Here is a 230,686-nt window from a genome sequence, read left to right as displayed (position 1 = left end):
CAAAACTTCATCGCCTTTGATTATTGATACACTAACAACTAAAACAATACCATTTTGAGTCATTTTCTTACCACCAATTTTTATTTTTTTAAATGATCCACCCAAAAGTTAGAATCTTCCAACTCAGTTTCTTTCCTAATATCCAGGTATTTCCTACCCCAAACTCAATGTACTTAAAACTTAACTCCCCCGACTGAAAAATGCCTTTTTTCGATAAGTTAATTTTCTTTGCAACCCACCCTTTTGTTGAATAATCACGAAAATATTCAATCATAATAAAAAGGGAAATATTTCGCATAGAAAGGGATGCGTTACCATTAAAAAAATAGTATTTGTTTTCTTGGCTTTATCATTGGTTACTCTCACTGGATTTCATAGGGCAAATCAGTTGGTTATTACAAATATTGAAACTACGATCATTAAAGCAGAAAGGATTCTACGGTACGATATAAAAATAAAAAATACCGGTACCACCCAATTCAAAACTGAATTTGATTACCCTGGCCAACATTATTACGGAATTGAAGTAGTGATACAACCAAACAAAAAGTTAGCATCAAAAATGGAGTTGGTCGATGGAAGCAAATTTATTAAGATGTTTCCAATGGGTGCTGGAAGTACTGGAATGATTGACCCTGGAACTGAAGGTTCATTTCACGTTGAATATAAAATAAAAAATGGCACTGACCCAAAAGGAATTAATAAATTGGCTTTTGATTCAACTTTGATTATATTAGATGGTGTAAATATCGTTAAAGAATTTCCTTTAGAAAAAGTAAACGAACTCAATTAAAAAATGATTAGACCGACTTTTAGCACTTTTAATTTGGTTTTAACTAGGATTGGATTGAATAAATCGCTTGCTCAGCGCCAAATCTGCTAATTGTTCTTTCTAATTCCATGCCTACTCTCTCTAGAAGCCTGCATGAGGACTTATTAGCAGTTTGAGTTTCGGCTACTATTTTTTCAAGCTTCAATTCATTTAGTCCAAAATCTAGTATCACTTGAATTACTTCTGTTGCATAACCAGAACCCCACCAATCAGGTAAAAACTGATACGAGATTTCGAGGCGCACGCCTTCGTGGTGGGGATCAAGAGAAACCAACCCAATAAAATTCTCTGAAAGTTTTTCTCTAACAACCCAATAAAAAGAGTCATCACTTGAATGAAGCATTTCTTCCATGACTACTCCAATTGAATCTTCCTGACGTATGCCACCCAGAAATCTTCTTACTTCCTGATTTACAAATAATTTCTTCGTATCAAAATAATCCGATTTTTGAAAGGTATTAATAATACATCTCTCTGTTTCAAACAATTAACTCTACTCCCTTTAGAAAAACGAATATCTATATTTCAATCCAAAACCTTTTAATAATATTTCCATCTTCCTCAATAAAGTCTGTATCGGGTACACCGCCATTATTCAATATTGTTTTTTCCGAACCAATATTACCCTTGTCACAAACAACAAGAACTTTTTGGATCCCTAGTTCTTTGGCTTTTTCTAAAGATAAGGATAAAAGTTTCGAAGCATATCCTTTTCGCCGCTCAGAGGGACGGATGCCATAACCAATATGCCCGCCACTGTTAAATAGCTTATCAGTCAGTCGATGTCGGATATTAACAGCACCGATAACTTTTTTATCTTCATTAACTAACCAGAATGTGGAGTCAGGTACCCAATTTTCAGGGAGATTTATTCCATTCTCGGAATCAAGTAAAAATTGAATCATATCTTGGAAATTTGAGGGATCTTTACTAATGACCCACGGGATCATATCCTCTCCACTTTCCTTCCATTCCCGGTAAAAGGACTGATAATCAGTTTCTAATTCCATTGTTGGTGGAGTTAAATATACATCTGACTTCATAGAATTCACCTTCAAACATTATTTTACTAGTTATTATTCGATTAAAAATCCTAAATCCCTCTGATTATTTGAGTTACCACACTATAATAGCGCCAAAAAACATTATTAACCTCTAGCACCTGATGTTAAGTTAATAAACTCTTCAGCATCTTTAATAGATAATTGCATTCCTTTTTCCCAAAAAGCTTGTGTAGTAATGTCTTCCCCTAAATGCTTCATTACCAATTCTTCTATGGACATCCTACCTGAATCACGCAGCAAGTCTAAATAACTTTTTTCAAATTCTTTTCCTATTTCCTTTGCCCGTGCATAAAGATTAAGAGATAATAAGTACCCGAAAGTATAAGGAAAATTATAAAATGGAGTATTGGTGATATAAAAATGTGGTGTCCAAACCCACGAATGAATAGAAGCACCATCAAGCGAGCCTTGATACGCTTCGTCCATTGCCGTTTGCATTAATTCATTTATACGTGATGAAGAAACGATTCCATGTTCTCGTTCCTCGTAAAATCTCGTCTCAAACAAGAACCTAGAAGGAATATTCATGAAGTTCATCACACCGCGTTTTAATTTTTCATCCAATAAAAATAATCGCTCGTTAGTGCCGTCCGCTTTTTCCATAGCTGCATCCAAAATAATTAGCTCAGAAAATGTTGAGGCTGTTTCAGCCATAATCATCGGATATTTTTTATACATACCATTGACAGGATTCATTGCGTGGTTATGAAAGGCATGACCTAACTCATGTGCTAGAGTTAATACATTTGTGATTCTCCCGTCATATGTCATAAAAACTCTAGATTCTCCCGATAGTGGAAACCCTGCACAAAACGCAACCGCCGATTTATTCGGACGATTTTCCGCTTCGATCCAACCCTTTTCAAAGGCATTGCGCGAAAAACTTTCTAATTCCGTTCCAAACTGACTAAAATGTTCTAAAATAAAATCGACAGCTTCTTCATAATTAATTTTTTGTTTACTTTGTATAATAGGTGCCCAAAAATTATACGCTTGCATCTTTTTATCACCAAACATTTTTGCTTTCTGGTTTAGGTAATCTGCAAATGGTTGTTTGTATTGATTAACTGCTGCCCACATGGCATCCAGTGTTTCCTCTCTAATGCGGATGTCCTTAAGAGGTTTTTCTAGGACATTTTTTATACCTCGCTTTTTGTATACTTGTAATTGGAAACCTGCAATATGATTGAGGATTTTTGCGAACATGTCTTCTTTCTCGATCCATATTTCTTCTAAAGCCTTATGGGATTCCATTCGAACTAATTCATCAGGATGGGAACGTAAATTAATAGCTTGGCCAACTGATAATTCGTTATTTTCTCCGTTGATTGAAACATTAACTTTAATACTACTAATAAGCGAATTATAAAACTGTCCCCAAGCATGATAGCCATCAACCATTAGATTGGACACTAAACTTTCTTCTGTTTCGGTTAGCAGATTTTCCGTTTTCTCTCGCCATTCATTTAGAATAAATTTATAGCCATTTAACCTATTAATATCAAGTAGGTTTTTCCATAAAAATTCGTTTGTGTTTACAAGAACCTTTTTTGTTTTTTGTAAGGCAGACTCAAAGCGGGCACTAATAGAAATTGTCTTTCCTCGGAGAATGGCAGCATGCTGATCCTTTGGATTTTGTGCAAGAAGACAAGTAATAAAAGAATTGGCTTGTGACAGGTTCAGCTGAATACCAATTATTTGATCAATAATATCGGCTAGATGTAAGGAATCATTTAATTCTAGTGGCGTATGAAAAAATTCTAATCTATCGTCCAATTTATCAACTTTTATCTCTACCTGTTCGATATGGTCACAAAATTGAATTGATTGGCTTCCGCCTGGAAATAATTTTTCTAAGTCCCAAACTTCTCTATACTTAGTTTGATTCATTCTTTTTCCCCCTAAATATATTGAATTAAATGGCTCTTCCTAATCCACTCCATCTACCTAAAAGGACACCAAAGCCGGCTGTCATATTGATTTGACCTTTATCAATTAATGCGATACTTAAACCAGCTACATTATAATGTTCCATTTGTTTATATTTTTTAGCTTCATCAAAGCCCTCCACTTTTTGCAACATTAGCATAATTTTAACACGAATATACGTTCTGGGGTATATTTTTGGATTACAGATATTTTTTATTTACCTTCTTTCGTTAAAACAAAAAAACTGCCTAAGCAGCAAACAATTATGAAGTATAGATACCTTTCGAGGTATTTGAACTTCGACATAAAGCACCAAAACCTCACAGATTTTCTTATTCATTCGTAATCTAGATTAGTAGTTCTCCTATTTTAAAAGGTATTTTAGCCTAAAATCATCCGTTCAATTAAAGATGTTTCTCACTTATAAAATCTTTTTTATTTATTGATTTCTCCAGTCAAACTTTTCATTTGGTACATTAAGTTTATGTCCGTTGATCACGACTGTATCATTGTCAATCCAGTTGATGGTTGCGTATTGTTCACGATAATTCCAATAGATATTTTTCGTTTTGTTGCTTTGTTCATTAAATACTAATTCACCACGAATAGCGTAGGAAACTGTTGCTCCTCCGTTTGTAAGGTATGCTTTTAATGTGTACTGTCCATCAGAAGATGTTTCCTCTGTTAGAAATTCACCTTTTGGCAATCTTTCCATATCATAGAATGCCCAATACACTCCGTAACTTATAGTTCCAATGAATAATAAACATATTAATCCAAATAGTAAAAAAAACTTTTTATAGAATTTTCTTTTTTCCCGTTTAACATCAACATCTCTTTCCATATTAATAACCCCTTTTTCCTTTAATGACCATTAAATACTTTTTACGGAAGCTCTTTGCACTTTGGAATATTGTACCACATATATACATAGAATATCTATGTAAAATTGCAACAAAAAAGAGCCATTCGGCTCTTTTTACTTGTCAATCCTTCACTAATCCGCCTCTTAATTGGTTCACACTAGATTCTAAATAACCCTTTAAACAGGTCAGCATGAAAACCCAGCCTTCTTTATTATCTAGCAATTGACTTATTAGTGCTTCATCATTTTCATTAAATCCAGCTTCGTTAACTTCGATAATGGTAGTTGAATGATCCATCTCATTCAACGTAATCGTAACAATATGTCCTTCGCCATTTGCTCCCCACTGGAAAACGATTTTCTTGTTTACCTCAATTTCCTTTATTTCTATATCCAGTTGCGCATTGTATTCAACATATCGCACTGTAATCGTCTTTCCTTGTTCCCATCTTTCCGAACTCGATGAGAACCAGAAATTCCCGATTTTAGTAGGATCGACGAAGGCTTCAAAAACCTCGTTTGTCGGTTTTAATATTTTCATTTTTGTCAGGTTGTTCATACACTAAATCATCCCCTTCTGGATTTTTTTAAAATTCGTCTTATTTCTGAAAGTTGAGCAGCCAGCCAATGCCAAACTTATCGACTAGGTTTGCATGAATCGCTCCCCAGAATGTATCCTGCAGCTCAGCAGTAATCTTTCCATCTTTGCTAAGAGCGTCATACACTTTTCTAATTTCTTCTTCGCTTTCACATTCTAGGCTGATTCGTACACTATCTCCTTCTTGGATCTTGCCAAAGGTATCTGAAAAATGAATGATGCTGTTACCAAGGTGAAGTTCGGCATGTAAACACTTGCCATCATTACTTTTTTGAATATTAGTTATTTCTCCGCCAAAAAGACTGTGGTAATATTCCATGACCTCGTTGCAGTTATCTATGAATACATATGGACTAGCACTTTTCAAAAAAATCCCTCCCGTTTTTTGATAAATTCATCTTATCACTAATGCTTCTTAAACTTAAATGAGTCGATTATTGATAAAGGCATTTACCGTCTTTAGCTATGTTAAACCAACGTTATTGAGCAGATTATTTATTAAAAAAGCAGTTTAATTAACCACTTCACAAACAGTACCAAACTAGCCATAATAAAAGCTTCAATTAGCAGTCTTTTTATACCCTCATATTTATACTTAGAGTCAAAAAAAATCCTACAGCCGTAGAATACTAAAATGCCAAGAAACAAATTGATATAGCTTCCTAACGCCACCAGCTTCACAACCTTAATTTTTATAAAATTAATATTCTATAGCTTGTGGGCGAAATCCTTTTTTACCGTAAAAATGATGCTGTGGCGATTAATCCTCGAATATTTCCATACACTATTTTGCAATAATTCCATCCTTGTCCCTTACGACATGAATCGCATCTGCATAAAATGTACTACCTCATAAAAAAGGAGGTGTTACTTATGTATGGATATGGCGGCGGATATGGCGGCGGATACGGAGGCGGATCCAGTTTTGTGTTAATTGTTGTTCTCTTCATCCTTTTGATTATTGTTGGTGCTTCTTTCATGAGAGATGGATACTAACCTTTTTAAGACAGAAAAATCAAAAGGCTAATCTTAATTCCTTTTGAAGCGTGGATACCACGCTTCTTTTTTGTGGTATCTTTAATTCAGACTATCGAAAGCGTTTTCGTATAAACCGCTTTTATGAACCAGTTCGACTTGATTTCCTTCGAAGTGGGCTTTATGAACCGCTCTTATGAACCAGTTCGACTTGATTCCCCTCGAAAAGGGCTTTATAACCCGCTCTTATGAACCAGTTCGACTTGATTCCCTTCGAAAAGGGCTTTATAAACCGCTCTTACGAACCAGTTCGAAAAACGGTCACCAATAAGAGCTATTGGTGACCGCTATGCTCTTCAAATCAAAAAAATGGTCACCAATAAAGCATATTGGTGACCACTATGATCTTTAAAACTATTAATAGATCGTTTGCATGCCTTTTCCAGCGACTGTCATCCATTCGAATTGGCGCAGGCGCACCTCAAATAGTGTTAAGGGATCGCGGAACATTTCTGGGTTAGCATTCATGTTATTTAGCATTTCCTGGTTCGTCTGAATCCCGGCACTTGCTTCTTCAACAGAGCGATTCAACATCGTTAGCGGGCTCTTGAAAAACATGGTAACATCCCGCTCTAGTGATTTTTCAAAGAGTTCAAATGGCCGGAAAAACTGCTGGCAGACCAACTTAGCCGTTTCGGAGTAATCCTCATTTTCCACAAACGATTTGTACTTGTTATAAAGCATCGCTTTGTTTTGCGACAGGGCACCAAACAGTTTTCCGGCGCTTTTCAATAAAAATTGCGACGGTGTCCGGCGAAGCAGAATATTGATTGAATCCAGCTGAAAACGGCTCGTCATCCGGTCCGTATCGCGGCGCCAATCATCAAGCACTTTGAAGTCACACTCCAGCTTGAGGCGCTCGTCCCCGTACATCTGATTAAAGCTTTCGCTCATCTCATTCAAAAATTCCTGACCTTCTTCGAACTCCTCTTTGCAGCGCTGAATCCAATCCTGAAGCAAGCGGTAATACTTCGGCATCACCTGCTCCTCCAAGAAATCTTGAAGTCTTCTATTCATCTCATCATTTAGCTCCATGTGGATTTTGCTAAAATTGCTATCTTCCTTGATGAGGGCCGAACACTCCTTTAGCAAATTCGGAACGGTCTCTGCAATATCGATTTCTATCGCATCTTTAAATGCGCGATACGACTTCGTGAACGCTTTTGTTTTTTGTGACTCCGTATCCTTCAATTGATTGACAGCTCCGGTTAACTTCATCAACATTTCTTCATTCCAGCGCACCGATTCTATCAATTGATTCTCCACATCAACCCGTTTTTGCAACAGGCTGGCAATCGTGACTCTGATAAAATACAACAGCTTCGCCAGACGTTTATCTTCAATGTTTATCGAATTGTTAATGGATCGAATAAACTCTTGTAAATCATTTAACTGTGAACCCTCATATTGCGAAGAAAACGCAAAAACTTGGGATTCCGGCAGATACGTTTGAATCGTGGATCTAGTTTCATCAAAAATCCGGATTGCTTCCTGCTCGTCGGCAATCGTATCCATCTTGCTTAAGACAAAATGAATAGGAATCTCAGGTGCTAATTCCTGAATTTTTGTTAGAATACTACGCTCTTTTTCCGTAAAAGGGGCATTAGCATCAAGCACAAATAGAACATTGTCAGCAACATGGAGACTCTTCAGAATTTCATTCCGATCGTGATGGCTGCCCTTAATTCCTGGTGTATCAATAAATGCAACCCGATTTCCTTTTAAAAATGCGTTCGGCCGTTTAAATTCAATAATCGATTCGAGGGCATTTCGACGTCGATCCATTCGTTCTTGGAAATCAGAAAAACCAGATAGATTAGTAATCTCCCAATCAGTAATTTCAGTGATGGCTAATTCGTCAGCATCCTTAAACATGACGACAGACGAGGTTGGGCTATCCTGCAAATTTTCTCCCAAAATCGCATTAACAAACGAAGATTTCCCACTGCCACTTAACCCGGTTATGAAAATATGTTGGTTGTCAAAGTCAATTAACTGATCAACAAGCCATTTTAAACGATTATTTTCCCCCATCTCGTGAGCCTGTGCCCAGTTCATGATGGAATCAAACAGTGTCAGGCACTCGTCCAGTTCGTCAATGTCAGAATCTGTCATACTAATGAGCTTTTCTGCCTCGCTTACGATGGACATACTGATGCTTGCCGGAAACAGCTCGTTCCAGGAGAGAACGGCTGCTGATGATAGGACAACATTAGCTTGGTCCGCTAATCGCAGCCAGTTCGTTAACAGGTCAGGGATATATTCCTGAATTTTTTTAATAAAGTACCTGCCGTCAATGAAGCTAAAGTAGGTTTCCTTATGCAGGCCAGAAAGCCCAGGCCAGTTTTCTTCTCGATTAATATCAAGATTTAGTAAGAGATGGTTGACTTCATTTAACCACGTTAAATAGCTTTCCTCATTTTGATAGCTTTTCCAAAGCACTGAAATAAGCTCTTCAAACTTCCCTTTATCCAGGCCAAACAAGAGGACTAAAGCTTGGGTAAAATAACTGGGAGCAAAGCTTTTGGTTACACCCTTTTCCACATAAGCAATAATCATATCAAACCAAGCGGGCGATTCCGTCCGCTTTGCTTCATTTACGGCCAGTTCAATTGCATTATCCCAATCCTGTTGTTCTTCAAAAAAAGTACGGGCAATTTCGGTTACATTCGGGTAATCAGGATTGGCGTCAATCGTCTTTTTCATCACCTTAACGGCTGCATCCACCTTACCGCGCTCAATATAAAGTGAAAATAACTGTAACGCAACTTCTGTAGTTAAGGTCGGATTATCTGTGACAATCGTTGTGTAAATATCCTCAGCCGTCGACAGCAGCCCTAATTCATAATAGGCATCGGCGGTATTTTTCTTCGCCCATGGTTCAAGCTCATTGATGATGTTTTCCCACTTAAAAATGGCGGCTTCAAAATCTTTATAATGAAAATAAACTTCACCCTGGGCAAAGCGAATGTGGGATAAATCAGGCACATCCTTTTGTGCTTCCTCCTGAAATGCTTCGCCAAGAAGACGAATCGGATGACTATCTTCATGCTCATTGATGAACATTTCATGATACGTTTTCTGTATTAATTGCTTCTCTAATGTCATATCTTTCCCTCCAATTACAACACTCTCTGTCATTCATATGGAAAAGAGGCATAATTATTCCCTATACTATTCGACGCATATGTAGAATATAAGTCTCAATTAGTACGATTCTACCAAAGGATTTTTTTAAAACGATGTCAGTTGTATTTCATTTTGGAGACAAATTAAAACTTTCGGGCTAGTATCTATAGAGTGTTCTTCAGGTTATAATTAAGACAAAGACCTAAAGGAGAAATTAACCTTGGAACAGGAACAAGCACTTTTTTTAGCCAATTTCATCGAAAATTCAACTCCCGCTGCCTATGAGATAAACAAATTAGAAACAGTTAGCGGAACTCTTCCAAAGTTTCACCAATGGACAAATGGGAAGAAAACGTTAGCAGCTTACGAGGTGACCCGGCCAGCAACGGAAACCGGCTATTACTTTGTATTTATTGATTGGCACCGTAATGACATTTATTATTTAGTGATTTACGCCCATGATAAAAAAACGACGGTTGCAGAGCTCCGGCAAGTCCAAGAAATTGACGATGTCCCGCAAATCGTCTGGTCGTACAAACCATTTAAACGTGATGGAAAAAACGATCAGCGAAAAGCATATTTTAAGCAAATGTTTGGCTCAACCACGGTGCAAATCAAGCTTCCGGCCGCAACATCGGAAGTGGAGGCTTTTTTTGACCAAGTGTTTAAGCTATGCCAAAACCGGATAAGAGCAGACCGAATTGTTGAGGTATTTGATTTTGAAAATTGATTGGAGTGTAGAAAATGGCAGCCTATAAGAATTGTCAAAGCTGTGGTATGCCTCTAGCAAAGGACGAGCATGGAGGCGGAACCGAAAAGGACGGGTCAACAAGCATCAAGTATTGCAGTCACTGTTTTTTGAACGGAGAATTCACTCTTCCCGATATCACAATGGAGGAAATGAAGGAAAGAGTGAAACAGAAGATTGTTGAATTCGGGATGCCAAAGTTTATTGCTGGTTTGTTTACTAGAAGTATTCCTAAACTGGAAAGATGGAAGAGATGACGCTGTGTCATCTTTTTTTCTATCTTCCGTTTATTTATTATTAGTGATTAATCCGACAGTTGGCGAAGCTTTCCCGACAGTTGGCGACGTTTTTCCTTCGAATGACCTTGGTTGCCTTACCGTTCCACTTTCCAATAAGTCCGTGTTCCGTTATTTCTTATAACTGCCTCTTTCGGAATCTGCACTAGCACGAGCATAAATCCTAGTATATCAACACTGGCCCCCATTGAATTAAGGATAATGAAAAACACCATGGATCCTGTTAATTGACCAAAGACACCTAGAATGAGCGGGGCCAAAACCGATAGAATCACAAAAGGGGCAATTGAAATCAGCAAGAATCTTGTCTTGGTTAATGATTGCTCTGTATGCACATATCCGCCGAAAAAGGTAAGCCCCATATAGGTATCTTTTGATTGGATGAAATTGGGTATGAAAATTAAATGAAAAAACTCATGAATGATAAGCATCAGAAATACCCCAATAATAAGGCCAATAATAACATCTAGATGAATCGTAAACGTGATTGCATCCCCTGTAAAAAAAGTGTTATTTAAGGAAAAGTCCGAAAAGAAATAGATAATTCCAATTGTAATAAGCATATTGAGGTACATGAATGGAACAGAAAGAATAATAGCTGAAGGAAGCGTTTTTGGCTCTTTAAGCGGAATCCAGGCACTGTTCAGTAATTCTATGTGTGTTTGCTCATTAAATTTAGGCACTTTATTCCGTATTTTAATAGAAATCGCCTCCAAAAAAATTAGTGGGAAACATTCCCACTCATCGTAACAAAATAAGGGACTGCTGTCAGCCCTTAAGTAATCAAAATATGCTTTATAAAATCTTACTCAAAAATGCCTTCGTCCGTTCCTCTTGAGGATTATCAAATAATTCCTTCGGGGTATTTTCTTCGACAATCAGGCCGCCGTCCATGAAGAGAACGCGGTCGCCCACCTCTTTGGCAAAGCCCATTTCATGCGTCACAACTACCATTGTCATCCCATCTTTGGCCAGCTGCTTCATTACTTCCAGCACTTCACCGACCATTTCCGGGTCGAGAGCTGATGTTGGTTCATCGAACAGCATGATGTTAGGTTCCATTGCCAGTGCTCTCGCAATCGCCACCCGCTGCTTTTGCCCGCCGGATAAAGAATCTGGGTAGGCCTCTGCTTTATCCACTAAGCCTACTTTTCTTAAAAGCCCTAATCCTTTCACCCTCGCTTTTTCTGCAGAAACTTTCCTTACTTTCATCGGTGCAAGCATAATATTTTCAATCACCTTTTTATGGGGAAATAGATTAAATTGCTGAAAAACCATCCCGACCTCAGTCCGCAACTTATTAATGTCTGTTTTTTTATCTGTCAAATCTGTCCCTTCAATAAAGACATGACCATCGGTAATCGTTTCTAGCATATTGATACAGCGAAGAAACGTCGATTTACCTGAGCCGGAAGGTCCAATCACAACAACTACCTCTTGGGGCTTGACGGTCACATTGATTTCCTTGAGAACTTCATTAGTGCCAAAGGATTTTTTTAAACTTTTCACTTCTATCATTCGGTGGCTAACCTCCTTTCAAGTAGAGATAAAAGAGAGCTTAACGAAAGAGTTAACACAAGATAGATGACCGTAGCTGTAAGATACGGCTCCCAAGCGCGCATATATTGACCTTGCATCGCCCGGCCCCAATACATTAGCTCCGGAGCGGCAATTAACGCCGCAAGTGAAGAATCTTTAATTAAAACAATAAACTCATTGCCAAGCGGCGGAATCATCCGTTTAAAGGCCTGTGGCAAAATGACATACTTCATGGCTTGTCCATGTGTCATGCCGAGCGATCGCGCCGCCTCCATCTGCCCCCTATTGATCGATTGAATCCCGGCGCGGAAAATTTCTGAAACATAGGCTGCCGAGTTTAACGAAAGAGCTAATATCGCTGCCAATATCGCATTTGTTGTATCTAAAAATGCTGGTACAACCGCAAAATGAATTAATAAGATTTGCACCATAAAGGGAGTCCCGCGAAAAAAATTGATATACCATTTAAAAGGCAGAGCCCACAGCTTTTTTCGCATCATTTTTCCTAAACCGATAAATAATCCGAGTACTGTTCCGATCAAAATACCCGCAATGGAAAGGCCAATGGTTAATAACGTTCCCTTTAGAAATAGAGGAGCGTATTCTACAATAAGATCCCAACGAAAATCCATCTATCGATCCCCCTGCCATTTGTGGAAATTTGCTTTTAATGTGTTAGCTCCTAAACTAATCAAAAATTGCGTAACTGCTTGGAAAAACTAGTTACGCAATTTCATCCGCTATTGCTGCTCTTTTAATATTTTTATATCAGGCTTGATTTTGAACCATTTCTCATAAAGCTTTTCATACGTGCCATTATCTAACAGTTTGTTCACAGCCTTATCTAATTCTGCCTTCAGCTTGCTTCCCTTCGGCAACAAAAGGCCATAGAATTCCTTTTCAAACGTACCATCGTCTTCAATGAAAACGAAATCGTCTTTCGGATTATTTTTTACATAGGTCTCAATAACTGTATTATCCGCCACAACGGCATCCACGCCGCCTTTCTTCAACTCAAGGATGGCTAGATTGTTATTGTCGAATTTTTTAAGCTTATCGTTATTTTCACCAAATAGTTTTTCAACAGCTTCCTGACCTGTCGTACCATTTTGAACGGCAATCTTTTTGCCTTCCAAATCTTTGGCACTCTTAATTGGACTGCCTTTTGGTACTAGGATTTCATTTTTAGATAAAAAGTACGGAACGGTAAAATCATAGGTTTGTATTCGTTTGGGTGTGATGGTAATCGAAGAAACGCCAATATCGGCTGTTTTTCCTTCAATTTCAATAAAAACTGGATCCCATCCGACGTGTTCAACCTTGACCGGGTAACCGGCTTCCTTAGCTACTGCCTTGACGAAATCAATATCAAAACCGACAACTTCTCCTTTATCCTGGTATTCAAACGGTGCATAGGCAGCATCTGTTACCACCCTCAATGTCTTCTTTCCACCATCCCCACCTGTTTTACTTGTTCCGCAGGCTGATAGAATAAGTGATAGCGAAACAAGCAAAACGGTTGTGACCATTTTTAATTTCTTCATTTCTTGACCTCCATTGTTTTTAATTATTATTTTCTTATGTTAAAAGGTTATTGTAATAGAACTCAGGAAAAAACCTTCTTTGTACCATCCTACGTTGAACTTGTCCAAAACATTCTCCCTTTTTATTTACAACTTAGTGATTTTTGCCTATTCAATCATCAAGGCATTCTTTTCAAAATTTTGGGTACTATATTGGTTTAAGATTTCCTCAAGATGATAGACAAGATTACGCTCAAGACCGACAATAAAGACATTTAGAATTTGGCCCCATTCACGCATTAATGTGAATGGGGCTTTTTTATTCTTTTATTCTCCAGCTTAAAATCCCATGTTAGAAAATCTAACACGGTAGTTGTTAAATTGAATTTTTTTAATATACTACAGTAAACAAGTGTGAGTGGGGAGCCTAACATGGGAAAAGATTTGTCTTTTAAAGATAAGAAGGTGATTACAATTGGGATTGTCAGGGAACTAACAGGTTTATCTGAAAGACAAATCAGATATTATGAAGAACGGAAACTGATTTTCCCTGAAAGGTCAGCCGGAGGAAGTCGTAAATTTTCGTTTTCTGATATTGAATTATTGATGGAGATTGCTAATAAAATTGAAGACGGGATTCAAACACATGAGATTAGAAAAGAAATGCAGCGTGAACAAAAGAAACAAAACCAAGAGGAAGTTCGCAGAAAAATGATTCAGGGACAGCTTAATGCCCAATTTGGGATAAGGAAACAGTAATTTTATTGCTGTACGAAATAAATGATTCATCCTCACCTTTTTTCAAGTGTGAGGTTTTTTTATTGCTGATTTCCTGAATATTTTAATAAAATATAAAAATTTTTTTTGCCCTCTTAACCTTATGATGTCAGGAATGAAAACGCTATCAATTATTTTGACTAATTTGAATTATCTGATTTTAACCTTGACCATGTCTTCAATTGGTTGTATGATTATCGAAAATAATCATCAATAAGTAAACACTGTCTTCGTTCGTCACCCCATTTTACGCGGGATGAGGCAAGGCAATTCTTTTTAAAATTTAGGTTTAATCATTTAAAGCGGTTTACCATTAAAGAGGAGTGGTTAGGTTGGGAAGTCAATGGATTTTCCTTGGCGGCGCGTTCGTCAAGAAAGAGGATGCTGTTGTATCAGTTTATGATCATGGTTTTTTATATGGTGATGGCGTGTTTGAAGGTATTCGCGTCTACAGCGGAAACGTCTTTAGGCTCGATGCCCACCTGAAAAGACTATTTGAATCAGCACAATCCATTATGCTGAAGATTCCATACACACAGGAGGGAATGACGCAATTAATTGTGGAAACAATCAGAAAAAATCAACTGGATAGCGCCTATATTCGTGTCGTTGTTTCCCGCGGTAAAGGGAATCTCGGCCTGGACCCTTCTTCCTGCTCAATACCAAATGTCATCATAATTGCCGAAGAATTGACAATGTATCCGAAGGAGTTTTACGAGCGCGGCATCAAAATTGCCTCTGTCGCAAGCCGCAGGAATCGTCCAGATGTTCTAAGCCCTCAGATTAAGTCGCTAAATTATTTAAATAATATTTTAGTTAAATTAGAAGCTAATCAAGCCGGGGTTGAAGAAGCGCTGATGCTGAACGACCAAGGCTATGTAACAGAAGGTTCAGCTGACAATATCTTCATTGTGAAAAATGGAGTTATCTATACCCCGCCTGTTTACTTAGGCGCTTTAGAAGGAATTACCCGCAACGCCATTATTGATGTGGCTAGGGCCAAAGGCTATGAGGTTCGAGAATCACCGTTTACACGACATGATGTATACGTTGCTGATGAGGTGTTCTTAACCGGAACTGCAGTTGAGGTCATTGCTGTTATTGAAGTAGACAACCGCGTGATTAAGGACGGAAAACCTGGAGCCGTTACCAACGAACTTTTAGAAGAATTTAGAAAAATTGTTACAACAGACGGGGTGACTTGTTATCCAGCTAGTACAAACCATGCCGTTGTAAGTTAGGAGATAGAAAAATGCGAAGCGATATGATTAAAAAGGGGATTGATCGTGCCCCCCACCGCAGCTTATTATACGCAACTGGGGTAACAGTGAAAGATTTAGAAAAACCGTTTATCGGTGTTTGCAACTCGTTTATTGAAATTATCCCGGGACATAAACACCTTAATCATTTCGGTGAGATTGTCAAAGAGGCCATCCGTGAAGCCGGCGGGATTCCGTTTGAATTTAATACGATTGGCGTTGATGATGGCATTGCCATGGGACATATCGGCATGCGTTACTCGCTGCCTAGCCGTGAGATTATTGCCGACAGTGCGGAAACCGTCATTAATGCCCATTGGTTCGATGGTGTGTTTTACATTCCAAACTGTGACAAAATCACACCGGGAATGCTGATGGCTGCTGCTAGAACCAACGTACCATCTGTATTTGTATCAGGTGGTCCAATGGAAGCTGGCGTTTCCCCAACAACGGGGAAGAACCTTTCCCTTACTTCCGTTTTTGAAGGTGTTGGCGCTTACCATAGTGGAACAATGAGTGAGCAGGAATTGCTCGACATTGAAACAAGTGCCTGTCCCACTTGCGGCTCTTGTTCAGGAATGTTCACAGCCAATTCGATGAACTGTCTGATGGAAGTTTTAGGGATGACTGTTCCTGGAAACGGAACAATTGTCGCAACGTCAGATGAAAGGCATGAACTTATCAGGCAAGCTGCTCGGCATTTAATTGAATTAGTGAAGAAAGACATTCGTCCACGCGACATCATTACGAGAGAAGCGATTGATAATGCCTTCGCTTTAGATATGGCCATGGGTGGTTCTACCAACACTGTGCTACATACTTTGGCTATCGCTCATGAGGCTGGGATTGAATACGATTTACGTGATATTAACAAAATTGCTGAAAAAGTTCCTTACCTATCAAAAATTATGCCAGCATCTGATTATTCAATGGCAGATGTCCATCAAGCAGGCGGCGTTAGTGCCATTTTGAATGAGCTTTGTAAGGTTGAGGGGGCATTACACCCTGAATGCCTTTCGATTACCGGAAAAACGCTAGCTGAAAATGTGAAGGATGCAACAATCACGGATGAAAGGGTTATTCGCCCGAAAGAGAATCCATATAGCCCTGTTGGCGGCTTATCCATCCTCTATGGAAACATTGCTCCAGACGGTAGTGTTATCAAGGTTGGCGCTGTTGACCCATCCATTCAAACATTCTTGGGTGAAGCGATTGTTTTTGATTCGCAGGAAGAAGCTCAGGAAAACATTAATAATGGTACTGTTCACGCAGGGCACGTTGTGGTAATTCGCTATGAAGGGCCAAAAGGCGGCCCAGGAATGCCGGAAATGCTTGCCCCTACCTCCGCTATTATGGGTCGTGGATTAGGTAAGGAAGTTGCGCTGATCACAGACGGCCGCTTTTCAGGAGCCAGCCGTGGTATCTCCATTGGCCATATTTCACCAGAAGCAGCTGAAGGCGGTCCAATCGCTTTTGTTAAAAATGGTGACAAAATTTTAATTGATTTACCAGCACGTTCCATAGAACTCCTCGTTGATGAGGAGGAATTGGCAGAAAGACGCCGTTCATGGGTGAAGCCAGAGCCGAAAATCAAAACTGGCTATCTAGCAAAATATGCAAAACTTGTTACCTCTGCCAACACTGGCGGGGTAATGAAAATATAGGGATTCACTAGTACCCCTCCCCTTCCAATGAAGTTAAGGTACTAAAAAACTGACATTTTAATAAAAAAATCGATGACGGGAATAAAGGAATAAGAAATTGTATTTTCAGAGAGCTGGGGTTGCTGGAAGCCCAGTAATACAACTTATTCCGACATCATCCCTGAGTGTTGAGCTGAACAGTTTTTACTTTAGTAGGCTCAATCGGGTGTTCTTAACTGATCACCTGTTACCAAAAGAAGCGTTTTTTGATTTAGTTGTCGCTTCATAAGGCAGTATTCGTAAGGATACTGTAAAACCGGGTGGTACCGAGAAAAAGAAGGCCTTTTCTCCCCGATTATTCTGCTTAGATGTTCTAGACTGCAGTTTATTCGGGGACGAAAAGGCCTTTTTTAATATGTTTTGGGATTAAATTTAGTTTTCGACATATTTTCGGAGGGTAACGACATGTTTTCAAAGTTTATCGACATATTTTCGGAGGGTAACGACATATTTTCAAAGTTTATCGACATTTCATGGAAAAATAAGGGAAACAAATGCCTCTAAATCGATTTTGAACCTAATAACTATATTAAAACCCAGTCACACGCTCAATTTTTCAAATATTCAATCATCCACAAGGAGGGATTACGACGTGAAAGTAGAAGCAAAACAGCTGGAATTCCTAACCAGTACCGCACCTAAAACAGGTGCAGACCTTCTCATTGACCTATTAAAAAGCGAAGGTGTTGACACATTATTTGGGTATCCGGGAGGTGCTGTCCTGCCAATTTACGACGCAATCTATCGGGCCCAAGGCACTATTAAACACATTCTTTTCCGTCACGAGCAGGGAATGATCCATGCGGCCGAGGGATATGCCCGAATTACCGGCAAGCCTGGTGTAGTTATTGCTACTTCAGGCCCGGGTGCTACAAACTTGGTGACTGGAATTACAGATGCAATGATGGATTCCTTACCGCTCGTGGTATTCACAGGGCAGGTTGCACGCAGCGTCATTGGAACAGATGCCTTCCAAGAAGCTGATGTAATGGCGATTACGACGCCAATCACCAAACATAATTATCAGGTGCAATCCATTTCTGACTTGCCAAGGATCGTGAAGGAAGCTTTTCATATTGCTTCTACCGGCCGGCCAGGCCCAGTTTTAGTCGACATTCCAAAAGACATTTCGGCGGGAGTTCTAGTTGAGGAACCTGAAGATGCATGTATCGATTTACCAGGGTACCAGCCAACAACAAAGCCAAATCCATTGCAGATTAAAAAACTGGCAGATTCAATTGCCAAAGCAAAAAAGCCCGTCATACTGGCAGGAGCTGGGGTACTCCATGGAAAAGCGTCGAGAGAATTAACTGCTTTTGCCGAAAAACACCAGCTTCCGGTCGTGACAACATTACTAGGACTTGGTGCCTTTCCAGCCGATAGCCCTCTCTCGTTAGGGATGGGCGGCATGCATGGAACCTACGCAGCAAATATGGCTATATATGAAACTGATTTACTCATCAATTTTGGCGCTCGGTTCGATGACAGGTTAACAGGCAATCTTAAACACTTTGCGCCTCATGCGAAGGTCGCCCACATCGATATCGACCCGGCGGAAATCGGTAAAAATGTACCAACCCAAATACCGATTGTATCCGATGCAAAAGAGGCATTAGTTGAATTAATCGATCAAACAGCGGAATCACCCGAAATCAAGGCATGGCTGGAAACACTCCATCAATATAAACAGGAATATCCACTTTGGTATAAACACAATCCAGACGGAATGTGTCCACAGTGGTTGATTGAAGCAGTTCATAAAGTCACTAACGGGGAGGCGATTGTTACAACAGATGTCGGCCAGCACCAAATGTGGGCAGCCCAGTACTACACTTTTAGAGAGCCGCATCGCTGGGTTACTTCAGGCGGACTAGGAACAATGGGCTTCGGCTTCCCTGCTGCCATTGGGGCACAAATAGCATCACCGGAAAGTACAGTTGTAGCCATTGTCGGCGACGGCGGTTTCCAAATGACTCTGCAAGAGCTATCCGTTATATACGAACGAAACCTGCCAGTCAAAATCATCATCGTTAATAATGGAGCTCTTGGTATGGTTCGGCAGTGGCAGGAATTACTGCACGGCAACCGGATTTCCGAATCGATTCTCCATACTCAGCCTGATTTTGTTAAGCTCGCTGAAAGCTATGGGATTCGCGGGATGAAAATTGACAACCAGGAGGACCTCATCACCTCCTTGCCAGAGCTGTTTGCCCATGATGGCCCAGTTCTTGTAGATTGCCGCGTGCTGCAGCAGGAAAAAGTTTTTCCAATGATTGCCCCTGGCAAAGGAATCCATGAAATGATTGGGGTGAAACCTTCATGAAACGAATCATAACCTTAACAGTTCAAGACCGGAGCGGTGTCCTCAATCGTGTCACCGGCCTATTGCAAAGGCGGCAATTTAATATCGAAAGTATCTCAGTCGGTCCTGCTGAAACGGAAGGTATTTCAAAAATGACCCTAGTTGTTGAGATTGAAGATGAGCAGCGCCTCGAACAGGTAACAAAACAATTAAACAAGCAAATTGATGTGTTAAAAGTTTCCGATATTACTGATAAGGCGATTGTCGTTAGAGAGCTGGCGCTTATCAAAGTGGCGAGCAGCTCACAGCTCCGCAGCGAAATCAACGGCATTATTGATCCATTCCGTGCTTCGATTATCGACGTCAGCAAGGAAAGCTTAGCCGTCCAAATCACTGGCCGGCCGGAAAAAATCGATGCCTTAATCGAACTCTTGCGCCCTTATGGAATTAAAGAAATTGCCAGAACAGGACTAACGGCCTTTTTACGCGGCCACCAGCCACAGGTTAACGATCTAGCAACATATTCACTATTAAAATAATAATATTCTTGAAAGGATGATTAATAATGGTAAAAGTACTTTATAACGGAGATATTCAAGAGGAAGTTTTACAAGGAAAAAAAATCGCAGTTATCGGCTATGGTTCACAAGGCCATGCCCACGCTCTTAACTTAAAGGAAAGCGGCTTTGATGTCGTGGTTGGATTACGCGGCGGGAAATCATGGGATAAGGCAGTTGAAGATGGTGTTGACGTTCGTTCAGTAGCTGAAGCAACAGCCGCAGCCGATGTGGTAATGATCCTCCTTCCTGACGAGATGCAGCCAAAGGTGTATGAAGAAAGCATTAAACCAAATCTGGAAGCTGGCAACTCCCTTGTTTTTGCCCATGGCTTCAACATTCATTTTAGCCAAATCGTACCTCCTGCCGATGTCGATGTATTTCTAGTAGCGCCAAAAGGACCGGGACATTTGGTTCGCCGCACCTATTCAGAAGGCGCCGGAGTACCTGCCCTCTATGCGGTTTACCAAGATCACAGCGGGCAGGCACGAGAAGTTGCCCTAGCCTATGCTAAAGGGATTGGAGCTGCCCGAGCTGGCGTATTGGAAACCACTTTCCAAGAAGAAACCGAAACAGATTTATTCGGTGAACAGGCCGTTCTTTGCGGCGGAACTACTGCTCTAATCAAAGCGGGCTTCGAAACACTTGTCGAAGCCGGTTATCAGCCTGAGGTTGCTTACTTTGAGTGTTTACATGAATTGAAATTAATCGTTGACCTTTTATACGAAGGCGGTTTAGAAAACATGCGCTACTCTATCTCTGATACTGCACAATGGGGCGATTTCGTTTCAGGACCTCGCGTTGTTAACGAAGATACGAAAGCGCGGATGAAAGATATTTTAAAAGATATCCAAACAGGCGCATTCGCAAAAGGCTGGATTTTAGAGAACCAAGCGAATCGCCCGCAGTTTAACGCAATCAATCGCAGTGAAAACAATCATCAGATTGAGGTAGTCGGCCGCGAGCTTCGTGCGTTAATGCCATTTATTAAAAAACCAGTAAATGCAAAGAAAGAAGTGGTGGTCCATGGTTCGCGTTAACATCTTTGATACAACCTTACGCGATGGTGAGCAATCCCCTGGTGTTAATTTAAACCAGCTGGAGAAATTGGAAATTGCCAGACAGCTTGAGCGCTTTGGTGTGGACATTATGGAGGCCGGCTTTCCGGCTTCCTCCAAAGGAGATTTCGAAGCAGTAAGAGCGATTGCCCAAACGATTAAAAACTCTTCGATCACAGGACTAGCGAGGGCAACAAAATCGGACATTGACATTGCGTGGGATGCTTTAAAAGATGCAGCAGAACCAAGATTACATGTTTTCCTGGCCACCTCCCCTATTCATATGCAATATAAACTATTGAAAACACCTGAGGAAGTCTCGGAAATAGCCGTCGACATGGTATCTTATGCAAGAAAAAGGTTCCCGCATGTTGAATGGTCAGCAGAAGATGCTTCCCGGTCGGATCTTGATTTTCTCGTGCAAATCATTACCAAAGTCATCGATGCCGGGGCAACTGTCATCAATCTGCCGGATACAGTCGGCTATACAACACCAGAAGAATATGGTCGGATGTTCCGCTACGTGCGGGAAAACGTCCCAAATATTCATAAAGCCGCATTATCCTGCCATTGCCATGATGACTTAGGAATGGCCGTCGCTAATTCACTGGCAGCGATTGAAAACGGGGTTACCCAAGTGGAGGGGACGATTAACGGAATCGGCGAACGTGCCGGTAACGCCTCCTTGGAGGAAATTGCCGTCGCTTTAACTATTCGCAAAGATAAATATCCTTACACTACGAATCTAGTTTTAAAAGAAATTAAACGTACTAGTGATTTGGTAAGCCGCTTCACCGGGATGAAGGTCCCTGCTAATAAAGCCGTTGTCGGGAAGAATGCCTTTGCCCATGAATCCGGGATTCACCAAGATGGAGTGCTTAAAAATACCTTAACCTATGAAATTATTACGCCGGAATTAGTCGGCGTCAGTTCCAATGACCTTGTCCTCGGAAAGCACTCAGGCCGGCATGCCTTCAAGGATAAAATTGAACAAATGGGCTTTGAGTTATCTTCTGAGAAACTAAATGAAGCGTTCCAATCATTTAAACAATTAACAGACCGGAAAAAAGAAGTGACCGATGAAGATTTATTCACGATATTAATCGATATTCAAACCGCAGCCGCCGATGTCAAAAAATATGACCTTGTCGCTTTCCAGGTTCAGTATGGCTCTGCAAACCTGCCGACGGCAACTGTTGCCCTGACCACTCCTGAGGGGCTGCGTGTGGAAACAGCCCGTACCGGCGGCGGAAGTGTTGAAGCGTTATACAATACATTAGAGGCGCTAATTAAAGAAGAAATTCATTTAACCGATTTTAACCTAAGTTCAGTCGGGCGCGGCCGTGATGCGCTTGCTGAGGTCCATGTCAAAATGACTGTGAACGGAAATGAAGTCAGCGGCCGCGGCTCCGCACAAGACGTATTGGAAGCATCAGCTAAAGCATTTTTAAATGCAGTTAACCGGGTGTTTTTTAACCAAAAAGCAGTAGTGAAAGAACCAGCAACACTATAAAATTCATTTTTGCTAATTTTTGTAAAATGGTGTCAGGTACCGTTTGGATATTTTCTCCAAACGGTGTCAGGCACCAAAAGATTTTTTTATTAAATAAGGAGGTTGCTTCTAGTGAAAAAACATATTGTTTTACTTCCCGGTGATGGGATCGGCAAGGAAGTTATTGAATCTGCCAAGGATGTATTAAGCGCGATTGCTGAAGAATTTAATCACTTGTTTAGTTTCGAGACCCATGAAATCGGAGGAGCAGCCATTGACCTTTACGGCACTCCTCTTCCAGAAACTACTGTTAATGCCTGTAAGCAGGCAGATGCTGTATTACTTGGGGCTGTCGGCGGCCCAAAATGGGATCTAAATCCATCCCACTTACGTCCTGAACGCGGTTTACTTGGGATCCGCAAAGCACTTGACTTATATGCCAACTTAAGACCGATTAAAGGATTCAAGAACCTGCTCCATGCCTCGCCGTTAAAAGAAGAAGTCATTTCCGGAAGCGACCTCCTTATTGTCCGTGAATTAACCGGGGGGATTTACTTCGGATCCCCAAGTGAACGCCGGGATAATGGCCAGGTCGTTGTCGATACACTTGTCTACACCAGGCGGGAGATTGAGAGAATCGTCGATAAAGCTTTTAAAGCGGCACAAGGCCGCCGCGGCCGACTAACTTCTGTTGATAAAGCAAATGTCCTTGAATCCAGCAAGCTCTGGCGGGAAATTGTTGAAGAGAAAAAGGCTCAGTATCCAGATGTAGCGGTCGAATATGTTTTGGTCGATGCTGCTGCTATGAAGCTAATTACGAATCCAACTCATTTCGATGTCATTGTCACCGAGAATATGTTTGGCGATATCTTAAGCGACGAAGCCTCCGTTTTAACTGGCTCGCTCGGCATGCTCCCTTCTGCCAGCATAAATGAGTCTGGGGTTGGTCTATACGAACCAGTGCACGGCTCAGCGCCGGACATTGCCGGTAAAGGTGTTGCCAATCCTGTCGCAATGATTCTCTCAGCAGCACTGATGCTAAGATACTCCTTTGGATTGGATGATGAGGCAAAAATGATAGAGGATGGCGTCCAAAGTGCGCTTGATGCTGGCTTCCATACCGCTGACCTGCGGGTTGAAAATGGCCGCCAGGTAGGCACCACGGAAATGACGAAGCTAATCGTTGATTTTATTAAAACGCAAACAGCTTCTAAGTGTATCGCAAGTTGTTATTTTTGATTACTTTTGGGGGTAAACCGAATTAGATTGGCGGTTTACCCTTACCTTCTATTGAAATGAGGTTAATCGACAGTTGGAACTCGGTTGCCGACAGTTGGTGTGGGTTTTACGACAGTTGGCGTAAGCTTTACGACAGTTGGCGTGCGCTATCCGACAGTTGAAGCGCGCCATCCGCCAATTCCGCAATATATAAATCTATTAACGTGAGGAAGGAAGCTATGCAGACACCAAAAACGATAATCCAAAAAATTTGGGAACAGCATGTTGTCCATCAGGAAGATGGGAAACCGGATTTACTTTATATTGATTTGCATCTCGTTCACGAAGTGACCTCTCCTCAAGCATTTGAGGGCTTACGAATGAACGGGCGCAAGATCCGCCGCCCGGACCTTACCTTCGCTACGATGGATCACAATGTGCCAACCCGCCAACGACTAGTCATCAATGATCCTATTTCGAAAAAGCAAATCGATGCCTTACAGCAAAATTGTCAAGAATTCGGCGTAACATTAGCTGATATTCATCACCCGGATAATGGGATTGTCCATGTGATTGGTCCAGAGCTTGGTCTAACCCAGCCCGGAAAAACAATTGTCTGCGGTGATAGCCATACGTCAACACATGGTGCGTTCGGAGCTCTCGCTTTCGGAATTGGCACAAGTGAAGTTGAGCATGTCCTTGCGACACAAACCCTTTGGCAGGCACCGCCAAAAACACTAAATGTCAAAGTAAATGGGAAGCTTGGGACAGGCGTTACCGCAAAAGACTTAATCTTAGCGATCATCGGGAAATTTGGCGTGCAATTTGGAACGGGTTATGTGATGGAATACACAGGTGAAGCCATTCGCACCCTATCAATGGAAGAGCGGATGACCGTTTGTAACATGTCAATTGAAGCCGGTGCAAGAGCAGGACTTATCACCCCGGATGAAACGACATTTGAATACTTAAGAGGGAGACGACATGTCCCTCAAAGTGAGGCGTTCGACGAAGCAGTGGCTAAATGGCGTGCCCTTGCCACCGATACTGGTGCCGCCTATGATGCAGTCGTTGAAATCGAGGCAGCTGAAGTCGAGCCGCAGGTTACCTGGGGAACGAATCCAGGCATGTGTATCCCAATTACAGCAGCCGTTCCGAATCCTGCCGACAAAGAAAAGCCGACCGAGCGGGATGAAATCAGCAGGGCTCTTTCCTACATGGGACTTGAGGCCGGACAGCCAATTTCTACTGTAAAAATTGACCATGTTTTCATCGGTTCGTGCACAAATTCCCGTTTAAGTGACTTACGTAAAGCTGCCGAGGTTGTTCGGGGCCGGAAGGTTAGCCCCACTGTGAAAGCGATTGTTGTTCCAGGATCATATAATGTCAAGCTCTCAGCCGAAAAAGAAGGCTTGGATCAAGTCTTTAAAGAAGCTGGCTTTGAATGGCGCGAAGCCGGATGCAGTATGTGCTTGGCAATGAATGATGACATCGTCCCCGCTGGTGAACGCTGCGCTTCCACTTCAAACCGTAATTTTGAAGGCAGGCAAGGAAACGGTGCACGCACCCACCTTGTTAGTCCAGAAATGGCTGCGGCTGCCGCGGTGGCCGGTCACTTTGTTGATGTCCGCAAGTTCACTGCACAGGAGGTTGGTTAATTAATGGAGCCTTTACGTACTCACCAAGGCCTTGTTTGTCCGTTAAACCGGACCAATGTCGACACTGACCAAATTATTCCGAAACAGTTCTTAAAGCGAATCGAACGCACCGGCTTTGGGCAATTCTTATTTTACCACTGGCGTTTTGACGACAATGGGAAGCCTCGTCCAGATTTTCCTTTGAATGATTCAAAGTATAAAAACGCATCTATTTTAGTAGCCGGAGAAAACTTTGGCTGCGGTTCCTCTCGTGAACACGCTCCCTGGGCTGTACAGGATTTTGGGTTCAAAGTCATTATCGCGCCTAGCTATGCGGATATTTTTAAAAACAACTGCGTGAAAAATGGCATTCTTGCGATTCAAGTAAGCGAGGAACATGTCCAAATGATTTTGAAAAAAGCCGAATCCGAGAAGTACACATTAACCGTGAACCTTGAGGAACAAATCGTCTATGATAATGAGGGCTTTGAAATAAAGTTCGGGATTGCACCATATCCGAAACAAATGCTCCTAAACGGCTGGGATGAAATTAGCGTTACCTTAAGTTACGAGGAAAAAATCAAGCAATACGAACTTAAGCCTAATTTAGCAAATTGAGGAAAATAATCAAATCAAGCACAAAAAACACATGGCTTTTCCTAGATATCGCCATGTGTTTTTTTGCTGAAAGCTTATCCTTTCCGAAAAAACACAACTATCCCTAAAGGTGAAATTTAATCCATTTCCTTTGCAAGACCATTGAAAAACCATACACAAAAGCATCTAGTCATCCAAAATGTGATAAATAATGTGATCCACGACCAATACCAATTCCAATGGATATAATGGATCAAGTCTGTCTTTTTTTCTAAAAAAACCTCAGGAACTGTAAGCACGGTACAGTATGCAACATAGTACAAGAACTTATATATTTTTCCGCGGGAATTAGGGTAATACGCGTTAAATACACCGCAAATAACCGGGTATACATAATACTCATATGTAAAGCTTGATCGATTTATTCCTGAAAAAAGACGGATTGGATACGTTAGTAATTGATTTTCAACTACAACTAATCCTGCAATCCACGTTATCACTTGTTTGAAAAAGAAGGCGACAATCGCTAAACGTCGTTTATTTCTCGGAATAATAAATATCAATCCGGTAATACCAAGCCACACAGAAATTAAAATGCCCCATTCTAATTTCATCTTGTGACCCCCTCATCCTCTCCAAACAGTGCTTTATCTTTAAAAAACCATTGGTAGAAAATGTTCGTAACAGCAAACAAAATAACGAAATTTACCCATGTCCAATACCAAGAATAATGGGCATATTCAATTAGGTTCGTATACCTTTCAATCAAAAAATCGATCATTGTTAGCCCTGTGATCCAGAAGGACAAATAGATTAGACGAAAGAGGTAGTTCCCTTTTGACTCAAAGATGATGTAAAACGCACAAAAGGTTGGATAAAAAAAGTATTCAGTAGTTACTAGTAAGTCTGTGGCGTTTGGAAACTCCCTATACGGAAATGTTAGCAGGTTAAATTGTACATGAAATAAAGAAGACAACCACGTAAGTGATTGACAAAAAAGATGAGCAAGGATAAATCTTCTCATCCGATTCTTCGGTATAAATAGGAAGGAAACAAGGCCTATACCCCACATAAGTATGATAACAATAGATTCAATTGACATAAATATAAACCCTTCTAGTGTATATGTAATATACTTTGCTATTAAGTTTAAATATAAACATGCAAAAAAATCTTAGTGGCTTATTGTAGGATAAAGCTTTACCCCCTGGGGTAAAGCTCTTTTTTCATTACTTAGGTGCTCATTAGAATCCGGGTAAATGATCAAGATTATTTTCCCTAATCCCGTCCGGCTCGCTTCGGATGATGTCTCTCCCGTACTTATGAAAAACATCGATATTGGCAATTTTCCCCTCTTTCGCTTCCTCTAGGGCCGTTATATAATCCAGCTCCCGCCCTGTATTTGTCTTAAAAGCTATAAGATCTCCATCATCGTTTTTCCTGACCGCGACGAACGCTTCTTTTCCATCCTTATTAGGTTGATTCGCTTCCATTTGGGCCTGCTGCTCACTTTGCCGCTTGTATTGTTCGTATATTTTTTCAAAATCCTGTTCCATTAAATGTCCACCTCCGAACATTTGTTAGTATTTTTCTTTTCGAAAAAATTATCCGTGGACTTGAAGGTGTCAGAAGCTTGTCAAAATTAACAAAACAAAAAACTTATCTTTTTCATCGCAGTATAATTTACCAAATACAAAAGCCCTCCACTCAGCAAAATAGAAGGGCTTTCACATTGCTCAAATTTTCATTTCCTATAAACAAATGGAAAAATATGTGTCCATCCCAAGAGGACATTTGTCCATGAGTGGTGCCTGACACCTCTTTTACTAATTATCGACCGCTATAAATACCAATTGCATTTCCATCAAGGTCAAGGAATTGGGCAAAGCTGCCGCCATCAGGAATGCCCGTTTCTGGTATGATTACTTTCCCGCCAAGTTGAGTTACTGTTTCCAAAGAAGCTGATATGTTTTCAACATTAATATACAAGGTCAAATAGGGTTGCTCTTCCTGTGTCCAATTGAAAAGATGGCCATTTAACCCAGCGTCTTCTTCAGAAATACTCATAACAGGTCCATCATCGGTAATCTTCCAATTGAAAATTGTCTCATAAAACCGTTGGGAACGATGCCCTTCTCTTGCGGCAATTTCAAAAAAGCCGATGTGATTTAATGCTCTAGTATCTTTTCTTTGATCCTCTTTGCGCTTGTCACTTCGATGAATTCCAACAATAATCCCGTCTGGATCGACGAATTGGGCAATCGAACCACCTGTTGGGACCGCCATTTCTGGGAGGATCACTGTCCCGCCCATTTCCTCGACGTTTACCAAACATTCCTGGATGTTGTCGACATTAACATAAACACTCACATGCGTTGGGTGGTCTTTATGCGGCCATTTGAGAATATGACCACTCAATCCAGCACCCGAAATCTGCAGTAACGGCCCAACATCAGTAATCTTCCAATTAAATAGACTCTCGTAAAATTTTTTTGCTTTATTTCCCTCTCTTGCAGCGATGACAAACATTGCAATCGTGGTTCCCATTTTTTTCAACTCCACTTCTTAATTACTTCTAATTTCAGCTTACAGTATAAACATCTTTAACCATTACTTAAACTTCGACAAAAACGGTACTTTTTCCTTTAATACTTCAACAGGCTATAATAGGTCGTAACAGGCTTCTTTGGGAGTGAATAGAAATGACTACTTACGACAAAACCCATGATCCGCGGAAAAATAAAGAGCTGCTTGCTGAAATTACCGGAAAACGTCTTGATATGAAACAGGTGCTCCAAGAAACAGAACAATTATTTGAGCAATGCCGCAAGAATCCAAGTTCATCAATCACTGTAAAAGGGCATCCGCTTTCTTTTTCCGAAAAAATTCACGAGGGCTTATTCCGTCTTTCAGCTAAACGTTCACGGATTATAGAACCAACGCGGATTTTTATGGATGCTGAAGGGAATGTGATTCCTGATTGGAAAGACAAGCTGGACCGAGAATATGACCGTTTGAGGGAAAATATAACAAAGGAAGTGAATGTTGCAGATTTTGGTGCTGTCGGTGACGGAAAAACTGACTCCACAGCTGCTTTTAAAAAGGCAATCGGCCGTGGACGGGTAAAGGTGGTTGTACCTCCGGGTGTCTTTATCGTTAAGGGAATCCGTCTGCCATCTTGCACCTTGCTCGTTGGAGCTGGAAAAGGAGTCACAACTATTCGGCTGCATGACCAGGCTGTTAAAGGTACTAGATTGATAACCAACTCAAACCATTGGCGTGGAAATCACCATCTTTTCGTTCAGGCTATGACCTTGAACTGGAATGTGGAAAGGCTCGGCAACGTGGCAAAAACAAGTACGTGGGGCAATCATTCAAGTTGTTTGACCTTCGCAAATGTTACATATGGCTGGGTCAAAGATGTCGAAGCAATGAATCCAGGGCTTCACTGTTTTGATATTTCGTCGACCCTTTACAATTATGCTGGCGACGGCTATCGGGCCCGCGGCGGGAGCAAATATATTTGGCTTGATAACTTAACTGGTTTTGGCTTCGGCGATGACGGAATTACCACCCACCATAGCGATTATATCTTTATCTCTCGCTGCCATATGTGCGACACAAGCGGCCGGGCCCATCGGAAAGGTTTTTCAAATTCTAATGGTTTTGAAATTGATGATGGCTCGAGAAATGTCTTACTAGTTTATAATTCTACGGCAAGGTGCTTTGGCGGGGTGGAAATTAAGGCCCATCAAAATTCGTCTGCCGCTTCTAACATCACAATCGTCGGGCATGTTTCTGTTAATGATAACCGGTCCTATAATTTTCGCCATATCGGCCATCACAAAAGCAGTGATGCGGAATCGAAGACAGCTTTCAATATCAGCGCTGTAAATCTTGCCGCCATTGCACCAATATTTTCCGATTTATATAAAGATTCCCCACCACGCGGGATGGTGGTTTCCGCCTATAAAAATGTCGTCGTTAATCATTTTGCCTTGATTGGTGACTCCGATTATGACTACAAAGGGAACCCCGTGATTGCCGTTCAGTATCGGGCCAGGAATGTGGTTTTGAACCATATTTCCGTCAAAGATTTTATAAAAGCCGGGGCCGCAATAAAAGTTTATGGGGGCGACAATCGGGCGGATTCTATAAAAATTCAAAATTGCTCATCTGAAAAAATCGAAGTCGGGTCAGGCATCAAGGATATTAATATTGATACCAAAGAATAGCGTCAATCATCACTTTTGACGCTTTCCTTCCTTTTCTACAACGATGTCATCGACAAGCTTTTCCGCCACCTTTCGATACAAATTACTCATATGGACGAGCGATGAAATCATTAGCACCTGCTCAAGATAAGGAGAATTTCCTTTTTCATTCTCAGTAATTTCTTCCTTAACTTCCTTCACCCTTTCCTCGATGTCCCCTTTAAAATCAGCTACATTTTGGCTCGTTAGATTCAGATAACTAGAATAAAAAGAATCTAATTCTACCTCCTCTTTGATAATCTTCTTATTAACCCCATCAAGGGTTACCTTAATATCATTGATAGAAAGTGCCCCTTTAAGCTGGTAAATCAGGCTCATTAAGATCAGATGCTCTTTCGAATATTTCTTATTTTGAATCGGAAAAATAAGCTTTCCTTTTGCATAGTTATTAATCATCGTTTTGGTAAGGATTTTTTCATCCTCATTCCGCTTTGTATCATTAAATTTATTTTCGAATAATTGAATCACTTGGTCCATATATAAATCAATATTTGGAATTTCCTCCAAGTTTAAACTTGTTTCCAGGCCAAGCGAATCGATAATTTGATTGATATGTTCCATCGTAAAAACCCCGTTCACTAACTTTATATTTTTTATTATACCCAACTATTTGGGTGTTGACTAGATGTAGATATGTTAGTATCATTATATGTAGTTATGAAAACCACGTGTTGCACTAGGAGGCTTTTAAAATGAACAATTTTATTCGGGAACCTATCAATGGACTGACCCATTTAGCAGGAGCTGTTTTGGCATTTGTCGGACTCCTTGCCATGGTGATCAAAGCTTCAATGACAACCACTTCACCTTCAACAATTACGGCTGTTATCATTTTCGGCGTTAGCATGATTCTGCTTTATTCGGCATCGGCCACCTATCACATGGTCATTGCCCGGGATACGGTGATAGCCTTTTTAAGACGACTTGACCATTCGATGATTTTTGTTCTAATTGCCGGCACGTACACGCCTTTTTGTTTTATTAGCTTGAACGGAAAAACGGGTGCGATTCTATTTTCGATTATTGCAGCAGTGGCATTAAGCGGAGTTGTTTTTAAAATGGTCTGGTTTAACTGTCCGCGCTGGATTTCTACTGCCTTGTATTTAGCAATGGGCTGGATGATTGTATTTGTTTTCTCGCCGCTAAACGGTAGTTTAAACCCGGTAGGTTTGTTTCTATTAATCCTTGGGGGAATCTTCTATACCATCGGCGGGGTCATTTACGGGGCAAAGCCAAAGTTTTTAAAAACAAAATACATGGGCTTTCATGAGATTTTTCATATTTTTATTTTGCTTGGAAGCCTGGCACATTTCCTTAGTGTGTTTCTATACGTGATTTAAATATTTATAACCTTTTGAACGCCTTTCTGCGGAGGCGTTTTTGTTTTTCCTTTTTTTATAAAAACTTTGACAAATTCCTATCATTAAAACTTGTACTATTACTCAAACTATAATGAGCTAAAAAAATGATAGAGGTGTTTCGTTTGTTTCGATTAATTTTTCAAATGATTGTCATTGGATTATGTTCAATGCTATTTGGATTTGCTTTTAATACCTTCCTCATTCCGCATAAGCTAACATCCGGCGGGGCAACAGGCATTGCCTTTTTTATTCATCATTTTTCACATATCAATACTGGCTGGGTTATTTTGGCGATTAATCTTCCATTGTTTTTTCTAGGATTGAAATTCTTAGGAAAAAGGTTTGTTTTGCTTACTGGTTACGCGGTGGTCATTTTGTCCTTTAGCATGAAATTCATTCCGATCCATGCCATTAGCCATGATATTCTGCTTTCATCGATTATTGGCGGCGCCCTCTATGGAATCGCCGTGGGGATCATTATTCGGCTTGGAGGGTCGACGGGAGGAACCGATATTATCAGTCTAACGCTTGCCAAGCAAAAGAACATGCAGGTTGGCTTTTTAAATATCTGTATGAATCTTTTGGTGGTGGGGATTTCAGGGCTAATTTTTGGATGGAATATCACATTATATACAGTGATTGCTATTTATGTCGCCGGGCGAGCCGTGGATATGGTTTACACCACTCAAAATAAATTGACCTTAACGATTGTGACGGATAAATTTGAAGAGCTTAGTGAAGCATTAATCCAGCTGCATGCCAGGGGGGTTACGGTAACGGATGCCGAAGGGGCGTATACGCATAAGCCTAAAAAAATGTTAACTACTGTGATCACAAAATTCGAACTAAATGAAACGAAACATACCATTAGGACGATAGATTCTAAGGCATTTGTCAACATCATGCAAACCATGGAAGTGATGGGGCGTTTCCGGAAGGATTAGAAAGTCGCGGGAGAGCACGGTTTTTTCACAGGCATTAAGAAACACTTATAACGACCATTCAGCTTCTATTTTATAGGTTTCAGGCTTTATGAACCGCTCATAACGACCGTCCGTCACTCTTTTAATAGGTTCAGGTCGTTATAAACCTCCCTAATCAAACTTGAGCACTCTTTTTTCAGTTTTTTTTCAAAGAACTGTAATCATTATTATTTCAATTTCAATTCAGGCCCCCATGGAGCTGGTGCTATAGATTCATCGTTGATATTCTGCCTCATTAACCCTATTTTCGCAGCATAATAATCAAGCATTTCAAAAACAGTAAACCGATGAAAACTACCGTTAAGAAATTGTGGTTCATTTCGTCTCTTAGGGTCTATCTTCCAAAGTGATATGGAAACTCTTCCAGTATGATCGTTATATTCATTGATTGGAACACTGAAGTCGATCTGTTCGTTATATCCATTTGCAACGGCAAGAACGGTTACCTCCCCCATATTCTTCATAGGCAATCTTAAATCTTTAGGGACTGTAACTGGTATTGTTGCTTCTCCCTTGGCATTTGTCAGCTTAGTCGCAATAATCTTTCCTAATGAATTAATAACAACTAATCGAGCATTACTTATTGGCTTTCCTTGTTCACCAGCAGGTTCAATTGTTGTTGTTACTTTAGCAGTCAATATACCTGACACCAGGTTTTCACCATTTGTCTCAGCAAATCCTGATATAGCAGGATAGAAACAAAACAGACTTAATAAGATAAAACAACTCTTTTTGACCATAGATACCACACCCTTCTTTTCTAGTTATATTCTCGGCTATTTTGATTTTCATTCCAAAAAAATACACCATATTCTAGTTCCTTTACCTGAACCTTTTGCAAAAAAACAAATAAAAAATCGGACTCGAATCTTTTCATGTTGATTTTTCCCTTATCATTTATACATGATCCTATAAATGAGTACCAAAAGGAGGCTGAATTTTCAGCCTCCTTTTGGTACTCTTATTGCTTTGGTCTATTGGTCCATCCTAAAGATCAATTCTTCCTTTAGAACCAGTGCGTGGTTATGTATTGGATCTTTTGCTCCATACAGCAGTGTCACCGGCCTGTTTGAAGACCATTCAATAATTTGGTCTACAGCACGGGATTGCTGTTCGTTTGTGCGAAGCTCATGAAGGTAGCGGCTTCGAAATTCCTCAAACCGCTCAGGCAGATGTCCGAACCACTTTCTTAGCTCGCTGCTTGGTGCTACATCCTTGAGCCAATAGGGCAATCTAGCTTCCTCTTTCGAAATTCCCCGCGGCAAGAGCCGGTCAATTAAAATTCTCTGCCCGTCCGCTTCGTCAACAGGTTCATAGACTCTTTTTAGGGAAATATTCTTCATATATTGCCTCACGTTTTATGGACTTTTTACTACACTTAATCCTCATCCTTTATATCGAGATCTTCCGGAATTGGTTCGCTAAGGATTTCTTCGACTAAGTATTTATATTTTTCTACTTGTTTTAGGTGGGTCGTGAATTGGTCTTTATAAATTAAATACTCACTGCCATCAAATAACGCACGAATTTTCTTTTGTTGGATCAGGCTTTTGACTGTTGCCTCTGGAACCGATAAATATTCTGCTGTTTCTGTTATTGTTAGGTACAATGTCTTTACTCCTCTTTGTAAAAATTAAGATGATTTACTTCCCGTCCCAATCTTCCTGTAGTTGTGGCTGCTTGTGACAGCGAATTAAGAATGGCTTCCTCAGCCGCCTCGGCTGCAGCAGTAAATAACTGATTCATTATTAGATGATCCTCACGAAGCTGTGTCCGTGTCTCCACCATCTCATCAGAAAAATGCGCCATTTTTTGTGCGGTTGAAAAAGCAATGACAATATCGCCGCTGCCATGGCTGAAATGGCTCCCCGTTCGGCCAAGTCCAATGCCGCACCGTTTCGCTACCCGCTGTAATTGCCGGTCACTTAACGGGGCATCGGTTGCCAGCACAATAATAATCGAACCATCGGAGGTTTCCGACAATCCATCACCCGCTGAATAACGCAGCCGTTGCAGTTCTTCTTTCTTGCCAAAATTGCTGAGAACTAAGCAGCCAACCGTATACTCTTCAACGATTCTGGAAGACGAGCCAATCCCACCTTTATAGCCGAAGCAAATCATCCCTTTTCCCGCTCCAACAGCCCCCTCGGCAACCTGATCACAGGAGGCGTTCTTAATTGCTTCAATAGCGTGCTCCGGTTTAACAGGGAACAGACGAATTGAATTCAGGTAACTGTCGTTGCATTCCCCAACCACAATATTGATGGTACCCGTTGTCTCGCCAATCTCGGGACTTTCCTCCAGCATATACTCTAACGTTCCCTGGGTCACAGCCGGAACACCAAAAGTATTGGTTAACATGATTGGTGATTCAAGTACACCTAATTCATTCAATTGCACAAGCCCGGTCGTTTTCCCAAATCCGTTAATGACATAACTCGCTGCCGTTACTTTTTCTCTAAACAAATTACCCTTATGGGGTAAAATCGCCGTTACTCCTGTACAGGCGTATTCCTCTCCATGCTCATCCAGCTGATAATCCAGTGTAACATGGCCAACCAATACACCTTCAACATCTGTAATGCAGTTTTTCAGACCTGTTGACAGCTTGCCAACAGTGATTCCTTTTTCTCTAGCTTTCATCGTCCTACCCCCGGTCGATGGTCAAGGAAATTTTCGCAGGCAAAGCCTCTTACTTCTTCCTCTTTATAGTACTTTAACAGTTCATTAATGAGGTTTTGACTGTTTGAAGCGTCCTCTAAATTCTTAACAAAGATTGAGATGCCGTCAAAATCGGAACCAAGGCCAATTTGCTTCACCCCGCCCAATGAGCAAAAATGATCAATATGCTTCACAAGGTCGGAAATCGTCGCCTCTCCTGATTCTTTTATAAAAGGCGGATGGTAAACAACATGAATCAGTCCGCCCTTTGCAAACATTGCACCCGCCTGTTCATCCGTTAGGTTACGCGGATGCTGGCAAAGCGCCCTCGCGTTGGAGTGACTCGCAATCGGATACTTGGCTAATTCAATAACCTCCCAAATCCCCTTGTCACTTAAATGAGAGACATCTGTCAGGATCTGATGCTGGTTATTAAACTCGACAATCTCTTTTCCAAAAAGCGTAAGCCCGGCCCCTCGTGGTTCACCAGCACCGTCCGCCGCCAGATTCGCATTATTCCAAGTCAGACCGACAGACCGGACACCAAGCTGATAAAGAATATGCAGCTTTGTTAAATCGTTGCCAATCGCATCCACGCCTTCAAGCGTTAACATCGCTCCAATCTGACCAATTTTGAGCCGGTCAAAATCAGACCATTCTTTTATATGAACCATATCCGGATTTTTTCCAAGCACTTCCTTGTAAAAATAATCAATTTGCTCGAGGGCAACCTGAAATTTCTGTTCACCCTTAATTTCCGGTTCTATAAAAATTGCAAAACACTGTACCTTGACTTGGCCAAGATGTAATCGTACCTTATTTGTTTGTAATTTAGGCGAATCCGCAAACCGTAATGCCCCTTTTGCCTCTTGGAGTTTCATCAAGGCGTCACAATGCAGGTCGATGATATTCATGTTTCAAAAACCCCTTTTTATAAAATCTTATCATAATAAAAGAGCTAGGTGATAAAATTACCCAGCCCACATCTATACAACTATTGGTGTTGTTCTGCTATCACTTTTACCTTCGGCAGCACTTTATCCCAAATTTCGGCACTAGCATCTCTATACTTCGCTCCATCTGTCATCACAGAAAAGTCACCTTGTAAAACATGAAGGGTTGTCCTGCCATTTTCTTCAGATAATTTAAAGGTTATGCCGTCTTCCTCTGTCACGAGCGGTCTTTCCTCACTTCGAACATCAAATACGGTAAAGCGCAATAGTTTGTTCTCCTGGACAGCTGTCACATTCCCTTCCACAATGACTGTCCCATCCTGCCCTTTCCAAAGCACCGGACTTCCAAGCTCCCAAGTTGATTCGATATGGAATTCTGGCCCGCCGCTTGAAAACTCAAGCGCCCATTGTCTTGTATTTTCCGACTTAGTCAGTGCAGCCCACACATGACCTAAAGGGGCGTTAATTGCAATCGTTTCATCGACAAAAAGTTTTTCCATAGGTGCCTCCCAGTTCAATTAATTTAATTGTCTCTATTATATCTTAAATTTTTGTAAAAAAATAACCCCCGTCACCTTTAAGGCAAGGGGATCGCTTCAATTTAGTTTTGCACTTTCTGCATTCTTCTTTTCCCGAAAAATTGCATGCTCAAGCAATAAACATAAAATCAGGCCTACCAGTAAGCCATTGGAAACAATATTCCTGAGCCACGGGGCGACACTTCCAAAGCTTTCCGGCGGCAGGAACATCATACCGATTCCTACCATAAGCGACAGGCCGATGACCAAAAGATTTCGCGGGGATGGCTCCTGGCCCATCAGGTCGCGAATACCAAAGCCCATCATCTGCGAAAAAGGAATAAATAAGGAGGCATAGGCAACTTCTAATGGCAGCGTCGATAAAAATCCGCCGATATACGGGAAAAACCCAGCAGCCATAATCAACACTGCACCGATAATCAGTGGGCGCATCCTTTTTATTCCCGTGGTGCCAATAAATCCAGCCGAGACCGATAAAGGCACAACCCCGACAACCGAAAAGATTCCGGAGACAAATAAGTTAACCCCATTGCCAAATATCCCCTTTTGGTACTGGACCGGCTTCACTTCCTTTTCTAAGGCAATGCCCACAACTAAGATACTGGCAATCACATTTGAAATCAGCACAACTGAGGTAATAATCGACGTCAGGACAATCCCTAAATCAAATTGCGGCATCCCCCAGTCCAGCAGTTTCGGGACGGTAAACCAACTGGCTGGTTCATATGTTACCCCCGGATGAATCAAGCCGAAGATATGAAACAGCATCCAGCCGACCACAATCCCAATCAATGGCCCCATGCTTTTTAAAATCCCGCTGACTTTGAGGGAAAATGTTAAAATAATGATAATTTCAATGAAACAGATTAAAGTAATTTTCCCGCTTAACTGGCCTGTTGCGGTAATGCCGAGGATACTTTTAAAAAAGGAACCGCTCAGCTGGCTGACGAGTAAGATTAAATAGACCCCCGTCACTATCGGTGTAAATAAATTGCGTACTTTTTCAATGATTGGTAAAAAGCCAAGAACGGCTAAGAAAATCCCGGCAATAATCAGGCCCATTTCTAATTGCTGCAGCAAGGGTCCTTGTTCCCCAGGGGCACTCATTGTCCCAAGCAGGATAAAGATGGCCCACCACATTCCTGCTGCTCCTTCGACAATAGGAAGCCGGTGGCCAAAGAAAATTTGAATCAATGTGGCAGCACCGCTGACAAATAGCATTCTTTCCATAAAGGTGGAAATGTCGGCGGGTGACATATGGAAAGCTGCACCAACTACCACCGGGACGGCAATAACGTTCGTCAGCATAAAGACAGCCCACTGAACACCCTGGATCCCCGCTAGAATGCCGCCTTCTTTTTTCGTAAATTCAGTCATATGTTGAAACCCCTTCTTTGTTTTTCTAGCTTTCTATTATAATAACTATCAAGAAAATACCCATTTAACGAGGCCAGTACTTGTTGGAAAAGCATGCCGACAACAACAGGAACAGCTACGGCCGCCGGAAAATAAGTTACTCCGATAACTGCCCCGGCACTAATATTTCTCATTCCTCCGGAAAAAGTTAATGTTACCACTGTATCCCGGTCCTTAATCAGCAGACGACCCATTAAGAATGAAAACAAGTAGCCGGTAAATGCGATGAAAAAAACAACAATCGTAATGCCGACAAGCTTTAGGTTAATATTTTTCAAGTAGGGGGCGACAACAGCACCGTTGAGCATCACGACAAAGCCAAGGGAAATTTTTGAAAAAGGAGCAAGCCGGGACCCTAGTTGTTCATTTATTTTTCCCCTTGTAAGCTGATTTAACAACAAGCCGATAATAGAAGGAATCACGGCCATTCCCATTAACCCCTTCATGATACTGAGGAAATCCATCTCAATTGAATGGCCCATAAAGAGCGAAATGGAATACGGGACAATGATTGGTGAAAGCAAGGTATCAATTAATATCACTGATAACACCATTGGAATATTACCTTTATAAATAGACACCCATATAAAGCTAGTGATGCCTGTTGGAATCACCATGGCTAAAATAAGCCCCGTTATCGTATAGGCATCACCGGGAAATAAGACGTGTCCGACGCCCCAGGCCCAAAGCGGCATTAAAAAATGAAGAATCAACATCGCCATAAAAATCGGAAAGGGGTGGGTGATTACGTCCTTTAAGGACTGAAAATTGGAGCTCAAACTGCCGGCGAATGTCATAAAAGCAAAAATCCACGGAATTAAAAAAGAAAAATCCTTTAGAAACGCACTCAACAAAACTCCAGTGATGACACTTACCGGTGTAATTAACGGCATGATTCTTTCTAGTTGTTTATTTAATTTTTGCAGCATTCAGGGACTCTCCCAGTTTAGTCTTTTTGTGTTTTCAATTTGAGGTTCTTTGGGGTATCTTTTGTAAAGAGATTATTGACACCTCTATTACAAAAGAATAACACAATTTCTTTTCAATGGATGAAATGTCTTTCGGAAATCGAAAAAAAATAAATAGGAGGTCCGGAATGATGGGACCCCCGTTAAAAATCCGCCTTAAGTCGCAGTGAAAAATAAATCCCCGGTACATAGAGGAATGTGAGAGGATTTCTTATCCTATATATAGAAGGATTAAGCAAGAAAAGGGGATGGAAAAAGTGAAAAGAATTTTGATACTTTTATTGGTCATTACCGGGCTATATATTGTCTTTAATCAGTCCGTTCATTTTAATCTGTTTGGAAACAACAGCAATGATACCAACACAGACGGGCAGGCTGCCATATCAAAAAATACCAAGATGCTTGCGATTGATGTTTCGAGTGGAAATACAACCATAATTCCTGAGGACAGGAAAGATCTAAAAGCAGTTTATACGGGAAAACAAATGCTAACGGTTAAGGAAGATGGAGATACAGTCAAAGTTACACTTAAAAGCAAGGGCTTTAATTGGTTTGACTGGGGCTTCTTTTCCGAAAAGAGTAAGCTGACCATCTACATTCCGAAAGATTATCAGCGAAACATGTCCATCGATTTAGGCTCGGGAAATATCGATTTTTCTGGCGAGTCAAAAAACCAGCCGGTAAACTTGGATGAATTAACAATCAATATTGGATCTGGCAACATGAAACTCAAAAACCTCAACGTGGAGCAATTTGACCATGGCGGCGGGTCTGGGAATGTGGATATCGATTCATTAAAAACGAAAACAGGCACTTTTGATATTGCTTCTGGTAATCTTGATATCAAGCATTATACCGGGGCAATAAATGCGGAAGTATCATCCGGCAGGCTTAATATTCAACTGGATAAGTTAATTGATACCATTAAAATGGATGTAAGTTCCGGGAATGCCGAACTTGACTTACCGGATAAGGCTGATTTCACTTTAAACGGACACGTGAGCAGCGGCAATATTTCTTGCGATTTCCCATTGACAACAAAGGATTTAAACAAGAAATCAATTAAAGGTACACACGGCTCTGGTAAGTATCAAATCGAGCTGGATGTCTCAAGCGGCAACATTAGAATTCATTAATTTTAAAAGGGCGCATGGATTACCACCTCCAAGCGTCTCTTTTTATTCAAAAAAATGACTGGTAACCATTACTCCTAAAAATTCATAACGTATAATGCCTGCCGCAAAAACGGATTAAGTTTCGTATGGAAGGAGAGTTCCCATGTATTATCACCCTTTTCAATATCCAATCTATCACCCGATAACGCCTTACCCGGCATATTGGATGAATTATCAAATACCGCGTACTTATCCGTCCATAGATACAAAAATATTTTCCGGCTCAGTCAAATCGTTTCGGATATTAATGGAACAAGGAAGTATTTTACTAGATAGATTGGGCAATGTAGCGTTTGCCCATAAAATGATGACTGCCGCCCAGCAAGGGAAAAATGCCGAGGTCGACAGGATGATTAAATCCATTGGCCTAAAAGTCCCCGTGACAACCAAGTTTACGCCTACTGGTGTGAATTTCATATTATCCACTGATACCAGCCAAAACCAATCAGTTAATTGCTGCTCCTTAACCATTTCAATGAAATGGGGAGTATGACTAAGGTTAGCTGATTATCTTGATTATGTTCAATGGTGATTATTTTCTATTTTTATCTTATTGAATTAGGTGTAAAATGAAACTTTAATAAGTTAATAGGAAATAGGTGTATCACCTTTGGAAAATCTGACTAATAAGTATCAAGAACAATCCCTTTTCAGTATCTCTTGGCCGCTCTTTATTGAGCTGGCTCTTCATATGGGTATGGGCATCATTGCTACGTTCATGTTAAGTCACTACTCGGACGCTGCCGCTGCTGGAGTGGGCGTCGCGAATCAGCTTTTGAATATATTTATTTTAGTGTTCACCGTGACATCGATTGGGGCAACGGTATTAATCAGCCAAAACCTCGGAGCAGGACGCCTGAAAAAAGCAAGACAGTTATCCCGCTCTGTTTTTGGGTTAAATTTTTGGTTTGGGATTGTTGTGTCCGTCATCGTCTTCCTCTTTGGAGAACAGCTATTACGTCTATTCGACATTCAGGGAAAAGTATTTGATTATGGACTTACGTTTGTCCGAATATGCGGTATCTCCCTCTTTTTCGAATCGATTTCACTGGCGCTAAGTGCCGTCCTGCGCAGTCATGGGTATACAAAGGAATCAATGGTCGTGACCGTGGTCATGGACCTGATCAGCGCTGGCGGAAATATCGTGGCTATTTCAGGTGTTTTTGGCTTACCCATTACAGGAGTAACCGGTGTTTCGTGGGCTATTGTTGCGGCGCGTGCCTATGCAGTATGTGCACTCATCTACCTCGTGTACAACAGGCTTGCTTTGAAACTAACAATCAGTGATATTTTTAAAGCAAAAAAAGAGGATATGAAAGAACTGCTTTCAATTGGAATTCCTTCAGCGGGTGAAAATCTTTCCTATCAAATGTCTCAACTCGTGATAACAAGCTTTGTCGTTTCGATGGGCACTGCTTCCCTTGCAGCTCGTGTCTATATTTTAAACATTAACATGCTCTGTTATTTATTCACACTAGCGATTGCTCAAGGCACGCAGTTGCTTGTAGCCCGCTATATCGGCGGCAGACAGTTCAGCCGGGCACTTCAGCGAGGCATTCGTACATTAAAGATTGCCATGGTTGCCTCGTTGGTTACATCATTAATAATCGCCTTAATCGGCTCGCCTATTTTGGAGGCCTTTACTATGGACCCAATCATCATTGCTATTGGTTTGCCTGTTTTATGGGCAATTGTGTTTGTTGAACCGGGCAGAGCGATGAATATTGTCTTGATGAGTTCGTTAAAGTCAGCTGGTGATGTTCGGTTCCCCGTTATAATTGGAATCATCTCGATGTGGGGTGTCGCAGTTTCACTTAGCTACCTGCTTGGGGTTCATTATGGCTTAGGACTGTTAGGTATATGGCTTGCACAAGGGACAGACGAATGGCTCCGGGGCTGCTTTGCCTTGAGACGCTGGCTCATGAAACCTTGGGAGCGGAGAAAAAAAGTGAAGGGTCTTGCTTTACGATAATTATTTTTTAAAAAAGTGGTATCCCTATGAAATCGGGATACCACTTTTTCGATTGCGATTGACGAGGTACTCATCCATTTGCTCAGCCGGAATTGGCCTGCTAAATAAATATCCCTGACCAGTCCCGCAGTCATTTTTCTTTAAGAAGGCAAGCTGTTCATCTGTCTCGATTCCTTCTGCAATAACGGCAAAGTTTAGGTTTTGCCCCATATCAATAATAGTTTTCACCATTATTCCCTGGTTTGAATGGTAAAGAATATCATCGACAAACGACTTATCGATTTTGATTTTATCAATCGGGAGGTGCAATAAATAACTTAAGGAAGAATAACCTGTCCCAAAATCATCAATCGAAAGCAGGACGCCCAGCTCTTTCAATTGATTTAAAATAATCGTGGAATTCTCAAGGTTTTGCATGATACTTTCGCTGACAACTCCCCCAGCTAAAGCAGTGGGGTTCTAGGATACATTGGCAAACTTGAGTAGTACACTTCTCAACGATACCCTTATCTTTCCTTGCGGATAGAGTTTCTATCGAAGCACTGGTGTACTTTCTCCTTGAACATTAACGGACGTATTGCGTATAGCAAGACACTTCTCCAAGCAAGCCCCTTTAGACTCCTTGTATATTCGCCAGTTACATGATTAAATTGACTCGCTTTTATAGTGTAGGTATCTATTTTCTTAATGGATCGTCCTTGATAGCCTAATTTTCGGTCAATAATTGTGAGGAGCATGGCTGGATTTTCAAATGCTTGAAGTAACACAAACCTTGCGGGAATGATTAGCAATGGATTGACCAAACCGTTTCTTGTTGCTAGTGGTACTCCGCATTTGACATCACCCTCATCCCATGTCCAAAGACGGGCTTTCTAGTTCGGAAAATCTGTAACAAAAATTCACTTATTTAACAATAATAGTTTTATGAATTTGTAAATGATTACACTCCTGCCCCATTTCATTATTATTTTGTCGATGTAAGGATTGTTCGCTATTATTAATGGTATATCCCACCTTCAATAGCAGTCTTTTGGGAGTTGTTCATTTTTTTGTCAAAACATTTCGAACAAACTTTGAACTTATCACTATTGCCATGTTTTTTATGTTGAAATCTAATATATTGGAAGTAGAAAGAAACAAAATAAAAAATGAAAGGCGGAATGAAACATGTTTAACAAATTATTAAGAGAGAATAAAATTTCAGCTGCCATCTTAACAGTCATTCGTTTATACCTTGGATATTCTTGGTTCACAGCTGGTTTACACAAAATAACAGGAGGCTTTGACGCTGCAGGATTTTTAAAAGGAGTAACGGCGAACCCCGTTAAAGGACCAGACGGTGCCGTGGTTTACGGCTGGTATGTAGAATTCTTAAAAAACTTTGCCCTTCCAAATGTCGATATCTTTAACTTCATCGTCCCTTGGGGTGAACTATTAATTGGCTTAGGACTTCTCTTAGGCTGCCTAACAACAGCCGCTATGTTCTTTGGCTTAGTGATGAACTTTAGCTTCTTCCTAGCAGGTACTGTCTCTCACAACCCAACAGACATCTTCTTAGGCTTTATCATCTTAACAGCAGGTTATAATGCAGGTAGAATTGGTTTAGACAGATGGATCGTTCCTTACATCAGAAACATTGGCAAAAAACGTGTCGGTCATAAAAAACCTAAAGCAGTAGCATAACGAACCAAACTAAAAGACGATTCGGAACTCCGAACCGTCTTTTTTAAATTCGATAAACCCTTGCCTCATAAGGTCTTAAAGTAAGCTCTTGAAGCTGTTCATCAGCGAAAACTTCATAGTTATTCAACAGCAAATTTCGATATTCAACGGAAACTCCCTTGAACTCTGCCGACTGAGCGGAAAGGTTGGTGATGACAATCATCTTTTCCTCATTCAAAACCCTTGTATACGCATATATTTGCGGGTCATCCTCTAGAAGCAAATCATAAGTGCCATAGGTAAACACTTCATTTTCCTTCTTTAAGCGAATCAATTTTTTATAAAAATTCAAGATAGAATCAGCATCATTTTGCTGGGCTTCCACATTGATTTTCTTGTAGTTCGGATTCACCTTCAACCATGGTGTTCCATTGCTAAACCCAGCATTCGCATCATCCGACCACTGCATTGGCGTACGGGAATTATCACGGCCTGACGCCCAGATAATCTCCATAATTTCCTCATGAGGAACCCCGTCCGCTCGTTTTAAATGGTACATATTTTTCGCCGAAACATCATCATAATCTTCAATTGATTCATACCGGACATTGGTCATCCCAATTTCCTGACCTTGATAAATGAACGGTGTCCCCTGCATAAGAAAGTACATCGCCGCGAACGCTGTCGCACTTTCACGCCAATATTTCTGATCATCTCCCCATGTAGAGACGATTCGGGCTTTGTCGTGGTTTTCGATAAATAAGGCATTCCAGCCCTTGCCTTCTAAGCCTTTTTGCCAGCGGGAAAGAACATCCTTTAATTCGACAATGTCCAGTTCTTTTTTCATTTCAGCATCCCATAGGGCAAGATGCTCAAATTGAAAGACCATGTTGAATTTTCCTTGGTTTTCACCTACCCACTGCTCAACGTCATCGACATTATCAACCGTTACTCCATTCGCTTCGCCAACGGTCATGATGTCATATTTAGCAAATGTTTCTTCCTTTAACTCTTGTAAAAACGTATGAATTCCTTCGACGTTCATCATTTTTTCAAAGCAAGAGACGGTTGGCAGCCCTTCCGGATTCGGCATATCCTCGAGTCCTGGTTCTTTTTTGATATGGCTGATGGCATCAACACGGAAGCCGTCAATCCCTTTATCAAGCCACCAATTAACCATTTCATAAAGTGCACTCCGAACCTCTTGATTTTCCCAATTGAGGTCAGGCTGCTTTTTAGAAAAAATGTGCATGAAATACTGTCCGGTTTGTTCGTCGTATTTCCATGCAGGACCGCCGAAAATACTTTCCCAGTTATTCGGCTCTTTTCCGTCCTTACCATCCCGCCAAATATACCAATCCCGTTTCGGATTGTCTTTAGAAGTGCGCGATTCAATAAACCACGGATGCTCATCACTTGTGTGATTGATGACTAAATCTAGAATTAATTTCATCCCGCGTAGGTGAGTTTCTTTTAACAGTAAATCAAAATCGGCCATGGTTCCAAACTCGGCCATAATCTCCTGATAATTACTGATATCATAGCCATTATCGTCATTGGGAGATTGATACATTGGACTGACCCAGATGACATCAATCCCTAACTCCTTTAAATAATCGAGTTTAGCGATAATTCCCTGGATATCGCCAATTCCATCCCCATTGGCATCCATAAAGCTGCGGGGATAAACCTGATAAGCAACTGCTTCTTTCCACCATAATTTATTCATATTAAATCCTCACTGATTCTATTTATGTTGAACTTCACATTCCATCCAAAGATTATTTTTTTATAGCACATGATTTTCGTTCAATCAGCTTGGTTGGAATCGTGATTCGTTTTGGTAATGTCTCTGGATTTTCAATTTTTTCAATCAAACATTTTGTTGCTACATGGCCTAATTGAAAGGTCCCAATATCCACTGAGGTTAATGGAGGCTTTGAATGCTCCGATAACGAAAGGTTATTGAAGCTAACGATGGAAATATCGTCAGGTACTCTAATGTTTAATGTCTCTAAATGACTGATCATTTCATAAGCCATTAAATCATCCTGTGTGACAAGTGCTGTTGGCGGGTCTTCTATTTCCATTAGCGAGCGGATGGCATCCTTCCCTTTTTCGTTGACAAACTTTTCGTGGACAAAATACACCTCGTTGACCGGGAGCCCAGCTTCCTTTAATGCCATGTTATAACCATTTAAACGGTCAAAGGTAACGACAAAATCTAGATTGCCGCCCACAAAGGCAATATTCTTATGACCAAGCTCAATTAGGTAATTCGTCACTTGTTTGGTAATAAAAATATTATCGTTATCCACATAGGTAATTCTTCCTTCATTGATACTAGGCCTGCCGACAACGGTAAACGGGAACCCCGATTCCTCAAGGTAGGTCATCGTCCGATCATTTACCCTTGAATATAACAGAACAATTCCATCGACCCGCCTGCCCATAACCATAGAGAGCACTTCTTCGTGAATCTCTTCCTCCGTCGAACCGGTTGAAAGGTAAATACCGTACTTGCTTTCATGGGCGTTCATACTGATTCCTCTTAATACTTCGGGGAAGAATGGATTTCGAAAGGCATGGTAGGCCGAATTCGGCATAATAACTCCAATGGTTTGTGTACTTTTAGCAACCAAACTTCGTGCTTGTAGGTTAGGGTAATATCCCAATTGGTCCATTACATCTTTTACACGTCTCTTTGTTTGTTCACTGATTCGCGGGTTATTGGCAATTACCCTTGAAACCGTTGAAGGTGCTACATTTGCTACCCTTGCCACATCTTTAATAGTTACCACCATTACTTCCCCCTAATACCATAAGTTGCTCACATTACTACATTATATAAAAAGATGCTTCCTTATTTTACAGCACCTTCGGAAATTCCTTTGATAATTTCCCGCTGTGCGAAGAAGTAAGCAATGATGACTGGAATAATCGCAATCGTTAATCCTGCCAGTGCTAAATGCCATTGCTTCGTATATTCACCAAAGAAGAAGAACATTTTTAACGGAATCGTCTCCATCCCTTCTTGATTGATGACAAGAGATGGAAGTAAATAATCATTCCAAATCCAAATCGTATTTAAAATCGCCACAGTTACAGTAATCGGTTTTAACATTGGGAAAATGATATACCAAAAGATTTGAAATCGATTGGCACCATCTATTGTCGCGGCTTCATCCATTGACTTTGGAATCCCGCTTAATGTGCCATGGTATAAAAAGATCGATAAACTAGCCCCAAAGCCTAAGTACATGAAGATAATCCCTGAACGATTTAATAATTCAATTTTTCCGAATATCGTGACAAGCGGAATCATCACCGATTGAAATGGAATCAGCATGGCTGCAACAAACATAAAGAAGATAATCGTACTCATTTTACTTTTATTTCTCGAAAGTGCATAAGCTGCCATTGACGAAAACACAATGATGATGACCACACTTACGACAGTGATGAGCACTGAATTCAAGAAGGTCTTTAAAAAGTCCAGTTCGGCAAAGGCTTCAATATAGTTATCGAAATTAAATCCTTCTGGCAGCTTTAATGTATCTGCGAAAATTTCTCTTTTCGTTTTGAAGGAGTTGACAATCATTAAGTAAAAAGGAGAAAGCCATAAGAGCCCTAGGAACACGCCAAGAATCTCAATTGGCCATTTAGTTCTACGCATTACATTTCAACCTCCCTTTTCTTATTAATGTAAACTTGCGTTAACGAAATTGCGGCCACAATAAGAAAGAAAATAACCGCTTTTGCTTGTGCATAAGCCATTTCGCTCTGACCAAACGCCGTTTTGAAAATTTGCATCGCCACCATTTGCGTGGAATTGTATGGTCCTCCTGCTGTTAGCGATAGGTTTTGGTCATAAAGCTTGAATGTATTCGATAATGTTAGAAACATACTAACTGTAAATGCAGGTGCAACGAGTGGGAAAATAATAAAGCGAAGACGCTGGAATGGATTTGCACCGTCAATTTCAGCCGCCTCAATAAGTTCAGTCGGTACCCCTTCTAAGTACGCAATGTAAATGACCATAATATAACCGGCCATTTGCCAGCTCATCAAAATGACTAAGCCCCAAAAGCCTGTTTGCGTAGTGGATAGCCATCCCTCTAAGCTCTCTATCCCAAACACTTGTCCAACCCCAGCAAATACTTTGATAAAAATAAACTGCCAGATAAAGCCCAGAATAAGACCGCCAATAAGGTTCGGCATGAAAAAAATGGTTCTCAAAAACTTATTTGTTCTGATTTTCGATGTAACAATCAGTGCTAACGCCAGTCCAAAAAAGTTAATAAGAATGATGGATACCACCGAGAATTTGATAGTAAACCATAACGAGTCTAAAAATTCCTTATCCTTAAATACATTAAGGTAATTTTCAAATCCGATAAAACCGCCCACATCGATTCCATTCCAGTTCGTGAATGAATAATAAACCCCAAAAAGCAGCGGGATAATAACAACCATGGACAATGCTAACAGAACCGGGGCTAAAAACAGCCAATAGGATAAATCCTTTGTACGCATCATGGGAATAACCTCCAATTTGTTCAATCTAAACAACTAATAAAAGAAAAGGGGCTGATTGATAAAGTGAATCTTCAATCAGTTGCAATTATACTGCTTATTTATCCAGGGTAAAAAGTGCCACCTTATGAACCAGCCGCTTGTCTCTCTTCTAATTTATAATGGGTCCACTTTTTTCAAGTAGGACCCATTATCTGAGTTCATAGGAGCTAATTATTTATTTCTTGATTTTTCCCAAGCTTCTTTCGTGGTTTTTACTACATCTTCCCATTTAGCTTCTTTGCTCAAATATTTTTGAATTTGAACGCCAAGCTGATCTTGTCCCCAGCCAGTTGGGTAGCCCATAAATGTCCAGCCAATCGTTTTGCCGTCTTGTGCATACTGATAAATTTCTTTAGAAAGTGGATCACTAATTTTTGATGCATCATAGCCGTCGTAGGCAGGGATAAATTTAAAGTCATTAATAACTGTATCTTTACCTTCGTCTGAAGTGTATAACCAATCTAAGAATTTCTTCGCTTCAGCAATGGTATTTTTGTCCTTGTTGCTGTTTACACCCCAGTACATTGGGATTCCCACTGGAATGGCATCTTCTTTATAGCCTTCAACAGGGATTGGTAAAATGCCGATGCCATTATCTGCAAATTTTTGGTCAATACCGGCGATTGATCCATATACCCAGTTACCTTGTTGAATCAACGCTACTTTTTGCAGTGAGAATAATTCTTCAACTTGTTGAGAATAGTCAAGGCTCACAGTTGGCTGCACGGAATAATCGTTTTGCAGGTCAAGTACCTTTTTAAACGCATCACCGTATTTAAAGTCAACTTTTTTCGCATTAAAAGCAGATAAAACATTGTTATCAAATTCCGGAGCAAGGAATGTGTTCGATAAATGTAAACCCGTTACCCAAGTTTCTTTACCAGGCAAGGCAAATACCGCTTTAAGACCAAGGTCATTTTTCTTAGCGTCTAGTGTTTTTACTGCATTTTCAAGGTCTTTATAGCTCTTAATTGATTTTGGATCAATTCCGGCTTTTTCAAAAACAGCTTTATTGTAAATGAAGCCATATCCTTCTTGGTTGTAAGGAAGACCTAGAATTTTTCCGTCCTTCGATACACCATCAAGTGTTCCTTTTAGGGCAACATCGGCTGCTTTTGTATCAGAAAGGTCAGCTAATTTCTTTTGCCAATCCTGCACATCTTGTGGTCCGCCAATATTGTAGATTGCTGGCTCTTTACCTGAAGCAAATTTTGATTTTAAGGCAGCACCGTAATCTTCACCGCCGCCAACAGTCGTGATATTGATTTTTACACCCTTATGCTCTTTTTCATATTTCTTAGCCACTTCTTCAAATTGCTTTTTGAATTCTACTTTAAATTGAAATACATCTAGTGTGACATTGCCTTTTGAATCTTCCTTACCGTTTTTATCAGCGCTGCTACATCCTGTTAAAAGAAGACTTAGAGATAGGATTCCAGCGCCAATTCCAGAAAATAATTTTTTCTTATTCATGATTTACCCCCATGCAATTAATTTGGTGAACATAAAAAGCTTGTGCAACGTGAGAAAACATAGATGATTTTATTATGTGTGAATGTGAATTTAGTATTCTAAGAAAATTGATGATCATAATTTTTGCGCAACCGTTTGCACAAAATTGAAAATAAAAAACAAATTGTCTATGTTTCAAACAATCGAATATTCTTAGAAACCATGGTTTTATCTAGTTTCCAACGAAACGTTTGCACAAAATAGCAGAAAAACTGTAAAAAAATGTCATTATCTAATAAAATTCTACCTGCTTTACAGTTAATATCTACCAATACCCCCTATTCTCAATATGTATCGCTAGCGAAAACGTTTGCACTAATCGATAGATTTATAGTACCACTTTCAAAATGAATGCGCAAACATTTTATCAAATTTCTCTATGAAAAAAAGCATCAGGAAATTCTGATGCTTTTGCCAAATGGTTATTTTTTCAATACTACTGCCTCATATGGGCGCAAGGTTGTTGGTTTTCCGACTTCGTAGTTTGACAGGATTACTGTATATTTAGGAATTCGATTTACCAGCTGTTTATCTTCAATCACTAACACATCAGCACTAAAATTACACAAGACAAGAAGGCTTTCATCCTGCCACTTTCGTTCGTAAGCAAACAGTGCTGGGTGATCCTTTAGCAGTAATTGAAAATCACCTTCTATAACAATATCCATTTCTTTTCTAAGACCAATCAATTTTTGATAAAAATAAAAGATGGATTCCGAATCCCCCAAGGCTTTTTTTACATTAATTTCTTTGTATCTAGGGTTGACCTTGATCCACGGGGTTCCAGACGTGAAGCCGCCATGTTCGGAATCATCCCATTGCATCGGCGTTCTAGCATTGTCTCGGCCTTTTACATAAATCGAAGTCATAATTTCCTCATGTGTATAGCCTAACGCTTTTCTTTCGTTATACATATTGATTGTTTCGATATCGCGATAATCTTCAAGGGATTCAAACTTGACATTGGTCATGCCGATTTCTTCCCCTTGATAAATATAAGGTGTCCCTTGCATAAAATGAAGGCATGCTGCTAACATTTTCGCCGATTCCAATCGGTACTCACCGTCATTACCAAATCGAGAAACAATCCGCGGCTGGTCATGATTATTCCAATAAAGGCTATTCCAGCCTTTGTTATGTAACGCCGTCTGCCACTTCGTAAGATTTTCCTTCAAATCGACTAAATTCAACGGTTTTAAATTCCATTTTCCGCCCGGAGCACTGTCTAAGTCCATATGCTCAAACGTGAAAATCATGTTAACTTCTTTCCGGTCTGGGTCCGTGTATTTTTTAGCATCCTCTGGGGTCGCACCTGGCATTTCACCAACGGTCATGATGGGGTAGTTAGACAAAACCTCATGGTTCATTTCTTGTAAAAATTCATGGATTCTCGGTCCATTCATAAAGTATTGTCCGCCATCGCCATATAATTGACCATCGCTCTGCTCGCCGTCCGGCAGGTTCGCCTGCTTCGATATCATATTAATGACATCCATCCGGAAGCCGTCAATTCCTTTATCGAGCCAGAATTTCATCATCTGGTACACTTCTTCCCGGAGCTTCGGATTTTCCCAGTTGAGGTCAGGCTGTTTTTTCGAAAATAAATGTAAAAAGTATTCTTCGGTTGTTTCGTCATATTGCCACGCCGAGCCGCTGAACACAGAACCCCAATTATTCGGTTCTTTTCCGTCATTTCCTTTACGCCAAAAATAATAGTCGCGGTATGGATTATCCTTTGAATTTTTCGACTGAACAAACCACTCATGTTCATCAGAAGTGTGGTTCACCACTAAATCCATGACGAGTTTCATTTCACGTTTATGCAACTCTGCTAACATCCGGTCAAAATCAGCCATTGTCCCGAACTCGTTCATTATGGCTTGGTAGTTGCGGATATCATAGCCGTTATCATCATTCGGGGAATCGTAAATCGGACTGAGCCAAATCACATCGACTCCTAATAATTTCAAATAATCCAGCTTCTCGATAATGCCTTGGATATCACCAATTCCATCGCCGTTCGAATCATTAAAGCTTCGGGGATAAATTTGATATACTACACTCTTTTTCCACCATTGGTCATTGGTTTTCACTTTGATAACCTCCTCACTGTAAACAAACCAACTATATCACAAAGATGCAGTAAAATTGAAAAATCCTCATCCAATAAAAGCTGGATGAGGATTCTTTTGTTATTTTATTCGCTATCCGGACTATTCACCATGATTCCAGCTACTTGGGTTAGACGGTCATAAAAGGCCAGTCCTGCCGGGTTTTGGTCGAGGCCAATCCTCAAAGGCCTCTCTCATGCAGCGAAGCCAGCACTGTGCTCGACTCGGCGTGACTTCGAACGGCAGATGACGCTCCCTCATGGCCGGCGGCCCGAATTCTTGGCTGTAAAGGGCTGGACCTCCTAAAAATTGCGGCAGGAACATCCGCTGCTTCCGCTTTATCTCGTCCATATCCCCTTCAAATAATGGGGCCAGCTCCGGATCGTCATATACACGCGGATAAAAGGCATTGACTAATTTATCAATCGTCTCTTGACCGCCTATTTCGCTATAAAGTGATTTAAAATTATATTCCAATTTCTTCACCATCCACTATTATTTTTCCCCTGTTAATGATTATTATAATAATAAACCGGATGGATTTTCGTGATTTAAATCACACTAAGGTTTTATTTACATAAGTTTCCTTCTACTCACAATCAAATCATGCCATCATTTGAATGATTATGGTATTCTAAAATAATATGAAAGCCGCCTAACGGGAAATATATTATGATTTATATCGTCTTTGAGAATGGGATGGCTATTTGTCTGTTTGGCTGCAGCAAGCGAGATCACTGGTGCTGCTGGACTTAAATTGTATAGTCAGCGAAAAACCATTCGCAATGGGATTCTTTATATTGGCGGGTTCGGTCTGTCTTTTGCTTTTTTATACGCTTCCTTTCATTATTTGCAAGTAAGTATTGCCTATGCAGTTTGGGTTGGGATCGGAACTGCAGGTGCTGTGTTAATTAACATGTTCCTGTTTGGCGAGTCAAAAAACTTTTGGCGCATCATTAGTGTTATTTTGATTATTATTGGAGTTATGGGGTTAGAAGCTCTTTCTTAAAAAAAAGAGCCGGTTCAAACGAGATACTAAGAATGGAGGACTTACAAAAACTTTTTTTAGATTCACTGAAAAAACCTTAATATTCGCTGATAAACTTTTGGAATTCGCTGATAATCGTGCATATTCACTGATAAACAGTCCAGTCAAGTCCTTTTGAAAAAAATCAGTCCATGAGACCGCCTCTCATGACCCGAGCGAGCACCTTTTTGCCTTTTTCGGTCCATGAGACCGCCTCTCATGACCCAAGCGAGCACCTTTTTGCCTTTTCCGGTCCATGAGACCGCCTCTCATAAAGACTAAGGTGCAACTAATTCCACTTTAATCCGATCGTGGTCTTCGAAATAAACAGCGTAATGAGAGTCGCCGCCAGCGTAAGGATGCTTATCTTGATAGAGGATTCCTACTCCCTTCATCTTTAACTTTTCGGTGATTTCATCAACCTGTTCCATCGATTTTGCATGGAATGCCAGATGGTTTAATCCTACCCTGCAGCGATGGTAAGGGACATCCATAAACCGTTCCTCTGCTTGGACGAAAACGAGATAAGTATCTCGATCCTTCCAACTAATACCCGAGTCCCATTTCTGATATCGTTCGTATCCTAATTCCGTTAAAAACCACTCCCAGAATTCAATGGTTTTAGTAAGATTGGAAACATAAATTTCAAGATGGTGGAGCATGTTTTGTAACCTCCATTTCTTCAGTGTTCAAATGAAATTTGTCGAATCAAATTAATTTTTAAAAAAGGACTGAACACATGATTCAGCCCTCTTTTCCAATCCCTATTTTTACATATTTGCAGCAATAATAAAGGCGATAACGATCAATATTAAAACCAAGCAGCCAATAACAGATAACGCCTTTTTTAGCCAGGCCGCATTAAAATACCAAATCGCTCCGACAATGATTCCGCCAATTGGTGTTAGGATGAAGGAAGCGATAATTCCCAAAATAATCGCAAAAACGAGTGACCCTCTGCCATCGTCATAACTTGCTCTCTGCTTGTTTGAATAAGAATTTGTGCCTGAATATGAACCACTGGAGGTCAACCGCGAGTCGCCGAAATAAATTAAATCACTCCGAACTTGCGCTTCCGCTTGTCGCAGCCAATTGTCTACCTCGGCGATTGCAGGTTTATTTAAATCTTTAATCAATGTTACTAAATCCTTATAGGCAGCATTTTCGTTCCCCAACTCTTCGCATAAATCAATCAGTAACCCCATTAATGTATGTCGCTCTTCTTCCGCCTTCGGCAAATTAAGAAGTTTATCCACCACGAGATCATGACTGACCCTTCTATCTGTATAAATCGATAATAAGTACAGTTGCGAGAAAATCTGAAAGTCATGGATAGCAGGTTCTTTAGTTAAGTAGGTTTCCAAGACTTCAATGGCGTCGTCATGCTGTTCCAAATAATAATAAGTGTTGGACAGCTGCAGGTAGTAATTGGATTCATAAGGATTAAGACTGATTAATTTTTCAAACTTTGCTTTTGCCTGATGATAGCTGGTAAATTTATTATAGATAATTCCTAGATAAAAAAGAATATTTTCGTTATCAGGGTACTTGGCCTCTAAACGGAGGAACAAACGTTCAGCATCTTTTAGTCTATCAAGCTCGAAATAACACATCGCCATATACTGTTGTATCTGTAAATCATCCGGATAATTCGTTAACATTGCTTCTAGCTGATGAAGGGCAGTTTGATATTTTCCGCTTTCGTAGGCTTGCTCAGCTAATATTAACAGCTTCGGATAGACCCCATTATCCTTTATTTCAAGATCATATTGGCTCTTTTTATCAGCATTAAGTAATGTTTGGTACGCCTTTGTTAATAATTTAAATTCTTCTGGATGAGTTTCATTAGGGAATTGGCGAATTTTTGCAATATAAGCCTTCTTAATTTCAATGGCTGAAGCATGCCGATCGACCCCAAGTAAATCATAGTAATTTTTCTCCAATGCGCTAATCATTTGGACCACCTATTAGCCGGTTCAAAATTAACGCAGCTTCCTCTGCCGTCCAGTCGTGTTTATACTCAGACTGGATTTTTTCCAGCAATGGCAGGGCATCCTTTGAATTTCCCTGTTCAATCAATAATTGGGCATTGCCCAGCATTAATTCAGCTTTATAGGGAGATAAGACATAATGGCTGCTCGTTTGTGAAAAAAAGCGGTCATAAAGGGCTGGGAGGTCCTCCTTCATGTTTAGCCTTTGCTTTGATTTTATTAGAAAGTAAAAGGCATCATCTGAAAAATACTCATTCGGCTCCAGAGTCAGGCTTTTTTCCATTAGATCAGCGGTCTTACTGTAATCTTTATTTTTGAAAGCAGCCAACCCGTTTTTGTAAGTGTTCCAGCCGGCCTTGGCAGATAGTTCCTCACGGTCAAGATTGGCAAAGCTGATAAGCTCACTTAGCTCTTGCTCTTTGCTAAGCTCTTGGTTTTTTGCTTCTAAATCATTTTGTAAATTGCTTTTCTCTTCCTTAAGAGCAGATAATTCCTTTTCAAGGTTCTCTGTTTTCACTCTGTCTTTTATTCCATCGCCCGCATTTTGCTGGATGACTGGTTTCTGGTTATTCACTTCTTTTGTTTCACTAAGAGCCCAAGTTCCAATAGCACCAACTAGTAAGGATGCAGCCATACCTGTGGCAATAAAAAGACCCTTTGACCGCCCTTTCTTCGATGCTTTCACGGTTACAGCTATTTCTTCAAAGGATGTTTGTTTAGGCGCAAGATGTCCGATTGTTTTTTCTATTTCGCGAATGATGGAACTGTTTTTCACATAGAGAGGGAAGTTGTTGATTGCTTGAAAAGCCCTTTCCTCTTCTCCTGTGACAATCTGGACCAATAGATATCCATGGTAAAAATCAATGGGCAGTGGAACTTCCTCCTGATAGGAAAGAAGCTCCTTAAAAATACCTTTTGCCTGATGAAAATCCTCCACTTGAACCCCTTCAACGGCCTTATTGTATTTCGCATACAATTTATCATACTGAGGTAATTTCTCCTCAACCGCTTGTTGGTAGGTTAGCAGATTACGACCCTCGAAATGTTGAATTTGGCCCCACAGTTGTAACGCCTTATGTGGAAAACCAGAGAGCACGTGAAGAAGGCCTAGTGCCCACTTTGCTTCGGTTAATGAAGGATTTTCTTTCACAATAGGTTCGAGAAAAAGGGCAGCCTCTTCATAGCGCTCATCCTGTAAATAGTTTATTGCTAGGTTAAAGAATCGCACGGTTTGCTCCATATGTCAGCCCTCTATACTAATTCGATTAATAGATCAGTTAATTCTTCTTCATATTTCTTAACTAGATTGGCATTATTTTGGCTTAAAGCATTTTTTAAATTGCTGAGCATATCGTGAATCTTTGCCTGCTCGTTAGGACTTACTTCATCGATTATTTTTTCCGCACGATTGATGACATTTTTTACTTCGTGGTAAAATTCCGACTGATTCCATTCCCGTTGAAGCTTTTCTTTCGCTAAAGAAATTTCAGGTTTTGACATGACACCTTTTTGGACATCAATTACCTCCGTTTGCTTCTTACCAGTACTTAAAATCGTCGCCTCTACTTCAAGTAATCCATTAATATCGTAGGTAAATTTCACTTCTATTTTCTCTTGCCCTGCTTGCCTTCTTGGAATCCCACTGATGATAATGTCATTTTCGCCAATTCTTAGTTCCGATCTTACGTATTGATCCTCATCATCACCTTGGTAAACCCCTAGGTACATTTCATCCTGATTATCGGCAATCGTTACATAGGTATTGCTCTCCGTTACAGGGATCGTACTATTGCGCGGGATAATAGGGTCGAAGAAACCCGAAACCATTCTTCCCCCTACATTTTTCACTACGTCGACACCAAGTGTATAAGGGCAAACGTCCAAAACCATTAAACCTTTTGAGCTATCAATCTCTCCGCTTTTAATTCCTGCCTGGACAGCGGCTCCTAACGCCACGGCTTCATCAGGGTTTATATCTTTTCTCGGTGTTTTACCAAACTTCATTTCAACCAATCTTTGAATTAACGGGATTCTTATTGATCCACCCACAAGCAAAATCTCAGTGATGTCATGAGTCGTTAGTTTGGCATCCTTTAATACTTTATCAATTTGCTCCAAAGTTGACTCTGCAAGACTATTTATTAGTTTTTCAAACTGGGTTCGAGTAATTTCTTCGTCAATCGAGATTGGTGAATTATGATAAATGGCAAAGAACGGCAGATTCAAGCGGGCCGAACTTTGGGTAGATAATGCCTTTTTTACATTCTCCGCTTCAACCTTTAACCTGGCCTTACGTTGAAGAAGTTCCTGCTCTGTTCCAAATCCAAATAAGTCAATTCCCTGTTCCGTTTTATATTTCTTAACAAACCAATCTACTATCGCGTTATCAAAATCCATCCCGCCAAGATGGTTGTTTCCGGCACTTGCTTTTACTTCGACGACACCAGAAAACAACTCTACAACGGAAACATCAAACGTACCTCCGCCAAGGTCATAAACAAGGATATGCTGGTCCTTGTCCATATTTTCAAACCCAAAAGCAATCGCTGCTGCAGTTGGTTCATTTACAATTCTTTCTACCTTTAATCCGGCAATTTCACCTGCTATTTTTGTTGCCTTTCTCTGTGCATCAGAAAAATAGGCAGGAACCGTAATAACTGCTTCTGTTACAGGTTTACCTAAAAATTTTTCAGCAGAATCCTTTAGGTATCTTAAATAATAAGAAGAAATTTCTTCTGGACGGTATTGATTTCCGGAAACATCAACTTTCTGTTCTGTCCCCATTAAACGCTTGACTTCTAAAACAGTTTCCCAGGGATAACTAGTATAGGCATTCTTAGCGACTGCACCAATTTGGATTTTATTTTCACGGTCAACTTGGAAAAAAGACGGAGTAGTCCGTTCACCACGATCGTTAATAATAATTTCCGGTTTTCCATTTTTCAAATAAGCCATTGCTGAGTTTGTTGTTCCTAAATCGATACCAATTAACGTCATTTTATAGACCCCCTCAAATTCTTGTCTTTAATATATAGTGATGACTTTTGCTTCGCGGATTAATTTACCGTTTTCTTTAAACCGGAACCCTCGCTCATGAACCGCGTATACTTGGAATTTTTTTAATTGCTCTTGGAAACTCTCAGGGACTGTTCCAATACTAATCATCGTTTCGCCATTAATAAATTCGCCTAATACCTTAATTTCCTCAATCCCATACAACTCCAATAGCTTGAGGTAATCGTTGATGACTTTTTCGATTTGTGTTCCCCATTCTTTAAGGTCTGTTTTTAATGCAGATTGATAGATTAAATCCATTGAATCCACCGCTTGGATGGTCAGATTGATTAATTCTGTTATTTTCCCTTCATCCTTACTATCCGTCTGTTCCAAAGCGCCCTTATCTTCCGGTGCGGCAACATCGGAAAACTCTTCAAATTTTGCCAGTAACTCTTGTAGAAGTTTAAAGGAAGCACGATTTCCCTTTTTTACTTCGTCTTTAAATTCATTGATTAACCCTTGAAAATCGCCTTGAGAAACTTCAGGATTCGATTCGAGGTCTAACGGTTGGATTGGCTTTAACTCTTGTAACTGCTTTTTAAATTTTTCAATATATAGGCTATCCATCGTCACTGTTTGCTTCCCCCCAGAAAGTTATGTCGCAAGTTCGATAAACTGATAAAAAACGTTAACTACTAAATTCGCCTTTTTAAAGCGGATACATGCGTCATACTTTTATAATTTTTGAATTTTTTTTATAGTCCAATTTTACCACGATATGACAATATTTGAACATTACCGTCAAAATTTCAGCAAATATTCACGGAAAATAGTTGTCTAGCTTCTCTCTTCTCAATAATGCTCCGAGGCAAGGTTTTTTTTGAAAAGTAAGAGTATTTAAATTATAATTTATGAGATTGGATTATTTAGGATGGGAGATAGGCTGATGACTAAAATTAAAAATATTGGACAAATTGGTGTGCCCGTGAAGGATATTAATAGAGCGACTACCTTTTATAAGGATTTACTGGAACTTCCTCTGCTGTTCAATACTGAAACGATGGCATTCTTTGAATGTAATGGCCTGCGCCTTCTGCTAAGCCTTCCTGAACAGGAGCAATTTGCTCACCCAAGTTCGGTTATCTATTTTCAAGTTGCGGATATTAAGGAAAGCTATCAAGGATTAGTTGAAAAAGGGGTCAGCTTTATCGATGAACCGCACATTGTCGCCAAAATGGGGCAAACAGAAACATGGATGACGTTCTTCAAAGATACAGAAGACAATACCCATGCACTAATGAGCGAAGTACAAAGTTAGTGCTGCAAAGGAAGCCGTTTTGGATGGCTTCCTTTATTCTTTTGAAAAAACTGTCATTGACTCATGCTATTATTAGTATTAATATATTAGTTTGCAAGCATCTTACCTTAACGTGGTTCGAGATCCTCCCACGAAAAAAAACTAAGGAGAAATGAATATGGAGAAAACAACTAACACAGTAGCACAACCAATTGGTGCCAAACCAGGTATTGGTTCTGTTGAAACTGCTGCAGCCGGCAAGGCACACAACAAAGTGCATGGAGTTGTTGTGGGCGGGATTGTCGCCGCATTATATATTGCTGTTTCAGCCTTAATTCAGCCGTTTGGCTTTACCCAAGTCCAGTTCCGTGTCTCGGAAATGTTTAATCATCTTATCGTTTTTAACAAAAAGTACATTTATGGAATCGTTCTTGGTGTATTTTTGACGAATTTATTCTTTTCACCATTGAAGGCTTATGATCTAATTTTCGGTGTCGGCCAGTCGGTGATTGCCTTGTTGATCGCGATTATCTGCGCCCGCTTTATCAAAGGCATCTGGGCACGAATGGTCGTCAATACACTCGTCTTCACGTTTACAATGTTCTTGATCGCCCTTGAACTTCACCTGGCGTTTGGTTGGCCCTTCATGTTTACATGGCTGACGACAGCCGTTAGTGAATTCGTCGTGATGGCCGTCGGAATGCCGGTTATGTATGCTATTAACAAACGCGTCCATTTTGAAAAAATTGTTTAAACACAATACGAGTTGCTGCTAAAACTGAAAAAAGCAGCAACTCTTTTTTGTTGTGAACTAGTTGATCATTCTTTTTATCTTTTGGATTTCATCCCCATTTATTTGATTGCGAAAATCCCCATTCATTCTTATTGCTGAGCCAAAATGGTATTCCGATGCCTGGAGTTGTTTATGTATATACTCAATATTACTTGAAGTAAGACCTGAACCCGGCATGATGATTGGGTGATTAGGAGTTTTCTTCGACTCCGCTAACATCTTCTTTAATGGGTCAAGTCCTTCGAGGACCGTTGGTTTTCCACCTGAAGTTAAAATCCGATCTACATGATATAGCGAGTGGCAAAGAGACTTATACACCTCTAAAGCATCCGTTTGATCAATGGCTCGATGAAAGGTTACGGAAAGACCTTGCGCTTCTTCTAAAACCATGGCGAGAATCTCAAAATCAACTGTATTCTTTTCGGTTAACCCTCCAAAAACGATTCCTGCAGCACCTAACTCTTGAATTATTTTAATATCTTCTCTAATAGCATCCCATTCACTCTTACGGTATTCAAATGAATAGCTGTGAGGCCGAACCATTACCATAACGGGAATCTCCACACTTTTCACAACCGTTTTAATCGTTCCGTAACTTGGCGTCAGGCCGCCTTCGGCGATTGCGGAAACTAACTCAAGTCGGTCCGCCCCATTTGCTTCAGCCGTTTTTGCATCTTCTTGATTTAAGACAATAATTTCTACTTTGCTCATTTTTCAACCCTTCTTAATTGGAAAAATATTTGTAATACGATTCTGTTTGTGTCCGGGTAATACAGTCATTTTTCTCAAATACTCTTTTCATTTTCTTATTGGCAATTTCGGTACTCCCAATGTAGTAGGTTGCCCCCATTTCCTTTAGTGTCAATAACGATTGAAGGTGCAGGGCAGTACTAAAACCTTGCCCTCTCGCTTCAGGTATTAGTCCAAAATAAAACAATCTCCCCTCATCCATTGTACCCGGCTCGAGGTGCGGGATGGAAATTCCAATCGGGTTATTTTGCAAATAATATACATGGCATGATTCTTCCCAGTCTTCCCCTAGTTCGCTTTTAACCGACATTAGGTGCTGATCCATTGTTAAGGAAGAGGGTTTATTATCTGAACCTGACATACAACTTTCCCAGAGGGATTTAAATTCAGATTCTGAATAGCTTTGATCAGCTAAGGCAGCATAAGTAAACGGTGTTTCCCCTTTATCAAGGTTCGTTAAATCTTTATAAACCTCAATCCTAGAGGAAAAATGTTCAAACCCGTTTCTTAGGAACAATTCTGATAGGTAATCAAATTCTGCGGCCGTCCTTTCCAAAGACACACCAATTCGTTCTAATCCCCACTTCGAACACAGATCAAGCAAGTTTGTGAGGTCTTGCTCTGAAATGAGGCCTGTTGGTTTTTCTTTTTGTTCGAAAGTAATGTAGGATGGAAAGCCATTTAGTATTTTAAAGGTTTTGCCAAGTAAACCTTCTACAAATAATTTTTTGTGCATAACTCACTGCCTTTCTCCATTTAAACCCCTATCATTATTATGATTTTAATAAAAATAGAGACAGGAATACAAATTCAGTGATTGGAAATTGCTGATTAATTTTTCGATTTTTTCGTGAATTATGATAGGATTAATTTGTAAGGTTATATCGTGAGATTAGAGGGGAGAGAACGGAGTGTTACAACGCCCATTAGAAAATGAATATCCTGAGTATTACGTACCTTATGTAAAACTTGTTTCGGATGGTGACCTTTTACTGATTTTGAAGGAAAATTTAGCGGAGATGACTGCACTTCTTGAAGGATTATCAGAGGATAACGGTCATTTCCGTTATGCCCAAGGTAAATGGAGTATTAAAGAAGTCCTTGGCCATATGGCAGACACTGAAAGAATCATGAGTTACCGCCTGCTGCGAATTGGTCGCGGTGACCAGACACCCTTGGCAGGATTTGACGAGAACGATTTTATTGCGGGGTCTCAGTTCGATTATCTTCCGAATAAAAATATCCTCGAGGATTTTGCAGCAACACGAAATGCCACGATCACGTTAATTATGAATATGCCGGAAAAGGCATGGGCCAAAAAGGGTATTGCCAACGAAACCGAAATCACCACCCGAGCCATCGCCTACATCATCGCTGGCCATGCCATCCACCACCTGAAAATCATTCATGAAAGATACCTGCCAGAATTGAAATAAACCCTTTGATTGTAGTGAAAATGGTGTCAGGCACCACTCGTGGACAAATGTCCGCCCGGGGTGGACACTCTCGTTTTTTTCGGTTTAGTAAGAATTTAATCTTGCGAACGTTAGTTCTGTGTTTTATAATGGAATTATCGGTAATAATATGTAGTGGGCTGCATTCATTGACAACTACCTAATGCCTGGCTATCAACCTATCGATACAAAGAACTTAAGGAGCTGATTATTAATGACGGTACGATTAATTCCCTATTTAGTAATGGACGGAAATGCAAAGGAAGCGATTCATTTTTACAAAGAAGCATTGAATGCTGAGGTTCTCTTTCACCAATCTTTCGGCGAAATGCCGGAAAACCCAGAATTTCCTATACCTGCGGAAGCAAAGGACCGTGTGAGTCACGCGACAATAAAAGTGGGTGAAACAGAGTTAATGTTTTCTGATACATTCCCTGGCCAGCCACATCAAAGCGGATCACAAGTTTCGATTTGTATTACAACTGACGATGCTGCAATGGCTCATAAGTTTTTTGATGCGTTAAAGGATGGCGGTCAAGTGGGTATGCCGCTGCAAGAAACCTTCTTCAGCCCAGCTTACGGCAATGTAACAGACAAGTTCGGAATTACCTTTCAAATTTTCACTGAAGGTCGACAATAGATTGTATCAAAACAAAACAGCTCTGTTCGCATCGATTGCGACAGAGCCGTTTTTCTTTTTTGTAGGTCATTAACTTAGCAGACACAAAACCTACAATCTAAAGTTAGAAATAAACGTAAAAAATTCCTTTTGTTTGGAATGATCATATTTCATAACGGCATATGTGTTAGCTTCGGGCATTGCGATCGAATGACAATCGACCTCTAGTAATCTTCCTTCTAATAATTCTCTCCTGACCGTTGATGTCGGTAGGAATGATACCCCCAATCCCTCAACAATAAACCTTTTCGTAATATGGACTTGCGAAACTTTCATCATTCTTATACTTGGATATTTAATTTTCACTACTCTGCAAAGATGCTCCCAATAACCAGGATGATTGTGGGTTAATAGATAGTTGGATGTTAATACTTCCTCTTCATCTAACGGGGGAGCTGATTCGGCATCCCTCCCATCATGCTGTGCAACCAATATGACTTTATCTTTATATAAAAGCTCACTATTCAAACTTGGATGATTACTGTTTAAGCAAGACAATCCTAGATCTATCTCCTCCTTTAAGACCGCCTGCTCAATGTCAACAGATTCAATAATTTTTACTGAAATCTCCACTTCCGGGTACTGCTTGGTATAGCTCTTCAGAACGTAGGGTAAGATGGTATCCGCGATTAGGGGTGAGATACCGAGTGATAATTTCCTTGTGTATCCTTGACTAAAGGAAGATAGATCCTCTAGACCATGTTGATAAACCTCCAGCAATCTAGTTGCATGAACTAAATATCTTTTCCCCTCCTCCGTCAGTTTAATTTTTTTCCCTTCACGATGAAACAATTGAGTTCCCAATTCTTTTTCCAGTTGTTTAATATGAACCGTTACGGAAGGCTGTGAAATATATAGGATCTCTGCTGTTCTGCGAAAATTGCCACAATCAGCAGCCGTAATAAAGGTATTTATCCATTGAAATTCCATATATCGCTCCTTATTAAAAATTTTAATTAATCACTTCTAAAATATTCAATATTCTTAATTATTCTTTTCCTATAAAATAACACTAAATAAGGAAGGGAGCGATTTTTATGATTCAGAAAGGGTTGAAGGGAATTGTTGCGGCGGAAACATTAATCAGTCATATTGATGGAGAAAATGGCCGGTTATTTTATCGAGGGTACGAAATACGTGAGATTACGAAAGGATTTTCTTTTGAGGAAACAGCCTATCTTCTTTGGTTCGGCCACTTACCTGATGAGGAACAGTTAAGCGCGCTAAAAGACGAGTTGAAATCTAACCGTGAATTACCCGAATATGTAAAGGTAGCCATCGACCAACTCCCGCCCGCCATGGATTTAATGAGTGTTATCAGAACTGCTATTTCCGCTGAAGGCGGTCAGTTGGATTATGGATGGAAACCTAGTGTTTCACAGGCTATCCGGTTAACAGCGTTGGTTCCTACAATTATCGCCTATCGAAAAAGATTTTTAGAGGGGCAAAGTTTTTTTCCACCTCGAAGCGATTTAGACTTTGTTGGAAATTACTTGTATATGCTAAATGGTAAAGTGCCTATAACTGCCCATATCGAGGCCCTCGAAATCTATATGATCCTAACCTTAGAGCATGGAATGAACGCCTCCACTTTTTCTGCCAGGGTTACAGCATCCACTGAATCAGATTTAGTTTCGGCAATCACATCAGCTGTCGGAACAATGAAGGGTCCGCTTCATGGCGGAGCTCCTTCAGGAGTCATCGAACTTCTGGATGAAATTGCTATGGTTGGAGATGCCGAAAAGGTAATTAGAGAAAAGGTTTTGCGCGGGGAAAAATTAATGGGGTTTGGACACAGGGTGTATAAAACGCATGACCCACGAGCAGTTGCATTAAAAGCAAAATTAATGGAGCTGGTTGGTGAGAATGAGTGGCTTGACCTAGCGATGACAGTAGAGAATACGGCTGTTAAGTTATTAGCGGAGCTGAAGCCCGGTCGATTGCTTTATACAAATGTAGAGTTTTATGCTGCGGCCATCATGAAAGCAATCAATATGGATGCGAAACTTTTCACCCCTACCTTTACTGCAAGCAGAATGGTCGGATGGACGGCACACGTTCTAGAACAAGCAGAAAACAACACCATCTATAGACCACAATCTAAATATATTGGGATCCACAATAAATCGTAGTTATGGTGTCAGGCACTAAAACTAACCCCAACGCAGTTTTTGGCGTTGGGGTTAGTTTTATCCCATTTTTGTTCGTGCTGCTGCTGGCTGATACTTTCTCATTGGTCCTTTTTCAAGTACTTCTTGAAGATAGAGGTTCCCGTTCGGACTTGTTTTTTTAAGCAGTTCCATTAAGTATGTAATATCATCCAGCGCTCTATGTGTTTGGTAATTTGTGATATTGTGTGCTTGTAAGAGAGTCAAGAGCTTACCATTTGAAAACCCATAGTTTTTCCAAGGGATATTTCTCATCGTGCAATACCATTTTAATTCGTTGACCTCGGGATACATGTGATAAAGAAAGCTGCGATCAAAAGAAGCGTTGTGTGCAAACACAGTGTCCGCACGATGAAAATAGGTCTTTACTTTACCATCATAAAAGCTTTTTCCTCTAACCAACTCGTAAGGGATCCCATGTACCCTATATGCTTGGTCATAATTATTTCGGGCTGATGTCGATAAAGGCTCCCGTAAAAAGGAATCTTCCTCAATTATTTCGATGATTTCCCCAGAATCGGATCGATAAGTAAATAACTTTAATGCCAGTTCAATCACTTCATCTTTAGTAGGACCCAATCCGGTCGTTTCCACATCCAAAAGCAAACCATATTTTTCTATGCTAGGCACCATCATCATTCCTTAATACTTATGTTTTCCACTATTATAACAAAGCTTACCCAACTAATACATCTCCTAAATATCCCTATTGATAACCAAATAGTCTTAGTTTCCAACACCTGCTTGTAACAAAATGTTCAAATCATTTTTACAGAAATGTGAACTATTGAGCAAACTTCCCTATTTTTAAAATTAATTTGTTATATTAACAGTGTACTTAATATATAAAACCTAATTACTAAGGAGTGTTTCACATGGTAGTCAATTGGTTAAGAGAAAACAAAGTTGCCGCTGGAATTTTGACAGTTCTTCGGTTATATATCGGTTATTCTTGGTTAACAGCTGGGTTCCACAAACTGACAGGCGGATTTGATGCATCTGGATATTTAAAAGCTGTAATTGCCAATCCTGTTAAAGGCCCTGATGGCGCCATGGTTTATGGCTGGTATGTTGATTTCTTAAAGCATTTCGCTTTACCAAACGTAGATATTTTTAACACAATCGTTCCACTTGGCGAATTCTTAATCGGACTTGGGCTAATTCTTGGCTGCTTAACAACCGCAGCAATGTTCTTCGGTCTTGTAATGAACTTCTCGTTCTTCCTAGCCGGAACAGTATCTCATATTCCTACAGACCTTTTCATCGGTGCGATAATTCTGTTCGCAGGCTTCAATGCAGGCCGCATTGGTCTTGACCGCTGGGTAATCCCATTCATCCGCAACACTGCATTTAAAGGTAACAAGAAGGTAAAACAAACTGCCTAGCAAATCAAGTAAACAGCCTCCTTCTTATCACGAGAAGAGAGGCTGTTTTTTTGAAATAAAACAATATTGAAATTTTAAGCACATCGGGTGTAATTTTATTCGGGGGTTGTTAGAGAATCACCAGCAAATCCAGCAAGAAACGCCTTAATAATGATCATCAAGCTCTCATCTAAATCCAGTGCCATCTTAAAGCCGCCCCTTTGCTCCAACGCAGAAAATCCATGTAGAATGCTGCGCAATCCCCGGACAGCGTGTAAAGCACTAGCACCCTCTAAATGATATGCCTGCAAAATACGGACGGACAGTTCTACGATTTTTTCCCCTGCCTGCTGCACATCAACATCCTCTGGGTCCGGTGCGAGCAAGGTCGCCTCATAAACTCCTGGGTGCTCCCGGGCCAAATTGACATAGGCTTGACTAACCGCTAGTACGGCTTCGGTGCCTGACACCCCAATCGCTGCATCAGCCATTCTCGAATAAAGCATATCAATTCCATATATCGCCAGCTTTTTCCTCAGCCCTGGCAAACCGTCAAAATGGTTATATAATGAAGGAGGGCGAATCCCCAATTTCTTAGCAAGATTCGCCAGTGTAATCTCCTGAATACCTTGTTGATCTGCTAGTACCCCTGCTGTTTCCAGTATCGTCGTTAAATCAAGTCCAATTTTTGGTCTAGGTGACATTCTTAGCTACTCCTTTATCCTATTTTCCGTTCTAAATTTTCAATCGCTTGATCCATAACTTTCACAGGATTATCGACCATTTCTCCATGGCCAACTGCAAGAAGCTTAGGTTCATAGCCCACTAGTTTCTTTGCACTCACTAGCGCCGTTTTCTTACTCCATGTACCGAAGGCCGGGAACGGGAACCATGGCTTTATATCTCCCGCGACCGCAATTCCGCCTCTTGTCTGGAAGGCATCACCAGCAATCAATGCCTTCGTCCGCAAATCGAAAACCGATAACGACCCTGGGGTATGTCCCGGCGTTTCGATTGCTGTCAATGAGCCAATCAGGTCGCCTTCTTTCAATAAAATATTCGCTCGCGTTTTTAATTTTTTCGGTACACCGCCTTTAATCGGCGTTTGCTCCTCATGTGAATCTAGAGAACGGTCGTTATTCATTAATCTGTGATCTCGAACTGAAATATAAACCAGTACCTCAGGCAGTAAGTCCTTTATCGAATCTAATGCACCGACGTGGTCCTCATGTGCATGTGTCAACAAAATTTTTGTAATCGGCTTGCCGATTGTTTCAGCCGCCTTCATAATCCCCTTTGTGCAAAAACCAAGTGCAGCATCAATCAAGGTTAACCCGTCTTCTTCTTCGACCAGATAGCAATTTACTGGAAAAACATTTGCCATGAATGTCACTTGATATAAAAAACCATTTTTAATCATCCTCATAATAAGCCATCCCCTCTTCAACTAATATCGTTAGTTTTATTTTAACTAATGATATTAGTTAAGTCAATATTTTATTCCACCTTTTTACAAATATTTTTAAAATGGTTTTTTTATGCGCGTTGTTAAATAATAAACAAATATTGAATTTTTAGACACATACTGTATAATTGTTCCCGAATCAATAAAGAGAAAGTTACTTTTATAGACGGAGGTGGCTGCCATGACAAACGCTGCTATTATTCAATTTAACAATGTTACTAAGCAATATGATAACGATCCGCCAGTTCTTGACGATGTAAGCTTTGAGATTGAGCGCGGAAAATTTTATACCCTTCTTGGCCCCTCTGGATGCGGCAAGACAACGATTCTAAGGTTAATCGCTGGATTTATCGAGCCCACCAATGGAGAAATTTATTTTAACGAAAAAAAAATCAATGCCATACCGGCCAATAAGCGCCAGGTAAATACGGTTTTTCAAGATTACGCCCTTTTTCCACATTTGAATGTATTTGAAAACGTGGCCTTCGGATTACGCATCAAAAAAATGAAAAATGCTGAAATAGAGCGGAAGGTAAAGGAAGCACTTAGCTTTGTTAACCTCAAAGGCTATGAAAACCGGGAAATCCGCGAAATGTCCGGCGGTCAGCGTCAGCGTGTCGCTATCGCTCGGGCAATTGTCAACGAACCAGAAGTCATCCTTCTTGATGAGCCGCTTTCCGCTCTCGATTTAAAGCTGCGGACCGAGATGCAATATGAACTCCGTGAGCTTCAGCGCCGTCTGGGGATTACCTTTATCTTCGTCACTCACGATCAAGAGGAAGCACTCGCGATGTCCGATGAAATTTTTGTCATCGATAAAGGGAAAATTCAGCAAAGCGGCACACCAACTGATATTTATGATGAGCCGATTAACCGTTTTGTTGCGGACTTTATTGGTGAATCGAATATTGTTGATGGAAAAATGTTGAAAGATTTTCGAGTGGAATTTGTCGGTAGAGAGTTTGAATGTGTTGACAAAGGTTTTAACGTGAACGAAGCGGTTGAAATTATTATCCGTCCCGAGGATTTGGAAATCACTACGTTAGAGCGGGGCAAGCTCCAGGTCCGCGTTGATTCCCAGCTGTTCCGGGGTGTTCATTATGAAATAAGCTGCTACGATAAGGATGGTAATGAATGGCTTGTCCATTCCACGAAAAAGGCGGCAGTTGGCAGTAAAATCGGACTTTATTTTGACCCGGAGGCCATTCATGTTATGCGCCATGGTGAAACAGAGGAAGAATTCGACCGCCGTTTAGAAACCTATGCTGATGTGGACCGCCATGGAGAATAAACGAACCCGCGGTCTTTACCGGATTCCTTATCTGCTGTGGATACTTCTATTTGTGGTTGTGCCGATTTTACTTGTTCTTTACTATTCCTTCTTTGATATTGAGGGGAATTTTTCATTCGTCAATTATCAAAAGTTTTTCACACCCGTTTACTTAAAAATGACGCTCAGCTCGTTTTGGTATGCGTTTTTGATTACAGCTATTTCACTGTTGATTTCCTACCCAACAGCATATTTACTTACAAAAACCAGACATAAACAATTATGGCTGTTATTAATTATTGTCCCGTCGTGGATAAATTTATTGTTAAAAGCCTATGCTTTCATCGGTATTTTTGGAACGTATGGCGCTGCAAACAGCTTTTTAAAAATGATTGGCATTGGTTCAAGGCAAATCTTATTTACCGATTTCAGCTTTGTGTTTGTATCGGTATATATTTTTATCCCTTTCATGATTTTGCCGATTTTTAACGCCTTAAATGAATTGAACCCGACCTTTATCGATGCTGCCAATGATTTAGGGGCATCTAAATGGACAACCTTTCGCCGCGTTATTTTTCCATTAACGATTGACGGAGTAAAGTCCGGCTGTCAGGTAACCTTTATTCCTGCGCTTTCATTGTTCATGTTAACGAGATTAATCGCCGGTAACCGCGTGATTACACTTGGAACATCGATTGAGCAGCACTTTCTTGTAACACAGGACTGGGGCATGGGCTCAACGATTGCGGTCTTTTTAATTATTATTATGGTGCTGATTATGGTCGTTACTGGTACCCGAAAGCGAGGTGTGTAGAATGGATAAAAAAATAACCCCTTTATCAAAAATATTTCTTGCGGTCATCTTTTTTATCCTGTATGCACCGATTTTCTTTCTTGTCATCTTCTCTTTCAACAGCGGCGAAACGATGTATAATTTTAAGGGCTTTTCATTAGAATGGTACCGCGAGCTGTTTCAAGATACGAGACTGTTGATCATCGTTTTAAATACAATTGTGGTTGCTTTTTTATCAGCGCTCTTCTCCACCATCATTGGTGTGCTTGGAGCTTTAGCGATTCATCAGGCGAAAAAAAGGCAAACAAAAAATACTTTATTATCGTTAAACAACGTGTTGATCGTCAGTCCAGATGTTATTATTGGCGCTTCGTTCTTAATTTTGTTCACGATGGCCGGGCTGAAACTTGGCTTTTATTCCGTTTTGTTATCCCATATTGCTTTTAGCATTCCGATTGTCGTCTTGATGGTACTGCCAAAATTAATGGAGATGAGCCCGACGTTGATTGATGCCGCCCGCGATTTAGGAGCGAGCAGCTGGAACGTAGTGACGAAGGTGATTATCCCGTTTATTACACCAGGAATTTTCGCCGGCTTCTTTATGGCGTTAACGTACTCATTAGATGATTTTGCTGTAACCTTTTTTGTAACTGGGAATGGGTTTTCTACACTTTCAGTTGAGATTTATTCCTTAGCGCGCCGGGGTATTTCCCTAAATATCAATGCCTTATCCACCCTGCTGTTCCTATTTACCTTGCTGCTAGTGGTGATCTATTACTTTATTACCCAGCGTAACAAGCCTAATGGAATGGGGGTGCGTAAACGATGAACAAACTTGTCCGTTTTTTTCTGTTCATTGCTGTTGTTTCGGCCGTGCTTCTTTATGCGATTTCTAGTTTGAATTCATCGCAGGGTTATTCCGGCGGCAACACGCTGACGGTTTTTAACTGGGGCGACTATATTGATCCGGATTTAATCAAGAAGTTTGAAAAAGAAACGGGAATCAAAGTCATTTATGAAACGTTTGACTCCAATGAGGCGATGATGACCAAAATCGAACAAGGCGGTACAAATTATGATATCGCTGTTCCATCTGAATATATGATTGATAAAATGCGTCAAGAGGATTTGCTCATCCCGTTGGATCATTCGAAACTGCCCAACTTAAAACATATTGATAAACGGTTTATGGATTTGCAGTTTGACCCAGAGAATAAATATTCCATCCCTTATTTTTGGGGAACCGTCGGCATCGTTTATAATCCAAAGATGCTGCACGGCAAGGAAATTACCAGCTGGAATGACCTTTGGGATCCTGATTTAAAAAATGAAATCTTATTAACCGACGGTGCCCGCGAGGTAATCGGCATGGGTCTAAACAGTCTGGGCTATTCGCTTAATGATACAAACAAACAGCATCTAGTCGAGGCAAAGGAAAAGCTCGACACGCTCACACCGAATATCAAAGCGATTGTCGGCGATGAAATCAAAATGCTCCTCGCCAATCAAGAGGCTTCCGTCGGTCTAGTCTGGTCAGGTGATGCCTCGGAAATCATGTCAGAAAATGAGGATTTAGACTATGTGGTACCAAAGGAAGGTTCTAACCTCTGGTTTGATAATATGGTCATCCCGAAAACAGCGAAAAACATCGAGGCAGCCCATAAATTCATTAACTTCATGCTTGATCCAAAGGTTGCCGCTAAAAATACCGATTACGTCGGCTATTCGACGCCTAACAAGGGCGCTCTAAAATACATGCCCAAAGAAGTGGTCGAGGATGAACGGTTCTATCCATCCCCAGAGCTGACAGAAAAGCTAGAAGTATACGAAAACCTTGGTAAAAAGAACCTAGCCTATTACAACGAGCTGTTTTTGCAATTTAAAATGCACAGGAAATAAGAATAGCGCAAGCGCCTTAGTCTTCATGAATCCGAAGATTGAGGCGCTTTTTTCTTCCTGATCATGAATTTGTTATGAAAGTTTAGGCTAAGTTAAAAAATGATGGTTGACCTTTGAATTTGTCAGGAGTATACTATGAACATAAGTTTATAAAGTAAACAAATGTTTAGGTGGTGATTATGTGGCTGAAAAAGATTTTGAAAAATTGACCGAAAAGGAACAGTTGATTTTCGATTTGATTCGTAAAAATCCTTATATTTCGCAACAGGAGATTGCAGAAATCTTAGGGTTATCTCGACCTTCGATTGCCAATATTATTTCCGGTTTAACTAGAAAAGGTCATATTGTAGGCAGAGCTTACGTATTAAATGAGTCCCAGCAGATCATTTGTATTGGCGGAGCCAATGTAGATCGAAAACTCCATGTGAAAGCGAAAGCTCAGCTTGGTACTTCCAACCCGATTCAATCTTCACAAAGTGTTGGAGGAGTTGCGCGGAACATCGCCGAAAATCTTGGACGCCTTGGTGCCAAAGTGACATTATTAACAACTAGTGGATCAGACAGCGATTGGTCTTTCATTGCCGAATCATCATCACTATATATGAACCTAGATCAAGTGACACAAATCCCGGGAATGTCAACTGGCTCCTACACGGCGGTACTTGACACAAATGGAGAATTAATCATCGCGCTTGCCGATATGGAAGTCTATGAGGAGATCACACCTGACTTACTCCGTAAACAAGATATTTTATTGAGTCGGGCAAAATGTATCATGGCCGATCTAAATTGCCCGAAGGAAACATTGCAGTATTTATGCAATTTTGCCAAAATCCATGAACGGCCGATTGTTTTGATACCGGTTTCATCTCCGAAAATGAGCAGGCTTCCTGCTGATTTAGATGGAGTGACCTGGTTAATTACCAACCGCGATGAGTCAGAAACGTATTTAAATTGCGAAATCAAAACAAAAGACGAGTGGAGACAAGCACTAGAGAAATGGCTTTCACTCGGTATCGCCAATGTAGTAATTACCAATGGAAAAAAAGGCGCCATGATTGGAAATAAAGAAGAAGGGATTTTTCATATTCCTTCGATTGAAACAAAAGAAATTGTTGATGTCACGGGGGCCGGAGACGCTTTTTCCTCTGCTGTCATTTACTCGTGGCTTGAAGGTCATAAGTTGACCGATATTGCCAAAGCAGGCACTGTCAATGCTTCTAAGACATTGCAATCCGCCTACACTGTTCGCCAGGATTTATCACCAACTCAACTACAAAAAGACATGGAGGAATTATCATGAAACAGTATATTACATTAGCAGAAGAAGTACGTGCAGCGAAAGAACAAGGAAAACCGGTAGTAGCTTTAGAGTCGACTATTATTTCTCACGGCATGCCATATCCGCAAAACGTAGAAACAGCTCGTAAGGTTGAACAAATTATTCGCGATAACGGAGCAGTTCCAGCAACAATTGCGATTTTAGATGGACAAATTAAAATTGGTTTATCAGATGACGAGCTCGAAATGTTTGGAAAGAGTTCCGATGTTGCAAAAGCATCACGTCGTGATTTAGCTTACTTGATTGCAACAAAGAAAAAAGGCGCAACAACCGTTGCAGCGACGATGATCTGTGCAGAGTTAGCCGGAATTAATATCTTCGTTACCGGTGGAATTGGCGGCGCACACCGTGGGGCTGAAACAACAATGGACATTTCCGCTGATTTAGAAGAATTAGCACAAACAAACGTAGCAGTCATTTGCGCTGGGGCAAAATCAATTTTAGATTTAGGCTTAACAATGGAGTATCTTGAAACAAAGGGCGTACCGGTTATTGGCTATCAAACAGATGTCCTTCCTGCCTTCTATACAAGAACAAGCCAATTCCCAGTCAACTTCCGTGCAGACGATGTTGAAACTGTAGCCGCTACTTTAAAGACAAAATGGGATTTAAATCTGAAAGGCGGAGCAGTCATCGCTAATCCAATCCCTGAAGAACATGCAATGGATGAAAAGACTATCACGGATGTAATTGAGACAGCATTGAAGGAAGCAGAAGAAAAACACATCGCTGGTAAAGATGTAACACCATTCCTTTTAGGAAAAGTTAAAGAACTAACTGGCGGAAAGAGCCTAGAATCCAACATCGAACTTGTTTATAACAACGCCGTAGTTGGCGCAAAAATTGCTGTTCAGTTTGAGGCAATGAAAAAATAGTAAGTAGTTATATTTATGGGTCTTCAATGGTGTCACTTCAATGGTGTCAGGCACCGCTCGTGGACACTTGTCCACCCAGTGAGGACACTGGTCATTTAGACATTATATACAAAGAGGGACTTCCATAGGAAGTCCCTCTTCTCAATCAAAGTCCATTTGTTTAAAAGCTATTATCTTCTTTTAAACTTTCCTTGTTCATATACCAATTGTTCACCTGTGTGAGGATCGCAAAGACAAAAAAGAAATTCATTGCCCAGACGTTGATGAATGGAGCTAAGCCGCCAAACTCAATCGTCGCGTAACCTTTTAACTTCATCACAATCATCGATTCGATAAAAATAAGGATAAAACCAATAACACCCGCAGCAGCCGCTCTAATCATTTCTTTCTCCTCCTAAAACATTCCATTTATTTGTTTATTCATTCGTTTTCCCTATATCAATACCAACAACAGGACAATTCCAACAATTTTGTGAACACTCTCACCTCTATTATATGGCAAAAAGGCTTTGTAAAACACCCTAAAAAATAGAAAAAGGTGTCAGGCACCATGTGAATTTTTCACATGGTACTTGACACCTTATCTTGACACCCTTGCTTATTTCATTTTCTTTATAAATATGACCTTCAAATAGTTTCCTTCGGGAAATTCTTTGATGGTTTTGAAATCGGCGGGTAGTGAAAATTGCTCCAATAGTTTGTAGCGATGGCCAGTTTCGTTAAAGGCCGTCTCGATAAACCCCTTGAATTTTTCCATCCCAAAAGTACTGCAGTTGGTGGAAGCAACAATCGTCCCGTTATCCTCTGTAATCGCAATTGCTTCTTTTAAAAGATTCTTATAATCCTTTTCCGCACTAAAGACAAATTTCTTAGACCGTGCAAAGCTTGGAGGATCGAGGATGACCACATCAAACTTCAACTGTTTTTTGGCCGCATATTTAAAATAATTAAATACATCTTCCACAATAATAGCTTGTGTTTTATGGTCAATGTCATTTACAGTAAATTGCTCAATCGTTTTTCCCCTGCTTCGATTGGCCAGATCCACACTTGTCGTTTTTGTGGCTCCGCCTAATGCCGCAACAACAGAAAATGCCCCGGTATAAGAGAATGTATTTAATACGGTCTTACCATTAGCATACGCATCCCGAATCGTTCGCCTTACATCTCTTTGATCTAAAAACACTCCGACCATCGCACTTTCATTCAAATAAACGGCAAAATTGACGCCATTTTCTTTGATGATAATCGGAAACTGACCCCTTTCACCTGCGACGAAGTCATCTTCTTCAATATATTTACCTTCGTTATCAAATCGCTTTTTCTGATAGATGGATTTAAATTCCACTAATTCCTGTAAGGCCTGAATAATATATTCCCGAAAGTGATAAATACCCACGCTGTACCAGGTTAACAAATAATACCCAGCAAAGTAGTCAATCGTCAAACCGCCGATTCCATCACCTTCGCCATTAAATACCCGAAACGCCGTTGTTTCCGTATTTTTATAAAATGATTCTCTATCCTTAATCGCTTCTTTAAGCTTTTTCCTAAAAAAGTTCTGATCAATAGAGACGTTTTCTTTTCTACTCAGTACCCAGCCAAGTCCTTTATTTTGTTTGCCATAATAGCCTTTGCCAATAAAGCGATTCCTTTCGTCGACCAACTTGACGATGGAACCCTCTTTTACTGTATCGTTCACATTGATAATTACTTCCTTAGGAATAAGCGGATAGCCGCTTTTTAGCTTATTTACAAAATTTGATTTTACTTTTAAACAGATTTCAGTATTCATCGGTTCGTCCCATCTATTTTATTAATCCTTATAATAGTGTAGACAAGCTCAAGTCATATCACTCACAGGATTGTATCTTGACCTAAAAAACAATACAACCATCATAACACGAAAGAAGTTCCATTCCCTACAATTTTCACGCTCACATTGGGGGTGGGGCTATCACCATAACAAAGACCCGCCACAAATTATCGTGGCGGGCTGCATGTTTGTTTCAAGTTAATAAACTCCTCAACGGTAATGACGGTGTCCTTAAACCCGAGTCTTTCCGCCAACTTCGTGATTCCTGGAGCTTCTACGCAGGCCGTTTCCAATAGTTCCTTTTGCGAAAACACATATCTTGTGTCCCCATCAAGAAGAACTTTTCCTTCCGTAAACACAATCGTCCGTTCAAAATTCTCAGCAACGAAATCCATATCATGAATAATCGTCATCACTAGTTTATTCTTGTCCTTTAAGGCTTGGATGATTTGCCGGATTTTTTCCTTGCCTCCATGGTCCTGGGCAATCGTCGGCTCGTCGAAAATAATGATATCCGTTTCCATAGCCACAACCGATGCGATACAAAGCAGCTTTTTTTCCGATAAGCTTAAATCATGAGGATTCATCTCTAGTTTGCCATCAAGCTCGACCATCTTTAAGGCCTCGATAGCCTTTTCCTTTGCCGTCTGCTTATCCATTTTTATATTCAACGGACCGAACATTACTTCATCCAAAACCGTTCGTTTAAATATCTGATCATTAGGATTTTGAAAAACCAGCCCAATCGTTCTTGCCAGTTGGGCGGCAGTTTTCCTGTTTACATTGTGATCATGAATCAAGATTTCCCCTTCATCTGCTTTAAGCAAGCCTTTCAGCAGCTTCACGAATGTTGTTTTCCCAGCCCCGTTTTGGCCAATGATGGCGGTAGAGCGCCGGTCAAACTCCAGTTTAATCCCGGTGAGCACAGGAGTTTCCTTATTATAGGAAAATGAAAGATTGGCTATCTTGATCATGCTCCATCCCCCCTTAATACCCTTTCAGCCTCTTCAAGAGTAACAGGATACTCATCCGTACCCGCCTTTTTAACACCCAATGCCTTACACACCCTTGTATAAACGGGTGCGGTTACGCCTTTTTCCTCCAGGTCTTCTCTTGAAAAAACTTTCCCCGGTGTATCAAAATCTACAACTTTTCCGTTATTAAGGAGTAAGACTCTGTCACAATACTGGGCAATCTTCTCCATTTTATGTTCAGCTAGAATGACCGTTATTCCCTGCTTACTTAGACTTTGAATCGCCTGAAACACTTCCTCCGAACCGGCCGGGTCGAGCTGAGATGTCGGTTCGTCCAACACAAGAATATCTGGTTTCATTGCGATGATACTTGCAATTGCCATCCGCTGCATTTGCCCGCCAGATAAATCAAAGGGATTATGGTCCTTTACCTGCTCAATTTTTAACAAATTAAGCACTGAATCGATTCGTTCAATGATTTCAGACCGGGGGACGCCGATATTCTCGAGGCCAAAGGCAATTTCCTCATAAACCGTCATCTTCGAGCCCGTCACCTGCGTAAATGGATTTTGAAACACCATCCCGACCTTTAATGAAATATCAGCAATCGAATGATTCTTCACTTCCAGCCCGCCGACAAATACTTTACCACCGTAAGCCCCTTTATAAAAATGAGGAACTAAGCCAACCAGCGCTTGGCATAACGTCGATTTACCGGCTAAATTTTTCCCAATGATGCCGATAAACTCCCCTTGTTTTATATCAAAGGTCACGTCATTAAGAGCGAGCGAATCAGCTAATGGATATTTATATTTGAGACCTTCGACCACTATTCTTTTCATAAAAATATCCTCCACACGACCGCCGCCACAGTTAGCAACAACATCCCCATCTGAAGGATCTTGCTGAACTGATACGTTTTTTCTTCATATAAAAAGGTTTTCGGGGCTTGAGAATTAAAGCCACGTACCTCCAAGGCCATCGCTCTTTCCTTTGTATTGATCAGCGATCCCAGCACGACAGGTCCCAGTAATGGTAGAAATGCTTTGATCCTGACCAGCAATTTCCCTTCTGTCTCCATCCCTCTAGCCCGTTGTGCATCCGTAATCGTGCTCATTGTCGCCATCATCTCGGGGATAATTTGAAAAACGGAAACAACCACATAGCCGATTCGCGGTGACATTCCCTTTCGCACCAAGGCCTCGACAAGATCCGAGGGTTTCGTTGTCAGCACAAGAATCATGAAGGCGCCAATAATATTGATGACCCTAAGAGTAATCGTCAAGGCAAAGAGCAGTCCTTCTTTGTACATCGTTAACGGCCCGATTTGAAACAGAACCGTTTCATTTTCCGGTTTAAACATTCCCTGGATAAGGACGACTGTAATCAGGATCAGAAAAACAAAGCCAAAAACGGGGATTGTTTTCCTGATCACCTTCGCCGCTAGCAACAACGCAAGACTAAGTCCAATTAATAAAAATGAAACCGTGAATAATGGCAGAATAATCGGAATTAAAATGGCAAAAGGAATGTACCAGAGCTTAGTGATTGGATCAACGTCATGGACGAAAGAGGTTCCTTCCTCATATAAGCTAATCGATTTCACAAACTGTCACCGGCTTTCTTTTTCCAAGCATTAGTCTAGGGTCTCTATCTTTTCATTGTTCGTGTATAATTGGATGACATTTTGCGGTAATCCTCTAAAAATACCATAGCTGACAAGAACGACAACTATTTTATCAGGGATATCGACGACAATCTCGTCAAGCAAAGAGGCCAGCCAAGTAGAATCGGTTTTAGCTAGAACAAAAGTATATAAGGCATCGCCCCAAATATTCCCTGTCGTTCCACCCCAGAATCCGATATTGATTGGTGTTGAAACAACTGTTGCCACAAGCCCGATGATTAACCCAGCGACCACCGCTTTCCCCCAGCTGGTAATAAAGCCTTTGTAAAAAAGAATCCCGACTGCCAAACCAATCGCCACACTAGTAATCGCATAGACAAAGGAGATAGGATCGGTAAAGCCATAGATAATATTATTAATGGCTCCGGCTAACGCGCCGACAATTGGACCACCAAGCATCGCTGCTAAGACAGTCCCGATGGAATCTAACCATAATGGCAGCTTCAGCAATGCTGCAAGTAATTTACCAATATAGTTAACTCCTACTGCAACAGGAATAAGAACGAGTGCGGCTGTTGATAAGCGTAACGACCACATGCTTTGTTTTTTCAATGAAAAAAACCCCCTTTTATTTTTTAAATAGTAGAATCATAGGAAACAATCGCCTCAAGTGCGGTGAGGATTTCGAGCTCTTCTCCTCGTTTACTATTGTTTTTCTCATCAATATAATCATTGATTCCCCCTTCTAAATTTCCCTCTTTTTCGACAACGACATTTAAGATGGAAGCGGTCTTAATACCGCGTAACCCGCCAATCACAAATAGTGCCGCTGTTTCCATGTCTGATGCGAGAATTCCTTTCTCAGACCAGTACTTGTCGATATCTTGTTCCTTATCAGTATAAAAGCTGTCATGACATCTGACAATACCTGTGTAGTTTTTTGCATCGTTCTTTTTTGCTGCGTTCATCACATGAAAAAGCAATTCTGGATCCGGTATCGCGGGATAAGCCTTGTTAATATAGGAATAGGAAGCACCGTCATTTCTTACCGCTCCGGAAGCAATTACCAGGTCACCTAGATGCAAATGCGGCTGTAAGGCGCCGCAACTGCCAATCCGAATCATTACTTTTACGCCAACATTTCTTAACTCTTCGATGGCAATTCCAGCAGACACCCCGCCAATACCTGTTGAAATAATTAAAACAGGGATTCCTTTATAGAAACCTTTTATCGTTTTGTATTCTCGGTTGTAAGCAAGGACTTCAGGTTGATCTAAAAATTTTGCTGCTTCATCGACGCGCCCTGGATCTCCCGGTAGTAAAGCGTATTGAACTTCATGGTCGTTTCCAATTCTGATATGCGGTTGTAGGTTGGTTTTCATTTTCGTTGGCTCCTTTTGGGTTATTTTAATAGATAGAATGACTTGTGTTTGAATGTTAAAATGGATGATTTATTTTCGGTTCTATTCACATTGGGGTAGATTTGGATTTATCTGCTGAAAGGGTGCTTTTTCATCTAGTTGGAATTTATCTACTATTTATTACAATTTTACCAAAATAAATGAATTCGGTCATTTATTTAAAGAAACCCAGCCCTTTTTTGGTTATTCTTTAAGGAATAACATCGTATACTGTATAAAAACAGGAGGTGTATCAATTGCCAATTCCGGACGGATCAAAAAGGTATACCTATAAGGATTGGATGGCATGGGACGGACGCTGGGAACTGATTCAAGGAAAAGCCTTTAATATTGCACCTGCCCCATCATCAAATCATCAGTTTATTGTAGGAGAATTATTCCATAGTTTACGGCTTTATTTTGAAAACAAGGAATGTTATGTAATGGTATCGCCATTTGACGTATTTCTTAGCGATAATGGTGATTATGATAGCATTAATCATGTGGTACAACCTGACATTTCAGTAATAGGTAATAATAAACAAATTACAAGAAATGGATGTAATGGCGCACCTGCCTTAATTATTGAAGTTTTATCATCCTCGACTGCTTTGAAAGACTACAACGAAAAATTCAATATTTATCAGCAATCCGGGGTTAAGGAATATTGGATTGTCGACTCAGCCAATAAAATCATTCATGTCCATCGCAGGAAAGATGGTTATTTTTCAAAAAGGATTTCATTTGGTTCAGAAGATTCATTAAAATCCTTTCTATATGATGATTTAACAATTGATTTAAAAGAAGTCTTTAACATGTGAAAAGGTGCCTGACACCAAACTGGTGTCAGGCACCTTTTCATTTATTTAATCTTTATTTTTTCATTCCCCTTAATCCATGACGGATAGGCCGTAAGTTCAAGGGAAATGGGACCCGCTTGTTTTTCTAGGTCTGGAATGTAAACACCAATTTCAGCGTCCCGCTGCTCATTACCCTCACTCTTATAGCTTGAACCAGATTCTATTCGCTCGCCATTACCATCCTTAATTTCCGAAAAAAGGAAGTAATGAAACTCCTTTTCCGTATGGAAATTGAAGATTAGATAGTTGTCTGCTACTCGTAAATCACTTAGATGGCCCCCTTTTGGTTGTTTCAGGATTTGGAGTTTCTTCGGATCCACGACAACATTTACTTCATCCTTATCAATAGCCTGAAGTTTGTTGAGAACTAGGTACAGCTTTTTCGGCTCCTGGAAGTAGTTGCTTTGTAAATAAAGGATAAACTCGTCGGGTGAAATGTTACTTGATACAGTCCCATTACTAATTTTATTCCACGTTTCTCCATTTTCATCAACAAGCCTTAGATCCTCGAAACTTAGAATTCTTTTGGTGTTTTTAGGATCCATTTTAACATGAACCGCTGCCCTTAACGGATATACATCGGCATTTAAAAACTTTATCTTTTGTCCTTCGATTGTAACGGTTTTATTTAATGTGTATGACTTCTTCTTTTGGATTTCTTTTGTAAGATTAAATTTTAAGGTAAATTCTTCTTTTAGATTTGTCCCTTCTACGCTTACTTTTAATTCAAGTTCCTTCGCTGCTAAAGGTGATTGAAAATAAAATTCAAACATGTCACTATTGGTGGTTTCTCCTTTATATAGAGAGCTTCCCATTGAAATTGAGCCAATATCAAGCTTTTTCCCATCTAAACTTTCTAAGCGAACACTCTTATTTTGCAGCGCCTCCAGTTTTGCCTTCGTTTCCAATGTATAAAATAAAACCAGTCCATTTTCATCGGCAATCGCTCCATCTAATGTAAGCTTTATACCGTTTTTTTCCTGAGATACACCGATCTTTTCATAGTAATCATTTTCGACCGCCAGGAGCTTTCCTTTATCATCCCGAATGAGGTCGACCAATTTTTCCATTCCTGGAATGACGGTAATATAATTTGCGAATGCCGGTGAAAGTCGTATCGATGTGAAAAATCCTAGCAAAATAATTGCGGCAGCCGCCAGCGTAAACACCCATCTTTTTCGGCGGGATTTCCGTTTCGCTTCTGATTTAGCCTTTTGAAATCCTGCAAAAATAGCTTCATCCAATGAATCCAGCGGAACTTGAACATTATCATACATATTTTTCAATTGCTCTTCTTCCTTTTCATACACGCTGATCACCGCCATTCCCTTCAAGTTTATTCCTAAGTGCCTTCAACGCTTTGTTTAACCACGTCTTAACCGTGCCTTCTGGGCATTGAAGCGTAAGGGCAATATCTTTTATTTTCATATCCTGAAAATACTTCAACGTTATGATTTCTTGGGAGCGCTCATCCAATCCCAGCATCGCATCTTTTAGCTCCATCTCGTTATAGTTCTCGGATGTGCCTTGCAGACTTAAGATTTCTTCACTGAATACAACTCGCTTTTCTTTTTTCAATTGATCATTGCAGTAATTAATCATAATGCGAATCAGCCATGTTTTGAAATATGAAGCATCTCTGACTGTGCGGATACTCTTATATGCACGGTAGGTAACTTCCTGAATCGCCTCCAGCGCCTCTTCCTCACTCCTTAAAAAGGAAAGAGCCGTTTTATATAAATCTATTTTGTATAGCTGAATCAGCTGCAAAAATGCAGAATCATCACCTTTGATTGCCTCTTTCACTAATTGCTCACATGCACTCAGGTTCCTCATCCCCCTCACAACCCTGTTGTACTACATATTAGACCATTTAGTAGAAAAAAAGTTTTGAATTTTATTAAAAAAATAAGGTGTTCTCCTCTCACATGAAAAAAGAGCTTGGGAATTACTCCACAAACCCTTAAATTCGCCAGTAATAGTGGCTTTTCCGCCAGTCAATCTATGCTATCGCCAGTAATGCTGCGTTTGCCGCCAGTAAACCATCTGATATGCTACCCTCAGTCGGTGATCCCGAACAGCCGGCATCCATGAAGGATAAACTGTTCCCACTTTGGGTCATCGGGCGGGTCCAACATGGTCATCACAACACCGTTAATATAGGCAAAATAAGACCACGAAAGCCCGAGTGGATCACAGGCAGGAATTTCTCCGTTTGTTTGTCCTTCTTCCACAATCGGAACGACAGCAGCAAAAAAATCACGGGCAAAGGCAAAAAGCTCTTCCGCTATTTCGGGAAAACGTTCCGGCTGCCCTAGCACGTAAAACATCAAGCGCATCTGATTACGATGATTGGAAAAATGTTGCAGATGACAAATCACCATTTTCTTTAACCGTTCATGTGGTGTCCCTTGAGCCATGACGATTTTCTTTAAGATTTCGCGTTGTTCGTCTAATGGCTCAATGACTGCTGCTTTAAATAAATCCTCTTTTGACACAAAGTAGTTGAATACCGTCCCGAATCCTACACCCGCTTGTTTCGCAATAGTTGCGACGGTGGTCGCACTAAAGCCATTGTCTGCAAATAACGGGATAGCAGCTTCAAGTATTTTCGCTCGCTTCTCGAGCATATTTTGTTCCCTTTTCAATTCGATTCACCTCTAAAAAGTGTTCGCCGTAACCATTTCTTTAATTGCGTTTATGACGATATCTGGTTGCTCAAGATGTACGTTATGACTGCTATTTTCAGCCACAACCAGCTTTCCATTTTTCGATAAATCGCTAGTGTCAGAAGCAGCATCTCTTAACGCTTGTTTGATTTTTCCCTGTACTTCCTTAGATGTACCGGGAGCGAATTGGTCGACAATGCCTGCTGCAATGACTGTTAGTGGAAGCTCGCCTAAATCCGGGGCTTTTCGAACAAGCTCATATCCTAAACGCAAATGGGCAAACTCACTTCCCGCAGCAGTCAAGGCACTCGTTTGAAACGATTTTTTCCAAAGCATTTTTTGCACCTCAGGAGGGCAACCGCCTATTGCTTTTGAAAAGCCTGGAACCATTTTACACGCAGCCAATGCTCTTAAGATACCAATCTTAGATAAAAACGTAAAAACTCTCATCATTTTTGCGCCCATTTCTTGTCCCTTATGGTGCTCACGTGGAAACCTGTCTGTCAGCTCATCTTCATGTGTGGCATCGACTAATACCATTCCTCTCACTTGATTCGGATAGCGATTGGCATATAGCCGCGCATTTATGCCGCCATACGAATGACCAACAAGTATAATCGGTCCGTCAATTCTTGCTTGGACCAGCAATTCATGTAACTCTTCAACACATTTTTCATTCGTACGGGGTAGTGGGCCGGCTTCACTCCAGCCATAGCCCGCCCGGTCATAAACTACGACTCTCGTTAATTTTGCAATCTCCGGATAGACGAGACTCCACATGAGTGCTGAGCCGCCGGCACCATGTTCAAATACAATTGTAGGCAGCGAACATTCCGCCCCGCCCGAAATCATATGCAGGCAATGTGTTCCTATATTGATTATTGTGCCTGGCGGAGTCAATTTATTAGCCATTTGAATCACCTTCCAATTTTAAAAAGTGATTGATTAATCAATCTTTTTATTGAAATAGTAACATCATAGGTAATATTTGTAAATATCTTTTTATAAAAAATTCCAAATTTTAAATATCACCAACGTATCTTTTCCATAACCCCAAATTAAACCCTCCTCAAATTGAGAAGGGCTGATGTGTATCCATCAACAGGAATGCTTTTTTGGAGGTTGAGGTGATTACCCTTGATTGGTATGAACAGTACCGTGACCATGGTGAATGCCATGACCTGGATAATAACCGGTGTGACCATGGTGAACGCCATGGCCTGGATAATAACCGGTGTGACCATGGTGAACGCCATGTCCTGGATAATAACCAGTGTGACCATGGTGATAGCCATGTCCTGGATAATATCCTCCGTGGCCATGATGGTAGCCTACTTGAGTAGGATAATACCCACCATGTCCATGATGATACCCCACTTGACTAGGGTAATACCCGCCATGCCCTTGATGGGTGCCATGTCCCGGATAATATCCACCATGGCCGTGATGATAACCTTGTGCTTGATTAGCATCGTAATTGCCTAATTGCCTTAACATTTTTTCTCTCCTCCTCAAATGGTTGCCAAATAGTGTATGTGTCCATAATCAATGGGGAATAGACTCCTGCCCACAATTCCCATACCATTTAATGAAGTGCTCGATAAATTTAGCACTGTTTTTTAATCTATTGCTTCTCTTTTTTAAAAAATCTGATATTTTTATATTATAGAAAAATAATAAGGTGGGGGAACTATTGATAACAAACTTTCATGAAAACGACCATCGTTTCTTTATGCAGGAAGCATTAAAGGAAGCAGAAGAGGCTGGGAAACGTGGCGACCGGCCAATCGGTGCGGTTATTGTCCACAACGGCATCATAATCTCAAGGGGATCCAACAGAATTAATACGATGGACAGCGAGCTAGAGCATGCGGAAATCAATGCGATGAATCGATGTGCTTCGTATTTGCGGAAACATGCGCGGGAGTGCATACTCTATACAACGGTTGAACCTTGTATGATGTGCTTATCCACGCTAGTTGTGGGCAATATCCGAAATGTTGTTTTTGCTTTAGAGGATAAATATCTGGATATTTCCCATTTCATCGATTCAAATGACTACATAAATAAGCGATTACATCACTATATAGGCGGTGTATTAGCTGAGGAATCAGCGGAAATATTGAAGACCTACTCCCCTTTTATGGCAGAAGTCGTGTTGAACGGGCGCAGACCATCTTAAAGGAATCTTCACAACTTCCACATAACTTCACTATAAGTTCGACACAAGTTTATTTTAATATAAAGGTAACTTAATTAAGGAATGGTTCGAAGAGCTCATTTCTTAAAACTTCCCATAATTTGATTGGTGCCTGACACCAATCTATTTTTTTACCTAAAAACCATCTTCATAACTTCCACACAACTTCCCCCTAAGTTCTACACAAGTATTTCATATGATAAGGGTAACTTAATTAGGAAATAAGTTCATTGAGCTCATTTCTTAAAACTTCCCATTTTGGATTGGTGAATGCACCAATCTATTTTTTTGCCTCTTTTTTGGTGCCTGACACCCTTTCTACCACCGTAATAGTATTTTTGGTGTCAGGCACCATTTTCAAGAAAATGTCAGCCGCCACAATTTGTGATGACTCTCTATTATTAGTTTACTCCAACCTGTGTCCAAGCCGAGGCTACCGCGCTATATTGGGTGCTCCCTGATCCGTATAAGTCTGCCGCAGCCGCTAAAAGGGCGCTACGAGCGTCTTTAAAGTTACTCTTTGGTGATAGGTAGACCGTTAACGCCCGGTAATAGATTTTCTCCGCTACTGAAGTTCCCAGCTTGGAAATCGTTAAATAGGCTGCCTTGTTTGGAATCCCGCTATTTGTATGGACGCCGCCGTTATCAGCAGTCGTATTTACATATTTATTCATATGATCTGGCTGTCCATAAAGACCGGGGTCGGATAAGCTTCGAAGAGCATCGCCCGCTTTATTCGGCGTATACACATCTTCACCAATCAAATAATTCTTTTTATCTAGGAATACCCCGAATGTATCAGAAATTGACTCATTTAATGCTCCAGATTGATATTGATACTCTAATCCCGCGGTTCTTTCTGTTACCGCATGCGTTAATTCATGGGCCACCACATCTAGGGCACCGGATAATGCCCTAAAGGTTGTACCGTCGCCATCCCCATACACCATTTGCGCGCCATTCCAGAAGGCATTGTTGTAATTTCTGCTGTAGTGAACTGTTGAGCGAATCGTTGCGCCCCTGTTATCAAAGCTGTTTCGATTATGAGTATTCTTGAAATAATCGTAGACAACACCTGCATAGTAATGTGCATCGACATCGGCCCTCTGTGAGGTAGCATTAAAATTATTATCTGGGTCCACTGAATAATTTCCAGGTAATGAGGTTGAATTTGCTGCCGTTCTTGTTTCAATCACACCCGTCATCGCTTTGGTCGTATCATACAAATAGTAAGTGCCGCTTGATAAATAGGTATTAAGCGGTTTTGTATCCCCCAAAACGCCAACTCCGCTGCCTGCATCATTCACCGCATTATAGGAATCTAGGACATTACCATTTACAGCATCCACATATACTACCCAGTTTGCCGGGTATGGCTGAATAAATTGGAGGGTTGTTTTATAGGCTAAGTAAAAGTCATTATCTTTTTTATAAACCACTAGGTCTGCGTTTTCGACCGTATCTTCAAACTTTTTCCCATCTGGGCCCGCTTCGGCGTTGGTTTCTGTTTCCGCTTTGGTGACATGGATTGATTTCCATGCCTTATCTAGAGCACCAGCCTGCGCAATCTGCGCTTTCAGCTTCCCTTTAAAATAAGAGTAAGCTTCTGGGAACACGTCTCCGTTTACAACCGTAATCATGCCATTTTTATCGGTATGGACCTTAAATTTCGCTCCATCTACCGGAATTCCCTGGACAGATTGGACAAAATTATAATGAGTGCTGCCGAGCTCGTCCGTTTCTACATCGAGCAAAGTCAAATCTTTGTCAGCATCTAATTGATAGAGTTCTTTATTTTCTTTTAAAAATTGTTTAATAGAATCCTTATTCTTATGAGCTTTAGTAGATAATTTCCCATGGACGAAGGATGGGACAGCTTGTCCAGTTTTCCAATTCACCTTGACATCCTTCCCAAACTGCTTCGCTTCCTTGGTAACCGTAACGTTTTCCGAAATCGTATTTGCCGCAGCCGTAATCGGTAACACAGTCCCCATCGTTAATCCCAATGCCAATACAAGTGACGTTCGTTTCTTCATCTCTTCCTCCACCTTCCAAAGATATATTTTATTGCAATTTTCAAAATATATCATATCACGGTAAAGCCATCTGCATAATTGGGAAAAAAGAGGCTGATAGAGTGTCAGGCACCAGAGGGTTTTATGCCACCGAATTAAAAAACCCAACGCCAGATAGATTTTTGGTGTTGGGAAAAATTAAGGTATTATTTTTTATTGGCTGGATTACGAAGACATTTTTCGTCAATTTCAGCTGATTTTCCTATTTTTAACGAAGCAATTTATTTGGAGCACTACTATTTTTTTACATATTCTACCGTAAATCCCTTAGCTAATAACGTGATTGAATCATCCCAAACGCTATTTTCGGTAGATTTTAAAACGACTGCAATTAATTTTTTCCCATTTCGTTCGGCAGAGGACACGAGACAATAGCCTGCTTCATCGGTGAAACCAGTCTTAATTCCATTGGCTCCTTCAAAATAAAACGGGCTGCTTGAATCGAGAAGCTTATTTTTATTCTGAAACGTAATGACCTTATCTGAATAGACTTTACTGCTAACCACTTCTTTGAAATCAGGATTTTCCATAGCCGCTCTTGCGATGCTCCCCAAATCATGGGCAGTAGAATAATGATTGGAATGATGCAGCCCATGAGGATTCATGAAGTGAGAGTCTGTTGCTCCAACTTCTTTAGCCTTTTTGTTCATCATCGCAACGAAATAGTCTAACGCTTTTTTTTCTGAAATATGAGGGTTACCCATTTGTTTTTTTGCTATGTAAATGGCTATTGTTCTGGCAGCATCATTACCTGAAGGAAGCATCAGACCAGCTAGTAATTCTCTTAGCGTGAGAACTTGCCCTTTATAAAGAAAAGCTGAGCTTTCTTCTGCTGTTTTTAGGTTTATTTCCTTGCCAACGGTGATTTGATCATTTAAATTTCCATATTGAACCGCTAATAATCCAGTTAAGATTTTCGTTGTACTCGCGGGAAAAAGCCTTTTGTTATCGTTTTTTGCATAGATAACCTTTCCTGAATCTAAATCTAGTAACAATGCCGCTTCGCCCTTGATGGACGGGCTTGAGTTTATCGATTCTAATAAGCTATTTTTGGGTATATCTCCTTGGGAGCTAAGCAAACCTTTTAAATGGGTTCCAAAACCGACGATCATACATGCAGCCACTACAATCATTACATTTTTTATTTTCATAAAATACAGCACTCCTAGAAAAATAGTATAGTCCAAATATAGCCATTATTTCTAAAGAGAATTGAAAATAAACCTAAAGAAAACCTTAAGAATAGATAATGGGTGATTTTTTTAAAAAAACGCATGACCCAACTTCAATGATCCATTGGTAATGGCAGTTGAACTTGGAATATCGTTTCTGCCTCATTACTTGATACGATTATTTCCCCTTTGTGCAATTCGACGATTCCTTTGGCAATTGCAAGGCCTAAGCCGGTACCGCCGGTCTCGTCCGACCTCGACTTCTCCGCACGGTACAATCGATCAAAAATATGGGGAATAGCGTTTGCGGGAATCGCTTCCCCATAATTGACGACCTTCACGACCGCATATTGTTCATTTTCTTCGACAATGAGATCGATTTTTTTACCTTCCCTTCCATATTTAATCGCATTGGAAATTAGATTTTCAAACACTCTCATGAGTTTGTCCGGATCAGCCTCAATCATGATTTCAGCGGCAGGATTTTTAATCTCTATTTTTATGCCTGCAGTTCGCAATTCTGGATTAAATTGGGCTGTGAGTTGTTTTAGCAGTTCATTAATGTTAAACCTTATCAGTTTAAGTGCCACATCTCGATTATTGATTTTTGTAAATTCAAATAGGTCGTTGACCATTCGATTTAAGCGTTTTGATTTATCAAAGGCAATTGTAACAAAATAACGAAGCTCGACTTCATCACGATATTGGTCTTCCTCAATTAACTGTAAATAGCCGATAATCGAGGTTAAGGGTGTCCTTAGATCATGAGACACATTGGTCACCAGCTCATTTTTCGATTGAACGGCTCGCTTTTCTTCTTCAATTAACGATTTAAGCTGTTCCTCCATGCTATTTATGTTTTGAGCAAATCGACCTAATCCCCCATGATTCTTTACGGGAATAGTTATATCAAATTGCCCCTTTGAAAGCTGTTGAACAGAATTGCTAATCAGAGTAAAATACGATGTCATTTTTTTGATTGCTAATGAATAATAAATGACCGTAAACAGAATCGTCCCACTGAAAAATAAGTTCCAAAATCCATAGTTATCATATAAATAGACGTATAAATAATTGACTCTTGACGGCAAGGGCACTTTCATATAAACAAATCTGATGATATACCCTAATAGTGCCATTGATATTGCTGCAGATAGGAAGCTATATATTAAATACGACATTAACCTGGTATAAAGCGAAGGTGATTTTTTATCCATCAATTTTGTACCCCACTCCCCAGATGGTTTTGATTAATTTATAGCCTAGTTCCTTTTCAAGCTTTTCGCGTAAATTGCTGATATGAACCATCACCGTATTATTTGAAGAAAAGTATGTTTCCTTCCATACGAGTTCAAAGATTTCTTCGCTGCTAAAAACTCTGCCCAGATTGGATACCATGATATAAAGAATCGCAAATTCTTTTGAGGTTAATGGGATGGAACTTCCCTTTACCTTTGCTGTATGAAAGGTTTTATTAACCTCCAGACTTCCCACCTTAATAATCTCGTCTACGCCCCGTTCCTCTTGGTAGAGATAGGTCCTTCGTATTAATGTTTTAACACGAGCCACTAGCTCTAAGGGATTGAAGGGTTTTGTTAAGTAATCATCAGCACCGCTCATTAACCCGGTTATTTTGTCGATATCCTCTGTTTTGGCACTAATCATCAGGATTGGCACATGATTTTTTTCACGTAAAATCCTTCATACTTCCATGCCATCGACCTTTGGCATCATCACGTCTAATACAATCAAATCAATCTTTTCCTTTTCAAAAAGGGCTAAGGCCTCTTCGCCATTAAATGCCCGTGAAATTTTATAGCCTTCATTTTGCAAATAAATCGCAATCAATTGGACGATTTCATTATCATCATCCACGATTAATATATTTCTCAATTTTTCTCTTCCCCCTATCATTATTTAGATGAAGATTTATGTAAATTTGTCTCTATATTAAAAAAATACCACAGCATCAAGGACTGTGGCAGGTGAAATTAATTTAATTTGTTTAGACGGGAGGAAACTCGGGTGACAAACTACTATCTCACTTTTTCAATCGGTATCTCAAATACGTTCCACAAAAATAGAATCCATACTGCAGATAGTCCCCACGCCAAGAGTGGATGTTTGTAATGTATTCGCAGCACAGAAAACATCACAATATTAAAAAAGAATGACCAGTACATACTCCAGCCGTGATGATGTTCAATCAAGTTTAAATAGTGAAGATTGATGTATTCCACCGATGAAAAAAGAAATACCCAAAAAAATATCCAAAAAGCAGCTTTCACCTTCCCTTGAGGAAAATGGCCAAGATAAATCATGATGGTTGATGGGTAAACAACAAACATGATCATAATGGAAATAAATGCGTGATTTCTAAGGATGTTTTCAGCAAGGATTGTCTCTTTGTACATCCAGAATCGGTAGTTATAAAACAAAAAATTTTTCAGCAGGTCGCCAATAATAAAGAATAAAATGGTCGGATAATAACCGCGCCACTTGCGCCAATTTCCCCATTTGATTCCAGCTAATAGAAAAAGTCCATTAAAAATAAAGTGCATGGTTTACTCCACATCTTTTTAACGTTACTTTTTCCATTTACTTGGAAGTTTATTCTGGGGTACAATCCCAATTTTATCTTCTTAAAGACCACACTTACTGTCTAACAGGGAGTTTATTTCATTGAACAATCTTGATAGATTTCACTTTTTTAAGTTTTACCCAACGGTTCTTTTTCGTTCCCTGCTCCAATTCCTCAACTCCGAATGTCAAAATAGGCTCAGCGCCAATTAATATCTCCGTACTAAGAGATGCCATGTAGACTCGATTCACCAATTTCTGGCCATTTAGCAATTCAACCGTTATGAACTGTCCTATCTTTAATTCGTCTAAAACTGGAAGCCTCTTTAAAAAGTATTGTTTATTGTATTCGTCGATTTTCTTATCGATCAACCGAGTACCTAGGATAAATGCCACGACACAAATAATCACTGACCACCAACCGAAACTTTTTAAGTAGGTGTCACCGATATACAAAACTACAAACAGAAGTGCAATTTTTAAAAGCCAATAGATTAACTTCATTTAAATCTTCCTTTCGAAAAATCAACTATGCTACTATTGTTCTCCGAAATTGAAATTTCGAAAATGAACCAAACCAAAAATAATAGAAATTTCATCCTACTTAATTATCTTCTATCTTTTTGATTACCTTTCCGCTGTTATCATAAAAAGTGAATGTTTCTCCCGAAGGTCCTTGGCAGTCAAACGCATCAGGTTGTGTATTATAAAACCAAAATTTCAAATCTTTGGCTTCCTTAAAATATGATCCCAATGGCAATAATTCTGCGTCACTTTTTCCTATTTTAACTTTGACAATATCAGAATTATTGGTAATAGCTGTTTCCACACAGTTGAAACTTAAATCATAATCAAGCTGTTTCTCATTTATTCTTTTAATATCATCGCTATCGATACTATAAATTGAAGGGAATGTCCAAAGAAAAAAGTCCTTTCGAAAACGAAGCTGATAAATTTGATTTTCACCAGCTAAAATGAGTAATCTTTCATCATCTGTTTCGATTTTTTTAGCATTCTTTAAAAAATCACTCGTCATTCCCGAATACTTCGTATTACTCGCCCATGCTTGATATGCTCTTTCCTTTGTAAAAAAGCTTTCTGAAAAAAACAAATCCCCCGTTTTCAAAAAATAAAGAAACCAAAAAATTAAGAATACAACCAAAATGGAAATCAAAATCCGAGTTACTTTCATTGTTGTCCCCCAATAAAACTATGAATTTCTGTTTATAATAAATTATTTTTTGATATCATTCATCCATCCATTTATAACTGTTTGCTATTTTTTAATCCTTTTTCAATATCATTTAAAAGTTCATCGCTAACAGACCAATAATATCCATTTGAATCAATCACAAGAAGATCACCTTGTAACCAAAATGAACCGCCAATTGTTCCTTTTGACTCTGTTTGAAAAAGCAGTTTGTAATATTTATCGTATTGTTTGCCTGGAGGGAATTGACCATTATCCACTTTGGATCCTTTCTTCATTTTTGAAGCAGCTTTAGCAATTTTTAATACAGTCTTTTTATCAGTAATCTGATAATTATTCTCCTTCGTTTGAATAATCACGGAGGTAAAATCGCTGTTAGAAACTCGGAAATTAAAAATTGAGGTATGAGTAAACAGGTATATTGCTATGCCCATACAAATAGCAAAAATTCCAGTTAAAATTACAATAGGATACTTCTTTTTCATGGTTTCCTCATCCAATCTGTTTTTTAAGTATGAATTTTCCAACTGTATTTCGATTATAGCAGAATCATTAATAGAAAAATAACAAAATTTCCATTTCCGTTGTAACGAATCAGCATTCAAAAAGACTTATACTTAGAAAGGGGGTGAGGGAGTGGAGGAGTTAAAGGAATTGTACGAATTACATTCTAAGGGGATTTATTCCTATTTGTTTTATTTGACGAAAAATCCCCAGCAAGCTGAGGAACTTTTACAAGAAACTTTTTATCAAGCATGTATTTCTATTCATCGGTTTAACCAAAATCCAATATAGTTCGAGTTCAGTCCCTTAGTTTTAGAAGGGGACTGAACCCTTGTTGAAATAATTTACCACTCCTAGCCTTCCCGGATTTCTTTAAAGCTTCTCCCACCTAAGAAGGCATGGCCTGTTACAAACTTCCCTGCAGTATTGAAACCATATTTTGCATAGACCTTTTCGATTTTCTCATTGATCGGAAAAACCCATAAATCTTCCTTGCCGCTTTTCTTTACTTCTCCTTGCAGGAAGTAAATAAGCTCGCCAATTAGACCCTTCCCTCTGAATTCTTCTTTCGTCGCTACGCTCTCCATTCGAGCTTGATTTCCATGCTCGAATAAGCAAGCAGTCGCACAGGCAATACCATCATAACGAAGAATATAATATGTGAAAGCAGGGTGCTTAAACTCTTCGGAAAAAGCCTTTTCTCTCACTTCCCTTCCACCAAACTCCTTAATACTGCATTCAATCTCTAATGCTTCATTGAAATTTTCCTCTGTTACTTTTTCAATCGTAACTTGATCACTTCTTTTATGGTTCTTGATATCTTTATTCCAGATTTGAATTGGGCTGACTAATTCTTCAAAGCCAAATTTGTATGAATCTAATTCCTTTATAAATTGCGATAGTTTTTCCAGATTATAAAGATAGAAGCGCGGTGTTATGTTTCTTTCATTAAAGAACTGAATTACTTCCTCAATAACCGCCCTGGGATTTTCCGGTGCTTTATGTATATGAGCATGATTGGCATCATAATATGTCGGTTGGTTTTCATTGTAAAAGATATAACCCCATGACGTGTTTATTCTCTTTGTAAAGGTGTCAATGTACGCTATATCAAGGTCCAGGACGTTTTGTAGTAGGTTCAAATTGTTCTCCTCCTTTAAAATTGAAAATCTGTTATAATGCCGAAACGAAATGATCTTTATGTAGAATGGGAACAGTATTTTTCAATTTCCTTGTTATCCTTTAAAATGATCAACTTTTTATTATATTTGCTTAAAGTTTTTAGTATTTCTGGTTTACCTTCGTTCTCAAAATAGGCATTCCACTTGAACATTTTCCTAAACATCTTGAATGTTGGTTGATAGTTTGCTTGTTCAAGCCCAACCTTTTGTAAAAAAAATCTTTTGATTATCCTATATGTTCGTTTAGAGTAGTCCGTATCCAAAAAGATAATCATATCCGCATTCTGAAAACTTTGTGCTACCCATTCATAATGAACACCTTCTATTATCCAAGCATCAGTATGAATGATAGAATTTAAATATTCATTTCTTTCTTCATCGGATCTTCTTATATCTCCTGACGTACACCGTTTCCAGACAACATTATCTAATTCATAATGAGGAACTTTCAACTTAGCAGATAGGGTCCGTGCTAATGTCGTTTTTCCACTGCCAACTGAACCAATAATATGTATTTTTTGCATATCTGCCACCGTTCTGTTAATCCGCGGATTTGCTACAGGAAAATACTAAGAAAAGTGGAATTCCCATCCGTCTTATATACTCTTGCTCACTTTTAAAATTCTCTTTTTGTGGGCTGCATTCTCGGATTTCATCTATGGAAAATCCTTCACTTTTTAATAGTTTAAAATAATCTTCAACTGTTCGATGATATTTAACCACTTCTTTTTCAATCCATGTTTCTACCCGCTTGCCTACATGAAAGTATTCGTCGACAATCCAATTCTGCCGCTGCGAAGAGTGTGAAGCACTTTCGATAGATGATGTTAAAATCGGATGTTGAACGCTAAAGATAAACTTTCCATCTGCTTTTAAACATTTGTTCACTTGTTCAAATACTGGACCTAATTCTGCTAAATAATGAAGGGCCAGCCGCGAAACAACTTTATCATATCTCGCTTCCGGGAAATCCCACGTTTCCATAGAACTATGATGAACTTTTCCATTTGTCTCATTTAACATTTCTCTGGCTTTTTCCACCATGTTTGTCGAACCTTCTACTCCTTCATAACTTGAACAGCCCTGCTGAAATAGTTCGCGCCCAAACCCAGCATCACCGCAGCCTAAATCTAATATATATTCCCCTGCCACATCCCCCATTAGCTCCACTATCACAGGCCGTTCGATAATATTGTTTGGACTTTCTTCCCGATGTCTTCTTTTTAAATAATCTGTGAAAAACTTTTCATGATCGTAAACGTCAGAACCTTTATATTCCATTTGGAGTCCCCCTTTCAATTTACTTTACATAATTTTCTTCTTAATGTGCAATGATAATAGAAAAAAAAGAGGGTCATTACTTGAAGAGACTGCTAATTAGTTTATTAGTAACATTACTTTTTTGCTCTGTCAGTGGAGAACAACTGAATGTATTCACTCATGCCTATGCGCAGCAGAAACCCATTCCGCCATATGCGAAATGGGGTGAGTTTGCTATGAAGAAAACGGAAGAAAGGTATCCGAATGCCAAGATCATTGATTATCTTCATATTGGCAGAACTCCTGGCCCACAGACCTCAACGGAGAAATTCAAACTGTGGTTAAAAGACAATCAAAAAGAATTTGGAGTTTTTATTAATATTGAATTCAACAATGAAACCCAAAAGGTCATTAACGTAACTTTTAAGGAGACGCCTAAGTAATGATATAATAGGACTTTGTTACTTCCCCTTTTTCCCTTTCTTTTCAACGAAGTAAAAACCAATTGCAATGACTAACAGAAGAAATAAAATCCCGATAATTATTGTGAAGGAACCAGGTTTTAGGAAATCATTTTTATTGCCTGCATACTCCCCTTCTCTGGTTGCCTTTTTGTATATACCGTCCTTCTCTTTAATGGCAATGGCATCATCTGTGCTAATTCCTTTAATTGAATAGTATTTAGTCCCTTTTTTATAGATGTTTGAAAAGTTACCCGAATAAGTACCTTCCATATCCGAATACTTTGTAACATGCCCAATCTCTTTATCTATCTCTGTTACATTCTCATCGCTAACGACATAGGTATAGCCATCCCAGACCACAAACAAATTGACCCAACTTGCTGAGGACTTACTTGGCATAAAAAACGAAGTTATTGCAGTGAAAAATAAAACAAATACAAATAAGGGCTTGTACTTCATCCAATCTCCTCCCGCTGATTAACGCATCCTTGGCCATCTGGAATTAATAACTATCAACTATCTAGATTTAATTTCACTTCCAATTGAATTTCCATTTCCTTTATTAGAGTAAGGCATTTTGGTAATGACAATGGGTTTATTGGGATCGGCTTTGGGAATCAATTGTGGCCCGCTGTTATTTGGCATCGCGTCAACATCCTGTACCTCTGGCGGCAGCGGGTCATTTACATTGTTTCTAATGATGATTTTCTGTTGATGCCGTTCGTGGTTTATGGCGCCCTGTTCTTGTACTTTTTCTGTACGGCTGCAGCCAAATAAAGTGGCGCTTAGTGTCAATGCTAACGACGATAAAAGTAACTTTTTCAATTTATAACCCTCCCCTACTTATTATAGAAAATAGACGAATTCTTTTCGCTTCCGTTACTTGAGAAAAGAAATCATCTCATGCTTTGTTAGCGGCCAAATAATTTACTCCAAAAGCTCTTCTTTATCGGTTCAGTCTTCGCAGCAAATTTGTGCTCCGTTTCCTCGTCTTCAAGAATTCCTTTTTGCCTCGCTTCCCTTAACCAGCTTGGGAATTCGTTTAATAAAGAATCGTAAAGCTGATCATCAGAAATCTTATCTATTTCTTCGACATGAAAAAAGTTTGCGTTATCGACGATTCGTCCTTCCATCGTATCTAATTTCCTCAGAAAATCAAAATTCCCATTTCCAATTCCAACAAACTGCCAAAATACAGGATGTTTGGCGGAACTTTCAATTATCGGCTTAATTGATTTCTTGCAGCCTCCATCGTTGATAAAAACAATATAAGCTGGATCCGTGCTTGGTTCCTCTTCAAGATACTTTCTTAATACATCTTTCATTACGGGCGGTTCGTCATTTCTGCCGAATTTATGTACTAATTCATCCTCAAGAATAATTCGATTCACATAACCGTCGAAATCCCCCTCCGAAACGGGTTTTAATCTTGAAAACTCATTATCATAGACCCATACATCCAACATACCATCGTCATCAAACTGGGAGGCTATTGCCAAAATCCTTTCCACTACCTTTTGGACAGTACCATTCTTGTACATGTTTCTCATGGAGCCCGTAATATCTAAAACCAGCCCCACTCTAGCTGTGACCGTTGCTAACTTCTTTTTTTCCAAGACAATCTTTACGCTCTTTTTCTGCAAATCTATTGTCGCCATTTTAATTAATTCTCCTTAAAAAATTTTTTAAATGAAAGTCGAGAATCCGCTTCTTCATTTTCGTTGTATTAAAGATTTGTTTATTTCATTTACTAGAGTTTGCAATGCTTCCCCTCTTTGTGAACCTTTCATGTTCCTCCGAAATTCTTCTCTCTTGTTCTGAACCGACTCTAAGTGCTTTTAGACACAAATCAGCACTTGGAAAACACTAAATCAGGTTTCAGTTTTTTTTAAATCTTCCGGGCCTCCATACAACCTTTCACCACACTAAACAGATCAATGAAATTTTCAAAGTCTATATATCTTCTAAGTTTCCCCTCTGATAATCCCATGATAAGGGATATTTATTTTTCTTATTAACTCTTTTTCAATCCCATTTTTAGAACCAATAATCTCAATAAATATTGTTCATTTAATTGAAAATCCCGTCATTTGACAGGCTTTTCTAGTATAAACAAATTAAATTTATTCAACCACAATTGAAATACCAAAATGCTCTTTTAATGCATTTATACCTTTTGGTGTAAGCTGAACGGCACGGTTCTTTGCTGCTTTTGTAATCCATCCGTGATTAAAAAAATGAGTGGCAATTGCTGACCCTAACCAGCCAGAAATATGATAGCGTCTTTCACTCCAATCAAGACAGGGCTTTGCAAATATTCTCCTTTTTGTATTTGCCTCTTCAATATTAATTCCAAATTGAGTAAACCACTCTATTCCTTTCTTTGTTACTTCATATAATCCATCCTCAAGATATACTATTTCTTTATCAATTAGAGCTTTTGTTACTTTTACACCAAGTTCTCCAGCCAGATGATCATAACAAGTTCGGCCAAAACGTACCTGCTTCAATTGACTCGACTGTCGTAAGGATCGAATTTCTACAGGGGGTGCGATTGTTCCCAACTTTTCGATCACTTCCGCTACTTCTTTACTGGCAAGTCGGTAATAGCGGTGTCTACCGTGTTGCTCCATCACAAGTAAATTTCCTTCAACTAATTTAGCAAGATGGGAACTAATGGTTGGATGTGATACTTTCGCCATATAAGCTAATTCGCTCGCTGGAAGTGCCTGTCCATTCATTAGACTATCTAAAATGATGGCTCTTGTTTGTTCAGCCATTAGTTTTGCAATATATGAAAAATTCGGATATACATTCATATTTCGATGATACCCTAAGTGTATTTTTATTACAATGATACTAGTTTGACAACAAGGAGGAATTTAGTATGAATGCAATTGATCTCAGTATATTGAATTTACAAGAGACCCGTCGGCGCTCCATTAATTTATGGAAGTATCTTCCCGATAGCTGGATGGACTGGCGACCCGATAAAGAGGCGATGTCCTTTGGAGAAATGATTCGTCATGTATGGAGTGCAAGTTTCTATTATCATATGGTTTTAAAAAATAGCGGGTCAGTTAAAGATGAAACACCTCCTCCATTCGAGCAAGAACCTATCGTATCTGTTGAAAAGGAGATTGAACTATCGAAACCGTATTTTGATGATTTTATTGCATATGTTGAATCCCTTACAGCTGAGGAGTTAGAGTCTAGACTTATTGATCGCAGTGACGTTGGCTATCAGCGATATTTAGGAGACATGCTTTTACGGATTGCCTACCACGATGCGGTTCATACGGGTCAATTTTTACAGTACTTACGAATGATTGGTTTGGAGAGACCCTTGATATGGGACTAAAAATGCCGTTCCGCTAACAAGTTTATTCCTTAAGATGGAGATAAATGCAACTTTAGCTGATCAACGAACACTAAAAAATGGCTTGGAACATATTCCATGCCATCTTTTGTTATTTGATGTTTGATATTGCGTTTTACATTTTTTGAAGACTCTTCCTCATAAGGGATGCTATGTGTTTATTATCTTGATTAGATGTGTTTTCTAGTTGTTTAATAACTAACTCTTGTCGTTCTAAGGGATGATTTTGACTTAATTTAGCTTTTGCTTCAATTTTTGTGATGTTTATTTTGAACGCTACAATTCCTTTACTCATTCCCTCGATAAAACTGGGTTCTATATCATGTAAATTGTACGGACTATCGGGGCTTTCATATTTATTTACCATGTCATTTAACGAATCGAATAGTACTTTTTCATCTTCGACAATCTCCATCTTTCCATATACATGGATCGAAACATAATTCCAAGTTGGTACTGCCTTCGTGGTTTCATACCAAGATGGTGAAATATAACAGTGAGGACCTTGGAAAACCACAAGAACTTGTTGGTTTGCTACATCCTTCCACTGCTCGTTGGCACGTGCAAAATGACCATATAAAGCACTTTCATCTTTATTTAAGGTCAGTGGAAGATGCGTTGCGTACGGTTCTCCATTATGCTGTGAAAATAAAGTGGCAAAGCTGTATTTTTCGATAAGCTCATAAATCATTTCTTCATCTTCGATTTTAAAATGTTTTGGTATATACATTGGATTCGCCCTCGTTTCTAATAGTTTAACAACAACTTCCAATTAAACCTGACAATCTGGTATTGTTAATTATATAATAACTGACCCTTTTGGGCATATCAGTTATTTTCTATAATCATAGATAATAAAGCCGGAAGGGATGTTGTTTACGATGAATTTTTCAGATGGTAAAGGAATTGACTTTAAAGTTGGTGCCGCTGTTACAGCAGAGCAATTATCAGATGTATTCAAAAAGTCAGGGATAACACGGCCTGTTGATGATCTGCCACGTCTGGAGCGAATGATTGAACACGCTGACTTGCTCATTACCGCATGGGATGAACAAGCATTAGTAGGAGTAGCAAGAGCGGTTACAGATTTCAGCTATTGCTGTTATTTATCAGACTTGGCGGTAAACCGAAACTATCAAAAACGGGGAATCGGTAAAGAATTAGTCAAACTTGTTCAAGAACAGATTGGCGACGAGGTCATGTTATTGCTATTGTCCGCCCCTGCTGCGATGGAATATTATCCTCGGATCGGCTTTGATAAGGTTGAAAATGGGTTTATCATTTCGAGAAAGAGGTGAATTTGAGTAAACCAATTCGTATGAAGAGGATTGTAGAATTGGTAAATAAAGAAAATTCGCCGATTGGCGCGCCTGTTAGGGCGGTTCATAAAGCGTAGTTGCACTGATGGGAAAGTTATACTTTCCTATCGGCCATCAAAAAAAAAGCTCGGTGAATGCCTCCGAGCTTTTCCTACATGTATAAAGTAATCAAAGTCTTTATACGTCCTAATTTGATCCCAATGCTATTTTATGTTCCTTATTTTTGAAAAAGGAAATAAGACGAATTCACTTTTTCCGATAATGTTTTCCCCTTTAATAAATCCCAACCCATTCCGGCTGTCCTTACTTTTTAATCGATTGTCGCCCATTACATAATATTGGTTTTTTGGAAGGACAATCGGGCCAAAGTCTTCAGTTAATCTGCTTCCTTGCAGTTTCGCAAATTTAAGATTTTCAGCTAAATAGGTTTCCTTATATGGCACCCGATTGATTAATAATTGGTCACCTTTCATTTCAATCTCATCACCCGGCATACCAATGATTCTTTTCACATAGTTTTCATCAGAACCTTTAATAATGATGATGTCACCTCTATTAAAATGGTCGGAATAATAAACTTTATTAACAAAGATTTTTTCATGATTATGTAATGTTGGCTCCATTGAAGCACCATCTACAACGTAAGGAGAGAAGAGAAATGTCCGTATAACCAGTGTTAATCCAATTGCTATAAATATTGTTTTAACCCATCTTTTCAATTCATTATTTGCTTTCAAATTTAACATTTCCAACCACTCCCTATCTTTTTCAAAGGTTCCTTTATAAATGGTATATTCAACAAGTTGGAAATGAAATCCTGCTTAAAACGCTGTTTCAAATAAATTACTGAATTAACTTAAATACTTAAGGCCGAAGCTGCTGCGGCCTTTTTTTCTAGCTCAAGTAACGTATCAGGTATGTTTTATTAGCAGGAGATATAAAAACATTTATAGAAGTAGTAAAATCAACAAAACTTAAGGAGTAGACAAAAATGAAAGTAAGCTTAAATGAAGATTGGAAAAAAGACAGAATTGCATCTGCACATTTAGGAGAAAATCCAATGGTTATCGCAAAAATGAGAAGTGGTTTTGCTGTTATTGGCGATACTCAATTTCTTCCAGGATATTGCGTTCTTTTACCTTTTGTTAATGTTAATACATTAAATGACCTCGATGTTAAGCAAAGAACTGAATACCTTCTTGATATGAGTATAATTGGAGATGCAATCCAAGAAGTATGTGAACCCAGAAGAATTAATTATTCAATTTATGGAAACACGGATGTTTTTTTACACGCTCATATATTTCCTCGATATGAATGGGAACCAGAAGAAAGAATACCAAAGCCTGTTTGGCAATATTCTGAAGATAAATGGCGTGATAGTAAATACCATTTTTCTGCCGAAGAACACGGAGAGTTAAAAGAAAAGTTAACTATAAAAATTAATGATTTAATAAATCGCATCTACTAATAATGTATGGGCAAATTTGAATGGGAGTAAATTAATTTACTCCCCAAATGAAATAGCAATATTGAACAGGTGAAAGAGTATTGTATAGGAACTCGAACTAGAAGTGACTACGACTTTTTTATTTTCTGATATCGCTGCTCCGCTTTGTAACTAAAGATTAGACATAAAGCAATCATTATTGGAAAAGCCGTCCAGGCAAATCCTCTGAAGAAGGCAAATGGTGTTTCAAAAAGGAATGCCCCCCAAAAGTCAGCTCCTGCTTTATCCCATAATCCAGGAGTAAAGTACAATTGTTTCGGGTTAAAGAAAGCCTCAACGTGTATGGCCTTTGTCGTCACTAATGCTACGAGAATAGGGAGATAGGATATGGCTAATGATAAATACATCTGCGAAAGTCTTTTGTACCTGCCGGCTTTGGAATCGATATCTGAAAAAATATCTTCGTCAGCATCTTTACTGACTTTTTTAAAATATTGAGCCCCAGAACTTTTTGTCCCTGCCAGATGCTCCCAGCCGCTATCTTCAAATAGAGTATAGTAATCTACAAAGTCCGCCTGTTTTTTAAATAAACGGTAATCAATTTTTATATTAGCATTATCGGGCTTAGATTTGCGAAATCGATATCCAAATGACTTTCCAACTAGGTCATACCCCTCTGAAGCCATTTCATTCAGCCATCTTGCTTCCTTTTCGAAATCTAAAAACAATTTAAACCTTCTCATGAGATCCCACCTCTTTTAAAAGATTCTTCAGTAATTCCAATCATATGCTGCATTCTTTCTAAATCCAAACGCAAAATTTCTTTCCCCATCTCAGTAATTTTATAGACCTTCCGGCGACTATCCCCGCTTTCGACAGGTTGAATAAATTTAAGTTTTAGTAGATTTTCAATTGCCCCATACAATGTGCCGGCAGCCATTCTTACCTGTCCGTAACTAAGTTCCTCCACTTTTTGCAGAATAAGATATCCATGTGCCGGCTCTAATAAGGACAAGAGAATGTAATAAACGGTTTCTGTGAGTGGAATATGTTTATCCCTTTTCATTATTTCCTCCTGATTGTGTAACTTCTTAATATACAGTTGAACTATATAGTTTTAGTTTATACAGTTGTACTGTATATGTCAATAAATAATTGGGGATTATTGTCCTATAATTTGTATAGTCACGAATAAGTACTACAAAATCACCACTCAGATGCCTAACTCACAAAAAAGGGGAATCCCCCATAAAAACTAAATGAGAGATTCCCTTTTTATGCCACTTTAATTGCTTTGCCAAATGGTACTCGTGGTAGAAACGTGCCTGGCACCAGCCAAAATAATTCAAAATCAACTTTCTCCATTTCTTCCGAAAAAAAGCCTGTAACGTCAGTTATATAAAATAGTGTATCCACTTGTTCTTCTGCTGCCCATTCCAGCGCTAATGTATAGGAGGATTTCCCGTGTGTATAGTATTTAATCGTATCACTTTTAACTTGGGAAATACTTCGGATTTTGAAATCTGCTTGAACCAAAATTGTATCCGGCTTCAATTGTTCAAACAATTTTACTATGTTATTGATGAGTATGGTTGGTGCTTCATTTGTGGAAGTATCCACGACTAAGGCGACCTTCTTATCTTGACGCTGCTGGATCATCGAAAGTATCGTTTTATGCCATTTCAACACCATTTCCCCCTTTGACTAAAAACCAAGCCTTTTTATTTTGGGTTATTAGGAAATGGATTATGATTGGATAATTGCGGTAACAAAATTCCTTTGTTCCTGCAGGAATTTGCTAAATAAAATATCAACAATTTGAAAAAACTAGTTCTGTAATTCAATTTTCACAGGCTCTATTTCGAGTGGCATATTCGCACTCATTGAGCCTAATCTTACTCTTACCACATAGTCTTCAGGATTAAAATTGTTTAATTCACTCAGGTCAAATGTGCTTCTGAAGCGTAATTTGGCTTTATCTAAGGTTTTTATTGTATGGTTAATTGGTGCTTCATATATATCTTTCCGGGATTCTTCCACTAATGTTACATCATTTTTGGCGAAATCTTGAAAGAAATTGAATGGCTCATTTCTATTTTCCCCGTTATTAATTTGGAAATCGATTGTAAAACGCTTGCCATTTAAGCTGACTTTTTCCACATTTACTGTTAGATCTTGTCTATTGGACTTTATTTGTACAGGAGTAAGCTCGTTGATTGAAACAAATTGATCTGGCTCCTCTAGAGCTACTGCAGGACGAATCTCCAAATAGCTTGTTTTTCCTTTTAAGGCCTGGGGAATAATCGTTCTTCCTTTGACAATGAATTGATTCCCGGTCTTTTTCGTCTCCAAATCAATTCCATCTGCTATGAGATGGATTGGATTTTCTTTGTCGTCAAAAACCGCTAATCTGACTTGATCATATTTGCCTTCACTTGGAAATGATGCCGTATAATTAATTGCCGTCGAGGCCTTCCCAGCGATAATCGAATCAAAGTGAACCTTTATATCTCCCTTTTCACTTTCTTTATCCGTCATGATTGTTTCGTAGGCTAATTGCTTAATGGGCACATTAAATCTCCAGGACCCCTCTTCTTCGCCAATACTTTTGAATTCAAGCGGGAAGGTTGTATCTGCTGGCAATTCTAGTTTTGGGTAAATTAATTGAATCTGCCCGGTATACCCGTTATCTGAGTGTTCCAGATAGACAAGCTCTTTGCTGTCATCAATCCGTTTATCACCATCAAATATCTCGTAAATCCCTCTAAGATTACCTTCTTGATCCGTTTTCACCTTTCCCCTAACATCAAAAGTTACCCCGATAACGGCCCCATCATAATAAGCACTTGTGATGGATACATCAATCCCGTTGTGACTGCTTGTTTCATTTAATTGGGTGATTAACTTTTGTGAGGCTAAATTTTCGCCGACTTTGTCTTTAAAAAACTGCCCTATCAAAGGCATATCCGCCATTACTTTCGATACGGACGGGACCATAAAACTCGTAGAAATCAGGATCACAGCTGCAGCGGCTGCCGTTAAAACAATAGCCTTGTTTTTTCTAGGTTTTTCACCAGGATTAGCCCTGCCTACTCCTGCCTTAATCGCTTGTAAAACGGCCTCTTTCGGTACTTCAATCTTCTCATATTCCTCTTGAAAAAATTTCTTCTTCATAATAGCCCTCTCCTCCCAACAGCTTTTTCAACTGGCTTTTCCCTCGAGACAAATAGGTTTTCACCGTATTTTCCGGTACATCCATTAACTTTGCCACTTCACTAATCGGCAAGTCCTGATAGTAAAAGAGAATAACTGCATTTCGATAATGTTCATTTAATTGGTCTATCGCATCTGCTAAATCTAGGGCTTCAACCCGTTTTTCACTTTTCGAAGGTGAAAGCTCAATAATTTTATCAATTGGGATTTCCTTCTGCTTCTTTTTCAACAAATCATAGGCAGAGTGGATAAGGATCCTTGTTAACCAGGTTAAGAAAAATTTTTCATCCCGTAATTGACCCACAGCTAAAAGGGCTTTATAGGCTGTTTCTTGAATAACATCCAAAGCATCCTCGCGATTGCCGACATATAGATAGGCCGTCCGGTACAATTGGTCACTATGTAGGACTAAAAGCTTTTCGAAAGCCTTTTTGTTTCCGTTTATCGCTTTTTTTATCAATTTTATTTCAGTCATTTCCTAACCTCCTTCCGCTCATTAGAGAAGAATCCCTTACAAAAAGTTTCAGCTATTTTAATAAGTTTATAAATCTCTTTATACTTTTAAAATTCTATATAATAGGATTATCTAACATTATTGAGGTGAGTGTAATGGAAATTGAAATCATATATGGTAATTTTCCTGTCATAGAGATAGAACCGATTGTTCTCGTAAAGGAATGGCTGTCAATGAAAAACACCAAGATAAACGAAGCTCTAATGAGGGAACACATTATGAATTTGGAAAATAGAAGATACAGGAAAAGGAGGATTTCCAATTAATTAGAAATCCCCTTTTTTTATGAAGATGATACCTGTTTAATGTAAAGTCAATTAATATCGGCGCCGCCCGCCGCACGTGAACGTTGCTTTCACTTTCATAAAATCATGCATCAATGCTGCTTTTCTTCCCTTATCTGTATGACTGTTCATTTTATTGCGAAGGCAATTTATGAATTGATAGTCACATTGGCAGGGTGAAATCCCTCTGCTTAGACAGAGGTCGTGGCCCATGCAGCAGGCATCTACATCATTAATCGGAGCACCGGGTCCACTGCAGCCAGGACCACACCATCTATATCCTGGGAAAATACAGAACCCACGCCTTCTTCTTCGCAAAACCAACACCTCCCAAAAGCTTACTTTACTAATAAAATATGAATGTCCGTTAATTTTGGAATGGCTATATCCCAATGGTGAATTCATTTTGCAAAAAATAATTCATCATTGGGGTTTAGGGGTTGTTTTATGGCTCTTGATTCCGCCAAACCACATTTATAGAACCTAAAGCCAGATCTATTCCGCCAAACCAAAAATTAACCTAATCTAATCAATCATTTACCCAAACAGAAAGTTATTTTCGAAATAACTAAATCATAGTAGAATAGAAATAATATATATTTGGAGGGGTAGATTCCTTTTGGTTTTCATTCGCCTTGTTATTTCATTCATGAAGAAGAAATGGTTTATCTATCTATTTCTCACTTTGATCCCTGCTGTGGTCATTAGTTTTATATTAGCACAGCATAAGGTTAGCTCTGTAGAAACCGAATATAAAAGTGAAGCACAAGAGTTTGCCGATTTTCATGCGATGAATATTGGGAATTTCCTGGGTGAAACAGTGGGCAGATTAGAGATGCTCTCTACCTCTATTAAAGTTCAAAATAATAACAAAGATGAATTGCAGAAAATACTTCAGGAAACGGAAGAAAAGGATTCCCGTTTTTCTGGTTTCTATTGGTCTAACTCAAATGGTGACTTGTTAATCGGCTCAAATCCAATCAAAAATCCAATCAATGTGAGTGATCGCGCTTATTTTCAGCAGGCGCTAAAAACGAAGAAGACCAGTTTATCCGAGGCCCATATCGGAAGGGTCACGGGAAGATATATCATTTCCGTTGCCACACCATTCATGGATGATGAACAAGTAACAGGTGTTCTTATCGCAAGCTTGCGGATAGACGAAGTGGGAGCAGCTATTAATTCTTTAATTAAAGAGGAAATGATTGTCGTTATCGATGAAACAGGGAAAACTTTAATAAGGGCCGGTTCCATTCCCGAAAAAAACTCGGTAAAATCCAGCATGAAAGTGGCCCAGATTCCTTGGACGATTTCTGCATATGTCACTTCTGAAAACGATTTGGTTTTTCGGAAAGCTTTGTTGCAATACTTCATCATTTTTCTTACGATTACGAACATTTTGTATTTATCCGCCCAAAATTTACTGTTAAGAAAAAAAGTAAACAAAGAAAAAGAACAAATGGAAATTCATAAACTTGAATTAATTGGTAATCTAGCTGCCAGCACAGCCCATGAAATCAGGAATCCTTTAACCGGAATTAAAGGTTTAGTGAAACTCTTAAGCGAAGAATATCGGGAAGAAAAGGCACAAGCTTATTTCGAAGTGATTCAATTGGAAATCGACCGCATTAATGCGATTGTTGGTGAACTCCTTGTTCTCGGAAAACCAACCGCCTATACGCTTAAAACTTATAATGCCAACGAAATTGTTGCTGAAATTGAACCGATTATTCATTCAGAAGCCAATTTTACGAATGTTGAATTTTCGATCCATTATCATTCGGAAGATCTTCCTGTTTCTTGTATCAAAGACCAATTAAAGCAAGTCATTCTTAATTTATCGAAGAACTCCCTGCAGGCCATGCCAAATGGTGGGAGATTGTCAATTAACATAGAAAGACAAGACGAATCATGTTTGATTACCGTTGCAGATAATGGAATCGGTATGCAAAAGGAACAAATAGCCCAGGCCTTTAAACCATTCTTTACCTTAAAAAAGGATGGTTCAGGATTGGGTTTAACCGTTTGTAAACGAATTATCGATTCGTATGGCGGGAAAGTTTTTATAAAAAGTGTTCCTAACGAGGGGACTCAGGTAGAGATTATTCTTCCTTTAGCAATTGAACCGGTTAATGGCAAGCAAAAATTGCAGTGAGCAACACTGCGATTTTTCTATTAGTCATTAGGGAAATTTGAAACTTGAGGACTAATTGTGACGAAAAAAAGGAATTTGAATAATACAAAAAAGTGAGCCGGAGTAGTTCCCTGGCTCATTTCTTTATTGAAATATCAGTTGAAGCATCTCATCCTCATCCAAAAATCTTAGTGCTTTCTGGCGATAAACCTCATCATGCAAATAGGTATACCGACTGGGTTTCACCGTTGGAGCGATTTCGATTGCTTGTCTGTATTCTTCTTTATTCAAGCCAAGCCCTTTCACATAATCGAAAAAGCCGGTTCTTGTGAAAACTTTCATCATTCGCTCAGCGCGATGATCTTGGACATTGGCCATAATGTAGGTTGCGATTCCCACTTGGATCCCGTGCATTTGCGGCTGCCTTGCGATTTTATCAAGTGCATGGGAAATCAAATGCTCAGAGCCGCTGATTGGTGAACTGTTTCCGCTAATAACCGTCGAGATACCGCCAAGTGTAAGTGAACTGATGAGTTCCTTTAGCAGAATCGGATTGCGAATGTCGGCCATGGGTGTTCGAATAAAACTATTAACCGCTTTTTTACTTAGCATGTAGGCGAAATGGTTCATCCGTGCAGTCCCATGCCGCTCCTCGAACTCCCAATCATAAAGGGCGGTTATGTTGGATAGCAAATCGCCAATCCCCGCTAGGATAAAACGATTCGGGACATGCTTAATAATCTCTAGGTCGGCGATAATTCCATAAGGGACTCTCGCAGGAACTGTCGTTTTCTTTTGGTTGACGATCAGCGAGCAATTACTGCTGGCAAAGCCATCATTGGAAGCAGACGTTGGAATGCTAAGAAATGGACTTCTTCGTGAAAAGGCAATGTATTTTCCGTAATCAATCACCGTCCCGCCGCCCATGGCAATCACCACATCAAAGCGCTCCATTTCGAATGCTTTTTTGATGAGGTCCTGGATGTCCAAACCCGACTCCATGAGTAAGGCAGAAATTTCCACAGTGGAAATAGAGCTCAGAATATCCTGTTTGTACGTTTGATAGGTAAAATCATCGAACAAGAACACGGCATTAGCAAACCCGTGTTGTTTCAAAATCCGATCAAGGTTGAAAACAGTTCCTTTCCCTATTTCTAAAATTGCGGGAATCGGAACACTGGTAACAGGTGTCAACACTTAAGACAGCACCCCTTTTTCAAGCAAATAATTCTCCACTTCTTTAAACGTTTCAACCGGAATAAATGGCACCTTCTTATCACGAAGCAGGGTCTGCAAGCCATTTTTTGCAAATGTAACATCGGCATACTTGGCAGGATGGGAATCCGGCTCACTATCGCCGATAAAATAAATCGTTTCATACTCTTCCTTCAGTTTCTGAATTACTTTGGATTTATCGATTCCGTAACGTTCGGAATAATGCCATTGGTTTTTGTCAATGTTCATATGGACGTTCTTTTCACGGTAGTGCCCTTCATTGGAAAAAACCTTTACATTCTCAACACCATATTTTTTTAAAAGATGATAAATATAATAGTCAGTACCGGCGCTCAAAATATAAAAATCGGCACCGCTCGCTTGTACCTTTTTAATAAAATCAGGTACATATTCATCAATTGGGATGGCAAGTGTATCCTCGATAATTTTTTCTTCCTCCTGATTGATGGACTTGAATATCGTCCCCAGGAAATCTATATCCTTGATTTCGCCGGCTTTCCAGTTCTTATAAAGCTCCCGGCCTTCTGGGAAGTATTTGTCCATCATCACAATATAGAAGTCCTGTTTAGAAATCGTCCCATCAAAATCCGAAACAAACGCCCATTTTTTCACAAAGCAGCCCTCCATGGTCAATATTATTCCTTTGTATATTACCCAAAATATCACAAAAGGCGGATTTTATAAAGAAAACTCGCCGATTGGCGAGCCCGTTAGGGCGGTTCATGAGGCGTAGTTGCACTTATGCCTGATAGGAAAGTTATACTTTCCTATCGGCCAAAGGAAAGGTGCCCTGAAGTCTATTAAAACTTAAAAACCTTCGCCAATGCTTTCATTGACTCCGGATCGCAGATTTTTGCAAAATGGTTCTTGAGTTCTGCTTTTGCCGTTTCAACATTAATAGGACGCTCATCCACATGGTGATTTTCGGCCCAATAACTCATCGTTTCAAAAGATGTACTGCTCCAGCCATTCTTCTCTCCCAAATCATTCGTCTTTGCCTTTGTACCGGAGACAACAATATCCATGGATCCCTGCAGTTCTAGCAAAGCATGATCAAATAACTTTTTCTTTTCTTTATCTTTCATTCCTGCTTTGACTCTGAGCAATCTTGAATCGATGCCTTCTTCCCCGTAAATCAATGTATACAATTCCAGCGCCTCTCTTGAAACGAGACCATCCTCATAGCGTTTTTTCACCGAGTGCTGGGATCCCAATAGGGCCTTTACGAATGGAAGCAGTTCCCTTGAGATTAAAATAGATTTTTTCTTTATGAATTTTCCGTAGGCAGCCACACCATCGACCGGAAATTTAGCCCGCCACATCCATGGATCTAATTCCGAACCCGAATGCCAATTTTCTTTCAAGGTAATGCTATCTAGCGACGGGTAACCAGGGATTAACTGTGCCAATGGGAGCAAACCAACTTCCTTAATAACTTCAATGGCCTCTTTATATGTACTTATCTGATAATCTTTCAAATTTACCACTCTACTTTCTCCGTTAATAAGTTATCTTACTTGTTATTCTCATCAACATTTTGGACTCCATATACAAATTTAAAACTACCTTTTTCCATGATAATCCAAACATATTATACAGCTCCTTGGAAATTTTCGGTATAATAATTTTGAAATGTGAGTGAAAATTGTGATAAATTAATAGGAAGTGAAGTATTCTTTATTTTAAAATACGTTATCTTTCTACATAATACCGATAGGAGATGTTGGAAAAGTGTCGTTGGAAAGTGTAAAAGCTCATTTTAAACAGTGGCATCGTGATGTAGATGTGATGGAATTTGACACCTCGAGTGCTACCGTTGAACTTGCAGCCGAAGCAATTGGTGTCATCCCTGCCCGGATTGCGAAAACATTATCGTTCAGGGGTGACGGAGAACAAGCCATGTTAATCGTCGCCGCAGGAGATGCCAAAATCGATAACAAGAAATTTCGTAATACCTTTGGTTTCAAAGCCCGAATGCTTAATCCTGATGAAGTGCTCGAACAAACTGGACATGCAATTGGCGGAGTTTGCCCATTTGGTTTGGAAAATAACCTGGATGTTTACCTTGATGTCTCAATGAAACGATTTGAGACCCTGTTCCCGGCTTGCGGCAGTTCCAATTCTGCCATCGAATTGACAACGGAGGAAATTTTCTACTATTCATTTGCTAAGGAATGGGTGGATGTTTGCAAAGGCTGGGAGGAGGCTGAGCCCGAAGAGAATATTACTCTTATTAATCAGCACACAAAAAATGCCTAGGGGCTGTTCAGAACCCCTAAGCGTTTTTATTTATCGTGAATTTCTTGTTGAATCAAGCCCCAAAAGTATGAAAGGAGTAACCTACTCCTTTTCAGATGGCATTTGTCAGCCGCCTTCTATGCAAGTTGCGTTGGAGCTTCCTACTAGTTTATTTAATTCAGTTAATAATTCTTGAAAAATGTTGTCGTTTACTAATACTTGTAAGGTCTTTTCTGCAATTGGAACATTGTATTTTTGAAAAACTTCTATTGTTTCTTCCCATACTTCGCTTATTGCCTTTGAAGTCATATTTGATTGGATTACCAAAAAAACAACCACCTTTAATCCTTATATTAGCACTTTTGGCCTCACCTATATTCTACTATTTTGTGCTGCTCCATTCATTAACCGTCTCTTTCACTAATTGCACAAAGGCATCCTTTTCTTCTAAAATCAATGTATGTGCAGACTGCTCAAACCACACCCATTTTTTATAAGGAGCCTGAAGTTGGTTAAAAAAAGCTTCTGCTAATTCACTTGGAGCCGTGAAATCATGACGTCCTCCACATATAACAATCGGAACCTGAATGCTTTTACTAGATTGAAAGAAGTCAAGATTCTCCAACTCCTCTTTAAAAATGTTCATCGAATATATTTGTCCCCTAATCCATTTAATTAAATCAATCATGCGATATTCAGGACTTTTCATGACAGACTTAATAATGGTACCAGCAAAATTCCCCGTGTGGACAAGTCCTGCGCCAAATTTTTGTAACCACTTATTGTGGATACGATCGGAGTTCAAGGTTTTCCATGGAGGAGATCCTAATTTTTCAAGCTGTGCATAGGCTTTTTCATTTCCGATTTCCTTCGCCTTTCTAAGCGTGTATTCATAAGAGATTCTTTCGTTTTCACTCATATTCACGACCTGGGAAACGGCAAAATATCCATGGAATAGTTCCGGCCGGCGCTCAATTGCCAAATACGAGAGAATCGTTCCCCACGAGTGACCGAGTAAATAGACTTTATCTTTATGAAAACGAGCACACAATTTTCCTGTTATTTCAATTAGATCATCGACCATTTGATCAATGGTCATCGATTCTTTCGGTGTTTTTTTTGAAAAAGAAAGACCAGATCCCCGTTGATCATAGTTCACTACCAGGAAATCCTTTTCAAGCTCTGTGATGTAGCGGCTTATAAAACCGATTTGCGCACCGCCTGGTCCACCATGTACCCATAGAATGATAGGCTTGCTCTGATCGTGGCCCCGGAGAAGCAGCCATTGTTCTACACCTCCAATACTTATTTTTTCAAGTGAAGCAATGCTGTTTGGTGCATTAGGAATAGTCGGCGTTTTATTGGTAAACATCTGATCATCTCCATAAACAAGTTTGAATCTTAGAGACTCTTTCTTGACCTCTAATCAAGTTACCTACGTCCCACAAGAGAAATAAATAATCACTATCATTAAATATTCCCTTCTTGGTAAATAATTCCCTTTATTTTGAGAATGCGTTTTCACATTTATCGAAAAAAGGAAAAGGGTGTCAGGCACCTTGTGAAAAATTCACATGGTGCCTGACACCCTTCTTACTATTAGAATGGTTTTAATATCATTAAGGCGATAATAATTAGAAAGATCACATTTTCAATGTTCTCATAGCGAAATAGCACCTTTGATAGGCGCCAATATTCTTCTGGAATTGCTTCTCCTTTATGGGATTCTAATAAGTCTTTAATCGGTTTCGACCTTGGTGATAATACGAGCGGACCCATCGCAAGCGCAGTTAAAAAGAGAACGAGACTTGTTATATACCAGCCCATCCGAAACAGACTTGGATTTAAAAAGCCCATCGCTAAACCAGTGAGGAGTAAAAATATGCCCCCAATCATCACAAATATATGTAATTTATGCCTAATCTTATAAGAATGTCTTAACTCGGTCATCGTGTTGCCCGATTTAACAACCGTGGTTAAAACAAAACCGGGGCCCATCCCCAAAATCGCTGAAAAAATATGTATGAAAACAATGATGGTATAAATAGTACTCACAGATGTGCAACCCCCATTCTCTGCATTCTCCTATTTTATCATAAAATATCATCATAAAAGTGATGGTGTTGGCAATGTGTACATGATTTTGTCCTTTTTCAGCCATTAATTTTCCAACCACCAAATGCTATAATGGAGGTTACTGAAAACTGAAGGGGGCTGTCATCATAAATAATATTGTTAAGATTCTCTTTATTACCGGTGGATTCATTGCCCTTGGCTTAGGCATTTTAGGCATTATTTTACCGCTGCTGCCGACAACTCCGTTTTTACTTTTAGCATCCTTCTGCTTCGTAAAGGGATCAGACAGATTCGCGCACTGGTTTAAAGCGACAAAAATCTACCAGCGCCATTTGGAGAGCTTTGTCAAAGAACGAGCAATGACACTAAAGCAAAAACTAACCATTCTATTAACCGCAGACGCGATGATTGCCATCCCCTTCATCCTCCTCAACAATTTAATGGTAAGAGTCATCCTTCTGCTGGTCATATGCTATAAATACTATTACTTCTTCACTAAAATAAAAACAAAGGTGTCAGCACCTGTGAAAAAATCACATAGTGCCTGACACCCCTTTTCTTTTCGGAACTAGTACAAAAGTCGAACCAAATTTTCAGTTGAGGTAATATAATATTAGGATGATGAGACAAGCTGGGAGTGATGATATTGGAACCGAAATGGCTGGGTTGGGCAAAGCAGCTTCAATCCATTGCCCAAGCAGGATTAACGTATTCAAAAGATGTGTTTGACTTGGAGCGATTTGAATTAATCCGCAATATTAGCGTGGACATTTTGACGCACCATACAGATATGGACAGGACTGTAATTAAAGATCTATTTGCTAGTGAAACGGGTTATGCGACACCTAAAGTCGATATTCGCGGCGTAGTCTTTAAAGAGGGAAAAATATTAATGGTCCGTGAAAACATGGATGGTCGCTGGTCATTACCTGGAGGATGGGCTGATATTGGGCTCACACCGAGTGAAGTTGCCGTTAAGGAGATTAAGGAAGAATCGGGATTTGATGTGAAAGCTGTTAAATTGTTAGCCGTAATGGATATGAAATGTCATCCCCATCCGCCATCTTCCTATCATGTATATAAAATGTTTATCCAATGTGAAATCATTGGCGGGCAAGCTGCGGAAGGTGTTGAAACAAGCGCAGTTGCATTTTTTGCTGAAAATCAACTGCCTCCGCTGTCTACAGCGCGGAATACAAAATCACAAATTGAAATGGCTTTTAACTATTTAAAAAATCCACAAGAGCCTATCTATTTTGATTAGGTCTATTATAGTAATAGGCGGCCTCGTTTTAATTCCAAAAATGACAAAACCAAGGTGTATTTGAAAATTGTCAAAATACATCTTGGTTTATAGTTTTTTAGTCGGGTTACTCTTGGCCTGAAAATTTAGTAAACCAAACGAGCAGAAGCTTATCAAAAAGAAAAGCCCACTATACGGTGTTATTGTCACGAGTCAGTCAGATTTATGGAGTATTCAAGTTCTTACTCTTTTGGCATTTTACTTAGATCCATATACAACACATTCCAGCGATGACCATCCAAATCAGCAAAACCGCAGCCGTACATCCAGCCTTGGCTCACTGCCGGCTCACCAAAGATGGTACCGCCAGCCCCTGCAGCCTTCTTTGCCATTTCATCAACTTCTGCCCTGCTCTCTGCATCAATGGATAGCAATACTTCCGTCGCTTGCTTAGTGTCGACAATTTCATGTTGGGTAAAATTTTTGAAAGTGGTATCAGGAAAAAGCATCACCGTAGCATTATGATCCCCGATGATTAATTGTGCTTGATCATGATTGCCATGTTGAGTATTAATAGTAAATCCAAGTTTGGCATAAAACTCTTTTGATTTATGAATGTCCTTTACCGGCAAGTTAATCCAAAATCGTTTTGTCATAGTGATTTTTCTCCTTGTCCATTTAATCTTACTTGTATCGCTAAAAGTTTTGCCATATAGTATTCATCCGTATACTCGCCTGCTATTAAAAGGGAATGTCTTTTTATCCCCTCAATCTCAAATCCCATTTTTTTATACAACGCCAGACCGGCTTCGTTCCGAGCTACAACGGTCAGCTCTAAACGGTGGATTTTCCGTCCAATCGCCCATTCTTCTAGTTTCGTGAATAGCTTTGTTCCAATGCTTTTTCCTCGATAATCCTTTAGAATTCCAACAACGATATAGGCTGAATGTTTGGTTCTTCTTACAGTACCGCCTATTGCAAACAAATATCCAATCAAGGTGTTGTCTTTTTCTGCAACGAATATAGTAGAGTTTTCACTTTTTATCATATTCTCTATTCTAATCTTTTGCTGTTCAGGGGTTACTTGTCTTTCTCCAGCTTCCATCAGCATAAATTTTGATTCTGCCTCAACTTGCAGAATAAGGCGCACTAAGTTTTCTGCATCTGAGACTTTTATCTCTCTAATAACCATGGCCTATTTCCCCCTTTTACTCCTTAAAGGATATTCCTTATATCCTCCAGCCCATACACAAGTTCATTTAGTTTTTCCCCGGCAAATCCCACTTCTATGGTATGGATTTTTTTACCTCCAAGGGCCTCATAAAAAAAGCGAGAGCTATTATCTTCAAGCACTAGAACCAACATGTTTGAGATATTTTCCTGCAGCAGTTCTGCTATGACTGGTTTCACCAATAATTTTCCAAGTCCGTTTCCTTGGTATTCCTTTAAAATATAAATGGCATATAACTCGCCTGCGTAATCGTGATATTTGCCCGTTCTCTCCTTGCCACCAGACGAAAATCCAACAATATCCCCTGCCTTGGTTTCCGCAACATAGACACCACCATTAGGAATGTTGTCCTGCCATAACTGCTCACGGCTTTCATAGGAAAGTTTGTTTAAATATTCGTCTGGAACAATATTGGTATAGGTAGTTCTCCAACTATCAACATGAACTTTAGCGATTCCATTGGCATCAGCTAACACGGCTTTTCTAATCTTCATTCTAACACCTCAGCATTTATCGATTGTTAATCCCTTTATAAATCTCTAAAACTTCTATTAAAAATTGCATGGCGGAACCAGTCTTGGCATAGATTCTTTTTGCCTAATCTTGTTAGATATTGTCAAGAAACCCACTACATTTCTCAGTTTTACTATTAAATTCGCCAAAGCAGTGAAAGACACCTTCATGCATCCTCTTTTAACAGCTGAACAATGGAGAAACTAAAAAAGATAGATGTCAGGCACCACGTGAAATATTCACATGATGCCTGACACCCGTTTTTATATGCTCTCCTGCTTTAGTGCGTCAATGATGTTTTCTTTTTTTACTTTTGCGCTGGAGTAGAGCATGGCGGAACCTACGATGATAAATACGGCGGCAATCACGCAAATCATGCTGATCCACGGAAGGGTGAAGCCATAACGAAAGCTGTTCATCAATGCCTTGTGAATCAAATACATCACGGCAATGCTGATGGGAAGTCCGTAAAGCAACGACTTGATGCCATAAAAAATACTTTCATAATTGATCATTTTGTTAAAGCCTTTTGGTGTCATCCCCACGGATTTCAACATCGCAAATTCCCGTTTTCTGAGGGCAATTGAGGTCGAAATCGTATTGAAAATATTCGCTATCGATATCGCTGTAATCAGCGCAATAAATCCATACGTAAAGACCGACATTAACATAATCATTTGTTCATCCTGCTGTCTGCCCTGATATACATTCTGAACATACATCTTGTTGTCTTTTATTTCTTCGATTTCCTGCTGAGTTTTCATTGGATCCTTACTTTTGAGGTAAAGTAATGTCTGGGTCCTATCATTCACCTTTTCGTTTACCAGTTGGTTCATGACTTGTTCTGAGACGATAATGTTCAATCCGCCGATCTCTACCGGAGAGAATCCCATCGGAAATTGATTGGTTAATGCGGCAATTTTCACTGTATTAGAAAGGACTTCTTTTTCTGTTTCCGGATCTGTATAGGTTAAATCGATTGTGTTGCCAACTTTCGTATGAATGGCCTTCGTTTCAACATATTTTCCTGCTTCCATATCCTCATATGGAATGGTGTCAATTACTATTCCAGCTAGATCTTCTTTTGTTGTCAGTTTATCATAATCTATACCAACGGTTTTTGCATAAGTCTTTAGATTTTGCTCATTTAAAGAGTGAATTTTAACATAATAAGGATATTTTCCGTCCACAAGTACACTCTTATCCTGCTTCACCATTTTTTGCAATTCATCAGCAAGCGATGCTTCGTCTATCCAAGTATTCATATTTAGTTCATTTACCACACTAGATTCCGTTACATCCACAAGGGAAGAAAATGATTTCAGCATTCGAATATCTGAGTCTGTTATTTTACCGCTCACAGATACAGATATATCATAACTTATTCCATCCTGTGAGAGCACAAGCGATTTTTTCAAATTGTCTGTAAAAAATGAGACTGCTAAAAAGAGCACGATACTAATCACAAGTGAGAATACGGTTGCTTGGTACTTGCGTTTGTTTCTTTTTAAATTTTTCAAGCCGATTTCCGCTTCGATTCCAAATAGTTTGCGAACGAACTTTGACGTCTTCACTGATTTACCAGTAAGCTTAACCTCGGTTGTTTGGCGAATCGCATCAATGGCCGATATTCTAGATGCCTTTATTGCTGGCAGATAGGTGGAGATGAAGATTGTCACCATCGAAACCGCACAGGCAATCAAAATTGAAAATGGCGTGACCGTCACCGTTAATTTTTCCGTCATCCCTAATGCCCCTTGAATAATGGAGTTAATCGCCCAAAAGGTAATCCCGATTCCAACCAGGCCGGCAATAATTCCAATCGGGATACTAATCAAGCCAATGATAATTCCTTCAAAGAATACCGAGTTCCGCTTCTGTCTTTTCGTTGCTCCAACACTTGCTAGCATCCCTAGATGACGTGACCGTTCGGAGACGGAAATCGCGAAGGTATTATAGATTAACGAAACGGAACCAACGATAATGACCGCCATTATGATGGCTGATAATGAATAAAGCATGCTGTGCAGGTTGTCGTTATTTGTTACACCATAATAGCGCAATAAATCACTATTAAATTGGGGTGATTCTATTTTATTTTTCTTGGCTAATTGCTTTGCGTGATCGAATAAAGTGCTTTGGATCTTTTTTAAAACAACGGTCGCATTGACTGGATTGTTTGCCCCAATCATGCTTTCGTCTAGATAACTGATGATTGTATACCCCGGCGCCCATGTTGGTTCCCATGTCGGTCGTTTGATAAAGCCAACGACCGTGTAGTTTGCCGTTGTTTTATTTGTCACACTTTCTGACGTTTTCCCGTCCTCCGTTTGTAATGGTTCCGCTTGTCCAAGTACATTGCCCTCATCACCGGTAATTGTACGTTCCCCAACATCTAGGGTTATACGATCACCAATCTTATGTTCTACCTTGGCGTTCGTAGCAATATGCTCGGAAAGAACAACCTCATCATTCGCTTTTGGCAGCCGCCCACTACTCAATTCAATCGGAAACTGCTTAAATCCTTGGGCGTTATACTCCTTGATAAATAGGTAGGGCTTGCTTTCATTTTGTCCACCTTCTAATAGGGCATAGCCACGGTCTCGTGAAATAACGACCTTTTTGGTGGCTTCGTCGTTTTTAATTGCTTCAAGCTGGGCTTTGTTCACATCCTTATATAGGACATGCCATTCCCCATCAGTGGCGATTGACTGTCGTTGCATGAGGTCCATAAAGGAGACCGCCAGGGTTGCCACTGCCATCACCATGGCAACAGAGATAATGACGCCGATGATGGTCACAAGCGTTCGTCGTTTGTTTTGCTTCAGATGACGAACAGTTAATTTATTGACGATATTCACGGGCGAATCACCTCGTCCTTGGCAATCCTTCCATCTTCAATCACAATTACTCTGTCCGCTTGCAGGGCAATCCGTTCATCATGGGTAATGACTAACAGCGTTTGATTAAAGGTTTTATTGAACATTTTTAACAGGTCGATAATTTCACCGCTATTTTTACTATCTAGATTACCGGTTGGTTCGTCAGCGAGCATGATTGCAGGGTTACTAATCAATGCCCGGCCGATGGAAACACGCTGCTGCTGCCCGCCAGAAAGCTGATTAGGCAGGTGGTTTAGGCGGCTATGCAGATTGAGAATCTTGACGATATCGTCAAATTGCTTTTGGTCAACCTTATGTTCATCAAGGAGGATTGGCAGGGTAATATTCTCTTCAACTGTTAGAACCGGAATTAGGTTATAAAATTGATAAATCAAGCCAATTTGCCTGCGTCTAAATATCGCCAGTTGTGTTTCATTTAGGTTGTAGATATCAGTATTGTCAACGAGCACTTTTCCGCTCGTTGGCCGGTCAACACCGCCAAGCATATGCAGCAGCGTCGATTTCCCCGAGCCGGACGGTCCGATAATCGCGACAAACTCACCTTTTTTCACCGAAAAAGAAACATTATCAAGTGCTGTTACCGCCGTTTCACCTTTTCCGTACACTTTAGACAGATTTTCTATTTTTAAAATTTCCATTTTAGTAAAACCTCCATGCTTTTTGCTGTTGTTCATAGTTTATCTGTTTAAAATGACTTTCCAGTGACTGTAAAATGACAGTTTTGTCACTTAATGCTTTTTTTCAAAGCAAAAAAGGCAACACTACGTCAATAAAGTGGCGTTATCCGACAGTAAAAGCGTACTACAACATAGAGAAAGGTTGAGGTTACTGGCGCAAAGCAGAGGCTTACTGGCGGAAAACGAAACATTACTGGCGAACACGTTAAATTACCTGCTTATAAACTTAATCCGAAACTGGGTGCCCTCGCCGTTCTTACTTTTAACATCGATAACGCCATTTTGGCTGGTAATGATGCTATGTGCCATTGCAAGCCCGATGCCGATGCTATCCTCACCGGCATTCTTTCCTTTGTAAAAACGTTTAAAAATATACGGGAGATCTTCCTTGGCGATCCCTTTTCCGTTATCTGTTATGACAATTTCCGTAAACAAAGCATTTTCTGAAAATGAAATGGTAATCCTCCCGCCTTCTTGAGTATGCTCAACACAGTTTTTCAATATATTTATTACGGCCTCAGCCGTCCAATTTAGGTCGCCAACAAAAGAGACTCTATCATCACCGTCAATCAAAACGTTTTGTTCTTTAATGTCCATCGGAATCAGAACCGGTTCTAACGCTTTTTGCAGCAACCTTTTCACCAATATCACATCTTCTTTAAAATGCACCGTTCCGGCGTCAATTTTTGAAAGCTTTAATAAAGAAGAGACAAGCCACTCAATCCGTTCAAGTTGAATGCGAATATTGTGGGTAAATTCCGTTCTTTTTGCAGCGGGCAGATTGGCATCGCTTAACAAATCGGCCATCATCAGCATTGAAGTAAGCGGAGTTTTCAGCTGATGAGAGATATCAGAAATTGCATTGGTGAGTTTAATTTTATCTTGCTGTAAAAGGGAGCGCTGTTCCGATAGCATGATAGTCACCTTATAAATATTGTTTTTTAAAATACTTAGCTCACCTTCGTGATTATCACGGACATCAAGCGAATAATCGCCGCCGCTAATTTGCCGTAAATAGCTGGACAGCTTTTCGATTTCACGATATCGCCAGCTTGTAAATATCCAGCTGCAACCAATTAACAAGGCAGAGATGGTAAAAACAAGTACCGTGGCAGCGAGCGAAAAAAAAGCCGCTGCTATGATGGCGGTAAAATTAAGCAAACACATTGTTAATAAGAGGATTTGAACCTCGCGATTTCGGAGCATACTAATCACCGACCTTGTAGCCTAAACCACGCATTGTTTTAATAATCTGCGGATGTTGTGGGTTATCCTCTAACTTTTCCCGCAGTCTTTTTATGTAAACCGTTAAGGTATTATCATTCACGAAGTCTCCCGCCACATCCCAAATTCGCTCCAAAAGCTGATTTCGAGAGAGAACCTGTCCAATATGGTTGGCAAAAATGAGGAATAATCGATATTCTAAAGCAGTCAATAAAACTTCTTCGCCATTTTTATACACCTTACCTTCAAGCGTATTAATTCGGACATTTTCTATTTCTATTGTCGCTTTTGTCACCGTTTGTTTTTGATAGCGTCTCAATACTGTTTTGATTCTTGAGATTAACTCTCGAATTCGAAACGGCTTAGTAATATAATCATCTGCGCCCATGTCTAGCCCCATAACGACATTGACCTCATCATCAATCGCCGTCAGAAAAATGACGGGTATATCGCTCCGCTCCTTCACAAGCTGACACAACTCATAGCCGCTCCCATCCGGCAGGGATAAATCAAATAAACATAACGCGAATTGTTCGATTTCATCAGCTATCACCTTTTTTGCTGAAGCTGCATCATGGCAAAGAATAGTGGCAAACTGATCCTGCTGCAGTGAATATTCAAGCCCAGCGGCGATTGTTTTATCATCTTCCACAAGCAAAATTTTCATCATCGTATCCCGCCTTTCTCTATCGTCATTATATCAGCATTAAAGGGTGTCAGGCACCATGTGTATTTTTCTAAAGGGTTCCGTTTTCGGGTGTTTTTGTTATTAAAAGACACAAGAATTGACGTATGAATTGGCATACGTCTTTTTCTTAATTTATCAAGGTTTCTACGAAATTCTATTAACTTTGACATAGCAATTGACATCATTATTATGATGTACAATAAGTATTGTACAATTAAAAAAGAGGGTCAAAACTTCTGTCATTTGCACTGCCGTTTTGAGTACCAATTTTATTGATCTTTATTAGCTGGACGATAAAAAGCTGCTGATTCTCGCATCTAGGATCAAGAGGGTCTGAATTTATCAGTTGGGGGATCAGGTTAAGCACTCGATTCTATAAATAGACGGAAAAATTCCGCTTAATGAGTAATTATTATTTAAAAATGCTTAAATAGACGGAGAGATTCCGCCTATTGACTCGAAAAATTCGAAAATGAGGGATTTTGCTTGGCATAATCGGAAAATCTCCCCTTATTTCCCCCGAAACGAGCTCTAATCTGCATCTACCCGGAAAATCTCCGCTTATTTTACTTTTGCTGGTTACTCGATAAAAGACAAGACATCTTATTTAAAAGGGAGTGAGTTTTAGTTCATAAATGCAAAAAAATTCATTTTGATGTGTTACGGTGAACCGTATCACAAGTTCGAAACGGAACCCATTAGATTTTTTCACATGGTGCCTGACACCCTCATTATGACACCCTCATTAACTATTAAAATCAACGGTAATATCAAGGTCATCTGCTTTTCCAATCAATATTTCGAATGGTTCCGATGTTATGATTTCCTTTATCTTCATTTCAGATTTGATATTAATTGTTATTTCTCCTTTATCTTCTACTATTCTCACTGGGTTCATCATGGAAACCTCTAGAACTCCTGCGGAATTTGGTTGAAAGGTAACTTCTCCAACTATTTCTCCCGCTTGGATTTTAACGTTTTCTTTTGGTCCGAAGGTTACGCCGCCACCGTTATTATGAAGAGAAATAGTATATTGTTCATTTGGATTTAATCCCTCTGCACTTACTTGAAAATCAATCATACCTGTTTTTACAAAATCAATTTTTACATGACCTTGGCTATTTTCAAAAGGGACAGTATCATTTTCTACTCCTAATACTTTTCCCTTAATCAACTGAGTCTTGAGTGGTCCAAAGATGGCACTGTCAATACTTCGCCACCAGTTATCACCAAGAATAAAATAATGCCCCTCGGGGATTTTGACCTCTTTTAGTTCAACATTGCTGTTTTTAACCAATTTTCCTGTATGAGACTCCCTGCCGTAAAAAGTATCAAGCAATGCACCATTGATATAAACCTGTCCATGTTTTATTTCAATCTTTTCCCCAGGCATTCCAACTATTCTTGCTATTTCAAACTCACTTGGATTCAAATCCTGATTTTTATCATAGGTAAATTCAGGGGTTTGATAATATACAATATCCCCCCGGGTTGGCGCCTTTTTGGCGTATGCATTTTCGTCCACTACAACTTCACCATGATAATCATGATGTCCTCGATCCATATTATCGTACAGGTGATTAACAATCTTAAAGCCATTGGATATCACAGTTTCTTCGGTCTCTTTTGTGTCATGATCCGTTATTCTCGTTATCCCATTTTTTTCATTGGATCCTTCATTTTGAAACATAGGGATAAATGCTAACAGCAAAAACAGTGCGATGGCGGCTGCACCTGCCATTTTCACAATCACTTTATCCATTATTTTTGCTTGATTTTTGACTTTAGGGTCTTCTGACATCTTTTCCGCCAGAGTATGTTTGATCTCCTGTTTTCTATCATTATTCAAGCTGGGTTTGGGCAGTGAAGCTAGTTTAATATCAATCTTTTCCGTATCATTATTCCTCATTTAAATAGCCCCCTAAATCCTTTAATAACGCATTTCGGGCACGATGATAGGTAGAACGGACCTTGTTTTCACTCCACCCAAGTATTAAGGAGACTTCAGCAACAGCCAGCTGCTTAATCCCTTTTAGGATGAGGACATCTCGGTAATTTGATTTTTGCGATTGAATCGCCAGGAATATGTCCCTGTTTTCCTCATTCAATTGGAGGATTTCCTCTGGTGTTTTACTACTTGGGGGTTCCTTCCCTGCTTGAAGATACAATTCTTTTAATCTGGTTCTTCTTATTCGCCTAAGTTCATCTACTGCTACATTACGTGCAATACTAAACAGCCATGTTTTCGGACTTGCATTTGCTTCATATCTTTCAATGGCTTTAATTGCTTTAATAAAAACCTCTTGCACAAGTTCTTCCACATCTGTAGAACCTAACCGGTAAATCAAGAAATGGTATATATCATCACTGTATAATTCAAACCATTCGAGAATATCTTTATTTCGCAACTTTTCAACTCCCTGCAGTTAAAAATCATTCTTATATATTAGACGCTCTGGAAACTTACTTATCGCACAATGTGGAAAATTTTTAAACAAAAAAACGAGCTTGGAATTCCAAGCCCTCGTGTTCACCTTGTCATTTTGTAATCTCTATTTCAAATGCAGAACCATAAATTCATCATCATAATAAACGCCATTTACGATAAGGGCCTTTTCTTCCAATCCAAAGGCTTTAAATCCTAATCGAGTATAGAGCTTCTTAGCTTTTTGATTACTTGCGGTTACAGTTAAATTTATTTTTTCAATTCCTTCTATACTTCTCGCTTTAATGATGGCTTCTGTGAGCAATGCTTTTCCCACACCTAACCCTTGTTTCTTTGCCGTGACATACATGGCAAAAATGTTTGCCCGGTGCTGGATTTTCGCCCGCTCCTCCTGAACTAAGGTGACCATCCCGATAAGTTCCCCATTATCAAATGCACCAAATGTATAGCTTCCTTCTGCTGTAAAGTTTTGGGCGACCTGTTCAACTGGATTTTTCCTTTTTACAGATTCCTCATAGCTTGTTAAAAATGCTTCCGGATTTTGTTGTAATGCCTCTAATCTTAATGCCCAATAACTTTCTGCATCTGCTGGACCAAGTAGTCTAATTTCCATTATCATTCTCCTCGTTTATCATTTTTGCTTTTCCCTTTCATATTCCATTTATTTTACCATTAGACACGGAAGTCTGAATATATAAATTCCTGTAGAATTCGCTAAAGTTACCTCGATTCCACTGGCCAGATCCTTTGAGGAGCAGTGCAAAAAGATAGAGGGTCAAATGGTTGTCATTGACGGCGGCGATAAAAGTGAAAAAATTGGTTTACTACAAAAACTTCTTAATAACAAACTCATTCTCATTACGGCAGAAAGGGAAACGGTTTATCGGAATTTAGCCCATGTTAATACAATCCATTTACCGGAGTCATTTGTTTAATACATGTTGAGAACCCCTTACGAATGGTAAATTTTGCAACAACATTTAACTGTAATCTTTTCCATCCGCATATTTGTGTATTTTTAAAACAAAATACGATATATAAAAGCTTCCTTTTAAAAGTATTGTCCAATACTAACTTGCAAGGAGAAAATGGGTGAATACGAATGAAACAGTTAAATAAAGAAAAAATTATTACATTCATAAAAATTATTTTTCCAATAATTCTGTTAGCACTGGCCGTTTATGAAATTAAAAAATTCACTGGAAACGTTAATGTTCAAATGCTTCGTCATGAAGTTAGTCAATTGCATTTTGCCAAACTGGCCTTGATTCTATTGATTACTTTTTGTGCTATTTCCCCGATGTTATTCTACGATGTATTGTTAACAAAAATATTAGGAATTAAAGTACCGTTAAAAGAGCTGATGAAAAAGTCCTTAATTGCGAATACCTTTGCAAACTTCATTGGGTTTGGAGGTTTGGCTGGTGCTACTCTAAGAACCTATTTCTATCATGAATACGAAACAGACAAGAAACGACTGTTGAAGATCATTGCATCTGTTTCTCTTTATTTTCTTACCGGTATCTCCTTGCTTGCCTGGGTTGTCCTATTTGGATATAGAGGTTTCCCTCTCCTTCATGATAAAAAATGGCTTTTTGGGGCCATCACAGCTGTAAGTTTATATCTGCCGATTTTTTTCATAGTCTTTCTCATTCAACGAAAAAAGGCGGCCGATTTCGTTTTCGATTGGGGAACAGCATTAAGGCTGCTCTTCGTTTCTTTATTTGAATGGATTGCCATTTTTCTTGTTTTTTGGCTTTTATGTATGCTTTTGAGTATTCCAATTGATTTTGACGATCTTGTTCCTGTATTTATTGTTGCTTCATGCGCCGGTATCATTAGTATGATTCCTGGCGGCTTTGGCTCCTTTGACCTAGTTTTCATTTGGGGTACTCAGTCTTTGGGAGTTCCGGAAGAGAAAGTGGTTATGCTACTGCTCTTTTATCGTATCGGCTATTTTATTATTCCCTTTTTAGTGGGGATCGTTCTATTCATCAAGCATTTTTGGAATAGGTGGAATAAATCGTGGAACCATGTACCGGATGCTATCCTTGTGAGGATTAGCCATATCCTTTTAACTTTCTTGGTCTTTCTGTCAGGACTTATTTTGCTTCTTTCGGCTGCAGTTCCGGGAATTATCGGGAGGTTAAAAATTGCCCAAGAGTTTTTATCGTTTCCGATAATGAATATCTCGCATCAGCTCTCTGTTGCAACTGGATTTATCCTGCTCGGTTTATCACGGGGTATTCAGTACAAAGAAAAAAGGGCATACCACCTTTCGATTGTCGTTTTAATTTTTGCTGCCTTATTCACCTTCTTAAAGGGGTTTGATTATGAGGAGGCATTGTATATTTTAATTGTCGTCGTGCTCTTGATAATTTCTAAAAAGCGGTTTTACAGAGTGCAATTTGTTCTAAGCTGGGGTAAAACCATTTTTGATATCGGTATGTTTGTCGTGATTACCTTGATGTTTCTATTAATCGGCTATCTCAATTTGCCTTCCACCGAAATTAAAGTGAATCCAAAGCTATCACCATATCTGCTTAAAGACTATCATGATTTATTTAAGAGTGCGTTAATCGGCCTGTTTATTGCCTTGATCCTTTTTTTCATTGGCTATTTGTTTAGACGGAATAAAAAATGGGGGCTGGAAACAACTCTACCTCAGGAAGAAAAGATAGTCGACCATTTGAATCAATATAATGGGACGGCCCTAACCCATTTAATTTTTTTACATGATAAATATATTTATTGGAATAAAAAAGACAATGTCATGTTTGCCTACCAAGTATATGCAGACAAGCTTGTGGTTCTTGGAGACCCTGTTGGAGACCGCGACGAATTGCCGCTTGCGATAGAAGAATTCCGAGAAACAGCAGATTTTCATGGGTATACGCCTGTTTTCTACGAGGTCAGTGAGAACATGCTCCCATATCTGCATGAAAACGGTTATGACTTTTTCAAGCTAGGCGAAGAGGCTTATGTTGACTTAGACAGCTTTTCTTTTAGTGGAAAAAAAATGAAGGGTGCTAGGGCAGTAAAAAACAAGTTTGAACGGGAGAATTATCAGTTTGAGATTCTAAACCCTCCCTTTCATGCAGATTTCATGACTGAGCTTAGGGCCATATCAGATGAATGGCTTCAAGGAAGAACGGAAAAAGGTTTTTCCCTCGGTTTTTTTGATGTGGATTACCTCGATAAAGCTGAAATAGCCGTTGTTAAAGCAAATGGAACGGATATCCTTGGATTTGTAAGCATGTTGCCAGTGTATGATCAAAAACAAACGATTTCTCTGGACTTAATGCGCTTCGAGAAGGATGCGCCAAACGGAACGATGGACTTTGTTTTTCTTTCATTATTTGAATGGGCAAAAGAACAAGGATATAAATACTTTCATATTGGAATGGCGCCTTTATCGAATGTGGGGCTGTCAAGATTTTCGTTTTTAAGTGAAAAAGTGGCTTCGCAAATTTTTTTACATGGGCAATTTTTCTATTCATTTCAAGGTTTAAGAAAATTCAAAGATAAATATGCCGATATGTGGCTCCCAAAATACTTAGCTCATCGAAAGAAAACTTCTTTGCCGATCACTATGGCACAAATCACTTTATTAATTGGCAAGAAAAGAAAAACTGGAGACGGATAGACGGAAAGAAAGATTGGCTTTTTTTGAGCCAATCTTTCTTTTTGCATGAAAACTGTACTTGGGTAGATGGTGGCTGCCCGGAAGGCGACCAAGGGTGTTTTGTATGGAACTTATGGGGAGTTTTTTTAGTGTCATCTATCTATTTATTTGTTTTAACATCGATATGGACAATCCGCAGCAAACGAAACATTTCTAACACAAGGATATTTAAACTTAACCAAACTCCGCCAAATATATATTCGACTAGGATATCGCTAGGATCTTGAACACTCAAGAAGATACGGCTGACTGCTATAAGAAGTAATAAAAGAAGTGTCCCTGCGGCGGCGGCTGAGTGAACCCGAACATTATGGGTGTGACGCACGAACACAAAGACAGCAAAGCCATAGATGACAAATGCCATTAGCGGCTGCTCGCTTGGAAATTTATGAAACAAGCGCGCAGCCGAAGTTTGCTCGGGTAGAGTCAAGCTGTGAAATAGCCTTATCAAGCTTTCTTCATATAATTCTCCACCTGAAATAATCAAAAGCCATGCTATTGATTCAAGTACTTTGTTCCTTCCTTTCCAGATAATCCACAAAAATGAACAAGCACATATAATAAATAGGACTTTAGAATTACCCATGAAAGAGAATATCTGCATGAAAGGAGTCCATTCTTGACCAAAAGTTGCCGGAACCAAATAGGTCATTGTTTCATCGAATTCTTGAAACTCATTGTTCAACAAACTTTGAATGACTTCGATCATCAGGATACTTAACACAAGTGTGATGACAACAGTGCACACAATAAATATCCCTGTTCTTTTTCTTGACTTCAATAATTTCATCATTCTATTAATCCCTAAAATTGCTGCACCTTTAATTTGTTCTTTCTTCCTGCGGTATACATACACAATGACCAAAATGAACAAAGCGATTATGATACCAATTAATAAATACTTTTTAATGGATGCATGGAATTGATCCCATTTTGGTCCAAGTACTTTACCTAGCGAAATAAAAGTGGCTACCCAAATAAATGCACCACTATAGGCATATAAAGCGTATGTACGAAATTTAAGATGTGTAATCCCTGAAAAATAGCCAGTGAAATGTCTTACTCCGGGGATAAAATAGGCAATGATTAGCAATTTGTTCCCATACTTACTAAACCATTTTGAGGTGTTCTCCAATCGTTCTGGGCCCAGATGGAATTTCCTACCGTATTTTTCAAAAAAAACAGTACCAAATTTTAAACCAATCCAATAAGCAATCGTCATTCCAATTGAACTTCCCACACCAGCAACGAAAATACTTGTGAACCATCCCAGATGTCCTTGGTAGACAAGAAACCCAGTGTAACTCATAATGAGCTCACCCGGCAGTGGGAGTGCTAACAGTTCAAGCATAAGCGCAATCAATAACAATACATATCCATATTGATCCATATAAGATTTAATCACACCCACAGACAGCCCTCACTTTAATTATTGTATTTAAAGTATTTTCCATTTTTCAATTAACAATACCGTTGTATAGATTGGCTTAATCAAATCCAACATATCTGATAGCCAGCATTATCGGTTAATCGAAAAATCCGGGAGCCCATGTGGGACCCCGGATTTTTACCATGTTAATCATGGTGCCTGACACCAGTTAGCTCCTCTGCTATTTCTTTAGAATGGATTCGATAGATTTATCTGTATAATCTTTGTCTTTTAACGGATTACGAACTTGTTGATTCCAGACGCGGTTACTTTTAATTAATTGACTAAAATCATCATATAAACTTTTGATCCTCTCCCTTTTGACTTCAAAAGATTGGTCCGGGAAGTTGTATTCGATTTTTTCCAAGTTCCCAATCAGCGCAAAGGCAGCTGTTGAGTTGTAAATAAGCGACTGATTGACAAGGTTGGTGCCAATTTCCGAAACTGATTGGTGATAATTTACTATTAACGTAAAGGCTTCAGATTTAAGTTCAAAGTCCTTTTCAACCTCGTTCAGCGGTAAATGGTTAAATAAGTTGATCATGTTGCCGGCATTGCCCATATAGAGAAAACGATAGGGGATAATATTTTCTAAATCATGTGTAAGCGGTCTTCTTTGGTCAATGACATATTGTTCGGCAGCCGCATTCTGCTTTGGAATGATAATAAACTGTACAACAATAAATAGCCCTATCCCCACGACAAGCAATGCAGCAATCAGTTTCCCCAGTTTATTCATGAAAATCCCTCACTTCGAAGTGTTTAATCATTTTCATGCTAGTAGTCACAATTAGTGGTATAACAATTGAAATAAATGGAAGGGCATACCGGGCAATCAATATTCCAAACTGATAAGGTCCATCGATGTGAACCGGTCTTGAAAACCAGATATTGCTGCCAAATAATATCGCTGATAAATACCCCCAAATAACAATAATAAATAGGAGCCAGAGCAGCCAAGTGATTTTCTTTGCCCTCGTAAAGGCTGCTAGATTCAATTCCGCAATTTTCTTCTCATTCCTTTTAACATTTTTAGCTAAAAGTAAATAGAAGATTCCTAGGACCAAACACACGAAAAACAAGCTGTAATTCAACAAAAGACCCATACTTAAAAGAGAAAACGGAATCGTCACAATCCAAGCGATAAGGATATAAATATATGTGATTTGAAACGCTTTAAAGCGAAACTGATTAATCCAGACGGGGATATTATCATCAATTAAGTCATCAATTTTTGTAATACTGTTTTTGGCTTTGGCAATCGCCTCGCGTTCATTCAATCCTTCTGCCATTAAATGAGATACCTTCGCTTCCAAATTTCCTAAAATCTCATCCTTCAGGTCGCTAACACCACGATGGTTTTTATATTTTCGGAACAAGTGATCGACATATTTTCTTAGTTCATTCATTGCTTTTCCCTCCCCTTATAATTAGCTGATCAATCAGTTCCTTCGCGGCCGCCCATGCCTCAATTGCTTGTTCATAAGCCCCTTCACCACTGGGGGTGATTTTATAATACTTTCGTCTGCCACCTTGACTTTCGTCACCCCAATAGGCGAAAATCAGTTTTTGTTTTTCAAGCCTTTTTAAGCTCGTATAGAGTGAAGGTTCTTTTAGTTCAAATTTTCCATTGCTTTGTTCAAATATCGATTTAATAATTTCATATCCATAGTTATCACCTTCACTCAACACACGAAGAATCATCGTATCAATGTGGCCGCGAATAAGGTCGCTGCTTATTGGAGTCTCTGCCTGCATAAAATAACCTCCTCTGTTGTTGTATATTGTAACACATATTACTATGTATGTTGAAGTAATAGGGTGAAAAAAATTTAAACGATTTTGTTATATTGTACAAAACTGAAAAAAGAACTCGGGGTGGCCAAGTTCTTCTTTATTTGTTATTAAATTTAATCCACCTGATACAGCATAAACCCAGTGGTAGTTCCCCTCATTTTTTCATCATCGCTAATTCTTTACGATCTTCAGCTAAAGGCGGCTGCTCTAACCAGCCGTTGTCAATCATCAAATCCAACCAATCGTTTCCGATTTTCAAATCTCCTGAAATCGCCAGCATATATTTTGGAGTCAAGTCTCTTCTAGGTGATGACGCCCATCCGGTTCCGTAATAAACCATCGCAGTGGAGAATAAGAATCCAACTTGAAACATCATCAGCTTTTCCGAAAACGGAGAAGTGGTAGAATTGGTGATTTCCGCATCTAACATAGGTGCTGCCGGCAGGTTTTCATTATTCAATAGGTCAAGAAACATTTGGACATGACTGTTTTTCGTATTCATCGCTTTTAAAAAAAAGTCACAAACTTTCTTAGAATTGGCCACTTGACTAAAGGCAACTGTGAGAGTTTTTGTCAGGATGCTTTTTTTCATATTAAAATAGATATCAGTTATCTCAATACAGCTTAAGGGTCTTTTTTCACCAAACCATCCCGCTAAAAATTTTTCGTCTTTGACAAAATCCGGTTTTTCTGGAGGTAAAACTGCTGGAGGGCGAAAGTATAAGCCTTTTTCTAGCAAGGTATTCTTGGTTCGATTACATAATTCAACTGCAGATATGTTACAGCCCCTAAAATAATCACGAACGTCCTGTCGTGAACAGGTTGTGACTGCCGCGCTGTACCCATGACAGCCATGGATGGACATGATATTTATATAATGTAAACACAATACATCTGAAAATAGCCGTGGACTGTTAGAATTCATGTCATCGTTTGTAAAGCCGATTGGAACTGGAAAACCTTCACTCACAAGAAACTCTTTAATTTTCTCCTGATGTTGGGTGCCTAGCGAAATTGCCAATTCAAAAATTTCTCTAATGTCCACATCCTCTAGGTGTTCCAACATGTGTTTGTGAAAGCAAAGTCCAGCAGTTTCGTTTAAATACTGTGTCCATAAAGCAGCAATCTCTGCAGAAGTCAATTTCGGTTTATGGAGGGAGTTCAACCCAAGCACCTCGCTGTTTTTTCCATAGGTTGTCTTACTTTACTTCGGAATATTCTCGATTGATCATTCAACGTAACCATTAAAAGAAAAAGACTACCATAGGCAGCCATTCTTTAGGGAAAAACCTGGTGTTTATATCGGGAAAATGCAGATAGTTCTCTAGTGGATTCGGTGGCACGTTCTTTGTTCGTACCTATGCTCATACGGCACGTGTTTTTGCTCCACGTTATTACCGGCAAGCTTTATGGGAATGAAATTATTTGTTAATAATCGGAAGTTATCCAACTGTGCCATTAAAGGTTGAATCTGGTGTTCGCGTATAACGATACCCTTTTTTTCTAGGAATTTTAAAATATTTTCAGTCATTCCTCTCTTCCCCTTCCATGATTTTAATAAGTCGTGCAGGATGTAAAAAAAATCATGAGGCCCCATGGTTAATTATACCATTTAACAACGCGAAATGTTATCGCTTTCATAATATTTTGTATTGTTTATTTAAGAAGACGGAACAACATTATTCTCTAACATACAGTACCCGTAAATATCGCTAAAGTGGAATATCAGAAGCTGCTGCGGTTAAACTATGAGAGGTTACCATTGGAACAAAGGCGGTGTTAATTTTGTCAGATTTTCTGGAATCCATTGAGTATGAAACGGGTACAGCTATTCAAACGTTTAACATTATTGAAGTCATGGAACATGCTGAAGGTTTTGAAGTACTTTTGGATATCGATTTAGACAGCGGGTACGAATTGGAAGGCGTTAAATTATTGGTTACTCATGAGGACTTAGATGCCTACGAAACAAATGATATTCAAGAAGGAGTTAAATATGCTTTAGGCTTTTTTGATCAAACCTTGGAGGCGAGTCAACTGGAAATTAAAAATAAGAGCCGAAAAGAACCCTTAAAAAGTACGGAGACACGAAGTCAAGAAGAACAAGCGTTAAAAGAAAAGTACAATATTAAAGACGATGACAGGGCATGGGAAGATGACCGCTTATAGGGCCATCTTTCCTTCCTCTATTCATACTGAGCTTTAACTTCTGGCAGTGTTTGATAAGTCGAATTTTTCCTCAAGATTTCAAGGATGTTAGCAACTAACTCGTTCATTTCCTGACCATCATTACTCTTATCACATTCCGACCATTCAAAATGCTGTTCTCCGCTATTAATCCAAACGTTCATTTCATAGCCTTTATACGGCTTCTGATTACATTCCTTTGATAGCTTTTTCTCTCCAAGGTAATTGGAAAAAATCATCCGTTTATAAATGGCGTTCATTTCACTTTTTGAAAATTGAAAGTCGCTAACAGTAACGGTTTCCCCATTCTGTAAATCTTTAATTAACTTTTGTCCTTTTGTGTCGATGACGTTTTGCTTTCCTACCCCATATTTTAACTCAAAGGCAAAATAATCCTCTTTGTCGACATCATAGGAAATGGTTAATAGGTCAGTGAAATCCGGGCATTGTTCAAGAATGTATTTTGTTTCTGTCTCCGATTCTTGCTTCTGAATACCTTTACAGACATAGGTGGTTACTTCCCCTTGACCAAATTTATCTTCGGTGGTATCTATTTGTATGGTTAGTTTTGAATCATGATTAGCTAAGTCGTGATAAATAGGATCGCCTTCATCCGTATATCGGGTAAGCCTTACCTTATCGTCTTTACCAGATTGTACATGTTCAACAAATAGATTTAACCGTTCGATATTTTCCATCATGCCGTGAATTTCTTTAACTTCGTTACTGGCAGGTTTTTTATTTTGCCCGCTGTTAGTAGGCTGGTCACCGGCAACACCTTTATCTAATCCGCAGCCGGATATAAAAACAGTCAATAACGTGATTAAAACAATTGAGGTTATTTTTTTAAACACAAGCATACACATCCCTTTATAGAAAAAGACGAGTTAATGCTGGAAAGGTTTCTTAACTCTTTATTCTTTGATTTTATTTTTAGTGATAAAATCATGAATGTGCTTGAAAACTTCCTTTGCAGCATCAATGGACGCTAACGTATCCCCTTTTATTTCTAATCCATGGTCAGCCGTGGGAATGACGACCGTACTGACATGTTCATTTTTTTTCAGGGAAGAAATCTGTTCTTCAAGATAATGATGGTCTTCATCCCCGATTACACAAAGGGAAGGCAGCTGAGTTTTCAATAGCGCATCATATACAGCGTCAATTTTCAAAAGCGGAGTTAACCAAATTCCGATCGCATTTTTGATGAAATTCCGTTGCTTCCATTCATTAGCCATCGGAATCGTGCCAATCGATTTGCTTAACACAATACACTGTTCATATTTGGTAGCTTTCAGAACCTCCGCGACAACCGCCTTCACATCGTCGTACATCCAACTATCTTGCTCTTGATTGTTAAGTTTTTTAAAATGTTGATTTTTTCTAAAGTTGTAATTGATATGTAGAACATCCACATTTTGATTCAAACATACTCCAGTTGCATAATGAAACAGCGGCCGCTCCGTAGAATAACCTAGTCCTGGCAGCATGATGCAAATGCTTTTATTTGGTTGTTCACCGCGAATCCACGTATAAGGGATGGTGGATTGTTCATTTCTTTCAACTTGGCCTTCCGTAATTTGATACATTTGTTTCACCTCTTTGGGGAGCCTGTAAATTTGAATTCCGCAATTTTGCCACTTTCTAAAAAGCCGATATTTTGATAAACCTTATTGGAGTCAGGATTTTTAAAGTCTGCATACAGCATCGGAACTAGTTTCTCAGATTCAATGATTCGACATAGCTCTGCTACTAGCGCACTTGCGTAGCCCTTTTTTCGATGTGACATCGGTGTAAATACTGAATTAATCCGTGCATGTCTTGGAGAGCGATGAGAAATATTCGCCATCGAAACTGGCTGACCATCAACAATCCAAAGATATAGATTTCCTGTTTGTAACATGGTCTCCGCCTTGGCTGCCTGGGTATTCGGTTCAACAGCTGTCCCAAAAGCATCTCTTAAGAATCCTGCTAGATATTCTGCGACGGTATCCGCATCCTGCAACTTTGCTGCTTGGATTTTACCTGGAACATTTGCCGGCTTGATTACTTTTGGACAATAATAGGCTTCCATTACCATTTCGGTTTCGTATTGAAGATGATTCTTTTTTGAAAAAATGTCCGCAAACATTTTGGCAGTCTCGGGTTCGCCGGTTACCCCTGGTAGCGGAGCCCCATTAAGATGGTTGACCAATTCTTGAGTAAGGTTATCCCGTTCCTCGGCCGTCACCCCTTTTGAAATCCACAACCAGCCGCTATGCCCCGGTGTTTGCGCAAAAATCATTTTTCCATCTTGCGTTTTGCAGGATAAAATATTACTGCCTTCAGTGATTCGATGAAACAGATTGAATTGTACCTCGTCAGATTCAAAGACACTACCTTGGGCAATTGCCTCATCATTTGAGACAAGTATTGAAAACATATTCGCTTCCTCCTAGGGGAAAATAACTTATTTTTTCTGGTACTTTTTATCCTAAAAGCTTTATTACTTACTGAATGTTGATTTCACTGTGTTTGAAAAATAAACGGGAAAATTCCGTTTAAATTGGGAAAAACCCATATTTCCTTAAAAATAAAGGAAGTTTTTCCGTTTATTTTATCCAAATCGTTGGATTTTGCCTTATTTAGAGCAGTCAATCGGAAATTCTCCGCTTATATCTGCTTCTTTAGCTTCCTCTGTCTACATTAGCCGGAAATTCTCCGCCTATTAATTCTCATTCCTACACGAAACTCAACAATGAGTAATAACAGAACCAATTTTAAAATACCGAAATGTCACAGTACCCGTCTTCTAATTTTTTCCCACCCTACGGGCAATGTTTTGCGACCGCGACGGCTCTTTTTCCCACTCACTGGCCGCGCACTTCAAAGATCCTATTTTATTCATTCGGCCCAAAAACCCGGTCGCGGATATCCGGGCCACCAGGGGCTCGTTTCTCAATTCGCTTTTCTAAAGTTTCTCTCATGCCTGGTGCAAGCAATTCACAACAAGCAAGCTCGTGCATTTCCACAAAATTTTGCTGTCTAGCATGAATAATTTGATTACATTTTTCGATGGTCCACTGTGGAAATGGCCGTTCCACAAGGGAAAAAGTTTGACCCGCCCCCACATACCCCTCTTTTAAAACCCGGAAATACCAGCCGGTCCTTCCGGTATTTTGTAATAACAGCGCTAAATTCTTTACTTTAAATCGGCGCGCCGGCTTCCAGCATGGCTGTCTAGGCTGTGAAACTTGAATAACCGCCTCGCCAATTTGAAAGGTATCACCAATCGCAATTGTTTCTTCATTTACATTGGCCATGACCAAATTTTCACCCATGCCGCCGGATGTTATCTCTGAAATACCTAATTCTGATTGCCAGTATCGATAATTTTCAAACGAATAGGCGAAAACTGCCTTTTCTGGTCCGCCGTGATGTTTCAAATCACCTTGTCCGTCGCCAGCTAAACCCGTTTTGCCGACCCAGACTTGTCCTTCGACAGGCTCTTTAAAAATCGCGCTAGTCCATTCACGCTCCATTGGATTTACCGCTTCTCTGTTTCCGATTGTTTTTGGTAAACCAACAAATACTTGTTTTAATAAGAAATCCATTTTATTTCCTCCTATAAAATCACACCGATTTAATTTAATTCGGCAAAAAGGATAAACATCCCTTCTTGGGTACCACAATTTATCATTAGCTATTGTTTTTTAGAAATAATAAATTTTATAAAAGCGGTTGCATTTTCAAAAATCTGTTTTATAATACTTGTATACAAGTATCCTAGTTTAATTTAGGAAGGTGGTTAAATGACAGAATCGACGGAATTACTTTATCCACAAAAGTGGCTTTCAAAGGCCTCCACCGGTGATCGTGTCACCTGCGAGCTTAGAATGCAGATTATTTCTGGCAGGATTGAAAGCGGAACCATTTTATCAGAAAATAAATTGGCTGCCGATTTCGAGGTAAGCAGGTCACCGATTCGTGAAGCATTAAAAGTTTTGGCATCTGAAAATTTGATTCGCTTGGAAAGAATGGGTGCCGTTGTCATTGGTTTAAAGGAGAAAGAAATAGAGGAAATTTATGATGTTCGTTTACTTATCGAAACCTTTGTCTTTGAACGGCTTGTAAAAATAGACACGAAAGGGGTAGTAAGGGAACTAAGCAAAATACTCGAAATGATGAAAGTCGCCATCAAATATCAGGATCCCGATGAGTTTTCCTATCAAGATGTCTTATTCCATGAAACGATTATTCGGACGATTAATCATTCCTACATCATGATGATCTGGAATAATGTAAAACCCGTTATGGAAGCTCTCATTCTTTTATCGATGCGCAACCGTTTCGAAGAAAAATACGATGACTTTGCACGGATTGTGAAAAATCATCAGCTCTATATTGAAGCGATAGATACAAAAAATAGAGACTTGATGATTCAATCACTACATCAAAACTTTGATGATGTTCAAGGGAAAGTAGAAGACCTTTGGCTGTCTCAACAAATGCTATCTAAAGGAGTAGACCCGGAAAAATGACCAGCAATATGTTAGGTGTAGACATCGGTACAACAAGTACGAAAGCCGTTTTATTTACTGAAAAAGGCGACGTCATTCAACAAGAGAATATCGGTTACCCCCTTTACACACCTGATATTTCGACAGCTGAACAGGATCCAGAAGAGATTTTTCAAGCTGTCGTACAAGCGATTTCGAAAATAATGAAACAACATTCTCAAAAAGAAATATCATTCATTTCATTTAGTAGTGCGATGCATAGTGTCATTGCCGTTGATGAAAATGACCAGCCGCTGACACCCTGTATCACCTGGGCAGATAATCGCAGTGAGGCATGGGCCCACAAAATAAAAGATGAATTGAATGGTCATGAAGTCTATAAACGAACGGGGACACCGATTCACCCCATGTCACCATTAAGCAAGATTGCCTGGATTGTGAATGAACGTCCTGAAATAGCCGCCAAAACAAAAAAATATATTGGAATTAAAGAATATATCTTTAAAAAATTCTTTAATCAATATGTGGTCGATTATTCTCTTGCTTCTTCGATGGGGATGATGAATCTAAAAGGCTTGGATTGGGATGGAGAAGCATTAGAAATTGCGGGTGTAACACGTGACCAATTATCAAAACTGGTACCAACAACCGCGATTTTTAAAAACTGCCATCCTGAATTAGCGAAACAAATGGGGATTGATCCACAAACTCCCTTTGTCATTGGCGCAAGTGATGGTGTACTCTCCAATTTAGGTGTGAATGCGATTAAGAAAGGCGAGGTCGCAGTCACAATTGGGACAAGCGGTGCGATTCGAACCATTATTGACCAACCGCAAACAGACGAAAAAGGACGATTATTCTGTTATGCATTATCGGAAAAGCATTGGGTCATTGGCGGTCCTGTCAACAACGGTGGAATGGTCCTTCGCTGGATTCGAGACGAATTCGCAGCTTCAGAGGTAGAAACCGCGAAAAGACTTGGAATTGATCCATATGAAGTATTAACCAAGATCGCAGAACGCGTAAGACCTGGCGCCGATGGATTACTATTCCATCCATACCTGGCAGGTGAGCGTGCACCATTATGGAATCCGGACGTACGAGGCTCATTTTTTGGACTAACGCTGGCGCATAAGAAAGAACACATGATTCGAGCAGCCTTAGAAGGCGTCATTTACAATTTATACACGGTGTTCCTGGCATTAATTGAGAGCATGGATGGCCCTGTTACCCGTATTCAAGCCACTGGAGGCTTCGCTAGATCAGAGGTATGGCGTCAAATGATGTCTGATATTTTTGAATCTGAAGTAGTCGTTCCGGAAAGCTATGAGAGTTCGTGTTTGGGCGCTTGTATTTTGGGTCTATATGCATTAGGAAAAATTGAGTCCTTTGATGTAGCTTCGGAAATGATTGGCAGCACTCACAAACATACTCCGAAGGAAGATGCAGCAAAGGAATATAGACAATTAGTGCCAATCTTTATTAATTTATCAAGAGTATTAGAAGAAGATTATACAATGATCGCCAACTATCAAAGAAGCTTACTAAATAAAAATATATAAATTATTGGGGGAATTATCATGCCATTAGTTATTGTAGCGATTGGAATTTTAGCATTACTAGTTTTAATCATGGGGTTCAAATTAAACACCTTTGTTTCACTTATCATTGTCTCATTCGGGGTGGCAATCGCACTTGGAATGAAGTTAGACGAAGTCATTTCAACGATAGAAGCTGGATTAGGCGGGACACTTGGTCATATCGCACTTATCTTCGGACTTGGTGCGATGCTGGGTAAATTAGTTGCAGATTCAGGAGGCGCGCAGCGAATTGCGATGACTCTGGTTAACAAATTTGGCGAAAAAAATATTCAATGGGCTGTCGTAGCTGCTTCGTTCATCATTGGAATCGCTTTATTCTTTGAAGTAGGACTCGTTTTATTAATACCAATCGTATTTGCCATTTCTAAACAATTAAAAGTTTCTATTCTCTATCTCGGTATTCCAATGGGAGCAGCTTTATCTGTGACCCACGGTTTCTTGCCGCCGCATCCGGGACCAACCACCATTGCAGGTGAATTTGGTGCAGATCTTGGTCAAGTATTGCTTTATGGTTTTATTATCGCTGTTCCAACTGTCATAATTGCTGGACCTTTATTTACAAAGCTTGCTAAAAAATTAGTGCCGGCATCATTTACAAAAACTGGTGATATCGCTTCTTTAGGTGAACAAAAGTCATTTAAACTTGAAGATACTCCGGGGTTTGGAATCAGTGTGTTTACCGCAATGCTTCCTGTTATTTTAATGTCGATTGCTACCATTATTACTTTACTGCAAAAAACAATCGGATTTGCAGATAATACGTTATTAGCCATTATTCGTTTTGTTGGTGGCGCATCCCCTGCCATGGTCATCTCTTTATTAGTTGCTATTTATACAATGGGATTAGCAAGAAATATTCCGATTAAATCAGTAATGGATTCTTGTTCAACAGCTATCTCACACATCGGGATGATGCTGTTAATCATCGGCGGAGGCGGTGCCTTCAAACAAGTATTAATTAATGGCGGTGTAGGTGACTATGTCGCAGAATTATTTAAAGGGACTAACATCTCACCAATTTTACTTGCCTGGATCATCGCTGCTATTTTACGGATTTCCTTAGGGTCCGCTACCGTTGCGGCTCTAACAACTGCTGGTATGGTTATCCCAATGTTAGGCCAGTCCGATGTTAACCTGGCATTAGTCGTACTTGCTACTGGGGCTGGTAGTTTAATAGCCTCACACGTGAATGATGCTGGATTCTGGATGTTTAAAGAGTATTTCGGTTTAAGCATGAAAGAAACATTCGCAACCTGGACCTTACTTGAGACGATTATTTCAGTAGCTGGATTAGGATTTGTTCTATTATTAAGTTTATTCGTATAAGGTAAAGCAACCCAGCAGCGGGGCACTCGCTGCTGGGTTTTTAGCCCCCCCCCTCAAACAATGTTAAAAACACCTTGCATGCGCAAGGTGTTTTGTGTCGTAATATTAGGCTGCTTTTTGTTCATGATAATCATTAAGCTTGTGGCCTTCCCATTTTGTAATGACAATCGCTGCCAAGGAATTGCCCACAATGTTTACACAAGTACGTGCCATGTCAAGAATCCGGTCAATTCCAGCAATAAAAGCAAGTCCTTCTACAGGAATCCCGACACTTCCTAATGTGGCAAGAAGCACCACAAATGATACGCCCGGAACTCCGGCAATCCCTTTGGAAGTTAGCATCAAAACAAGAACTAACGTGATTTGATGCCCGATAGTCAAATGAATTCCATACATTTGCGCTATGAACAATGCTGCTATTGCTTGGTATAAGGTTGATCCATCAAGATTAAAGGAATACCCCGTTGGAATGACAAAGGATGTAATCGCCTTCGGACAACCGATCTTCTCCATTTTTTCCATAATTTTTGGAAGGACGGTCTCTGAACTTGCGGTTGTATAACCTAAAATTAATTCGTCTTTTAAATAGCGTATGAGCTTAAAAATATTAAACCCGACAATTTTGGCCGTTAATCCAAGAACGACTAAAATGAAGAAAATCATCGATCCATATACGACAAGGACCAGTTTTCCGAGCGGAATTAACGAAGAGATACCAAATTTTGAAACAGTTACACCAATTAAAGCAAAAACACCAAATGGTGCAAGCTTCATGATTTGGTTTGTGACATAGAACATCGCATCGGCCGTTCCTCTAAAGAAATTTAGAATCGGCAGTCCTTTCTCACCAATCGCCGCCACACCTAATCCAAACATAATGGAAAAGAAAATGATGGCTAGCATATCGCCATTTGCTAATGACTGAATGATATTGGTAGGAACTATATTCACAACTGTGTCAATCATCGAATGTGACTCTGTTTGTTCCGCGGTATGGACGTAACTATTTATATCCGTTTTTGTCAGTTTAGATCGGTCTACTCCGGCACCTGGCTGAAATACGTTTCCGGCAAGAAGGCCAACAATGATGGCGACTGTGGTAATGATTTCAAAATAAAGCAGGGTTTTCCCGCCAAGCTTTCCCAATGACTTCATATCACCGACCCCAGCAACTCCGACAATAAGGCTGGAAATAACGATTGGAACAACAATCATTTTTATTAATCGAATGAAGATATCTCCAATTGGCTGGAGGTAACTTGCTACATGCGGATTTCCATAAAATACCGCACCGACAATTATACCGAGAGCCAGTCCAATAAAAATCTGCCACGCTAAACTAATCTTCTTCATTTGCACTTCCCCTTTTTAAAATATATAAAAGTTGTTAAAAATGAACAATCAACTTAGATGCCGTAAACTATTCCACATTCATCTTTATTAAGATTCGCTATTTTAAAAATAAAAATCTTAGTGGAAAATAGTTCATTTTGTTTAGGTTCTTGTTTAATAAATCTGATTTTTCAAGACTCTAACACCATTTAATCAAACGTTTGATTTTTTAGGTTATTTTTTTAGAATAACATATTTGATCAATAAGGAAAATAGTAATTTTTGCTTACCCTCAACTTGGTGAATCTAACGAAATAAAGATCCAGATAAAAAAGCAGGGGCTATTCCATTTTATTTATGGATGAGCCCCTGCCCGTATGATGGTTCCAAGCAATCTGGATTACCACTTTAATAATCTAATTGCCGTAAAGACAAAAGCAACTCACTTTCATTGATTTTCTTAATTTTGTATTTGCGAAATTGGCTTTCAATTTTCTTTTGTTCATCATCTTTTTTACTAAATAAATTGGCTAATTGATAAAATCCTTCTGCTAAGATGGTCACCGCTCCAGCAGAACCTAATTCTAATCCCAATGTTTCTGTATCAGAAAGCTGTGATTTAGCTAATTCTTCGATTTTAATTTTATAGTCTCCCTTAATAACGATAAACGACTCCTTATTATCAAAGGCTAATAATAATTCTTCAGCATTATAAACTTCAAAGATAGTCTTTTCCTTTTCGAGCTGTAATAATTCGTCAAGCACCATCCCCTCACTTTTTCCAACTGTTTTAGCAATTGCTTGAATGGTTTTCACCGAATAACTGCTGACACTTTTTTTGTTTACACTTGAAAGCATTTGCTGACTGATTCCCGTTTCTTTGAATACATCATAGCGTTTCTTTCCATTTCTTTGTAAGTAAATATCCAAAAGGCTCATTCACATTCCCCACCCTTTTTGATAAATTATTTTTTACTAAAATTTATTTTACTCAAATATATTTTAGTGAAAAGTCAGAAAAATGTCAATATTAAATCGCTTGTATGATTGCTGCGAGGTGACAAATGAGATACTATCTAAGGGGGCAAGTGCTATTGGCTTCATTTGGCAATGTGACCATAATGAGAAAATCAGTGGCGAATCTGCTGAAGCTTTATCAAGAAAGGAATTTTCCTCATGCATATAAATGAATTGGAATCGTGGGTGGCAAAGCTCGGACTTGTTCCGCATCCTGAAGGTGGCTATTACAAAAGTACTTTTTCCTCTGGCGAGCAGATTTCCGACAAAGAGTTAACAGTAAATTTCGAAGGTCTGCGAAAGCTTTACACGAGTATTTACTTTTTATTAACATCCGATAATGTGTCACACTTTCATCGTCTAAAGTCGGATGAATTGTGGTATTATCACGCTGGAAGCTCACTGACCGTTCATATAATTCATGAAAATGGAGAATATGAAGAAATAAAATTAGGTATGAATCTTGAAGCGGGAGAAGTTCCACAGGCGTTAGTTCCTAAAAATTCAATTTTTGGATCATCCGTTCTTGAAAAAGATACATGTTCGCTAGTAGGCTGCATGGTATCTCCAGGGTTTGAATTCCAAGACTTCGAATTATTTACCCAGGATGATCTTTTGTCGAAGTATCCGCAGCATAAGGATATTATTATGAAGTTGGCATACAAGGAACTGCCTAAAGCTTGAGGTCTCGCAGCAGCCTCAAGCTTTAGATTCCAACAACTTCCACTTTCTCCTTAAGGAGTTTAACTTGTGCCAAAAATTCCTCCTTCTCGTCAAGCGTTAGATATATTTTAATGATCAAACAATCTCTTCCAACACCATCTCTTAACAAGAGCGGTTCTTTGAGGGTAATCTCAAAATCCGGGTCTTCGAATCCAAATAAAGTGAGATTCCAGACATCTTTTTTCTTTTTATCTTTTTCAAAATTTATTTTCCCAGCTTTAATACTATCGATATTATGTAAGTAAATTTGCGCTTTTAACCGCAAGCCCAAGCGAATGTGGAGTTTTTCGGGTGATAAAAGGACAGGATTCCGTTTGATTGCTTTATAATCACTGATAAGAAAAATAATCAAATACAACGAAAGCGCCAAGTGGATCCAGGCTATGACTGTACTCCAACTATGTAGGAAGTACGAGACACCACCCGCTTCTAAAACTAAAACAAAGAGAAACCCAAACATAATCCCGCCGTAGCCGATTTTTTTATGAAGTGTAAAGGCAGTTCCTTGTTCGGGCTCTCTTTTATTTGATGGTGAAAAAAGATAGTAAATGGTCAAAAAATCTCGTGTAAGAAACGCAGCAAGCACTTTATTCTTGATTTGGCTATTTACCATCGCCTCGATTTTCTCTACTGTTGGCAGGCTTTGCTCTGTATTTTTATATGCTTTGATAAATTGAATTACTCGCCATACCCCTAAACATACAATCAAAGTTTCCAAACTTATCCATACCCCAACAGGAATGTTACTCATACTAATCCCCCTTCTTCTGGTGCCCTGCTCTCACCGCTTTTTTGAAAATTCCCGGTAGCCTTATTATTATTTATTGTACTATAAAAACTTTAAAACCGGCAGATATCCATGTGCGGCCCGCCGGTTTTAAAGTTTAATGATAATATGAGGACAATGGCTGAAATAGCGCTTGTTTTAACTTCTCCAAGGCAAGTTTCAGCGTTCGACTTACTGTAATCTGTGACATCGCTAATCGATAGGCAGCGGTTCGCTGGGACTCCCCTTCGACAAAAATTAAATAAACAATCCATTTTTCCATCTCATTGAGCTGTGACCAGGCTTGGGACAAGTCTAAACGTGTCTCAATCACATGATATTCCTTATCTTCCTTCCCAATCACATCCAACAGAGCAAATCCCTCTTCATTGTATAGCGGAGCATCAAGTGAAGTGACACGCCAATATTGCCAGCCCCTTCGCTTGGGAGAACGTGTTTCATGATTCTTCATCACCTTAACTCTCTCCTTTTTTCAATGATTGGATTTCTACATTGTGCCTATAAGTTCTCTGATAAAACCGGTTGTTAGTAGCTTTTTCGTCTGCCAAATATGAGCGATACTACAAACAAAATCAAGAAGATTACGAATAGGATTTTGGCAATGCCCACCGCTGCCGATACAATTCCAAAAAATCCAAAAATCCCTGCGATAATAGCAATAATAAGAAACAAAATAGCTGCTTTTAACATGTGTTTACCTTACCTTCTGGAATATTTTTGATTTGCCTCCGTTTGTTATTTATTACCCAGTTAATTCTTTGATAAAACCTGTCTCAATTTCCAATTCCTCCTATTCATATTGTTTTAAACGTAGAAAATACGGGTACTTACCTAACTAGGATTAAAATAATAGTGACAAAGGAGTGTTCTTCTTGAGTGAAACAGCAGAAACGAATAAAAGCGGACTTTTGTTAGGATTGTTAATCGGCGGGGTGATCGGGGCAGCAGCTTCGTCTTTATTAACTCAGAAGTCTGGCACAATGTTGAGGGAAGATCTATCAAAAACGTATAAATCCCTTAATGAAAAAACAAGCCAATTATCCGCGGTTGTTAAAGAGAAGGCCCAGGACGTTGCAAGCAGTATCGGCAAACATGCTTCTGAGCTTTCAGATAAGGCCAATGAAGGAAAACAAGTGATTGCGGATACGCTCCATGACGTCAAAGACGATATTCGTGACAAAAGCAGCTGAGGTGGGTTGAGATTGTAACTGCTCGCTCTTTTCAGCTCAAAAAGTCCACGTAGGAACTATCTACGTGGACTTTTCCCATTATTTCAAGCTCTGCATGTCCACCTAGGACCCTTTACGTTAACTTTCACTTTTATTCAAACAAATCATGGCCTGTTCCAATATCAATTATTATTTCCTCATTTACAATCCCGGGTCTGATACCAGATAATATATTCAATACCAAAAAAGGTTTTAATTTTAACAAGGATCCACCAGTCAACTTTAATCATTTTCATCATTTTGTTTTTTATGGCATATTCTAAGGACATACAATTATTAGGAGGCCCGAGATGTTTTTATCCTATCCCATTTTAGCAGCGCTTTTAGGAATGTTAATTGCCCAATTTGTAAAAATCCCCATCCACTATGTAACAACCGGGGAATTAAAATGGAATCTGATGTTTAGTACCGGCGGCATGCCGAGTTCACATACAGCTACCATTATTTCCTTAACGACAGCGATTGGATTAACGACTGGACTTTATTCAAATGAATTTGCCATTTGTGTCGTCGTTTCCCTTATTGTCATGCATGATGCTACCGGGGTTCGAAGACACGCGGGCTACCATGCAGAAGTTTTAAATAAGTTGTTAGCAGATTTCAATCTACTCATTGAAACCTTAAAAGACCCGAATTTAAAGAAAACAGAGTCGAGAGAAAAGCTAAAAGAATTATTAGGGCATCAACCAGCAGAAGTTTTTTTTGGCGCGATTACAGGAATTATCGTTGGTGTTTTAACTTATCAGGTTTATCCGTTTTCATAGCGAACAGTGCCAGTCACTGTCCGCCCTTTTTAAAGTATTTTTCCTATAGCAAATATCGTAAAACCATTAAGGAGATAATGCCTGACAGTACCGTGGCTAATAAACTACGTGTCTTAATCGCAACCAAAAACGTAGGGATAGCTGCTAGAATTTCAACGTTTCCAGTTGATAGCGCAAGTTTCCCATCAGCCATGAAAATCTCCTGGCCCACCAAAGCAGCCATTACAGAAATGGGGATAAAACTTAACCATCGTGTCGCCCATTCCGGTAGTTCAAAGCGGCTAAGCACCATCAGCGGCAGGACCCTGGGAATAAATGTGACAAGTGCTGTTCCCAAAATGATTAATAGAATGGCCCCTCTTACTTCCATTTTTCCAACACCATCCCTATCGTTGAGGCAATAATTGTAGCCGTAATCACGCCGAGACTGCTCGAAAACATCGAACTAATTCCAACAGCGATGATGACTGCGATGATGGCCACAAAAATATCCAGTTTGATTTTTTTCCGGCTTAACACCGAAAGGACCAAAAGCCCAATAAACATCGCTGGCAACGCATAATCTAAGCCGAATTTTTCAGGATTGGAAATCCAATTACCAAAATAGGCACCTGCTAAATTGGCAATCACCCAGTTTAACCAAGCGGTAATATTTAGCCCGTGCATCCATTTCTCGCTTATGTTTCGCTTTTGTGCCGCCTTATTAATAGCCACACCAAAGGTTTCATCCGTAAGCAGTGATCCGATGAGCATATTTTTAAGCGGAGAAAGATGGCGAAAATAGGGTGAAAGGGCAGCGCTAAGTAAGATATGACGCACGTTGACAAAGAAAATAGTAATAATAATCGCAGTTGCAGAACTATTAACGGCAATCATACCCGCTGCAATAAATTGAGCCGAACCGGCATAAAGAACGAAGCTTATCAGGGCAATCTCAGCAATGCTAAGGCCTGCCGTCTTTTCAACAACACCGGCAGCAAAGCCGATACTTAAGTAACCCAACAGTGTCGGGATACAATCCTTTACACCTTGGATAAAGGAATCTTCGTCACTTGGATGGATTACGGATTCACTTTGAGCATTGGAAAGGCTCATCATATCCCCTCTTTTGTCATTATTTAAACGGATTTCCTGTAACCACATGGAACAGGTCATGGTGGTTCATCCATTAGTGAAAAATTAACAAATAATACTTACTCATTTTCCTCTGAGACAATTAGTGGTTATTATAATACTAACTAATGAAATATTCAATATTTTTCAACAACACAAAAGTGCTATTTTGAACCAAAAAAAGCTGCCTGCGATGCCGGCAGCTTTTACTAATACATTATTTCCAAATAAACTCCCGCGTCCAATAATTACCTTGTGACACATAACCAACGCCTATATAATTATAGTTCGGATTTAGAATGTTCTTGAGACCCTTCACTATTCATCCATGCCTTGACAACTTCTTCAGGAGACCGTTGTCCCATGGCAATATTTTCACCGGCATAGCAACAGTTTAATGCAATTACGGGTGATGACAGGCACTTTTTTTCGGCACCTCTTTCAATTATAGTATTCCTTTGCTAACTCCATAAAATTCTTAGCAGGTGTAGAGACAAAATGCTGTTCAAGCCAAATGACTCCTAAAGAAGAGGTCATGGTGGGATTGCTTATCGGCGTAGAGAAGAGACATTTAGCCCCGTAAACATCAAAAACAGATTTTGGAACGATCGTTGCCCCCATTCCCCCCTTAACTAGCTCCATTAAGACATGCATATCAGAGCACTCCGCAATACTTGTTATTTGAAGATTTTGTCTAGTAAATGCTTCAATAATCGTATTATAAATGCCCAATCCCTCTGTGCTAGGAATAATAAGGGGCATGTGCGAAATCTCTTCTAGAGATATAGTAGGTACTACATTATTGCTTACGAAAACAAAAGGCTCATTAATAAGATGATGATATGTCAAACCACGATGTTCAAGGGGAAGACGTACAAATGCAATTTCAATCACCCTGTTTTTTACCAATTCCGCTAAATACAAGGAGTCGTTTTGAACAATTTTTAGGGAAACAAGGGGGTTATTTTTGTAAAAAGATTGAAGCATTTCCGAAAATCCCGAAACCGATAATGTATTGATTCCTACATTAAGAACACCCTTTTTTCCCTCCTCTGTATCCTGTAATTCATTTTTTATTTCTTCAAAACTGTTTACGAGATGGATTGCTCTTTTGTAAAGTACATAGCCTTTATCGGTTAATTCCATACTCCTCCCATTTCTCTCAATTAATTTAACACCTAGCTCATCCTCTAATTGTTTCACCATTATGCTAAGCGGTGGTTGAGACAAATGCAGCCGGTTGGCAGCAGCTGTTATATTCTTTTCCTCAGCTATCGCTATAAAATACCGTAATTGTTTAATGTCCATTGAATTCACCTTCTATTTAAAAAATATATAGTTTTTATATAAATTATATATTTTTCATATAGTATATGTCCATGATATGATAACTCTCGATTTCAATGTAAATAGAAAGGTGATCACATGGAACGATTTTTTAAATTAAATCAACATGGTACGACAATTACAAAAGAATTTTCAGCAGGATTTATTTCATATTTAACAGCGTTCTACATCATTATTGTCAATGCAACGATTTTGGCAGTAGCAGGAATTCCGATGGAAGCAGGAATCATCGCGACCATATTAACCAGTTCTTTTGGATGCGTAGTAGTCGGCTTATGGAGTAATACCCCTCTCACCCTCATCCCTGGTATGGGCCTCAATGCGATGTTTACTTATACTATCGTTCAAACTGGGGGATTTACTTGGCAGGAAGCGTTGGCGATGGTTTTCGTTACAGGAATCATCTTTGTTGTGATTGCCTTTACACCAATGGCGAAAATGATTATGACCTCTATTCCTAATTCCTTAAAAGAAGCCATTACCGTTGGGATTGGAATCTTATTGATCTTAATTGGATTTGACAATGCTGGTATTATTACAAATTCTGAGCATACCCTGCTTGCAATTGGAGATTTAAGCAGTCCCTCAGCAATCACTACACTCATTGGTTTGGTTATTACGGTTTTATTATTTATTAAAAATGTACCGGGAAACCTTTTATTAAGTATTTTGATTACCTCGTTGTTATCGATTTGGCTTGGCGGGGCCACTACTGAAGGGCTTTCCCTTTCAATGCCATCCTTTCATGGATACCTTGGCGTTTTTGGTCAGGCTTCGTGGTCACAAGTAGGTAATATCGTATTCTGGCTGACTTCTATCTCTTTTGCAATGGTAGTTGTGTTTGAAAATATTGGCTTGATTCATGGACATAGCAATATGTTAAAAAAACCTGGAATCAGTAAGAAGTCACTCCAGGCTACAGCTGTTTCCGTTTTATCTTCCGGGATTTTTGGAACAAGTCCTACTGTTGCATCAGTGGAAGGCGCAGCAGGAATTGCAGCCGGCGGAAAAACGGGGTTGACCAGCATTGTGACCGGGATATTGTTTCTCGTTTCGCTCTTATTTATACCTGTCATTAAAATGGTTCCAGCAAGTGCAGTTTCCCCGATTCTGATATTAATAGGCGTTCTTATGCTGCAAAACATTGTCCATATTTCAATGGATGACTTAACAGAGAGCTTTCCGGCACTTCTTATTGTTGTATTAATTCCATTAACCTATAGCATTGCAGATGGTATGGCAATCGGATTTATTCTATACCCATTGATGAAGCTTTTATTGGGGAAAGGAAAGGAAGTTCACCCTGTGCTTTATTTAATTGCCGTTCTATTTATTGGAAATTTTATTATTCAATACGTATTTTAGCGAAAAAGCTAATACCTGCAATCTAACCGTTTATTACCTACTATTACCCAAAATGGAGGCTTCTAAAATGTTCGAATATAAACTAGTGAAAGTTAAACTTAGTAGATGGAACAATATGCCGAAAGAAGATTATCATGAGATTATTGCCAATCATGCGAAGGATGGTTGGAGATTCGTCCAATTATTCGCACCAGCTACATCTGGATACGGTTCTGCTTCATATTTTGAAATTATTTTTTGAAAAACCACTCATTTAAGAAAAGTGCCTGTAACACTTCGAATAATGTTAATTTATTCAACAAAATGAGGGTGGTACTTACAGTACAATTTTTTCATTGACATTTATTATCATTTGTTTTAAAGTTACAAAAGTAAGTTTGAATAATAAAAACCATTTGTTTGTGGACTTTTCTAGAGATGTCTCTATTTTCGCCACACAGCTTTCCTAGAATAGCTGTGTGGCTTTTTTGCGTGATTAAGGGGTGGCACGCCACAAAAATGAAGCAATTTATCCAATGGTTTTTTATAGAATGAAAGGGGTAGGAAAAATGAAAACTTGGCAATACGCACTTATTGTGTTTTTAGGAGGATGCTGCTACGGTGCCTTATCTACTTTTGTAAAGCTTGCTTATTCCGCGGGTTTTACCACGGCAGAGGTGACGGGGAGTCAGTATTTATTGGGGACAATACTCATCTGGATGGTAGCCCTTTTTACAAAAAAGAAAAAACTGACACTTCCCCAAATAGGAAAACTACTTATTTCGGGAATTCCGCTTGGTTTAACTGGTGTCTTTTATTATCAATCACTACAAACACTTCACGCTTCCCTTGCGATTATCTTTTTATTTCAATTTGTCTGGATTGGCAGCTTATTTGAGTGGTTTTTTTATAAAAAGGCACCGACAATTGGGAAGATTGTTTCTATAGGAATTCTCGTTATTGGATCCATTCTGGCAGCAGGCATTATTACAGAAGGCGGCGGAGGCATAACATGGCAAGGAACGATTTGGGGACTGCTTTCCGCTTTGACCTATACTTCTTTCATCTTTCTTAGCAGCACGGTGGGAAAAGATACACCAGCTGTACAGAAAAGTGCTCTATTTGCCACTGGTGGTTTGATTGCTGTTTTAATCCTTGTTCAGCCAACGGAGTTACTCCATTTACCTGTTTTCATGGGTGTAGCACCTTATGGTCTGTATCTTGGCATATTAGGTGTTTCCTTGCCGCCACTTTTACTTTCAATTGGGATGCCGCATATCGGTCCAGGGCTTGGTACCATTTTAACAGCTTCAGAACTTCCGGTTGCAATCATATTATCATCGCTTGTTTTAGCAGAACAAGTAAGCACATCCCAATGGATCGGAGTTGTTTTAATATTAGGTGGAATTATCGCAGGAAATGTCAAATTACCTAAAGCTAAAATGAAGTCCGTTTCTTTTGAAAGGGAATCAGCATCATAGATTAGACAGGGGAGAGGAGTCCCGAGTTCGCACAGAGCAGAGCATATGATGAACAACAATACTACGTGTCTCTTCCACAAAATTGTCCTTCATTATCCTTATGAAGGACAATTCTCTTTTGTTTTCCAACCTAAATGTCCTTCATCTCCCATATGAAGGACAAATCTCTCTTGTTTTCCAACATAAATGTCCTTCATCTCTTATGAAGGACAAATCTCTCTTGTTTTCCAACATAAATGTCCTTCATCTCCCTTATGAAGGACAAATCTCTCTTGTTTTCCAACATAAATGTCCTTCATCTCCTTTATGAAGGACATTTCTTACTAGTTTTCTCTCAAAATTGCCCTTCATTTATTACGCTACATTCTTTTTGGAAAATCCCGTGATGACAAAACATGTAATAAACGCAACTGTAGTTACTATTATGGCAAAAATTAATCCAATCGCCCCCATAAAAGTATCTTCACCTGGATAAGATGGTTTGAGTGTTACGAACCAATAAGCGAAAATAAAAGTTAAGAAAATATAAAAACTGCTCCCGACAGCCCCCACCTTCAAACGGTTTCTTTTCGTTCCTTGCCATGCATTATTAATTAATACCCATGAAAAGATACTTCCCATTACACCAAAAACCATTACAAGTAAATGAACAAATGGAATGGAAAAATACATCAGCAAATAGAGCAGACTACCCGTTAAAACAAATAGAACTGCATTCATACTGAATACGAATATGCCAGCAATCCAATGATTTTGAAACCACTTCGCATTTTCTAACTTAAGCACCAGTCTGTTATTTTTTCCAAACATGTCTATTACGGATCCTTTAAAAAATATCGCACTTAATACTCCAAGGACACCGATGAACAAAATCACTGACATACTTCTCCCCCTCTTTACAAATCCCGCTATTTTGGCGTATTACTATCACTTCTGTATTCGAGAATATCACCAGGTTGACAGTCCAAAGCCACACATATAGCCTCTAAAGTTGAAAATCTAATAGCTTTTGCCTTTCCATTTTTCAAAATAGAAAGATTAGCCATCGTTATTCCAACTCGCTCTGAAAGTTCTGTAACGCTCATTTTTCTTTTAGCTAACATAACATCAATATTAATGATGATTGCCATTCTATCACCTCAGACTGTTAGATCATTTTCTGATTTTAATTCAATTGCACTTCTTAATAGTTCCTGAAGAATAGCAGTAAAGAGTGAAATTACAAGTGTTGCAAAGACGATGACTATACCAATAATTGCAATTCCGGGATGTAGAGCGTTTTGTATTGCAAGCATAAATATCCCGATTACATACAAGATAATTATGGTAAACGCACACTTCTTTATAAATCCTAATGAAAATACAGCCAATTCTGAAAAGGCAAGATCTCTTTCGATATAATTTAAAAGCTTTAATGCTTGATATAGAGCGAAAAAGAATGGAATTTCAGTGGCGTATAAACCTACAAGAACAGGAAATCGTAAATAAGCATATTCAGGATTCATCTCTGCTGCCTCTTTTGCCAGTCCTGGTAAGAAAAATATAGAAACTACAAGAGTTATAATCCCAATAACAAAAATCGTCCCCTTTAACCAAATGACTGTTCCTCGTTTCATATAGCACCTCACGTTTTGATAATTAGATATATTATAATTACATTTTTATCATTTATCAATAAATTTTTATCATTTTAAATGATAATTTTGTTGTTATTAAATTTCTTATCAAAATTTTATTTCAACTATTATGCTACTTTTGAATAAAAATAAAGAGTCATTTCTGCATAGAGAAATGCCCCTTTGTATTACACTGTTTAAAAGGATTTTATTTAAGAAACTAGATAAAATACAGTATTTTTTTCTTATTTAAGAATTTTGTTTAATCGATTCTTCTACATAAGTTAGGAAATTGGGGTAGGTTGAGTTTCCTTCCAGGAATTGAGATACCTCAAATAATGGTAATAGCACTGTATCCCTATTTTTTGAATAAAGAACACTCTGCTGCGTTTGAATGCTACTATACACTCCATCAAGTTTGGAAGAATGATTGTAAACCGAACCAAACTCATACCAGTAAAAGTCTTGCTTAATATTATTTTTAATAACTTCACCAATATAAGCACCTATTCGAACCACGAAATTATCAAAATGCTTATTCAACAGTTCATTACCGATTTCAGAATTCATTAATCTTTTTGCATACATATCAATATATCGAATGCTTTCAATAGTAAAATCTAAATTTCTTTTAGTAAGGTTCTCTTGATCCCAGGAATCATTCGAGACATCCTGATACATCAATTTCGCCATGCCTTTTAAATCATCTTTTATTAATTTTGTTCTATTTAAGAAACCAAACATAGGATGGAATTCTCCTTCATTTGTAATTTATTTAATCGCCAGCAATATGGACTTTACCTATGTCCGGTCCAGAAATTTGATTAATAAATTCTTCGTATTCGTTCAGATTATTGACCGAAATAAATAATTTGAAATGAGATTTATTCAGTTAGGATCTATGTCTACTTCGCTTGAATTATGTGAAAATCCTTTTATTTACACTTTCACTCAACAATTCTGTTAATTTAAAGTCTAATCTATTGTCGTATTATAAAATTTTAATCTTCTTTCTTCATAGGTCTTCTCATCTTCCGTACCAAAACTATAGCCATCTCTAATAATTGACATAACGGGTACATGAGGAGTTAGGGCTATTTTCCATTCTCCATCCTCTAAGACTGTAACAATTAAAAAGTAATTACCTCCGTCAATAAAGAACTTGTCCTGTTTATGCACTTTTAAATTTACTCCCACATAAAACACTCTTGGGTAAGTAAATTTCTCAATATAGTGACTAGGTAAAAATTGCTTTCCATATTCATAGGGAAGTTCCTTCCACCTGACAATTTTTGCTTCTTCAATATTCAACAAACCACGTTTGTAGTTCTGGTTTTCTTTGTCGGCTACAAAGTCTAATAATTCTTTCTTATGTTCTTTTACCCACCAAGAAGAAGCATTTTCCCACTGGTGATCATTCAAATCAACAATATAATTTTTGATAACTTTTTCTGGGGATACTGTTGCTTCCCCTTTAGCAGAACTGCTAAATATGCAGCAGAAAAGCAAAGTAAAGACAATGATTGGTTTATTCATGAGTGATCGCCTGCCAGTCTAATTTTAATCTTAGATTATCCATCTTTCTCCTTAAAAATATCTAATTCATATTTTTCCTAATAAGAAAAGCGCAAATCGCTTTAAATATAGTAACTTTTGGAGAAAAACAGCCTGGAGTTGGGTAGATTATCCACTTTGGACGTCAAATTGGAGAAAAAATGTAATTAGAAGAGACTTGCCCGTCTGAAAAACATATTTTTCTCGTGGAAAAGAAGTCAATTGTACTCCCCCAATTTTTTATTAGCGAATTTTGAGAGTTTATTAGCAATTCTTACAAGTTTATTAGCGATTCTGCCATGTTTATTAGCGAATTATAGGATTTATTAGCGAATTGAAATTTACCATGGAAAAACCTTAGGAAAATATCCCCTTCCCTTTTTTAGACCCGAATAATTTACCTTTCCAGAATATTTTTGGTGACTTAACGGGAGACGCCTAATGCCGCATATTCTTTATCTATCACGTAATTTCACACTATAGTGCCTCATGGATTTTGGAATCCCTTTTAACTCAAGGACACCGCTATAGACTAAATGTCTAATTCTATATTCTAAATAAGAATCACCAACCGACTCATACATATGATGCAATATTTCACCAATTACTCTTCCGGTTCTGATAAAGTCTTTGGCTTCCTGCTCCCGATGAAGCTGTTCTATTGTATTGATGATAAGCAAATCATAATACTGTTCTGGCACCTCTGTTACTGCTCCATTTTGCCATAATCGAAGGACCCCTTTGGATTCTGCCAGTACTTCCCATTCTCTTTGAAATTGGATTCGTTCCTCCTGCGATAAGGGGTTGGCTGCCTTGTTTTTTTCAAACAGGAATGTTAATTGTTCTGGGTCAAGCTCATCGGTATGAACTATAGACCTTATTTCTTCATTTGAAGCCAACCATTGCTGATAGAGTTCAGTCGTGTTCATGAGAAAAATCTGATTAGCCTTTTCTCTTAATAAGTGAAGAATGAACCGGATCCCTGTTTGTTCGCCGCCATTATTGGCATACCAAATGTAAATAGGGGCGTTTGCAGGCAGATCCTCTAGCTCCAACAGTGTATTGGTAAAATTATTCTCCCGTTCATATTCAGCATGCCCCGAATTAATATTCTCATTTAACCATTCATTACGACGGGCTTGTCCTATTTTACTTTCAAGCTTCCATATTGGCCCGATTGAAAAAAAACCATCAAATTCAATGACAGTTTTTGGCTGCGCTAGTCCAAATCGTAACGCACCAGCGGCAGATGCTGAGGAAACGAGGTGAACCGGTGCTGTTATTGACCTATCTTTTTTTTGCCTAGACTTGCGCTGATTTTGAATGAGTTGATTTATTTCCCCTACCATAAAGTTAGTATCATCTAGCCGGAGAGAGTAACCTCGACCCTCAAGCGGTTTCCACTCTTCGTGATTAAAGATCTCAAATTCATCCTCATGATTGATCTCGAACTGAGTCCATTCTCCTCGCTCTGATAATTCTGAAACAGTTAGATACTTTTCATCCTCAATTTTATAGACAAAAACAACATTTGGCTCAGCAAAAAAATAAATAAATGGATAGTCTTCTCTTGATTTCAACCCTATCAGCCCCTTTCTATATAAAGGATTTCCACAAAAAAATGATAGTATAAATTTCCCAATATTTGTCTTCATTATATCAGAAACAATATTGCTTACTTGGATGTGCTTTTTCTAGTGGCAAGATCACGCAAAAAAAGAACCCTTGATATCATTATCAGAGTTCTCTTCATGTACTACTAAAACACTACACATCAAAACTACTTCCTGCTAAGCATTACTCTTTCTCATCGAACCACTAATTAAATCCTTGCCCTTCCAATGTGCCGCACCCATTGCTGCCAAGAGCAGGATACCTGTTACTACAAAGACAATTTGCACCGGAAAAATCCCGCCGATGACACCGCCGATTATCGGGCCAATCATCCCGCCAATTTGGTTAGCTGTTTGACTTAAACCAAATGCTCGTCCGCGGAAGTCCTCTGCTGTTGACTTCACAACGAGGCCATTTAATGCCGGGTAGACTGCGCAGAAAAAGACGCCGAACACGAAACGGATAATCGAAAATCCGATAATTTCACTAAAGAGAATTTGTGCCAGCGTGCCAAGGCCGCCGCCAAGAAGTCCGATAACGAGAACCCGATGAAATCCCACTTTATCGGCCCATTTTCCCCAGACGGGAGCAAATAAGGCACTTGCGATTCCCGGAAGTGAGAAGACAATACCAGCTAATAGTGAAGCCTTATCAACTGAGCCGCCCAATTTTACTATATACAAGGGAAGGACCGGTTCGATTGTCATGATCGAACCTGCAGTGATGATCGTTAAGAGAAGCACCAGCATCAATGGTCGATTACCCCAAGCTTCTTTAATATCATTTTTTACTGAACCGCGTTTTTTGCTTGGGGTGAAGTTCTCCTCCGTAACCCAAAAAATGACCAAAATAGTCGAAATCAACGTGAAAATTCCTGCGCTGCCAAAAGCCCAGCGGTTTCCTACCAAATGAGCAATCCCCCCGCCAAGCAGCGGTCCGAGAATCCCGCCTGATGCGGATGCGGTAGAAATCATCGACAGGGCGTATCCGATCTTTTTACCTGGCGTATTCGTCCCAATCAAGGCAATCGCTCCAGGAATAAATCCTGTTAATAACCCCTGCATAATTCGTAAGACCAATAACTGATAGGGATTGGTCACAAAAGCAGTTAAAGTGTAAATGATGAAAAGGCATAATCCCGCCCGTATAATCATCGGTTTTCGTCCATATTTATCGGCTACACTGCCCCAGAACGGGGAAGCGATGGCCCCTGCGAAAAAGGCAGCGCTAAATAACAATCCTGCCCACAACTCCACATTTTCGGTGACACCAATTTGCGGCAGAAAGATGGGCAAAAAAGGGATGACCATTGAAAAGCTTGCCGATGTGAAAAAGACGCCAATCCACAGCACCCATAAATTACGTTTCCAGCCTTGCATGCTAATCGCTCTCCCATTTAGATCATAAATAATAATTTCCCCCTCACTTTACCACAAAAGCGAAAAGAATAAACCTTTAGTGCCCCGAAGTAAATTCCATAAATATTTTTTCAATCGGAAAATTTTCCTTTTTTAAATTGGACATTTCTTCATAATCAAGCAAAAATAAAAATATAGAAAACCTGTTCAAACAAAGCACACATTGACAGGAATTCGGAATGGATAATTGTTAGGATTGAATCAAGGAGTGAGCGATATGGGATGGGTCGAATCGTTGCAGCGGGCAATCGACTATATGGAAGAACATTTACTAGAACCTTTATCGATTGAAGGGATTGCGAAACAGGCGAATGTCTCGGTATTTCACTTCCAACGGACTTTTTCAATATTAACCGATATAACGGTGGGTGATTATATTCGCCGCAGACGGTTAACTCTTGCTGCTCAAGAACTCTCGAATACCAGCAGTAAAATTATTGATATCGCCCTGAAATATGGCTACGACACTCCTGAGGCTTTTAGCAAAGCCTTTCGTAGGCAGCACGGGATTACACCCAGTCAAGCAAGAAGTTATCATGGCACGCTAAAATCGTATAACCGCCTGATGATTCAGGTGAGTCTGAAAGGAGCCGATCCGATGAATTACAAAATTATTGAAAGAGAAAGTTTCCAAGTAGTTGGCGTCAAACGGGAGTTTTCCTGTGTAAACGGGGAGAATTTGGTTGCAATTCCAAAGATGTGGGATGATGTGCATGCAGATGGCACTAACGACATATTAATGAAGTTGAATAAAGGAGAAATTAAAGGTGTTGTTGGTGTTTGTGTGGATAAAAGTAGTAACCAATCTGAGCCACTCATTGATTACTGGATCGCTGCAGAATATAACGGGGAGACACCGGATGGATTCATGCAGCTTGAAATTCCTGCATCAAAGTGGGTGGTGTTCGAGGTTCACGGTCCTATGCCAGATTCAATCCAGGAGGTTTGGAAACAAATTTATTCAGAATGGTTTCCATCCAATCATTATAAGCCAGCAGGCACCCCTGAATTGGAAGTTTATTTTGATGGAGATCCGTGGAGCCCTGACTACTACTCCGAAATTTGGATACCGTTGAAGAGAGACTGAGCAAAAACATAGCGATGGTTGGTGTTTGTATCAAGCATCGCTATGTGTTTACTAATACTCACTTCTTGAAGATTGTTGTTTTCTTAGATTCGCCGATTGAATGTGCAAATTCGCCGATTGAAACCCAATAATCGCCGATAGAAATGCTAAATCCGCCGATAGAAGAGACAAATTCGCTGATAGAAAAAGAGCCACCCCATTAAGCTTGAAAATTCGCTCATTGAATTCTAGAATTCGCCCATTGAACTCAATGGTCTTTAATTTTCACCACTTTTTGAACAAATGGATACATTAAGTAACCAATCCAAACCCCGAGCAAATTTAAGATAAGATCATCCATATCAGCACTGCCGCATCTTGTAATGTGCTGTGTTGTTTCAATCATTAAGATGACAATAACTGGTACGAATAGTAACAAACGACTCGATGGGTTTTTATAAAGCATTAATGCCGCCATTCCAAATGGCACGAAGAGAAAAATATTTGCTGCTAAATTATAAAATGCAACCAAAAAATTTACGTTTCCAATTAGGAAACTCATAATAGTTTTAAAAGGGATGTAATTAATTTGACTATAATCTTGGTTCGCCGGGCGGAAGAATAGTAGAACAAATAAGCCAAAGCTATATATTCCCATAACACTTTTTAAAATAGTTTTAGATATTCGAAGGGTTTCACTACACACAAAATAAACAACGAATAACACAATAATTGTCAAACCCATCCACACCACTATCAAAACAATAGGGTGCAGATAGGATAAGAGCCGTAACCAGACAGGCAAAAAAATAACAAATAGGAGCTGCGATAAACCTAACGAAAGCCAAAATGCTTTATTTTTCATGTTAATTAATCCTCAATCTCAATTAGCCTCAAGAATTCGGATAGGCTGCTTGCAAAAACTGGACAGATTGTGTAATGATCGACTGTAATACCGCTATATCAATGTCTGCAACCTTATTGATATACACACAGCCTTTACCGGTTGTATGCTTTCCAAACTCCTTAAGCAAGTCCTCACGTTTGGAGTCACCCGGCGCAAAATACAAACTTATTTTAGCCTTGCGCGGTGAAAAGCCGACTAAAGGGGCATCGCCTTCATGTCCAGAATCATATTTATAATGATAAGATCCAAATCCGATAATACTTGGCCCCCACATTTTTGCTTCAAATCCTGTCGTTTCCGAAAAAATATCTATTAATTTATAGGCATCTTCACGTTTTTTCGGATTCTCAACACTCTCAATAAACTCCACAACACTGTTATCCGTTTCTTTTGTTTTTTGCTGATAGCTCATTAGAATCTCTCCTATTCTTTGAAAAAATGAACTCCACGACTACTTAGTATGCCCCTTATTTAATGAAATAACCTTTTTTAAGCCAATTGCAGTTAGAACCACATCTATTAATCAATACTCCTTAAATCTTGTTTTTCCTGCTTTTTAAGCAGGAATTACATATTAAATAATAGAATAGTTTGTGATGAGGTGGGATCGAATGAACAAAGAAGATATCATTAATGAAAAGTTAGCATTAATTGACCGGGTGCATTCTTTAAAAACTATATCAGACGATTTATGGTTCCTGCCATTTCGAGAAGGTTCATGGGGGATTGCCGACGTGATTTCACATTTTATCGCTTGGGATCAATTCATGATTGATAACAGGATTTCGTATCTATTAAAAAACGAGCCATTCCCTCAAATGGTCATTGATGTGGAGGAAATAAACAGGGCTGCATCGTCATATACCAGATCGGGGATAACGAAGAGTCAGCTGATAGATGAGTTCATTTCGGTTAGGAATCTATTACTGTCCCTCTTAGATCAATTAGACACAGAACAATTCGCCAGGTCGCTTCCTGGTAAGGAGAATATGACTCTCGGTGATTACTTTGTTGGAATGATTGAGCATGATCAAACACATATAGCGGAAATTGAATCATTTATTAACCAAAATCAAAAAGCGTAGGGGAATTATTACCGGTTAGAATTCTCCAAAAAATGGTTTGGAATCTTCAAGCCATTTTTTCTTTTTTAGTATGAATTACATTCTCCCCTCTTTTTATCCATTTCCAAATTCTAAAACAGCCAAAAATGGATATCAAAAAAAAGAGCCATTCACGTTTATCACTTATATATTGCCAGGATGGAAAGAAACATACATATAACTGCTGAAGTAAATAAGATGACAGAAGTTACAAGATTTCTTCTAAATTTAATAGCATATGCACAAAAAAAGATTGCCGCAGCTAATTTAGAACAGCTTTGAAAATAAGCATTATTCGAAAAAAGTGAACTGCTAAAAATAATTGAAATAAGCAAAGTTGTCGAAATTAGTATTTTGAACCACAAAGGCTCTATTAGGAATAGTTTAATTATAAATTTTATCCTCTGCATAACGGTATGACTCCCTTCAATACACTTTCATTTCTAATTAACCATATGATGTATCTTTGAAAAGTAATACTTACCTTTTGCATTGGTGTTAACATATGTATTGGCAGCATGACAATCACTTCTGTCACCCTGCTAAATAAGGTGCGAATTAGTTGCTGTTCCATTCTTCACCTTTTAGAATCCTTATTTCCCCATTTAATTCGAAATGAAATTCTATAATCAGCATGCAAATGGATTATTTTAATAATTTCCCCTTCTCAATTATTCAATTTGCACTTAACCGATAGTTATAAAGGATAGTAATGATTTACTATCTCTACAAGACGATCAGAGTTTTCTGCAGATACATTTTCAGACAATCTTGCCCCGGCAATGATTGGAGCCCATTGAAAAATCTCGTCTTTTGACAAATCGCTTTTCGCACAATAAAGACGCAAATACAAATCTGCTAATTCCATTGAAACATGTGAATACAAAAGATATGTGCGATATATATCAGCACGGATATCCCCCGCACAGGCATCAACCCAATCAATAATTGTCACTTTATTATCTGTCATTATCAAGTTAAACAAATGATAATCTCCATGACAGAGCCTTCTCTCAAATGTCATCGAATTCAATTTTTCTATTAAAGCAGACTTATGCCTTTTATCAAGATTATGGGCTGATTCAATTTGACGGCTTAATTTTTCAGTCATGGGTTCAAGTGAATCAGCGGCAATCATATGAATTTTTTGTTGTATATCAACGGAAATATTCATGTAAAATTCTGCTTGTTCCAAGTTTTCGGATAAGATATCACCTATTGTTCGACCGTTAATATATTCCATTATGATCGCTTGTTTCCCGTCTATTTTCGTGACGTCCAATATTTCAGGAACAGAAAGTCCACACGAATAGGCATATTTATGCTTATTTGCTTCATATGAAGATTCCGTATCCGGCAAATAGTCATTAAATATTTTGACAATCCTGTTTTCGCAAAGATATATTTTCGCTGTATTTCCAATTGCTATTGGAGTCCCTAAATTCATTTGTTATCCCTCTTTCCATCGGCAGTTAAAGCTTATCTCCACCCTATTATTTACATATTACTACATTCTTGTTGAAAAGGACGAGAATCAAATAGTAAAAATGCGTTAACAATGTCTTTATCTAATCTAATAAATTGCATGTTACATAATACCATGTTAAAATATTATTATGTAACATGGATTAAGGGGCGTTTATTAATGGAATATGTTGAATCGCTAAGAGATATCAAGCAAATCAATGAAATAAAAAAGTATTTAAAAAAGTATTCTGAGCGTGACTATGTTCTTTTTGTCTTTGGAATTAATACTGGGTTAAAAATTACCGAAATGCTGAATATCAAGGTTGCCGATGTGCTTGACAAAGAAAACAGTGTTAAGAAGTTCTATTTGTTGGCAAATAAAGAAACGGTGAAGGAAGTCTACCTTAATCAAAAAGTAAAACAGGCTATTGTCCATTATGTTCATACGCACCAATTATCAAGTGAAGACTTTTTGTTTAAGTCCAGTAAAACCGATAATCCGATTACCCGCCAACAAGCTTATCGGATCATTCATCAAGCGGCAGAAGCGATTGGAATCGGAGAAAAAATCGGTACCAACTCACTAAGGAAAACCTTTGGATATCATGCTTATAAACGTGGAATAGCCATTTCAATATTGCAAAAGCATTTCAATCATTCAACCCCTTCCGAAACACTCAAATACCTGGGAATTTCCAAAAATGAAAAAATAAGAACTGAAATCGATGTGAACCTTTAATGCTCAACTTTTTAATTCATGATCAAACCATATAGGAGGAAAGAAAATGAATATTCGCGAAATCGAACTTCCTGGTATCGGGAAAAAGTATGAAATCATCACCAAAAGCAAGGACAGAATAGTAGTTATTATTCACGATGATGGCAGAAGAGACATTTATTATTTTGATCAAGAGGATCACGAGGAAGCCATTTCCAGCACAACGTTTGATGATACGGAAGCAAGGCAAATTGCTGCGATTATTGGCGGAATGACTTACGCACCAAAGGCATTAGAAACGATTGAAATGGCATTTGATGATCTGGTCATTGAATGGTCTAAGGTAGAACCCGGAGCATTAGCGGTTAATCAAACGATCGGAAATTTAGATATTCGTCAATCCTATGAAGTCAATATCGTCGCGCTTATCAAACGCAATCAGCAAAAAATTCATACCCCTGGTCCTGAAACCCTTTTAGAAATAGGAGACACAGTCATCGTGTCCGGACAGCGCAATCAAGTAAAAAAGATTGTAAAAGAAATTCTTTCAAGAAGGGACGGGTGATATAAATGGCAAATCACTTAGTATTTGAGGTAGGTACAGCATTAGTTTTAGTCGCCTTCGCAGCATTATTAGCAGGAAGGTTAAAGTTTTCCATCATTCCGTTGCTAATCCTTTTAGGGATGGTAGTTGGTCCACATGCACCGCAGTTTGGAATTATCGATCTTAGATTCATAGAAAGCTCTGAAATTATTGAATTTTTCGGGCGTATCGGGGTTTTGTTTTTATTATTTTATCTTGGGCTGGAATTCTCAGTAGGAAAACTAATTCGATCAGGGCGTTCTATTGCAGTTGGCGGAACTATTTATGTAGCTCTTAATTTCACTTTAGGATTAATTTACGGCTTCACTGTTGGCTTTCCTATTATGGAAACGTTAATTATTGCGGGTCTCCTTAGTGTCTCCTCGACAGCCATTGTCGCTAAGGTGGTAGTTGATTTAAAAAGAACCGCCAATTCAGAAACAGAATTAATATTGGGGATTATCTTGTTTGATGATATTTTCTTGGCTTTATTCCTCTCCATCATGTCAGGTCTTTTACTAGGTGGGTCCACGACGTTTTTAGGGACCATTACTTCCGTTCTAATCTCTCTTGGGTATATGATTCTATTTTTCGTTATCGCCCGCAAAGGAACTCCAATCCTTAATAAACTATTAAATATTAAGTCTAATGAGATTTTCATCCTCGTTATCTTTGCTTCACTATTTTTTGTCGCCGGTTTTTCGGAAAAACTCCATGTTGCTGAAGCGATTGGTGCACTATTGCTGGGTTTAGTCTTTTCTGAAACTGAACATCGAGAGCGTATTGAACAGTTAGTTATCCCATTTCGAGATTTCTTTGGGGCACTATTTTTCTTCAGCTTTGGTTTAAGTATAGATCCATTTAGCCTAGGTGGTGCCATTTGGTTAGCTTTAGGCGCTGTTATCCTCACAATCATTAGCAACTTTGTAGCGGGAATGATTTCCGGAAGAAAAGCTGGTTTGTCTCATAAGGCCTCTTCAAATATCGGATTAACAATCGTTTCTCGGGGAGAATTTTCAATCATTGTTGCTAATTTAGGACTTGCTGGAGGCTTAATGCCCATCCTAAAACCATTTACCGCAGTTTATGTTCTAATCCTGGCTATTCTTGGCCCTTTGTTAACAAAAGAGTCTAAAAATATTTATTATTTTTTAAACAGAATTTTCCAATGGGAAAATAAGGAAAAAACTAAAAAGCAAATTACATCTATTCCTAAAAAACAAGCGGAAGAGAATAATAGTCCTGGAATATAAATAAGAAAAAAGCTAACGAAGCGGGATGATAACATCCTACTTTGTTAGCTTTATTTACAATTTAACTCCCTTAAGAAAGGAGGAATTTAATGATGAGCATCGGCATAGCCATTGTTCTATTAACGTATGTGACAATCTTAGTCTTGTCATATGCAATCCTTGTTTTCACTCAGGAAAATGATGATAAAGGCCGTATGATTATTAACAAAGCTTATCAATATTATTATTCCATACTCCTTATCAGCATACTTGTCGTTCTCTGCCTTATAAAACTCCCGCACATCACTCTTGATTTTCAAACCACCAGTTATCTGATCATTGCCAGTAAGTTTATATCCGTCCTTACACTTGGCGGCAGTATTTATGTATTAAGCAAAAAGGAATGTAAAAATTAATTCTCGTGATATTTAATATTTGGTCTCGTATTCTGGAATTGGATGGTTAAGCGGCCGTTTCATTGAATTTAAAAGGGTTTCCGTTCGATATCCAAACGTAACTTCTATTTATTGAAAGGCTGTGTTAAAAGGGAATGTTGATTTCCGTTCCAGGCGCTTCGCTTTCCGCGGGGCGGGCGGTGAGCCTCCTCGGCGCTAAAGCGCCTGCGGGGTCTCACCTGTCCCGCTGATCCCGCAGGAGTCTCGCGCCTTCCACTCCAATCAACATTGTACTCAAAATCAACAATATTCTTTAACACAGCCTATTGAAAAGAACTCTCCGTATTAAAATCCGGACGTTTTTTAAGGTATTCAATCTTTTTTACTTGGTACATGTTATCCTTGAATTGATAGGTAATGAGAATTCCGCCTTCTGTTGGTGGAGAAATGTGACCACTGATATAAACTACTAGTTCGTTTTTATATACAGAGAAATCAATCTGCTCAAGTTTCAAGTAATCATAAGTAGTGTCATTTGTTTTTTTCTTACCAATCGTTATCTCAACTTGGTCATTAGATACTTTTTTCATTTTTACATTCTTATTAATGATTGCCACCGGATTATCAATTAACTTTTCCTCAAATATTTCTCCAATGTTTGTCTTCGTTTTCTGTAGCACATGGGCTTCCGTAATCATGATTCCTGTACCATGGTCAGTTGTTAATACGATGACCAACTCTTCTTTTCCGTCCTGGTTAATATCTTCGAAAAATAATCTTGGACCAAATGCAGGAGCATCAGTACTTCTCCAGTATGGGAACCATCTAATACCTCCATCCATCACCAACCTGAATTTTTCTAAGTTCCCTTCTCTTCTTGTCGCATAAAGAGTCGCTTTGGCTTTCTTTAGCGTGGCTACTACTTCTGATTGCGGTTCTCCTTTATTTGAAATATGAAGCGTCTTATTTTTCCCGTCATACTCGACATCCAGTTTCAGCTCGCTGCTTATCGATTCAATAGCAACATAGGGCGAACCGCCTATGATTCGTACAATGGACGTATCGAAAATAGAAATACCGAAAATTGGCTGCCCATTCACAAACACTTTAAAAGGAGTAACAGCGGATACGACCGGAACAAAGGTAATTAATAACACAAAGAATACGGATAAGAACCATTTTATTTTCATCTAATCAACAGCCTTTTGGGTAAATTTATTTTGTTTACTTTTCCCAAATTAGCCCTTTATTAGCATTAAATAATGATCCATGAGGCAGTGCTGCACACTCGTTCATCCATGGTAGTTGAATAATGATTTATTTACAATATTTCCTTTGCGTCTGAAGGTAAATTTCTTATATGTTTAAGATATTCCGTTATATTTTTATCGTCATCCATTGGATATGCAAACAATAAGTTATCTGCAACACCTTTTGCTAAACTTCTAAACAATTCACAGGTGGTAAAAATAGCGTCCCAAAAATTATCATAGTCATTGTCAGAATAAGTTTTTTCATACATTTCCCAATATGGTTCAGGAAGGTACTTTTTAAAATACTTCCCCATTTTTCCTGTCGAGACTTGGAAGTCGTGGTTTATACCGATCCACCATGAAACCATCTCATCCAATCTAGTTCTTATTACATTTTCAAACATTTGCTTTGCGTATGGTAATTCATCGCGCCAAATTCCTTTGGCGACGTTTTGAAGACACCACCAAAAATCATTGCAACAACTAAAAAACATTGCTTCTGTTGGCTTGTTTACATGGTAATCAATATCAGTGGGAGCTGGGATATGCGGCAGAATATTGTCCTTATCTAATAAATAAACCGTCAGTTTATCATTGCCATATTCAGCAATCATTGCATCTTTTGTTTCGATATGAAGGTCGATACGATTCCCATCTGTAAAGAGCATTAAATACCCATAAGACCTGTCAAAATCCATATCCTCTCCAACTGATTTATCGTTTTTATCAGGCTCCTGAATCATAAGTAAATCTCCAAAACTCTTAATCCATTTCTCATCTTTTATGAAAGAGGCCGTTTCTGTCACGACATAAACAATATCGTAATCTTGAAAAATATCCTTTGGCGCATTAGGATTGGTTCTTGAACCGTTCATATAAACAGCTCGAATTCTTTCGTCTTTTTGAGCAATCCCTAGAATTAAATCAAACATTTCTTTTTCTGACCTCATAGCTATTCACCTCATTAAAGTCTTTTGTATTATTAAAATTTTAACCTTTCAAAAAATCCCTTTTCAACTAAACTTAATACAATCATTTAGTGTCTGGGATGCTGTCGCCAAACTGTTCTTAGGTTTCCGTAAGTAAATTCCCAAAGTTGGAATGTTATACAGGAGAGTGAATTTCAATGTATAAAACCATACTTCTTTTTTCACTCATGATATTTTTATTCCCATCATGCAGTGCCACAAAAATAGTTGACCAAAACTATGAGATTGTAAGCCTGTACATAATTAAGAATGATAAGGCAGAAAAAGTTGCGGAACTAAAAGTTGAACTACTCACCACTTATCGCTCTTACGAGAAATTGAAGTGGGAGATTCCTAAGAACACCAGTGTATCCACCAGTTATTAATTAGGCGATCCCCGTCGCACCAACGGTTAGAAGTCTAATCGCTTCATTTTTTAGATTGATACTTGCGTTAATATCACGGTTTGCATGATGAGTATGACATTCTGGGCAGTCCCATTCACGCAAAGCAAGATTCTTAACGTCTTTATTTTGGTATCCACAGCTTGAACAAAGTTGACTGGAAGGGAAATTCTTCGCCACTGTCACAACTTGTTTTCCAAACCACTTGGCTTTGTACTCGACCATGGTTTTAAATTGTGACCAAGATACTTCACTAATGGCTTTTGCGAGTTTATGATTCTTTAACATATTGAAAAACGCTGTTTTCGTAAACATTGTTATTATAAAAAAGGGGGAAATTGAGACTTTTTTAAATGAAAAACGTCTTATTGTATAAAGGGGAGATAATTTTGAAAAATATAAAATGTTTAATTGCCTTTATAGGTTTAATTTCAATTTTTATTGTTGGTTGTTCAAATGTAAATGAAAATGAAGAGCAAATCATTGAAGTTCAAAAGCGTATTGGTGATGTAATTAAATACGAAGACTTTAATGAAATTACCAAAAATGAGCAAGTTCAAAAGGTAAGAGAAATATTAGACGATATTGATTGGCAAAACGCAAAAGTAGATATGGCTCGCCCTGCTGATTACCGATTTAGTTTCCACTTTACTAATCCAAAAATACAGCTGGAAAAAATTGATTTATATGAACTTTGGATAAGCCCAAATAAAGATAAAGTGGAACTCGTAATAGACGCTGCGAGCAGATATATTCAATTAGACAAGGATAAGTCCGCTGAACTATTTGAAATAATTACAGGCGAAAAATTATCTGACCAATAATATTTTATTCCACCTCTTATTAGAGGTCTTTTATTATGCACTTCTAAGTATTTCAACCGTTGTGTAATTTGATTTTTGACACGCTGAAATAAGCATATGCTCAATCTGTTTTTCGAGAGACAGATGCTTCCCTAATTCTAACCAACGGAACCAGTAGAGATAGTTATCAAGGAACTTGGTTGCTACTCCTTGAAATCTTCTCATCCTCGTTTTTAATCGACTATGAAAACTATTAACGTGTTGGATGTGATAAATCCCCTTTCTCACTCGTTCTTTCTTACTGTCATTAATGGGTTCGTGTTTTAAGCCTTTAATCCTGGCGAATTTCTTATAGTTCTTTGCTGTATCAGTACATAACACGGCAGACTTAGGAATATAACTTCCGATAGCCGCATCTATTTCCGTAGCCTTTACACGACCTGTACCAGCTTTCTTTGCAATGATATTACCATTTCGGTCTTGAGCTACAACAACCACAATTTTAAGGTCAGAAATTCCTGGTTTTGCATCTTTTGTAGCTCTCTTCTTTGGTTCACGATGGATTACTTCGCGTCCTTTGCAAGACTCACGAAAGAAGGTTTCGTCACTTTCAACGATACCTTCTAATTGATTAAAACCGTGTGTTCCTAATGCGTTTAAGATTTTATGTCTCCAATAAAATGCGGTAGAAATGTGTATCTCCAAACGTTTTGCGATTTTTGGCAATGTAAAGCCATCTACCATCAATTCGATATACTTGACCCATTTTTCGGGATAACGAGAACCCGAAAAAGGTGTATTAGTCATATCATTGAATGACTTTCCACAATCCTGGCAGAGATAGCGTTGAAAAAGGCTCCGACGGCATTCTTGTTTTCGAAAAAAAGGATAAGAAACTTGAATTACAAGTATATACAGATACGGGTAATATCTTGACGAAAAAGTACTATGTCAACTCTTTGATTGACTTAAAAAAACACTTTAGTTACTAATACCTTTTCGTCAATGATATTTAGTACATCGCTTTTTTGACGCGTCGTACTGTTACTTTTTAACCCTCCGTTAATATGGCTTCCTTGCTGAATTTAAATCATATTTCCGACGATAAATCCTGTAACAAACGCTTTCGTGGTATCACCTGTATTGTGTTTATAAATGGGAAGCCCACTTTTAAACAGCAAAGGATTTGTTAAAGCTTCATTGATTGCCTTATCTACGATTTCGGGAATATCCTCCTCATTGGTAGATGACGGTATAAAAAATTGATTGGATAGAACATCTGGACTTGGAAATTCCGTTGTGAATTTCTGTAAACCCATTTTGACAAATACGCCTTCTGAACTATCAAAAAAGGACAAATCAATTTCAGTACCCGCGTATTCATGCACTAAACGAAAAAATTGTCCGCCTTCCGTCATAAAATTTTCCTCCTGAGAAAAACCTAATGTTTCAGTGGCTTTCAGGATCTGGTTGCTTGAAGGAGGTATAAGAACGGTAATATCCTCACGATTAGAAGCATCTTTCCCTAAGTCTATATCCAGTTTAGTAGAAAGGTAATATTCTACCTTATCAGTACTTACGGGAATATCTCTTGGCAATATTAATTCGAAAGGAACTTCCCTGTAGCTTCTGGCCTGAATGAATAAACATTGATCCTCTTCTAAAGAATAATTAATCAGAGGTGTGATTTTGGGAATCTTATCCTTAATTACTTTGACATACAAAATGCTTTCTAAGCTGTTTATCTTTTTATCGCGGGAACCACCTTTGATTAAAAGTTTGCCTGTCATGATTTCACCAGGAAGAAATTCATTCTTATCTAATTTCAAGTCTACTTTTGCCGATTCTAATCCGAACATTCCATATTCACCTCTGTCTTTTATTTTCAATTTAAACGACTGCGAGCGTATGTATACCTTTTGCTTTGAATTTTATTAGAAAGTTTAATTTAAAGGTTAGTGTTACCTTATATCCTTCTTTAGCAAGCTTAATTGAATACTTTCCCGGTCCAGCACCATTATCCAGAACGTTTCCCGTTTTTGGCAGATATTTTTTTTATAGTGCCAATTCACTTGGAACTCTATCGGTTCTCGATTAAGCCTACCCCATTCATCAAATTGATTGTAATAGTCGATTATCTCGCTTATAAATTTCTCCTGTATTTTATGCTTTGACTCCATTTAATTCGATAAACAAACTATAAATCCTGCTTACAGTTCTGTAATTTCTTATATAATAGACGTACGAATATAGTTTGCTTTATACAATAGGTGTTGTTTTTAAAGGGGATGTTTATTTGAAAGAAGAGAATATAAAAGGCAGCAAGAAAACCGCCTGGGGAATATTAGGGACAATTGGAGCATTATTATTAGGAAAATTTAAATTTGTTTTGGTAATTTTAAAATTCCTTAAACTTCATACACTGATAAGCATGATTATCTATCTCGGAACTTATGCCCTTATCTTTGGTTGGAAGTTTGCAATAGCCTTAGTCTACCTTTTGTTTGTTCATGAAATGGGACATATGTATGCCGCTAAAAGGTTGAAACTGCCTGTTAGCCCAGCTGTATTTATTCCCTTTATGGGGGCGGTTATTGGCCTTAAAGAAATGCCAAAAAGTGCAAAAGACGAGGGATTTTTGGCATACATGGGTCCTTTATTTGGATTATTAGCCTTTTTGCCAGCCATTCCATTGTATTTATATACACAACAATCATTCTGGGCACTTCTGATTTATTTGGGCGGGCTGATAAATTTATTTAATTTAATCCCTATTACCCCATTAGATGGGGGAAGAATTGCAGCAGGGATCAGTACTAAACTATGGGGATTAGGGATTATATTATTACTTGCTTTTTCCGTCATGCATTTTAGTTTCATAGGGTTTATCATTGTCATCCTCGGTTCAAAAGAATGGTACAAATTATATAAAAAACAAAAAAGTTTAACTAAAGATAAAATAGAAGTCCAAGAACTTGAACACTTAGTACTAACATTAAAGCAAGAATCTCATAATCTAGATTCTGCTCAAGAAATTGCTAGAAAAGCAAAATGGAACGTCTCAAATCAAGAAATTACTGAAATATTAAATAAACTGAATTCTGAAATTGAAAGAATGAAAAAGGACCTTTATCTCCAACAATTATCCGGTACCCAAACATGGAGCGAAGAGGATATCCATAACAATCAACAAGTTATCGAGGGTATTCTCAACAATTTAGAAGAAAAGGTGTCAAATTTTAAAAAAGAAGTACAGATAACGGAAACCTATTATAAAACAAGCAAAAAGACAAAAATGCAGTTGTTTTTTATTTATATCGGTCTAGTCATTGCCCTAGCATTTAGCTATTATTATGGCAATGAAATTCTCATGAACCATCCAGAAATACAAAAAATTATGAATAGATAAGGGACAGGTCCCTTGTCTTTCATTAGGTGGGGAAAAATGAAGAATAATCTTTTATATATTGAAGACGATAAGGAAATTGGTGCTTGGGTCAGTGATGATTTAAGTGAGCGGGGCTATCATGTGATCTGGCTTACTTCGGGGGATGGCGCACTTGATTGTATGGAAGAGATTGACCTTGTCATCCTTGATATTATGCTTCCTGGATTGGATGGATTCTCTATCGGCCAGCGGTTAAAAAAACACTATCCAATGACACCGATTCTTATGCTCTCTGCTAGGACCTCTATTGACGATAAATTGCAAGGTCTACATTTTGCCGACGATTATGTGACGAAACCATTTCATCCCGATGAGTTGGCGGCACGTGTGGAAGTGCTGTTAAGACGGTTTGGCAAGATTTCACCACCACTTATTCAACTTTCACATCTTAGCATTTATTTAGATCAAAACCGTATTATTGATACAAGATCGAATAATGAAATCGCCCTAACGGGAAAGCAATTTCAAATTTTTACGTATTTACTTCGCCACCCAAACCAAATTCTTACAAAAGAACAAATCTTCGAAGCGGTATGGGGATATCCCTATATAGCTGGAGATAAAACGTTGATGGTACATATCCGCCATTTACGTGAAAAAATAGAGGAGAATCCGAGCAACCCGCAAATTATTGAAACGATTCGGGGAATCGGCTATAGGGTGAAACAATGAGATTTCGACATTCTCTGTTGGCGAAATATTTACTGATTATTATGGTAGCACTTATCATATGGCCGTTTGTTTTACCTGCCTATTTCATACCGTCCTATCTTCTGGACAAGGATTTTCCACAAAAAGCTCAGTATATGGATACGAACAAATTAAAGAAAATGTGGCATCATGAAGCGGCAAAGTTGGGCGGATTCAGTTCAGAAAAGGTAGATCAGAAGCTCCACACATTAAAGGAACAATATCCGCTAGCTTCGATGTTCTGGGTGGACGGAGCGGGAAAAACCAAACTGGTACTTTCCGAACAAAAGAATATTCCGGCTCAATGGACGCTAGAAAACAGTATTGAGTTTATGAATCAAAGTGATGAAGATCCCGTTACCTTTGTGTCTTATATTGGCGAAAAGCAGAGCAACGGATTTATGGTTTTCCAAATACCACCCTCCATTACAAAACTTCCGACACTTTCATTAATAGATGATAAGTTGTTAGCGCTCTATGCTTTTCTCGTCTTTGGTCTCTTTCTATTTGTCTCTTGGTTATTTTTCTTCAAGATACGGAAACGGCTCATTCATCTCCAAACCGCCATGACGGAAACGAAGGAAAACGGGATTCCCGAAAAGATAGCTATCAACAAAAAAGACGAAATCAGTGAATTGGGCAAAGCGTTTAATCATATGATCGATGAACTGATAAAAAGCAGGCAATACGAAAAAGAAGAAGAAGGATTGCGGAAACAGCTGATTGCTAATATATCCCATGATTTACGAACACCTCTCACAGCCATTCGTGGGCATGCCTATACATTACAAAAAGAACCTTTATCGTCCAAAGGGAAAGATTCACTTCATTTAATTGAAAACAAGGTAGATCTTTTAAGCCATCTGCTTGAAAATCTCCTTTCCTACACGTTATTATCAGCCGGGAAATACACATTGCAAAGTAAAGAAACGGATATTATTCGGTTCATTCGGGAATCAATGGCAGGATGGTATCCCGTATTTGAGAAAGAAGGCTTTAAAGTAGATGTTAATCTGCCCGAAAAAGCTATAATCTGGAATATAGATCCCCATTGGTTCATGCGCATCCTAGATAATCTCTACCAAAACGTGATGAGACACGCTAAATCGGGACGGTATATCGGTGTTCAAATCGTGGATTATGAAGGAGAAACAGCCATTCTGATTGAAGACCGAGGCCCCGGCTTGGATGTAACGACAGACAAAAAAGGGGCCGGCATCGGCCTCTCCATCGTGTCACTAATGCTTCAGGAAATGCAATTCGGATGGAAAATAATGAGCTCACCAAAGGGTACACAAATTTATCTGTACGAAAAAAAAGAAAACCCTGAATTAAACAAAATTTAAACGAAACCTCACCTTCATTTTAACCTTTACTGATTAGGATGAAAGTGAGGTTATTTCTATTGAAAAAAAAGAAAGGATGATAACGTTGAATTTCACATCGTCATTACGGAATAAAAAGGCTAAAACAAACGGGTACGGTTGGTCTTCATGGATTGGTTATGCAGCTATGTTATGGTCGGCGCTGTATGGAACATTACATCTTTATTGGTTATTGGGAGGAGCTGGATATCCTTTTAAAAATGAAGGTATGGGATTGTTCTCCGCCATGGTTACCTATCTTCCTGCCAAAGTTGGCGGTATTGTTTTTGTCACTCTATGTCTCATTGCCATTGGATTAGGTCTTGTCATGCAAAAACGACAATTAAAGGACTTTTCTCGATGGGTTGCTATTGCCTATATATGTGGATTCTCTGTTGCTCTGCTCCTCTTTATTCCTGATACCACATTAATTGCAGCTATGGCATACGCTTTTTTATTTAAATTCGACTTTAACTGGCAGATGGTGAATCAAATTTTTTGTATTATTGGCGCGCTTTTTTGGATGATGTCCGCTGTTGTTTACCAAAGAAAAGCTCGTCATGCATGTGAATATTGCGGGCGGACCAATGACGGAGAAGCACCTGCCTTGATTCGTTGGGGAAGATGGTTGACCATAATCGCAGCGGTTGCACCCCTTCCTTATGCCTTTATACGCTTCTCGTGGGCACTCGATATCCCTTTAGGAGTTGATCCGCAATTCCTTAAGGATTTCTCAAGCGCAAATCCGATGGCACGTATGACGGAATGGGTTTTTGGATCTATTTGTATAGTTGGGGGGGTCCTTACACTTGGTTTGATCCAAAAATGGGGTGAAGTCTTTCCTGGCTGGTTCCCGTTCATTGGCGGCAAAAGAGTACCCATCATGTTTGCAGTGATTCCTGCTTCTATTATTGCCATAGCGGTAACCGCGGCAGGCTTTGTCTTTACATTTGGTATCATCGTCGAGGCACTCCATCTCGTGTCGATGGACAATATACTACTCAGTCAGGGCTGGGGGGCTATGGGACCAATGATTTTTTGGGTGCCATGGGGAGTGGCTCTTGGGCTAGCTGCGATCGCCTACTATTATCGCCGGCGTGGTCGATGTTCCAGTTGTGGAAGAGGTTAAAAAGGAGGAATGTGTGAACATGAATGAAAAAACAAACAATTTAAATGCTCAATCGGAAAGGTTTAATGCCTTTGAACGTTTGACGAAGAATGCTGTCTGGCCAGCTTACCTCGGTTGCATTTGGGCTGTCATGTATGCCGTTTTTGTTCGATTTTATCAAGCCGCCGGTGGAACTTTAGGTCTTCCGGGACAATTTGAAGATCCTAAAGGGGTGTACATGGGAAGTTATATGGCTGGCGTTTTGATTATGACCTGCGGGTTCATCTTAATTGCCCTTGTCAAGCCATGGGGAAGGATAGTCCCGACATGGGTACCGGTAATAGGAAGACGAAGCATCCACCGTCTCATCATATTAATCCCTACACTTGCCTGTACTGCTTATTTAATTGCACATGGAATCAGCGGTATCATTACAAAAGCCCTTCTTCTAGCAGGTGTCATTACCATTCATTTCACTGGCTGGATTTCACTTGATGTCCACAGCCTGGCGTTATGGGATCTTTTGTTTTATGAGCCTTGGTTTGTTATCATGGGCATTTTGTCTGGATTAACAGCTGCCCATTTTACGCAAACTTCTGGCATTTCGCTTGCTGCATTTAGACGGAGCCTGGTCACCTATATAATTTTCGTTTTTCTATTAACCATGTTTTGTACATTCTCTATCATTTTTAAACTCTCCTAAAGGGACATAAGGTCAGGTTATACATGCGTTCCTGGCGTAGCTTGGCGTTCAATAGGTTGCAATTATTAATACTGTGAATTGCTCAGTTTATATCAGACTGGGTATTTTTTTTGCAAACAATAGACATCACAGGTTGCGGTGCAAACAAAACTGCTCCTCATCATCAAAATAAACGTTTAAGTGGAATCTGAATCCTTTACCCCATATCGTTTAGAAATATTGTAAAATGAAAGGAAATAAACCTTTAGCACAAATGTGTTAATTTCAAGAAACGAGGGGAAACAGCCTTGCCAGATTGGTCGTATCATACCATATTCAAGCCGATTCTTCATAAGCTGCCACCCTCCTTTAGCCGAGAGTTTATTCATCGTGGGATGAGTATGCTGTCTTCTACATCAATAGGGGAAGCATGGATAGAATTTCTTGGACATATGGCACCTTCTAATAATCTCAAAAAACAATTATTCGGTGTTCAGTTTACCACTCCTGTTGGATTAAGCGGAAAAATCGATCCCCAATTATCTGGACTGAAAGCTTTTCAAAACCTTGGATTTGGCTTCATTGAGATTGGCCCAGTATCCATACAAGGTTCAGCAAGGAAGGAAAAACTCTCCATTGATCAAAAACAGGAAAAGATAAGGGGATTTTCCGACTTATCTATAAAGCTATCAACAGTTAAGAAACAACTACACTCTCTAAGAAAAAAGAAGGTACCATTTTTTATCAGGGTGGTGGGAACTTTTCAGGAAATAACTGAGATTTGTGAAGAACTCCTTCCTTTTAGTGATGGATTTATTCTGGACAGCCATGCTTTTGACACAGCTGATCAATATAAACAGTTCCAAGAAAAGTTAAGAAAGCCCGTTATATTTGCTTTTTCAACAGAAAATAAGACGAATATTGATAAGCTGAAAAACTATGATCCAAGTGGGATACTCCTTGATGGAGCGCACTCGCCTGATAGGATAATCGAAATGCTCGCTGTCATAAGGCGAATGTTCGGTGATGACTTGCCGATAATCACTTCAGGTGGGGTAAGAGAGCCAGTAGATGGAATTAAATTATTGGAAAACGGAGCTTCGCTTGTCATGTTAGGCTTTGATTATGTATTTGCGGGACCTGGTCTGCCAAAGCGGATTAATTAGGCATACAGCAACAGACTCCCGAAGGAACCCGTGATGACTAAAGGATGGCTTTGGTATTGGCTGTTTGGTTTGGCCATTACTGTGGCTGGGTTCATCGCATTGTTTTTTAGTATGACCGCCATTATCCTTCCTTATGATGAATCCTTTTTAGGGATAATGAGAACAGATATCTTAGATTTCAACCCTGCCATTCTATACTTTATGGCGCATGATCGGATGACTCTTTCAGGGACGATGATTTCAGGTGGAATCATCTATATGCAGCTTTCGAGGCACGGAATCAGGTATGGCCTTCATTGGGCACGAAAAGCAGTCAATATCGCAGGGATGATTGGTTTCCTTGGAATTTTATTATTTATCGGCTATGGTTATTTCGATTGGCTCCATGGATTGTTTTGGCTTATTTTATTACCGTTATTTATTTTTGGATATACAAAATCCAAAAATGCGAAAGCAGCACCATCAAGCATCAACCTTTTCAATCATAAAGATTGGAAGTTGAGCTTAATTGGGCAATTATCGTTTATCCTTTTAGGGTTTGCTTTAATGATTGGCGGAATTGTAATCTCAGTCGTTGGTGCATCAACTATATTTGTTCCAACCGATCTTACTTATTTATGTCTTACTCCGGAAGCGCTAAGTGAATTTAATGAACGATTAATCCCTGTGATTGCACATGACCGGGCCGGGTTTGGCAGTGCCCTGCTAAGTGTGGGCCTACTCGTATTAATGCTTGCCTTATGGGGAATGCGCGAAGGAGAAAGATGGATCTGGTGGACATTCACAATCGGTGCCATTCCAGCATTTTTATCCGGGATTATCACACATTTTATTATTGGCTATACTGATTTTGTTCACTTATTACCTGCTTATATTTCAGCTGGTCTATACATAATTGGAGTAATTTGCACGGCGCCATTTTTATTAAAAAGAACTTGGAAAAAATAAGCCTTACAACTATGTTGGCTTATTTTTTCCTTTCTTTTATTAGTCCTTCTTTTAATGCTCTGGTTTCGATTAGATCCTTCCCTCAAGAATTTGCGTTGAGTTAAACTTATTTACTTAAGATAGCTTGCTGGATATTAGCGGACTTTTTCTATTAAAGGAAAGTGGAAAATTTATGTTAAAATGTTAATATAGTGCGAGATATTTATTACAAGAAATGATTGGAGATGTAAAAGTGAAGAAAAGTAACATTTTTATCGTTGTGGCTTTATTAGCTGTTTTATTAGTCGGAATGTCTGCTTGTAGCAATTCATCTGAAGATGCTGCATCAATCAATAATGATTCAGGTTCTGATCATATATCTCAAAGTACAGATGGTTCTTCTGAATCAAATGATTCATCCACCGATAGTACAGCGAAATCCGATAATAGCAGTAATAATCATTCAGATGGAACATCAATCGGCAAAAAAGTTTCGATAGATACAACAAATAAAATAAAGGAAAATGAAAATATTCAGGAAGAAAATACAACAAATGCTGAAACCAAAATTAAGGGAAGAAGAAACGTGTTCCTAGAAAGATTAGACAACATCCAAAAAGAACTGGATGCTTTACCAGAAAAGAAGGATTCAGATAAAGGCGTAACAAATGCAATGAAAAACTATTATGGGATTTCTTACGAAATGTATGACAATGAATTAAATGAGATTTATGCCTTACTAAAAAAAGAGTTATCTCCAGAGACAATGAAGGATTTAAAAACTGAACAAATTAAATGGATAGAACAGAAAGAAAAAAAAGCAAACGATGAAAGACTAAAGTATAACGGGGGAACTTTTGAAAATGTTGCAATGTATATATCCTTATACGAATCAACAAAAGAAAGATGTTATGGATTAGTTAACAAATATATGACAGATTAAAAGATAAAAAACGTGCTTTAAGTTAAGTAATTCAGCTTTTGTGGAGAAACATCCCAAAAGAGAATCCGTAAAGGAATAGCTCATATGTAACTGAGCTATTTTATTATTGCAAACAGAAAGCACCACAGCACAGATTGTGGTGCAATTTGATATACATTTTACTATACAATTTCAACTGTAAATTTACGTTTTGCGATAGGAAACGGAACCCGTTAATCATTTCAGCGATTCTTTTTAATTTTTCGGAGCGAATTTTCCCCATTGCTTTTTCCGCTTCTGATATCGTTTGGTTAGCGGATTGGCTTACAAATAGCTCTGGATTGTTGCTCCAATACATAAAATTGCTCCTAAAATAATCCAAAAAATCACCCAATACAAACGCTTAACCCACTTTGCTTCGAAGACAATAACTACCCATTCCTTCTAAGATTTTAGTATCTAGTTCTACCATTTGAATATCTTCCAAAATGTCTCCCCCTTTTTCTAAATTACAAAAATTCCTTTCGTCGTCCTAATTTTTAAATAAAGAAAATACAAGGTAAATAGCCGCTCCCCACATAACTAAGGCAGATAGTTTATTCAATACCAACATAAATCTCCCGGATTGATCCAATTTTCCACTTATCCGACCTACTAGGGCAAGCCCCAAAAACCAGAGCCAGGAAACCAAAATACAGGTAACCGCAAATATGACTTTTTCTTCCCCTTGGTATTTCAACGAACTTGTCCCAATGACCCCTATCGTGTCCATGATTGCATGAGGGTTCAGCAAGGAAACTGACGCAGCAAACAATACTTGTTTTTTAAAAGAAAACTTCTTTGCCACTTCTTCTTTATCCTTACTTGGTTTACTATTCCAAGAAATCCAGCCCATATAGATTAAAAAGATGCCCCCGCCCACAATCAAAATCGTCTTAATCCAAAATGAACCGAGAATGATGAAGGAAACCCCTAAAACAGCCACCAAGATCAAAAGGGTATCACACAATGCAGCGGTAATCACAACAGGTAACGCTTTTAAAAACCGTGGTTGTAATGCCCCTTGATTAAAAACAAAAACATTCTGAACCCCAAGAGGAAGAATGAGTCCAAATGCAAGAATTAATCCATGAATAAATGAAGCTAACATCAACAAATCTCCCTATCTAGTGTTATATGTATCTAATCGAATTGTAATTTGAATTGTTCGTTGTCCCAGCCAAATGGGTGGTTTTTGAACCATTCTTATTTGTCTCTTCTTAAAATTCGGTACCCAAGCTACCCTATAGCAAGTCTTCAGCAAAGATTATAAATAGTAACTCATTATGATAAGCTCGCCTTTTTCTCCCATCCTTCGTTCACCCTCATCGACATATCCACATTTTTGATATAAGCTTTGTGCTGCATCATTTTGAAGGTTTACAGCTAATACAATTTCATTTATTCCTCGATAATGCTCCTTAACAAAATCGGGCAATAACATTAATGCTTGGTGGGCAAACCCTTTACCTTGATGACGAAAATCTGTTGAAAAAGCCCTTAACAAAATAGCGCTATAATTATTTGAATACGGTTTTACTCCCTCATTTCGATGGAGAACGAAAAATGTAACCAGTTCATCCTCCTCGATAGCTAAGATTGAATCCCGATTTGAATCTTCATTAGAGAGCTTCACGCTGTTAACTGGTGGCCCTGTAAAACGAAGTTGTTCCGCTGTTAATGTATATTGTTCAATCGCATTTCTAAACCCATCGTTGTAAAAATAAAGTTGCATCCGCTTTCCACCTTCCACAAAAAGCTTGTTCTCATTTTAGCTGTTACTGGTAATAGATTCTAGCTAAAAATCATAATATTTCTACTATTATACTACATTAAAAAAATGTTTGTCAGAGCCATTTAAGGATAGTAACACCAGTTTGATTATCCGGCAAAAAAAGAACCCTAGACTTTTCGTCTCAGAGTTCTGATTGAACAACAACATATAAAGTTTTTATCCTATTTCTTTCGTCCAACTAATCCCCAGTAAACAACTAAACTAAAAACTGAGATTAATGATAGAATTAAAAGGATATTGCTATATAAAGATGCATTTGCAAGATGAATATATCCCAAAAAATTGTTTTTCATAGAGGATGAATCCATCATCGCAGCTGTATAGGCAATCCCGATCGATGCAGCAACATTCAAAACAAGATTATAAAATCCAACCGCTGTACCGGAATGTTCCTTCGAAATTGTACTTACACATGAATCGATCATCGGTGCATACATGAGTGCAAATGAACTGGAGAATAAAATCATCGAAATTACGAACACAACCACCGAGCTTTGGACAAAAAAGCCACCTAATAATACACTAACAGTAATGCCAGCCATGGCAAAAATAATAGATTGCTTACTTCCGAGAAATTGTGCAATTTTTCCCGAAAGTGCTCCAACAGTTGCTGATAAAACATAGGCAGGAATTAATAATAACGAAATCGTATCCAGCTTCAAGCCATAAATGTTTTCAAGCAAAAATGGAAACAGGAAAATATACGCTAATTGAACTGAGTAAATGACAAAAGCTACAGCAAGAATTGATACAAAACGCTTGTTTTTAAAGAAGGCAATATCTATAAATGACTTTGAATTCTTGCTGATATAAGCAAGGAATAGCAATATTGCCACAATAAACACTAGTAAATAAAGCCAATTGAAGTTTGAAATATACAACATTAGAAACGCAGCGATGACACCAACAAGGAACAAGCCAATAACATCAACATATCCGCCTTTTCCGTTTTCCTTCGGAAGATATTTTAAGATAAAAGGAAGAAGAACGATAGTGATAAGGGCTACTAAAAATAGACTTGTCCAATGTAAATACGTCGAAATAAACCCGCCTGCCAATGAACCAATAACAAGCGATAGGGCGTAACTGCTCGTACTGAATCCCAAAAATTTCTTCTGTTCATTTTGCGGTAAATGTTTCGTAACATAAATTACGTATAATGTTTCTGCTGAAGCCAGCCCAGCTGTTTGGATGATACGTGCTATTACCACAAGCGTAAATGAATGTTGAAACAGATAGCCCATTAATGAACCGGCACAAATTAAGATGATACCTATGCTCAAAAGTCTTCTAATACTGATGGAGTCAGCCAAAGCAGCATAGACGACGGCTCCAATGCCAATGACAAGACCAGCCAAAGTGGATTGCCAACTAACTGTTGTCGCAGAAATGCCAAAGTCTTTAGCCATATCTACAGAAATAATTTTAAATGAATTGTCGATTACCAAGCATAAAACAAACAAAAATAATAAAACCGGGACAGCCTTTTTTATCGTAACGTCTTGTGCTTCTGCCTCATTCATACTAAAGGTAGCCATCTGCTACACTTCCCCTCTCCATTGCCACAGTTCTAAGATTCCATATAAAACTAATATTGCGTTCCACGCCACCATCTATCATGGAAAATAAATAAAGAGAACTAACCGCAGTCAGCTAATAAAGGCGGTGTGAGCAGGGCTAGGCTTCACTTACCGAAAGTATAAACATAATAATTGGTAATAGTGATTTACCTTTGCGCCGCTCTTCCTCTTTTCCATACAAAGATGTGATTTACCTAAGCAAGCTCCAAGGCAATTTCCATCATATTTGTAAACGCAGTTTGTCTTTCTTCCGTTGTTGTTTGTTCATGTCTAAAAATATGATCACTTACTGTTAGAATGGTCAATGCATTTACTCCGGCATGAGCAGCATTCATATAAAGTCCAGCTGTTTCCATTTCGGCACATAAAATGCCCATCTTACTCCATTTTTCCAATGCTGTTTGATCGGCATTATAAAAGAAATCACTCGAAAGCACATTGCCAACATGAACAGGAAGGCCTTTTTCGTCCGCCACTTTCTTCGCTTTTTCTAATAGTGAAAACGAAGCAATATTCGAATACTGGCCAGGAAGATTGTATTGCTGTACATAGTTAGAATCAGTTGATGCTCCCATGGCAAAGACGATATCATACAAGTTCAATTGATCTTGAATCGCGCCACATGACCCAATGCGAATTAAATTTTTCACGCCAAATATATGAATGAGCTCCCATGAATACAAACTCATACTTGGTGTCCCCATGCCCGTTCCCATGACAGAAATTCTTTTACCTTTGAATGTACCCGTGTAACCATACATATTACGGACATCATTGAACTGAACCACATCTTCCAAATAGGTTTCTGCGATAAATTTTGCCCGCAATGGATCTCCCGGTAATAGAATTGTTTCGGCAATCTCTACTCCATTAGGTTTAATATGAGGTGTTTCTCTTAATTCCGATATACTCATGATCAATCTCTCCTTTTGATTAAATAGATTTTAAACTTGTTTCCGCTTTCAATTACTACAAAAAAAAATAACGGAATACTTAACAATGCTGTATAGTTGTATAAAAAGTTGTCTACTATTTATACAACAAAATAATAACACACAAAAGTTCAGTTAACAACAAGTTATTTTTGTTAGTTTTTTCTTTTTTTTGAAACAAAAAAAACAGTGCTTTTAGGAAATGGCACTGTTTGACTGGTTCAATTTATTTAGCAGCATTAATTCTGATTTGACTGAACTCTTTAGGGATATAGTATTTGTTATAAACCACGGGATATTGGTCGCTAATATAGACGCTTTCCAGAATCAAATCGCATTCTTCTCCCTTGAAAAGTTGATATTTTTGTAACGTTTTATTCACGGCAATGGAACGTTTGATTTCAATGGTTGACGAATTAGCAAGATCATATACTTTTTCTTCAAGCATTGTTAATAACTCTTCTTTATTTTGAAGGTCTAGATTTAATTCTGTTACAGTTTCAACTGCCATCATAGTAAGAGCATAGGCGACCACTTTATCCCCACTTTTATACCATCGTTCCAATGCCACCACGGCCGCCATTTTTTTCTTTAATACTTCCTCAGCATAATCACTGACAAGATCAATCCTGAAATTAAGTTCTACTTCATCAATCGTTTCCGAATGACATTTATAAAGCGGGTTTCCTACTTTCTCAAGGCCAACTGTTTGATGGTTTTGATGCGACTTTGTAATAAAATTCCCTTTCCCATGGACATTTCTGACCAATCCATCATCTTGCAAAAGAGCCAAAGCCTGTCTCAGCGTCATTCTGCTTACCCCCAACTTTTTAGCAAGTTCGGGTTCTGTTGGCAGCCTGCTATCTGGAGGAAATGTCCCCTCCATAATCAGCTTAAAAAGCTTATCGTAAACAATAATGTATAAGGGCTTTTTTGATTTAGTCAAATCCTCTTGATTGAAATTCATACTTTCTCACACCTATTTTATGTTTTCAAAAATGGTCTCTATAACTAAGTCGTTATAACCAACATTGAATATATTTTAACATCATTATACCTTAAACTCTCGAATGGAAAAGTCCAAGAAAAAAGGAATGACAACGCGATTGATTTTAGTATCAGGGGCTTTATACTGTAATTTGTTTTTTCTTCATAATCCATTGGGTTATAAACCAAAATAAAATAATCGTTAAAAACGAGAGGATTACAGCTAAAATCGGCTGTAGTACAGGGTATCCGAAAAAGTTATACGTTCGAAAGCCTACAAATAATTCTTTTACTTTCATAAATTGATAGATGGAAAAGGATATGAACCGGTCAACCCAAACTTTTTTCGTCCCTCCATAATCAAGCACGGTATCCAATACGAGAGGAAGGCCAAAAATTACTCCGCTTGTAAGCACCGAAACGATAACCTTTTTGCTCACCGCCGAAATAAATACCACCAATACCCCAAAGGCGAGGGCGGCAATCACATGAATCATCATCATCAATGTAAAGGCACTCGACAATGAAAATGGATATGGAGACTCAAGAAATTGGATAACCGATTGAATAGAAGATTTCCAGCCATGCAGGCCAAATGAATAGGCAGACCTTGCAACGCTATATAGGCTCCACATAGCGATGACTGATAGAATGAACAACAGAGAAGCTAGTATTTTGGCAGTTACCGCTTTTGAACGTCCATATTTTGAACTTAGTAAAAACTGATCCATTCCCGAACTGTATTCCTTTGAAAAAATCGGCCCAATTCCGATAATCGTCATAAAAGCCGTTATCACAAATCCAAATGTATAAATCATGTCCAACATTATTGCTGGCCCTTTTGGATAATAAAAATCAGAGGTATCAATGCTTGAAAGCATGTCTTTTTTCAACTCATCCTGTCTCTTTTTATAACTGAGCGGTGTTTGCTGGATTTTTTCCTTCAACTGTGTAATTTCCTTGTTCCGCTCCTCTGTAAAATTTGTTTGTTGAAAAATAACCATGGAAATACTGTACAAAAGGTGCTCTTTAAAGGTAAACTCTTGTCCAGTATCCGATTTTTTATTTCCATCCTCTCTTATTCTATCTAATTTATTGATTTTTTCAGCAGTTAATTTCCCTTCCCATTTCTGATATCCCTGGTAAATAACCTTCTCGCTACTGCGGTCAATCCAACCGCCAGTACTAATAATCGCTATGAGCAAAGCAAATAGGATATAAATGCTTTTTTGTTTATAAATTTTGTAAAGCTCAAACTTTAACAGGCCCAGCATCGAAATCCTCCTCGAAAAAGTATAAATATAAATCTTCCAAATTAGGGGTTGTTAAGATGGCAGCTAGAGATGGTCGATCATCACTAATGATGCGCAGCTCCACTCTGCTTTCACTTCGGACAATATTACCTACCTTAAACATATCCTGATATCGCGGTATTTCCGATTCGGCTGTTGTTACAAGCCACACCTTTCCAGCTATCTCATGGAGTAATTCTTGTGGGTTCCGTTTATGAAGCAGCCGGCCATTTTTTAAAATTAACACCTCTTTGGCAATGAATTCGATGTCTGACACAATATGAGTAGACAATAATACAATTCTTTCGCCGCTGATGGATGAAAGCAGGTTGCGGAAACGAATGCGTTCCTTCGGGTCAAGGCCCGCTGTCGGTTCATCGACAATTAGGATTTTGGGGTCATTCAATAACGCCTGGGCAATACCGATGCGCTGTTTCATCCCGCCTGAAAAAGTCCCGACCTTCTTTTTGCGAACATCCATAAGATTGACTAAGTCCAATAACTCTTCAATTTTTAAAGCTGCCTCCTTCTTAGATAAGCCTTTTAAGGCAGCAATGTAATGCAAAAATTTATCCGCTGTGAAATTTTTATAAAGTCCGATATGCTGCGGGAGATAGCCAATCATATCGCGGTAATCATCGCCAAGTGAGAGAATGTTTTTTCCATTGACCCGGATGATGCCTGCTGTTGGTGTTGTAACGGTGGCCAGCATTCTCATCAACGTTGTTTTTCCAGAACCATTCGCTCCCAAGATTCCATACACACCGTTCGAAAACTCGCAGGAAATGTCATCGATTGCATGATGGTTACCGTATTTTTTCGTTACGTGTTCAATCGCTAAATTCATGATAGGCTCCTTTGTAAATCATTTTTACCTCTAATCCAAGAACAAAAAGTGCGGCCATAAAAAGAAACAGGAACATTCCAGTGGGGACTGCTTCATATACCTGTGCCATTTGACTAATAGCCATGCCCAGTGAGAACAAAATTGCAATCGAAATCGGTGCTGCAAATACAGCTCTAAATTTGATTGATAAAAATAAACAGAGTGAGATTGAAACCATATATGGTACTACCCAATATTTCAGCAGCGAACTTAATAGGATGTGCTCTGTGAAAATATGGATCACCGCAATTAAAAGCACATTACATACAAGATTAAACAAACCAATTGTCGCTAATTTCGAAAGTATTAATTGTGACGGAGAATGCTTAAACGATAATTCCAGTTCAATCATTCCTTCATCCCTGCCGCGGAAAACATCAATTAAACTGATTAATACCGGCAAGGGTGCAAGGAGAAATAAAGTTATATAGGGATTTCCGCCGCCTATGAAAATGAATCCTATCCCCGCTGCTAAATAAATCAAATTGGTCATCCAGAAAACACGAGATACACCGAGCAATTCTTTATAGACCTGTCGAAACAAATGGACTTTCTTCTTTTTCGGCACATAGTGGTGCAGCATTGCTATGGTTTGTTCAATTTTTTCTTCGCTTGGATATTCAATCGTAAATTCGTTTAACCATTCTTCCAGTTCCTGATCATTTGGCTTTATCAATGTCATCACCTCTTTTTAAAAGTCCCTTTAATTTTTCCATTCCTTGACGAAGCCTTGATTTCACGGTAGATTCGCTAGTCTCCATAATCTGCGCGATTTCTTTAATTTTTAAGTCGTGAAAATACTTCAAAATAATAGTGTCACTCTGATAATCTGGAAGTGAGTAAATGGCATTCTTGATTTCCCGGCGCTTTTCTTGTTTTTCAAATATATAAGGAACACCGGCTGAATCTTGGGAATGCTGCTCATCTAATTCCTCTGTCATCTTTGATACTTGATATGTTTTGGAGCGGAAATAATCTGTGCAATGATTAACCGCAACTGTGTAAAGCCACGTTTTGAATTGGGCTTTTTCCTGGAAGGTATGAATTCGTTTCAACATTTTCATGAAGACCTCTTGCGTAAGGTCGTAGGCGGTGTCTTTATTACCGGTTTTTCGATAAATGAATGAATATATTGGTTGATAATAGCGTTTCACAAGCACTTCCATCGCAGAATGACTGCCTGCTTTAATTTCAATAACTAAGTCACGATCGGAAATCAAAATTCTCACCTCAGCTTGTTAAACGAATGGGCTTTAAGAAAAGTTTTAAAAAGGTAACTCTCAATTTAACGAATGAGTAATATCTAATTCATATTTTATTAATAATCGGGAGTTATAGTAAATAGTAGTGGGGATAGCATGCGTGGCTATCATGGTATTTGGCGAAGGCGGAGCCAGTACTTGGAGGGAAGTGTTTATTTTTTGCCTACTTGATAAAAAAGGAAATTTCAGATTAGCTAAATCGTTGTTAACTTACTGTCTCTAAAGGGTTTCGCAGTATATTTTGCATGAAGAATGGCTCGGAGTATTTCTCCAAGCCATTCTTCACTTTATTATTCGTTTTTTCTAAAAACGCTCGTTACCTGAAATAAAAGATTTTGGATTTAATGTTTAAATTTGGGTTAATTTTCTTCACACGCAGCTGATGTAAGTGACCAGAAATACTTTTGCCCGACCACCGCGGTGCCTCCATTATCTACGCACGATTCTAATGTGAGTTTGTTCGCTTGGTAATTATTTTTTATTTGAGTGATCCTAATAACCCCAACTGTTAGGATCGTGATGGTTACCATTATTGCGACTACCATATTTATTTTCTTTTTATTCAATACCGAGCTCCCCCTCACGAAAAAGTAAAACAGAGATAAGCATACTTACTATTCTTTCGATGCTCGCCGCAAAAATTCCTCTAAGTTTATTCAAAGTGGCAGGAAACCAGTTTTATTTTGAAAAGCATCACAGTGCTCCTTGACCCCCATTTTCTGAGAGGACGGGCACTCTGGATCGTTCACAGTGCCCATCGACCCCCATTTTCTGAGGGAACGGGCACTCTGGATTCTCCACGGGCCTAATTATTCTTTTTTATTACCGTATGGACTCATTTTCACGATCCACGGGCACAATTATAATTGAACTAACCTTTTACCAACAAACTCTCTGTCCCCCCCACGACATTAATTCCCTAAATTAAGGAAATCAATGCCGTGGCGCCCATAGCATGACTGAGACACCAATTAAACAAATAAAGGCGCCAATCCAGTCGTATGTATCAGGGGACTTTTTGTCAACGGCCCAGCCCCACAATACAGCAAGAATAATAAATACACCCCCATAGGCAGCATACACCCTTCCGAAGGTCGGGAATTTTTGAAGGGTTGGGATGATTCCATACAAAATGAGGATGATGCTGCCGATTATTCCATACCAAAATGATTTGTCTTCCCGCAGCCATAACCAAACTAGGTAACCGCCGCCAATTTCCGCTAATCCTGCAAAAATAAATAAAATAATCGAATTAACCATTTACTCCGCTCACCTCATCCAAAGATTTTCTTCACGTTAGGCGTTTATAGAGGGCTCACCCTGCCGATTGTCAAATCATCAATATTTCCTTAATATCATCCTCGGTAAGAGTAGAATTTATTTTCTCCTCAGAATCGATGATTTCTTCAATGAGATGGCGCTTTTTATCTTGAAGTTCATTCATTTTTTCTTCGATGGTTCCGCGGGCAACAAGCTTGATAACCTGAACGACATTTTTCTGCCCCATCCGGTGGGCCCGGTCGGCCGCTTGTTCTTCGACTGCTGGATTCCACCAAGTGTCATATAATATCACGGTATCCGCACTCATCAGATTCAGGCCCGTTCCGCCAGCTTTCAATGAAATTAGGAATAAATCGCGCTCTCCCTGATTAAATCGGTCACAGATTTCCACCCGTTCTTCTGCGGGTGTTGTTCCATCAAGGTAAAAGAAGGGCAGTCCTTTCGCTGTTAACGCCCTGCCAATGAGCTCAAGCATTTTCGTGAACTGGGAAAAAATTAACACCCTTCTTCCAGCAATCTTTGATTCATCGACGATCTGCAAGAGCTGTTCAAATTTCGCTGAGCTTCCTTTATAACCATCGACAAACAAGCCAGGATGGCAGCAAATCTGCCGAAGCCGCGTCAAACCAGCTAAAATTTTGATTCGATTTTTCCGAATCGTATCTTTGTCGAGGTGCTTCAACGTGTCATGCCTCAACTTCGCCAAATAAGCCGCATACAGCTTCTTTTGTTCGGGAAACAGCTCCACTGATTCCTGCGACTCAATTTTTTCAGGAAGTTCTGCAAGCACATCCTCCTTCAACCTGCGAAGTAAAAAGGGACGGATTCTTCGGGCAATGTTTTTCCTTGAAAGCTTACTAAATTCCTTTAAGCCGCGGAACAATTCAGGAAAGACAACGTGAAAAATCGACCACAGCTCCTCTGATGAATTCTCCACCGGTGTACCCGTAAGCGCGAAACGATGAACGGCCTGGAGCTTCTTCGCCGCCCGAGCGGTCTGCGTCAAAGGATTTTTAAATGCTTGGGCCTCATCAAAAAACACCGTATGAAACGATTGTTTCTCAAACCAGGTGATTTCCCTGCGTAATAACGGGTAGGAAGTGATCAGCACATCAATGTCTGTTACTTCCTTCAAAAGCTTGGACCTCTCTGCTTTATTTCCATCGATGACAACCGCTTGTAGCTCGGGTCCGGCAAATTTATTGATTTCATTCAGCCAGTTATACGTCACGGATGATGGGCAAACAACGAGGACTGGCTGCTTATTTTTGCGGATATCGGGAAGCACTGACACGACAAACGCGATGCTTTGGATCGTTTTTCCAAGTCCCATATCATCGGCTAATATCCCGCCGAATCCATAGTAGGCAAGGGTCTTCATCCATTTAAACCCGAGCTTTTGATAACTTTTGAGTATCGGATCTAAGCTCGTGGGCACCTCGAACTCCAAACGGCCGGGATGGTAAAGGTGATCAAGCAACTGCCGAAAGGATTCCTCCAGCTTAAAGGCATCCCTCACATCAACTGAATCAAGCAGTTGAAGACTCTTTTCAATCGGTAAATCTAAACCGCCTGCGATATCTTTACTTTCTATATGTGGTGACTGAAGAAAACGCTGAATTTCTTCCAATTCTCTTGTCTGGAGCGAGAGCAGCGAGCCATTTGGCAACCGATAATATTTTCGCTTTTCCTCTAAAGCTTCTAATATCTCGCGTATCTGTTTTTCCGGAATCCCGTCCATTTCAAATTTGAATTCAAGCCAATTGGTCCGTTCCTTTTTGACCCTTACTCTTATCTGTGGACGAGCATTTTCTCTAAAAATTCGATTTCTTACGGCCGTCGTTGCATAAATTTGAACCAGCTTTTGGAGCTTCGGAACGATATAATACAAAAACTCATACTCCAGTTCTTCATTATGCAAATAATAGCCGCCGTCTGTTTTGGCAAACGAGCTATCCTCGATTAGCTTGAGGATTTCTTCTTCCTTGTCCACATCCCTAACCATCATCGTGCCTGCCGGGAGTTCCCTGCTTTCCAATGGGTTAAGAACGATATTTTCGTAGTGAAACTCAAGTCCAGCTAAGAGACGATTCTTGACACGATCCAGGTAGAGCTTGGCGGACAACGGCGTCTTCATCCATTGCTTAGTTAAGCTTTCAGCGATGGAAACCTTACCTAACTTTTTTAATTCTTGGGCCACTTTTTCCAAAAAGAAAGGGAGCTGCTCATGGGGAATTGGAATTTGATCGGTTTCGGAAGCAGCGAGCATCTGTTTCAGGTCTAAAAGCCGTTTACAGTCCTGGCTTTCCAGCTGCTTTATTTTTCCTTCATATAAAACAGACCGATAGGCCTCGAAGACAATCAGCTGATGAAAGCCGTTCACCTTCAGCTGATAGCCCATTCCTTCCGTTTCTATAAAGTCAAACTGTAATGGCAGCGATTCATCTGTTAAGTGCATTCCTGCAAATGTTCGTCCATTAGATTCCAGCATTACTTGTGGTGCATTAAGCAGTAAAGGCAGCAGCTGTTCCCATGTAGTTGGCGGAATATGGAGTATCTGATGGTTTTCCTTCTCCACCCCAGCGTTACCATATACCCTTTGATCACGAATCACGTGGATGAGCTGCTGAATAACCACATCTGTTTCATTTTGAAAACAATGCAGACTGGGGTCGTACGTGAATGAAGCGGAAAGTAAGCAGCGTTTTCCTTCTCGCACTTGCTCCAAAAAAGCGCGGATATTTTCCACTTTAGTTGCCCCTAGCTTCATTTCTATCCCGAATAGGTATTGGCCGTTGCTGATTGCAACTGGTTTACAGGTAATTTCGACATCAAGCACTTTTCTTTTTTCAAAATGAAGCTGGTGACCGCTTGAGCGGACAGGCGGTTCAGAGAAAAGAGTCCTTAATCCTTCTGTCAGTCCCTGATTAGCTGACGTGGATGGAATGGTTCCTTGACGCTGATGGTCGTAAATTGCTATTAAAACAGCTGCAATATGCTGACAATCCTTAGAAAAAGATGCGAGCTTCGGACAGCTGCATTCCGTTAGAATATCTTCGTGGTCATCCGTCGCAATAGTTACATGGAACTTTTCCTCACCGATAACGGTTGCTTGACAACGATTAGGCTGATAGTCTTCAAAAGTTACTTTATCCGAACGATAAAAATAATCTCCTCGTTTGAAGGAGACCATGCCACACATTTCTTGAATGACTTTATGATTTAATCTAATGCTCACAAGGCTTGCTCCTTCCTTGAAGATTAATTTTTGCTATTACGATTGTACCATAAGTGCGAAGTTTTCTATTACATCTTTACACCAATTCCGACAATGGTACTTTTCGAGCCATCCCTATGAATTCAATTTCGAGTATTTTATCAATATACGGGCAAATTACAGTAAAAGGTATAGAAAGGAGTGTTGAATAGGTGAAAAGGTCTGTTTGGGTTATTATTGCGTCATTGTTTTTGATTGTTTCCGGGTGTACCACTACCCAAAAACCTTCTAAGAAAAATGAGGCGAAGTCGGAAATAAAAAAGGAAAACAAGGGAGAGGACAGCGCACAGCAGATGGATGATAGTAAGCCTAAGGATCAATTGGCTGGTACCGACTATCGTTCTTATCAGCATATGGCCTACAAAGCCAAGATTGCGCCAAAGTTTGCTGCCGATGAACTGACCAAACCTCCAGCTGGGAATTGGACAACAAATGGCGGAGATATTCATAATAGCAGATATTCTCCCCTGGAAAAAATCACAGCTTCAAATGTAAAAAATTTAAAAGTCGAATGGGTCACAAGCTTAGGTTCAGGTTTAGAATTTAAATATTCGGGTGAGGCGACTCCACTTGTCTATGATGGAGTCATGTTCACTACTACTGGAGCCAACCAAGTTCAAGCCCTTGATGCTAAAACAGGGAAAATGATTTGGGAATATCGCCCCGAGCTTGCTAAAGGGCTAAACACGGTCTGCTGCGGGTGGACAACCCGCGGGGTGGCATTAGGCGACGGAAAAGTCTTTGTAGGATTATTGGATGCAAGGCTGGTCGCTTTAGATCAAAAGACCGGGAAGGTGTTATGGGAAACAAGGGTGGATGATTGGGAGAAAGGCTATACCATTACAAGCGCTCCCCTCTACTATGATGGAAAAGTCTATACAGGTATCGCCGGCGGCGAGTATGCAATAAGAGGGTATGTAGCCGCCTATGACTCAGAGATAGGCCGACAAATTTGGCGAAGTTATACGCTGCCCGCTCCAGGAGCAAAAGGAAGCGAAACCTGGCCGAAGGATAGCAGGAACTGGTTGACAGGCGGTGCGCCAGTTTGGCAGACGCCAGCCATTGACCCGGAACTAGGGCTCATTTATTTTTCAACTGGGAATACATCCCCAGACCTGGATGGCAGCAAAAGGGAAGGTGATAATTTATTTGCCGACTCCATTTTAGCCCTTGATGTCAATACAGGCGAATACAAATGGCACTTCCAAGAGGTCCACCATGATATTTGGGATATGGATCCGTCCAACCCTGTTGTTCTATTTGATGTAAAGATGGGCGGACAGATGAAAAAAGGAATGGCCCAGGCCGGGAAAACTGGGTGGCTCTACATTTTAGATCGGACAACTGGGAAGCCGCTGATTGGGATTGAGGAAAAACCAGTCCCGCAAAATGCGAACCAAAAAACATCTCCTACTCAGCCATTTCCAGTTGGAGATGCCTTTGTACCGCAGGCAGTCACGGAGGAAGATGCTAAACGTGATCTGCCAAAAGATTTTAAAGGTGAGATTGGCAGTATCTTTACACCATTTTGGGATAAGCCGATGACCCTCAAACCGTCGCCTCAAGGGGGGGCGAACTGGCCGCCATCCGCCTATAACCCGAACACAGAGTATTTTTACGTATTGGGTAATGACAATTATTTTGCTTATGCCCATTACGGGGAAGAGGAAAAGGATCGGTTTACAGAAGGGAAAGAGTATATCGGCAGTGTCTGGCAGCCGGTAGAAAAGGCCCCAAGCCGCGGCACCGTGACCGCACTCGACATTAAAACGAATAAAATCGTTTGGCAAAAGAAGTGGGATGCCATCGCCTACAGCGGTCTTTTAACAACTAAAGGAAATCTGGTATTTACCGGGCATAATGACGGGCGGATTATTGCCTATGATGCCGCTAAGGGTGATCAGTTATGGGAATTTAAAATGGATGCCGGTGCAAACGCCCCGCCAATCACCTATGAAGTTGATGGAAAGCAGTATATCTCCATCTTCGCTGCTGGAAATTCACTGGCAGGATCAAAACATGGTGATAAAATCTATACCTTCTCATTAGAGGGCAAATATGGATCTGTCAAGGATATTCCTAAGGATAAAATCAATACATCACCGGTCAAGAATAATGCCGCTAAAACAGAAAAGCAGCAAGCTGCGGATAAAAATAAAACCAAAAAAGAAGATAACACCACGGCAGCAGGAGAAACTGTCTATAAAAACAATTGCTTGGCCTGCCATGGTGCAGAAGGAGCGGGTGGACATAATGGTCCAAATTTACAGCAGACAAAAATGGATCTGGATGCCATCATTAAACAAGTGACAAATGGGAAAGGCCAGATGCCTCCTTTTAAAGATACGTTGAGTAAGGAAGAAATTCAAGCAGTTTCCAAGTATGTAAAGAGCCTTGGCGGCGGGTAATGCAAAAAAGGTAATCGTCCTATTTTTATGGACGATTACCCTTTTGATTATTTTTTATTAGTAGATGCCTTTTCTGTTAATGAAAGATGAATTAAACGGTCATCTTTAACTGTTGGTTTCCCGCGTTTATCACGGTTACTGGTAATCGTATACAACTCATTGTTCTCTACCAGCACATCCCTTAATCTGCCGGCATCTCCGTAAAACTCTTGAAATTGTTTATTGGCCAGATCATAGGTAAATATTTTCTTGCCAGCTAATGAAGCTACAAAGAGTTTTCCATCATTAAAAGCCATACCTGATGGCGCCCAAGTTTCGTAACCGGATTGAATCAATGGCTTCATCATGTCCTTTGCTTCTTCATCCCCTTGAATAACAGGCCATCCATAGTTCTTCCCTGCTTGAATCAGGTTAATTTCATCATGACCTGATTCTCCATGTTCTGAACTATAGAGGTTTTTACCATTATCCCATGCTAATCCCTGTGGGTTACGATGACCATAAGAGTAAATATACGAGTTTTTAAATGGGTTGTCCGCCGGGATACCGCCATTTACATTCATTCTTAAAATTTTTCCGGCTAAACTGTCAAGTTTTTGTGCATTGCTCGACTGGCCAACATCACCTGTAGTGGCATATAACATTCCATCAGGGCCAATTTTAATCCGGCCGCCGTTATTTACCATCCCGCCTGGAATCCCATCTAAAAGGACTTTTTCTTCCTTCCACGTATGGTCTTTCAGTTTGAGCGAAATGATTCGGTTTAGCGTCTTACCGTCTTTCTTATAGGTATGATAAGCAAATGCCATCTTTGTTGTCGCAAAATCAGATGCTAACGTGAATCCAAGAAAACCGCCTTCTCCTTCATGGAAAATATCCTCAGAAACCTTTACATTCTGCACATCTACTAAGCCAAGATTTCCGTCAATTTGAATGACCGAACCTTCCCGCTGACTTAAGAAAATCCAACTGCCATTTTTGTTAATCGTCCATGGGATATTCAAGTGATTCGCATTGACACTCCCATCATCCGAAACCGCTACCTCTACCGCCCTTTTGATTACCTCATTGGCATCCTGCTGAAAGGAACCCTGTTTTTTACCGGCATCACCTGCGTCGTCTTTATCATTCCAAAACAATGCAATCCCAAGCCCTGCAGCCAAAACAACACCCAGCACACTAAAAAATACTAACTTTTTCAAAATACCACCTCAAAATAATAATTTTCTCCAACAGTGTAGACAAATTTCGGATTATTTAAACACTTTCGAAAAGATATGCCTTACCCTCGGTCAGTTAAATGGGCAGGCACCAATAGTTAAGAGGTTTTGTCTATTGACCGTGGTTCACATCTTTAGTATCTGTTTCCGTCCTTTCGGATGAACCAGAAGCAGGTCTACGGAACTAATCTTGGGTCAATATTCTAGGAGAGAATAACTGTTTTGTTGAAAATTTACATTAGCTTAATATTCTAGATAATTTCTCAGATTATAATAGGGTCGTCATCATAAATGAAGAGGAGCGACATAATGAGAAACATATTTTTTAAGAGGTTTTTTAATTTACTAGTTATTGCTGCGCTGGTTCTACCAATCTTCTCTAGTATTTCCATTCGTGCGCATGCAGAAGACACGGTGTCTGTTAAATTGCTTTCTGTAAACGATTTACATGGAAAAATTGATGTAACAGGAGCAGTTAATAATGAGAATTATGGTCGCGCAGATTATTTGGCTACTTACTTAAAAGCTCGTAAAGCAACCAATCCAGATAACACGCTGATTATCCATTCCGGAGATATGATTGGTGGAAGTTCTCCAGTTTCAGCCTTGCTCCAAGATGAACCAACTGTTGAAATCATGCATGCGATCGGATTCGATGTAGGGACTGTGGGTAACCACGAATTTGATGAAGGTACACAAGAACTCCTCCGGATGATCCATGGCGGAGACCATCCTAACGGAACAAAGGGATACAAAGGGATGAACTTTCCAGTTGTTGCTGCTAACGTGGAATACAAAGATACCGGAAAGCTCGTATTTGATCCCTATGCCATTAAAGAAGTGGGTGGTGTAAAAATAGGCTTTATTGGTGTAGCCACGGTTGAAACACCTAATATGGTAATGGCTACTGGTATTCAGGATATTCGTTTCACGGATGAGGTAGCAGCGGTTAATAAATATACAGAAGAGCTAAAAGCGCAAGGAATTAAAGCCATTGTCGTTTTAGCTCATGTTCCAGGAGATCAAAGCGGCGAAACGGCAACAGGTCAAATTGCCAAATTAGCGAAGAGCGTAGATGACGAGGTAGATGTTATTATTGCTGCCCATAACCATGTGAAACTTAATGCGATTGTAGACAATAAGCTTATTGTCCAAGCCTGGGAATATGGTAAAGCTTTTGCCGACATTGATTTGAAAATTGATCCTGCGACAGGTGATATTGTTGAAAAACAAGCGGAAATTGTTGATGTTATTCAACAAGGTGTAACTCCCGATCCTGAAGTCAGTGCCATTTTAGCCAAATATCATGAAATGGTCGGGCCAATATTAAATGAAGTAGTTGGAGTTGCCTCCGTTCCAATGAATGGCGGCTATCCGATAAAAGGTATTATTGGTGACAATGCGCTAGGAAACTTGATTGCAGACGGAATGAACTATGAAATGAAGTCTGATTTTGCGTTAATGAACGGTGGAGGAATCCGCGATGTTCTCGGTAAAGGCGAAATTACTTGGGAGAATCTTTTCAATATCCAGCCCTTTAATAACACTTTGGTAAGTGTCACCATTCCAGGGTCTGCATTGGAACCGATTTTAAATGCTCAAATTTCATCCTATGGACCGGACGTTTCCATTGGCGGTTTCTCTTATACTTGGAATAGTGCAACAAACAAAGTAGTGAACATCTATCTTCCAGATGGAACGCCAATTGATAAAAATAAGACGTATTCACTTACGGTCAACAATTATATGTACGAACATGCGACTGATAAATATAAAATTCGTCAATATGGCAAAAACCCAATTCAAGGACCTGAGGATTTACAAGCCACTGTAAATTTCGTGAAAAGCATGAATGGTCCAATCCATTTTGCAGCGGAAGGAAGAATATCGGAAGATACCAAAGCCCCTGAACTAGCGGATGCGAAATTACCTGATGCCGACTTCAGAAACGGGTCCTATCTTCATGATGTTACCATTGCCTTGGAAGCAACAGACGCAGGTATCGGAGTTTCGCATATTGAGTATAGCCTTGATAACGGTGTCACTTGGAACCGTTATGAAGATGGGCTTACTGTAAATATAGAGGGTAAAAACACTGTTCTATATCGCGCGATTGATAAGGTGCATAATGTTTCAGAGACAAAAACCTTAGAAGTATTCATTTCATCTGCAACAATCGAAAATACGATTACTTTAGTGCAACAAGCAAAGGGGAATAAAGGAATCAAAACTTCCCTTATCGCTCAATTGGAAAACGTAATAAAAACATTTGAAAAAGATAAGGAAAATAAAGCTTATCAATCTCTAGAAAAAATCTACTTGCGTATTAGCCAGCTCCCAAATAAGCACTTGGAAGAAGTGGATAAAAAAGAAATCATGTTCATGCTCCAATACATCATTGAACATCGAACAGCAATTAGCGGAGATGAGTTCCCTGCCTTAAAAGCAAGTTAGTTTAGACATAAAAACAGCGGTTTTCTTCTATAAAGAAGACCGCTGTTTTTTTTGTTGAAAGTAGGTTAACTTCGGTCATGATTTTTGGTAAAATCATCTAAATAGGTTAGGAGGGGATTTCCATGATTACATATCCACATTTAAAGAACGGAGCGACAATAGGGGTAACGGCACCTTCTTCAGGAGTACCTACTGAATTACACGAACTCGTCAAACTCGCATGCAGCCGACTAGAGCAGAAAGGTTTTCAAGTTACTTGCGGCGAGACTGTATGGTCGCAATACAAGGCAAAATCTGCACCTTCGGTAACACGGGCAGCTGAATTTAATGCGCTGATGGCTGACAGTGACACCGACATCATCATTCCCCCATGGGGCGGCGAGTTATTGATGGAGATCCTTGAACATATTGACTATGAAAATATTAAAAATAAGTGGGTATTAGGCTATTCCGATATTAGCGGCTTACTCTTAGCCATCACTTTGAAGACAGGTATCGCAACCGCTCACGGGACAAACTTAATTGATTTACGAGGAGAATTTTCAGACGAAACTACAGCCATGTGGGAGTCGGTATTATCAACGGAAACGGGTGAATCTGTCCTACAACATTCCTCGGATCAATATCAGAAGGAATGGAATCACGCTGATCCCTCTCCTTGTGTTTTTCATTTAACAGAAAAAACTCAATGGAAAACAGTCTCAAATCGTAATGTTAAGATACAAGGTCGTTTACTAGGTGGATGTATTGATATCATCAGACATCTAATCGGAACACCGTTTGGTGATGTTCAAAGATTTAGAAATCAACATATCAATGGAGAACCTGTTATTTGGTATTTGGAGAACTGCGAAATGAACACTGCAGATTTACGGAGGTCATTGGTACAAATGAAATTAGCCGGCTGGTTTGACCATTGCTCAGGCTTGATGTTTGGCAGAAGCCCAGCAAATACACCGGTTAATAACTATACGGTTGAGGATGTTTACCAAGATCTTGTTGATGAACTCGACATACCGATTATTTACGACATTGATTGCGGCCACGTTCCGCCGCAAATCACCTTCATCAATGGTGCTTATGCTGAGGCCGAGGCTGCAGAAGGAAAAGGAACCGTTTTGCAATATTTCCGGCCATAATGGAACTTCGTGTGGAATGCATCCGTAAAGAAAGGCAACTCCCCTCAGGGCGTTGCCTTTTTATGTCCAAAATTAAAAGGTGGATTCATGTTATTTCTGATTTCCCTGTTTTTCATATAAGTAAAAGATATAGTCTGTAGATGGGCCAGGATACCCTAATTGACGGAGCATAGCCGTAATATTTCCCCTATGGTAGGTGCCGTGATTGACCACATGCTGGGCCAATTCTGAAATCCGTGTTTCCAGTTGACCAAACGCCGGATGTTTAAGTGTCTTATTGGCATTCAAATCCTCATGACTGCTTAGAAAATCAATATATTGCTCCGAGAATTTCAAATACTTGCTTTCCATTTCTTCGAGTGTTTTATTTTCCATCTCCGCAGAATACTTTCCAATAATTTGTTGAATTTCCTCATAGTTTTTATCAGACATCGCACACAACCATACTACATCTGTTTTAAAAAGATGGATCACAACCTGTTCCAAACTTGAAAACACACTTTTTACTTCCTGTTGATAAACTTCACTAGGCAATTCTTTTAAGTGGTTAAAAACCCGCTTATTCGCCCAAACATGGTAATCATACAAACGCAGCGTATCCTGTTTCATTGAATAAACACCTCTATTATTATGGTCTATTTATTAAAGAACTTCTTTTCATCAATAAGTACGTATTCAAACAACTTAAGCCCAGCACTTTACTGGGCTCTATTTTCTACAACCCAAGGGGGGATATAAGTTAGTCGTTTTCTTGCGTTAAATAGTTTCACATAATTAAAAATCTTCAAATGTTTCAGGTCACTTTCTTTCATTTCCCCGTTTGAAATTCCCTGTCGCTTTCGCCAAGATCAGTTGAACTGCTTCTTTGTCTTCGGCATTTTGAATTTTATTAAAAAATTTTTCAGCGTCTTTTCCTCTTAATGTTTTAATCTGCTTACCAAAATAATCGAGAAAGACTGTATTATTTTTTGTAACGCGATAGCTAAAAGGTTCATCGTCCAATCGATTTCTTTTATCAATATTGGCCATTTATTAACCTCCAGATTGTATTCTATTTTATATTTTCTCTAAGAGCGATGTATTTCCCTCTTTTTAGAAAGCGTAATTAAAATAGTTGCACGAAAAGTATGAATAGAGTATTCTATATACATAGAATTTCTACATATATAGAATACTTATATACAAGGAGATCTGATGATGGAAGATGAGCAAGTAAGAGTTTTTGATACCAATCGGAATCCTATTGGAGTAGCAACTAGGAAGGAAGTCCACCGACTCGGACTATGGCATGAGTCTTTTCATTGCTGGATTGTTAGCCGTGAAGAAGAAATCGATTATCTTTATTTGCAGCTTCGATGTGAACTGAAAAAAGACCATCCGAATCTGTTCGATATTACCTCAGCAGGACATTTATTAGCTCATGAATCGGCATTGGATGGCATTAGAGAGATCAAAGAAGAATTAGGAATTGATGTTACTTTTTCAGAGCTTATACCGTTAGGAATCATCAATTATTGTGTCAACCATGAGGACTTAATTGATAATGAACTTGCACACACATTTTTATATAAAAAGAATCTGGCTTTTGATGTATTTAGCTTACAAGAAGAAGAAGTTTCAGGTGTCATCAAACTGAAGTTTACTGATTTTATTGACCTTTGGACAGGAGCTAAACAAAACGTACACATAAAAGGATTTGAGATTGATCCAAATGGGCAAAAATTAGTTATTGATAGAATGGTTGGGACAAATTCTTTTGTCCCGCATGGGCTATTATATTATGAAACGATTATTCAATTGATACAAGAAAAACTAAATGAACGACGCTAACCCGTATTACGTTGATTCAAAATGGCGAACAGTACTTGATGCTGTTCGCCTGATTTGTTATCAGAGCCCTCATCGGAAGCTAAAGATATTTATTCTTTTATAAAGCACCCGTTGAACAAGCACATACTCCATTCTTATTAGGTAAACACTATTGATTGAGGTGAATCTAATGCTAATTTAAAATCGTTTCTTGCATTATATCTTTTAACAGCCATTCAACCTACCGAAAACCAAAGTTTAGTTCGGTTGCTAAATGTTTTTCATCAAATGAAAATGGAAATGCGTTCTCCCTTTGACAATCTTGAACTTGGTTTAATGACTTGTTCATTTAATTGAATCGTTCCTTTTTCAATCTTTTCTATGATCTGTGATCGACTCCAATCCTCAATTTGGTTTGCAAGCACTTTATCAATTCGATGTTTTCCTCTCACATCATCTAGTACAATGTGTATCACCTTTACTCCTTGTTCTGCCAAGCTTGTCATTGGAATGGCTGACATAATTGAAGATTCTTCTTTCTGCTCCTCAATTTCAGCAACATGCTCTGAGAACGTTTTATAAATAGCTAACTTTTTGTTCCACGTGTGATTTTTTTCGCATTTATAAATCGCATATTTGTATATGCTTTTTCCGTTTGCGTTATGCCTTCGCACATTGGTGTCCGTAAAAACCGATAATTTGCCACACATTTTGCAGTGCTTCTTTACAGCTCGTTCTGGTATTTGAGAAAGTTTCCAGTGGAGTGTTATATTTAACATAAATCCTTCACCTCTTAATAAGATAAAGGAACGCAAGCATCTATTTGGATATCTTGCAGCACAGTATAAAATTAAATTGAAAAAATTAAAAAGGAGATCCTACACAAGGACCTCCTTTCGCATCGAGACTACAGGGTTGCTTGGTTCCTTTGTAATGAGAAAAATGGGCATACTACCCCCTGAGAAAAAAACATTGTTTTTTGAGGGTGATGCTATCCAATTTATTGATCATTACAAAGTAAATTTTGGCATACGTGTTCTCCTGTATCCTTTCTATCCAAATAGAGTTATTCTCATTTTACCGCATACTTATATTTAAATGCAATCGTTTACATTTCTCTCTCCCAAGTAACTCCTCAAAATCCCGTTAGACGGCCTTCCTTATCTTTTCTCACTATTCTGCCCGTTCGTGCAACGCTGCAAAAACTTGAAAAGAAGCTTGATGATGAATTAAGAGTGGTTTACTTCCTTCGATAATATTGCTTACAAGAATTCATTAACATCACAACCAAGTACTTTTATTCTAAATCAAGTGTTTTGCCTGTTTCTACTAATGTCTTTGTGTTACTAAGGATCATCCACCATGCAGCATCAGTGTTCTCGTAAAGAGGATCTCCTTTCTGCCATTGGTCATGAATGAAGGTTAACTTCGTACACGCGCCTACTGGCTCAAGCAGATAGGAAATTCTAGATTCAAATTCCTGTTTATCATCTTTCGTGTACGACTTTCCAGCAAAGTGGGTAAAACGTAGTACTTGATTTGGGACATGCTCTAATACATTCCCATAAACATGAACCGTTTCATCGCCATCAGCCCCCGGGCCAATGTATTCCAACAGATCTCCAACTTGAAAGGTGGATCGGATCACGCTTCCACAATAAATTTGTTTTGTTCCCTCCGGCGAGATTAATGCCTTCCATACTTCCTCTGGACTTCCGCCAATATAAAATACATACTTCAGATCCTTCATCAAAAAAATCCCTCCTCATTATTGTACTACCATTCCATCATAAACAAACTTCACTGACATATACGGTCAGTGAAGTTAAAAGTTTTGATAATGTTTTACTAATTCTGAAGTGACCGTTACCATTTTCTCTTTTAAAAATAACGGTTCTAGAATCTTTATGGCCCTTCCATAGGGAAGAAGATAGTAGGGTACATAAGTATTGATCGATTGCTCATCGATCCTAAAATGAGCATGATTTTCCGATCGACGGGTAAGTGCATGACCAAATAACCAATGCTGACACAAATCATCGAGGGCATGCGCATGTCCTTCAATATGAATAGAAATCAACTGTTCAGGCTGATCTAAATCAGGCAAAAGTCCATTTAGAAAAAAAGAACGTGCTGAAAAATCTTTTGGACGATCAAATTCAATACCTGAACGAGATAGACTCACAATCCGATTTACACGAAAGCTGCGTATTTCAAGGCGGAGGTGACAATAGGCGATGACATACCAATTTCCTTTCCAATAAATAAGACCATAAGGATCAATACTGCGAGATTGAGGTGTGCTTTCATTTCCCTTTTGATACTCCATTAATAGTGCTAAACCTTCTGCTACCGATTCCTCTATTTCTTGGAGCAGCGATTCCAATTCAGAATTCGCTGGAGGCTGAATCACATCAAACCCTTTTTCATGACGATTAACATAATCCAATTGTTCTGGATTTGTATACTTTTTTAGCTTTGTGATTGCCCCATTCAAAGCCTCACTAAATGGATACCCTGCCTCTGATGCAAAACTTGCTGCATGAACCATCGCTTTTTGCTCGTCTACATCAAAAAATAGCGGTGCTTTTGTAAACTCATGGAGCATACTGTAGCCTCCATTATGACCCGCATCCGAAATAATTGGAACTCCGCTGGCACACAAGGCATCGATATAACGGTACACCGTGCGGATATTAATCTCTAATTCTTCCGCTAGTTGCTTGGCTGTCATACGTTTTCCAGTATTGAGCAACCATAGTATAGAAAGCATATTTACAGCCTTGGTCATGAGTTATTTAGTCCCTTCTACAGCAACTTTGGCAATTTTCAAGTGAGCCACTTATGGCAATTATTAGATAAATGCTGTAACTCGTCTAGAAATGTACTAGCGTGATAACCATCGCAAACAGCATGATGCACTTGTAATGAAATAGGCAATAACGTTCTATCTTCCAGATTAAAACATTTTCCCCCTGTAATGATAGGTAATAAAAAGTCGCCATCATTATTAATATTTAGGTTAAATCCAGTAAAACTAACCCATGGAATACTGGATATAGGAAAGGAATTTTTAGGTTCGTTTTCTTTCGTAAAAAGACCCTTAACATCTGCGTATTGTTTTATATCCTCTTGATAGTTTTTATAAAAGACACAAAATTCATTTGAGAACTCAGTCCAAATGCTAGAGAATGTTTTGTTATCATCATGGAAGATTGTATAACTAGGAATCATTTGATCCCAATACCCCAGAACTCCCTCATCATTAAAACAGGTTCTAAATTCCGGATGAGAATTTACTGTTTTACTTACCATATATATAAAGCTCGGGTATAGTTTAATCCCCTTGTTGCGCAGGTGTTCTAATAATGTTGTGATGTCTATATTTGCTGAAATGCTAAACGTACACTTTTGATTTAAATAATACTCGAAATACTGATTTCTATCCCAATTTTCTCTATCAATTAAATTAAACTTCATTTTATTAGCCTCCTAAAATTGTATTTATGAATTTTCGGAGGCTATTTATCTGTTTTCACCAAACCGATCACCTCTAAATGCCTCTAGGTATTACTGGCCCCAATATTTGATTTAATACGTGATTACTTTATTTATTTGGACATCCATTCATATTGAATATCAGGTAAATTCTCTTCATTTTCATGTCCGCTGCCAATCTTTTTAAATCCATGTTTTTCGTAAAATCGTTGTGCCTTTTCATTTACTTCAAATGTATATAATGTTAATCTCCCACTTGATTGTTCTTTTGCTTTGCCTAGTAATGTTTTACCTATTCCGATTCCTTGATAATCATTATGAATATAAAGCTGGCTTATTTCCCTTTCATTATAGGCAATCATTCCAACTACTTTTTCGTCAATTAACGCTAAATCTATTTGAAACTGTTCAGGTAATATAGATTTTAAAAAATATAGGTGATTTTCAAAGCTATGAATTTCTTTCTGGCCAATAGCCTGTTCCTTACTATCGCGCCACATTTCCACTGTCTGTTCAGCATACTTGGGATTATACTGGGTTATTGTGAATTTGTGGTGGTTCAATAACTTTTTTAAAATTTCACCAGGTAGCCCTTCGATTTTACAAATCTTCTCTGATGTAAATCCTTGCTTTATTAAAATTTTTCTAGAGGGGATATTTTCTGGGTCAATAATCGCCTTCAGAATGCTCAATTTCGTTTGCTTAGATAATTCAATTAGTTTTTTTGCAATTTCACTACCATATCCTTTACCCCAATATTCAGGTAGTATCATATAGCCAATTTCAGCTTCTTCGATTTCGTTTTCATTTAATGTTAAATGTCCAAGCCCAATAAATTCATTGGTTACACTATTGTAGACTTTATATGAGCCATATAGCTCATATTTTTCATTACGTTTTATTAATTTTTGATAGTTTACTTGAGCCTCTTCTAATGGAATTGCTCGTTCGGTAATTTGAGCCATAACTTGTTTATTCGATACTAGTTGAAAGTAATCCTTGAAATCTGTTGCTTCAAATTTCTTAAAAATTAGTTGATGCATTTTATCCCTCCAAACTGCCCTTTACTTAAACATCCATTCTTAACGATTTGTATTCCTTGTCATTCCCACAGAAAATTTCTTGAATCCAACAGATTCATAGTAGGATTCCAAGCTTTCTGCACACATTAATTGGGGAATGACGCGATTGTGCTCACAATGTGCAACCATTCGATGCAGCATTTCTTTGCCGATACCTTTGGACTGAAAACTCGGCAGAACACACACGCCACAAATAATTCCGGTAATTACACCATCAGAAATAATGCGTCCCATCCCTACCAACTTTTGTTGATCAAACGCATAAATAGCATACCAGCTTTGAGTACACATTTTTTCCAAATCATTAATGGTTAAGTGTAATGAATTCCAGCCTAATTCTTCATATATGGTTAATAATTGCGTAAAATCTTCAGGGCGTTCGATTGTATATTTTATAGTTCCTTCCACACAAAAATCTCCTTAATTCGTTTTTTTAATCGAAAGAAAGTAAAATATACCTCCAAGCATCCAATAAGGCTCCCAAAAGACTAATCTCCAAAAGGTTGCGTACCTATCTAAATCAAAATTTAAAACACCGATTTTACTAAGCGATATTGTTATGAAGTTAAATAAACCATATAAGAAAAGTAATAGACCACAAATCTTTGTTATGAAATAGAGGGTTGTTTGAATCCGAGAATTTCTCCATTTAATTAACAATAGCAAGAGCCATACGACTCCGAGCAATTTGATGAATCCAGTTATCCAAACTATTTTTACAAACGATGGCACTGGGTTTAATGCCATTTCATAAATGGCTCCTCCAAGGGATCTAACACCAAACATGCCTCCCATTGCCCAGTAGAAACTCAAGCCGGAAAAAAGAATCGTCCATATCACCCCAAAAGACAATATCCACTTTTTAGTTTCCATAAAATTGCTCCTCGTTAAAATGGCAATATTTTAAACAACTTATTTGAGAAAGCCTTCATTTTCTAATTTCATAGTTTACATACCATCCACCAGCTCTTTTTCAATATTATATCAAGTTATAGATTTTTTTAATCCATGCCGCATATTAGTATACGGAATTTTCACAATACTTTAACGGTATCTCAAGAAGAAAAAAACGTTTACATAATACATTTAAGGGGACTTACTATTTAAGGATGCGAAACATACTTCGCACCCCTCTATGATTTGTGATTTCATAATTTCCAAAATGTTTACCTTTTTAACATCTATCCTTAACAACTACTTCATTATTTCTTAATATGTTCAGTTTACAATGGCATTGTATGAACCATTCCTTATGAAGGGAGGAATCTGAATGTTTTTAAAAAAACTGGCTGAGAGAAAACTTGTCACAATTGACTATGATAAAAATGGTATTTTACAAACTATTAAAGGACGTGTCTATCGCCTAAATTTACGTGAACAAATTCTTTCGATGAAAGATGAACAGCAAAATTCATTCTCCATCCGTTTATCCGGTATTAGAAAAATTTATTAACTTTTTTATACCATTTTCTAAGCACTATCCATTTTGAACATTTATTATAATCACTTGCTCGTTTCCCTGCGAATGACTGGCGCAACCTCCGTTGCTAATCGTTCAATGTTCTCGGCCACTTTTTTATATGGCATTCCGCCTATGTCCATTTGGGCAATAAACCGCTGATGCCCGAAAAGCTCGTATTGACGGAGGATTTTTTCAATAATTTGTTGTGAGCTTCCGACAAATAAAGCCGTTTCTGGCGCTGACAGGTGTTCAAAATCAGCTATGGACATCCTTGTCTCCATTCCACCTTGGGGATTGAGGTATCCCCAATAATTTGAATAATAAGGAAAGAATTCGTTTTTAGCCTTTTGCGTCGTTTTCGAAATAAAGGTATGGCCTGATACTCCAACTTTCAAATCTTCAAGACTATGTCCAGCTTGACTTGCAGCTTGTCGGTAAATGTCCACTAGTGGCTTAAACCGGAGTGGATCGCCTCCAAGTATCGCTAATGCTAAGCCCGTACCTAATCTCCCCGCACGTGCTGCACTTTCCGGAGTGCCTCCAACCCCAACCCATAATGGAATTTGACTTTGCACTGGCCGCGGTGCAATTTCAGCATCACTTAATCCTGAACGAAAATGGCCGTTCCAGGTAATTTTCTCAGACGCATTCAACTTCAGAAAAAGCTCAATATTTTCTTCAAACAATTCATCATACTGACTCAAGTCGTACCCAAACAAAGGAAATGATTCGATAAACGCCCCACGCCCTGCAATGATTTCAGCCCGACCATTTGATACGAGATCGAGTGTCGCAAAATCCTCGAATAAACGGACAGGGTCAACGGTATTTAAAACCGTCGTAGCACTTGTCAGTTTTATTTTCTTTGTAACTTGTGATAGGGCCGACAACACAACCGGCGGCGCTGAAACTGCATAATCCAGACGGTGGTGTTCACCAACACCGAATACGTCTAACCCTGCCTCGTCTGCCATTTTCCCCGCTTCAATAATCTCCACAATCCGCTGTCTTGCACTAATTTTGTTCCCTGTTTGCGGATCTGCTCCTAAATCAGCTAGTGTATAAATCCCTATTTCCATACTGGATTGTTTCGTTTTCGACTCTTTCTTCATCTTTCTCTCTCCTAACATTTGCATTGTGACTGAATTGCTTACAACTATCATATGCTTCAAAAAGCAATCATCTCGAGTTTATAATAATCAAATCGAGATAAAATTTTTGTAACAATAGCAGAAGATTCATCTCAAATGAAATAAGGGAAATGTTATTCACATTACTGATGGTTTCCGGAGTACCTGAGAAATTGATTGGGGATAAAAGAAGCGTATCCTCCCTTTTTAAAGAAGGACTCTAAACGGTCTCATCATGACATAATCCTCATGCTCCAAGATATGACAGTGCCATACATACAATCCTGTGTAAGGTCCAAATTTCATAATTATCCGAGTAACCTGATTAGAATAGGCGATGACGGTATCCTTCCGCCCTCTTTCTTGTGGAGTCGGAGGCATTGCAAGGCCGGTGTAATCGAGAATTCCCGTCTGTTTATATTTTTCTACATCAAAAGCTCTGCGATCTATAACTTGAAAATCGATTAAATGAAGATGAATCGGGTGTGTATCGTTTGTTAAGTTGAGGAGATACCATACTTCTGTCTGTCCTAATTTAGGGTTTTCGGTTATCGGGGCATCCCAATCTTGATCATTGAGCAGCATTAATTCTCGACCATATGAATCAATTCTTCTTGTTAAGGTGAGAAACCTAAACTTTGAGGCTGTCTGCACTCTCCTTTTCGGAAAAGGCACCATGAAAGACGGAATCTCACTCGTATCCTTGCCTGAAAGCGGCAGAACCACTCGAAATTCCATTACTTTTCCAACCGTATTAGAATCTACTGGCTCACCATCTGGAAACGGAAATGGGGCATCATTTGTCATGACGATTCTTTTTCCTTCAAAATTAGTGAAATCAATGATCACTTCTACACGTTCTGCAGGTGCCAATAGGATTTCTTTGATTCCAATCGGGTGTTCAATTAATCCACTATCTGTTGCAATATGGTAAAGAAGCTGCTCCGAATCCAGCTTAAGCCTGTAAAAACGGGTATTCGATCCATTTAACAGCCGGAAACGGTATTTACGGGGTTCCACGTTGAAATAGGGCCATACTTTCCCATTCACCACGATGGCATCTCCTGAAAATTCAGGTATGATAGAGGTATCTAATTCATGCACCGGATTTTTGGGCTGTTTCGGATAAGAAAGCGAACCATCTGGATGAAAGGATTTATCTTGGATAATCAGCGGAATATCAAATTTTCCACTTGGTAAATTTAATTCACGTTCCCGTTGATCTCTTATCAGATAAAATCCTGCTAATCCCGCGTACACATTGAGCCTGGTAATCCCGATAACATGATCATGATACCAGAGAGTGCAGGCTGGCATAAAATTATCATAGCGATAGATCTCCTTTGAAAAATGAGGTCCTACTTGCTCAAACCCTTTCGTGAACCAAGCTTCCGGATATCCGTCGCTTTCCGACTCAACGCTTGCACCGTGCAGATGAATGACCGTTCTGACTTCTGGAACACCCAAGTGGGCACCGTGAACTGTATGGTCGACCGGCAGCAAATGCTTATCTGGCAAGTTGCTGATCCACTTTACAAAAACTTTTTCACCACTTTCAACCTCAAAGGTTGGACCTGGATACACACCTTCAAATCCCCAAACTGTTGTTTCAGGCAGGTCACGATGGAGGGATTGCTGGAACTGCGTCATATTCACTTCATAATAAGTATGGAATCGATCTTTCTGACGAGGTTTTAAAACAGAAGGCACAGGAAGTTCATCAACAAATTTTGAAAGATTCATATGTCCGCTCCTAATTATACAAATAGTTACCATCACTTTATGTTAAAAAAGCAACCAATATCACAATTCATGATTAACTTCTAATTTGTCACCTACACCTTCTGGGACATTGCTTCAAAGTATTTTGTAACATAATCCGATATAAAGAAGATTGTTGTATAAATAAAGCCAATAATTAATGCGATTATTAAAAAATCATTTGCCTGCCCGCCATTTAATTTCTCATAAATGAAAAATATAGCTACACAAATTAATGAACAAACAATGTGTTTTAGGTAAGATACCCATACTTGTTGACGATTATTGGAATGTTCAATGATTAGAGATGAGATAACTCCAACTACAAAAGTAAATGGTACAGTAACAGTACTTGCTACCCAACCAACTAAAAAGTACTCATTTGGCCCAGAATTGAAAAACAATGGCAAAATGAAAAATCCTATTACTGAAGTAATAACTGCGGCTAATATTATTCGTGCAAGCATATAATTCTCCCCCTTATGCTAAAGATTCAATTCCCACTCACCTTATTTTACCATATACCCGCTATAATATTTTAAATTTTCATTCTTTTTGCAGTAAAAACCGGTTGAGAAATCCTTCATTTTATGATTGGATTAAGAATAACAAGGGGGGATCGGTATGAATGGGAAAATGAGACTCATTACGGCCACGCTCATATTTGGGAGTATTGGAGTTTTTGTCAAAAAGATTGATCTGACTTCAAGTGAAATTGCGTTTTTAAGAGGAGTAATCGGCAGTATATTCCTGCTTCTTGCTAGTTTCTTAGTCAAACATAAGCCATCTTTAAAAGCATTAAAAGAAAATGCCATTCTACTGCTGTTATCAGGCGCAGCTGTTGGATTTAATTGGATCTTTCTTTTTGAGGCTTACCGGTATACAACGATTTCCAATGCCACGATTAGCTATTACTTTGCACCGATCTTTGTGATGATGTTAGCACCATGGCTTTTGAAAGAAAAGCTGACGAGTGTGAAGGTTGTCTGTATCATTATGGCAATGAGTGGTTTGTTTTTAATCGTGAATAATGGGTCTAGCGGTACAAGCGGTTCACAGAATCATACAGTAGGTATTTTCTATGGCCTTTTAGCGGCAGCATTCTATGCAAGTGTGGTGTTAATGAATAAATTCATCAAAAATTTGTCTGGGTTTGAAACTACGTTAGTGCAATTAATGGCCGCGGCGACGGTTCTACTTCCTTACGTATGGTGGCAGAGTCATCTAAATTTTGCTGGTATAAACTCAACCTCCATTATTTTTATCTTGATCTTAGGGATTGTACATACAGGGTTAGGTTATTTTTTATATTTTACTTCGCTTCAAAAACTAAAAGGGCAAACAATTGCGGTTCTCAGCTATATCGATCCGATTTCCGCCGTCATTATTGCTGCGATTTTCTTAAGCGAGAGCATGACTTTTATTCAGATGTTTGGCGGTGTCCTTGTCCTAGGGGCGACTTTTTTAAGTGAAAAACTGGAGATAAAAGCAGGAAAAAAAGGGCAGAGCCCCACTACCTCCCCCTAACTTATCAAGAAAAAAAGGCGGACAGCAATGATTCTGTACGCCTTTTATCAGTCAGAAAGCCTTATTATTCATATTAAAGAATTGAAAAGAATGGAAGAACAAGAATAGCCAGGGTAAGGAAAAAAACCGCTGCCGCCCCAAATTTTTGTTTCTCCTTCCATAAAGAGACGGCAAAACCAGCGGTATAAATAGAAATAACTAGCAACACAATGACAGTGACTATTTTCAATCTAATTCCCCGCCTTCTTTGTTACTCTTCCATAATCGACAATTTCAACATCTGCCTTTACGTAAATGTCTGCATTTAGATACGACTTATTCCAATTAAATTTTTTATATTCCTGAATCGTTCCAAAATATTTTCGGGCATTGTAGGACAATGGGAATGGTGCACCTTTAAATTCCCTCTGAACTTTTCTTAACATCTTCTCATGTTCGATTTTAAAATGGCGGGCTATTTCTTTTTTTATGATTTCTTGGTTTTTTTTCTTAGAAAAATCGACCATTGATGGGTTTGACATAATTTCAAACTTTAATGGGAGGGTGATAAAAATCTTTGGCCCTGGACCCTTTAGGTTCATTTTGACTTTATTGTTTTCTCTTTTCATGACTCTTGCTGCGAATGATTTCTGTTTACCTGGAAAGGGATTCGGTATATTCAGCAAAAAATCATTAATGTTAGTTGTATCATCAAGAGTATTGACGATACTGGTTTCTTGTCCGGTCAACTTCCCAATCATCACACCATTCCTGAACACTGCCGACCCGATAAATTGGGTATCATCCATCTCTCCCGTAGCATCCACCTGACCGGCATAGTATTCATTTTCCCCTTTGAATTTAGGATTCTTTTTCCTTACCGCACTTGTGTTCATCGCTAAAAAGAGATCGGTTCCACTTTCCTTCGTTTTAAAAAAACGAAGAAGAGTAGAATCGGGAATGAGTCCATTTTCAATCCCATGTTCAATCATATATTGGAAATACTTATGCGGCCTTGTTTCCATTTTTGGGCGGTTTTTCAAAAAATACTCACTAGCCATTTCTTCCGATACGGCTAAATAAGCATTCATCCGAATTTCTTTATCATAGACCGCACCGTAAATGATATGAAAAAAATTTGGATCTTTAGCTAGTTCCTCAGAAACAACAATAATCTTTAATAGATCATAACTAATCAGTCGAGAGATAATCGCATTAGCCGTCACTTTCGCCACGATGAAATCACTGGCATCAAACGAGATAATCTCTCGCGGCTTTTCGGTTGAACCGCCGCCGCCTTGCATGCTCCCTACTTCAGGATTGGCAAGTAACATTGTGACTTTGATTTTCCCCTTATATGGAGAGCGATCCAGTCCGAGCCCAATTACATAGGATCTATCCTCTAGTTCTTCCCGATCCCAACAGCCTGTTAAGGAAAAAACAATAACTAAAAGTAACAAAATTCTACATATTGTTTTTGTCTTTTTCATGTTTAAATTCTCCTTTTAACAGTGCGGACAGCCATAAAATAAGCGAAATCGCTGCAAACAAAGGGCCTACTACTGCTTGAACCATGTGTTCCAACTTAAGACCAACATCAATCTGTGATTCCGGTATATTCCCTATCAATAAATAAATGGCAGCAAGTGATGGAATTAAGAATTCAAAATCTTTAATTTTAAAAAGATGGCCGAACATCAAGGCATTTATGTACAAAAAGGCTGTGAAACGAATAAAGGCAGACACAATCCAAACAATGAAAAAAAGGATTTCAATATTTGGAATATAACTTCCAAGTGATATATAGCGAACCGCCGTATGAAACGGATAGCCTACGCCCCCTAAAGATTGATCAAGCATACAAATGAAAAAGAGTGTAGCCACACTGATTTGGATACTGACGTAAATATAGGCAATCCAAGTACCTTTTCGAAAATCCTTACTTGATGAAAGATACGGAATGAGCATCGTAAGCAGAAAAAAATCTGTAAAAAGGCTAAGGCTTTGTGAACTTTTCTTTAATATTTCAATTTTCCCAGGACCCCAGATAGGCAGAATTGCGTTGACATTACTAGCTTGAGTACTTAATCCTAACGCAAAAAACAAGCCGGTTATGGCATAAATAATAAGCAGATACGCAACAGAACCGATATGCTGAATTCCCTTTTTGGCACCATAGGCGCAAACGGCCATTAAAAGGGCATAAAGAACTAAGATGGGTGTTGTTCTAAAATAAAATGCCCTAATGATATTTGTATACAGTCTCGAATCGAGCGAAATGCCAACTAAAGTAATGATAAAAATAACAAGACAAACAATAAAACCAATATATTTTCCAAGTAATTTTTGAATAACAAAAAAAAGGTTTTTCCCTTGATATAAAGATATTGTCTTTAGTAATAACAAGAGAGGAATAAAAAAGATTCCTGCAGATAGAACTGGAATCATCCAAGCTGCGTTCTGAACATTAATAAACAAAACAGTTGGAGTATCTTCTGTTGCTTTTGAGCCGACCATTAAAATGGCGATGGACACATATTCTCGAATTCCAAGTTTTCCAGGCTGCTGATTCATCGAATTATTAACCCTTTCTTTGTTTGACCATATCCTTTGGTTTTAAATATCCCGGCCGAAACATTGCTTTCATAGGAACAGGACGGATAAGCAGGTCCTTTCCAGAGAAAAAATGCGGTGTCATCGGTGCAAAATACGATGTGCCAAACGATTTTAACGAAACCAAATAGAACAGGCCGACAATACCTAATGCAGCGACTCCATAAATGCCAAGGAGGCCTGCTGCAAAGATAAATAAAAAGCGCGACATGCGAATCGCGAAATTCATGCTACTATCACTGATAATAAAAGAGCTTAAGCCGCTTAAGGCAATGACAATGATGACAATCGGGCTAATTATATTCGCTTGAACAGCAGCCTGACCCAAAATTAAGGCACCTACAATCCCGATTGTCGGCCCAATTGGTGAGGGTACACGGAGTCCTGCTTCACGAATCAGTTCAAAGGCAAGTTCCATCATGAGGATTTCTACGACAGATGGAAATGGAACTCGTTCCCTTGATCCTGCCATGGCCATTAATAAATCAGGCGGGATCATCCCAACATGATAATTTGTAATCGCAATATAAAAGGAGGATGCAAATAATGAGATAAATAAAGCAAGGACTCGCAAAAACCTGATGAAATTACCATACGGTGTACGCAGATAATGATCCTCCGGTGAATGGAACAAAGCCCAGAAGGTAGCAGGGAGGACAAGACAGTTGGGTGAATTGGACATTAACAAAACGATGTGACCTTCTTCAATAAAAGAGGCCGCCCTGTCAGGCCGTTCCGTATTTAAAATAGTAGGAAATAAGGATCTTGGTCGTTCTTCAAGATACTGTTCCAATATACTTAAATCAAGAATACTATCCGTTTCAAACGAAGCCAGCCGATCCTTTATCTTTTGAAGTAGTTCATCTTTTACCAAGTCTTTTTCATAAACAATCAACACGTCGTTTCTGGATCGTTTGGTAACAACATGGGCCTCAACAATTAGATTTTCATTTTTAATTTTTTTACGGACTAGCGCGATATTATCGGCTAACCTTTCGTTAAAGGCTTCTTTTGCCCCTTTGACAATGACTTCATTATTGGATTTTTCAATGCCGCGCCCTTGAATTTTCGTCGTTTCAAATATATAGCATTGATCATCATCATCTACAAAGAGGGCGGTAATACCTCTAGTGATATTTTCAGTAATGTCCCCAATATTGGTAGTCATCTTTGCTACGGGAAAGGACACAATATCTTGAATCTTCCCGGTGGGCTGCTCGTTTTCAATTAGCGGTTCCACAATGCTCTTTTGAACCTGGTCCATGTCAACCATGGTACTGATATAAATGATAAAGGCACGACATTTTAAAGAACGAATGGTAAACTCACGGATTTTGACATCAACATTTTTCGGTATACTAAATATCGCCTTAAATGTCTCTATATTTCGCTCATAATGAAGGTTAATATCTTGTTTTTTTAATTCAATGTCCTTTGCATTGGATTGTTCGCTAAATTGTGGTTCTGTATTGAATTTCTTATTAAGTGATTTAAAAAACTTTTTCCTCATCCTGAACCACCCCTAATCTTTATATAGTTTTCCATTTTTAGGGGTGTTTATGTATGGAATGAAGTATAACAACAAAAAACGGTATCTCCATTTTGGGAGATACCGTTTTTTGTTTTAAAATAACTTAAGAGCTATGGCTTTCTGTATATTTCCGTCTAACAGCCCATGTAATCACTCCAATGGTGATCAGCAATACTCCAATAAGAATGATGTTAAAGGTATTGGTAGCTGTTGAAGGCAAATGAGTGCCTTGTGATACCGGTTTTTTGACCGGAGCATCTCCTTGGTGGCTAGTTCCTTTACCAGTTTTATCTGGATTTGACGTAACCGGGGTAAACCCTTCATCTTGACCCTGATTGTTTCCTTGCCCATCTTTAGGATCAGATGGTTCTTGCGGAACAGGATTTGGATTTTCATCCTTCCCTTTTGTAAATGTCCAGATATCGGAGACAGCTCTTCCGGTATAGTTATCTTCGGCCACTGCATACCAAGAGTACGACTGATTCTCTGCTAATCCTTTCCATTCGGCTTGAGCAATAGACCCACTCGGAATGTTTTCTGCCTTCCCGATTTCAGAATCGGTATAAACATTGACTGTAAAATAGTCAGTCGCGACGCGTTTTAGCTTCGGCTCCAAGTCTACTTCTAAATTCCGTTCATCCTTCTCCGGAAATTCAATTGGATCATAATAATTATACTTATCTAAATACGGTGAATACGTATTAACGATAATTTTGTTATTTTTTTGATTAAAATGAAGCAGCTTCATGTACCCTTGGCCGCCCTCAGGTCCACCCTGGTAGTCGCCAAGCATCTGATAAACTTGGCGGTCCGGTATCCCATCGCCATCATCATCGATTGCATCAACCAATGTTTCCGAGTCATGATAATGACCGCTAAGTACAGCAATGACATTTTTATTTGGCAGCACGAGTTGCTGATATAACTGATCGCCTATTGGACTGCGGTTGCCGGAAACTAGAAGATATTCATGGAAGCTCAAGATTGCCTTACGGTGTGGATATTTTTTTAAGACATCATTCATCCACTTAATATCTTCATCTTCCACGCCCCAGCCCATGTATAGCATAATGAAATCATTTCCATTGGCTGAGATTAAATCATAGTGGCCGCGGTTATTTTTATAAGATTCACCATAGTATGGCTTGTCCTTAAAGCGATCCTCGCCAAACCACTTATAATATTGTGTATAATCACCTGTCTTATGATCGACATCATGATTACCTGCTAAAACTCCATACGGAATATGATTGTCATCCAGCACTTTCATAGATTTATCGGCATTCTGCCATTCGTATTCCACGCCTGCTTTATCGACAAGATCGCCTGTATGGAAAACATATTTGATTTTCATCTCATCCTGCTTCTCAGCAATCCAATTTGTCATCCGGTCATAAATATGCGGATAGCTTTGTGCATAATATTGTGTGTCTGACATCCATACAAATGTATAATCATACTGGTCAGGTGTTGAAGGGATTTCGTCTTGGATTAACACATTGATCTTATCATCCTTGACAAAATCGCTGACCGCCACATTGCCCTTCAATTCAAAGTCTTCTTCTCCAGCGATTTTATATTGAATCGTCGACCAATTGCCAAGCTTATGATTCCATGCATACATGGCTACCTTTCTCCCCGGCAGAGATTTCCCCTTCCACTCCAATTCGACAAGGTCTGTTTCGTCAACTGAAGCATCCACGGCCACTTCAAACCGCTGATAAGGAAATTGTGTGTCTGAATCTGTCACTAAGTACTGCTGATCCTGCTTTGAAACAAGTGACATATCATCCGCCGTAAAGGCTTGTTCACCGGCAGGAACCATTGCTTTTGGCGGTTCTGTATCTGTAGCATTTTTAAATGCCTTTACCCGATCGGTTTGAGTGGCATCATATTTAAAGCCTTTATAGAAGGATACGTTTAAATCATCGTCCGTTGGATCGGTTACTTTTACCTTTAGAGAAGGATTTCCATTTACCGGCGTTGCACTCCCATCTGTTGGGGAAATAAGCTCAGGTTTGTTTGGATTTTCATTCACTACTGAAAAGCGAACGATCTTCTCCGCCTTGTTTCCAATTTTATCAAAGGCGGTAACCGACAACTTATGATCACCAGGTGCCAGCTTTGACGAGGCCGTTTCATATGGAACGGTTATTTCCTGATCATCCAGCATGACTTGGAATGTCTGCACTCCGGCAATAGCATCAGCTGCATCGGCTTCGATGGTAAACTTGCCTTTGTATTCCTTCCCGTCCTCAAGGTTGGTGGTGATCACCGGCGCGGTATTATCGACGTTTACTGAAACAGTTACTTCTTCATCAGAGCCTTGTACCTTTACATTAATCTCTTCATTAGAGTTTTGTACCTTTACAATATGCTTTCCATCAGCAACCTTTGTGGTATCCCATTTGTACGACTTGGATGCTGCCTGATCCGCTGTAACCGTAAACGTGAAATCTTCAAATGGCCGATAGGTTCCATCATCGCCCATATCATAAACCTTTGTGGGGTTATTTTTCATAGGGTCTCTTAAAATCGTGCCGTCTGCTAAAACCAACCTTACGTTTCTAATATCAAAATCATCGCGATTTTCTTTGGATTCCTCCAATTGGAAAGGTGATGCTTTATTACCAGAACGAATGGTAATCACATTTTCTCCAATCTTAAGGCGATCGGCATCAATCGGTACGGTGATTGTATCCCAATTCGTGATGCCATCATCAAAAATCCGGATAATATCATCCCCCATTGTGACACCATTTTGGAAAAAGGTATCCACTCCGCTTGCTTCAAACGCAAAATAGGCATCGTGTTCCAACGATTGGTACGTATTTTCGGTCAACTCGGAGCCATCAATGAAAAGTTTCACCTGGTCCGATGATTCTGATTTAGATGTTCCTTTAAGAATCTTCTCTTTGGAAACAATCTCATTCGATTTCACATTTAAGCGCAGGCTTGAATCGTCAAGATCACTTGTTACGTTGATTTTATACGTCTCACTTGTCACTTCATTGGCACCATCTGACACAACAAAGTAATATTCCACGTATTGATTCCCGATGATTTCGGGAGAGTAAATCGTATGGTGATACATCATATCATCGAAATCTTCCGTTAACAGGACCTGGGTGTATTCCTGTTGATGGTTGGGACGATAAAATAAACGTACTGTTTTTACTTCCCGGTCATCAGAAGCATCGGCAACAATCTGAATGTTTTCCTTTTGATTCACTTCTGTTACTTTCGTCATGTTTTCAATCACAGGTTTATTCGTATCCTCGATAACATGAACGGGCTGTGCCGGTACCTGAGATGATTCGACTGCTCCCGGTGTGGCGTCTTTGATACCAGCGCTTATTTTCACCATTTTAGTCGACCCATCAAGTGGATACTTATAGAAAATCCCTTTATCCGGCTTGGTATCAAGAACATTTGCTTCATCATTATAGTAAGCAACCACGAGTTCCTTTTTCGTATTGGTTGCCACAACCAGGCCTCTGGTCGATGCATTGGCCATTCCAGCACTATAAATTTTAACGATATCTTTGTTTTCCACCAGGTTCGTTCCATAATTCGCATTAAAATCTTCCACTGTTTTATGTGGGTTTTGGTCATTAATAATCCAGAAGACAAGCGTTTTTTGAGAAGGAATCACCACATCATCCGGGATGGACGCCCAAATAACGTCTGTTGTAGGATCTGTGCCATATCTGTACTGAATCTTGTAATCTTTAAAGTTCATGTCTTTATCCGTATTGTTATAGATTTCAATAAATTCATAGCCATCTGCCGTACCGACATTAGTAGAATCCGGGACAACCTCTGTTACTAGAAAAGCAGGAAGTTTATTATTATCTATATTGGATTTCTTCACTTTAATGAGATATTCTTCTGTTTTTGAACTGTTTGTTCCGTCAGATGCTTCGATATAATATGTAATATCGGACTCTACATTTACACCCGAGATTTCTGCGAAGTATTTAGTAGAATCATCCTTACTGGCATTCATCGAAATGGAGGTAAAGCTTTGCTCTCCCATTGTTTTATAAAAGAGAGTGACAAATGGCTTGGCCATATTATCTGTTACCGTTGCTTCGATTTTTACTGGCGAAAAAGCATCACTGTCGGTTACAGGTGTATGGGTAATGACAGGTGCCTCTTCATCCGCAGGAGTTTCATCAAGATTTACCGGTTGAGCTGGAACCTGTTCGGCTTCAATAGTTCCAGGTGTCGGTGCTGCCAGTACGCGGTATTTTTCCATCACGGATCCTGATACCGGATATTTGTATTCAATCCCCGCCCCATTGTTATCATTTTCTTCAGCTAAATAGCTGGCAGACACAATTTCTTTTCCCGCCTGATCTTTAATCACAAGGGCACGGAACCCAGTGTTTGCAAACCCGGGGAACACATCCTTAAACTCTACGACTTGATTAGCAGATAAATTCGTGCCAAAATTTGCATTAAAGTCAGCCAATGTAAAGTTTCCATTATTATACCAATAGACGATTGTTTGCTGCGGTTCCAACATAACGGCAGGGACAAGGAAAGGCAATTCCTTTCCAGTGTCTGTATATTTATAAATAAATGAATAATTCTCTAGAGAAAGGGGTTGATTGGTATTGTTATAGAGTTCTATATACTCGTAATAATCCGTCCCTGCTCCTTTAGAATTGGGAGATAGTTCAGTAATCAATAGCTGAGGAAACTGATTATAATCTTCTTCTCCCCCGTTTACTGCTTGAGAGGCAGCATTGTCATCTGTTTGATTTTCACCTGATTGTGCTGATGTGTCTTCTTGTTGTGGACTAGATACAGAAGCATCTTCTACTGAATTAGTATCTGTTAATGGTTCAATTAGTTGACTTTTGTCAATTTCTGCATTTTCCCTGTCATCTGATTGACTTGGGTCAACTGATTCACGTTGACTATCACCGGGTTGATCTGAGGCAGCTGATTCATCTTGACCTTCTCCTGGTTGACTTGGATCCACAGATTCACTTTGACTATTTTCTATTTTAGTAGAATCCACAGATTGTTCGTCCTTTGGCATTCCTTCTGCATAAATTCGCTTACTTGGAACTGCCAAACTAAGGTTTGATAGAATAATTGCAAACATACATGCAAGTACCAACAGCTTCCTTACTTTCTTTCTAGCCTTCCCAACTCTCATATTCTTCCCCTCTTCTCGTTTACATTTCCACCATGTACCATTCTACCTACATTTTGTTAAGTGAATTTTAAGCAAACGATAACTGTATGTTAATTTTGTTTATTTTCTGTAAAGACGGAATATTCTTTCCGTGTTATTCCTATTTTTAAAGTCTTCTGCATGCCTATGATGCACCCAAAATATGGTTTACAATAATATGAAACAATTAAGCTCTTGTTTACGTCTTACAAAGTGAAATCATTTTAGTTACGAAAGGAATATGTGGTGTTGAAACTAAAACGGATAGGAAGTTCCATTTATCTATTTATTCTTTTGCTAATCTCTCTCCTATTCTTTAATTTGTTTTTTAAGGAATCCAATCCATTTACGGAACGGAAAATAAATCATTCTAATTCTTTACCAACCGTGCTTCATCCAATTGTGAAGGAACGGACCAATCAATTGGTCCAACAAGCAGCGGATAAAGGAATTGTCATCGTGATTACCGATGGTTTCCGAAGTGCGGACGATCAGAATCGACTGTATGAAAAGGGTCGTTCGGCGGAGGGAAGTATTGTTACGTATGCAAAAGGCGGAGAGTCCTACCATAATTTTGGGCTAGCCATCGATTTTGCGCTAAAGACCCCTTCCGGAAAGGTGATTTGGGATATGGAGTATGATGGAAATAAAAATGGAAAGGCAGATTGGACCGAGGTTGTTTCATTGGCAAAAACTTTAGGATTTGAATGGGGCGGTGATTGGGCTAAATTTAAAGATTACCCTCATTTACAAATGGACTTTGGCTTGACTATTGCTGATTTACAGAACGGGGAAAGACCTGCTAAATCCTCGTTAACTGCGGATACCCAATAAAGCGACGTAGACAGGATCTACCAAACTTCTTTCGGCCAATTTCCACAATAATCTCAACATAGAAAGGCGAACAGTGGCAATCACTGTTCGCCTTTCTTGAACTATTTAGGAATTACTTAATCCATTCACCATTCTTATTGACTTTGTAGCCATTGATGGTGGTGTTTGCTGCCATACTGCCATCGTTATATAGATAGTACCACTTCTGACCCACTTGGACCCAGCCAGTTTTCATTTCACCCGATGATGCAAGATAGTACCATTTCGCTCCATCCTTCACCCATCCGGTCTTCATTTCACCGGATGATGCAAGATAATACCATTTTGATCCATCTTTTACCCAGCCGGTCTTCATTTCACCAGATGAAGCATGATAATACCATTTCGCTCCGTCTTTCACCCAGCCGGTTTTCATTTCACCGGATGATCCAAGATAGTACCACTTTGCACCGTCTTTCACCCAGCCGGTTTTCATTTCACCCGATGGCGCATGATAATACCATTTTGCTCCATCTTTCACCCAGCCCGTTTGCATTTCACCCGAGGCATCAAGGAAATACCATTGTGTTCCGACTTTTACCCAGCCAGTTTGCATCAAACCATTTTCATCGTAGAAGAACCATTTACCTGAAACAAGATGCCATCCAACATGTAGATCATTTAATTGCGGCATGCCGGCGATATAACCAATACCACCTTTTTTCAGGATGCCGATGCCCTCATTCATAGCCTTCTCTAATTCATCCTTGTCCACGGCCGTTCCTTTGAAATTTTGAAGTTCATCACCAGGATGCTGATAGTTGCTCAAAATATAGGAGAATCCGTTAAAGTTATCAAGGACCCGTAAACCTGTCGCTTCTGCTCCAACTGGTACTGACAGCACTCGGGACAATTCTTTTGTATCAATGTTATAGGCCCAAACAAAGTTATTCGTGTGCTCTGAGCCATCTTCACCGATGAATAAGGTTCTCATTTTTTCCGAGTAGCTTAAGTTATCCGGTTTAGAAACTTTATTTGGATTTGCTTTATTGCCGTATGCATCTGGTGAAGCTAAGTCCTCACCAACAACAATTGCTTTCATTGCGGAGGCAACATAGTTACTATCAATGGTATTGCCATCCTTATCTTTTTGTCCGCCGGTTAGGTTCAATTCATAGGTTCCACCTGCAAGAATCTGTGGTAAGCGAATATCATCAACAGGGTCTGCCTTCTTTGTATCTTCCAACATCCCTTTTCCGATTTCAGACATGGCCATGTAGACTTTCTTATCTTTCTCGTTCACTGCCAAACCTTCCATTTTACGGAATTCAGCTGTTGCTCCTTTTAGGGCTGCGTAACGACGAGATTCTAAGAATGCAGCTGCCTTTTCCATCCCTGGTTTTACTTTAAGATATTCTACTGTTGCTCCGCTGGAATCGGTTTTAACAGCCGTAAAGCCTTCTGTTGGCTGGCTGGCTGTTTCAAAAATATCACTGAATTTTGTCCCCTTGTCAATAATCGCTCTGACTTCATCGTCAGTCGCATGGCCAAGCTTGATCCATTCTAGATTACCTGCTCCACCATTTTCTGTGCTCGTTTGTCCAAATTTAGCCGCATATAGGGTACCTGCAGATAAGTCTTTTTCTTTGTCAGCGACATACATAAATGTGACAGTGTAGTTGCCATCATCACCGAAGAAAGCTGTCTTACTGTCCGGCATTACCTGCATCAATTCATGAGAAAAACGACCCGTACTATAGTGTTTTACTACACTCGTATCACCATTCGGTTGTACCGTTACTTCAGGAATCCAGCCATAATTATAGGGATTCCCCTTTGTTTCATCACCAAAATAGAGTTTGGCAAAACCTTTTACATTTGTTGAATCTTTATTTGTCCCTATTTCAGCCTCAAATTGACGAGCATTTGGCTCATATTCTTCCGAACCTAGATGGGTTCCCCATGGAGATGTAGTTCCATTACATGGAATCCACAAGCCATTCACTAGCGAGAAATCAACCTTTTTTGCTTCTTTAACAGATAATTCGCCATTCTTTTTATCTTGATTTAATGCTGCTAACGTCATAGAGGCTGGTACAACGCCGTAAGCCGATTTCCCTGAACTGTCAAGAGTTTGGTATTCAAAATGGGATACTAGGAATAGATTCCCTTCCACATTCATTAAACTATTAGAATCTGGTGAATCAGAAATATAGTACGATTCTTGTCCAGGTACGCTTTTATCAATAATCGGATCGCCTTTAGCGTCGATAGGGGTTCCAGCCGGGATTTTTACCCCTTTATTTGTCACAATTTTTTCATCAGAAAGGTATAACTGTTTATATGTAAGCGGGAAATTCTTCGTTGCTCCGTTGCTATAGGTAACATCCACGGATGCACTTGTATAGGTTTGTACCATTTCTTCGATGGTTGCTGGAGCTTTCATTGAGTTAAACTTGAAAGAATTGATCGTGATATCCTTCCCAGCCGCTGCGGCAGGTGTTACTGCAGGAATCATTAAACTAAGGGCTAATACAGCCGTCAATCGCTTTTTCATTTTTTCATTTCCTCCCCCAATTTTGATTACTTCTCTATTAAAACTCAAAAATATTAAGCTACGGTTAATAGAATGTTTAGCGGATGTGAAGAATTGTAAATTTCTCAAGTAGTTTTTAAAGTGCATGTCGCTAAAGTACCCTTGGGCAAACAGTGACTTCCATTGTTTTCCATGATATACTTTAAGAAGTTTTTTTATTTGAGAGGGGTCTATTAGTGGAGTTACGAAAATCGAATACACATACGAAATCGATATATATGTTTTTGCTCGTTTTTGGGATTGTCCTTGTCGCCTTTAATTTGCGTCCGGCGATTACATCATTAGGACCGTTAGTTGCAATGATTCAGGAAGATGTTGGATTAGCACATTGGAGCTCAGGCTTATTAATGAGTTTGCCCTTAATTGTTTTTGCCATCATGTCGCCCATTGTTCCCAAAATCGCAAATCGGTTATCAAATGAGAGGACGTTACTAGTTGGTTTAATCGCCCTTTTAATCGGGATAGGGATTCGATCCATCCCAACGACTTTTTTTCTTTTCACGGGGACTCTTTTTATTGGAGCAGGGATAGCCATTGGCAATGTTCTGTTGCCAGCTGTTGTAAAGGATAAATTCCCACAGAAATTTGGTCTCATGACAAGTGTTTATTCCACTTCAATGGGCTTGATTGCATCATTAGCATCTGGAGTAAGTGTTCCTTTAGCAACTGATTTGAACCTTGGGTGGCAGGGAGCTTTAATCGTTTGGGGAATCCCGGTCTTAATCGCTATCATGGTATGGGCTTTTCTTCTCAAATTTAAGCAAGTAAGTCAAAAAGGTATAAAAAGAGTTAGTCCTGCCTCTAATCACATCTGGCGTACACCACTTGCCTGGCAAATCGCTATCTTTATGGGATTCCAGTCTTTTTTATTTTATGTAACGATTTCTTGGTTACCCGAGATTTTACATAGTCGAGGAATTGGTATAGGGACTGCAGGCTGGCTGCTGTCATTTACCCAACTAGTAGGATTACCCGCGAGTTTCTTCATCCCAGTCTTCGCAGGACGTTATCGTTCCCAAATATGGATTGCTTTCGTATTAGGGTTGTTCTCGGTTATTGGTTATGGTGGATTACTATTAAGCTCGTCCTATCCGATATTAATCACGAGTATTACTCTAATTGGGATTGCATTGGGAGGAAACTTTCCACTTGCTCTAAGCTATATCGGACTCCGGGCCCGAAATGCTAATCAGGCTGCCGAGTTATCTGGAATGGCACAATCAACTGGTTATGTCCTTGCGGCAGTAGGACCCTTGTTTATTGGATATTTGTTTGATAAAACCCATATTTGGACAGTTCCAATTATCACGCTTACCTTGATTTCTATAGTTATGATGCTATTTGGTATGTTATCGGGCCGCAATCGGTATGTATAATAGTTCACAGGGCGAACAGTAATTATGACCTGTTCGCCTATTTCCCGATGATGTCATTTAAGGACAATTTTGGTCAGAATGTAGATGATTTTTTAATTATAGAAGTTTTAAAATGGTGGTGGATGAAATGAGTCAGCCTTGGTCTCCTGAGCAGGTAATTTCGGAAAAAAGAGCGAGTAGGATCATTGAGAACCAATTCCCAGAGTTTAAGCCAGTAACAGTGAAGGTATTGGGTGAAGGGTTTGATAATTCCGTTTTTCTCGTAAATAATCGATACGTTTTTCGTTTTCCTAGAAGAGAAATTGCAGCACACTTAATTCAAACTGAAAATCGGCTCCTTCCTGTGTTAGCTCCCTTGCTGCCAATTCCTGTTCCAAATCCACAATTTCAAGGCATTCCAGAAGATCAATATCCGTGGCCATTTGGAGGATACACCATCTTATCAGGAAAAACACCCACTAATTTGACACTCGAACAGCGAATGTCTTCGGTAGAACCTTTGGCTCAATTTTTACTAACACTGCATAATTTTCCGATAACAGATGCAGAAAAGCTCCAAATTCCTTATGACCAACTGGGGCGAATCAATATCACTAAAAGAAAACCAATGCTGGAAGCAAATATCGAATCAGCCAGGGAAAAAGGTTTAATCGACCTAGATGTAGTGGAGCAGCTGCAATTCTTTCTTTCATCCATAAAGAAACCTTTAGAGGATGAAACCAAAACACTCGTTCATGGTGATTTACATATTCGCAATATGCTTGTTAATGAAGATGGCATAGTTTCAGCAGTAATTGATTGGGGCGATACGCATATTGGACATCCAGCAGTCGATTTATCTATTGTTTATAGTTTTCTTCCTACGGAAGGCAGGGAAGCCTTTTTCACAATATATGGTGATGTTCAACCTGAAATTAAAAAAATCGCAAGGTTCAAAGCAATTAATACAAACGTAATCCTCCTTTTATATGCGGATGATCAAAAGGATGATGAATTAGTAAACGAATGTCGTTCAACATTACTTTTAGCATTAAACGGATGAACTTTTTGCGAACAGTACCAGTCACTGTTCGCCTATTTTATTTTCACGGAAAATTTGACAATAATTTTACAATTTACATATAAAGAAATTACACATTGTACACTTCTTTTTCTCATCTCGTTTATAAGCTTGCCTCGACTTTTTAATCCATTATTTGGAAGAGAATTCTTGCAATATCACTATTTTCCATTCTGCCGCTAAATAAATGTCTATTTAGACCATACGCATAAACGGGAACATCCTCTCCCGTATGCCCTTTTGTTGTCCAGCCCGTACTGGAATAGTGATTGATGATGTTAATGAGTGCTTCCCTTGTGTCTTCTACTGCCATGTCTAGCGTTAATTTGATGGTTTTCAAGTCCTCTTCATGAAGTGAAAAGGGCATATGATGCTTTAATATGGTCATATCTTTTGTATCATGCAATCGTCTGGCAATCACAAATGGTGTCGAGGTAATCGATTTAATCACATTCGGATTCCATTTATAATTATCATTTCGATCAATGCTCATTCCCCCGGTTGAGTGATCTGCTGTCGCAATGACAATCGTATCCTCTCGGTCGGAAGCGAATTGGATCGCCGCTTTAAAGGCTGCTTCAAAGTCTTTAACCTCACTCATTGCCCCTACGATATCATTATCATGCCCCGCCCAATCAATTTGACTTCCTTCTACTAACAGAAAAAAACCATTTGGATTTTGCTGCAAGCGCTGAAGAGCCGCTTTCGTCATTTGGGTAAGGGATGGAACAGTCGAATCGCGGTCAATTTGTTTTGGCAGCTCAACCGGTGCGAATAAGCCAATCAGCTGCTCGTTTTTATTCGTAACAAGCTCTTGTAAGTTGCTCACATAGCCAAAACGATTTTTAACAAACTCTTCTACTAAATTTCGGTCATTCCGAACGAAATAGGATGTTCCACCACCAAGCATTACGTCAATTTTCAGATTGCCTTCTATTCGTTCATCAAGATAGTCATCAGCAATTTGATCATATTGTTCTCGAGATTCAATATGCGCGGCAAAGGCAGCCAATGTTGCGTGATTGATCTGACTTGTTCCTACTAAACCAGTAGACTTCCCTCGAAATTTCGCATATTCTAAAACTGTCGGCACAGCTTGTTGATCAATGTTTAAACCCAGAGCACCATTATAGGTTTTATACCCCGTCGCTAATGCCGTACCTGCTGCGGCGGAATCGGTAATATTACTTTCTCTATCTAATGAATAGGTTGATTGGGAGCCAACAAAGTATTGGTCAAATATTGTGGGAGTCATGAATCCGTTTTGGGAAGCATGATTGAAGTAGCGAAGACCGGAAGTATATGAAAAACCCATCCCATCTCCGATTAGTAAGATGACATTTTTTACTTTCCTTGTTCCATTAAATTTCAAAATAGGATGGATTGAATTCAGTTTACTATCATGTTGAAGGACGGCGGAATGTAACAAAGTTAACAACACCCTTTCTTTTTAACGTAGTAATCATAACTGAAACCACTTATTCACACTCCTTTTATAACATACAAAAGGAGGAATTTATTAGAAAACACAATAATTTTACAAAAATTATAAAAATATTTAATATTCACCCTACTCAGCGAATGGAACTGTATATGGTAATATCTTTAGAGTAACTTTTTTGAAGGGGGAGATTTTGATGAATATATTGTGGGATTTCGATGGAACCTTATTTGATACCTATCCGGCACTTGTTGAAGGATTCGTAAGCTTGAGTCAAAAAGACCTCGACCGCAGCGAAGTGTTAAAATGGCTAAAAAAAGATTCCAAAACCGCCTTTAAACACTATGGTATTAGTGAGGAGAAAAGAATAGAATACCAAAATTTACATAATCACTACTCGAAGCTGTATAGCAGACCCTTTGATCACCTAGAGAATGCTTTAGCTGCTGCCGCTAACAATATTATTGTGACTCATCGAGATAAGGAATCCACCATTTATCTCCTTGAAAAATTCCATTTAGCCACATACTTTAAAGAAATTGTATCGGTTGAAGAACAAGGTTTCACGAGAAAACCTCATCGTTCTTCTTATGAATTTGTCTTAAAAAGCCACAATATTGATTTGGTTGTGGGTGACCGCGAATTGGATTTGATTCCTGCAAGACAGTTAAAGATTAAAACTGTTGCTTTTCAAAATCCAAACATTGAAGCCGATTTTCAGATTGCCAGCTATGCAGACTTTATTCCGATGGTTCTTAACCCGCTTCAGGAAACAAAGCAGAACTTCTAGAATTGTTAGGATTTTGAATTATACATAAGAAGAGCGCATGCGCCCTGTTCAGCGGTGCTGGAGACCTCTCAAGGTGCCCGTTCTTGGCTTTTTCCCTTGTTCACGGGCACTGCGGACCTCCCAGAGTGCCCGTTCTTGACTTTTTCCCTAGCTCACGGG

General features: G+C 39.2%; 244 protein-coding genes, 6 pseudogenes and 1 riboswitch (1 of these 251 cut by a window edge). Of the genes and pseudogenes, 84 read left to right on the top strand and 166 right to left on the bottom strand.

From position 1 onward, the window contains the following. Positions 1-63 carry the 5' end (the start) of an NUDIX hydrolase gene (locus BANVL01_RS07085; protein ID WP_066096144.1) on the bottom strand. Its footprint begins 408 nt before the window's first position, so 63 of the gene's 471 nt are visible here — the first part of the coding sequence; its start codon is at positions 61-63; its stop codon lies beyond the left edge, outside the window. Positions 64-388: 325 nt separating this feature from the next. On the opposite strand from BANVL01_RS07085, the gene BANVL01_RS07075 reads away from it, so the two are divergent. Next, the gene (locus tag BANVL01_RS07075; protein ID WP_066083449.1) at positions 389-793 is read left to right on the top strand and encodes a hypothetical protein; all 405 of its coding nucleotides are present in this window, start codon (positions 389-391) and stop codon (positions 791-793) included. Between the two features lie 43 nt (positions 794-836). Here the strand turns inward: BANVL01_RS07075 and BANVL01_RS07070 are convergent, their stop codons facing one another. The 6 genes from BANVL01_RS07070 to BANVL01_RS07045 form a co-directional block, all read right to left on the bottom strand. Then, positions 837-1,319, bottom strand: coding sequence for a GNAT family N-acetyltransferase (locus BANVL01_RS07070; protein WP_066083444.1), 483 nt, complete (start codon positions 1,317-1,319; stop codon positions 837-839). A 31-nt stretch (positions 1,320-1,350) separates the two neighbouring features. Further along, the gene (locus tag BANVL01_RS07065; protein ID WP_066083443.1) at positions 1,351-1,875 is read right to left on the bottom strand and encodes a GNAT family N-acetyltransferase; all 525 of its coding nucleotides are present in this window, start codon (positions 1,873-1,875) and stop codon (positions 1,351-1,353) included. Between the two features lie 105 nt (positions 1,876-1,980). Continuing rightward, positions 1,981-3,786 (bottom strand): M3 family oligoendopeptidase, encoded by a 1,806-nt coding sequence (locus tag BANVL01_RS07060; protein ID WP_066083441.1) that lies wholly within the window; start codon positions 3,784-3,786, stop codon positions 1,981-1,983. Positions 3,787-4,264: 478 nt separating this feature from the next. Further along, entirely contained in the window at positions 4,265-4,669 is a 405-nt protein-coding gene (locus BANVL01_RS07055) for a DUF5412 domain-containing protein (protein WP_082804898.1), read from the bottom strand. A 142-nt stretch (positions 4,670-4,811) separates the two neighbouring features. After that, positions 4,812-5,249: an SRPBCC family protein gene (locus BANVL01_RS07050; RefSeq protein ID WP_066083437.1), complete on the bottom strand. Its 438-nt coding sequence runs from the start codon at positions 5,247-5,249 to the stop codon at positions 4,812-4,814. Between the two features lie 40 nt (positions 5,250-5,289). Further along, positions 5,290-5,655: a VOC family protein gene (locus tag BANVL01_RS07045; protein WP_066083436.1), complete on the bottom strand. Its 366-nt coding sequence runs from the start codon at positions 5,653-5,655 to the stop codon at positions 5,290-5,292. A gap of 473 nt (positions 5,656-6,128) precedes the next feature. Here BANVL01_RS07045 and BANVL01_RS07040 point away from each other — a divergent pair, with 473 nt between their 5' ends. Further along, on the top strand, positions 6,129-6,284 hold the full coding sequence (locus BANVL01_RS07040; RefSeq protein ID WP_425311804.1) for a YjcZ family sporulation protein: 156 nt from the start codon (positions 6,129-6,131) through the stop codon (positions 6,282-6,284). 396 nt (positions 6,285-6,680) lie between these two features. On the opposite strand, the gene BANVL01_RS07035 is transcribed toward BANVL01_RS07040, so the two are convergent. After that, the gene (locus tag BANVL01_RS07035; protein ID WP_066083433.1) at positions 6,681-9,431 is read right to left on the bottom strand and encodes a dynamin family protein; all 2,751 of its coding nucleotides are present in this window, start codon (positions 9,429-9,431) and stop codon (positions 6,681-6,683) included. A gap of 241 nt (positions 9,432-9,672) precedes the next feature. On the opposite strand from BANVL01_RS07035, the gene BANVL01_RS07030 reads away from it, so the two are divergent. Continuing rightward, on the top strand, positions 9,673-10,182 hold the full coding sequence (locus BANVL01_RS07030) for a hypothetical protein (protein ID WP_066083431.1): 510 nt from the start codon (positions 9,673-9,675) through the stop codon (positions 10,180-10,182). A 14-nt stretch (positions 10,183-10,196) separates the two neighbouring features. Continuing rightward, positions 10,197-10,457, top strand: coding sequence for a zinc ribbon domain-containing protein (locus BANVL01_RS07025; protein ID WP_066083429.1), 261 nt, complete (start codon positions 10,197-10,199; stop codon positions 10,455-10,457). A 116-nt stretch (positions 10,458-10,573) separates the two neighbouring features. Here the strand turns inward: BANVL01_RS07025 and BANVL01_RS07020 are convergent, their stop codons facing one another. The 5 genes from BANVL01_RS07020 to BANVL01_RS28545 all read right to left on the bottom strand — a co-directional run bounded on the left by BANVL01_RS07020 (position 10,574) and on the right by BANVL01_RS28545 (position 13,858). After that, on the bottom strand, positions 10,574-11,179 hold the full coding sequence (locus tag BANVL01_RS07020) for a DUF3267 domain-containing protein (protein ID WP_235845497.1): 606 nt from the start codon (positions 11,177-11,179) through the stop codon (positions 10,574-10,576). A gap of 112 nt (positions 11,180-11,291) precedes the next feature. Continuing rightward, positions 11,292-12,014 carry an amino acid ABC transporter ATP-binding protein gene (locus BANVL01_RS07015; RefSeq protein WP_066083427.1) on the bottom strand — a complete coding sequence of 241 codons (723 nt, stop codon included), beginning with the start codon at positions 12,012-12,014 and terminating at the stop codon, positions 11,292-11,294. Then, positions 12,011-12,667 (bottom strand): amino acid ABC transporter permease, encoded by a 657-nt coding sequence (locus BANVL01_RS07010; RefSeq protein ID WP_066083421.1) that lies wholly within the window; start codon positions 12,665-12,667, stop codon positions 12,011-12,013. Before BANVL01_RS07010 ends, BANVL01_RS07015 begins: the two co-directional genes overlap by 4 nt. Before the next feature lie 108 nt (positions 12,668-12,775). Next, positions 12,776-13,579 carry a basic amino acid ABC transporter substrate-binding protein gene (locus tag BANVL01_RS07005; protein ID WP_066083419.1) on the bottom strand — a complete coding sequence of 268 codons (804 nt, stop codon included), beginning with the start codon at positions 13,577-13,579 and terminating at the stop codon, positions 12,776-12,778. Positions 13,580-13,726: 147 nt separating this feature from the next. Further along, positions 13,727-13,858, bottom strand: a complete 132-nt coding sequence (locus tag BANVL01_RS28545; protein ID WP_268874912.1) for a hypothetical protein — start codon at positions 13,856-13,858, stop codon at positions 13,727-13,729. A gap of 132 nt (positions 13,859-13,990) precedes the next feature. Between BANVL01_RS28545 and BANVL01_RS07000 the strand changes: the two genes are divergently transcribed. The 11 genes from BANVL01_RS07000 to leuD all read left to right on the top strand — a co-directional run bounded on the left by BANVL01_RS07000 (position 13,991) and on the right by leuD (position 26,179). Continuing rightward, positions 13,991-14,317 carry a MerR family transcriptional regulator gene (locus tag BANVL01_RS07000; RefSeq protein ID WP_172800850.1) on the top strand — a complete coding sequence of 109 codons (327 nt, stop codon included), beginning with the start codon at positions 13,991-13,993 and terminating at the stop codon, positions 14,315-14,317. Positions 14,318-14,667: 350 nt separating this feature from the next. Further along, the gene (gene ilvE / locus BANVL01_RS06995; protein ID WP_066083413.1) at positions 14,668-15,576 is read left to right on the top strand and encodes a branched-chain-amino-acid transaminase; all 909 of its coding nucleotides are present in this window, start codon (positions 14,668-14,670) and stop codon (positions 15,574-15,576) included. Between the two features lie 11 nt (positions 15,577-15,587). Next, complete coding sequence (gene ilvD, locus BANVL01_RS06990) at positions 15,588-17,258, top strand: dihydroxy-acid dehydratase (RefSeq protein ID WP_066083407.1); 1,671 nt, start codon at positions 15,588-15,590, stop codon at positions 17,256-17,258. A 631-nt stretch (positions 17,259-17,889) separates the two neighbouring features. Next, a complete protein-coding gene (gene ilvB / locus BANVL01_RS06985; protein WP_066083405.1) occupies positions 17,890-19,620 on the top strand; it encodes an acetolactate synthase large subunit in 1,731 nt (576 codons plus the stop codon). Further along, complete coding sequence (ilvN, locus tag BANVL01_RS06980) at positions 19,617-20,138, top strand: acetolactate synthase small subunit (protein WP_066083402.1); 522 nt, start codon at positions 19,617-19,619, stop codon at positions 20,136-20,138. The genes ilvB and ilvN overlap by 4 nt, the downstream gene beginning before the upstream one ends. A gap of 26 nt (positions 20,139-20,164) precedes the next feature. Then, positions 20,165-21,196, top strand: coding sequence for a ketol-acid reductoisomerase (gene ilvC / locus BANVL01_RS06975; protein ID WP_066083400.1), 1,032 nt, complete (start codon positions 20,165-20,167; stop codon positions 21,194-21,196). Further along, positions 21,183-22,727 carry a 2-isopropylmalate synthase gene (locus BANVL01_RS06970; RefSeq protein WP_066083399.1) on the top strand — a complete coding sequence of 515 codons (1,545 nt, stop codon included), beginning with the start codon at positions 21,183-21,185 and terminating at the stop codon, positions 22,725-22,727. The genes ilvC and BANVL01_RS06970 overlap by 14 nt, the downstream gene beginning before the upstream one ends. 111 nt (positions 22,728-22,838) lie before the next feature. Continuing rightward, positions 22,839-23,945: a 3-isopropylmalate dehydrogenase gene (gene leuB, locus BANVL01_RS06965; protein WP_066083397.1), complete on the top strand. Its 1,107-nt coding sequence runs from the start codon at positions 22,839-22,841 to the stop codon at positions 23,943-23,945. A gap of 84 nt (positions 23,946-24,029) precedes the next feature. Then, positions 24,030-24,152: a hypothetical protein gene (locus BANVL01_RS28540; protein ID WP_268874911.1), complete on the top strand. Its 123-nt coding sequence runs from the start codon at positions 24,030-24,032 to the stop codon at positions 24,150-24,152. Positions 24,153-24,163: 11 nt separating this feature from the next. Next, positions 24,164-25,582, top strand: coding sequence for a 3-isopropylmalate dehydratase large subunit (gene leuC / locus BANVL01_RS06960; protein WP_066083395.1), 1,419 nt, complete (start codon positions 24,164-24,166; stop codon positions 25,580-25,582). A 3-nt stretch (positions 25,583-25,585) separates the two neighbouring features. Continuing rightward, positions 25,586-26,179, top strand: coding sequence for a 3-isopropylmalate dehydratase small subunit (gene leuD / locus BANVL01_RS06955; RefSeq protein ID WP_066083394.1), 594 nt, complete (start codon positions 25,586-25,588; stop codon positions 26,177-26,179). A gap of 116 nt (positions 26,180-26,295) precedes the next feature. Here the strand turns inward: leuD and BANVL01_RS06950 are convergent, their stop codons facing one another. From BANVL01_RS06950 to BANVL01_RS06935, 4 genes are all read right to left on the bottom strand, one after another. After that, positions 26,296-26,772 carry a CBO0543 family protein gene (locus BANVL01_RS06950; protein WP_066083392.1) on the bottom strand — a complete coding sequence of 159 codons (477 nt, stop codon included), beginning with the start codon at positions 26,770-26,772 and terminating at the stop codon, positions 26,296-26,298. Further along, positions 26,769-27,260 (bottom strand): CBO0543 family protein, encoded by a 492-nt coding sequence (locus BANVL01_RS06945; RefSeq protein WP_066083390.1) that lies wholly within the window; start codon positions 27,258-27,260, stop codon positions 26,769-26,771. Before BANVL01_RS06945 ends, BANVL01_RS06950 begins: the two co-directional genes overlap by 4 nt. Before the next feature lie 142 nt (positions 27,261-27,402). Beyond that, positions 27,403-27,714, bottom strand: a complete 312-nt coding sequence (locus BANVL01_RS06940; protein ID WP_425311803.1) for a DUF3892 domain-containing protein — start codon at positions 27,712-27,714, stop codon at positions 27,403-27,405. 274 nt (positions 27,715-27,988) lie between these two features. After that, positions 27,989-28,705: a VOC family protein gene (locus BANVL01_RS06935; protein ID WP_066083387.1), complete on the bottom strand. Its 717-nt coding sequence runs from the start codon at positions 28,703-28,705 to the stop codon at positions 27,989-27,991. Between the two features lie 155 nt (positions 28,706-28,860). Here BANVL01_RS06935 and BANVL01_RS06930 point away from each other — a divergent pair, with 155 nt between their 5' ends. Then, positions 28,861-30,393 (top strand): glycosyl hydrolase family 28-related protein, encoded by a 1,533-nt coding sequence (locus tag BANVL01_RS06930; protein ID WP_066083385.1) that lies wholly within the window; start codon positions 28,861-28,863, stop codon positions 30,391-30,393. Positions 30,394-30,402: 9 nt separating this feature from the next. Here the strand turns inward: BANVL01_RS06930 and BANVL01_RS06925 are convergent, their stop codons facing one another. Further along, on the bottom strand, positions 30,403-30,993 hold the full coding sequence (locus BANVL01_RS06925; RefSeq protein WP_066083382.1) for a DUF1836 domain-containing protein: 591 nt from the start codon (positions 30,991-30,993) through the stop codon (positions 30,403-30,405). 131 nt (positions 30,994-31,124) lie between these two features. On the opposite strand from BANVL01_RS06925, the gene trhA reads away from it, so the two are divergent. Then, positions 31,125-31,772, top strand: coding sequence for a PAQR family membrane homeostasis protein TrhA (gene trhA, locus BANVL01_RS06920; protein ID WP_066083377.1), 648 nt, complete (start codon positions 31,125-31,127; stop codon positions 31,770-31,772). 143 nt (positions 31,773-31,915) lie between these two features. Further along, positions 31,916-32,737 (top strand): YitT family protein, encoded by an 822-nt coding sequence (locus BANVL01_RS06915; RefSeq protein ID WP_066147763.1) that lies wholly within the window; start codon positions 31,916-31,918, stop codon positions 32,735-32,737. A 206-nt stretch (positions 32,738-32,943) separates the two neighbouring features. Here BANVL01_RS06915 and BANVL01_RS06910 read toward each other — a convergent pair whose 3' ends face one another. From BANVL01_RS06910 to BANVL01_RS06875, 8 genes are all read right to left on the bottom strand, one after another. Then, a complete protein-coding gene (locus BANVL01_RS06910) occupies positions 32,944-33,516 on the bottom strand; it encodes a carboxypeptidase-like regulatory domain-containing protein (protein ID WP_066083374.1) in 573 nt (190 codons plus the stop codon). Between the two features lie 234 nt (positions 33,517-33,750). Next, the gene (locus tag BANVL01_RS06905; protein ID WP_066083372.1) at positions 33,751-34,119 is read right to left on the bottom strand and encodes a DUF488 domain-containing protein; all 369 of its coding nucleotides are present in this window, start codon (positions 34,117-34,119) and stop codon (positions 33,751-33,753) included. 35 nt (positions 34,120-34,154) lie between these two features. Then, positions 34,155-34,385, bottom strand: a complete 231-nt coding sequence (locus BANVL01_RS06900) for an excisionase family DNA-binding protein (protein WP_066083371.1) — start codon at positions 34,383-34,385, stop codon at positions 34,155-34,157. 5 nt (positions 34,386-34,390) lie between these two features. Beyond that, positions 34,391-35,419, bottom strand: coding sequence for a DmpA family aminopeptidase (locus tag BANVL01_RS06895; protein ID WP_066083368.1), 1,029 nt, complete (start codon positions 35,417-35,419; stop codon positions 34,391-34,393). After that, the gene (locus BANVL01_RS06890; protein ID WP_066083367.1) at positions 35,416-36,351 is read right to left on the bottom strand and encodes a dipeptidase; all 936 of its coding nucleotides are present in this window, start codon (positions 36,349-36,351) and stop codon (positions 35,416-35,418) included. Before BANVL01_RS06890 ends, BANVL01_RS06895 begins: the two co-directional genes overlap by 4 nt. A gap of 80 nt (positions 36,352-36,431) precedes the next feature. Then, complete coding sequence (locus tag BANVL01_RS06885; RefSeq protein WP_066083364.1) at positions 36,432-36,890, bottom strand: SRPBCC family protein; 459 nt, start codon at positions 36,888-36,890, stop codon at positions 36,432-36,434. 96 nt (positions 36,891-36,986) lie between these two features. Beyond that, entirely contained in the window at positions 36,987-38,306 is a 1,320-nt protein-coding gene (locus BANVL01_RS06880) for a purine/pyrimidine permease (protein ID WP_066083362.1), read from the bottom strand. Further along, complete coding sequence (locus BANVL01_RS06875; RefSeq protein ID WP_066083360.1) at positions 38,303-39,274, bottom strand: bile acid:sodium symporter family protein; 972 nt, start codon at positions 39,272-39,274, stop codon at positions 38,303-38,305. Before BANVL01_RS06875 ends, BANVL01_RS06880 begins: the two co-directional genes overlap by 4 nt. Before the next feature lie 296 nt (positions 39,275-39,570). Between BANVL01_RS06875 and liaG the strand changes: the two genes are divergently transcribed. The 3 genes from liaG (at position 39,571) to BANVL01_RS06860 (ending at position 42,460) form a co-directional block, all read left to right on the top strand. Then, on the top strand, positions 39,571-40,449 hold the full coding sequence (gene liaG, locus BANVL01_RS06870) for a LiaG family protein (RefSeq protein WP_066083358.1): 879 nt from the start codon (positions 39,571-39,573) through the stop codon (positions 40,447-40,449). A gap of 142 nt (positions 40,450-40,591) precedes the next feature. After that, a complete protein-coding gene (locus tag BANVL01_RS06865; RefSeq protein ID WP_066083356.1) occupies positions 40,592-40,981 on the top strand; it encodes a YuzC family spore coat inner layer protein in 390 nt (129 codons plus the stop codon). A 117-nt stretch (positions 40,982-41,098) separates the two neighbouring features. Then, positions 41,099-42,460, top strand: coding sequence for an MATE family efflux transporter (locus BANVL01_RS06860; protein ID WP_066083352.1), 1,362 nt, complete (start codon positions 41,099-41,101; stop codon positions 42,458-42,460). Positions 42,461-42,484: 24 nt separating this feature from the next. Here the strand turns inward: BANVL01_RS06860 and BANVL01_RS06855 are convergent, their stop codons facing one another. Both BANVL01_RS06855 and BANVL01_RS27675 read right to left on the bottom strand, forming a co-directional pair. Next, complete coding sequence (locus BANVL01_RS06855) at positions 42,485-42,877, bottom strand: EAL domain-containing protein (RefSeq protein ID WP_066083350.1); 393 nt, start codon at positions 42,875-42,877, stop codon at positions 42,485-42,487. Between the two features lie 89 nt (positions 42,878-42,966). Beyond that, positions 42,967-43,251, bottom strand: a complete 285-nt coding sequence (locus BANVL01_RS27675; RefSeq protein ID WP_169803137.1) for a hypothetical protein — start codon at positions 43,249-43,251, stop codon at positions 42,967-42,969. A 376-nt stretch (positions 43,252-43,627) separates the two neighbouring features. Between BANVL01_RS27675 and BANVL01_RS06850 the strand changes: the two genes are divergently transcribed. Beyond that, entirely contained in the window at positions 43,628-44,143 is a 516-nt protein-coding gene (locus BANVL01_RS06850; RefSeq protein WP_066083348.1) for a DoxX family membrane protein, read from the top strand. 43 nt (positions 44,144-44,186) lie between these two features. Here the strand turns inward: BANVL01_RS06850 and BANVL01_RS06845 are convergent, their stop codons facing one another. The 7 genes from BANVL01_RS06845 to BANVL01_RS06815 all read right to left on the bottom strand — a co-directional run bounded on the left by BANVL01_RS06845 (position 44,187) and on the right by BANVL01_RS06815 (position 52,812). Beyond that, the gene (locus BANVL01_RS06845; RefSeq protein WP_066083346.1) at positions 44,187-45,851 is read right to left on the bottom strand and encodes a glycoside hydrolase family 13 protein; all 1,665 of its coding nucleotides are present in this window, start codon (positions 45,849-45,851) and stop codon (positions 44,187-44,189) included. A gap of 52 nt (positions 45,852-45,903) precedes the next feature. Continuing rightward, the gene (locus tag BANVL01_RS06840) at positions 45,904-46,926 is read right to left on the bottom strand and encodes a LacI family DNA-binding transcriptional regulator (RefSeq protein ID WP_066083345.1); all 1,023 of its coding nucleotides are present in this window, start codon (positions 46,924-46,926) and stop codon (positions 45,904-45,906) included. A gap of 59 nt (positions 46,927-46,985) precedes the next feature. Continuing rightward, a complete protein-coding gene (locus BANVL01_RS06835; RefSeq protein WP_066083343.1) occupies positions 46,986-47,798 on the bottom strand; it encodes a carbohydrate ABC transporter permease in 813 nt (270 codons plus the stop codon). Then, positions 47,798-48,658, bottom strand: a complete 861-nt coding sequence (locus tag BANVL01_RS06830) for a carbohydrate ABC transporter permease (protein WP_066096134.1) — start codon at positions 48,656-48,658, stop codon at positions 47,798-47,800. The genes BANVL01_RS06835 and BANVL01_RS06830 overlap by 1 nt, the downstream gene beginning before the upstream one ends. 213 nt (positions 48,659-48,871) lie before the next feature. Beyond that, positions 48,872-50,173, bottom strand: a complete 1,302-nt coding sequence (locus BANVL01_RS06825; protein ID WP_066083341.1) for an ABC transporter substrate-binding protein — start codon at positions 50,171-50,173, stop codon at positions 48,872-48,874. 461 nt (positions 50,174-50,634) lie between these two features. Continuing rightward, a complete protein-coding gene (locus BANVL01_RS06820) occupies positions 50,635-52,305 on the bottom strand; it encodes a glycoside hydrolase family 13 protein (protein ID WP_066083340.1) in 1,671 nt (556 codons plus the stop codon). A gap of 156 nt (positions 52,306-52,461) precedes the next feature. Beyond that, positions 52,462-52,812, bottom strand: a complete 351-nt coding sequence (locus BANVL01_RS06815) for a globin domain-containing protein (protein ID WP_235845496.1) — start codon at positions 52,810-52,812, stop codon at positions 52,462-52,464. A 205-nt stretch (positions 52,813-53,017) separates the two neighbouring features. Between BANVL01_RS06815 and BANVL01_RS06810 the strand changes: the two genes are divergently transcribed. Next, positions 53,018-53,332: a DMT family transporter gene (locus BANVL01_RS06810; protein WP_066083339.1), complete on the top strand. Its 315-nt coding sequence runs from the start codon at positions 53,018-53,020 to the stop codon at positions 53,330-53,332. Positions 53,333-53,628: 296 nt separating this feature from the next. On the opposite strand, the gene BANVL01_RS06805 is transcribed toward BANVL01_RS06810, so the two are convergent. The 5 genes from BANVL01_RS06805 to grpE form a co-directional block, all read right to left on the bottom strand. Next, on the bottom strand, positions 53,629-54,012 hold the full coding sequence (locus tag BANVL01_RS06805; protein ID WP_066083337.1) for a VOC family protein: 384 nt from the start codon (positions 54,010-54,012) through the stop codon (positions 53,629-53,631). 108 nt (positions 54,013-54,120) lie between these two features. Next, positions 54,121-55,305: a tetratricopeptide repeat protein gene (locus BANVL01_RS06800; RefSeq protein ID WP_066083335.1), complete on the bottom strand. Its 1,185-nt coding sequence runs from the start codon at positions 55,303-55,305 to the stop codon at positions 54,121-54,123. Continuing rightward, complete coding sequence (locus tag BANVL01_RS06795; protein ID WP_066083333.1) at positions 55,298-56,581, bottom strand: hypothetical protein; 1,284 nt, start codon at positions 56,579-56,581, stop codon at positions 55,298-55,300. Before BANVL01_RS06795 ends, BANVL01_RS06800 begins: the two co-directional genes overlap by 8 nt. Before the next feature lie 11 nt (positions 56,582-56,592). Further along, the gene (locus tag BANVL01_RS06790; RefSeq protein WP_066083331.1) at positions 56,593-58,338 is read right to left on the bottom strand and encodes an Hsp70 family protein; all 1,746 of its coding nucleotides are present in this window, start codon (positions 58,336-58,338) and stop codon (positions 56,593-56,595) included. A 27-nt stretch (positions 58,339-58,365) separates the two neighbouring features. Next, the gene (gene grpE, locus BANVL01_RS06785; RefSeq protein ID WP_235845506.1) at positions 58,366-58,965 is read right to left on the bottom strand and encodes a nucleotide exchange factor GrpE; all 600 of its coding nucleotides are present in this window, start codon (positions 58,963-58,965) and stop codon (positions 58,366-58,368) included. Positions 58,966-59,284: 319 nt separating this feature from the next. On the opposite strand from grpE, the gene BANVL01_RS06780 reads away from it, so the two are divergent. Continuing rightward, positions 59,285-59,656: a VOC family protein gene (locus BANVL01_RS06780; RefSeq protein ID WP_156482205.1), complete on the top strand. Its 372-nt coding sequence runs from the start codon at positions 59,285-59,287 to the stop codon at positions 59,654-59,656. A 106-nt stretch (positions 59,657-59,762) separates the two neighbouring features. Beyond that, positions 59,763-59,807: riboswitch (PreQ1 riboswitch) on the top strand. 6 nt (positions 59,808-59,813) lie between these two features. Then, positions 59,814-60,389, top strand: coding sequence for a QueT transporter family protein (locus BANVL01_RS06775; RefSeq protein ID WP_082804896.1), 576 nt, complete (start codon positions 59,814-59,816; stop codon positions 60,387-60,389). A 57-nt stretch (positions 60,390-60,446) separates the two neighbouring features. Here BANVL01_RS06775 and BANVL01_RS06770 read toward each other — a convergent pair whose 3' ends face one another. Together BANVL01_RS06770 and BANVL01_RS06765 are read right to left on the bottom strand one after the other, a co-directional pair. Next, positions 60,447-61,139: a copper homeostasis protein CutC gene (locus tag BANVL01_RS06770; RefSeq protein ID WP_066083328.1), complete on the bottom strand. Its 693-nt coding sequence runs from the start codon at positions 61,137-61,139 to the stop codon at positions 60,447-60,449. A 13-nt stretch (positions 61,140-61,152) separates the two neighbouring features. Then, complete coding sequence (locus tag BANVL01_RS06765; RefSeq protein WP_066083326.1) at positions 61,153-61,914, bottom strand: GNAT family N-acetyltransferase; 762 nt, start codon at positions 61,912-61,914, stop codon at positions 61,153-61,155. A 175-nt stretch (positions 61,915-62,089) separates the two neighbouring features. Between BANVL01_RS06765 and BANVL01_RS06760 the strand changes: the two genes are divergently transcribed. Then, the gene (locus BANVL01_RS06760) at positions 62,090-62,614 is read left to right on the top strand and encodes a DinB family protein (protein ID WP_066083323.1); all 525 of its coding nucleotides are present in this window, start codon (positions 62,090-62,092) and stop codon (positions 62,612-62,614) included. Between the two features lie 232 nt (positions 62,615-62,846). Next, positions 62,847-63,272, top strand: coding sequence for a VOC family protein (locus BANVL01_RS06755; protein ID WP_066083321.1), 426 nt, complete (start codon positions 62,847-62,849; stop codon positions 63,270-63,272). 90 nt (positions 63,273-63,362) lie between these two features. Here BANVL01_RS06755 and BANVL01_RS06750 read toward each other — a convergent pair whose 3' ends face one another. After that, positions 63,363-64,241, bottom strand: coding sequence for a LysR family transcriptional regulator (locus BANVL01_RS06750; RefSeq protein WP_066083319.1), 879 nt, complete (start codon positions 64,239-64,241; stop codon positions 63,363-63,365). Between the two features lie 107 nt (positions 64,242-64,348). On the opposite strand from BANVL01_RS06750, the gene BANVL01_RS06745 reads away from it, so the two are divergent. Next, positions 64,349-65,443, top strand: coding sequence for a citrate synthase/methylcitrate synthase (locus BANVL01_RS06745; protein WP_066083317.1), 1,095 nt, complete (start codon positions 64,349-64,351; stop codon positions 65,441-65,443). A gap of 57 nt (positions 65,444-65,500) precedes the next feature. Here BANVL01_RS06745 and BANVL01_RS06740 read toward each other — a convergent pair whose 3' ends face one another. After that, positions 65,501-66,118, bottom strand: coding sequence for an exonuclease domain-containing protein (locus BANVL01_RS06740; RefSeq protein ID WP_235845495.1), 618 nt, complete (start codon positions 66,116-66,118; stop codon positions 65,501-65,503). A 236-nt stretch (positions 66,119-66,354) separates the two neighbouring features. On the opposite strand from BANVL01_RS06740, the gene BANVL01_RS06735 reads away from it, so the two are divergent. Continuing rightward, positions 66,355-66,864 carry a DoxX family membrane protein gene (locus tag BANVL01_RS06735; RefSeq protein ID WP_066083313.1) on the top strand — a complete coding sequence of 170 codons (510 nt, stop codon included), beginning with the start codon at positions 66,355-66,357 and terminating at the stop codon, positions 66,862-66,864. Between the two features lie 95 nt (positions 66,865-66,959). Here the strand turns inward: BANVL01_RS06735 and BANVL01_RS06730 are convergent, their stop codons facing one another. Together BANVL01_RS06730 and BANVL01_RS06725 are read right to left on the bottom strand one after the other, a co-directional pair. After that, complete coding sequence (locus BANVL01_RS06730) at positions 66,960-67,547, bottom strand: TetR/AcrR family transcriptional regulator (RefSeq protein WP_066083311.1); 588 nt, start codon at positions 67,545-67,547, stop codon at positions 66,960-66,962. Positions 67,548-67,561: 14 nt separating this feature from the next. Beyond that, positions 67,562-68,269, bottom strand: coding sequence for an MBL fold metallo-hydrolase (locus BANVL01_RS06725; RefSeq protein ID WP_066083309.1), 708 nt, complete (start codon positions 68,267-68,269; stop codon positions 67,562-67,564). 220 nt (positions 68,270-68,489) lie between these two features. Between BANVL01_RS06725 and BANVL01_RS06720 the strand changes: the two genes are divergently transcribed. From BANVL01_RS06720 to BANVL01_RS06695, 6 genes are all read left to right on the top strand, one after another. Beyond that, positions 68,490-69,599 carry an ABC transporter ATP-binding protein gene (locus BANVL01_RS06720; RefSeq protein ID WP_066083306.1) on the top strand — a complete coding sequence of 370 codons (1,110 nt, stop codon included), beginning with the start codon at positions 68,490-68,492 and terminating at the stop codon, positions 69,597-69,599. Beyond that, positions 69,589-70,392, top strand: a complete 804-nt coding sequence (locus BANVL01_RS06715; RefSeq protein ID WP_066083304.1) for an ABC transporter permease — start codon at positions 69,589-69,591, stop codon at positions 70,390-70,392. The genes BANVL01_RS06720 and BANVL01_RS06715 overlap by 11 nt, the downstream gene beginning before the upstream one ends. 1 nt (position 70,393) lies before the next feature. Beyond that, a complete protein-coding gene (locus BANVL01_RS06710; protein WP_066083302.1) occupies positions 70,394-71,200 on the top strand; it encodes an ABC transporter permease in 807 nt (268 codons plus the stop codon). Then, entirely contained in the window at positions 71,197-72,270 is a 1,074-nt protein-coding gene (locus BANVL01_RS06705) for an ABC transporter substrate-binding protein (protein ID WP_066083301.1), read from the top strand. Before BANVL01_RS06710 ends, BANVL01_RS06705 begins: the two co-directional genes overlap by 4 nt. A gap of 181 nt (positions 72,271-72,451) precedes the next feature. Then, entirely contained in the window at positions 72,452-73,573 is a 1,122-nt protein-coding gene (locus BANVL01_RS06700; protein ID WP_066083298.1) for a PfkB family carbohydrate kinase, read from the top strand. Next, positions 73,570-74,487: a pseudouridine-5'-phosphate glycosidase gene (locus BANVL01_RS06695; protein WP_066083297.1), complete on the top strand. Its 918-nt coding sequence runs from the start codon at positions 73,570-73,572 to the stop codon at positions 74,485-74,487. The genes BANVL01_RS06700 and BANVL01_RS06695 overlap by 4 nt, the downstream gene beginning before the upstream one ends. Positions 74,488-74,647: 160 nt before the next feature. Here the strand turns inward: BANVL01_RS06695 and BANVL01_RS06690 are convergent, their stop codons facing one another. The 7 genes from BANVL01_RS06690 to BANVL01_RS06660 form a co-directional block, all read right to left on the bottom strand. Beyond that, a complete protein-coding gene (locus BANVL01_RS06690) occupies positions 74,648-74,869 on the bottom strand; it encodes a hypothetical protein (protein ID WP_066083296.1) in 222 nt (73 codons plus the stop codon). Positions 74,870-75,085: 216 nt separating this feature from the next. After that, positions 75,086-76,282 carry a class I SAM-dependent rRNA methyltransferase gene (locus tag BANVL01_RS06685; RefSeq protein WP_066083294.1) on the bottom strand — a complete coding sequence of 399 codons (1,197 nt, stop codon included), beginning with the start codon at positions 76,280-76,282 and terminating at the stop codon, positions 75,086-75,088. 188 nt (positions 76,283-76,470) lie between these two features. Continuing rightward, the gene (locus tag BANVL01_RS06680) at positions 76,471-77,277 is read right to left on the bottom strand and encodes an energy-coupling factor ABC transporter ATP-binding protein (RefSeq protein WP_066083291.1); all 807 of its coding nucleotides are present in this window, start codon (positions 77,275-77,277) and stop codon (positions 76,471-76,473) included. Next, positions 77,274-78,119 carry an energy-coupling factor ABC transporter ATP-binding protein gene (locus tag BANVL01_RS06675; protein ID WP_066083289.1) on the bottom strand — a complete coding sequence of 282 codons (846 nt, stop codon included), beginning with the start codon at positions 78,117-78,119 and terminating at the stop codon, positions 77,274-77,276. The genes BANVL01_RS06680 and BANVL01_RS06675 overlap by 4 nt, the downstream gene beginning before the upstream one ends. Continuing rightward, a complete protein-coding gene (locus BANVL01_RS06670) occupies positions 78,116-78,883 on the bottom strand; it encodes an energy-coupling factor transporter transmembrane component T family protein (protein WP_066083288.1) in 768 nt (255 codons plus the stop codon). The genes BANVL01_RS06675 and BANVL01_RS06670 overlap by 4 nt, the downstream gene beginning before the upstream one ends. A gap of 30 nt (positions 78,884-78,913) precedes the next feature. Further along, positions 78,914-79,516, bottom strand: coding sequence for an ECF transporter S component (locus tag BANVL01_RS06665; RefSeq protein WP_172800849.1), 603 nt, complete (start codon positions 79,514-79,516; stop codon positions 78,914-78,916). Between the two features lie 23 nt (positions 79,517-79,539). After that, the gene (locus BANVL01_RS06660) at positions 79,540-80,286 is read right to left on the bottom strand and encodes a nucleoside phosphorylase (RefSeq protein WP_066083286.1); all 747 of its coding nucleotides are present in this window, start codon (positions 80,284-80,286) and stop codon (positions 79,540-79,542) included. 320 nt (positions 80,287-80,606) lie between these two features. Between BANVL01_RS06660 and BANVL01_RS06655 the strand changes: the two genes are divergently transcribed. Beyond that, positions 80,607-81,125 carry a Uma2 family endonuclease gene (locus tag BANVL01_RS06655; RefSeq protein WP_066096124.1) on the top strand — a complete coding sequence of 173 codons (519 nt, stop codon included), beginning with the start codon at positions 80,607-80,609 and terminating at the stop codon, positions 81,123-81,125. Between the two features lie 41 nt (positions 81,126-81,166). Here BANVL01_RS06655 and BANVL01_RS06650 read toward each other — a convergent pair whose 3' ends face one another. The 5 genes from BANVL01_RS06650 to BANVL01_RS26620 all read right to left on the bottom strand — a co-directional run bounded on the left by BANVL01_RS06650 (position 81,167) and on the right by BANVL01_RS26620 (position 85,330). Further along, positions 81,167-82,489 carry a DUF4179 domain-containing protein gene (locus BANVL01_RS06650; RefSeq protein ID WP_082804895.1) on the bottom strand — a complete coding sequence of 441 codons (1,323 nt, stop codon included), beginning with the start codon at positions 82,487-82,489 and terminating at the stop codon, positions 81,167-81,169. Beyond that, positions 82,467-83,000 carry a sigma-70 family RNA polymerase sigma factor gene (locus BANVL01_RS06645; RefSeq protein WP_066083283.1) on the bottom strand — a complete coding sequence of 178 codons (534 nt, stop codon included), beginning with the start codon at positions 82,998-83,000 and terminating at the stop codon, positions 82,467-82,469. Before BANVL01_RS06645 ends, BANVL01_RS06650 begins: the two co-directional genes overlap by 23 nt. Before the next feature lie 224 nt (positions 83,001-83,224). Next, the gene (locus BANVL01_RS06640) at positions 83,225-83,812 is read right to left on the bottom strand and encodes a TetR/AcrR family transcriptional regulator (RefSeq protein ID WP_066083279.1); all 588 of its coding nucleotides are present in this window, start codon (positions 83,810-83,812) and stop codon (positions 83,225-83,227) included. A gap of 12 nt (positions 83,813-83,824) precedes the next feature. Next, entirely contained in the window at positions 83,825-84,745 is a 921-nt protein-coding gene (locus tag BANVL01_RS06635) for an alpha/beta fold hydrolase (protein WP_066083278.1), read from the bottom strand. A gap of 219 nt (positions 84,746-84,964) precedes the next feature. Further along, positions 84,965-85,330 carry a hypothetical protein gene (locus tag BANVL01_RS26620; protein WP_082804894.1) on the bottom strand — a complete coding sequence of 122 codons (366 nt, stop codon included), beginning with the start codon at positions 85,328-85,330 and terminating at the stop codon, positions 84,965-84,967. Positions 85,331-85,526: 196 nt separating this feature from the next. Here BANVL01_RS26620 and BANVL01_RS06625 point away from each other — a divergent pair, with 196 nt between their 5' ends. Further along, positions 85,527-86,015: a nucleoside deaminase gene (locus tag BANVL01_RS06625; RefSeq protein WP_066147757.1), complete on the top strand. Its 489-nt coding sequence runs from the start codon at positions 85,527-85,529 to the stop codon at positions 86,013-86,015. A gap of 419 nt (positions 86,016-86,434) precedes the next feature. Here the strand turns inward: BANVL01_RS06625 and BANVL01_RS06620 are convergent, their stop codons facing one another. The 8 genes and pseudogenes from BANVL01_RS06620 to BANVL01_RS06585 all read right to left on the bottom strand — a co-directional run bounded on the left by BANVL01_RS06620 (position 86,435) and on the right by BANVL01_RS06585 (position 93,570). Then, entirely contained in the window at positions 86,435-88,069 is a 1,635-nt protein-coding gene (locus BANVL01_RS06620; protein ID WP_066083274.1) for a M4 family metallopeptidase, read from the bottom strand. A 275-nt stretch (positions 88,070-88,344) separates the two neighbouring features. Then, on the bottom strand, positions 88,345-89,259 hold the full coding sequence (locus BANVL01_RS06615; RefSeq protein ID WP_066083273.1) for a D-alanyl-D-alanine carboxypeptidase family protein: 915 nt from the start codon (positions 89,257-89,259) through the stop codon (positions 88,345-88,347). A 134-nt stretch (positions 89,260-89,393) separates the two neighbouring features. Next, positions 89,394-90,461 (bottom strand): sensor histidine kinase, encoded by a 1,068-nt coding sequence (locus BANVL01_RS06610; RefSeq protein WP_169803141.1) that lies wholly within the window; start codon positions 90,459-90,461, stop codon positions 89,394-89,396. 28 nt (positions 90,462-90,489) lie between these two features. Further along, positions 90,490-91,194: pseudogene (locus tag BANVL01_RS06605) on the bottom strand (response regulator transcription factor). Positions 91,195-91,316: 122 nt separating this feature from the next. After that, the gene (locus BANVL01_RS06600; protein WP_066083269.1) at positions 91,317-91,841 is read right to left on the bottom strand and encodes a CBO0543 family protein; all 525 of its coding nucleotides are present in this window, start codon (positions 91,839-91,841) and stop codon (positions 91,317-91,319) included. A 118-nt stretch (positions 91,842-91,959) separates the two neighbouring features. Beyond that, a complete protein-coding gene (locus BANVL01_RS06595) occupies positions 91,960-92,364 on the bottom strand; it encodes a hypothetical protein (protein ID WP_066083267.1) in 405 nt (134 codons plus the stop codon). Positions 92,365-92,464: 100 nt separating this feature from the next. Beyond that, the gene (locus BANVL01_RS06590) at positions 92,465-93,052 is read right to left on the bottom strand and encodes a hypothetical protein (protein ID WP_066083265.1); all 588 of its coding nucleotides are present in this window, start codon (positions 93,050-93,052) and stop codon (positions 92,465-92,467) included. A 71-nt stretch (positions 93,053-93,123) separates the two neighbouring features. After that, positions 93,124-93,570 (bottom strand): hypothetical protein, encoded by a 447-nt coding sequence (locus BANVL01_RS06585; RefSeq protein WP_156487418.1) that lies wholly within the window; start codon positions 93,568-93,570, stop codon positions 93,124-93,126. Positions 93,571-93,706: 136 nt separating this feature from the next. Between BANVL01_RS06585 and BANVL01_RS26615 the strand changes: the two genes are divergently transcribed. Then, positions 93,707-93,865 (top strand): RNA polymerase sigma factor, encoded by a 159-nt coding sequence (locus BANVL01_RS26615; protein WP_082804893.1) that lies wholly within the window; start codon positions 93,707-93,709, stop codon positions 93,863-93,865. A gap of 62 nt (positions 93,866-93,927) precedes the next feature. On the opposite strand, the gene BANVL01_RS06580 is transcribed toward BANVL01_RS26615, so the two are convergent. Genes BANVL01_RS06580 through BANVL01_RS06570 form a run of 3 tightly spaced genes read right to left on the bottom strand, consistent with a single transcriptional unit; the run spans position 93,928 to position 96,036 of the window. Continuing rightward, the gene (locus BANVL01_RS06580) at positions 93,928-94,716 is read right to left on the bottom strand and encodes a GNAT family N-acetyltransferase (protein ID WP_066083261.1); all 789 of its coding nucleotides are present in this window, start codon (positions 94,714-94,716) and stop codon (positions 93,928-93,930) included. Between the two features lie 56 nt (positions 94,717-94,772). Then, a complete protein-coding gene (locus tag BANVL01_RS06575; RefSeq protein ID WP_066083259.1) occupies positions 94,773-95,279 on the bottom strand; it encodes an AAA family ATPase in 507 nt (168 codons plus the stop codon). 16 nt (positions 95,280-95,295) lie between these two features. Then, positions 95,296-96,036: a class I SAM-dependent DNA methyltransferase gene (locus tag BANVL01_RS06570; protein WP_066083257.1), complete on the bottom strand. Its 741-nt coding sequence runs from the start codon at positions 96,034-96,036 to the stop codon at positions 95,296-95,298. Positions 96,037-96,116: 80 nt separating this feature from the next. On the opposite strand from BANVL01_RS06570, the gene BANVL01_RS06565 reads away from it, so the two are divergent. After that, a complete protein-coding gene (locus BANVL01_RS06565; protein WP_066083255.1) occupies positions 96,117-96,458 on the top strand; it encodes a DUF3889 domain-containing protein in 342 nt (113 codons plus the stop codon). An 18-nt stretch (positions 96,459-96,476) separates the two neighbouring features. Here BANVL01_RS06565 and BANVL01_RS06560 read toward each other — a convergent pair whose 3' ends face one another. The 4 genes from BANVL01_RS06560 to BANVL01_RS06545 all read right to left on the bottom strand — a co-directional run bounded on the left by BANVL01_RS06560 (position 96,477) and on the right by BANVL01_RS06545 (position 99,298). Then, the gene (locus tag BANVL01_RS06560; protein ID WP_066083254.1) at positions 96,477-96,938 is read right to left on the bottom strand and encodes a hypothetical protein; all 462 of its coding nucleotides are present in this window, start codon (positions 96,936-96,938) and stop codon (positions 96,477-96,479) included. Between the two features lie 57 nt (positions 96,939-96,995). After that, positions 96,996-97,304 (bottom strand): hypothetical protein, encoded by a 309-nt coding sequence (locus tag BANVL01_RS06555; protein ID WP_066083251.1) that lies wholly within the window; start codon positions 97,302-97,304, stop codon positions 96,996-96,998. Positions 97,305-97,390: 86 nt separating this feature from the next. Next, positions 97,391-98,137, bottom strand: a complete 747-nt coding sequence (locus BANVL01_RS06550; protein WP_066083249.1) for a vWA domain-containing protein — start codon at positions 98,135-98,137, stop codon at positions 97,391-97,393. 465 nt (positions 98,138-98,602) lie between these two features. Next, on the bottom strand, positions 98,603-99,298 hold the full coding sequence (locus BANVL01_RS06545; protein WP_066083247.1) for an ArsR/SmtB family transcription factor: 696 nt from the start codon (positions 99,296-99,298) through the stop codon (positions 98,603-98,605). 68 nt (positions 99,299-99,366) lie between these two features. Here BANVL01_RS06545 and BANVL01_RS06540 point away from each other — a divergent pair, with 68 nt between their 5' ends. Continuing rightward, entirely contained in the window at positions 99,367-99,840 is a 474-nt protein-coding gene (locus BANVL01_RS06540; protein WP_066083246.1) for a DinB family protein, read from the top strand. Positions 99,841-99,973: 133 nt separating this feature from the next. Here the strand turns inward: BANVL01_RS06540 and BANVL01_RS06535 are convergent, their stop codons facing one another. Further along, positions 99,974-100,588, bottom strand: coding sequence for an FMN-binding negative transcriptional regulator (locus BANVL01_RS06535; protein ID WP_066083244.1), 615 nt, complete (start codon positions 100,586-100,588; stop codon positions 99,974-99,976). A 151-nt stretch (positions 100,589-100,739) separates the two neighbouring features. On the opposite strand from BANVL01_RS06535, the gene BANVL01_RS06530 reads away from it, so the two are divergent. Further along, positions 100,740-101,156 carry a GNAT family N-acetyltransferase gene (locus BANVL01_RS06530; protein ID WP_066083242.1) on the top strand — a complete coding sequence of 139 codons (417 nt, stop codon included), beginning with the start codon at positions 100,740-100,742 and terminating at the stop codon, positions 101,154-101,156. Between the two features lie 224 nt (positions 101,157-101,380). Here BANVL01_RS06530 and lepB (BANVL01_RS06525) read toward each other — a convergent pair whose 3' ends face one another. Next, on the bottom strand, positions 101,381-101,923 hold the full coding sequence (gene lepB, locus BANVL01_RS06525) for a signal peptidase I (protein WP_066083240.1): 543 nt from the start codon (positions 101,921-101,923) through the stop codon (positions 101,381-101,383). A gap of 245 nt (positions 101,924-102,168) precedes the next feature. Here lepB (BANVL01_RS06525) and BANVL01_RS06520 point away from each other — a divergent pair, with 245 nt between their 5' ends. Further along, positions 102,169-102,648, top strand: a complete 480-nt coding sequence (locus BANVL01_RS06520) for an HIT family protein (RefSeq protein ID WP_066083238.1) — start codon at positions 102,169-102,171, stop codon at positions 102,646-102,648. Between the two features lie 107 nt (positions 102,649-102,755). On the opposite strand, the gene BANVL01_RS06515 is transcribed toward BANVL01_RS06520, so the two are convergent. The 6 genes from BANVL01_RS06515 to BANVL01_RS26610 form a co-directional block, all read right to left on the bottom strand. After that, a complete protein-coding gene (locus tag BANVL01_RS06515; protein WP_066083237.1) occupies positions 102,756-103,370 on the bottom strand; it encodes a DUF2812 domain-containing protein in 615 nt (204 codons plus the stop codon). Next, positions 103,367-103,693: a PadR family transcriptional regulator gene (locus BANVL01_RS06510; protein WP_066083236.1), complete on the bottom strand. Its 327-nt coding sequence runs from the start codon at positions 103,691-103,693 to the stop codon at positions 103,367-103,369. Before BANVL01_RS06510 ends, BANVL01_RS06515 begins: the two co-directional genes overlap by 4 nt. 209 nt (positions 103,694-103,902) lie before the next feature. Then, positions 103,903-104,313 (bottom strand): vWA domain-containing protein, encoded by a 411-nt coding sequence (locus BANVL01_RS06505; protein WP_066083235.1) that lies wholly within the window; start codon positions 104,311-104,313, stop codon positions 103,903-103,905. 141 nt (positions 104,314-104,454) lie between these two features. Continuing rightward, entirely contained in the window at positions 104,455-105,801 is a 1,347-nt protein-coding gene (locus BANVL01_RS06500) for a DUF4179 domain-containing protein (RefSeq protein ID WP_066083234.1), read from the bottom strand. Next, positions 105,770-106,315 carry a sigma-70 family RNA polymerase sigma factor gene (locus BANVL01_RS06495; protein WP_066083233.1) on the bottom strand — a complete coding sequence of 182 codons (546 nt, stop codon included), beginning with the start codon at positions 106,313-106,315 and terminating at the stop codon, positions 105,770-105,772. Before BANVL01_RS06495 ends, BANVL01_RS06500 begins: the two co-directional genes overlap by 32 nt. 356 nt (positions 106,316-106,671) lie before the next feature. Then, the gene (locus tag BANVL01_RS26610; protein WP_342342358.1) at positions 106,672-106,965 is read right to left on the bottom strand and encodes a phospholipase A2 family protein; all 294 of its coding nucleotides are present in this window, start codon (positions 106,963-106,965) and stop codon (positions 106,672-106,674) included. A 292-nt stretch (positions 106,966-107,257) separates the two neighbouring features. Here BANVL01_RS26610 and BANVL01_RS06485 point away from each other — a divergent pair, with 292 nt between their 5' ends. Further along, complete coding sequence (locus BANVL01_RS06485) at positions 107,258-108,793, top strand: ATP-binding protein (protein WP_066147754.1); 1,536 nt, start codon at positions 107,258-107,260, stop codon at positions 108,791-108,793. 123 nt (positions 108,794-108,916) lie between these two features. On the opposite strand, the gene BANVL01_RS06480 is transcribed toward BANVL01_RS06485, so the two are convergent. From BANVL01_RS06480 to BANVL01_RS06470, 3 genes are all read right to left on the bottom strand, one after another. Further along, positions 108,917-109,969: an iron-containing alcohol dehydrogenase family protein gene (locus BANVL01_RS06480; RefSeq protein WP_066083231.1), complete on the bottom strand. Its 1,053-nt coding sequence runs from the start codon at positions 109,967-109,969 to the stop codon at positions 108,917-108,919. Next, positions 109,970-110,620 carry an MtnX-like HAD-IB family phosphatase gene (locus tag BANVL01_RS06475; RefSeq protein WP_066083230.1) on the bottom strand — a complete coding sequence of 217 codons (651 nt, stop codon included), beginning with the start codon at positions 110,618-110,620 and terminating at the stop codon, positions 109,970-109,972. A gap of 188 nt (positions 110,621-110,808) precedes the next feature. Then, positions 110,809-111,495: an AlkZ-related protein gene (locus BANVL01_RS06470; protein ID WP_235845494.1), complete on the bottom strand. Its 687-nt coding sequence runs from the start codon at positions 111,493-111,495 to the stop codon at positions 110,809-110,811. A 244-nt stretch (positions 111,496-111,739) separates the two neighbouring features. Here BANVL01_RS06470 and BANVL01_RS06465 point away from each other — a divergent pair, with 244 nt between their 5' ends. Beyond that, on the top strand, positions 111,740-112,267 hold the full coding sequence (locus BANVL01_RS06465; RefSeq protein ID WP_066083229.1) for a YbaK/EbsC family protein: 528 nt from the start codon (positions 111,740-111,742) through the stop codon (positions 112,265-112,267). Positions 112,268-112,372: 105 nt separating this feature from the next. Here BANVL01_RS06465 and BANVL01_RS06460 read toward each other — a convergent pair whose 3' ends face one another. The 3 genes from BANVL01_RS06460 to BANVL01_RS06450 form a co-directional block, all read right to left on the bottom strand. Then, positions 112,373-112,573 carry a hypothetical protein gene (locus BANVL01_RS06460; RefSeq protein WP_066083228.1) on the bottom strand — a complete coding sequence of 67 codons (201 nt, stop codon included), beginning with the start codon at positions 112,571-112,573 and terminating at the stop codon, positions 112,373-112,375. A gap of 55 nt (positions 112,574-112,628) precedes the next feature. Beyond that, on the bottom strand, positions 112,629-113,618 hold the full coding sequence (locus BANVL01_RS06455) for an alpha/beta fold hydrolase (RefSeq protein WP_066083227.1): 990 nt from the start codon (positions 113,616-113,618) through the stop codon (positions 112,629-112,631). Positions 113,619-113,845: 227 nt separating this feature from the next. Further along, complete coding sequence (locus BANVL01_RS06450; RefSeq protein WP_082804891.1) at positions 113,846-114,301, bottom strand: DUF2269 family protein; 456 nt, start codon at positions 114,299-114,301, stop codon at positions 113,846-113,848. Positions 114,302-114,450: 149 nt separating this feature from the next. On the opposite strand from BANVL01_RS06450, the gene BANVL01_RS26605 reads away from it, so the two are divergent. Continuing rightward, positions 114,451-114,870, top strand: a complete 420-nt coding sequence (locus BANVL01_RS26605; protein ID WP_342342357.1) for a YbaN family protein — start codon at positions 114,451-114,453, stop codon at positions 114,868-114,870. Between the two features lie 98 nt (positions 114,871-114,968). Then, the gene (locus BANVL01_RS06445) at positions 114,969-115,586 is read left to right on the top strand and encodes an NUDIX hydrolase (RefSeq protein ID WP_066083226.1); all 618 of its coding nucleotides are present in this window, start codon (positions 114,969-114,971) and stop codon (positions 115,584-115,586) included. Between the two features lie 221 nt (positions 115,587-115,807). Here the strand turns inward: BANVL01_RS06445 and BANVL01_RS06440 are convergent, their stop codons facing one another. The 10 genes from BANVL01_RS06440 to BANVL01_RS06395 form a co-directional block, all read right to left on the bottom strand. Further along, complete coding sequence (locus tag BANVL01_RS06440; RefSeq protein ID WP_066083225.1) at positions 115,808-116,221, bottom strand: VOC family protein; 414 nt, start codon at positions 116,219-116,221, stop codon at positions 115,808-115,810. Next, the gene (locus BANVL01_RS06435) at positions 116,218-116,757 is read right to left on the bottom strand and encodes a GNAT family N-acetyltransferase (protein WP_066083224.1); all 540 of its coding nucleotides are present in this window, start codon (positions 116,755-116,757) and stop codon (positions 116,218-116,220) included. The genes BANVL01_RS06440 and BANVL01_RS06435 overlap by 4 nt, the downstream gene beginning before the upstream one ends. Positions 116,758-116,780: 23 nt before the next feature. After that, complete coding sequence (locus BANVL01_RS06430; protein WP_066083223.1) at positions 116,781-117,290, bottom strand: GNAT family N-acetyltransferase; 510 nt, start codon at positions 117,288-117,290, stop codon at positions 116,781-116,783. A 282-nt stretch (positions 117,291-117,572) separates the two neighbouring features. After that, on the bottom strand, positions 117,573-120,170 hold the full coding sequence (locus BANVL01_RS06425) for an ABC transporter permease (RefSeq protein WP_066083222.1): 2,598 nt from the start codon (positions 120,168-120,170) through the stop codon (positions 117,573-117,575). Continuing rightward, a complete protein-coding gene (locus BANVL01_RS06420) occupies positions 120,167-120,850 on the bottom strand; it encodes an ABC transporter ATP-binding protein (protein WP_066083221.1) in 684 nt (227 codons plus the stop codon). The genes BANVL01_RS06425 and BANVL01_RS06420 overlap by 4 nt, the downstream gene beginning before the upstream one ends. 249 nt (positions 120,851-121,099) lie before the next feature. Next, positions 121,100-122,056 (bottom strand): sensor histidine kinase, encoded by a 957-nt coding sequence (locus BANVL01_RS06415; protein WP_439951347.1) that lies wholly within the window; start codon positions 122,054-122,056, stop codon positions 121,100-121,102. Between the two features lie 40 nt (positions 122,057-122,096). Then, positions 122,097-122,780: a response regulator transcription factor gene (locus BANVL01_RS06410; protein WP_066096111.1), complete on the bottom strand. Its 684-nt coding sequence runs from the start codon at positions 122,778-122,780 to the stop codon at positions 122,097-122,099. A 766-nt stretch (positions 122,781-123,546) separates the two neighbouring features. Beyond that, the gene (gene lepB, locus BANVL01_RS06405) at positions 123,547-124,710 is read right to left on the bottom strand and encodes a signal peptidase I (RefSeq protein ID WP_066083219.1); all 1,164 of its coding nucleotides are present in this window, start codon (positions 124,708-124,710) and stop codon (positions 123,547-123,549) included. Beyond that, entirely contained in the window at positions 124,700-125,209 is a 510-nt protein-coding gene (locus BANVL01_RS06400) for an RNA polymerase sigma factor (protein WP_066083218.1), read from the bottom strand. The genes lepB (BANVL01_RS06405) and BANVL01_RS06400 overlap by 11 nt, the downstream gene beginning before the upstream one ends. Positions 125,210-125,353: 144 nt before the next feature. Beyond that, positions 125,354-125,860 (bottom strand): GNAT family N-acetyltransferase, encoded by a 507-nt coding sequence (locus tag BANVL01_RS06395; protein ID WP_082804889.1) that lies wholly within the window; start codon positions 125,858-125,860, stop codon positions 125,354-125,356. A gap of 85 nt (positions 125,861-125,945) precedes the next feature. Between BANVL01_RS06395 and BANVL01_RS26600 the strand changes: the two genes are divergently transcribed. Next, on the top strand, positions 125,946-126,182 hold the full coding sequence (locus BANVL01_RS26600) for a YwrJ family protein (protein WP_488262278.1): 237 nt from the start codon (positions 125,946-125,948) through the stop codon (positions 126,180-126,182). A gap of 167 nt (positions 126,183-126,349) precedes the next feature. Beyond that, positions 126,350-128,893: a bifunctional lysylphosphatidylglycerol flippase/synthetase MprF gene (gene mprF / locus BANVL01_RS06390; protein ID WP_066083216.1), complete on the top strand. Its 2,544-nt coding sequence runs from the start codon at positions 126,350-126,352 to the stop codon at positions 128,891-128,893. A gap of 139 nt (positions 128,894-129,032) precedes the next feature. Here the strand turns inward: mprF and BANVL01_RS06385 are convergent, their stop codons facing one another. The 5 genes from BANVL01_RS06385 to BANVL01_RS06365 form a co-directional block, all read right to left on the bottom strand. Further along, positions 129,033-130,343, bottom strand: coding sequence for a VTT domain-containing protein (locus tag BANVL01_RS06385; RefSeq protein WP_082804888.1), 1,311 nt, complete (start codon positions 130,341-130,343; stop codon positions 129,033-129,035). A gap of 199 nt (positions 130,344-130,542) precedes the next feature. Continuing rightward, positions 130,543-131,100, bottom strand: coding sequence for a DUF4825 domain-containing protein (locus BANVL01_RS06380; RefSeq protein ID WP_066083215.1), 558 nt, complete (start codon positions 131,098-131,100; stop codon positions 130,543-130,545). Then, complete coding sequence (locus BANVL01_RS06375) at positions 131,093-131,770, bottom strand: permease prefix domain 1-containing protein (protein WP_066083214.1); 678 nt, start codon at positions 131,768-131,770, stop codon at positions 131,093-131,095. The genes BANVL01_RS06380 and BANVL01_RS06375 overlap by 8 nt, the downstream gene beginning before the upstream one ends. Next, complete coding sequence (locus tag BANVL01_RS06370) at positions 131,763-132,119, bottom strand: PadR family transcriptional regulator (RefSeq protein WP_066083213.1); 357 nt, start codon at positions 132,117-132,119, stop codon at positions 131,763-131,765. The genes BANVL01_RS06375 and BANVL01_RS06370 overlap by 8 nt, the downstream gene beginning before the upstream one ends. A gap of 193 nt (positions 132,120-132,312) precedes the next feature. Beyond that, positions 132,313-133,332 carry a DUF3231 family protein gene (locus BANVL01_RS06365; RefSeq protein WP_082804887.1) on the bottom strand — a complete coding sequence of 340 codons (1,020 nt, stop codon included), beginning with the start codon at positions 133,330-133,332 and terminating at the stop codon, positions 132,313-132,315. Positions 133,333-133,943: 611 nt separating this feature from the next. On the opposite strand from BANVL01_RS06365, the gene BANVL01_RS28160 reads away from it, so the two are divergent. Next, complete coding sequence (locus tag BANVL01_RS28160; RefSeq protein WP_235845493.1) at positions 133,944-134,327, top strand: hypothetical protein; 384 nt, start codon at positions 133,944-133,946, stop codon at positions 134,325-134,327. Between the two features lie 17 nt (positions 134,328-134,344). On the opposite strand, the gene BANVL01_RS06350 is transcribed toward BANVL01_RS28160, so the two are convergent. The 4 genes from BANVL01_RS06350 to BANVL01_RS06335 all read right to left on the bottom strand — a co-directional run bounded on the left by BANVL01_RS06350 (position 134,345) and on the right by BANVL01_RS06335 (position 137,938). Continuing rightward, complete coding sequence (locus BANVL01_RS06350; RefSeq protein ID WP_169803140.1) at positions 134,345-135,199, bottom strand: DUF4362 domain-containing protein; 855 nt, start codon at positions 135,197-135,199, stop codon at positions 134,345-134,347. 60 nt (positions 135,200-135,259) lie between these two features. Then, positions 135,260-135,934: an alpha/beta family hydrolase gene (locus BANVL01_RS06345; protein WP_066083209.1), complete on the bottom strand. Its 675-nt coding sequence runs from the start codon at positions 135,932-135,934 to the stop codon at positions 135,260-135,262. Positions 135,935-135,939: 5 nt separating this feature from the next. After that, positions 135,940-136,767, bottom strand: a complete 828-nt coding sequence (locus BANVL01_RS06340; RefSeq protein WP_066083208.1) for a GNAT family N-acetyltransferase — start codon at positions 136,765-136,767, stop codon at positions 135,940-135,942. 457 nt (positions 136,768-137,224) lie between these two features. Continuing rightward, positions 137,225-137,938 (bottom strand): MOSC domain-containing protein, encoded by a 714-nt coding sequence (locus tag BANVL01_RS06335; RefSeq protein ID WP_066083207.1) that lies wholly within the window; start codon positions 137,936-137,938, stop codon positions 137,225-137,227. 198 nt (positions 137,939-138,136) lie between these two features. Here BANVL01_RS06335 and BANVL01_RS06330 point away from each other — a divergent pair, with 198 nt between their 5' ends. The 3 genes from BANVL01_RS06330 to BANVL01_RS06320 are packed head-to-tail and all read left to right on the top strand — an operon-like array spanning position 138,137 to position 141,771. Further along, positions 138,137-138,865 carry a GntR family transcriptional regulator gene (locus BANVL01_RS06330; RefSeq protein WP_066083206.1) on the top strand — a complete coding sequence of 243 codons (729 nt, stop codon included), beginning with the start codon at positions 138,137-138,139 and terminating at the stop codon, positions 138,863-138,865. After that, a complete protein-coding gene (gene gntK / locus BANVL01_RS06325) occupies positions 138,862-140,406 on the top strand; it encodes a gluconokinase (protein ID WP_066083205.1) in 1,545 nt (514 codons plus the stop codon). Before BANVL01_RS06330 ends, gntK begins: the two co-directional genes overlap by 4 nt. 18 nt (positions 140,407-140,424) lie before the next feature. Further along, a complete protein-coding gene (locus tag BANVL01_RS06320) occupies positions 140,425-141,771 on the top strand; it encodes a GntP family permease (RefSeq protein WP_066083204.1) in 1,347 nt (448 codons plus the stop codon). A 105-nt stretch (positions 141,772-141,876) separates the two neighbouring features. Here the strand turns inward: BANVL01_RS06320 and BANVL01_RS06315 are convergent, their stop codons facing one another. Together BANVL01_RS06315 and BANVL01_RS06310 are read right to left on the bottom strand one after the other, a co-directional pair. Further along, positions 141,877-143,124: a cation:dicarboxylate symporter family transporter gene (locus BANVL01_RS06315; protein ID WP_066083203.1), complete on the bottom strand. Its 1,248-nt coding sequence runs from the start codon at positions 143,122-143,124 to the stop codon at positions 141,877-141,879. Positions 143,125-143,511: 387 nt separating this feature from the next. After that, positions 143,512-144,042 carry a hypothetical protein gene (locus BANVL01_RS06310; protein WP_066083202.1) on the bottom strand — a complete coding sequence of 177 codons (531 nt, stop codon included), beginning with the start codon at positions 144,040-144,042 and terminating at the stop codon, positions 143,512-143,514. 237 nt (positions 144,043-144,279) lie between these two features. Between BANVL01_RS06310 and BANVL01_RS06305 the strand changes: the two genes are divergently transcribed. Beyond that, complete coding sequence (locus tag BANVL01_RS06305; RefSeq protein ID WP_066083201.1) at positions 144,280-144,804, top strand: cupin domain-containing protein; 525 nt, start codon at positions 144,280-144,282, stop codon at positions 144,802-144,804. A 22-nt stretch (positions 144,805-144,826) separates the two neighbouring features. On the opposite strand, the gene BANVL01_RS06300 is transcribed toward BANVL01_RS06305, so the two are convergent. The 3 genes from BANVL01_RS06300 to BANVL01_RS26595 form a co-directional block, all read right to left on the bottom strand. Continuing rightward, complete coding sequence (locus BANVL01_RS06300) at positions 144,827-145,594, bottom strand: hypothetical protein (protein WP_066083200.1); 768 nt, start codon at positions 145,592-145,594, stop codon at positions 144,827-144,829. Positions 145,595-145,727: 133 nt separating this feature from the next. Next, the gene (locus BANVL01_RS06295; protein WP_235845504.1) at positions 145,728-146,081 is read right to left on the bottom strand and encodes a sigma factor-like helix-turn-helix DNA-binding protein; all 354 of its coding nucleotides are present in this window, start codon (positions 146,079-146,081) and stop codon (positions 145,728-145,730) included. A gap of 74 nt (positions 146,082-146,155) precedes the next feature. Further along, entirely contained in the window at positions 146,156-146,320 is a 165-nt protein-coding gene (locus BANVL01_RS26595; RefSeq protein WP_024028879.1) for a DUF1328 family protein, read from the bottom strand. Positions 146,321-146,502: 182 nt separating this feature from the next. On the opposite strand from BANVL01_RS26595, the gene BANVL01_RS06290 reads away from it, so the two are divergent. Then, on the top strand, positions 146,503-146,820 hold the full coding sequence (locus BANVL01_RS06290; protein ID WP_066083197.1) for a YtxH domain-containing protein: 318 nt from the start codon (positions 146,503-146,505) through the stop codon (positions 146,818-146,820). Positions 146,821-147,149: 329 nt separating this feature from the next. Next, a complete protein-coding gene (locus BANVL01_RS06285; RefSeq protein WP_066083195.1) occupies positions 147,150-147,623 on the top strand; it encodes a divergent PAP2 family protein in 474 nt (157 codons plus the stop codon). 43 nt (positions 147,624-147,666) lie between these two features. Here the strand turns inward: BANVL01_RS06285 and BANVL01_RS06280 are convergent, their stop codons facing one another. The 4 genes and pseudogenes from BANVL01_RS06280 to BANVL01_RS06270 all read right to left on the bottom strand — a co-directional run bounded on the left by BANVL01_RS06280 (position 147,667) and on the right by BANVL01_RS06270 (position 150,044). Further along, the gene (locus tag BANVL01_RS06280; RefSeq protein ID WP_066083193.1) at positions 147,667-147,993 is read right to left on the bottom strand and encodes an AzlD domain-containing protein; all 327 of its coding nucleotides are present in this window, start codon (positions 147,991-147,993) and stop codon (positions 147,667-147,669) included. Continuing rightward, positions 147,984-148,718 carry an AzlC family ABC transporter permease gene (locus tag BANVL01_RS06275; RefSeq protein WP_066096105.1) on the bottom strand — a complete coding sequence of 245 codons (735 nt, stop codon included), beginning with the start codon at positions 148,716-148,718 and terminating at the stop codon, positions 147,984-147,986. Before BANVL01_RS06275 ends, BANVL01_RS06280 begins: the two co-directional genes overlap by 10 nt. 235 nt (positions 148,719-148,953) lie before the next feature. Next, positions 148,954-149,119, bottom strand: a pseudogene (locus BANVL01_RS28155) (CAP domain-containing protein); the annotation flags it as partial. A 58-nt stretch (positions 149,120-149,177) separates the two neighbouring features. Then, positions 149,178-150,044, bottom strand: a complete 867-nt coding sequence (locus BANVL01_RS06270; RefSeq protein ID WP_066083190.1) for a LysR family transcriptional regulator — start codon at positions 150,042-150,044, stop codon at positions 149,178-149,180. Positions 150,045-150,161: 117 nt separating this feature from the next. On the opposite strand from BANVL01_RS06270, the gene BANVL01_RS06265 reads away from it, so the two are divergent. The 3 genes from BANVL01_RS06265 to BANVL01_RS06260 all read left to right on the top strand — a co-directional run bounded on the left by BANVL01_RS06265 (position 150,162) and on the right by BANVL01_RS06260 (position 152,908). Further along, positions 150,162-151,448, top strand: coding sequence for an NCS2 family permease (locus BANVL01_RS06265; RefSeq protein WP_066083188.1), 1,287 nt, complete (start codon positions 150,162-150,164; stop codon positions 151,446-151,448). 67 nt (positions 151,449-151,515) lie between these two features. Continuing rightward, positions 151,516-151,689 carry a DUF4177 domain-containing protein gene (locus tag BANVL01_RS26585; protein ID WP_082804884.1) on the top strand — a complete coding sequence of 58 codons (174 nt, stop codon included), beginning with the start codon at positions 151,516-151,518 and terminating at the stop codon, positions 151,687-151,689. A 307-nt stretch (positions 151,690-151,996) separates the two neighbouring features. Beyond that, entirely contained in the window at positions 151,997-152,908 is a 912-nt protein-coding gene (locus BANVL01_RS06260; protein WP_066083184.1) for an EamA family transporter, read from the top strand. 354 nt (positions 152,909-153,262) lie between these two features. Here the strand turns inward: BANVL01_RS06260 and BANVL01_RS06255 are convergent, their stop codons facing one another. The 7 genes from BANVL01_RS06255 to BANVL01_RS06225 all read right to left on the bottom strand — a co-directional run bounded on the left by BANVL01_RS06255 (position 153,263) and on the right by BANVL01_RS06225 (position 159,071). Then, positions 153,263-153,790: a hypothetical protein gene (locus tag BANVL01_RS06255; RefSeq protein ID WP_066083182.1), complete on the bottom strand. Its 528-nt coding sequence runs from the start codon at positions 153,788-153,790 to the stop codon at positions 153,263-153,265. 26 nt (positions 153,791-153,816) lie between these two features. Beyond that, entirely contained in the window at positions 153,817-154,038 is a 222-nt protein-coding gene (locus BANVL01_RS06250) for a helix-turn-helix domain-containing protein (protein WP_066083181.1), read from the bottom strand. Between the two features lie 9 nt (positions 154,039-154,047). Further along, a complete protein-coding gene (locus BANVL01_RS06245; protein ID WP_066083179.1) occupies positions 154,048-154,524 on the bottom strand; it encodes a DUF2975 domain-containing protein in 477 nt (158 codons plus the stop codon). Positions 154,525-154,773: 249 nt separating this feature from the next. After that, a complete protein-coding gene (locus BANVL01_RS06240; protein WP_066083178.1) occupies positions 154,774-155,268 on the bottom strand; it encodes a hypothetical protein in 495 nt (164 codons plus the stop codon). 231 nt (positions 155,269-155,499) lie between these two features. Continuing rightward, positions 155,500-156,060: a hypothetical protein gene (locus BANVL01_RS06235; RefSeq protein ID WP_066083176.1), complete on the bottom strand. Its 561-nt coding sequence runs from the start codon at positions 156,058-156,060 to the stop codon at positions 155,500-155,502. 473 nt (positions 156,061-156,533) lie between these two features. Further along, positions 156,534-157,658: a DUF1835 domain-containing protein gene (locus tag BANVL01_RS06230; protein ID WP_066083175.1), complete on the bottom strand. Its 1,125-nt coding sequence runs from the start codon at positions 157,656-157,658 to the stop codon at positions 156,534-156,536. Positions 157,659-157,868: 210 nt separating this feature from the next. After that, positions 157,869-159,071, bottom strand: a complete 1,203-nt coding sequence (locus BANVL01_RS06225) for an MFS transporter (RefSeq protein WP_066083173.1) — start codon at positions 159,069-159,071, stop codon at positions 157,869-157,871. Positions 159,072-159,327: 256 nt separating this feature from the next. On the opposite strand from BANVL01_RS06225, the gene BANVL01_RS06220 reads away from it, so the two are divergent. Next, positions 159,328-160,197, top strand: coding sequence for an AraC family transcriptional regulator (locus BANVL01_RS06220; protein WP_066083171.1), 870 nt, complete (start codon positions 159,328-159,330; stop codon positions 160,195-160,197). A 247-nt stretch (positions 160,198-160,444) separates the two neighbouring features. Here BANVL01_RS06220 and BANVL01_RS06215 read toward each other — a convergent pair whose 3' ends face one another. After that, positions 160,445-161,041 (bottom strand): VanZ family protein, encoded by a 597-nt coding sequence (locus BANVL01_RS06215; protein ID WP_066083170.1) that lies wholly within the window; start codon positions 161,039-161,041, stop codon positions 160,445-160,447. A 28-nt stretch (positions 161,042-161,069) separates the two neighbouring features. Then, complete coding sequence (locus BANVL01_RS06210) at positions 161,070-161,495, bottom strand: DUF1801 domain-containing protein (protein ID WP_066083168.1); 426 nt, start codon at positions 161,493-161,495, stop codon at positions 161,070-161,072. A gap of 199 nt (positions 161,496-161,694) precedes the next feature. Between BANVL01_RS06210 and BANVL01_RS06205 the strand changes: the two genes are divergently transcribed. Together BANVL01_RS06205 and BANVL01_RS28535 are read left to right on the top strand one after the other, a co-directional pair. Then, complete coding sequence (locus tag BANVL01_RS06205; protein WP_066083167.1) at positions 161,695-162,168, top strand: DinB family protein; 474 nt, start codon at positions 161,695-161,697, stop codon at positions 162,166-162,168. 177 nt (positions 162,169-162,345) lie between these two features. Beyond that, complete coding sequence (locus tag BANVL01_RS28535; RefSeq protein ID WP_268874910.1) at positions 162,346-162,468, top strand: hypothetical protein; 123 nt, start codon at positions 162,346-162,348, stop codon at positions 162,466-162,468. A gap of 115 nt (positions 162,469-162,583) precedes the next feature. On the opposite strand, the gene BANVL01_RS27185 is transcribed toward BANVL01_RS28535, so the two are convergent. Then, complete coding sequence (locus BANVL01_RS27185; RefSeq protein ID WP_156482202.1) at positions 162,584-162,760, bottom strand: hypothetical protein; 177 nt, start codon at positions 162,758-162,760, stop codon at positions 162,584-162,586. Between the two features lie 123 nt (positions 162,761-162,883). After that, positions 162,884-163,633 carry an aminoglycoside phosphotransferase family protein gene (locus BANVL01_RS06195; RefSeq protein ID WP_066083162.1) on the bottom strand — a complete coding sequence of 250 codons (750 nt, stop codon included), beginning with the start codon at positions 163,631-163,633 and terminating at the stop codon, positions 162,884-162,886. Positions 163,634-163,831: 198 nt separating this feature from the next. Here BANVL01_RS06195 and BANVL01_RS06190 point away from each other — a divergent pair, with 198 nt between their 5' ends. From BANVL01_RS06190 to BANVL01_RS06175, 4 genes are all read left to right on the top strand, one after another. Then, on the top strand, positions 163,832-164,392 hold the full coding sequence (locus BANVL01_RS06190) for a tyrosine-type recombinase/integrase (protein WP_066083160.1): 561 nt from the start codon (positions 163,832-163,834) through the stop codon (positions 164,390-164,392). Between the two features lie 46 nt (positions 164,393-164,438). Beyond that, the gene (locus BANVL01_RS06185) at positions 164,439-164,936 is read left to right on the top strand and encodes a cation:proton antiporter regulatory subunit (RefSeq protein WP_066083158.1); all 498 of its coding nucleotides are present in this window, start codon (positions 164,439-164,441) and stop codon (positions 164,934-164,936) included. A gap of 5 nt (positions 164,937-164,941) precedes the next feature. Next, entirely contained in the window at positions 164,942-166,207 is a 1,266-nt protein-coding gene (locus tag BANVL01_RS06180; protein ID WP_066083156.1) for a cation:proton antiporter, read from the top strand. Between the two features lie 92 nt (positions 166,208-166,299). Beyond that, positions 166,300-166,602, top strand: a complete 303-nt coding sequence (locus BANVL01_RS06175) for a hypothetical protein (RefSeq protein ID WP_066083154.1) — start codon at positions 166,300-166,302, stop codon at positions 166,600-166,602. Positions 166,603-166,904: 302 nt separating this feature from the next. On the opposite strand, the gene BANVL01_RS06170 is transcribed toward BANVL01_RS06175, so the two are convergent. The 3 genes and pseudogenes from BANVL01_RS06170 to BANVL01_RS06155 all read right to left on the bottom strand — a co-directional run. Then, on the bottom strand, positions 166,905-167,771 hold the full coding sequence (locus BANVL01_RS06170; RefSeq protein WP_066083152.1) for a hypothetical protein: 867 nt from the start codon (positions 167,769-167,771) through the stop codon (positions 166,905-166,907). A gap of 131 nt (positions 167,772-167,902) precedes the next feature. Further along, positions 167,903-168,784 carry an aminoglycoside 6-adenylyltransferase gene (locus BANVL01_RS06165; RefSeq protein ID WP_066083151.1) on the bottom strand — a complete coding sequence of 294 codons (882 nt, stop codon included), beginning with the start codon at positions 168,782-168,784 and terminating at the stop codon, positions 167,903-167,905. A 404-nt stretch (positions 168,785-169,188) separates the two neighbouring features. Beyond that, positions 169,189-169,497: pseudogene (locus tag BANVL01_RS06155) on the bottom strand (RNA-guided endonuclease TnpB family protein); the annotation flags it as partial. 62 nt (positions 169,498-169,559) lie between these two features. Here BANVL01_RS06155 and BANVL01_RS06150 point away from each other — a divergent pair. Continuing rightward, positions 169,560-170,030, top strand: a complete 471-nt coding sequence (locus tag BANVL01_RS06150; protein WP_066083143.1) for a YhfM domain-containing protein — start codon at positions 169,560-169,562, stop codon at positions 170,028-170,030. Between the two features lie 33 nt (positions 170,031-170,063). Here the strand turns inward: BANVL01_RS06150 and BANVL01_RS06145 are convergent. The 3 genes and pseudogenes from BANVL01_RS06145 to BANVL01_RS28150 form a co-directional block, all read right to left on the bottom strand. Continuing rightward, positions 170,064-170,858, bottom strand: a pseudogene (locus tag BANVL01_RS06145) (IS1595 family transposase); the annotation flags it as partial. 236 nt (positions 170,859-171,094) lie between these two features. Next, the gene (locus BANVL01_RS06140; RefSeq protein ID WP_066083141.1) at positions 171,095-171,868 is read right to left on the bottom strand and encodes a sporulation protein; all 774 of its coding nucleotides are present in this window, start codon (positions 171,866-171,868) and stop codon (positions 171,095-171,097) included. Positions 171,869-171,962: 94 nt separating this feature from the next. Then, positions 171,963-172,156, bottom strand: a pseudogene (locus BANVL01_RS28150) (class I SAM-dependent methyltransferase); the annotation flags it as partial. A gap of 164 nt (positions 172,157-172,320) precedes the next feature. On the opposite strand from BANVL01_RS28150, the gene BANVL01_RS06130 reads away from it, so the two are divergent. The 8 genes from BANVL01_RS06130 (at position 172,321) to BANVL01_RS06100 (ending at position 180,337) form a co-directional block, all read left to right on the top strand. After that, the gene (locus BANVL01_RS06130) at positions 172,321-173,418 is read left to right on the top strand and encodes a site-2 protease family protein (RefSeq protein ID WP_066096097.1); all 1,098 of its coding nucleotides are present in this window, start codon (positions 172,321-172,323) and stop codon (positions 173,416-173,418) included. Between the two features lie 36 nt (positions 173,419-173,454). Then, entirely contained in the window at positions 173,455-174,129 is a 675-nt protein-coding gene (locus BANVL01_RS06125) for a response regulator transcription factor (protein WP_066083137.1), read from the top strand. Beyond that, positions 174,126-175,493, top strand: coding sequence for a HAMP domain-containing sensor histidine kinase (locus BANVL01_RS06120; protein ID WP_066083135.1), 1,368 nt, complete (start codon positions 174,126-174,128; stop codon positions 175,491-175,493). The genes BANVL01_RS06125 and BANVL01_RS06120 overlap by 4 nt, the downstream gene beginning before the upstream one ends. Before the next feature lie 85 nt (positions 175,494-175,578). Next, entirely contained in the window at positions 175,579-176,640 is a 1,062-nt protein-coding gene (locus tag BANVL01_RS06115; protein WP_066147746.1) for a hypothetical protein, read from the top strand. A 19-nt stretch (positions 176,641-176,659) separates the two neighbouring features. After that, a complete protein-coding gene (locus tag BANVL01_RS06110) occupies positions 176,660-177,322 on the top strand; it encodes a DUF3995 domain-containing protein (protein WP_066083133.1) in 663 nt (220 codons plus the stop codon). A gap of 287 nt (positions 177,323-177,609) precedes the next feature. Next, complete coding sequence (locus tag BANVL01_RS28740) at positions 177,610-178,467, top strand: beta/alpha barrel domain-containing protein (protein ID WP_342342300.1); 858 nt, start codon at positions 177,610-177,612, stop codon at positions 178,465-178,467. A 33-nt stretch (positions 178,468-178,500) separates the two neighbouring features. Continuing rightward, positions 178,501-179,415, top strand: coding sequence for a hypothetical protein (locus tag BANVL01_RS28735; RefSeq protein WP_342342299.1), 915 nt, complete (start codon positions 178,501-178,503; stop codon positions 179,413-179,415). Between the two features lie 232 nt (positions 179,416-179,647). Next, positions 179,648-180,337: a lysozyme inhibitor LprI family protein gene (locus BANVL01_RS06100; RefSeq protein WP_066083131.1), complete on the top strand. Its 690-nt coding sequence runs from the start codon at positions 179,648-179,650 to the stop codon at positions 180,335-180,337. Between the two features lie 103 nt (positions 180,338-180,440). Here BANVL01_RS06100 and BANVL01_RS06095 read toward each other — a convergent pair whose 3' ends face one another. The 13 genes from BANVL01_RS06095 to BANVL01_RS06035 all read right to left on the bottom strand — a co-directional run bounded on the left by BANVL01_RS06095 (position 180,441) and on the right by BANVL01_RS06035 (position 193,608). Next, entirely contained in the window at positions 180,441-180,674 is a 234-nt protein-coding gene (locus tag BANVL01_RS06095) for a hypothetical protein (RefSeq protein WP_066083129.1), read from the bottom strand. 174 nt (positions 180,675-180,848) lie between these two features. Further along, entirely contained in the window at positions 180,849-181,466 is a 618-nt protein-coding gene (locus tag BANVL01_RS06090) for a LysE/ArgO family amino acid transporter (protein WP_066083127.1), read from the bottom strand. 156 nt (positions 181,467-181,622) lie between these two features. Further along, positions 181,623-182,090, bottom strand: coding sequence for a GNAT family N-acetyltransferase (locus BANVL01_RS06085; protein WP_066083125.1), 468 nt, complete (start codon positions 182,088-182,090; stop codon positions 181,623-181,625). Between the two features lie 221 nt (positions 182,091-182,311). Next, entirely contained in the window at positions 182,312-183,673 is a 1,362-nt protein-coding gene (locus BANVL01_RS06080) for an MFS transporter (RefSeq protein ID WP_425311859.1), read from the bottom strand. 251 nt (positions 183,674-183,924) lie between these two features. Next, a complete protein-coding gene (deoD, locus tag BANVL01_RS06075; RefSeq protein WP_066083119.1) occupies positions 183,925-184,644 on the bottom strand; it encodes a purine-nucleoside phosphorylase in 720 nt (239 codons plus the stop codon). 244 nt (positions 184,645-184,888) lie between these two features. Then, positions 184,889-185,629 carry a GntR family transcriptional regulator gene (locus BANVL01_RS06070; RefSeq protein ID WP_066083117.1) on the bottom strand — a complete coding sequence of 247 codons (741 nt, stop codon included), beginning with the start codon at positions 185,627-185,629 and terminating at the stop codon, positions 184,889-184,891. A gap of 160 nt (positions 185,630-185,789) precedes the next feature. Then, a complete protein-coding gene (locus tag BANVL01_RS06065) occupies positions 185,790-186,923 on the bottom strand; it encodes an ABC transporter permease (RefSeq protein WP_066083116.1) in 1,134 nt (377 codons plus the stop codon). Beyond that, complete coding sequence (locus tag BANVL01_RS06060) at positions 186,901-187,788, bottom strand: ABC transporter ATP-binding protein (protein ID WP_066083115.1); 888 nt, start codon at positions 187,786-187,788, stop codon at positions 186,901-186,903. Before BANVL01_RS06060 ends, BANVL01_RS06065 begins: the two co-directional genes overlap by 23 nt. Continuing rightward, entirely contained in the window at positions 187,772-188,509 is a 738-nt protein-coding gene (locus tag BANVL01_RS06055; RefSeq protein WP_169803139.1) for a hypothetical protein, read from the bottom strand. The genes BANVL01_RS06060 and BANVL01_RS06055 overlap by 17 nt, the downstream gene beginning before the upstream one ends. Beyond that, on the bottom strand, positions 188,487-189,047 hold the full coding sequence (locus BANVL01_RS06050; RefSeq protein ID WP_082804881.1) for an RNA polymerase sigma factor: 561 nt from the start codon (positions 189,045-189,047) through the stop codon (positions 188,487-188,489). Before BANVL01_RS06050 ends, BANVL01_RS06055 begins: the two co-directional genes overlap by 23 nt. A 401-nt stretch (positions 189,048-189,448) precedes the next feature. Further along, positions 189,449-189,634 carry a hypothetical protein gene (locus BANVL01_RS06045; protein WP_169803138.1) on the bottom strand — a complete coding sequence of 62 codons (186 nt, stop codon included), beginning with the start codon at positions 189,632-189,634 and terminating at the stop codon, positions 189,449-189,451. Positions 189,635-190,022: 388 nt separating this feature from the next. Continuing rightward, positions 190,023-190,349, bottom strand: coding sequence for a YnfA family protein (locus tag BANVL01_RS06040; RefSeq protein ID WP_066083107.1), 327 nt, complete (start codon positions 190,347-190,349; stop codon positions 190,023-190,025). 70 nt (positions 190,350-190,419) lie between these two features. Further along, entirely contained in the window at positions 190,420-193,608 is a 3,189-nt protein-coding gene (locus BANVL01_RS06035) for a DEAD/DEAH box helicase (protein ID WP_066083105.1), read from the bottom strand. 191 nt (positions 193,609-193,799) lie between these two features. On the opposite strand from BANVL01_RS06035, the gene BANVL01_RS06030 reads away from it, so the two are divergent. Then, positions 193,800-196,055: an outer membrane protein assembly factor BamB family protein gene (locus BANVL01_RS06030; protein ID WP_066083102.1), complete on the top strand. Its 2,256-nt coding sequence runs from the start codon at positions 193,800-193,802 to the stop codon at positions 196,053-196,055. Between the two features lie 47 nt (positions 196,056-196,102). Here BANVL01_RS06030 and BANVL01_RS06025 read toward each other — a convergent pair whose 3' ends face one another. Beyond that, complete coding sequence (locus BANVL01_RS06025) at positions 196,103-197,257, bottom strand: PQQ-dependent sugar dehydrogenase (protein WP_066083098.1); 1,155 nt, start codon at positions 197,255-197,257, stop codon at positions 196,103-196,105. A 327-nt stretch (positions 197,258-197,584) separates the two neighbouring features. Between BANVL01_RS06025 and BANVL01_RS06020 the strand changes: the two genes are divergently transcribed. After that, positions 197,585-199,729, top strand: a complete 2,145-nt coding sequence (locus BANVL01_RS06020; protein ID WP_066083097.1) for a bifunctional metallophosphatase/5'-nucleotidase — start codon at positions 197,585-197,587, stop codon at positions 199,727-199,729. A 122-nt stretch (positions 199,730-199,851) separates the two neighbouring features. After that, positions 199,852-200,868, top strand: coding sequence for a S66 family peptidase (locus tag BANVL01_RS06015; RefSeq protein WP_066083095.1), 1,017 nt, complete (start codon positions 199,852-199,854; stop codon positions 200,866-200,868). A 90-nt stretch (positions 200,869-200,958) separates the two neighbouring features. Here the strand turns inward: BANVL01_RS06015 and BANVL01_RS06010 are convergent, their stop codons facing one another. Then, positions 200,959-201,477 carry a DinB family protein gene (locus BANVL01_RS06010; RefSeq protein ID WP_066083093.1) on the bottom strand — a complete coding sequence of 173 codons (519 nt, stop codon included), beginning with the start codon at positions 201,475-201,477 and terminating at the stop codon, positions 200,959-200,961. A gap of 189 nt (positions 201,478-201,666) precedes the next feature. Beyond that, positions 201,667-201,897, bottom strand: coding sequence for a hypothetical protein (locus tag BANVL01_RS06005; RefSeq protein ID WP_066083091.1), 231 nt, complete (start codon positions 201,895-201,897; stop codon positions 201,667-201,669). A gap of 168 nt (positions 201,898-202,065) precedes the next feature. Here BANVL01_RS06005 and BANVL01_RS06000 point away from each other — a divergent pair, with 168 nt between their 5' ends. After that, positions 202,066-202,698: an NUDIX hydrolase gene (locus BANVL01_RS06000; protein ID WP_066083089.1), complete on the top strand. Its 633-nt coding sequence runs from the start codon at positions 202,066-202,068 to the stop codon at positions 202,696-202,698. Between the two features lie 263 nt (positions 202,699-202,961). Here BANVL01_RS06000 and BANVL01_RS05995 read toward each other — a convergent pair whose 3' ends face one another. From BANVL01_RS05995 to BANVL01_RS05960, 8 genes and pseudogenes are all read right to left on the bottom strand, one after another. Beyond that, entirely contained in the window at positions 202,962-203,456 is a 495-nt protein-coding gene (locus BANVL01_RS05995) for a S4 domain-containing protein (RefSeq protein WP_066083087.1), read from the bottom strand. Between the two features lie 518 nt (positions 203,457-203,974). Beyond that, on the bottom strand, positions 203,975-204,427 hold the full coding sequence (locus BANVL01_RS05990; protein WP_066083086.1) for an SRPBCC domain-containing protein: 453 nt from the start codon (positions 204,425-204,427) through the stop codon (positions 203,975-203,977). A 75-nt stretch (positions 204,428-204,502) separates the two neighbouring features. Next, entirely contained in the window at positions 204,503-205,468 is a 966-nt protein-coding gene (locus BANVL01_RS05985) for a helix-turn-helix transcriptional regulator (protein WP_066083084.1), read from the bottom strand. Between the two features lie 38 nt (positions 205,469-205,506). Next, positions 205,507-206,157 carry a type A chloramphenicol O-acetyltransferase gene (gene catA / locus BANVL01_RS05980; protein WP_066083082.1) on the bottom strand — a complete coding sequence of 217 codons (651 nt, stop codon included), beginning with the start codon at positions 206,155-206,157 and terminating at the stop codon, positions 205,507-205,509. 131 nt (positions 206,158-206,288) lie between these two features. Then, complete coding sequence (locus tag BANVL01_RS27980) at positions 206,289-206,738, bottom strand: GNAT family N-acetyltransferase (protein WP_066096088.1); 450 nt, start codon at positions 206,736-206,738, stop codon at positions 206,289-206,291. A 9-nt stretch (positions 206,739-206,747) separates the two neighbouring features. Next, a pseudogene (locus BANVL01_RS27975) lies at positions 206,748-207,218 on the bottom strand (GNAT family N-acetyltransferase); the annotation flags it as partial. 39 nt (positions 207,219-207,257) lie between these two features. Continuing rightward, positions 207,258-207,665, bottom strand: a complete 408-nt coding sequence (locus BANVL01_RS05965; protein ID WP_066083080.1) for a GNAT family N-acetyltransferase — start codon at positions 207,663-207,665, stop codon at positions 207,258-207,260. Between the two features lie 12 nt (positions 207,666-207,677). Next, complete coding sequence (locus BANVL01_RS05960) at positions 207,678-208,130, bottom strand: DUF3995 domain-containing protein (protein ID WP_066083078.1); 453 nt, start codon at positions 208,128-208,130, stop codon at positions 207,678-207,680. A 397-nt stretch (positions 208,131-208,527) separates the two neighbouring features. Between BANVL01_RS05960 and BANVL01_RS05955 the strand changes: the two genes are divergently transcribed. Then, positions 208,528-208,710: a hypothetical protein gene (locus tag BANVL01_RS05955; RefSeq protein WP_066083077.1), complete on the top strand. Its 183-nt coding sequence runs from the start codon at positions 208,528-208,530 to the stop codon at positions 208,708-208,710. 50 nt (positions 208,711-208,760) lie between these two features. Here BANVL01_RS05955 and BANVL01_RS05950 read toward each other — a convergent pair whose 3' ends face one another. The 3 genes from BANVL01_RS05950 to BANVL01_RS05940 all read right to left on the bottom strand — a co-directional run bounded on the left by BANVL01_RS05950 (position 208,761) and on the right by BANVL01_RS05940 (position 212,077). Beyond that, positions 208,761-209,831, bottom strand: a complete 1,071-nt coding sequence (locus BANVL01_RS05950; protein WP_066083075.1) for an LLM class flavin-dependent oxidoreductase — start codon at positions 209,829-209,831, stop codon at positions 208,761-208,763. A 225-nt stretch (positions 209,832-210,056) separates the two neighbouring features. Next, complete coding sequence (locus BANVL01_RS05945; RefSeq protein ID WP_066083073.1) at positions 210,057-211,592, bottom strand: multicopper oxidase family protein; 1,536 nt, start codon at positions 211,590-211,592, stop codon at positions 210,057-210,059. 92 nt (positions 211,593-211,684) lie between these two features. After that, positions 211,685-212,077 carry a hypothetical protein gene (locus BANVL01_RS05940; RefSeq protein ID WP_066083071.1) on the bottom strand — a complete coding sequence of 131 codons (393 nt, stop codon included), beginning with the start codon at positions 212,075-212,077 and terminating at the stop codon, positions 211,685-211,687. Positions 212,078-212,234: 157 nt separating this feature from the next. Here BANVL01_RS05940 and BANVL01_RS05935 point away from each other — a divergent pair, with 157 nt between their 5' ends. Continuing rightward, entirely contained in the window at positions 212,235-213,137 is a 903-nt protein-coding gene (locus BANVL01_RS05935) for a DMT family transporter (protein WP_066083070.1), read from the top strand. 73 nt (positions 213,138-213,210) lie between these two features. On the opposite strand, the gene BANVL01_RS27180 is transcribed toward BANVL01_RS05935, so the two are convergent. The 5 genes from BANVL01_RS27180 to BANVL01_RS05915 all read right to left on the bottom strand — a co-directional run bounded on the left by BANVL01_RS27180 (position 213,211) and on the right by BANVL01_RS05915 (position 222,433). Continuing rightward, positions 213,211-213,366, bottom strand: a complete 156-nt coding sequence (locus BANVL01_RS27180) for a hypothetical protein (protein WP_156482200.1) — start codon at positions 213,364-213,366, stop codon at positions 213,211-213,213. A gap of 1 nt (position 213,367) precedes the next feature. Next, positions 213,368-214,606, bottom strand: a complete 1,239-nt coding sequence (locus BANVL01_RS05930; protein WP_066083068.1) for a Ger(x)C family spore germination protein — start codon at positions 214,604-214,606, stop codon at positions 213,368-213,370. Then, a complete protein-coding gene (locus BANVL01_RS05925) occupies positions 214,581-215,690 on the bottom strand; it encodes a GerAB/ArcD/ProY family transporter (protein WP_066083066.1) in 1,110 nt (369 codons plus the stop codon). The genes BANVL01_RS05930 and BANVL01_RS05925 overlap by 26 nt, the downstream gene beginning before the upstream one ends. Before the next feature lie 7 nt (positions 215,691-215,697). Beyond that, complete coding sequence (locus tag BANVL01_RS05920; protein WP_066083062.1) at positions 215,698-217,239, bottom strand: spore germination protein; 1,542 nt, start codon at positions 217,237-217,239, stop codon at positions 215,698-215,700. Between the two features lie 124 nt (positions 217,240-217,363). Further along, the gene (locus BANVL01_RS05915; RefSeq protein WP_066083060.1) at positions 217,364-222,433 is read right to left on the bottom strand and encodes a lamin tail domain-containing metallophosphoesterase family protein; all 5,070 of its coding nucleotides are present in this window, start codon (positions 222,431-222,433) and stop codon (positions 217,364-217,366) included. A gap of 267 nt (positions 222,434-222,700) precedes the next feature. Between BANVL01_RS05915 and BANVL01_RS05910 the strand changes: the two genes are divergently transcribed. Next, complete coding sequence (locus BANVL01_RS05910; RefSeq protein ID WP_066083059.1) at positions 222,701-223,285, top strand: M15 family metallopeptidase; 585 nt, start codon at positions 222,701-222,703, stop codon at positions 223,283-223,285. A gap of 112 nt (positions 223,286-223,397) precedes the next feature. Here BANVL01_RS05910 and BANVL01_RS05905 read toward each other — a convergent pair whose 3' ends face one another. Further along, a complete protein-coding gene (locus BANVL01_RS05905; protein ID WP_082804878.1) occupies positions 223,398-225,821 on the bottom strand; it encodes an alkaline phosphatase PhoX in 2,424 nt (807 codons plus the stop codon). A gap of 215 nt (positions 225,822-226,036) precedes the next feature. Between BANVL01_RS05905 and BANVL01_RS05900 the strand changes: the two genes are divergently transcribed. After that, positions 226,037-227,236, top strand: a complete 1,200-nt coding sequence (locus tag BANVL01_RS05900; protein WP_235845492.1) for a CynX/NimT family MFS transporter — start codon at positions 226,037-226,039, stop codon at positions 227,234-227,236. 127 nt (positions 227,237-227,363) lie between these two features. Then, positions 227,364-228,278, top strand: a complete 915-nt coding sequence (locus BANVL01_RS05895) for a phosphotransferase (protein ID WP_066083054.1) — start codon at positions 227,364-227,366, stop codon at positions 228,276-228,278. 142 nt (positions 228,279-228,420) lie between these two features. Here BANVL01_RS05895 and BANVL01_RS05890 read toward each other — a convergent pair whose 3' ends face one another. After that, positions 228,421-229,737 carry an alkaline phosphatase gene (locus BANVL01_RS05890; protein ID WP_425311801.1) on the bottom strand — a complete coding sequence of 439 codons (1,317 nt, stop codon included), beginning with the start codon at positions 229,735-229,737 and terminating at the stop codon, positions 228,421-228,423. Positions 229,738-229,933: 196 nt separating this feature from the next. On the opposite strand from BANVL01_RS05890, the gene BANVL01_RS05885 reads away from it, so the two are divergent. Then, on the top strand, positions 229,934-230,527 hold the full coding sequence (locus BANVL01_RS05885; protein ID WP_066083051.1) for an HAD-IA family hydrolase: 594 nt from the start codon (positions 229,934-229,936) through the stop codon (positions 230,525-230,527). The last annotated feature ends 159 nt before the right edge of the window (positions 230,528-230,686 follow it).

Origin of the sequence: Neobacillus novalis NBRC 102450, from assembly GCF_001591805.1 — a bacterium.
Taxonomy (GTDB): Bacteria; Bacillota; Bacilli; order Bacillales; family Cytobacillaceae; genus Neobacillus; species Neobacillus novalis.
The sequence above is the reverse complement of the archived record's forward strand: the minus strand, read 5'-3'. Positions and strand labels throughout refer to the sequence as shown.

Bases quoted from the DNA above. Each gene is read 5' to 3' on its own strand.
- BANVL01_RS07065 (WP_066083443.1), bottom strand. From the start codon at position 1,875: ATGAAGTCAGATGTATATTTAACTCCACCAACAATGGAATTAGAAACT.
- BANVL01_RS07060 (WP_066083441.1), bottom strand. From the start codon at position 3,786: ATGAATCAAACTAAGTATAGAGAAGTTTGGGACTTAGAAAAATTATTT.
- BANVL01_RS07055 (WP_082804898.1), bottom strand. From the start codon at position 4,669: ATGGAAAGAGATGTTGATGTTAAACGGGAAAAAAGAAAATTCTATAAA.
- BANVL01_RS07050 (WP_066083437.1), bottom strand. From the start codon at position 5,249: ATGAACAACCTGACAAAAATGAAAATATTAAAACCGACAAACGAGGTT.
- BANVL01_RS07040 (WP_425311804.1), top strand. From the start codon at position 6,129: ATGTACTACCTCATAAAAAAGGAGGTGTTACTTATGTATGGATATGGC.
- BANVL01_RS07035 (WP_066083433.1), bottom strand. From the start codon at position 9,431: ATGACATTAGAGAAGCAATTAATACAGAAAACGTATCATGAAATGTTC.
- BANVL01_RS07025 (WP_066083429.1), top strand. From the start codon at position 10,197: ATGGCAGCCTATAAGAATTGTCAAAGCTGTGGTATGCCTCTAGCAAAG.
- BANVL01_RS07015 (WP_066083427.1), bottom strand. From the start codon at position 12,014: ATGATAGAAGTGAAAAGTTTAAAAAAATCCTTTGGCACTAATGAAGTT.
- BANVL01_RS07010 (WP_066083421.1), bottom strand. From the start codon at position 12,667: ATGGATTTTCGTTGGGATCTTATTGTAGAATACGCTCCTCTATTTCTA.
- BANVL01_RS07005 (WP_066083419.1), bottom strand. From the start codon at position 13,579: ATGAAGAAATTAAAAATGGTCACAACCGTTTTGCTTGTTTCGCTATCA.
- BANVL01_RS28545 (WP_268874912.1), bottom strand. From the start codon at position 13,858: ATGCGTGAATGGGGCCAAATTCTAAATGTCTTTATTGTCGGTCTTGAG.
- BANVL01_RS07000 (WP_172800850.1), top strand. From the start codon at position 13,991: ATGGGAAAAGATTTGTCTTTTAAAGATAAGAAGGTGATTACAATTGGG.
- ilvD (WP_066083407.1), top strand. From the start codon at position 15,588: ATGCGAAGCGATATGATTAAAAAGGGGATTGATCGTGCCCCCCACCGC.
- ilvN (WP_066083402.1), top strand. From the start codon at position 19,617: ATGAAACGAATCATAACCTTAACAGTTCAAGACCGGAGCGGTGTCCTC.
- ilvC (WP_066083400.1), top strand. From the start codon at position 20,165: ATGGTAAAAGTACTTTATAACGGAGATATTCAAGAGGAAGTTTTACAA.
- BANVL01_RS06970 (WP_066083399.1), top strand. From the start codon at position 21,183: ATGGTTCGCGTTAACATCTTTGATACAACCTTACGCGATGGTGAGCAA.
- leuC (WP_066083395.1), top strand. From the start codon at position 24,164: ATGCAGACACCAAAAACGATAATCCAAAAAATTTGGGAACAGCATGTT.
- leuD (WP_066083394.1), top strand. From the start codon at position 25,586: ATGGAGCCTTTACGTACTCACCAAGGCCTTGTTTGTCCGTTAAACCGG.
- BANVL01_RS06950 (WP_066083392.1), bottom strand. From the start codon at position 26,772: ATGAAATTAGAATGGGGCATTTTAATTTCTGTGTGGCTTGGTATTACC.
- BANVL01_RS06945 (WP_066083390.1), bottom strand. From the start codon at position 27,260: ATGTCAATTGAATCTATTGTTATCATACTTATGTGGGGTATAGGCCTT.
- BANVL01_RS06940 (WP_425311803.1), bottom strand. From the start codon at position 27,714: ATGGAACAGGATTTTGAAAAAATATACGAACAATACAAGCGGCAAAGT.
- BANVL01_RS06935 (WP_066083387.1), bottom strand. From the start codon at position 28,705: ATGGGAACCACGATTGCAATGTTTGTCATCGCTGCAAGAGAGGGAAAT.
- BANVL01_RS06930 (WP_066083385.1), top strand. From the start codon at position 28,861: ATGACTACTTACGACAAAACCCATGATCCGCGGAAAAATAAAGAGCTG.
- BANVL01_RS06925 (WP_066083382.1), bottom strand. From the start codon at position 30,993: ATGGAACATATCAATCAAATTATCGATTCGCTTGGCCTGGAAACAAGT.
- trhA (WP_066083377.1), top strand. From the start codon at position 31,125: ATGAACAATTTTATTCGGGAACCTATCAATGGACTGACCCATTTAGCA.
- BANVL01_RS06910 (WP_066083374.1), bottom strand. From the start codon at position 33,516: ATGGTCAAAAAGAGTTGTTTTATCTTATTAAGTCTGTTTTGTTTCTAT.
- BANVL01_RS06905 (WP_066083372.1), bottom strand. From the start codon at position 34,119: ATGAAGAATATTTCCCTAAAAAGAGTCTATGAACCTGTTGACGAAGCG.
- BANVL01_RS06895 (WP_066083368.1), bottom strand. From the start codon at position 35,419: ATGAAAGCTAGAGAAAAAGGAATCACTGTTGGCAAGCTGTCAACAGGT.
- BANVL01_RS06890 (WP_066083367.1), bottom strand. From the start codon at position 36,351: ATGAATATCATCGACCTGCATTGTGACGCCTTGATGAAACTCCAAGAG.
- BANVL01_RS06885 (WP_066083364.1), bottom strand. From the start codon at position 36,890: ATGGAAAAACTTTTTGTCGATGAAACGATTGCAATTAACGCCCCTTTA.
- BANVL01_RS06880 (WP_066083362.1), bottom strand. From the start codon at position 38,306: ATGACTGAATTTACGAAAAAAGAAGGCGGCATTCTAGCGGGGATCCAG.
- BANVL01_RS06875 (WP_066083360.1), bottom strand. From the start codon at position 39,274: ATGCTGCAAAAATTAAATAAACAACTAGAAAGAATCATGCCGTTAATT.
- BANVL01_RS06865 (WP_066083356.1), top strand. From the start codon at position 40,592: ATGTATTATCACCCTTTTCAATATCCAATCTATCACCCGATAACGCCT.
- BANVL01_RS06855 (WP_066083350.1), bottom strand. From the start codon at position 42,877: ATGCAAAACCTTGAGAATTCCACGATTATTTTAAATCAATTGAAAGAG.
- BANVL01_RS06850 (WP_066083348.1), top strand. From the start codon at position 43,628: ATGTTTAACAAATTATTAAGAGAGAATAAAATTTCAGCTGCCATCTTA.
- BANVL01_RS06845 (WP_066083346.1), bottom strand. From the start codon at position 45,851: ATGAATAAATTATGGTGGAAAGAAGCAGTTGCTTATCAGGTTTATCCC.
- BANVL01_RS06840 (WP_066083345.1), bottom strand. From the start codon at position 46,926: ATGGTGGTAACTATTAAAGATGTGGCAAGGGTAGCAAATGTAGCACCT.
- BANVL01_RS06835 (WP_066083343.1), bottom strand. From the start codon at position 47,798: ATGCGTAGAACTAAATGGCCAATTGAGATTCTTGGCGTGTTCCTAGGG.
- BANVL01_RS06830 (WP_066096134.1), bottom strand. From the start codon at position 48,658: ATGCGTACAAAGGATTTATCCTATTGGCTGTTTTTAGCCCCGGTTCTG.
- BANVL01_RS06825 (WP_066083341.1), bottom strand. From the start codon at position 50,173: ATGAATAAGAAAAAATTATTTTCTGGAATTGGCGCTGGAATCCTATCT.
- BANVL01_RS06815 (WP_235845496.1), bottom strand. From the start codon at position 52,812: ATGGTGAAGAAATTGGAATATAATTTTAAATCACTTTATAGCGAAATA.
- BANVL01_RS06810 (WP_066083339.1), top strand. From the start codon at position 53,018: ATGGGATGGCTATTTGTCTGTTTGGCTGCAGCAAGCGAGATCACTGGT.
- BANVL01_RS06805 (WP_066083337.1), bottom strand. From the start codon at position 54,012: ATGCTCCACCATCTTGAAATTTATGTTTCCAATCTTACTAAAACCATT.
- BANVL01_RS06800 (WP_066083335.1), bottom strand. From the start codon at position 55,305: ATGATTAGCGCATTGGAGAAAAATTACTATGATTTACTTGGGGTCGAT.
- BANVL01_RS06795 (WP_066083333.1), bottom strand. From the start codon at position 56,581: ATGGAGCAAACCGTGCGATTCTTTAACCTAGCAATAAACTATTTACAG.
- BANVL01_RS06790 (WP_066083331.1), bottom strand. From the start codon at position 58,338: ATGACGTTAATTGGTATCGATTTAGGAACAACAAACTCAGCAATGGCT.
- grpE (WP_235845506.1), bottom strand. From the start codon at position 58,965: ATGGATAGCCTATATATTGAAAAATTTAAAAAGCAGTTACAAGAGTTA.
- BANVL01_RS06780 (WP_156482205.1), top strand. From the start codon at position 59,285: ATGACTAAAATTAAAAATATTGGACAAATTGGTGTGCCCGTGAAGGAT.
- BANVL01_RS06775 (WP_082804896.1), top strand. From the start codon at position 59,814: ATGGAGAAAACAACTAACACAGTAGCACAACCAATTGGTGCCAAACCA.
- BANVL01_RS06770 (WP_066083328.1), bottom strand. From the start codon at position 61,139: ATGAGCAAAGTAGAAATTATTGTCTTAAATCAAGAAGATGCAAAAACG.
- BANVL01_RS06765 (WP_066083326.1), bottom strand. From the start codon at position 61,914: ATGCACAAAAAATTATTTGTAGAAGGTTTACTTGGCAAAACCTTTAAA.
- BANVL01_RS06755 (WP_066083321.1), top strand. From the start codon at position 62,847: ATGACGGTACGATTAATTCCCTATTTAGTAATGGACGGAAATGCAAAG.
- BANVL01_RS06750 (WP_066083319.1), bottom strand. From the start codon at position 64,241: ATGGAATTTCAATGGATAAATACCTTTATTACGGCTGCTGATTGTGGC.
- BANVL01_RS06745 (WP_066083317.1), top strand. From the start codon at position 64,349: ATGATTCAGAAAGGGTTGAAGGGAATTGTTGCGGCGGAAACATTAATC.
- BANVL01_RS06740 (WP_235845495.1), bottom strand. From the start codon at position 66,118: ATGATGATGGTGCCTAGCATAGAAAAATATGGTTTGCTTTTGGATGTG.
- BANVL01_RS06735 (WP_066083313.1), top strand. From the start codon at position 66,355: ATGGTAGTCAATTGGTTAAGAGAAAACAAAGTTGCCGCTGGAATTTTG.
- BANVL01_RS06730 (WP_066083311.1), bottom strand. From the start codon at position 67,547: ATGTCACCTAGACCAAAAATTGGACTTGATTTAACGACGATACTGGAA.
- BANVL01_RS06725 (WP_066083309.1), bottom strand. From the start codon at position 68,269: ATGAGGATGATTAAAAATGGTTTTTTATATCAAGTGACATTCATGGCA.
- BANVL01_RS06720 (WP_066083306.1), top strand. From the start codon at position 68,490: ATGACAAACGCTGCTATTATTCAATTTAACAATGTTACTAAGCAATAT.
- BANVL01_RS06715 (WP_066083304.1), top strand. From the start codon at position 69,589: ATGGAGAATAAACGAACCCGCGGTCTTTACCGGATTCCTTATCTGCTG.
- BANVL01_RS06710 (WP_066083302.1), top strand. From the start codon at position 70,394: ATGGATAAAAAAATAACCCCTTTATCAAAAATATTTCTTGCGGTCATC.
- BANVL01_RS06705 (WP_066083301.1), top strand. From the start codon at position 71,197: ATGAACAAACTTGTCCGTTTTTTTCTGTTCATTGCTGTTGTTTCGGCC.
- BANVL01_RS06695 (WP_066083297.1), top strand. From the start codon at position 73,570: ATGAAACAGTATATTACATTAGCAGAAGAAGTACGTGCAGCGAAAGAA.
- BANVL01_RS06690 (WP_066083296.1), bottom strand. From the start codon at position 74,869: ATGATTAGAGCGGCTGCTGCGGGTGTTATTGGTTTTATCCTTATTTTT.
- BANVL01_RS06685 (WP_066083294.1), bottom strand. From the start codon at position 76,282: ATGAATACTGAAATCTGTTTAAAAGTAAAATCAAATTTTGTAAATAAG.
- BANVL01_RS06680 (WP_066083291.1), bottom strand. From the start codon at position 77,277: ATGATCAAGATAGCCAATCTTTCATTTTCCTATAATAAGGAAACTCCT.
- BANVL01_RS06675 (WP_066083289.1), bottom strand. From the start codon at position 78,119: ATGAAAAGAATAGTGGTCGAAGGTCTCAAATATAAATATCCATTAGCT.
- BANVL01_RS06660 (WP_066083286.1), bottom strand. From the start codon at position 80,286: ATGAAAACCAACCTACAACCGCATATCAGAATTGGAAACGACCATGAA.
- BANVL01_RS06655 (WP_066096124.1), top strand. From the start codon at position 80,607: ATGGCATGGGACGGACGCTGGGAACTGATTCAAGGAAAAGCCTTTAAT.
- BANVL01_RS06650 (WP_082804895.1), bottom strand. From the start codon at position 82,489: ATGGCGGTGATCAGCGTGTATGAAAAGGAAGAAGAGCAATTGAAAAAT.
- BANVL01_RS06645 (WP_066083283.1), bottom strand. From the start codon at position 83,000: ATGAGGAACCTGAGTGCATGTGAGCAATTAGTGAAAGAGGCAATCAAA.
- BANVL01_RS06635 (WP_066083278.1), bottom strand. From the start codon at position 84,745: ATGGCTAATAAATTGACTCCGCCAGGCACAATAATCAATATAGGAACA.
- BANVL01_RS26620 (WP_082804894.1), bottom strand. From the start codon at position 85,330: ATGTTAAGGCAATTAGGCAATTACGATGCTAATCAAGCACAAGGTTAT.
- BANVL01_RS06620 (WP_066083274.1), bottom strand. From the start codon at position 88,069: ATGAAGAAACGAACGTCACTTGTATTGGCATTGGGATTAACGATGGGG.
- BANVL01_RS06615 (WP_066083273.1), bottom strand. From the start codon at position 89,259: ATGAAAATAAAAAATGTAATGATTGTAGTGGCTGCATGTATGATCGTC.
- BANVL01_RS06610 (WP_169803141.1), bottom strand. From the start codon at position 90,461: ATGTCGTATTTAATATATAGCTTCCTATCTGCAGCAATATCAATGGCA.
- BANVL01_RS06600 (WP_066083269.1), bottom strand. From the start codon at position 91,841: ATGCACTTTATTTTTAATGGACTTTTTCTATTAGCTGGAATCAAATGG.
- BANVL01_RS06595 (WP_066083267.1), bottom strand. From the start codon at position 92,364: ATGAAGTTAATCTATTGGCTTTTAAAAATTGCACTTCTGTTTGTAGTT.
- BANVL01_RS06590 (WP_066083265.1), bottom strand. From the start codon at position 93,052: ATGAAAGTAACTCGGATTTTGATTTCCATTTTGGTTGTATTCTTAATT.
- BANVL01_RS06575 (WP_066083259.1), bottom strand. From the start codon at position 95,279: ATGCAAAAAATACATATTATTGGTTCAGTTGGCAGTGGAAAAACGACA.
- BANVL01_RS06570 (WP_066083257.1), bottom strand. From the start codon at position 96,036: ATGGAATATAAAGGTTCTGACGTTTACGATCATGAAAAGTTTTTCACA.
- BANVL01_RS06560 (WP_066083254.1), bottom strand. From the start codon at position 96,938: ATGAAGTACAAGCCCTTATTTGTATTTGTTTTATTTTTCACTGCAATA.
- BANVL01_RS06550 (WP_066083249.1), bottom strand. From the start codon at position 98,137: ATGGCGACAATAGATTTGCAGAAAAAGAGCGTAAAGATTGTCTTGGAA.
- BANVL01_RS06545 (WP_066083247.1), bottom strand. From the start codon at position 99,298: ATGAATGTATATCCGAATTTTTCATATATTGCAAAACTAATGGCTGAA.
- BANVL01_RS06540 (WP_066083246.1), top strand. From the start codon at position 99,367: ATGAATGCAATTGATCTCAGTATATTGAATTTACAAGAGACCCGTCGG.
- BANVL01_RS06535 (WP_066083244.1), bottom strand. From the start codon at position 100,588: ATGTATATACCAAAACATTTTAAAATCGAAGATGAAGAAATGATTTAT.
- BANVL01_RS06530 (WP_066083242.1), top strand. From the start codon at position 100,740: ATGAATTTTTCAGATGGTAAAGGAATTGACTTTAAAGTTGGTGCCGCT.
- lepB (WP_066083240.1), bottom strand. From the start codon at position 101,923: ATGTTAAATTTGAAAGCAAATAATGAATTGAAAAGATGGGTTAAAACA.
- BANVL01_RS06520 (WP_066083238.1), top strand. From the start codon at position 102,169: ATGAAAGTAAGCTTAAATGAAGATTGGAAAAAAGACAGAATTGCATCT.
- BANVL01_RS06515 (WP_066083237.1), bottom strand. From the start codon at position 103,370: ATGAGAAGGTTTAAATTGTTTTTAGATTTCGAAAAGGAAGCAAGATGG.
- BANVL01_RS06510 (WP_066083236.1), bottom strand. From the start codon at position 103,693: ATGAAAAGGGATAAACATATTCCACTCACAGAAACCGTTTATTACATT.
- BANVL01_RS06500 (WP_066083234.1), bottom strand. From the start codon at position 105,801: ATGAAGAAGAAATTTTTTCAAGAGGAATATGAGAAGATTGAAGTACCG.
- BANVL01_RS06495 (WP_066083233.1), bottom strand. From the start codon at position 106,315: ATGACTGAAATAAAATTGATAAAAAAAGCGATAAACGGAAACAAAAAG.
- BANVL01_RS06455 (WP_066083227.1), bottom strand. From the start codon at position 113,618: ATGTTTACCAATAAAACGCCGACTATTCCTAATGCACCAAACAGCATT.
- BANVL01_RS06440 (WP_066083225.1), bottom strand. From the start codon at position 116,221: ATGACAAAACGATTTTGGATTAACTTGCCGGTAAAGGACATTCATAAA.
- BANVL01_RS06435 (WP_066083224.1), bottom strand. From the start codon at position 116,757: ATGGTTATTAGAGAGATAAAAGTCTCAGATGCAGAAAACTTAGTGCGC.
- BANVL01_RS06430 (WP_066083223.1), bottom strand. From the start codon at position 117,290: ATGAAGATTAGAAAAGCCGTGTTAGCTGATGCCAATGGAATCGCTAAA.
- BANVL01_RS06420 (WP_066083221.1), bottom strand. From the start codon at position 120,850: ATGGAAATTTTAAAAATAGAAAATCTGTCTAAAGTGTACGGAAAAGGT.
- BANVL01_RS06415 (WP_439951347.1), bottom strand. From the start codon at position 122,056: ATGTGTTTGCTTAATTTTACCGCCATCATAGCAGCGGCTTTTTTTTCG.
- BANVL01_RS06410 (WP_066096111.1), bottom strand. From the start codon at position 122,780: ATGAAAATTTTGCTTGTGGAAGATGATAAAACAATCGCCGCTGGGCTT.
- lepB (WP_066083219.1), bottom strand. From the start codon at position 124,710: ATGAGGAATAATGATACGGAAAAGATTGATATTAAACTAGCTTCACTG.
- BANVL01_RS06395 (WP_082804889.1), bottom strand. From the start codon at position 125,860: ATGGAAATTAGACTACTTGGTCCAGCAGATGCAGAAAGTTATTGGGCA.
- mprF (WP_066083216.1), top strand. From the start codon at position 126,350: ATGAAACAGTTAAATAAAGAAAAAATTATTACATTCATAAAAATTATT.
- BANVL01_RS06380 (WP_066083215.1), bottom strand. From the start codon at position 131,100: ATGAATAAACTGGGGAAACTGATTGCTGCATTGCTTGTCGTGGGGATA.
- BANVL01_RS06375 (WP_066083214.1), bottom strand. From the start codon at position 131,770: ATGAATGAACTAAGAAAATATGTCGATCACTTGTTCCGAAAATATAAA.
- BANVL01_RS06370 (WP_066083213.1), bottom strand. From the start codon at position 132,119: ATGCAGGCAGAGACTCCAATAAGCAGCGACCTTATTCGCGGCCACATT.
- BANVL01_RS06345 (WP_066083209.1), bottom strand. From the start codon at position 135,934: ATGTATCAAATTACGGAAGGCCAAGTTGAAAGAAATGAACAATCCACC.
- BANVL01_RS06340 (WP_066083208.1), bottom strand. From the start codon at position 136,767: ATGTTTTCAATACTTGTCTCAAATGATGAGGCAATTGCCCAAGGTAGT.
- BANVL01_RS06335 (WP_066083207.1), bottom strand. From the start codon at position 137,938: ATGGATTTCTTATTAAAACAAGTATTTGTTGGTTTACCAAAAACAATC.
- BANVL01_RS06330 (WP_066083206.1), top strand. From the start codon at position 138,137: ATGACAGAATCGACGGAATTACTTTATCCACAAAAGTGGCTTTCAAAG.
- gntK (WP_066083205.1), top strand. From the start codon at position 138,862: ATGACCAGCAATATGTTAGGTGTAGACATCGGTACAACAAGTACGAAA.
- BANVL01_RS06320 (WP_066083204.1), top strand. From the start codon at position 140,425: ATGCCATTAGTTATTGTAGCGATTGGAATTTTAGCATTACTAGTTTTA.
- BANVL01_RS06315 (WP_066083203.1), bottom strand. From the start codon at position 143,124: ATGAAGAAGATTAGTTTAGCGTGGCAGATTTTTATTGGACTGGCTCTC.
- BANVL01_RS06310 (WP_066083202.1), bottom strand. From the start codon at position 144,042: ATGAGCCTTTTGGATATTTACTTACAAAGAAATGGAAAGAAACGCTAT.
- BANVL01_RS06305 (WP_066083201.1), top strand. From the start codon at position 144,280: ATGCATATAAATGAATTGGAATCGTGGGTGGCAAAGCTCGGACTTGTT.
- BANVL01_RS06300 (WP_066083200.1), bottom strand. From the start codon at position 145,594: ATGAGTAACATTCCTGTTGGGGTATGGATAAGTTTGGAAACTTTGATT.
- BANVL01_RS06295 (WP_235845504.1), bottom strand. From the start codon at position 146,081: ATGAAGAATCATGAAACACGTTCTCCCAAGCGAAGGGGCTGGCAATAT.
- BANVL01_RS26595 (WP_024028879.1), bottom strand. From the start codon at position 146,320: ATGTTAAAAGCAGCTATTTTGTTTCTTATTATTGCTATTATCGCAGGG.
- BANVL01_RS06285 (WP_066083195.1), top strand. From the start codon at position 147,150: ATGTTTTTATCCTATCCCATTTTAGCAGCGCTTTTAGGAATGTTAATT.
- BANVL01_RS06280 (WP_066083193.1), bottom strand. From the start codon at position 147,993: ATGGAAGTAAGAGGGGCCATTCTATTAATCATTTTGGGAACAGCACTT.
- BANVL01_RS06275 (WP_066096105.1), bottom strand. From the start codon at position 148,718: ATGAGCCTTTCCAATGCTCAAAGTGAATCCGTAATCCATCCAAGTGAC.
- BANVL01_RS06270 (WP_066083190.1), bottom strand. From the start codon at position 150,044: ATGGACATTAAACAATTACGGTATTTTATAGCGATAGCTGAGGAAAAG.
- BANVL01_RS06265 (WP_066083188.1), top strand. From the start codon at position 150,162: ATGGAACGATTTTTTAAATTAAATCAACATGGTACGACAATTACAAAA.
- BANVL01_RS26585 (WP_082804884.1), top strand. From the start codon at position 151,516: ATGTTCGAATATAAACTAGTGAAAGTTAAACTTAGTAGATGGAACAAT.
- BANVL01_RS06260 (WP_066083184.1), top strand. From the start codon at position 151,997: ATGAAAACTTGGCAATACGCACTTATTGTGTTTTTAGGAGGATGCTGC.
- BANVL01_RS06255 (WP_066083182.1), bottom strand. From the start codon at position 153,790: ATGTCAGTGATTTTGTTCATCGGTGTCCTTGGAGTATTAAGTGCGATA.
- BANVL01_RS06250 (WP_066083181.1), bottom strand. From the start codon at position 154,038: ATGGCAATCATCATTAATATTGATGTTATGTTAGCTAAAAGAAAAATG.
- BANVL01_RS06245 (WP_066083179.1), bottom strand. From the start codon at position 154,524: ATGAAACGAGGAACAGTCATTTGGTTAAAGGGGACGATTTTTGTTATT.
- BANVL01_RS06240 (WP_066083178.1), bottom strand. From the start codon at position 155,268: ATGTTTGGTTTCTTAAATAGAACAAAATTAATAAAAGATGATTTAAAA.
- BANVL01_RS06235 (WP_066083176.1), bottom strand. From the start codon at position 156,060: ATGAATAAACCAATCATTGTCTTTACTTTGCTTTTCTGCTGCATATTT.
- BANVL01_RS06225 (WP_066083173.1), bottom strand. From the start codon at position 159,071: ATGCAAGGCTGGAAACGTAATTTATGGGTGCTGTGGATTGGCGTCTTT.
- BANVL01_RS06220 (WP_066083171.1), top strand. From the start codon at position 159,328: ATGGGATGGGTCGAATCGTTGCAGCGGGCAATCGACTATATGGAAGAA.
- BANVL01_RS06215 (WP_066083170.1), bottom strand. From the start codon at position 161,041: ATGAAAAATAAAGCATTTTGGCTTTCGTTAGGTTTATCGCAGCTCCTA.
- BANVL01_RS06210 (WP_066083168.1), bottom strand. From the start codon at position 161,495: ATGAGCTATCAGCAAAAAACAAAAGAAACGGATAACAGTGTTGTGGAG.
- BANVL01_RS06205 (WP_066083167.1), top strand. From the start codon at position 161,695: ATGAACAAAGAAGATATCATTAATGAAAAGTTAGCATTAATTGACCGG.
- BANVL01_RS28535 (WP_268874910.1), top strand. From the start codon at position 162,346: ATGGAAAGAAACATACATATAACTGCTGAAGTAAATAAGATGACAGAA.
- BANVL01_RS27185 (WP_156482202.1), bottom strand. From the start codon at position 162,760: ATGGAACAGCAACTAATTCGCACCTTATTTAGCAGGGTGACAGAAGTG.
- BANVL01_RS06195 (WP_066083162.1), bottom strand. From the start codon at position 163,633: ATGAATTTAGGGACTCCAATAGCAATTGGAAATACAGCGAAAATATAT.
- BANVL01_RS06190 (WP_066083160.1), top strand. From the start codon at position 163,832: ATGGAATATGTTGAATCGCTAAGAGATATCAAGCAAATCAATGAAATA.
- BANVL01_RS06185 (WP_066083158.1), top strand. From the start codon at position 164,439: ATGAATATTCGCGAAATCGAACTTCCTGGTATCGGGAAAAAGTATGAA.
- BANVL01_RS06180 (WP_066083156.1), top strand. From the start codon at position 164,942: ATGGCAAATCACTTAGTATTTGAGGTAGGTACAGCATTAGTTTTAGTC.
- BANVL01_RS06175 (WP_066083154.1), top strand. From the start codon at position 166,300: ATGAGCATCGGCATAGCCATTGTTCTATTAACGTATGTGACAATCTTA.
- BANVL01_RS06170 (WP_066083152.1), bottom strand. From the start codon at position 167,771: ATGAAAATAAAATGGTTCTTATCCGTATTCTTTGTGTTATTAATTACC.
- BANVL01_RS06165 (WP_066083151.1), bottom strand. From the start codon at position 168,784: ATGAGGTCAGAAAAAGAAATGTTTGATTTAATTCTAGGGATTGCTCAA.
- BANVL01_RS06150 (WP_066083143.1), top strand. From the start codon at position 169,560: ATGAAAAACGTCTTATTGTATAAAGGGGAGATAATTTTGAAAAATATA.
- BANVL01_RS06140 (WP_066083141.1), bottom strand. From the start codon at position 171,868: ATGTTCGGATTAGAATCGGCAAAAGTAGACTTGAAATTAGATAAGAAT.
- BANVL01_RS06125 (WP_066083137.1), top strand. From the start codon at position 173,455: ATGAAGAATAATCTTTTATATATTGAAGACGATAAGGAAATTGGTGCT.
- BANVL01_RS06120 (WP_066083135.1), top strand. From the start codon at position 174,126: ATGAGATTTCGACATTCTCTGTTGGCGAAATATTTACTGATTATTATG.
- BANVL01_RS06110 (WP_066083133.1), top strand. From the start codon at position 176,660: ATGAATGAAAAAACAAACAATTTAAATGCTCAATCGGAAAGGTTTAAT.
- BANVL01_RS28735 (WP_342342299.1), top strand. From the start codon at position 178,501: ATGACTAAAGGATGGCTTTGGTATTGGCTGTTTGGTTTGGCCATTACT.
- BANVL01_RS06095 (WP_066083129.1), bottom strand. From the start codon at position 180,674: ATGTATTGGAGCAACAATCCAGAGCTATTTGTAAGCCAATCCGCTAAC.
- BANVL01_RS06090 (WP_066083127.1), bottom strand. From the start codon at position 181,466: ATGTTAGCTTCATTTATTCATGGATTAATTCTTGCATTTGGACTCATT.
- BANVL01_RS06085 (WP_066083125.1), bottom strand. From the start codon at position 182,090: ATGCAACTTTATTTTTACAACGATGGGTTTAGAAATGCGATTGAACAA.
- BANVL01_RS06080 (WP_425311859.1), bottom strand. From the start codon at position 183,673: ATGAATGAGGCAGAAGCACAAGACGTTACGATAAAAAAGGCTGTCCCG.
- deoD (WP_066083119.1), bottom strand. From the start codon at position 184,644: ATGAGTATATCGGAATTAAGAGAAACACCTCATATTAAACCTAATGGA.
- BANVL01_RS06070 (WP_066083117.1), bottom strand. From the start codon at position 185,629: ATGAATTTCAATCAAGAGGATTTGACTAAATCAAAAAAGCCCTTATAC.
- BANVL01_RS06065 (WP_066083116.1), bottom strand. From the start codon at position 186,923: ATGCTGGGCCTGTTAAAGTTTGAGCTTTACAAAATTTATAAACAAAAA.
- BANVL01_RS06060 (WP_066083115.1), bottom strand. From the start codon at position 187,788: ATGAATTTAGCGATTGAACACGTAACGAAAAAATACGGTAACCATCAT.
- BANVL01_RS06055 (WP_169803139.1), bottom strand. From the start codon at position 188,509: ATGACATTGATAAAGCCAAATGATCAGGAACTGGAAGAATGGTTAAAC.
- BANVL01_RS06045 (WP_169803138.1), bottom strand. From the start codon at position 189,634: ATGGTAGTCGCAATAATGGTAACCATCACGATCCTAACAGTTGGGGTT.
- BANVL01_RS06040 (WP_066083107.1), bottom strand. From the start codon at position 190,349: ATGGTTAATTCGATTATTTTATTTATTTTTGCAGGATTAGCGGAAATT.
- BANVL01_RS06020 (WP_066083097.1), top strand. From the start codon at position 197,585: ATGAGAAACATATTTTTTAAGAGGTTTTTTAATTTACTAGTTATTGCT.
- BANVL01_RS06015 (WP_066083095.1), top strand. From the start codon at position 199,852: ATGATTACATATCCACATTTAAAGAACGGAGCGACAATAGGGGTAACG.
- BANVL01_RS06010 (WP_066083093.1), bottom strand. From the start codon at position 201,477: ATGAAACAGGATACGCTGCGTTTGTATGATTACCATGTTTGGGCGAAT.
- BANVL01_RS06005 (WP_066083091.1), bottom strand. From the start codon at position 201,897: ATGGCCAATATTGATAAAAGAAATCGATTGGACGATGAACCTTTTAGC.
- BANVL01_RS06000 (WP_066083089.1), top strand. From the start codon at position 202,066: ATGGAAGATGAGCAAGTAAGAGTTTTTGATACCAATCGGAATCCTATT.
- BANVL01_RS05995 (WP_066083087.1), bottom strand. From the start codon at position 203,456: ATGTTAAATATAACACTCCACTGGAAACTTTCTCAAATACCAGAACGA.
- BANVL01_RS05990 (WP_066083086.1), bottom strand. From the start codon at position 204,427: ATGAAGGATCTGAAGTATGTATTTTATATTGGCGGAAGTCCAGAGGAA.
- BANVL01_RS05985 (WP_066083084.1), bottom strand. From the start codon at position 205,468: ATGACCAAGGCTGTAAATATGCTTTCTATACTATGGTTGCTCAATACT.
- catA (WP_066083082.1), bottom strand. From the start codon at position 206,157: ATGAAGTTTAATTTAATTGATAGAGAAAATTGGGATAGAAATCAGTAT.
- BANVL01_RS05960 (WP_066083078.1), bottom strand. From the start codon at position 208,130: ATGGAAACTAAAAAGTGGATATTGTCTTTTGGGGTGATATGGACGATT.
- BANVL01_RS05955 (WP_066083077.1), top strand. From the start codon at position 208,528: ATGTTTTTAAAAAAACTGGCTGAGAGAAAACTTGTCACAATTGACTAT.
- BANVL01_RS05950 (WP_066083075.1), bottom strand. From the start codon at position 209,831: ATGAAGAAAGAGTCGAAAACGAAACAATCCAGTATGGAAATAGGGATT.
- BANVL01_RS05945 (WP_066083073.1), bottom strand. From the start codon at position 211,592: ATGAATCTTTCAAAATTTGTTGATGAACTTCCTGTGCCTTCTGTTTTA.
- BANVL01_RS05940 (WP_066083071.1), bottom strand. From the start codon at position 212,077: ATGCTTGCACGAATAATATTAGCCGCAGTTATTACTTCAGTAATAGGA.
- BANVL01_RS05935 (WP_066083070.1), top strand. From the start codon at position 212,235: ATGAATGGGAAAATGAGACTCATTACGGCCACGCTCATATTTGGGAGT.
- BANVL01_RS05930 (WP_066083068.1), bottom strand. From the start codon at position 214,606: ATGAAAAAGACAAAAACAATATGTAGAATTTTGTTACTTTTAGTTATT.
- BANVL01_RS05925 (WP_066083066.1), bottom strand. From the start codon at position 215,690: ATGAATCAGCAGCCTGGAAAACTTGGAATTCGAGAATATGTGTCCATC.
- BANVL01_RS05920 (WP_066083062.1), bottom strand. From the start codon at position 217,239: ATGAGGAAAAAGTTTTTTAAATCACTTAATAAGAAATTCAATACAGAA.
- BANVL01_RS05915 (WP_066083060.1), bottom strand. From the start codon at position 222,433: ATGAGAGTTGGGAAGGCTAGAAAGAAAGTAAGGAAGCTGTTGGTACTT.
- BANVL01_RS05905 (WP_082804878.1), bottom strand. From the start codon at position 225,821: ATGAAAAAGCGATTGACGGCTGTATTAGCCCTTAGTTTAATGATTCCT.
- BANVL01_RS05895 (WP_066083054.1), top strand. From the start codon at position 227,364: ATGAGTCAGCCTTGGTCTCCTGAGCAGGTAATTTCGGAAAAAAGAGCG.
- BANVL01_RS05885 (WP_066083051.1), top strand. From the start codon at position 229,934: ATGAATATATTGTGGGATTTCGATGGAACCTTATTTGATACCTATCCG.